This window comes from Burkholderia sp. AU18528 (genome assembly GCF_002223215.2).
In the GTDB taxonomy this organism is placed as follows: Bacteria; Pseudomonadota; Gammaproteobacteria; order Burkholderiales; family Burkholderiaceae; genus Burkholderia; species Burkholderia semiarida.
Genome location: NZ_NKFC02000006.1, coordinates 513827 through 743732 on the forward strand (window position 1 = coordinate 513827; position 229906 = coordinate 743732).

The window sequence follows — 229906 nt, forward strand, 5'->3', positions numbered from 1 at the left end:
ATCCGTGCAGGACACCGAGATCGTGCTGGCGACCGCGCTGGCGTTCATGCTGCTGTCCGCGCTCGGGCTCGGCTACATGCTGTACCGTTCGGTCACCGTGCCGATGGCGCGGCTCGTCGAGGTGCACGACGTGATGCGCACCGGCAACCTGACACATCGCCTCGACCTGCGCCGCCGCGACGAGTTCGGCACGCTCGAGACGGGCTTCAACCGGATGGCCGACGAGCTGACCGAGCTGGTGTCGCGCGCGCAGCAATCGTCGCTGCAGGTGACGACGTCGGTGGCCGAGATCGCGGCCACCTCGCGCGAGCAGCAGGCGACCGCGAACGAAACGGCCGCGACGACGACCGAGATCGGCGCGACCTCGCGCGAGATCTTCGCGACGTCGCGCGACCTGCTGCGCACGATGAACGAGGTGGCCGGCGTGGCCGAGCAGTCGGCGACGCTCGCGGGCGTGAGCCAGAGCGGGCTCACGCGGATGGGCGAGACGATGCGCAGCGTGATGGACGCGGCCGGCTCGGTGAACGCGAAGCTCGCGATCCTCAACGAGAAGGCGCTGAACATCAACCAGGTGGTCGCGACGATCACCAAGGTGGCCGACCAGACCAACCTGCTGTCGCTGAACGCGGCGATCGAGGCCGAGAAAGCCGGCGAGTACGGCCGCGGCTTCGCGGTCGTCGCGACCGAGATCCGCCGCCTCGCCGACCAGACGGCGGTGGCGACCTACGACATCGAGCAGACGGTGAAGGAAATCCAGTCGGCCGTGTCGGCGGGCGTGATGGGGATGGACAAGTTCTCCGAGGAAGTCCGCCGCGGGATGCTGGACGTGCAGCAGGTCGGCGGGCAGTTGTCGCAGATCATCGCCGAGGTGCAGACGCTCGCGCCGCGCTTCCAGATGGTCAACGAAGGCATGCAGACGCAGGCGAACGGCGCCGAGCAGATCACGCAGGCGCTGTCGCAACTGTCGGAGGCAGCGCAGCAGACGGCCGAATCGCTGCGCCAGTCGTCGCAGGCGATCGACGACCTGACGCTCGTCGCGAACCAGTTGCGCACCAGCGTGTCGCGCTTCAAGGTCGACGCGTGACGCGCGCCGATCCGCAGAACGGCGCGCGCGCGCTGTTCCTGATGTTCGAGCTCGACGGCGAGCGTTATGCGCTCGACGCGGCCGGCATCGACAAGGTGCTGCCGCTCGCCGTCATGAAGGCGATGCCCGGCGCGCCCGACTGGATCGCCGGGCTGCTGATGCGCGACGGCCAGCCGGTGCCGGTGATCGACGTGCCGATGCTGGCGCTCGGGCGGCGCGCGCAGGCGCTGCGCTCGACGCGGCTCGTGCTGGTCCGCTATCGCGCCGGTCACGCTGACGGCGAGCGCACGATCGGCCTGATCGTCGAGCGTGCGACGCAGACGATGCGGATCGACCGCGCGGCGTTTCGCGCGAGCGGCATCGCGACCGCGCGCACGCGCTGGCTCGGTCGGGTCGCGAACACGCCCGACGGCGTCGTGCAGCAGGTGTCGGTGCCCGACCTGATCGACGACGTTGCGCGCCTGTATCTGTTCGACGGCCTGTCGGGCCACGGGGAGGAGTCTGCATGAACGTGTCCGAATCGCGATTTCGCGGCTGGTTGCTGCGCGAGACCGGCATCGACCCCGATTCGCTCGGCAACGATTTCCTGATGCGGGCGTTGACCGATCGCGTGCATGCATTGCAGGCCGACGGCGAGCGCGTGCCGTCGGCTGCGCGGGCGCCCGTGACGCCGGAAGCGCTCGATGCGTACTGGCAGCAGCTCAACGCGTCGGCCGACGAACGGCGCGCGCTGATCGAGCTGTTCGTTGTTCCGGAGACGTGGTTCTTCCGCGACCGCGAGGCCTTCGCGACGCTCGCGCGGCTGGCCGCCGAACGGCTCGCCGCAATGCCCGGCCGCGTGATCCGCGTGCTGAGCGCGCCGTGTTCGACGGGCGAGGAGCCGTATTCGGCGGCGATGGCGTTGCTGGATGCGGGGCTCGAGCCGGCCAGCTTCGCGATCGACGCGATCGACCTCAGCGCGCGCGCGATCGAGCAGGCGCGGCTCGGCTGTTACGGGCGCAATGCATTCCGCGGGACGGCGACGGAGTTCCGTACGCGGTATTTCACGCCGACCCGCGACGGCTGGCTGCTCGACGAGCGCGTGCGCGCGTGCGTGCAGTTCAGCCACGCGAACCTCGTCGAGCCGGTGGCCGATACCGGCATTCGCTACGACTTCGTGTTCTGCCGCAACGTGCTGATCTATTTCGACCGCGACGCGCAGGATCGCGTGATCCGCTCGCTCGACGCGCGCCTCGCCGACGACGGCATGCTGTTCGTCGGGCCGGCGGAGACGGGCGTCGCGATGCGGCACGGGATGCGCTCGGCGCGCGTGCCGCTGGCGTTCGCGTTTCATCGCGAGCCGGCCGGCGCGGCGGCCGATGCATGCGCGGCGCGGCCGGTTGCGCCGCTGTCCGCGGCGGTGCCGCACCAGCGCGCGGAGCGCTTCACGGTCGCCCCGCTCGCCGCGCCGCGCCCGGTGGTGGCCGTCGCGCCCCCGGCCTGGTTCGGCGACGTGCGTCAGCCGTTCGCGGCGGCGCCGGCCGTGGAGACGGCCGCAGTCGACGCACGGGCCGACCTGACGGTGGCGACCGCCGCGGCGGCCGTACCGGCCTACGACGGCATTGCGCCGGCAATCGACGATGTCCCGACGCTGGAGGATGCGCAGGCCCTGGCGAACGCGGGCGCGTTCGACGAGGCCGAGCGCGTGCTCGCGCAGTTCTCGGCGCGCGTCGGCCCGCATGCCGATGCGTTCTACCTGAACGGGTTGATCGCGGATGCGCGCGGGCGCGCCGCGGAAGCGAGCGACTTCTACCGGAAGGCGCTGTACCTGCGCCCCACGCATCACGAGGCGCTGACGCATCTCGCGACGCTGCTCGACGTCGGCGGCGATCGCGCGGGCGCGCAATGGCTGCTCGAACGCGCCCGGCGTTCGGCCGGCTGACACGACGACGGGAATGGGACCGACACCGCGATGACCGGAGGAATGCATGAACCGCGACGCCGCTGCCACTGACGATGCGACGCTCGACGTCGACGACTGCTGGAACCGGATCGGCACGCGCGGCGACCGCTCGTGCGAACGGCTGAACGACTGCCAGCGCTGCCTGAACTGCCCGGTCTATGCATCGAACGCGGCGAGGCTGCTCGAGCGTCCGCTCGACGTGGCCGAGATGGCGGACGTCACGCGCCGGATGAGCGCGTTCGGCACGGCGCGCGTGGGCAACGACGACGGCGACGCGCGCCATGCGGCGCTCGCGTTCCGGGTGGCCGACGAATGGCTCGCGCTGCCGATCGGCGTGCTGCGCGAGATCGCCGGCACGCGCCCGATCCATTCGCTGCCGCATCGACGCCATTCCGCCGTGCGCGGTGTGGTCAACATCCGCGGCACGCTGCGTATCGCGATCTCGATCGGCGCGCTGCTCGGCCTCGATGCCGGCAAGGCCGGCCGCGGCGGGAGCGGTGGTGGCGACGGCCGTTTCACGCGGTTGCTGGTGGCCGCGCACCAGGGCGAACCGGTCGTGTTTCCGGTGGACGAAGTCGAGGGCGTGCTGCGCTTCGGCGCGTCCGACTGGGTGCCGGTGCCCGCGACGGTCGGGCGTGCGAGCGCCGGCCTGTCGCGCGGCGTGCTGTCGTGGCGCGGCAAGTCGGTGGGGCTGCTCGACGACGACCGTCTGTTCGACGCCGTGACACGGAGCATGCGATGAGCGGCGATGACGACCTGAGCCACCTGTCGCTGCTCGAGCTGTATCGCGAGGAGACGCGCACGCAGACCCAGGCGCTGTCGGAGCGGCTGCTCGCGCTCGAATCGGGCGAGCCCGATTCCGTCGCGCTCGAAGCGTGCATGCGCGCCGCGCATTCGCTGAAGGGCGCCGCCCGCATCGTCGGCGTGCCGATGGGCGTCGAGATCGCGGGGCGGATGGAAGAGTGCTTCGTCGCCGCGCAGGCCGGCACGATCGCGCTGACGGCCACGCACGTCGACGTGCTGCTGGCCGGCGTCGATTTGCTGGTGCGTGTCGGCGATCCGCAGGGGCACCCCGTGTCGCAGACCGAGATCGACGTGTTCGCGGCGGCGCTGACGGGCGCCGACGGCGCGCAGACGATGCAGGCGCCGGCCGCCGCGCCGCCGCCGTCGTTCGTGCCGTATCGCGAGCACGACGGCGCCGCGAACGAGCCGGTCGGGGCCGGTGCCGCGGTGCCGCCGCTCGCCGTGTCGGGCCCGGCGCCCGATCCGGCCCAGGCCGGCCGCGTGGTGGGCGCCGGCGCGATGCGCCGCGTGCGCGCCGATACGCTGAATCGGCTGCTGAGCCTGTCCGGCGAATCGCTGGTCGAATCGCGCTGGCTCAAGCCGTTCGCCGAATCGATGCTGCGCGTGAAGCGCGCGCAGCGCGACGCGGCCCGTTCGCTCGACCTGATGGTCGAGCAGTTCGCCGACGATCTCGACGCCGGCATGCTCGCGTCGATGAACGAAGTTCGGCACATGCTCAACGACCTGCAGCGCTCGCTCGCCGAGCGCATGGACGAATTCGACCGCTTCGAGCGGCGCAGCACGCATATCGCCGAGCAGCTTTACGACGAGGCGCTGCAATGCCGGATGCGGCCGTTCGGCGACGCGACGCGTGCGTACCCGCGCATCGTGCGCGATCTCGCGCGCTCGCTCGGCAAGCAGGTGCGTTTCTCGATCGTCGGCGAAGGCACGCAGGTCGATCGCGACATCCTCGACCTGCTCGACGCGCCGCTCGGCCACCTGCTGCGCAACGCGATCGACCACGGCGTCGATTCGCCCGAAGCGCGGCACGCGCGCGGCAAGCCGGCCGAGGCGAGCGTCACGCTCGAGGCGCGCCACAGCGCCGGCTCGCTGCTCGTCAGCGTGATCGACGACGGGCCGGGCGTCGACATGGACGCGCTGCGCGCGGCCGTCGTGCGCCAGCGCCTGACCGACGACGAGACGGCCGCGCGGCTGTCCGATCCCGAATTGCTCGAATTCCTGCTGCTGCCGGGCTTCTCGATGCGCGACGCGGTGACCGACGTATCGGGGCGCGGCGTCGGCCTCGATGCGGTGCAGGAGATGGTGCGCGGCGTGCGCGGCGCGGTGCGGATCTTCAACGAGCCGGGTGCCGGCATGCGTTTCGTGCTGCAGTTGCCGCTCACGCTGTCGGTGATCCGCAGCCTGCTCGTCGAGGTCGGCGGCGAGCCGTACGCGTTCCCGCTCGCGCACGTGCGCCGCACGCTGGAACTCGCGCACGACGACATCGACGTGCTCGAAGGGCAGCCGCATTTTCCGTTCGACGGCCGGCGCGCGGGCCTCGTCGCCGCGCACCAGTTGCTCGACGCGGGCGAACCCGACGTGGCGCGCGCCAGTACGGCCGTCGTGGTCGTCGGCGGCGAACCCGAGCTGTACGGCGTCGCGGTCGACCGCTTCCTCGGCGAACGGATGCTCGTCGTGCAGCCGCTCGACAGCCGCCTGAACAAGATCCAGAACATCGCGGCCGGCGCGCTGCTCGAGAACGGCGACCCGGTGCTGATCGTCGACGTGGAGGACCTGATCCGCTCGGTCGACAAGCTCGTGCGCGGCGGGCAGCTCGCGCGGGTCTCGCGCGATCCGCAGCTCGCGCTCGCCGACCGGCGCCGCCGCGTGCTCGTCGTCGACGATTCGCTGACGGTGCGCGAGCTCGAACGCAAGCTGCTGGAAAAGCGCGGCTACGACGTGACGGTCGCGGTCGACGGGATGGAAGGGTGGAACGCGGTGCGCAGCGATGCGTTCGATCTCGTCGTGACCGACGTCGACATGCCGCGCATGGACGGGATCGAACTCGTCACGCTGATCAAGAACGACCCGATGCTCAAGCGCGTGCCGGTGATGATCGTGTCGTACAAGGATCGCGACGAGGATCGCCGCCGCGGGCTCGACGCCGGCGCCGATTACTACCTCGCGAAGAGCAGCTTCCACGACGAAGCGCTGCTCGATGCCGTGCACGACCTGATCGGAGACGCGCGAGAATGAACATCGGCATCGTCAACGACCTGCCGCTGGCCGTGGAGGCACTGCGCCGCGTGATCGCGCTGCGCGCGGACCATCGCGTGCTGTGGGTCGCGACCGACGGCGACGAGGCGGTGGATTTCTGCGTCGCGCATCCGCCCGATGTCGTGCTGATGGATCTCGTGATGCCGAAGGTCGACGGCGTCGCCGCGACGCGGCGGATCATGGCGCGCGCGCCGTGCGCGATCCTGATCGTGACGGCGAGCGTCAGCGCCAATACGTCGTCGGTGTACGAGGCGATGGGCGCGGGCGCGCTCGACGCGGTCGACACGCCGACGCTCGCGCTCGGGCTGTCGACCGACGCGTCGCCGCAGGCGCTGCTCGCGAAGATCGACCAGATCGGCCGGCTGCTCGAAAGCCGCTCCGCGGCGCTCGTGCCGCCGGGGCCCGCGTCCGCGCGCGGCCAGCCGACGCTCGTCGCGATCGGCGCGTCGGCGGGCGGGCCGACCGCGCTCACCGCGCTGCTGCGCGCGCTGCCGGCCGACTTTCCGGCCGCGATCGTGATCGTCCAGCACGTCGACCAGGCATTCGCGTACGGCATGGCCGAATGGCTCGACGGCTATACGCGGCTGCCGGTGTGCGTCGCGCGGGAGGGCAGCGTGCCGGAAGCGGGCACGGTGCTGCTCGCGGCGACCAACGACCATCTGACGCTGTCGCCGCGCGGCGTGCTCGGCTATACGCGGCATCCGGCCGACACGCCGTACCGGCCGTCGATCGACGTGTTCTTCAACAGCGTCGCGGACGGCTGGCAGGGCGAGGCGCTCGGCGTGCTGCTGACCGGCATGGGACGCGACGGCGCGCTCGGCCTGAAGGCGATGCGTGCGAAGGGCTGGTACACGATCGCGCAGGACGAGGCGACCAGCGCCGTGTACGGGATGCCGAAGGCGGCCGCGGCGATCGGCGCGGCGTCGGCGATCCTGCCGCTCGAGCAGATCGCGCCCCGGCTGATCGCGCGGATCGCGCTCGCGCCGCGCGACTGACGGCGCAGCGGCCCGGCGCCGTCGTTTCGCAGCGGCCCGGCGGCGTGTGCATTGTGTGCGTGGCGCGCCGTCGCGTACAATTGCCGCCTGCGGAGATGGCATGCCTCCCTGCGGTCGTTCCCGGCGCGTGGCGCGCGCGGTGCGGCCCTCAACCGCCGGTTTGCCCGGCTGATGATGCCTGCGTGTTCCTGGGTCGTCAGGAGGTCGCAGGCCGTCCATCCGGTATTCTGCCGCCCAGGTTTTGATGTTCCGTCGAATCTGGGAAATCATGTTTTTCACGACTTCTGCCGATTTTTTCGCGACCGTGCGCTACGTGTGCCGCTGGCTCGCGCTTTCGGCCCTGCTCGGCGCGCTCGCCGGCACGGCTTCCGCGCTGTTCCTGATCGCGCTCGACTGGGCGACCGGTACGCGCGTCGCCCATCCGTGGCTGCTGTGGGGGCTGCCGGCCGCCGGCTTCGCCACCGGCTGGGTCTACCATCGATTCGGCCAGTCGGTCGCGCGCGGCAACAACCTGCTGATCGACGAGATTCACGACCCGAAGGCGCTCGTGCCGAAGCGGATGGCGCCGCTCGTGCTCGTCGCGACCGTCGTCACGCACCTGTTCGGCGGCTCGGCCGGCCGCGAGGGCACGGCCGTGCAGATGGGCGGCGCGCTCGCCGATCGCATCACGCACGTATTTCGTCTCGATCGCGAGCATCGCCGCGTGCTGCTGATGGGCGGCATCGCGGCCGGCTTCGCGTCGGTGTTCGGCACGCCGCTCGCGGGCGCCGTGTTCGGGCTCGAGGTGCTCGCGATCGGACGCCTGCGCTACGACGCGCTGCTGACCTGCGTCGCGTCGGCGATCGTCGCGGATGTCGTGTGCCGCGCGTGGGGCGTCCATCACACGGCCTATGCGATGCCGTTCGTGCCGGCCGTCACCGTGACCGGGCTCGCCGTGACGGTCGTCGCGGGCATCGCGTTCGGCGTGGTCGGGCGGCTGTTCGCGTTTGCGACGCATGCGCTGACCGCGTGGTTTCGCCGCGTGATCCGCCATGCGCCGCTGCAGCCGGTGCTCGGCGGCCTGCTGGTCGCGGTGGCCGCGACCGTGCTAAACGTGCCGCAGTATCTCGGCCTCGGTATCCCGACGATCGAGGCCGCGTTTCACGGCCCGCTGCCGCTTTACGATTTCGCGGGCAAGTTCGCGTTCACCGTCGTCACGCTTGCGTCCGGGTTCAAGGGCGGCGAGGTGACGCCGCTGTTCTACATCGGCGCGACGCTCGGCAATGCGCTCGGCCAGGTGCTGGCGCTGCCGGTACCCGTGCTCGCGGGGCTCGGCTTCGTCGCGGTGTTCGCGGGCGCCGCGAACACACCGATCGCGTCGACGATCATGGCGATCGAACTGTTCGGCGCGGATATCGGCGTGTATGCGATCGTCGCCTGTGTCGTCGCGTATCTGTTTTCCGGGCACGCGGGGATTTATCGCGCGCAGCGCGTGGCGGTGGGGAAGGGGGCGCGGGGGGAGGCGGAGTGACGGGCGGCCGCGGCCGATGTCGTTCGATCGTCGCGGCGCGATGCGATATCCCGTACCCGGTGATCCGGCGGATCACCTGGCACGCGGGCATCGCGCTTACTGCTTCGGCAGCCGCGCGACGTTACGCGCCAGCAGTTCCTCGATATCGATGCCTTTTTCCGCGAGCAGCGCGGTGACGATGCCATTCAATTCGCCGAGCGTTTCCTTGACCGACTCGCGAATCGTATCCACGACGACCTGCGTGCTGCGCTCGATCTCGATGTTGACCTTGTCGCGCACGCCCTTCGCATCGAACGTGGTCGCGCGGCGCGTTTCCGGAATCAGCCAGACGTCGAACCAGCCTTCGTCGCGATTGACGTCCGACACGGTCAGGCTGCAGCCGTTGATCGCGATATAGCCCTTCGCGAACACGTAGCGCTTGAATTCGGCCGGCACGCCGATGCGGATCATCCGGTTGTGCTCGGACGACGCGATGTGCGCGATGGTCCCCGTGAAATCGACATGACCGGACAGCGGATGCCCGCCGATCTCCGCGCCGTCCTTCGCGGCCCGCTCGACGTTGACCCGCGCGCCGGTCGTAAGGCCGGCGAGCGTCGTGATCCGCAGGCTCGGCAGCATCACGTCGAAGTCGATCAGCGCCGGCGAATGGATGGTCGTCACCGTCAGGCACACGCCATCGACCGACACGCTCGCGCCGATCTCGATGTCGTCGGTGAAGCGCTCGGGGAATTCGATGCTGAACGTCCTCAGCTCGCCGTGATCCTTGATGGCGTTGATGGTGCCAACACCCTGAACAATGCCTGTAAACATGGTCTGCCTTTCGTCGCGAATTGCCTGGCCGACATGATAAGTGATCCTGGCGGCGGACGCGGCGCGCGGCCCGGTGCCGCCGCGCAAGATCCGCGAGCACGAAAAAGGCCGTGCGCGTGGCACGGCCTCGAATCGGAACCGATTGCCGACGACACGGCCCGGCGGCGATGACCGCGCCGCCGGGCCGCATCGCGACGCGCCGGCGTCAAGCCTCCACCGGTTCGCCCAGCGGCCCGGCGTCGCGATCCACCATGCGGCGCGGCGAATCGGCGAGCCCCTTCGCCAGCTCCAGCGCCTGCCGCTCGAACAGCCGGCGGTAGATGCCGCCGTCGATGCGGATCAGCGCATCGTGGTTGCCTTCCTCGATCACCTTGCCGCGATCGAGCACCAGCAGCCGGTCGAGCGCGCGCACGGTCGACAGCCGGTGCGCGACGACGAGCGTCGTGCGGCCGACCATCAGCCGCTCCATCGCCTGCTGGATCAGCAGCTCGCTTTCGCTGTCGAGGCTCGACGTCGCTTCGTCGAGGATCAGGATCGGCGCATCGGCGAGGAACGCGCGCGCGATCGCGACGCGCTGGCGCTCGCCGCCCGACAGCTTGATCCCGCGTTCGCCGACGAGCGTGTCGTAGCCGTCCGGCAGCGCGGCGATGAAGTCGTGCGCGCTGGCCAGCCGCGCGGCGCGCTCGATGTCGGCGCGGCTCGCGCCGGGGCGTGCATACGCGATGTTCTCCGCGAGCGTGCGGTGGAACAGCACGGGCTCCTGCTGGACGATCGCGATCTGGCTGCGCAGCGAATCCTGCCGCACCTGCGCGATGTCCTGGCCGTCGATCGTGATGCGGCCGCCCGACACGTCGTACAGGCGCTGGATCAGCTTGATGAACGTCGTCTTGCCCGACCCCGAATGGCCGACGAGGCCCACGCGTTCGCCGGGTGCGATCCGCATCGAGAAATCGTCGTACAGCGGCACCGGATGGTTGCCGTAGCGGAACGTCACGTGCTCGAAGCGGATCTCGCCCCGATCGATGCGGATGGCCGGCGCGCCGGGGCGATCGTCGATGCCGAGCGGCTGGCGTTCGAGCGCGACGAGTTCTTCCATGTCGTTCACCGAGCGCTGCAGGTTGCGGATGTGCATGCCGACGTCGCGCAGATAGCCCTGCAGCATGAAGAACATCGTCAGCGCGAACGCGATGTCGCCGACGCTCGCTTCATTGTTCATCCACAGCCGCAGCGCGACGCCGATCATCGCGGCCTGCATCGCGACGAGCATCGCACCCTGCAGCCCGCCGTTGAACGTGCCGCGCACCCACGTGCGGCGCGTGCGCTGCCGCCACTTGCCGATCACGCGCGCGAGCCGCGCTTCCTCGCGCGTTTCCGCGCCGAACGCCTTGACGACCGCGTTGCAGCTCACGGCGTCGGCGAGCGCGCCGCCCATGCGCGTATCCCACAGGTTGCCGAGCCGGGCGGCCGGCGCGACGATACCGAGCGACACCGCCACCGTCACCGCGATGTACAGCAGCGACCCCGCGCCGACGACGAGCCCCATCACGGGCCAGTGCGTGCCGAGCAGCACGGTCGCGCCGACCAGCATCGTGACCGACGGCAGCAGCGCGATCAGCACGGTGTCGTTGAGCAGGTCGAGCGCCCAGATCCCGCGCGTGATCTTGCGTACGGTCGAGCCTGCGAAGCTGTTCGCGTGCCAGTCGGTGGAGAAGCGCTGCACGCGGTGGAACGACGCGGCGGCGATCTCGCTCATCATCTTCAGCGTGAGCGTGATGATGTTCAGGTAGACGCCCTGGCGCAGCACGGTCGCGCCGATGCCGAGCGCGGCCAGCGTGCCGAACGCGGCGAGGGCCGAATGCCACGCGGCGGCGCGGTCGGTCAGGCCGGCCGACAGCGCGTCGACGAGGCGGCCGGCGAACAGCGGCGTGAGGACGTCGGCGAGCGCGGCGAGCAGCGCGAGGCTCGCGACCGCGGCGATGCGCGCCGGCTGCTTGCGCCAGTAACGGACGGTGAAGCCGAAGACGGCCTGGAATGCGTGGCCGCCCAGATGGGAGGTTTTTCTGGTCATGTATCGTTGCCCGGCGCATCGCGCGACGGGACTTTCCGGTTCGGAGAACGTCGAAAACGCAACAGCCGGGCCGCGCGAAACACGCGGGCGGAACGAAACGGGCTGTCGGGAAAAGCGCGGCTGACGGGTTAGCGGAAAACTCGGGAGCCGGCGCGGACGGCGGGCTGGATCAGCTGCGCCGTGGGACCACGTTCGGGAAGGTTGCTGGCATTCGGAACATCTGCACCTCCCTGAAGTGAACGGTTGAAAGGACGCCGAAAAAAGACGTGTCGCGATTTTATCAGGAGTGTCGCGCGCGCCGCAACGTCTGACGAATGCGGCGTTGCGGCGTCGATACGGTTAGTATTCGGGGTTTTGGCCCCTTTTCGCGTACGTTGCGCGATGGCGGGCACGGGGCCGGCAGGCGCATCGATTACACTTGCGCGTCCGCGGCGCGCGACGATGCGGCCCGCACAGATTCACTCCGAACCATTCCCGAGGAAACGATGAGCGACGTTCAGCAAGGCATCCTGGCTCCGATCGATACGGCGGCCCGATACCTCACTTTCACGATGTCGAATGACGGCAATATCGCGGCGGCGCTGGCCGCGCTGCGCGAGATCGCCGACGGACGCGACACGGTCGTCGGCTTCGGGCACGCGCTGGCTGCCTATCTCGGGCACCCGGTGCCGGGACTCACCGGGTACCCCGCGTTCTCCGTGAACGACCGCACGCTGCCGATCACGCCGGCCGACGTGTGGGTGTGGCTGCGCTCGGACGACCGCGGCGAGATCGTGCTGCGCGCGCGGGCGATCGAACGCGCGCTGGCGCCGGCGTTCGTGCTGCAGGACGCCGTCGACGGCTTCCGCTATTCGAACGATCGCGACCTGTCCGGCTACGAGGACGGCACCGAGAATCCGGAAGGCGATGACGCGGTGGCCGCGGCGATCGTGACGGGGCAGGGCGCGGGGCTCGACGGCTCGAGCTTCGTCGCGGTGCAGCAGTGGGTGCACGACTTCGACCAGATGGAGCGCATCCCGTCGGGCGAGATGGACGACATCATCGGGCGCCGCCGTTCGGACAACGAGGAACTCGACGACGCGCCCGAATTCGCGCACGTGAAGCGCACCGCGCAGGAAAGCTTCGCGCCCGAGGCGTTCATGCTGCGCCGTTCGTCGCCGTGGTCGGACACGCGCCGGGCGGGCCTCTATTTCGTCGCGTTCGGCTGCTCGTTCCGCGCATTCGACGTGCAGATGCGCCGGATGAGCGGCGCGGAAGACGGCATCGTCGACGGCCTGTTCCGCTTCACGCGGCCGCTGACGGGCGCGTATTTCTGGTGCCCGCCGATGAAGGATGGCAAGCTGGATCTGTCCGCGCTCGGACTGTAAGCGTCGGGCGGGATCGACGAACGGGCGGGTCGCGCTGGATGCGCGGCCCGCCCGTTCCGTTTTTCAAGCGTTCGAGCGCCGTGCGTGAGTGCCTGCGGCGTGCGTCGGTGCGTCAGTGCGTCAGTTCAACGTCGTCTCGATCCGCGTGCCGCGCTTGATGAACTGCGTCACGGGGGTTTTCTCGCAGATCTCCGCGAGACGCTGGCGTTGCGCGTCGTCGAGCGGGCCGTCGAGCGTCACGACGCGGCGCACGTACTGCACGCCTTCGCGATCGGCATGCAGCTCGGTGCGCACCGCGATGCGCGCGGCCGGCCACGTCTTGCGCTGCATGTACATGCGCAGCGTCGCGGCCGTGCATTGCGCGAGCCCGGCCAGGACGAACTCGTACGGCGCCGGCCCGCGATCCTGGCCGCCTTCGCGCGGTGCCTCGTCGCCGGTCAGCGCATGCGTGCCGGCCTGCAACTGGACGACGTAGTCGGGTGCGTCGGCATCGAGGACGGCGGCGGCGTGGATGAGCGACATGGCAAGTCTCCGGTAAGCGGATCGAGGAAAGAAGGCGCCGTGTGGTGGCGTGCAGCCGCCAGCATACCTTCCCGGTCGAGCGCGCGTGCGCAGCGCGCGACGCGTCGGCGATGCCGGCGCTGCCGCGCACGCGCGCGACGATGCGTTCGCGCACCCGCTGATGCGCTCGGTCGGTGTCGCGTGACTCGTGCCAGTACGCGAGCAGCGGGAATGGATCGTCGACATGCGCGCGCAGCGGGTTGAGCGCATGCGTGACGGCCGGTTGCGTGACGTGCGGCGCGCGGGCGGCGTGGTGAAGGACCGATCGATTCCAACGGATGCGCGGGCAACGGATGCGCCCGTCGGCGTGCGACGCGATCGCACGCGTTCGATGCACGTCGATGCCGTTCGCGCCGATACGCGAGCGTTCGCTTTGCCGATGCACGACGCCATCGGACACACTCGTCATTGAACATGGCGGCTGCAATAATCGGCCGCATCGCATACGCGTTTCAGTGTCGGCATACCAGCGGCGCGCGGCAGCCTGTAGTAATCCGCCATCATGCTGTCCCCGTCGGCCATTTCGCGCCAAAGGCGCTACCCGTTCGGCTAAGATGCCGTCGCTTCATATTTCGGGATAGCCGTCCTGTCGCACGCATTCAAACCAAATATAAGCCTGACAGTTCGACGGTATTAGAAGAAGTCGAACAAGTCGGGGGCTTGGCCAGTGAATGCAGCAGATCAGCGGTGGGTCATCATCTATTTGAGCACGGGGTTTTCGTTGGCCCAGGCCGCGCGTCTTGGCGAGGCCTTCAACCTGGCGAATCGCCTGCATGGGTACGGCGTGGATTACCAGCTCAAGTACGTATCCGAAAGCGGGGGACTGTTGCAGTCGTCGTCCGGCGTGAGAATCGCGGCCGATCCGCTCGGCGACGAACACAGCCGCCGTGCGCTCGCGTTCTTTCATCTTCATGGCGAGCGCGCGGCCGTCAACTGGGACGACGCATTGCAGCGGCGCCTGGCCGACATTCGCCAGCAGGCGCGCTGGATCGTCGACGCGATGGATCTGCCCGCGCTCGCCGCCACGCGGCGGCCGCCGGCGTCGATCGACGGGCGGCCGGGCAGGGCCGGGCACCGCGTTACCACGACGATCGAATCGCCGGCCGGCGAGACCGACGTGTTCGCCGCCGCGCTCGACATGTTCCGCGCCGACCTCGGCGACGGCGCCGCGCAGGAAATCGCCAGCAACATGGCGCGGCCGGTCGAGCAGCGCTACGTGCAGTCGATGTGGGCGTTCCGCGAACTGAGCGCGAGCCCGTCGATCCGGATGTCCGCGCAGCGGTTGCGCGCGCAGAGCGTGAACCGCATCTCGGTCGCGGACGCCGCGCAGGCGGCCGCGATGAGCGAGCGCAATTTCCTGCGGCGCTTCAAGAAGGAAATCGGCGTGACGCCGACCGAGTTCGTCCAGCACGTGCGGCTCGAACGGGCGTGCCACATGCTGATCCATACGACGCTGCCGGCCGACAAGGTCGCGCGGCGCACGGGGTTCGGCAGCGGCGAGCGGCTCGCGAAGCTGTTTCGCCAGCGCCTGCTGATGTCGCCGACCGAATATCGCGTCGCCGAGCGGGAAAAAATTCTCGCGCACCGCGCGGCGTCGCCCGTTTCGTATGACGGGCACGCCGCCGCGTGTTGCGACGGCGACGGGGCGAATTGCGACGCGTGCGCGACCGCGCGCGGGAAAACGGGACGGATACCCGTAGAATCGTCGTGTCGCGACCTCGATTCCCGGTTTCCATGCCCTTCCTCCCCTCTACCGCCACCGCCCCTTTCTGCCCGTCGGAAGTAAAGGGCAGCATCACGATCGACGCCGCCGCACCGCGCTGGCAGAAGCTCAGGCGTTTCTTCGGCCCCGGCTTGCTGGTCGCGATCGGCTACATGGATCCCGGCAACTGGGCGACCGATATCCAGGCCGGCTCGCAGTTCGGCTATTCGCTGCTGTGGGTCGTCGCGTTCTCGAGCATCGCGGCGATCTTCCTGCAGATGCTCGCGGCGCGGCTCGGCCTCGTCGCGGGCAAGGATCTCGCGCAGGCGAGCTACGACCGCTACGGCCGGTTCGGCCGCGTCGTGCAGTGGATGACCGCCGAAGTGTCGATCATCGCGTGCGACATCGCGGAAGTGCTCGGCTGCGCGCTCGCGTTCAAGCTGCTGCTCGGCGTGCCGCTCGCGTGGGGCGTCGTGCTGACCGCGCTCGACACCGTGATCGTGCTCGGCCTGCAGGGCAAGGGGTTCCGGCAGATCGAGGCGATCGTGCTCGGGCTGATCGCGACGATGGCGTTCTGCTTCGTCGCGCAGGTGGCGATCACGCCGCCCGACTGGCATGCGGTGGTGGGCGGGCTCGTGCCGGGCGATCCCGGCCACGACCGCAAGGATGCGATCGTGCTCGCGCTCGGCATCGTCGGCGCGACGATCATGCCGCACAACCTGTACCTGCATTCGTCGGTCGTGCAGACGCGGCACGTCGTCGGCGGCACGCGCGGCGTGATCCGCGACACGCTCGCGCTCGTGCGCATCGATACCTGCGTGTCGCTGTTCGTCGCGATGCTCGTCAACGCGGCGATCCTCGTCGTCGCGGGCGCGGCATTCCATGCGACGGGCCAGCACAACGTGACCGACATCGAGCAGGCATACCGGCTGATCACGCCGATCGCGGGCGGCGCGGCCGCGCTGCTGTTCGGCATCGCGCTGCTCGCGTCGGGGCAGAGCTCGACGCTGACCGGCACGATCGCCGGCCAGGTGATCATGGACGGTTTCCTCCATACGAAGATCCCGTGCTACCAGCGCCGGTTGATCACGCGCGGGCTCGCGCTCGTGCCGGCGCTGATCGGCGTGCTGTGGCTCGGCGACGGCTCGGTCGGGCAACTGCTCGTCTGGAGCCAGGTGCTGCTGAGCCTGCAGTTGCCGTTCGCGATGTGGCCGCTGATCCGCTCGGTCAGCGATCGCCGCACGATGGGCGAACACGCGATCGGCCGCGGGATGCAGGTGCTCGCATGGGCGCTGTTCGCCGTGATCACCGGCACGAACCTGCTGTTGATTACCGGTGTCGCGGGCTGATACAGCCTGTCACAGGCTGACACAGGTGCGCTGCGCGCATGCGGTAAACTGCGGCCTTTCGTTCGTCTCCGAAGTCCGTCATGTGGAGTGAAATCAGCAACATCGGCGATGCCGCGCTGACCTTGCCGATCGCATTGACCTGCGCGGCGTGGCTCGCGCTGACCGACTGGCGACTCGCCGCCCGCTGGGGCCTGCTGCTGGCCGCCGGCATGGGGCTCGTCGGCGCCACGAAGATCCTGTACGCCGGATGCGGCATCGAGCTCGCGCAGTTCGATTTCCGCGTGATCAGCGGCCACACGATGCTGTCGACGTCCGTGTGGACGGTCGCGCTGTCGATGCTGTGGCAAGCGTTCCGGCCGGGCAAGGCGCCGGGCATCGCGGCCGGGCTGGCCGTCGGCGCGCTCACGGCCGTCGCGCGCGTGTTCGATCACTCGCATACCGTGCCGGAAGTCGTCGTCGGCTGGATGCTCGGCGCGCTGGTCGCGCTGGTGTTCCTGCGCGGCTACGACGGCGCGCGGCAGCGCACGTTCTCGCCGCGCGTCGCGGCGGTCTGCTTGTTGCTCGTGTCGGGTATCGCGTACGGGCACCGTGCGCCGTTCCAGCAGATGATCGACACGCATTCGCCGCAGCTCTGCGCGTTCGTGCGCGCGCCGTCGGGCGACGGCTTCTGACTTTCGGGCCACGGCGGGCGCTTCGGCGCCGCTTTCTTGCCGCCGGCGTTCGTCCGGCGCTTTCCGGCGGGGGCACGATGCCTCGCCGCCGGTTCATCTTCCCGATTGCGTTCTCCTTGATGCGCAACCCAACGCCCGTCATGCCGATAATCGACTGGCACGGCTCGTGCGCGCGTCCGGCCGCGCCCGCCGCTTCGCGCATCGGCGCGGCGACGCGCCAGCCATGAACGGCGCTTATGACCGGGCATCACGAATATTCATTTCATCGATCGGCCGCGTTCGCGTACGCTGGCTGTCGTGCCGGGCCGGTCCGGCGTGCGTCGCGCTTATCTCGATATACTCGCGCAAACGTGCGGTGCGCCGTCATGCCGGCGTACCGGTAACCGACGCACGTCGGCCGGCGGCGGCCCGGCAGGCACGAAAACCCCGTCGCGGCAGCGTTCCGCGACGACGATTCACGACAGGAGCAGGCCCATGACAATCGTTTCCCCGCGCCTCGCCGGCAAGTGCGCATACATCACGGGCGCTGCGGGCGGCCTCGGCCGCGCGATCGCGCGCCGGATGGTCGAGCACGGCGCGCGCGTGTTCGTCACCGACATCGCGGAAGCGGTGGTGCTCGATGCGTTCGCGCAGGAACTCAACGCGGGCCATGAGACGCCGGTCGCGTTCGCCGCGACCCAGGACGTGCGCGACGAAGCGCGCTGGCAGGCGCTGCTCACGCAGGCGGTCGATGCGATGGGCGGGCTGTCGGTGCTGGTCAACAACGCGGGCGTCGGCTCGATCGGCTCGCCCGCGCAAATCGAGCTGGACGAATGGCGGCGCGTGATGGCGATCAACGTCGAGAGCATCGTGCTCGGCTGCAAGCATGCGCTGTCGTATCTGGCCGAGAGCCACCCGGCGTCGATCATCAACATCTCGTCGGTCGCCGCGTTCAAGGTCGAACCGGATTTCACCGCGTACAACGCGTCGAAGGCGGCGGTCGCGTCGCTGACGAAATCGGTCGCGATCGACTGCGCGCGCCGCGAGATCGACGTGCGCTGCAATTCGATTCACCCGGCGTTCATCCGCACGGGGATCGTCGAGCCGCTGTTCCAGTCGCTCGGCGAACGCGACGCGACGCGCAAGCTCGCGCGCGGCATTCCGCTGCGCCGGCTCGGCGAGCCGGACGACGTCGCGCATGCGGCCGTCTATCTCGCGTCCGACGAGAGCCGCTTCGTGACGGCCGCCGAACTCGTGATCGACGGCGGCATGTGCGCGGTCTGACGCGCATCCCGAACCACAACGATTGGAGGAGAACAGCATGTCGACACCCGTGAACCGCCAGCTGCTGCTGAAGACGCGCCCGGAAGGGCGGGTCGGCCGCGAACATTTTTCGCTCGTCGAGACGCCGGTGCCGGCGCTTGCCGACGGCGAGGTGCTCGTGCGCGTGCTGTATCTGTCGATGGACCCGACCAACCGCGTGTGGATGAGCGACGTGCCGCAGTACCTGCCGCCCGTCGCGATCGGCGAGGTGATGCGCGCGCTCGGTATCGGCCGCGTGGTCGCGTCGCGCAACGCGGGCTTCGCCGAAGGCGATCTCGTGCAGGGGCTCGTCGGCTGGCAGGACTACGCGGTCGTGCCGGCCGGGCAGGCCGCGCAGCTCGTGAAGCTGCCCGCGCAGTCGGGCCTGCCGCTGCCGACGCTGCTCGGCGCGTGCGGGATGAGCGGGCTGACCGCGTACTACGGGCTGACCGACATCGCGCCGGTGCAGCCGGGCGAAACGCTCGTCGTGTCGGCGGCGGCCGGCTCGGTCGGCTCGATCGCCGGGCAGATCGGCAAGATCCACGGCGCGCGGGTGGTCGGCATCGCGGGCGGCGCGGACAAGTGCCGCTACCTGACCGAGACGCTCGGCTTCGACGCGGCCGTCGACTACAAGGCCGACGATTTCCGCCAGCAACTGAAGGCGGCGACGCCGGACGGCGTGCACGTGAACTTCGAGAACGTCGGCGGCGAGGTGATGCGCGCGGTGCTGTCGCGGATGGTGATCGGCGGGCGCGTCGCGCTGTGCGGCGTGATCTCGAACTACAACAGCGGCCGCGCGGCCGACGACGTCGGCGTGCTGATCTCGAAGCGGCTGACGATGCGCGGCTTCCTGATCCTCGACTACCGCAAGAGCCGCGAAGCCGTGCAGACGCTCGCGGGCTGGCTGCGCGACGGCCGGCTCAAGGCCGAGGAAACCGTGGCCGATGGGCTCGAAAACGCGCCCGACGTGTTGAACCGGCTGTTCGACGGCGACCATCGCGGCAAGCTTGTGCTGCGGGTCGACCCGGACGCGTAACGGGCGTGCAACGCCGCTCGCATCGGGCGGCGGGGCGATGTCGATTGCACTGAGTTCGATCAACCCGGCTGCAGTTTAGGACTTGTCCCATATATTGTCCGGGCCGCTCTCCCTAAAGTGATTGCCAGCAGACAGGCGGCGTGACCGACGCGTCACGCCGCCTGTTTTTCTGGTGACGCGGCAGAGGAGAGGAAACATGCGGAACAACGCGAAGCGGTCGGGATCGGCAGCGGCATCGCGCGCCGGGGGCGTACGGAGGACGGTGGTCGGGCTCGGTATCGTACTCGCGATGTCGACTGCCATGTCGAACGCGATGGCAGCCGGGCAGCCCGCGCCGGATGGCGTCGTGCGGTTCACCGGCTCGCTCGTCGATCTCTACGACGTGACGCTCGATGCCCCGGCGGGCGTGCTCGTCGACGCGCGAGAGGCGGCCGACGGCGCGGCAACGGCCACACTCCGGTTCGATGCGCATGGCCGGCGCTTGCCCGGCGCGCAGGTGGCGCTGGTCGGGCCCGACGGCGCGCCGTTCGCGCCGGACGGCGGCGCGGCGGTGCGCGCAACGTGGCGCGATGCGCACGCCGGGCAAAGCGTGCGGCTGGCGCCGGGCCAGGTTCAGCGCGTCGGCCCGTATGGCGGCGTGATGACGATTGCGGCGGATGAAGCAACGGGCGCCGTGGCGCCCGTCGTGATCCATATCCGTCATCCCTGAGCGGCGATCTCCGCCCGCATGCGGAGCGCCGGCGGCCGGACGCGGGTCATTCGCCGTGTTCGGCGCGGGCGTAGATGTCCCAGCTCGCCATGAACAGCGCGGCGACGAGCGGCCCGATCACGAAGCCGTTGATGCCGAACAGCGCCATTCCGCCGAGCGTCGAGATCAGCACGACCCAGTCGGGCATCTTCGTGTCCTTGCCGACGAGGATCGGGCGCAGCAGGTTGTCGACGAGGCCGATCACGCCGACGCAGAACGCGACGAGGATCACGCACTTCCAGACCGCGCCGATCATCAGGAAGTAGAGCGCGGCCGGCACCCACACGAGGCTCGCGCCGATCGCGGGCAACAGCGACAGGAACGCCATCAGCGCGCCCCACAGCACGACGCCCTCGATCCCGAGGATCCAGAAGATCAGGCCGCCGAGCGCGCCCTGCACGAGCGCGACCGCGATGTTGCCCTTCACGGTCGCGCGCACGACGGTCGTGAATTTCGCGAGCAGCAGGTTCTTGTGCTCTTCGTCGAGCGGCAGCGCGCGCCGCACGCGGCGGCCGATCTCGCCGCCGTCGCGCAGCAGGAAGAACACCATGTACAGCATCACGCCGAAGCTCACGACGAACTGGAACGTGTTCTGGCCGATGCTGAGCGCCTGGGTGGCCGCGAACTGGCTGATCTGCGCGGCGCCGTCGGTCAGCTTCTTCTGGATGCCCGGGATGTTGGTCAGCCCGTATTTCTGCAGCAGGTTCTGGATCGACGTCGGCAGCGCGTGAATGATGTCGTGGAAGTACTGCGAATAGTTCGGCTGGGCGTCCTTGAGCTCCTGGTACACGTACGCGATTTCCTGCACGAGCGTGGCCGTGACGAACACGAGCGGCAGGATCACGATCAGGATGATCAGCGACATCGTGACGAGCGCGGCCAGATTGCGGCGCTTGCCGAAGCGCGCGGCCAGCCAGCGCTGCACGGGCTGGAACAGGATCGCGAGAATGGTGCCCCAGAAGACGGCGCCGGAGAACGGCGCGAGGATCCAGCAGAGTCCGACGGTAACCGCGAACAGCAGGAAATAGAAGAATTTTTGGTGATCGTGTCCGCTATCCATGGGTGCATTCGCGCAGATTGATGCGTGGTTTGATTGAATCTCGTTGCCCCGCGCGCGATCGGTTCGCGAACGTCACGGGTTCGCGGAGCAACGCGCCGCGGCCATCCGCGGGGCGGCCCATGCGGAGTATGCCCGCAAAGGTGCCGCCATCATAGCCGCTGCGTGACGCACATGCGAAAACGCCGCGGCCGGGGCCGCGGCGCTGCCGGGAAGCGAACGCGGCGCGAGGCCGCGTGCCGCGTCGTCAGATGTTGAGCTTGGTGACCTTCGTGCCGTTCACCGACAGGTCGCCCATCAGGCCTGCATTGGTCAGAATCAGCACTTCCACCGGGGCGGTGGCCGTGTTGGAGTCGACCGCACCGTTCGCGCCGACCTTCACGACCGCGACCGACGCGTCGGCGCCGGCCGACCAGCCGTCGGACTTGCGGAACGAGTCGAGCGCATCCTGCGTCATGAAGAGGAACACGACCGCCTTCGACTGCGCGCCGGCCTGCAGGCCGACCGACAGCGACGACGTGTTGTAGTAGCCGACGGTGCTGCCGCCGACACGCAGCGCGCCGTTGCCGGACTGGGCGCCGACGATGAAGCCGGCCTGCAGCACGTTCGGGAACACGAGGACGCCGCGCGCCTTCGAGACGAGGTCGCGCGAACCCGGCACCGTCGAATACAGACGCGACAGCGTCGCGTTCACGCTGGCGTCGATCGATTGACGCTTGGACGCGCTGGCCGCGGCGGTATCGGGTTTGTCGGACGTGGTCGTGCAGCCGGCGAGGGCGAGGCTGCCGAGCATCACGGCGGCGGCGGCTTTCATGGCGAGGGACTTCTGCATGGCGATTCTCCTTCGTTGTCTGATGGATGACGGGCGGGGCGGGCGGCGGTGCACGCGGCCCCGTTCAACGGCGGGAAAGGAGCAGGCCCGCGACGAAGGCGAGGCCTGCGACGACGCCGGCGGTTTGCCACGGGTTCTCGTGCACGACCTGCGACACGCGCTCGGCCGAATCGCGCAGCCGGGCGGCCGCGCTGCCCGACGCGTAGTCGAGCGCGCCGCGCGCTTCATCGAGCCGGGCTTGCACGCGCTTGCGCAGCGCGGCGATATCGCCATCGCCATCGTTTTTCAGCAGATCTTCCAGTTCATCGACCAGCCCGCGCAGATCGTCGGTCACGTCGGCATGCAGATCGCGGGCAGCCGCGCGCGTCGTGCGGCCCACGCGCCGGCCGGTGCGGCGGATATCGGACAGGCCGCGGTCCAGCTTGTGTTCGATCGAGTCGGTAAGCGCCATGGTGTTTATCCTCCTTTGATTCCAGGCCCATTTTGAAGATAAGACGAATCCCAGCAACCCATGTGATTCACTTCCTCCCATTGAGTTTCGAGACAAATTTTCAATTCGTCGGCAGGATCGCCGGGAAAGCCCGCCGCGCGGGGCAGCGCAGCGGTTGAAAAAATTTCGCGTCTCGGGATGAAGCAGCGTGTCGAGCAGCAGGTCGCAGTGAAGGTCCGGTAAATATGGCGTCGCCACGGGCCTAGGTAAATAGTGCCATTGCAGGCTGGATGCTGATGCAAATGTACTACTCGACGCCCGAGCGGTGCGCACGATTCGTGCCTGCTGCCGGTGGCGCGGCGCCCCGATCCAGCGCGATGTCGATGACGAGGGGATCGTGATCCGACGAGCGGTATGCATCGGGTGCGTAATAAGCCGACCGCCGTGCGGCGGTTTTGTAATCGGGCACGGGTTGCAGCGCAACCGGTTCGTCCGCGTTGATGTGCCAGAACCGTACGGCCTTCACGCGCGCGTCGAGGGGCGGCGTGGCAAGCGCATGGTCGATATTGCCGGCCTCGCCGCGAAATACGTAGCTGTACGCAGCATCGCCGACGAAGCGGGCGACGAGGTTCGTGTAGCCGCGCGCTTCGAGCGTGCGAATCGGGTCTTCCTTCGCATAACTGTTCAGATCGCCGATCAGCAGCACGCCGCCGGCCGCATTGCCCGTCGGCGAGGTGGCGAGCCAGTCGGCGAGACGCGCGGCCGCCTGCGTGCGCGCCGCATTCCAGCAACCCTGCCCGTCGGACTGGTCGAGATCGACGCCGCTCGCATGCGGGCAGTTTTTCGACTTCAGGTGATTGACCGCGACCGTGAACGTGCGTGTGCCGTTGATGCGCCGGAACGTCTGCGCGAGCGGCGGGCGGTGGCGGCGGCCGAGCGAGACGGTGGCGGCGCGCCCGATCGGCTCGACCGCGCGGCTGTCGTACAGCAGCGCGACGGCGATCGCATCGCGGCCCAGCCGCGCGGTGTCGGGGGCGACCGCGCGCCAGCCGTCGCCGAGCTGCGCGGCGAGCCGACGGATGGCGCTCGCGTCGCCGTCGCCGTTGTTCGCGATCTCCATCAGCCCGATCACGTCGGCGCGCAGCGCGCGCAACGCCGCGACGATTTTCGCCTCCTGCCGCGCGAACGCGGCGGGCGTTTTCGCGCCGCGGTTGGCCGGCGCGTCGAATCCGCCGCCGTGGCCGTCGCCGTTGAAATAGTTGAAGACGTTGAACGACACGATGCGCACGTCGGCACCGGGATGCCGGGCCGGTGCCGCGGTACGCGGGTTCGTGGCGGCCTCGAATACGGGCGCCGCGCCGGCCACCGGTTGCAGCCGCCATGCGCCGTAGCGCAGCTCGAGCACGCCTTCGACGTCGCGTACCGTGTAGCCCGCGCGCAGCGTGTTGGCGGCGCTCAGTGCGGGCGGCGGATAGCGGACGACCGCCGGGTCGCGGCGGTTCGAACCGTCGTCGAGCACGATGCGGTTCAGCGCGTTGGCCGCGGCGTGCGCGGCGGCGTCGGCCGGCGGCGCGACCTGGGTCGGCGCGCGCAGCCGGCCGTTGCTCAGCACGACGCTGCCGTAGCGGCCGAGTTCGTAGGTATCGCTGACCGTCAGCGTTTGCGGCAGGCGTACGCGCATGGCTTCGTGCGCGGCGAGGACGGCGGGCGACGCGACCGGCAGCGTGAGCACTGCCGGGGTGACCGTCTGCCCGCGCGCGCAGACGGCCACGCCGCCCGACAGCGTGAGTTGCGTCCGGCCGTATTGCTCGTCGATCTTGCCGGTGATATGCACGAGATCGCCGGGCGCCACGCGCGCGTTCGGTGCGTAGACGAACAGGCCTTCCGGGACGCCCGGCCGGTGTTGGCGTTGTGCGTCGGCCTGCTGGACGAAGAAGCCGCCCAGGCCGTCGGCGCCGCCGAACGCCGCGGTGACGACCGCTTCGATCGACGCCGTTTGCCCGGCGAGCGGCGACGGGCCGCCCGCGCGCCGGATTTCGACAATCGCCGTGGCGGCGCCGCCGCAGCCGCTGCTGCCGGGCAGCGCGGCGGCGGCCGGCCGGGCGAAGAGCGCCTTGGGCGGCATGACGGACAACACCACGAACAGCACGACGGCAAACAGGGGAATCGGGCGTGACATGAGACGGTCCACAGGATGAAAATCCGACAGTTCGGGACCGCATCTTGAAGGCAAAATGTCGGGCCGCGGCCGAAATGGCCGTCCGGCCAGTGCCGGTTGGCCAACGATGCGGCAAGCCGCTCCGCGGCTGTTACGCTTTCGCACCGCGGGTCGTGTGCCGCTCGCCCGGCGCAGGCCGCCGCGCCCCGTCCCCCACAGGAGAAATCCATGTCTTACATGCTGTTGATTGTCGAACCGACCGAACAGCGCGCCGAGCGCACGCTCGACGAAGGTCAGGCGCTCTATGCGCGGATGGTCGAGTTCGCCGAGTCGCTGAAGGCGCGCGGCGTGCTGCGCGGCGTCGAGTCGCTCGAGCGCTCCGAGCGCGGCACGCGCGTGCAGGTGCGCGACGGCGAGACGCGCCTGCTCGACGGCCCGTTCGCCGAGGCGAAGGAGATGGTCGGCGGCTTCTTCCTCGTCGACGTCGACACGCGAGAGGAAGCGATCGAGATCGCGCGCCAGTGCCCGGCCGCGCAATGGTGCACGGTCGAGGTGCGCGCGGTCGGCCCGTGCTTCTTGTGAGCGTCGCGACTCGGTATTTACCCTGATTTGTCGTGGCGCGTGTCGATCCGGCCGTCGTTCGGCCGTCGTCCGGGTAAGGCGCCGCGGAACGGGCGTCGCCTTCCACCGACGACAAGGAGTCAACGATGCGATTCATGATCATGATCCGGGCGAACGCCGTCAGCGAATCCGACGCGTTGCCGGACAACCGGCTGGTCGAGGCCATGACGGTCTATCACGAGGAACTCGCGAAAGCCGGCGTGCTGCTCGACGCCAACGGCCTGAGGCCGAGCGCCCATGGCTGGCGCGTGCGCTACGCGGGCGGCAAGGGCACGGTGATCGACGGCCCGTTCGCCGAGACGAAGGAACTGATCGCCGGCTATACGCTGATCCAGGTGCGCTCGCGCGACGAGGCGCTCGAATGGACGCGCCGGTTTCCCGCGCCGTTCGGCGCCGAGCTCGATTGCGAGATCGAGGTGCGGCCGCTGTTCGAGCTCGACGACCTCACGCCGAGCGACGCGGTCGAGCGGTTCCGCGATCTCCACGTCGGCCGCAGCCACGCCTGAACCCAACCTCACCGGGAGCACCCGTCATGCACAAGATGGTTTTCATCAACCTGCCGGTAGCCGACCTGCCGCGCGCGAAGACGTTCTACCAGGCGCTCGGCTTCGAAGTCGTGCCGGCCTATACCAACGATCAGGCCGCCTGCATCAAGATCAGCGACGCGATCTTCGCGATGCTGCTCGTGCGGCCGTTTTTCCAGACCTTCACCGACAAGACCATCATCGATCCGGCCACGCACATCCAGGTGTTGTCGTGCCTGTCGTGCGACAGTCGTGCCGAAGTCGACGGGCTCGTCGCGAAGGCGCTGGCGGCCGGCGGGGCCGCGCCGCAGGCGCCGCGCGAGTACCCGAACATGTACGGCCACGGGTTCACCGATCCCGACGGCCACACGTGGGAGCTGATGGCCATGCCGCTGGAGGCGTCCGCCCAGGGGCCGGCGTCGTGACGCATGCGGCGACGCATCGTGCGATCGAGGCAGTCTGGCGAATCGAGGCGCCGAAGATCATCGCGCGCGCCGCGCGCGTGGTGCGCGACGTCGGCGTGGCCGAGGAACTGGCGCAGGACACGCTCGTCGCCGCGCTCGAGCACTGGCCCGTCGACGGCGTGCCCGACAACCCGGCCGCGTGGCTGATGACAGCCGTGAAGCGTCGCGCGCTCGACCGGGTCCGGCAGGAGTCGCTTCATGCGGCGAAGCGCGACCAGCTCGGTCACGAGATGGACGCGCTCGACGCGCATGTCGTCCCCGACATCGCGGACGCGCTCGCCGACGCGCGCGACGACGACATCGGCGACGATCTGCTGCGGCTGATCTTCACGTCGTGCCACCCGGTGCTGTCGACCGACGCGCGCGTCGCGCTGACGCTGCGGCTGCTCGGCGGGCTGACGACGGGCGAGATCGCGCGTGCGTTCCTGACGCCCGAGCCGACGATCGCGCAGCGGATCGTGCGCGCGAAGCGCACGCTCGCGGCGGCGCACGTGCCGTTCGAGGTGCCGGCCGCCGATGCGCGGCCCGCGCGGCTCGCGTCGGTGCTCGAAGTGATCTACCTCGTGTTCAACGAAGGCCATGCGGCGACGGCGGGCGACGACTGGATGCGTCCGGCGCTATGCGACGAGGCGTTGCGGCTCGGCCGCGTGCTGGCCGGGCTCGCGCCGGACGAAAGCGAAGTGCTCGGGCTCGTCGCGCTGATGGAACTGCAGGCGTCGCGCATGCACGCACGCATCGATGCGCAGGGCCGGCCCGTGCTGCTGCTCGACCAGGACCGCAGCCGCTGGGATCCGTTGCTGATCCGGCGCGGCCTCGCGGCGCTGGAGCGGGCGACGAAGCTCGGCGGCGTGCGCGGGCCGTATGCGCTGCAGGCCGCGCTCGCCGCGTGTCACGCGCGTGCGCGGCAGGCGGCGGACACGGACTGGGTGCAGATCGTCGCGCTGTACGACGCGCTTGCCGAAGTCGCGCCGTCGCCGGTCGTCGAGCTGAATCGCGCGGTGGCGGTGGGGATGGCGTTCGGGCCGGCCGCGGCGCTCGAACTCGTCGACGTGCTGCGCGACGATCCGGCGCTCGCGCGCTATCACTGGCTGCCGAGCGTGCGCGGCGATCTGCTCGCGAAGCTCGGTCGCACCGACGAGGCCAAGCGGGAATTCCGCCGCGCGGCGGAACTCACGCGCAACGAGCGCGAGCGAGAATTGCTGCTCAAGCGCGCGATGGATGCGTGACGCCTGACGAGCGGGCGCGGTGCCACGCGCCGCGCAACACCGTTGTCCTGGGTACGCGCGCTCTGCCGCCATGCTATCGCCTGCATTGAAAAAGCCTATTGGGTGATGCGAACGCGAGCGCCTAGATTGAAGAGCACGATGCGCGCCCGGCGCAGCATCGTTCCCCACATATCTGATCGGCCCGGCGTCGCACGCGGCCGCGCCGACTCGAACGGAGGCGCAAATGGCTCAACTCAAGGGCAGCAAAACCGAAGCCAACCTGAAGGCCGCATTCGCGGGCGAATCGCAGGCGAACCGGCGCTATCTGTATTTCGCTTCGAAGGCCGACGTCGAGGGGCAGAACGACGTCGCCGCGCTGTTCCGCTCGACCGCCGAAGGCGAAACCGGCCATGCGCACGGCCACCTCGAATATCTCGAAGCAGTCGGCGATCCGGCGACGGGCTTGCCGTTCGGTTCGTCGCGGCTGAACCTCGAATCGGCGATCGCCGGCGAAACGCACGAATACACCGACATGTACCCGGGCATGGCGAAGGCGGCGCGCGAAGAAGGCTTCGACGAAATCGCGAACTGGTTCGAGACGCTCGCGAAGGCCGAACGCAGCCACGCGAACCGCTATACGAAGGCGCTGGACGCACTCGTCGACTGACGCGGCCCCCTGCAAGGCCGCACGGCCCGGTCGGACAATTTCGCCGACCGGCGGCCGTGCGCCGCTCGCCGCCCACACCGCGCGGGCGGCGCGTCCGCGCGCATGCGCGCCACGCTGGAGGGCCCCATGCCCCACAAGGAAGGCAGTCTCGAAGCGCCGACCCGGCATCCACTCGACTGGCAGTCCGAAGCATTCTACGACCAGGCCGCGATCGAGGCCGAAATGACGCGCGTATTCGACATCTGCGCCGGCTGCCGGCGCTGCGTGTCGCTGTGCGGCGCGTTTCCGGCGCTGTTCGATCTGGTCGACGACACGCCGGCGGGTGACGTCGAGGAAGTGCCGAAGGCCGCGTTCGGCAAGGTCGTCGACCAGTGCTACCTGTGCGACCTCTGCTACATGACGAAATGCCCGTACGTGCCGCCGCACGCATGGAACGTCGATTTCCCGCACCTGATGCTGCGCGGCAAGGCCGCGCGTTACAAGCGCGGCGAAGCGACGCTGCGCGACAAGGTGCTGTCGAATACCGATGCGCTCGGCCATTTCGCCGGCATTCCGGTCGTCACGCAGGCGGTCAACGCGGTGAACCGCACGCCGCCCGCGCGCCATGCGCTCGAAGCGGCGCTCGGCGTCGATCGTCACGCGTGGCTGCCGGAATTCGCGCCGCGCAAGTTCCGGCGCGCCGCTCGGCGCTCGGACGGCCCGCCGGTGCGCGACGGCGAGCGCACGCCCGGCAAGGTCGCGATCTACGCGACGTGCTACGTGAATTTCAACGAGCCGGGGATCGGCCACGACCTGCTCGCGATCCTCGCGCACAACGAGATCCCGTACGAGCTTGTCACGCGCGAAGCCTGCTGCGGGATGCCGTTGCTCGAGCAGGGCAATCTCGACGGCGTCGCCGCGAAGAAGGCGGTGAACATTCCGGTGCTCGAGCGCTATGCGCGCGAAGGCTATGCGCTGATCGGCGCGATCCCGAGCTGCGTGCTGATGTACAAGAGCGAGCTGCCGCTGATGTTCCCCGGCGACGCAGCCGTGCGCGCGGTGGCCGACGCGTTCTGGGATCCGTTCGAATACGTGATCGCGCGGCATCGCGACGGGCTGCTGAAGACCGATTTCAAGACGGGCCTCGGCACCGTGTCGTATCACGTGCCGTGCCATGCGCGCGTGCAGAACATCGGCCGCAAGACGGCCGATGCACTGTCGCTCGTGCCCGACACGCGGGTGAACGTCGTCGAGCGCTGCTCGGGCCACGCGGGCACGTTCGGCGTGAAGAAGGCATTCCATGCGGACGCGATGCGGATCGGCGCGCCCGTGTTCAAGGCGATGGCCGAGCCTCGGCCGGATGTCGTGTCGTCCGACTGCGCGCTCGCCGGCCATCACATCGTGCAGGGCATCGACGAGAACGGGCTGCCGCCGGCGCCGCTCGCGCATCCGCTGACGCTGCTGCGCCGCGCGTACGGCGTCTGAGCCGCCGGCCATCCACGAGGACATCCATGACGCTGACCCGCGACTCCCTGTTGACGCTCGAAGCGTACGCGAAGATCCGCAAGGCCGAACACGCGCGGCTCGTCGCGTACAAGCGCCGCCGCGCGGTGGCGCTCGGCAACCACCTGCGTTTCCTGTTCGAGGACGAGACGACGATCCGCTACCAGATCCAGGAGATGCTGCACATCGAGAAGATCTTCGACGAGGCCGGCATCGAAGCCGAGCTCGACGCGTATCTGCCGTTGGTGCCCGAGGGCACCAACCTGAAGGCGACGATGCAGATCGAGTACGAGCACGAGATCGAACGGCGCGCGGCGCTCGCGCGGCTGATCGGGGTCGAGGATCGCGTCTACCTGCGGGTCGACGGGCACGCGAGCGTCTACGCGATCGCCGACGAGGATCTCGAGCGCGACAACGCCGAGAAGACGTCGGCCGTGCACTTCGTCCGCTTCGAGTTCGATGCGCCGATGCGCGCGGCGCTCAAGGGCGGGGCGGCGCTGTCGATCGGCTGCGATCACCCGGCCTATACGATGCCGGCGCAGCGTGTCGACGCGGACGTGGCCGCGTCGCTGGCCGGCGATCTGCGCTAGCGCGTGAACGGGCCCCAGGGGCCACCCGCCACCGCCGCGCGCTGCCCCACCACGCCGGCTTCCTCCTTTCCGTTCCGGCCTGCAACGGCCGCGCCACATGCCGCGCGGCGCGGCCGCTTGCCGGTCCCCGCGAAGATGTAACAAGCGTGACGGATTTGCATGCGGGGACACATCGGTCGCGCCACGTCAGCGTATTTTCATTACCCGCAGAGAAACAATAAAGAGATTGTGCGGAGAGATAATTTGATTCAACGCAAATTGAATGATTTACCGATCCGTGAATATCTTGTTACGAATTTTCCCATGATTTACCGATTTCCCGAAGTAATCCCGGAGATTGTTGCCGATCGGGGTCGGATCAGGCGGTAACAGCCGGTTCGACGGCATTCTTCAGACGCTGAGGCGCCCCGCCAGACGGGCCTTTGCAGCGATCGATATAAAGATCCCGCAAAAAAATTCAAGCGTAAATGGATTGCTCGCCCATGGCAGGTTGTTTCAGTGCGTAACATTAAGTCATTGTCATATTGAGATAAACCCTAGGGATGGTATGCTTCGTGCACAAAAATTCCCACATTGGAGTGAGACCGCGATTTGTGCGCCATTGCCGGGAATCGCGGCACCGTGAAAGTGCGGTGTCGCCCGGTATGCACAACGCCGGATAACCATAATGTGCAACCTGGCCGCCTCGCGACGCGATGTGTCGCGACGGCGCCGCCAATCGCAGCCCCGGCCTGGCTGCGTGGAGAGATCGACTATGTTCTTCGATGAGCTTAACGATGAAGAGTGGTTTCGCCTTTCAGCGCTGATCGCCGATGAACCCATCCGGCTGAATCGTCGTGGGCGTCCGCGCGCCGAACCGCGCGTCGTCGCCAACGCGGTGCTCTGGATCCTGACGACCGGGGAAGCCTGGTCAAAGCTGCCGGGCCGCTATCCGTCCGGGCCGACGTGCCGCCGCCGTTACGAGGAGTGGCTGGCGAACGGCACGCTGCTGAAGATGATCGACGTGCTGACGCAGTTCAGCGGGCGCACGTTCGCGTATATTCCGCCGCCGCCGGAGGCAGTCGTGCCGGCTCGCCGCGCGGAGCCCGTGCCCGACAACGACCGTCTGCGCGGCGTGTTCTGGCAGAACCCCGAGTCGTGGCAATTGCCGGTTGCGCAGGCAAACGTTTGGCAGGGCGAAGGGGCGTCGTCGTTGAGCGCGATGCGCGACGACCAGGTGGACGGCCGCGCTCGCGTGTCGTTCACGGTGCCCGGTGCGCCGGCCGCGGAGTTGCGCCATGCGCGGGCGTCGTCGGCGAGCTTCGCCGCGGCCGAGCCGCAAGTCGACGAATATCGCGGCTATACGATCAGCGGCATCGCGCAGCCCGTGCAGAACCTGATGTATCGCGCGTGGGCCGAGATCTCGCAGGACGACCGGCGCGTCGAGCGCTCGGGCCTGATCGGCCCGCGCTTCACCGATGCCGAGGCGGCCGAGCAGTACGCGCTCGACTGGGCGCGCCAGTGGATCGATCGACACGGCGCGAGCGACGCACCGGCGCGCGAGCCGCAAGGCGAAGTGCTGGCCGGTTTGTCGGCGCTGGCGCGCGCGGAATCGGACATCAAGCGCTTCATCGCCGAGCGTCGCGCGGGTGCGTTGTCGGAAAGCCGCAACGATCCCGTGCAGTCGGAGCGTCACGAATACGCGTACCGCGTGGGCTGATCGCCGCTGCCGTGCCGCGCGCGGGCCGTCGTGTGCCACGACGCCCGCGCGGGAGTCCGGTGTCTCCATGTCTGCGTTGCCCGGGCGCCGCTGTTACAGCGGCGCCCTGTGGTGCATGACGCGTTACCGTCTGCCGTAGGTATCGTCGAAGCGGACGATGTCGTCCTCGCCGAGATACGCACCCGACTGCACTTCGATCAGTTCGAGCGGCATCTTGCCCGGGTTCTCCAGGCGATGCGAGACGCCGAGCGGAATGTACGTCGATTCGTTCTCGGACAGCAGGAACGTTTCTTCGCCGCGCGTGATGCGCGCGGTGCCGCGCACGACGATCCAGTGTTCGGCGCGGTGGTGGTGCATCTGCAGCGACAGTTGCGCGCCCGGCTTCACGACGATGCGTTTCACCTGGAAGCGTTCGCCGGTGTCGACCGAGTCGTAGTGGCCCCACGGACGATGCACCTTGCGGTGATCGGTCGCTTCGGTGCCTTGTCGCGCCTTGATGTGCCCGACGATCTTCTTCACGTCCTGCACGCGCGACTTGTCCGCGACGAGCACGGCGTCGGGCGTTTCGACGACGACCAGGTTCTGCGTGCCGACGCAGGCGACGAGCCGGCTTTCCGAATGCGCGAACGTCGATTCGGCGCCTTCGAACAGCACGTGGCCGCGGCCGACGTTGCCGGTGTCGTCCTTCGGCGAGATCTGCCAGATCGCGTCCCACGAGCCGACGTCCGACCAGCCCGCGTCGAGCGGCACGACGACGCTTTCGCACAGTTGCGGCAGGCTCGCGAGCGGCTCCATCACCGCGTAGTCGATCGAGTTCGACGGCGACGCGGCGAATGCGTCGCGATCGACGCGGAAGAAATCGCCGTCTTCCTTGCCCTGGGCGACGGCCTGTTCGCAGGCCGCGTAGATCGCGGGCTCGAGCTGCCGGATCGCCTTCAGCCAGACCGACGCGCGCACGATGAAGATCCCGCTGTTCCACCAGTATTCGCCGGACGCGACGTACTGCTGCGCGAGTTCGAGGTGCGGCTTCTCGACGAAGCGGTCGAGGCGGCGCACGTCGAGGGCGCCCGTGCCGGCGTCGCCGAGCGGCGCGCCGACGCGGATGTAGCCGTAGCCGGTTTCCGCGTGCTTGGGCACGATGCCCATCGTCGCGATCTTGCCTTGCGCCGCGCAGTGCACGCCGGCCGCGACGGCCGCGTGAAAGCGCGGCACGTCCGCGACCGCATGGTCGGCCGGCATCACGGTCATCACCGCGTCGTTGCCGTTCGCGACGAGCCGCAGCGCGGCGAGCGTCAGCGCGGGCGCGGTGTCGCGGCCGAGCGGCTCGAGCATGATCGTCGCGCGCTTGGCCGTGAGGCGCAGCTGTTCGGCGGTCGTGAAGCGGTGATCCTCGCCGCACACGATCAGCACGTCGTCGTTCAGCGGATGATCGGCGCTCAGGCCGTCGAGGCGCAGCGCGGTGGACTGCAGCAGCGAATGATCGCCGAGCAGGCCGATCAGCTGTTTCGGAAAGCGCTCCCGCGACATCGGCCACAGGCGCGTGCCGGAGCCGCCGGCGAGAATCACGGGCTGCACGGCGAGGCGCGTGCCGACGGCGGGCGTACCGGCTGCGGGCGTACCGGCTGCGGGCGTGCCGACGGCGGGTGCGGCGGAAGAAGAATGGCGCGTTTCGGCGGCCACTGCCGGAGCATTCATGATGACACTCTCCATGGTTGAAGTCGGTGCCTGTCGTTGTAGCATGAAGTAAATCGACAATAAAACCGGACCCAATGCCGGATATCCGCCGCGCATGCGGTCGGGAGAATTTTCCGCGGTAGCACCGGCAGGAAATAAAAAAATAAAAAATAATTCCGGGTGCCGGCCCGGCATGCCCGTCCGCAAAGGGCGAGCGGGAAGCGCAATGCATCTGAAAAAATCCCCGTTTCACACCGATTCGGGAAAACCTGCCGATTTAATTAAAAAAGATCGCGGCAAGAATTTCCGATTATTTTTCGAAATACTTGTGCGCTTGAGGCGGAATTTTCTTGTCGCTTCAATAGCGTCATGCAACGTTTGAATCGAAGGTGCGGCACGGGTCGCACGAGGAGCAGTTCGGCAAACGCCTGTTCAAAGAGGAAGCGGACATGTTGAGCGTGCTGGCGAGAGTCATCGATATCGCGATGGTCGTGACGGGGGCGCTGATCGCGGCGGCGCTGCACGACGGCAGCATCGGGCTCAGCGACCTGCAACGTACGACGGTGCTGTTCGATTGCCTGCTCGTCGTCGTGTTCTTTCCGGCCGTCGGCATCTATCAGTCGTGGCGCGGCAAGCGTCTCGTCGGGCTGGTGGTCCGCGTGGCGTTCGCATGGCTCGCGGTCGAGCTCGCGGGCATCCTGCTGAGTTTCAGCTTTCACCAGTCGGGCGACCTGTCGCGGCTGTGGCTCGGTTACTGGGCGCTCGTGACGATGGCGCTGCTCGCCGGCTCGAAAACCTGCGTGCACGTCGTGCTGCGGCAGTTGCGCCGCGGCGGCTACAACCTGAAGGCGGTCGCGATCGTCGGCGGCACGCCCGCGGCGCGACGGCTGATCGCGCAGATGCGGGCGCGGCCGGAAGCCGGCTTCAACCCGGTGTGCGTGTACGACGAAAGCGAGGCGCCGGGCGAAGTCGCGCTCGACGACGTGCGCATCGAGCGGCAGTTCGACTCGCTGGTGTGGCTCGTGCGCAGCCGCGCGATCAGCGAGCTGTGGCTCACGCTGCCGATCACGGAGGAACGCCGGATTCACCATATCGTGACGGTGTTCCGCCACGACTTCGTGAACATCCGCTTCATTCCGGACGTGCGCACGCTGTCGTTCTTCAACCAGGAAGTGGTCGAGGTGCTCGGCGTGCCGGCGATCAACCTCGCGGCGTCGCCGATCACCGACGTGCGGATCCTGCCGAAGTTCGTGTTCGACCGGCTGTTCGCGCTGGCGGCGCTCACGGCGCTCGCGCCGGTGATGGTGCTGATCGCGGCGCTGATCAAGCTGACCTCGCGCGGGCCGGTGTTCTTTCGGCAGAAGCGCAAGGGCATCGACGGGCACGAGTTCGAGATCTACAAGTTTCGCTCGATGAAGGTGCACCAGGAAGTGGCCGGGCAGGTCACGCAGGCGACCAAGAACGACGCGCGCGTGACGCCGGTCGGCCGGTTCCTGCGGCGCACGAGCCTCGACGAGCTGCCGCAGTTCATCAACGTGCTGAAGGGCGAGATGTCGGTGGTGGGCCCGCGCCCGCATGCGCTCGCGCACGACGACATCTACAAGGATCTGGTCAAGGGCTACATGTTCCGCTACCGGATCAAGCCCGGTATCACCGGATGGGCGCAGATCAACGGCTATCGCGGCGAGACCGACCAGATCGAGAAGATGATGGGCCGCGTGAAGCTCGACCTGTACTACATGCAGAACTGGTCGTTCTGGCTCGACATCAAGATCGTCGTGCTGACGCTGTGGAAAGGCTTCACCGGCAGCAACGCGTACTGACGCCGACGCGCCGCGTCACGCAGGCATTCCGGTTTTCCGAATTTCGAATCATTGGTCAAGGGGTCCGACACATCATGAATCTGACTATCATCGGCAGCGGTTACGTAGGGCTTGTCACCGGCGCCTGTCTTGCCGACATTGGGCACGACGTGTTCTGTCTCGACGTCGACCAGGCAAAGATCGACATCCTGAACGACGGCGGCGTGCCGATTCACGAGCCGGGCCTGAAGGAAGTCATCGCGCGCAACCGCTCGGCCGGCCGCCTGCGCTTCTCGACCGACGTCGAGGCCGCGGTCGCGCACGGCGACGTGCAGTTCATCGCGGTCGGCACGCCGCCGGACGAGGACGGCTCGGCCGATCTGCAGTACGTGCTTGCGGCGGCGCGCAACATCGGCCGCTACATGACCGGCTTCAAGGTGATCGTCGACAAGTCGACGGTGCCGGTCGGCACGGCCGAGCGCGTGCGCGCGGCGGTCGCCGAGGAGCTCGCGAAGCGCGGCGGCGACCAGATGTTCTCGGTCGTGTCGAATCCTGAATTCCTGAAGGAAGGCGCGGCCGTCGACGATTTCACGCGGCCGGACCGCATCGTGATCGGCTGCGACGACGACGTGCCGGGCGAGCGCGCCCGCGAGCTGATGAAGAAGCTCTACGCGCCGTTCAACCGCAATCACGAGCGCACGCTGTACATGGACGTACGCTCGGCCGAGTTCACGAAATACGCGGCGAACGCGATGCTCGCGACGCGTATCTCGTTCATGAACGAGCTCGCGAATCTCGCCGACCGCTTCGGCGCCGACATCGAGGCCGTGCGCCGCGGGATCGGCTCCGACCCGCGCATCGGCTACCACTTCCTGTACGCCGGCTGCGGCTACGGCGGCTCGTGCTTCCCGAAGGACGTCGAGGCGCTGATCCGCACGGCCGACGAGCACGGCCAGTCGCTGCAGATCCTGAAGGCCGTGTCGTCGGTCAACGCGACGCAAAAGCGCGTGCTGGCCGACAAGATCGTCGCGCGCTTCGGCGAGGACCTGAGCGGCCGCACGTTCGCGCTGTGGGGCCTCGCGTTCAAGCCGAACACCGACGACATGCGCGAGGCGCCGAGCCGCGAGCTGATCGCCGAGCTGCTGTCGCGCGGCGCGCGCGTCGCCGCGTACGACCCGGTCGCGCAGCAGGAAGCGCGCCGCGTGCTCGCGCTCGATCTCGCCGATCACCCGAGCTGGCTCGAGCGCCTGTCCTTCGCCGACGACGAGGCGCAGGCCGCGCGCGACGCCGACGCGCTCGTGATCGTCACCGAATGGAAGGCGTTCAAGAGCCCCGACTTCGTCGCGCTCGGCCGCCTGTGGAAGGCGCCCGTGATCTTCGACGGCCGCAACCTGTACGAGCCGGAGACGATGAGCGAGCAGGGTATCGAGTACCACCCGATCGGCCGGCCGGGCTCGCGCCAGGCAGTCGCCGCGCGCGTGCCGGGCGCCGCGCGCGCCAGCGCGTAACCCGTTTTCCGTCACTCGTTACGAGACGCCATGTTCCGGAACATCCTGATCGTCTGCCACGCCAACGTCTGCCGCAGCCCGGCGGCGGAAATGCTGTTCAAGTCGCACGCCGCGTCGCGCGGCGGCCCGCGTCCGACGTTCCATTCGGCCGGCGTGCACGCGAACGACGGCGACGGCATCGATCCGGTGATGCGGCAACTGCTCGCCGAGCGGGGCGTCGATGCGACGACCCACCGCTCGCGGCGGCTGTCGCGCCGGATCGTGCGCGACGCCGACCTGATTCTCGTCAGCGAGCGCGGACAGATCGCGGCCGTCGAATCGGTCGATCCGTTCGCACGCGGCAAGGTTCACCTGCTCGGCAAGTGGGAAGGGGCCGAGATCGCGGACCCGCACGGCGGCCCCGAGGCCGACTACCGCGAGAGCTACTCACTGATCGAACGTCTGGTTCAAGGATGGCTACAGAAACTATGCTGAAACGCCCGATGCGCCCGGTGGCGCTTGCCGTCGCGCTGACGACTTTCCTGTCAGCCTGTGCAACCGCGCCCGGCAACTACCTCGACTCGTCGAACCTGAAGGACGACGGCCGGCAGGAAGCGGCCGAAACCTATCCGGTTCATTACATCGACGCCAAAGTGGTGATGGACCAGCTGCAGAAAGCGCAGGTCGATCATCCGCTGCCGCCCGGGCGCTATACCGATCCGTCGCAGTACACGTATCGCGTCGGCCCGCAGGACATCCTCGGCGTCACCGTGTGGGACCACCCGGAGCTGACGACGCCGCAGGGCCAGTCGTTCTCGAGCGGCGGCAACACGACGCAATCGGTCGCGGGCGCGTTGCAGCAGCCGTATACGACCGCGCTGCCGGGCCAGGCCGATCCGTACGGCCAGACGGTGGCCGCCGACGGCACGATCTTCTTCCCGTTCGTCGGCCGGATTCGCGTGGCCGGCAAGACGGTCGCGCAGATCCGCGACGAGATGGCGTCGAGCCTCGCGCGCTACGTGAAGAATCCGCAGCTCGACGTGCGCGTGCTGTCGTTCCGCAGCCAGAAGGTGCAGGTGACGGGCGAGGTGAAGCAGCCGGGCCCGCTCGCGGTGAGCGACGTGCCGCTCACGCTCGTCGACGCGATCTCGCGCTCGGGCGGCTCGACCGCCGAGGCCGACCTGCAGCGCGTGCGCCTGACGCGCGACGGCAAGCTGTACACGCTCGACGCGAACGGCGTGCTCGATCGCGGCGAGGTGAAGCAGAACGTGATGCTGCAGCCGGGCGACATCGTCAACGTGCCGGACCGCAGCGACAGCCGCGTGTTCATCATGGGCGAGGTCAAGACGCCGGTCACGGTGCCGATGCTCAAGGGCAAGCTGACGATCGCCGATGCGCTGACCGCGGGCGGCGGGATTCTCGACACCGACGCGAACCCGCGCAAGATCTACGTGATGCGCGGGATGCGCGACAACCCGACGAAGCCCGAAGTGTACCGCCTCGACATGACGCAGCCCGATGCGCTGATGCTGTCGAGCCGCTTCCCGCTTCAGCCGCTCGACGTCGTCTACGTCAGCACGGCCGGTTCGGTGCAGTTCAACCGCGTGCTGCAGCAGGTGCTGCCGACGATCCAGACGATCTTCTACATGCGGCAAATCACGCGCTGATAGCCCGCCGGGGCGGCGTCCGCCCCCCCGGCACCACTCAAGCGGGAACGAATGGTGAACACGCAAGCGAAACACTCCTACGCGGACCTGACCGCGAAGACCGAGGAAGAGGACGTCGTCCTCGGCCAGTTGCTTCAGGTCATCCTGGACGACATCTGGCTGCTGCTCGGCATCGCGGTGATGGTCGTCGCGCTCGCCGGCCTCTACTGCTTCGTCGCGAAGCCGGTCTACCAGGCGGACGTGCACGTGCGGGTCGAGGGCAACGACAACACGTCGCAGGCGCTCACGCAGACGCAGACGGGCGCGTCGATCAACAGCGGGCCGCAGCAGGCGCCGACCGATGCGGAAATCGAGATCATCAAGAGCCGCGGCGTCGTCGCGCCGGTGGTCGAGCAGTTCAAGCTGAACTTCTCGATCGCGCCGAAGACGCTGCCGGTGATCGGCAGCCTCGCCGCGCGCGTCGCGACGCCCGGCGAGCCGTCGCGGCCGTGGCTCGGCCTGAAATCGTACGCGTGGGGCGGCGAAGTCGCCGACGTCGATTCGATCAGCGTCGTGCCGGCGCTCGAAGGCAAGAAGCTCACGCTGACGGCTGGCCCGAACGGCACCTATTCGCTCGTCGACGAGAACGGCACGCGGCTGCTGGCCGGCCGCGTCGGCGAATCGGCGCAGGGCGGCGGCGTGACGCTGCTCGTGAGCAAGCTCGTCGCGCGCCCCGGCACGCAGTTCACGGTGGTGCGCAACAACGATCTCGACGCGATCAGCGGGTTCCAGGCCGGCATCCAGGTGAGCGAGCAGGGCAAGCAGACGGGCGTCGTGCAGATCTCGCTCGAAGGCAAGGACCCGGACCAGACCGCCGCGATCGCGAACGCGCTCGCGCAGTCGTACCTGAACCAGCACGTGATCGCGAAGCAGGCGGAAGCGACCAAGATGCTCGACTTCCTGAAGGGCGAGGAACCGCGCCTGAAGGCCGACCTCGAACGCGCCGAAGCCGCGCTCACGCAATACCAGCGCACGTCGGGCTCGATCAACGCGAGCGACGAGGCGAAGGTCTACCTCCAGGGCAGCGTGCAGTACGAACAGCAGATCGCCGCGCAGCGTCTGCAGCTCGCGTCGCTCGCGCAGCGCTTCACCGATTCGCACCCGATGGTGATCGCCGCGAAGCAGCAGCTCGCGGAGCTGCAGGGCGAGAAGGACAAGTTCAGCAACCGCTTCCGCAGCCTGCCGGCGACCGAAGTGAAGGCCGTCCAGCTCCAGCGCGACGCGAAGGTCGCCGAGGACATCTACGTGCTGCTGCTGAACCGCGTGCAGGAGCTGTCGGTGCAGAAGGCCGGCACGGGCGGCAACATCCACCTCATCGATTCGGCGCTGCGTCCGGGCGCGCCGGTCAAGCCGAAGAAGGTGCTGATCCTGTCGGCCGCCGTGTTCCTCGGGCTGATCCTCGGCACGGGCGTCGTGTTCCTGCGCCGCAACCTGTTCCAGGGCATCGAGGATCCGGACCGCATCGAGCGCACCTTCAACCTGCCGCTGTACGGGCTGGTGCCGCAAAGCGCCGAGCAGGTGAAGCTCGACGCGGCGGCGGAGAAGGGCGGCAGCCGCGCGCGGCCGATCCTCGCGAGCCTGCGTCCGAAGGACCTGAGCGTCGAAAGCATGCGCAGCCTGCGCACCGCGATGCAGTTCGCGATGATGGACGCGAAGAATCGCGTGATCGTGCTGACCGGCCCGACGCCGGGCATCGGCAAGAGCTTCCTGACGGTCAACCTCGCGGTGCTGCTCGCGCATTCGGGCAAGCGCGTGCTGCTGATCGACGCCGACATGCGCCGCGGGATGCTCGACCGCTACTTCGGCCTCACCGTACAGCCGGGCCTGTCCGAGCTGCTGAGCGATCAGTCGCCGCTCGAGGAAGCGATCCGCGAGACGCCGGTGCAGGGCCTGTCGTTCATCGCGGCCGGCACGCGCCCGCCGAACCCGTCGGAGCTGCTGATGTCGACGCGCCTGCCGCAATACCTCGAAGGGCTCGGCAAGCGCTACGACGTCGTGCTGATCGATTCGCCGCCGGTGCTGGCGGTGACCGACGCGACCATCATCGGCCGCATGGCCGGCTCGACGTTCCTCGTGTTGCGCTCGGGCATGCATACCGAAGGCGAGATCGCCGATGCGATCAAGCGCCTGCGCACTGCGGGCGTCGATCTGGAAGGCGGGATCTTCAATGGCGTGCCGCCGAAGGCGCGCGGCTACGGCCGCGGCTACGCGGCCGTGCACGAATACCTGAGCGCTTGACCGCATTGCACGACACCGGGCCGGCGCGCGCCGCATCGGCCCGGCCGAATGGAGAACCCTCGATGAAAATTTCCGTGCTCGTTCCGACCTACCGGCGTCCCGCCGACCTCGCGCGCTGCCTGCTGGCGCTGCAGCGGCAGCAGCGGCTGCCCGACGAGGTGATCGTCGTCGCGCGCCCGGAGGACGACGCCACGCACGAACGGCTCGCCGACCCGGCGGTCGGCGGCGCGCTGCCGCTGCGCATCGTGCCGGTCGACGTGGCCGGGCAGGTCGCCGCGCTGAACAAGGGGCTCGACTCGGCGGGCGGCGACATCGTCGCGATCACCGACGACGATGCGGCGCCGCACCCCGACTGGCTCGCGCGCATCGAAGCCGCGTTCCTGTCCAACCCGCGCGTGGGCGCGGTCGGCGGGCGCGACTGGGTGCACGAGAAGGGCCGCGTGCTCGACGAATCGCGCGAGCGGGTCGGCCAGCTCACGCTGTCGGGCAAGATCGTCGGCAATCATCACCTCGGCGTCGGCGGCGCGCGTGAAGTCGACATGCTGAAAGGCGCGAACATGAGCTACCGCCGCGCGGCGATCGAACGGCTGCGCTTCGATACGCGGCTGCGCGGCGCCGGCGCGCAGGTGCACAACGACATGGCGTTCAGCATGGCCGTGCAGCGCGCGGGCTGGACGCTGCTGTACGACCCGGCGATCGCCGTCGATCATTTCCCGGCCGAGCGCTTCGACGACGACCGGCGCGATGCGGCGTCGCTGAACGCGATCGGCAACGGCGCGTACAACCTGCAGCTGACGCTGCGCGAGCATCTGCCCCCGCTGCGGCGCGAGATCGCGTGGTGGTGGTGGACGCTGGTCGGCACGCGCGTCTATCCCGGCTTCGCGCACGTGCTGCTGTCGCTGCCGAGCCCGCGGCGCGCCCGCGTGCTCGCGCACTGGCGCGCGGTGCGCCGCGGCGCGCGCGATGCACGCCGCACGAACCTCGCCCCCCACCGTGCGGCGATGCCGCCGGTGACGTCTTGAACGGCCTGCGCGCCTCGCGCGCGGCCATGCCCGGAGGGCTCGCATGACCACCAAGGCTGCAACGAACGTTCACGTCCATTTGTTCTACGGCGCCGATCCGCGTACCTACCGGAAAGGCGACGGCATCGGCTGCCTGTACGGCTATCACCACGCCGAATCCGACGAATTCCGGCTGACCTATTCGCAGGACGTGCGCGAGAACCGCGTCGTGAGCCTCGCGCGCCGCGCGCTGAAGGCGGCGCTCGGCTTCGACGTCGTGCATGCGTGGCGCAACCGCGCGGCGCTGCGCACCGCCGACGTGATCTGGACGCACACCGAGCAGGAGCATCTGGCCGCCGCGCTGATCCTGAAGCTCGCCGGCGCGCAGGGCAAGCGCCCGCTGCTGCTCGCGCAGAGCGTGTGGCTGTTCGACAAGTGGGACGGCTTCGGCGGCCCGCGCCGCTGGCTGTACCGCAAGCTGCTCGCGCGCGCCGATGTGCTGACCACGCTCGCCCGCGACAACGCCGAGCTGTGCCGCCGCACCCTCGGGCGCGAAGCCGAGTTCGTCTATTACGGGCTGAACACGCAGGATTTCCCGCCGGTCGAGCCGCGGCAATGGCAGCCGAACCGGCCGCTGCGGATCGCCGCGATCGGCAACGACCGCGACCGCGACTGGCGCACGTTTCTCGCCGCGTTCGGCGGCGACGAACGCTACGACGTGCGGCTCGCGACGCGCCGCCGCGTGCCGCGCGAGTGGCATGCGCCGAACGTGAAGATCGGCTCGGCATCGGGGCTCGCGAAGCAGCACGAGCTGTACGCGTGGGCCGACGTGATCGTCGTGCCGCTGCGGCCGAATTTCCACGCGTCGGGTATCACCGTGATGCTCGAGGCGGCGGCCGTCGGCAAGCCGATGATCGTGTCCGACGTGGGCGGCCTGAGCGACTACTTCCCGCACGATACTGCCGCCTACGTGCCGGCGTTCGACGCGCAGGCGATGCGCCAGGCCGCCGACCGCTTCGTCGCCGATCCGGCGGCGGCGCTCGACTGCGCACGGGCGGCCGCCGCGTGCCTGCGCGAACGCAACCTGACCACGCAGGCGTTCGCCGAGCAGCACGTGCGGATCACGCGCGACATGCTGCGCCGGCGCCGCACGCCCGCGGCGGCGGACGTCGCGATGCCGCTCGCGGATTCGAGCGCGTCGTCGCGGTGAGCGCGGATCGATGAGTACGATTGCCGCCGAACGCGCGCCGTCGCGCGCCCGCAGCTGGTTCGCCGAGCCGAAGCACTGGGCCGGGCAGGCCGGACTGTGGGCGTTCACCGCCGCGCTGATCGCCGTCCACCAGGGCAAGGTGCTGACGCTCGCGTTCCCGGTGCTGGCCATCGCGGTCGGCATCTGGCTGTATTTCAAGAGCCCGGCGCGCTATGTCGGCTTCATGTGGTGGGTGTGGTTCCTGAGCCCGGAAGTGCGGCGCCTGGCCGACTGGTCGAAGGGCGCGTTCACGCCGACGAGCCTGATCCAGGTCGCGCCGCTCGCGGTGACGATGATCGCCGGCCTGGGGCTCGTCAGGCATTACCGCGTGCTCGCGCAGCGGCGCGGGATTCCCGTGCTGCTGATGCTGTTCGGGCTCGTGTACGCGTACCTGGTCGGGATCGTGTCGAGCGGCGTGATGGCCGCGACCTACGACCTCGCGAACTGGCTGTACCCGATCCTGATCGGCTTTCACATCATGGTGAACGCGCGCAACTATCCGGAGTATCGCGACGTGCTGCTGTCCACTTTCATGTGGGGCATGCTCGTGATGGGCGTGTACGGCGTCGTGCAGTACTTCGTGATGCCGCAGTGGGACGTGCTGTGGATGGTCGGCTCGCAGATGGGCTCGCAGGGCGAGCCGGTGCCGTACGGCGTGCGCGTGTTCAGCACGATGAATTCGTCGGGGCCGTTCGCGTTCGCGATGATGGGCGCGCTCGTGTTCGTGCTGGTCGCGCCGCAGAAGATCCGCTGGTTCGCGGGCGCGGCCGGCTTCGTGTCGTTCGCGCTGTGTCTCGTGCGTTCGACCTGGGGCGGCTGGGTGATCGCGCTCGCGATCCAGCTCGTGCAATCGAGCAACCGCGTGCGGATGCGGATCCTGATCAGCGGCGTCGTGCTGGTCGGGCTGTGCGTGCCGCTGCTGACCGTCGGGCCGGTGGCCGACCGGCTCGGCCAGCGCCTGCAGTCGATCACGAACCTGAAGGACGATCGCAGCTACGACGACCGCAACAAGTTCTACGCGACCTTCGCGCAGACGGCGTTCACCGACGTCGCCGGCGAGGGGATGGGCGCGACCGGCGCGTCGACGAAGCTGTCGAGCGACAGCGGCGAGCTCGGCAAGTACGGCAGCTTCGATAGCGGCGTGATGAACGTGCCGTTCGTGCTCGGCTGGCCCGGCACGCTGCTGTATCTCGCCGGCGTCGTGATGCTGTTCGGCCGCACGCTGCGCGCGGCGTTCAAGCTGCGCAAGGACAAGTTCGTCGGCGCGTGCCTGAGCCTGTGCCTGTCGACCTTCGCGATGCTCGTGTTCACGAACTCGCTGATCGGCACCGGCGGCCTGCTGATGTTCACAGCCATTTTTTCGATACTTGCCGCGGCGCACTGGCAGAAGGCGCAACGCCTGCTGGCCGCCGCGCGTTCACGGGGAGGCGACCATTGAGAATCGCGATCGTCACGCACGTCGTGCGACATAACGACGGGCAGGGCCGCGTCAATTACGAAATCGCGCGCGCGGCGCTGGCCGAAAACTACGAGGTCACGCTGGTCGCGTCGCATGTCGCGCCCGAGTTGCTGGCCGATCCGCGCGTGCGCTGGGTGCCGGTGAAGGTTGGCGGCTTCTGGCCGTCGAATCTCGTCAAGCAGCAGGTGTTCGCGCTGAAAAGCGCGGCCTGGCTGCGCGCGCACCGCGGCGAATACGACGTGCTGCACGTGAACGGCTTCATCTCGTGGATCAAGGCCGACGTGAATACCGCGCACTTCGTGCACGGCGGCTGGTTCAAGAGTCCGTACTATCCGTTCGGGCCCGCCAAGGGGCTGTGGTCGGCTTACCAGTACGTGTACACGCGCGTGAACACCGTGCTCGAGCGCTGGGCGTACAAGCGCTCGCGCGCGATCACCGCGGTATCGCAGAAGGTGGCCGACGAGATCGCCGGGCTCGGCATCGACAGTCGCAAGATCAGCGTGATCTACAACGGCGTCGACGGCAGCGCGTTCGCGGGCGCGCAGGCCGACCGTGCGGCGTTCAAGCTGCCGGACGACGCGTTCCTGCTGCTGTTCGTCGGCGATCTGCGCACGCCGCGCAAGAACCTCGGCACCGTGCTGAAGGCGCTGACGAAGCTGCCCGCGAACGTGCATCTGGCGGTGGCCGGCTACCTGCCCGGCAGCCCGTATCCGGAAGAAGCGCGCGCGCTCGGCCTCGATTCGCGCGTGCATTTCCTCGGGCTCGTGAAGAACATGCCGACGCTGATGCGCTCGGTCGACGCGTATGTCTTTCCGTCGCGCTACGAAGCGATGAGCCTGTCGCTGCTGGAGGCGATGGCGGCCGGGCTGCCGGTCGTCACCGCGCGCACGGCGGGCGGCGCGGAAATCATCACGCGCGAGTGCGGGATCGTGCTGGAAGACCCGGACGATCCGGCCGCGCTCGCGCAGGCGATCGGCTCGCTCGCGGCGTCGCGCGACACCTGTCGCGCGATGGGCGACGCGGCCCGCGAACTGATGACCCGTTTCGGCTGGGCGCACATGGGCGCCCAGTACGTCGCGCTTTACCGGCGCATCGGCCAACCCACGCAGCCGTCCGCGTTCGAGCGGGTCGAGCATGCAATCACGCAGGAGCAACCGTGATGTCCCAATCCTCCCGGCCGATCAAATCGTTGCAGATCGGCATGCACTGGTTCCCCGAACGCGCGGGCGGCCTCGACCGGATGTACTACTCGCTCGTCGGCGCGCTGCCCGGCGCGGGCGTCGAGGTGCGCGGGCTCGTCGCCGGCTCGCCGAAGGTCGCCGACGACACGGGCGGGGCGATCCAGGGCTTCGGGCCCGCGTCGCAGCCGCTCGCGCGCCGGATGCTCGCCGCGCGGCGCGCGCTGCGCGACGAGATCCGCACCGAGCGGCCCGACGTGATTTCGTCGCACTTCGCGCTGTACACGTTCCCTGGGCTCGACGTGACGCGCGGGATTCCCCAGGTGTCGCACTTCCAGGGGCCGTGGGCCGACGAAAGCCAGGTCGAGGGCGCCGCGTCGCTCGGCCAGCGCGCGAAGCGCTATCTCGAACAGGCCGTCTATACGCGCTCGTCGCGGCTGATCGTGCTGTCGCAGGCGTTCGGCCAGATCCTGACGAACCGCTACGGAATCGATCCGTCGCGCGTGCGCGTGATTCCCGGCTGCGTCGATACCGCGCAGTTCGACACGCCGCTCACGCCCGCCGAGGCGCGGCACAAGCTGCAATTGCCGCAGGACCGGCCGATCGTGCTGGCCGTGCGCCGGCTCGTGCGGCGCATGGGGCTGGAGGACCTGATCGACGCGATCGGCCTCGTCAAGCGCCGTCATCCGGATGTGCTGCTGCTGATCGCCGGCAAGGGCAAGATCGGCGAGGAACTGCAGCAGCGTATCGACGAAGCCGGGCTGCAGGACAACGTGAAGCTGCTCGGCTTCGTGCCCGACCACCATCTCGCGGCGCTGTACCGCGCGGCGACGGTCAGCGTCGTGCCGACGGTCGCGCTGGAAGGCTTCGGGCTGATCACCGTCGAATCGCTCGCGTCCGGCACGCCGGTGCTGGTCACGCCGGTCGGCGGGCTGCCGGAGGCGGTCGCCGGGTTGTCGAACGATCTCGTGCTGCCGTCGACGGGCGCGGACGCGATCGCGGAAGGGCTCGGCGGCGCGCTGTCGGGCGCGATCGCGCTACCCGACGAGGCCGCATGCAAGCGCTACGCGCGCGAGCATTTCGACAACGCGGTGATCGCGCGGCGCGTCGCCGGCGTGTACGAAGAGGCGATCCAGGCGGCAGGCTGAACGCCCGCGGCGCGCGCCGCGGGCGCCGCACCGAAGCGGGACCGAAGCGGTCCGAAAACCCCACCGGCGCGCGTGCGTGGCCGGTTCGCGTGCCGGCCGTCCGGCAAAGGCGGGCCGGCTTTTCCCGTCCGATCCGCATGGCCGGCGCGCATCACGCGCGCCGGAGCGTCGCGGCCCATACGCCGAGCGCGGCCACGCTCACCCCCGCCCCGAGCACGCACACGCCTGTCCATCCGGCGCGCGCATACATCATCGTCGCCGCGATCGCGCCGAGCCCGCTGCCGGCCGAATAGAACAGCATGTAGCAGCCGACGAGACGCGCATGCGCGTCGGGTCGCGCACCGAGAATCATGCTCTGGTTGACGACGTGCACGGCTTGCCCGCCGACGTCGAGCAGCACGATGCCGACGACCAGCAGCGCAATCGACGTATTGCCGAACGCGAGCGGCAGCCACGCGCACGCGAGCAGCGCGAGTGCGGCGCCTGTCGTCGCTTCGCCGCGCCCGCGATCCGCGAGCCGGCCCGCGCGGGCGGCGGCCGCCGCGCCGAGTGCGCCGACGAGGCCGAACGCGCCGATCTGCGTGTGCGACATCGCGTGCGGCGGCGCGCTCAGCGGCAGCACGATCGCGCTCCAGAAGATGCTGAACGCCGCGAACATCAGCAGCGCGATCGCGCCGCGCACGCGCAGCACGCGTTCGTCGCGCAGCAGCGACCCCATCGAGCGCAGCAGCGCCGCGTAACCGATGCGTTCGCGCGGCGCGTGCATGTCGGGCAGCAGCCGCGACAGCACGACGAGCATCGCGATCGCGAGCGCGCCCGACACGAGATAGACGGCCCGCCATCCCGCGACGTCGGTGACGACGCCCGCCAGCGAGCGCGCGGCCAGCAGCCCGACCACGACGCCGCCTTGCGCGGCGCCCACGACGCGCCCGCGTTCGCCTGCGCCGGCGAGCGCGGCCGAGCACGCGATCAGCCCTTGCGTCATCGCGGTGCCGAGCAGCCCGACCGCGACCATCCCGGCCAGCAACGCGACGCGCGTCGACGCGGCGGCCACGCCGACGCAGGCCGCGGTCAGCAGCAGAAGCTGCACGGCGATCAGGCGCTTGCGGTTCACCAGGTCGCCGAGCGGCACGACGAACAGCAGGGCGAGCGCGCAGCCGAGCTGCGTCGCGGTGATGACGCCGCCGACGGCGGCCTGCGATACACCGAAGTCCCGCGCGATCGAGTCGAGCAGCGGCTGCGCGTAGTAGACGTTCGCGACGCTCGCCGCGCAGCACGCGGCCAGCAGCGCGACGCGCGCCGGCGACAGGCGGCCACCCTCGGCAGAATGGATCGCATCGATGGGCGTGCGAGCGGCAACGGTGCCGGAATGACAGGACGATCCCATGGTTCCCTCGTGCAATGTAGTTGCAATTTGAAACTGGTTTGAAGTGTAGGGAAACGAGTTTTAAAATGCAACCTGTTGAGCGGCGGGCCAAAGGCCCGTGCACGGATGGCCGGCATGCCCGCGAAGGCGGCCGGCATGCTTGCGGAGAGGAACATGGCCAGACAGAAAAGTCTTGCGGATTCGCCGTGCCCGGTGGCGCGCGCGACCGATATCGTCGGCGATCGCTGGGCGTTGCTGATCGTGCGCGATGCGTTCGACGGCGTGCGCCGTTTCGGCGATTTCCGCGCGAGCCTCGGCGTCGCGAGCAACATTCTGTCCGACCGGCTGAAGATGCTGGTGGACGCCGGTGTGTTCGACGTCGTGCCGGCGTCCGACGGCACCGCGTATCAGGAGTACGTGCTGACCAAAACGGGCGAGGGGCTGTTTCCGGTCATCGTGATGCTGCGGCAGTGGGGCGAGGCGAACCTGTTCGCGCGCGGCGAGCCGCATTCGGTGCTGGTCGACCGCAGTACCGGGCGCGCGATCCGCAAGCTCGCGCTTCGGCACGACGACGGCCGGCCTTTGAAGGCGGCCGATACGGCCGTCAGGAAGATCGGCGACGAAGCCGGCGCGGCACGGCGGTAAGCGTCATGGGCGATGGTTGCGCCGCCGGATGGTCGTCGATCGTAGGCAGCGACGGACATGCGATGTTTCGGCGGGACGTGAAGCGTCGGTACGGCTGCGGGTGTTGTTGCCTGCTATGTGCGTCGATATGGATTCGGCGAGGCCGATGCGTTCAATGCCGTTCACCGCGCCAGCGTCCCGGCGCGATGCCGAAGCGCTTCGTGAACGCATGCGTGAACGTGCTTTGATCCGCGAAGCCGACGCTGCCCGCGATGTCGACGAGCGAATGCCGGCCGTCGGCGAGCAGCACGACCGCTGCGTCGAGCCGCAGCCGCTGCAGATAGCGATGCGGCGTTTCGCCGAATGCGTCGACGAACAGTTGATGAAACCGGCGCATCCCGTAGCTGCAGTGCGCGGCGAGATCGGCGATGCGCAGCGGTTCGGCGAGGTGGGCGCGCAGCCAGCGGTCGATGCGCGCGAAATCGAGGCCCGACGCAGGCGCGGCGATGCCGGCATCGTCGAGCAGCGCGTCGCACAGGCGCGCGGCGGCCTGCCACTGGAAACGGTGCGCGGCCGCCTGCCGTGCGTCGCCGTCCGGCGCATCGTACTGCGCGGCGGCCGCCGCGACCTGCGCGACGAGCGACGTGAGCGCCGGGTCGATCGACACGGCACGTGCATGGTCGAACAACCGCTGCGGCACCGCGAGCGACGCGAGGGGAAGGTTGAGCACGAGCTGACGATTTTCGCCCAGGCCCGCGTAATCGTGGCGCGCACCGGCCGGAACCAGCCACGCGCCGTGCCGGTCGAGACGCTGGCTGACGCCATCCACCGCCATCACCATCGCACCGTCGATGCCGAGCACGATCTGGTGAAAGTCGTGCACATCCGACGCTTCGAGCGTGTCGTAGCGTTGCAGTGCGACGGTGGGGGACGGAAGGTGCGCCATGGGGCAGCGCGTCAGCCGGCGGCTCGCGTGCCGCGTCAGACGTCGAGCAGTTCGACTTCGAACACGAGCGTCGCGTTCGGCGGAATCACGCCGCCCGCGCCGCGCGGGCCGTAGCCGAGTTGCGGCGGGATCGTCAGGCGACGCACGCCGCCGACCTTCATGCCTTGCACGCCTTCGTCCCAGCCCTTGATGACCATGCCGCCGCCGAGCACGAACGCGAACGGGTCGTTGCGATCCTTGCTCGAATCGAATTTCTGACCGTCGGTCAGCCAGCCCGTGTAGTGGACGCTCACCGTCTTGCCGGCTTGCGCCTCCGCGCCGGTGCCTTCGGTCAGGTCCTCGTACTTGAGGCCCGATTCGGTCGTGATGACGGACATGATTTCTCCTGAAAGAGGTTGCGTGAAACCGCTATTGTAGGCGAGCGGGCAGTGGGCCGGCGCGCACGGATTTCGCGCCGCCGCACGCGTGCCGGCAAGCGTGGCGGGGCGCCGAGCGCACGACCGCCCGAAACGCAATTGGAACGCGCGTTTGAATTTTTCGCGAGCCGCTGGGCCAAGGTTGCACCATGACGGTGCGCGGCGCGTATGAATCGATGTGACCGGCACGCGTCGCCGCCCGCTGCGCGACGGGTGCCCGATGCGGTGCAAGGCCCGCCGCACGGGGCTCGCGGGCCGACGTGGGGGCGCGGCGCCGCGCCCGGGACCGCGTTCGTCAGTGCACCTCAGCGTTCGAATCGCAACCCGTCCGGGCGTCGTCCGAGCGCCATTTTTTCCGCCTTGCGGACCGCGCGCTGTTTGGAAGCGCGCATCTACCGTGCAGCTTGCGTGTGCCGGCGCGCGCGGCCTATCTTTACATCTGTCGATGTCATGATTTTGGCGGTGCGCGATGCGCCGCCCGGGCTTGCGCCGGCCGCGTCGTACGATGCGCCGGCCGCTCCGCAACAGGAGAACGATGAACATGAAGTCAGCCGCTTGCGCCACCGCAGCCGGGATCATGCCGGTGCGCCGCGACCTGCGCTTCGACCTGCCGGTCGAGCGCGCGAAGGACTGGCATGGCCTCGGATCGCACGTGACCCATTTCTTCAACGCGCTGTCGCTGCTGTTTCCGGCCGGCGAGCGCTTCTTCATGGATGCGGTGCGCAACTATCGCGACCGGATCGACGATCCCGTGCTGAAGCAGCAGGTGCTCGGCTTCATCGGCCAGGAGGCGATGCATACGCGCGAGCACGTCGAATACAACGAGCTGATGCAGGCGAACCGGCTGCCCGCGCGCAAGCTCGACCAGCGCGTGTGGAAGGTGCTCGGCTACATGAAGCGCAAGCTGCCGCATTCGGTGCAGCTCGCGCACACGGTCGCGGCCGAGCACTACACGGCGATGCTGGCCGACTGGCTGCTGCGCGACCCGACACGCCTCGACGGTTCGGTCGAAGGCTACCGGCAGATATGGATCTGGCATGCGCTGGAGGAAACCGAGCACAAGGCCGTGTCGTTCGACGTGTGGAATGCCGTGACGGAGCCGGGGCTGCGCCGCTACCTGATCCGCATCGGCGTGTATCTGCTGACGACGCTGACGTTCTGGCCGACCGTGTTTCTGATCCATGTGACGCTGTTGTGGCGCGATCGCGGCGCCGGGCATCACGTGCGCGGCATGCTGCGCACGATCGCGTTCCTGTACGGGCCGCGCCGCGGGCTGTTCCCGCGCATCGCCGGCGAATGGCTGAGCTTTTTCCGGCCGGGCTTCCACCCGTGGGATCACGACAATCGTCACCATCTCGAGCGAGTCGACGTACTGGCCGCCCGCTACGGCCAACACGGCGGCACGCCGGCCGGCCGCGGCCGCGCGAACGCGCCGGCGCCGCTCGCATCGGGCCGCTGACCCGGCCCCGCCGCGCGGCGGGGCGCCGCGCATGTTGCGTTCGTGCATCAACCGGCTTCTTTCGGCGATTGACGAAAATCAACCGGAATCGATCTCCCGGGCGCCCGCATGCCCGGCCGACCGGTTGCGCGCACCGGCGCCGGCGCGCCGACACTGCGTGCGCCGCGTCGCGCGGAATCGCCGCGCGCCAGCACCGGCGCGGCTTTGCGCGCGCGGCGCCGGCCCTTTCCGGTCGCGCGCGGTGCATGCCACAGGGATAACACCCATTTAGCCGCAGGCCGGCCGCATCGATATACCGTTCATGACAACGTCCACCTCACGCGCGATTCATGCGCAGGGGGATTTTATTCGGACGGAAATACGGCCAATATGTCGGTTCGATCGTGTCCGTCGGATGCGGCGGCGAGCCGGCGCGCGATACCAACGCCAAGCGGGGAATAACGATGGTTGCAAGGTCACCCGACGCAAACGGGCAGGCGGCGCCCGAGATGACGGACGTGTCCGTCACCGCTCCCGAGGCCGGACGCAAGCTTTTCGTGATCATGCGCACGCCCGACGAGCCGTTGCTCGCGCAACTGCGCGGGCTCGGCTGGGAGATCGCGGTCGCTAAGACGGCCGGCGCCGCGCAGAACATGACCTCCGGCGTGAGCGTGGCCGCCGGGCTGGTCGATTTCACCGGGTTCACGTCGCGCGACTATCCCGCGCTGAAGATGTGCCTGAGCCAGCCGGCGATCGGCTGGATTTCCATCGCGCAGGCCGGCATCACGATCGGCCCCGCCGTGCGCGAGCTGATCCGCAGCTATTGTTTCGACTACGTGACGCTACCGCTGCCGTACGAATGGATTTCGCACGTGCTCGGCCATGCACGCGGGATGGCCGCGCTCGATCGTGTCGACGGCGCGGCCTATGCGGCGTCGATCGGCGAACACGGGATGATCGGCAACTGCGAGGCGATGCAGCAGTTGTTCAGCACGATCCGCAAGGTCGCGAAGACGGACGCGAGCGTATTCATCTCGGGCGAGTCGGGCACCGGCAAGGAATTGACGGCGCTCGCGATTCACGAGCGCTCCAGCCGCGGCAAGGGGCCGTTCGTCGCGATCAATTGCGGCGCGATTCCGCATCACCTGCTGCAGTCGGAGCTGTTCGGCTACGAGCGCGGTGCGTTCACCGGCGCGAACCAGCGGCGCGCGGGCCGGATCGAATCGGCGAACGGCGGTACGCTGTTTCTCGACGAAATCGGCGACATGCCGGTCGAAAGCCAGGCGAGCCTGCTGCGCTTCCTGCAGGAGGGCAAGATCGAGCGGCTCGGCGGACAGGAATCGATCCCCGTCGACGTGCGGATCATCTCGGCCACGCACGTCGATCTCGACGGCGCGGTCGAGGCCGGGCGCTTCCGCGCGGATCTCTATCACCGGCTGTGCGTGCTGCGCATCCACGAGCCGCCGCTGCGCGCCCGCGGCAAGGACATCGACATCCTCGCGCACTACGTGCTGCAGAAATTCAAGGCCGACAGCGGCCGCAAGATCAGCGGTTTCACGTCGGCCGCGCTCGACGCGATGCGGCGCTACGAGTGGCCCGGCAACGTGCGCGAGCTGATCAATCGCGTGCGGCGCGCGATCGTGATGGCCGAGAGCCGGCTGCTGACGCCGCACGATCTCGGGCTCGACACGCCCGGCGAAACCGAACCGGTGACGCTCGAACAGGCGCGGGCGCTGGCCGAACGCACCGCGATCGAGAACGCGCTGCTGCGCAACGACCACCGGATCAACAAGGCCGCCGCCGAGCTCGGCATTTCACGCGTGACGCTCTACCGGATGATGATCGAACACGGGTTGAACGATCACGACAGCAACGGCGGCAATGGCGACAGCGGCGGGCACGACGGTGCGCCATCGGGCGACGCGGGGCATCAGCGGGTCGGCTGAGCGGCAGGGCGGATGCCTGCGATGCGTGCGGAACGGCTCAACGATAGGTCCACAGCCGGTGCAGCGCGAACGTGACGGGCGGCACGCACAGCACGACCGCGACGATGCTCCATGCGCGGGCGAGGCCGAGCGCGCCGGTGCCGTGCGCCAGCAGCATCGTCACGGCGAGGCCGGCCGTCGCGACCACGAGAAAGCGCGCGAAGTTGCCCCACGTCACCGGCGACGCAAAACTCCACAGCGTGTTGGCGAGATACGAGAACGCGGTCGAGCAGACGAACGCGGTCGCGTTCGCGATGACGGGCGTCGCGTCGAACAGCGCGAACATCGCGGCCGCGATCAGCGCATGCAGCGCGGTCGAGCCCAGGCCCGACACGCCGAAGCGGATCAGTCGGGTGCGCTCGGCAGCGTGAAAGGTTCGGATCATCGTGGGCGCTCGTTTGCGTGAAGTCGCTTGAGGTCGCGTGAGCTCGCGTGAAGCGGTGTCGCAGTATAGCCATGCGATCGGCCGCTGCGTCCAGCGGCGACGTCCGGTGCGTCTAATTGCCGGCGTGGGCATGTAAAGCGCATGAAACATTTCGCGTCGGCCGCCCGGCGAATTTCCGCGTCGAACCGGGCCGATCGGCCAGCCTGCCGCCGGTAAAAATTCCGCGTCCCATTGTTCAGCCTTATTCCGCAAGGCCTCGCCGTTGCCAGGCCGGCGCATGCCCGCGCCCCGATGTTTCAGTTTCGTAACTTCCGGCAGGCCACGCCCGATGCGGCCGGCGGCCGGCCCGATCATCGCCTTGTCCGGCCGGGCTCGCGTGGGGCTGGCCCGGTCCTTGCGACGAGAGACGTGCGAGAGTCGACGACACGAGGTCCGTCCGGTCAGGCAGCGAAAGCTTCCGTACCGGCCAGGACGCAGTCCGCGGGGATGCGGCGGCCGAGCGCGGTGCAGCGCAGCAGCCGCGCCGCGGCGAGCACGGAACGTCGTCGCCTGATCGCCGGGGCATCGGCATTGTCCGGTTGCCGGAACACACATCAGACAGCAAACGGGGTAGAAAAATGATCGATCATCACACGCCGCGGTCCGCAGGCCGCGATCGCAGTGATTCGGGACATCGCCGCTCGAACGTCGCACTTGCGGCCGACCGGCATGCCTCGACAGGCCATCTCTCCGCGCCCGGTGCGAGGCGGATCCGGCTGGTTGCCGGTCATCCGCGCCGGGTCGGCACTTTCCTGCACGCGAACCCGATCCGCATGGGCATGTGCGCACGGGCGCCGATGCCGCGACGCCCGGTCTTTGCCTATTGACCCGAGCGGCACGAGGTCCGTTCGCATGGCCATCTTTTCCGCGAACGATTGATCTGTCATCCGAACGATGGCCGACGCATCGTGCTGCGCGCGATGCAAGACGACAGGCATTCGATGCAACGGCGAACCACGCGCCGCCGTTGCCATCCGGTTGAAGGGGAGGGGCGGTCGGACGCGCGCGACGGAAAAGCGGTATCCGTACGCGCGCGACGCCGTTTTTTCAACCGCCGTAGCGCCGCGTCGAGGCGGCCGGCGATCAGGTCGGCATACACGCCGTCCTGGTTCTGATACGACACGACGTTCGCGCCGTGCTTGCCCCAGTACGCCTTCGCGTACGTCTCCTGCGTCGTGCCCTGCTCGACGCCGGTCGACTTGCCCTTCAGCGATTCGGCGGTCGGCAGCAACGACGAGCCTTTCTTCACGACGAGCCGCGTCGGCGGGTTGTAGATCTTCGTCATGAAGCCGATCTGCTGCGCGCGCCGCGGCGTGATCGACACCGACGACCGCACCGCGTCGAACTTCTTCGCCTTCAGCGCCGGAATCATTCCGTCGAAATCGTTCTCGGGCACGAGCACGGTCGATGGTGCGACCCTTGCAAAAATACAGGAATGGACTAATCTTGTTAGTAAATTCGTTTCGAGACTAACGATCATGTCACAGCCTGCCTATGAATCGCATTCCGCCGTGCCGCGCGCTTCGGTCGCGCAGATGTCGGCGGCCGGCCTGCGTGCATTTTTCAACATCGCGCGCGACTGGGAACTGACGATCGACGAGCAGATCGTGCTGCTTGGCTCGCCCGGCCGCTCGACATTCTTCAAGTGGAAGGCCGCGCCGGAATCGGCGCGCCTGCCGCGCGATACGCTCGAGCGGCTATCGCTCCTGCTCGGCATCTACAAGGGGTTGCAGATCCTGCTGCCGCAACCCGCCGCGGCCGATGCATGGATCAAGCGGCCCAACGATGCGGCGCCGTTCGGCGGCAAGCGCGCGCTCGACCGGATGCTGGCCGGCAACGTCGGCGATCTGGTGGCCGTCCGGCAATATCTCGACGCGATGCGGGGCGGCTGGGCGTGACGATACCGACCGAAGTGACCCGGTGGCCCACGACCACCGTCGACTGGGCGCCCGCCTATCGTGTGATTCCCACCCGTTTTCCCGCCATCAACCTGTTCGATCGCGTCGCGTCGGCGGACGATTTCGACGCGCTCTACGCGCTCGAATCGCTGACCAACGACCGCATCCGCAACGAAGTCGGCACGCTCGACCTCGTGCCGCCCGCCGAGCGTCGCTACGGGCAAGGCTGGGGGCCGATCATGGCCGCATTCACGCACCTGAATCCGCTGGGCAGCCGCTTTTCCGACGGCAGCTACGGCGTGTTCTACTGCACCCGCTCGCGCGACACGGCGATCGCCGAAACGCGCTATCACAGCGGGCTGTTCCTCGCCGCGACGAAGGAGCCGCCGATGCGCCAGCAGATGCGGCTCTATACCGTGTTCGCGCACGGCGACGTCGCCGACGTGCGCACGTGGCCGCAGCGCGATCCCGCGTTGCTGGATCCTGCCGACTACAGCGTCGGGCAGGCATTCGGCCGCGCGGTGCGCAATGCAGGCGGCGCGGGGATTCTCTATCCGTCGGTGCGCGACCCGCGCGGCGAGTGTCTCGCCGCGTTCCGCACGACGCTGCTGCGCGACTGCCAGCATGCGGCCTATCTCGAATACAACTGGAACGGCTCGGCCGTCGATGCGGTGTTCGAACTGAATCAGGTCGGCTAGCGTTCGCCTGGCCCGGGCCGGCCCGGCTTGGCCGGGCGGGCTGGGCGCGGTGTGCCGTTGCGCGGCCCGGCGCGTCAGGGCAGCGGCCAGTCGCCCGCGTGGCGTTCGCGCGCTTCGGCCTGCGTCATCGACCACGTGCGGCCGGTGCGCGGCTCGGCGAGCGTCAGCCGCCCGGCCGGCGCGAACGCACCCGTGTCGATGAACCATTGCGCGCCGATCCGCTGCGGCGCACGCACGGGCGTGTGCCCGGTGCACGTCAGCGACAGTCCGGCCTGCCACCCGGGATCCGCGAGCCCCTGCACGAGATCGCGCCCCCAGATCAGCCGCTCGCGCACGTCGTGCGCATAACTGCCCGTATCGAGATCCGCATCCGAGCCGAAGAATTCGGCATGCAGCACGTTGAAGCGCGCCGGGCCGTCGCCGATCACGCGCACGAGCGGCAGCGCGTCGACGCGCGCCGCATGCGCGCGCAGCCGCTCCGGCGGCAGCTCGGCCCCCCAGTCGCCGCCGATGCCGCGCCACGCGTCGAGTGGCAGCTTGCCGTGCGCGACGAGGCTCAGCACTGCCTCGTGATTGCCACGCACGACGTGGCACCACGGCCGGTCGAGCAGGTCGAGCGCGGTTTCGGAGGCCGGGCCGCGGTCGACGAGATCGCCGACCGAGAACAGCCGGTCGCGGGCCGGATCGAAGCGGACGTCGTGCAGCAGCGCGCGCAGCACGTCGACGCAGCCGTGCAGGTCGCCGACGACGAAGTCGCGGCCGGCCGTGTTCGCGGGATGGCGGCAGAGCAGGGCGGTGGCGGTCATCCCCTTATCTTAGGCGCTCGCGCCCATCGCCACGCCACGATGGAATGAGGATAATCGGGGCGCGTTACCTGCCGGCGCGGCGGTTCTCCCGCGCACCGGCCGAATCCTTTCCATCCGCTTTCGGAATCACACGATGACGTTTTATCCGCAGGTATTACGCAACCGGCCGCGCATGGTCGCGGCATTCGTCGCCGGCGTGCTGTGCGCGGTGGTGCTGCCGTTTCCGCTGCGTCCGACCGCGCGCGCGCTGATCGGCTGGGATTGCGCGGTCTGGCTGTATCTGGTGCTGATGTGGGTGCGCATGGTCACCGCGCATCATCACAAGGTGCGCGAAGTCGCGATCCGCGAGGACGAAAACGCGACGACCGTGCTGACCGTCGTGTGCCTCGCCACCGTCGCGAGCGTGGCGGCGATCGCGATCGAACTCGCGACCGCCAGGAGCGTCGGCTTCAGCGCGGGGCTCAGCCACTACGCGATCACGGGCGCGACGCTGTTCGGCGCCTGGTTCCTGATCCCGACGATCTTCACGCTGCACTATGCGCGGCTCTATTACGGCTCGCCGAGCAGCGATCGCGCGCTCCGTTTCCCGGACCAGCACCCCGAGCCCGATTACTGGGATTTCCTGTATTTCGCGTTTACGCTCGCGGTCGCGTCGCAGACGGCCGACGTGTCCCTCGCGAACCGTTCCGCGCGCCGTTCGGTGCTCGCGCAGTCGATCCTGTCGTTCTACTTCAACATGGCCGTGCTCGGCTTGTCGATCAATGTCGCGGCGGGGCTGCTGAGCTGACGCCGGTTACTTGAGCAGGTCGTACCGGCCGCCGCGTTCCAGCGCACGCCGGTACGCGGGCCGTGCATGGATCGCGTCGAGAAAGCGCGCGATCGCGGGATACCGGCTGCCGCCGCCGCGTGCGGTCGCGGCCTCGAGCGGAAAGCTCATCTGGATGTCGGCCGCGCTGAAGCGGTTGCCGACGAACCAGCCGGTGCGCGCCAGCGCGCTGTCGACGTGGCCGAGATGCAGGTCGATCTGCGGATCGACGAAACCCGACTGCAGCGTCGCGGCGATCTTGCGTGCGATCGGCCGCGCGAAGAACGGCATCGGCGCATGCGCGATCCGCAGCGCGACGAGCTTGAGCAGCAGCGGCGGCATCGCCGACCCTTCCGCGTAGTGCAGCCAGTATGTGTAGTCGTGCCGCTCCGGCGAGCCGGGCGGCGGCGCGAGCCGCCCGTCGCCGTAGCGTGCGACCAGGTATTCGATGATCGCGCCCGATTCGGCGAAGGTGCGACCGTCGTCGGTCACGACGGGCGACTTGCCGAGCGGATGGATCGCGCGCAATTCGGCCGGCGCGAGCATCGTCTTCGGATCGCGTTCGTAGCGCACGATCTCGTACGGCACATCCAGTTCTTCGAGCAGCCAGAGCACGCGCTGCGAACGCGAGTTGTTCAGGTGATGGACGGTAAGCATGTCGAGGCCGGAAGGGGGCGGGAACGACATCATACCGAGCGCGGGCGGCGCGTTCGCGAAAGGCGTGATGCGTGCCGTCGCACGTCGCGTCGAACCGTCACGTGCGCCGCACCGCGATCCACGCGCCCCAGAACAGGCTCGCGAAAAAACGCAGCGGCGCATCGAAGCCCGCGTCGCGCAGCAGCGCGAACACGGCTTCCTCGGACGCGGGCGGATCGGCGCCCTGCAGGATCTTCGCGAGTTGCGCGCGCACGGCGTCGGGCGTGGCGCCCTTCATGCGCCAGCGTTGCTGCCACGCATCGAGCAGGCGCGGGTGATCCGCGTAGCGGCGATGGTTGCCGGCGAGCACGAGCGGCGCGCCGGGCTTCAGGCGTCGCGCGATCGCGCGCAGCAGCGCGGCTTTCGCGTCGTCGCCCGGTACGTGATGCAGCACGCCGATCAGCGTCGCGCCGTCGAACGCGGGTGCGTCGGGCAACGCGTCGACGGCATCCTCGACGAACGTCGTCCGCGCGCCGAAACCCGCGGCTTCGACGTTCGAGCGCGCGAGCGCGAGCATCGGCGCGGACGGGTCGACGGCCGTGAATTGCCAGCCCGGTTCCAGCGCGGCCGCGACGCAGATTTCCTGGCCCGTGCCGCCCGCGCCCGCGACGAGCATCCGTGCATCGGCCGCACCGATCGCCGACGCGAGCATGCAGGCGGCGAGTTCGTGGCAGGCATCGTAGCCGGCGAGCGCGATGCGCGATTGCTCGGCATATTCGTGTGCGCGTGACGGATCGAATTTCGCGGCGCTGGCGGGAAGCGACATGGCGGAGTCCTCGAGTCAGGGGGCGGACGACGTGTCCGCGAACGTGACGCAAAGCGTAGGTGCGCGAGGCCGGCGCAACAAGGCGAGCGGTCATTCCGGTATGCCGACTACCCGACTCGCCGGCACGTGCCGGCCGGCGGTTACGACCGCTGGTTTGCCGGGGTCGATTCGCATTTAAAAATGTCTGACCACGCCGCATCGCGGCGGCAAATCCGGCGCATACTCGTTTCTCCCCCCGCCTGGCCTTCGCATGCCGGGCCCCGATGCGCTGCGCCATTGGCGCGGCCATGCCGCTCGGTACGCACGAGGAGCGCATGATGTCCGATTGTCCGCACGATCCGTACGCGCAGCACTACATCCACTGCTTGCCGTTTGGCGCGCAGCCCTGCGGCGCGCTCTGCACGACGCCGCGCACGCATTTCCGCGTGTGGGCGCCCGGCAGCACGCACGTCGAGCTCGAACTCGATACCGGCTACGGCCCGACGCTCATCCCGATGACGAGTGCCGGCCCGAACTGGTTCGAAGTCTTCGTCGATTGCGGCGCGGGCGCGCGATACCGCTATCGTCTCGACGATACCGTGTCGATTCCCGATCCCGCGTCGCGCTCGCAACCCGAAGGGCTCAACGGCCCGAGCGAGGTCGTCGATCCGCGCGCGTTCACGTGGCGCAATACGTTCTGGCACGGGCGCGCGTGGGAGGACATCGCGCTCTATGCGATCCGCCCGCACGCGGTGGGCGGCTTCGACGGCGTGCGCCGCCGCCTGCCGCGGCTCGCGCGCCTCGGCGTGACCGCGCTGGAGCTGCTCGCGTCGCCGCACGACAGCCTGCCGTTCGCGCCGCTCGCGGCCGAAGGCGGCCCGGCCGCGTTGAAGGCGCTGATCGACGATGCGCATGGCTACGGTCTCGCGGTGCTGCTCGAGCTCGACTATGCGCGCTTCGGCAGCGGCACCGATGCGCTTCGCCACTACGCGGGGCCGTTCTTCCATACGCGCGACGATCCGTTGCAGGCCGCGCCGCTCGCGCTCGATCATCCGGAAGTGTGCGATTTCTTCTGCGACAACGCGCTGTACTGGATCGACGAATACCGCTGCGACGGGCTGCGCCTGCGCGAAGCCGACCGGATCGGCGTGTCGTGGCTGCGCGAGATCGCGGATCGCGTGCGCGCCGCCGTGCCGGCCGACCGGCTGATCCACCTCGTGCTCGGCAGCGAGCGGCATCCGGCGCATCTCGCCGATACCCATTTCGATGCGCAGTGGAACGGGTGCGGCGAGCGGGCGCTGCACCGGCTCACGGGGCGCGACACGTCGGCGCATGAAGGCATTTCCACGCATCAGTCGATTCACACGCTCGCCCGCGCGCTGACCGCGGCCGGCGCGGCGTACCAGCCGGCCGCATCGGCGGACGGAATGGCCGCCGAAGGCGGCCTGTCGCTGACGTCGCTCGTGCTGTCCGATGGCGCCTGGCGCGACACCGGCCCGGGCGACAGCGGGCAAGCGGCCGGCCTGGCCGCGCTCGCGCTGTCGCTGCTCACGCCGCAGATCCCGCTGATCTTCGACGAAACCGCGCGCGACATCGATCGTGCGCATTTCGTGCAGTCGGCGCTCGCGGTGCGCGCGAAGCTGATCGCGCCCAGGCTGTCCGATTGCCGGCCGCAGGAAGCCCATGCGCTGAAGGCGGACGGCGACGGCGATGCCGACGCGCTGTGCGCATCGTGGCGGCTTGCCGACGACGAGACGTTGACGATCGCGTTGAACCTGTCGCCCGATGCGGTGCCGTTCGACGCGCCGGGCGGGCGGGTGGTGTTCGAGACGCCGGCGCGCGCGCGCGACCGGGTCGATGAAGGGGAGTTGCCGCCGTATTCGCTGGTCGCGTGGCTGACCGGTGACGTCAATCGCTATGCGCTGACGCACGACGTGCGTCGCATCGACGACGGTTCATGGCGCGCGATGCGTCCGCACCTGAACGCATGAGCGCATGAACGCCTGAGTCGATGAACGTGTGAAGCGGCGGGGCCGGCCGCGCTGCCGGAGGGGGCCGAATTACCAGAACCCGCGAATGCCCGCGATCCCGTACGCGCCGTGACGGCGCGCGTCGTCGAGGTGTGCATGCGTCAGGCCGCCGAGCGCGAACACGGGCATCGCGGCCTGTGCGGACAGCATGCCGAATTGCGCCCAGCCGAGCGTCGGCGCGCCGGGATGACTCAACGTGGGCAGCACCGGCGACAGCGTGACGAAATCCGCGCCGGCGCGCGCGGCCAGCAGCAGATCTTCCGGTGAGTGGCACGCGGCGGACACCCATCGTCCGGCCGGCAGCGGCCGTTGCGCGACGGCGCGCAACGCGGGGCCGTCGAGATGCCAGCCGGCGCCGTCGAGCCGCATCACGCCGGCTGCCTCGATCGGGCCGTTCAGCATCAGGTGCGCGCCGGCCGCGTCGCAGCGCGCGAGCGCCGCGGCGGCCAGCGACGCGAACGCGGCCGCGTCGAGCGATTTGACGCGCAGTTGCACGAGCGTTTCGCCGCGCGCGAGCACGGCCGACAGCCGGTCGAGGAACGCGGCCCGATCGGCCGCCGACGCGGACGCCGGTTCCGGCGTGATCACGCAGCAGCGCGGCAGCGGCGCGTTCATCGCGCGATGCGACGCGCGGCCGTCATTCGTCGGCCTCCTTCGCGATCTTCGGATAGACGCGCACGAGCACGATGCGCGGCCCGTTCATCTTCTTCACGACGATGTCGAAGCGGTCGAACGACACGCGCTGCCCTTCGGTCGGCAGGTCGCTGAGCGCCTGGATCACGAGGCCGCCGACCGACTCCGCGCGGCCTTCGTCGATGTCGATGCCGAGCGCCTGCTCGAGCGACACGACGGGCAGGCTGCCCTTGCCCATCAGCGTGCCGTCGTCGAGGCGGCTCCAGTCGGCGTCGCCCTGGCGGAATTCGTCGTGGATCTGGCCGACCAGCGCGCCGAGCAGGTTGTCGAGCGTCAGGAAGCCGATCGGCTTCTCGCCCTTGCTGCCGACCAGCGCGAAGTGCGGGGCGCCCTTGCGGAAGCGGCGGAACAGCTCCAGCGCCGGCGTATCGGGCTTCACGTACTGGACCGGGCGCACGTAGTCGGAGAGATCCTCGAGCGCGGCGCCCGCGTGACGCGCGAGCAGCAGGTCCTTCAGGTGGATCAGCCCGCTCACCTGTTCGCGCGACGCATCCTCGAACAGCGGATAACGGCTGAAGCGGTGCCGCGCGACGATTTCCATGTTGTCGGGCAGCGGCAGGTCGCGCCGCAGGCCGATCATTTCATGGGCCGGCCGCATCAGGTCCGACACGGTCATCGACGAAAAATCGAGCGAATGCGCGAGCGTGTTCCACTCGTCGTTGCTGTACGTGCCGCGCGCCGGCTGCGCCGCATTGCCGGCCGCGCTGCGGCGGCTGCGCAGGATCAGCTTCAGCTCGTCGGTCGAATAGTGCGCGTCGCCGCCGTGGTCGGCCGACAGCCCCGCGAGCCGCAGCACCGCGTTGGCGCTGGTGTTGAGCACCCAGATCGCCGGATACATCGCCCAGTAGAACGCGTAGAGCGGCAGCGCGACCCACAGGCCGACCTTCTCCGACTGGCGGATCGCCATCGATTTCGGCGCCAGTTCGCCGACGACGATGTGCAAAAACGAGATCAGCGAGAACGCGAACACGAGCGAGATCAGGTGCACGACGCGCTCGGACTCGACGCCGATCAGGTCGAGCAGCGGGCCGATCAGTTGCGCGAACGCAGGTTCGCCGACCCAGCCGAGGCCGAGCGACGCGAGCGTGATGCCGAGCTGGCACGCGGAAAGGTATGCGTCGAGCCGGCCGTGCACGAGGCCGAGGATGCGCCCGCGCAGGCCGTGCTTGCGGGCGAGGGTCTTGACGCGCGTTGCGCGGAGTTTGACGAGGCCGAATTCGGCCGCAACGAAGAACCCGTTCAGGGCCACCAGGAACAACGCGCCGATGAGCGCGAAGATCTGTAACAAAGAATCGCTCCGGTTATGACAGGCCCGTCAGTATAGGGCGCGGAAAGGAAGTTGTAATGTATCGGGCGGCCGATCGCTTACACCGGCGCCTCGCACGGAATCGAGAACGTGATGGTGGCGGGCGCGCCGTCGGCGAACCCGTCGTGCGCGAACGTGCCGCCGTGCGCGAGTGCGACGCGCTGGCACAGCGCCAGCGTCCACGCGCTGCGTTTCGCGTCGCGCTCGCGCAGCATTTCGCGCCGCGCGAACGATTCGAATACGTGCGGCCGCGCGGGATCGACGAGCACGTCGGCGTTCACGGTGCACGTGGCGCGCGCGGTGAACTGCGCGCCGTCGCGCGTGCATGCGAACGCGACGCGGCTGCCCGCGGCGCTGGCCTCGACGGCTGTCGTCAGCAGGGTCCAGAGCGCCTGCGCGACGCGTTCGCGATCGACGGCGAGCGACGGCTCGCCGTCCGGCAGCGTCGCGTCGAGCGCGACCTCGCGTGCGTCGGCGAGCGCGAAGCGCACGAGCGCCAGCGTGTCGTCGAGCAGCGCGCGCAGCGCGAACCGCTGCGGCGCGAGCGCGAGTGTGCGCGTTTGCGCGCGCGGCGCGTCGAGCACGTCGTCGATCAGCGCGACCTGCTGGTCGATGCCGGTGCGGATGCCCGCGAGCGCGCGCTGCAGGTTCGGATCGGCATTGGCGAGCTGGCGTTCGAGCACGTAGGCCCAGCTGTGCATCGCATTCAGCGGGCTGCGCAGGTCGTGTGACGCGGTGGAGAGCGCCTGGTCGCGCAGGAACAGCGCCGCCTGGGCGGCGTAGTGCGCTGCGCGTTCGCGCAGCAGGTCGGCGGCGGGATCGACGGAATGGGGCGTCACGGAGCTGGCCTGTCGGAAACGGTTGGCGTAAGGGTCACGCGAATCGTCATTATAGGGACGGTGGCGATCACGCCGGCAGCGCGTCCTCGTCCTTTTTCCGCGCGGCGCCGTTCGGCAGCAACTGGCACGCGAGCAGGCCGGCCAGCATCAGCGCGCAGCCGACGAGCGCGCGCAGCGTCAGCGTTTCGTCGAGCGCGGCCCACCCGGCGATCGCCGCGAACACGCCTTCCATGCTGAAGATCACGGCCGCGTGCGCGGGCGCCGCGTCGCGTTGCGCGACGACCTGCAGCGTATAGCCGACGCCGACCGACAGCAGCCCGCCGTACAGCAGCGTGGGCAGCGCGCCGCGCAGCATCGCGACGCTGACCGGCTCGACCGCCAGGCCGACGGCGAGGCACGCCACGCCGCACACGGCGAACTGCAGGAACGCGAGCACGAGCGGATCGTGGCGTTTCGCGAGATGGCCGACCGCCATCACGTGCGCGGCGATGATGACGGCGCCCGCGAGCTGGAACCAGTCGCCGTAGAGCACCGAGAAGTGCTCGTCGATGCTCAGGAAATACAGGCCGATCGCGGCCAGCAACGCGCCGAACCACGTGCCCGCGCCGATCCGGTGCCGCGCGAACACGCCCATCAGCGGCACGATCACGACGTACAGCGAGCTGATGAAGCCGGCGTTGGCGATCCGCGTGTATTGCAGGCCGACCTGCTGCAGCGAGATCGACACGGCGAGCAGCCCGCCGAGCGCGAGGCCCGGCAGCAGCAGCGCCGGTTCGCGCCGGGTGGCCGCGAGCTGCATGCGCGATGCGTGATTCACCACCAGCAGCGGCACCAGCACGATTGCGCCGAGCAGGAAGCGCAGCCCGGTGAACAGGAACGGCCCGATCACGTCGAGGCTCAGGCGTTGCGCGACGAACGCGGAGCCCCAGATCGCGGCGGCGCCGAGCATCAGCAGGTTGGCGCGGAGGTGCTTGCGGGCGTCGGGCTTCATCGGCATTCGTCTGGAGATTGCGGGCGGCGGAACCCGCGAGTTTACGCCGAGATTGCCAGGCTGTCGGCAAACCTGCGCAGCGCGGCGGCGGCCCGGGCGTCGCGGACGCGTGAATACAGCACGACCTGCGACTGCGGCAGCACCGGCAGCCCGAATTTCGCGCCGACGTCGACCAGCGTGCGTGGGGCGACGCGCCGTGCGAGCGGGCAGACGGCCAGCCCCGCCGCGGCGGCGGCCGAGACCGCCGCGACTCCGCCGCCCGTGAAGCGCTCGCGCCACGGCAGCCCCGCGCGGTCGAGCGCGCGCAGCGCGGCGGCCCGCACGCCGCAGGGGCCGGCCAGCACCGCGAGCGGCAGCGGCTCGCCCGCGCGCGGCACCCAGTCGGGCGCGGCGAGCCACGCCAGCGGCTCGGTGAACAGTAGCGTGCCGTCGTCGCGCGGCGGGTCTTCGCCGGGCTCGTGCCGGACGATCACCGCGTCGAACCGCCGTTCGTCGTATTGCGGGAGCAGGCTCGTCGACGCCCCGAGATGCATTTCCAGCGACAGCCCCGGATCCTGCCGGTGCAGGCTCGTGAGCACGGCCGGCAGGTCGTGCACCGCGACGTGCTCGCTGACGCCGAGCGACAGGCGCACCGTGCCGGTCGAGATCGCGCCGAGCGCATGTTCGTGCGCATCGAGCAGCGCGCGGGCGGCCGGCAGGAAATGCTCGCCGTCGGCGGCCAGCTTGACGACGCGCGGCGTGCGCGCCAGCAGCGGCTTGCCGAGGTGGGCTTCCAATCGTTTCAGCTTCAGGCTGACGGCCGATTGCGTGGTGCCGAGCGCATCGGCGGCGCGCGTGAAGCTCGCGAGATCGGCGACCAGCACGAACGCGCGGACGGCATCGAGATCGAGTACTTTCATTTCCAATGAAAATGGATGAAATATTGATCAATGACTGTTCATTATAGATCGGCGGGCCTAACCTGACGCCGTGTTTTCGTTCTTCAACGTCATTCACCGACAGGAGCAGGACCATGCCATTCACCCGTATCGCCGTACGCGAAGGCAAACCGGCCGCCTACCGCGCGGCACTCGTCGACGGCGTGCATCGCGCGCTGATGCAGACGTTCAACGTGCCCGAGGACGACATCTTCATGGTCGTGACCGAGCATGCGGCCGAGAACTTCGTGTTCGGCCGCCACTACTACGATATCGAACGCAGCGACGATCTCGTGATGATCCAGATCACCGCGAACAACACGCGCACGCTCGAGCAGAAGCGGGCGCTGTACCGGACGATCGCCGAGAACCTCGCGCAACAGCCGGGCGTGCGGCAGGAAGACGTCTTCATCAGTCTTGTCGAGGTGCTGAAGGAGAACTGGTCGTTCGGCAACGGCATCGCGCAATACGCGGTCTGACGCGCCGGCTTGATCCGCCACGGCGCGACGGGGCCGGATCGGCGCCTGCGCGTTTGGGCGGCGTGTACTATGGAAGCTGCTTCACGAGCGACGCCGGCGCGGTCGATGCGCCGGCGATCCTTGATGTGCGGGAGCCTCCATGTCGCGTGCGCTGGAAATCGTGTTGTCGTTGTCGCTGGAAGGATGGCCGGGAAAGGGCGCGGGCCGCACCAGCGGTGCGCAGCGCGACTTCGGCGCCGAGCTCGTGCGTGCGTGGCGGATCTGCCCGCAGGTCCGGATGCGGCGCGGCCACGAGCGCGTGACGATCGAGCCGTGCCAGATCGACGAGGCCGAGCGCAGCCCCGGCGCGAGCTGGTGGACCTGGGTCGAATCGAACGCGCATGGCACGCGGGTCGTCGCGTCGCGCACCGAAACGTTCGCCCCCGGCGTCACGCAGCGCGAGCTGTTCGACGCCGAGCACGCGGGCATCGTCGTCGCGACGCCGCTGCCGATACCGGCGTCGGCCGCCGAAATCGACGGCGTTGCGCCGGACACCGACGAAGCGCGATCCCAGGCAGCGGCGCCGCGCATCGTCAGCGAACGGCGGCGCGGGCGCTGGGCCGACGACAGCGGCGTCGTGGTCGAAATGACGCTCGACGACATCACGCTGCACGGCGGCGGCGAGCCGCCGCGCCGCTACGTCGAGCTGCGCCTGGCCGCGCCCGACTGGGAAACCGTTGCCGCGCGCACGGCCGCGCTGCACGCGCTGTTCGCCGCGGCGCGCGAACTGAGCGGCGCATGGCCCGCGTTCGTGCAACTGACGAGCGTGATCGACCGCGCCTGTGCGGGCGGCCCGGTGGCCGCCGTGCTGGTCAAGGCGCGGCCCGTCGACCTGACCGGCATCCGCACGCAGCGCGCCGCGCTGTTCGCGCTGGCCGGCGACATCACCGCGCAGTGGCTCGGCAACGAGTGCGGCGTGCTCGATCGCGACGATCCCGAATTCGTCCACCAGATGCGCGTCGCGCTGCGCCGCCTGCGCACGCTGATGCGCTTCTTCCCGCGCTTCACCGATCGTCGATGGAAGGACACGCTCGGCGTCGACCTGCGCTGGCTCGCCGCCCTGCTCGGCACGGTGCGCGACTGGGACGTGTTCGCGACCGAGAGCCTGCCTGCGCTGATCGCGGCCGACGGCGGCGGCGGCGACTGGGACGGCACGCTCGACGCCGCCCGCGCGCAGTCGATGGTCGCGCGCGTCGAGCTGCGGCAGGCGCTGCATTCGGCTCGCTATGCGCGGCTGACGCTCGGCTGGCTCGAATGGCTGAGCGCGCTCGCGCTGCCGGCCGCCGACGGCGACGACGCGCCGTCGCTGCGGCGTCACGCGACCAAGCGCGTGCGGCGGCTGTTCGGTCATCTCTACGGCTCGCCGTCGCTCACGTCGCTCGACACGGCGGCACGCCATCAGGTGCGGATCGATGCGAAGCGGCTGCGTTACGCGCTCGAATTCTTCACGTCGCTGGCGTCGCGCCGCACGCGCAACGAGACGGTCAAGACGCTGGCGCGCGTGCAGGGCGTGCTCGGCGAGGCGAACGACGCGATGGTCGCGCTTCACCATCTCGAGCAACTGGGGGCGCCGCCGTATCAGCTCGGTTTCGTGCGCGGCTACGGCGCCGCGCTCGAACAGCGCGCGGCGCGCGACGCCGAAGCGCTGCTGGCCAGCCTGCGGCCGCCGAAGCTCGACGGCAAGCCGGGCTGAGCGCCGCCTCTATAATGGCCGCCCGTTTTCCATACGCATGCCGATGATGACCGACGCCCCGCATTCTTCCTCGTCCACCGGACCGCTCGAACTGGCCGGCGAGCTGTGGTTGCGCGCCGGCGAACAGACGCTCGGCGGCGCGACGCGCATCGCGCTGCTCGCGGCGATCGGCGACACCGGTTCGATCACGCGCGCGGCCAAGGCCGTCGGCCTCAGCTACAAGGCCGCGTGGGACGCGGTCGACACGATGAACAATCTCGCCGGCGAACCGCTCGTCGCGCGCTCGACGGGCGGCAAGGGCGGCGGCGGCACGACGCTGACGCCGCGCGCGACGTCGCTGATCGCCGCGTTCCGCACGATCGAGCGCGAGCATCGCCGCTTCATCGAGGCGGCGAGCGCGGCCGTAGCCGGCTTCGACGTCGACTGGGCGCTGATCGGCCGGATCGGGATGAAGACGAGCGCGCGCAACCAGTGGTTCGGCAAGGTTGCGTCGATCGTGCGCGGCACCGTCAACGACGAGGTGACGCTTGTGCTGCCTGGCGGGCAGGCCGTCGTCGCCGTGCTGACGCACGAAAGCGCCGACGCGCTCGGGCTGCGGGAAGGCGAGCACGCGTGCGCGCTGGTGAAGGCGTCGTGGGTCGTGCTCGCGGTCGACGATGGCGGGCCCGACCTGAAAGTTTCCGCGCGCAACCGGCTGCACGGCAGCGTGGAAGCCGTCGCGGCGGGTGCGGTGAACAGCGAGGTGACGCTGGCGCTCGACGGCGGCGGAACGCTGACGGCCGTCGTGACCAACGACAGCGTCGATGCGTTGCAGCTCGACGCGGGCCGGCGGGCCATCGCGCTGTTCAAGGCGTCGAGCGTGATTCTGGCGGTGACGGGCTGACCCGGCGGGCAGCGCGAGCGCGGCACTCGCTTGCCGGCGCCCGTCGTGCGAGGAACGGGGCGAAGCCGCTACCGCCCGCGTGCGCATCGCACCGGCTTCGTTTTCCGCTATCGGCATGTGTCGCGACGCGGCTTCTCCCGGGTTCCAACGTGGCGGCAAACGCCACGATCACGGCCACGGCCGCGTGCTCACGAGACGCGCGTCTGCCACTCCGCGTGCGGCGAGTTCGCCTGCACGCGTCCTTCGCTCAACTGCACGACCTGGTCGCCGAACGCGGCGACGTCGTCGGGGTCGTGCGAGATCAGCACCATCGGGATGTCGAGCCGCGCCTGCAGTTCGGCGAGCTCGTGACGCATGCGCTGGCGCATCGCGCCGTCGAGCGCCGCGAACGGTTCGTCGAGCAGCAGGATGCGCGGCTGCGCGACCAGCGCGCGCGCGAGCGCGACGCGCTGCTTCTGCCCGCCCGATAGCTGCGACGGATATTGCCCCGCGAGCGATTCGAGGTCGAACGCGCGCAGCCAGTACGCGACTTCCGGCGGCACCGTCCTCGCGCGCGGGTTGCGCAGCCCGGACGTGAGCCCGAACGCGATGTTCTGCCGCACGTTCAGATGCGGAAACAGCGCGTAGTCCTGGAACAGGTACGCGACACGGCGTTCGCGGGTCGGCACGTCGATGCGGCGCGCGGCGTCGAACAGCGGCTCGCCGTTCAGCGTGATCGTGCCTGCGTCGGGCGTCAGCAGCCCGGCGATCGCCTGCAGCGTCATGCTCTTGCCCGCGCCGGACGGCCCGAACAGCACGACGCGCTGCATCGCCGCCGTGAACGACACATCGAGCGTGAAGCGGCGCTCGGCGTTCGCGTAGGTCTTGCGGATGTCGACGACGAGGCTCATGCGGGCCTCCGCCGAAGCGGGCCGGCTGCCGGACGGCACCGGCGATGCGGACAGGGCACGCGCTTCATGTCGGTTGGCTCCGCCGTGCGCGCGACGGTACGAGCCAGCCGGTCGCGAGCAGCACCAGCACGCAGGTGATCGACGTCACCAGCACGAGGAAATTGGCCGTGTTGTCGTCGCCGGCCTGCACGGCCGCGTAGATGGCGACCGACAGCGTCTGCGTGCGGCCGGGCAGGTTGCCGGCGATCATCAGCGTCGCGCCGAATTCGCCGAGCGCGCGCGCGAATGCGAGCAGCGCCCCCGCGAGAATCCCGCGCGTGGCGAGCGGCAGCGTCACGCGGAAGAACACCGCCACTTCGCCGAGCCCGAGCGTGCGCGCGGCGCGCTCGAGATGCGGATCGACGCCTTCGAACGCCGCGCGCGCCGATTTCAGAATCAGCGGAAACGCGACGACCATCGACGCGATCACCGCGCCTTGCCACGTAAACACCAGCTCGATGCCGAGCGTGTCGAGCCACGCGCCGAACACGCCGCGCCGGCCGAGCAGCACCAGCAGGTAATAGCCGAGCACCGTCGGCGGCAGTACGAGCGGCAGCGTCAGCACGGAATCGACGACGTCGCGCAGCGGCGAGCGCCAGCGCGCGAGCACGAACGCGGCCGCGACGCCGAGCACGACGTCGAGCGCGGTCGCCCAGCCGGCAACCTTCAGCGACAGCAGCAGCGGGACCCAGGCGTCTTGCATCGCGAGTCGCTCACTGGGCGGGCTTGAAGCCGAACGTCGACAGCACGGCCTGGCCCTGCGGCGACGCGACGAAATCGATGAACGACTGCGCCTGCGCGGCGTGGCGGCTGTCCTTGACCACCGCGATCGGGTAGGTGATGGCCGTCCGGGTCGGCACCGTCAGCGCGACTTTCACGCGGCCCGGCATGATCGCGGCGTCGGTACCGAACACGAAGCCCGCGTCGACCTCGCCGCGCGCGACGTAGTCGAGGCTCTGGCGCACGTTGGCGGCCAGCACGCCCTTCGCGCTGACCGCCTCCCACACGCCGGCCGCGCGCAGCGCGCCCTCGGTGTAGCGGCCGACCGGCACCGACGCCGGGTCGCCGTATGCGATGCGTTTCACGCCGGGCGCGGCCAGGTCGTTCAGCGACGTCGGCGCGGCCGCGTGGCTGTCGGCCGGCACGATCAGCACCAGCGAGTTCGCCGCGAAATCGCGGCGTGTGCCGGGCGCGATCACCTTTTCGTTCACCGCGCGATCCATCGCCTTCTGGTCGGCCGATGCGAACACGTCGGCCGGCGCCCCCTTGGCGATCTGCTGCATCAGCACGTCCGATGCGCCGAAGTTGAGCAGCACCCTGGTGCCCGGATGCTGCTTCTCGTACGCGTCGCCGACGGCCTTGAACGCGTTCGTCAGGCTGGCGGCGGCCGACACGACCAATTCGTCGGCGGCCGAAGCGGGCGCGCTGAACGCGAACCCGGCGGCAAGCGCGGCGAGCGGCAGCAGGCGAAGCAGGGTGCGGCGAAGCGGACGGACGGTTGAGCGCATGGCGGATTCGTTTTGAATGGGAGGAAACCGTAATCGTAATATAGGGCGGGTTATAACGCTCGGCATACTGCTCATGCGGCGGTGTGCATGAAATGGTCGGACGTGAAAAGGAGCGGCCCGGCAGCCGGTCACGCGTGAAGCGTATGCGGCGCCGATTCGGTGCGCTGCAGCGACGACGGCTGCGACGCGGGATGGTAGTTCGGGTTGGCCTTCCAGCGCGCGCGGACGAACGGGCGCTCGTGCCCCGACAGTTCCAGCGCGACCTTGGTGACCCAGCGGTGTGATGGCACCGCGATGCCGTGCAGCGCCACGGTGACGAGCGCGAGGCTCGCGACGACCGCGGGCACCGACCAGCGGTGCGGCACCGCGCGCCACGAGCCGGCGATGAACGTGAGCGCGGCGAGCGCGCCGACGATGCAGCCGGTGATCGATTCGGACGGCGAATGCGCGTCGAGCGCGACGCGCGACACGCCGACCGCGATCCCGGCCGTCAGCCCGAGCGCGATGCCGGCGATCCGCAGCGGCGTGCGCGTGCGGATCAGCGCGAGGAAAATCGCAACCGGATACACCGACGTCGACAGCATCGCATGGCCGCTGAACCCGGTGAAATCCCACGCGCGGATGCCGATGCCCCAGCCGAGGAACGCGATCTTCGTGAGCGCCACCACGCCGATCGCGGCCGCGAGCACGCCGAGCCATGCGGCCGCGCGTTGCCACGAATAGCCGAGCGCGAGCCACACGGCAATCGTGATCGCGAGCGGCAAGGTCAGGCCGGCGCCGCCGAACGCGGTGATCATGATCCACAGGTGAGAGGGCAGGTCGAACATCGGGAAGGGGACGAACGAAGGCGGGGAGAATGCTTAAATCAACGCGCGAGCCGGGCAGAACGACTACAACGGATACAAGCGGCGAAACCCCAGTATAGCGCCGCGTCCGCATGAGGCCCGTTTTTTGCGCCGCCGGGAACTATCGGCGCGCAGGAAAAATCCCAGAAACAATGCTATGGTGCATTGCACAAAGTTGAACGGTGCACCCATTGCGGCGCTTTCATGGCGCCCCTATTTTTCCTGACTGCGAGCCCGATCGATGACCAAAAGTCTGACCAAGGTGTGGCTGGGCGGCATGAAACGCATGCTGTCTCCGGCCGCCAAGCGCGGCGCGCGCGATGCGCAACGCATCGCACGCGACGCACTCGAGGCCGCCTCTCCCGCCGTGTCCGATCTGTCCCCGCCACGCGAATCGCGCGTACGGCCGCGCGCGGCCGCATGGGCGGCGGGTGAGTGGACGCGCGGCGAACATCCGATGACGCCCGCGCTCGGGCGGCTCGTCCAGAACCTCGCGTACGGGCTCTACGTACCGCCCGGCCGGCAGCGCGGCGCGATGCCGCTCGTCGTGATGCTGCACGGATGTCAGCAGTCGGCGGATGAATTCGCGCAGGGCACGCGGATGAACCTGCTGGCCGACAAGCACGGCTTCGCGGTGCTGTATCCGGAACAGTCGCTGCGCGCGCACGCGCACGGCTGCTGGCACTGGTATGAAGACACCGACCGCGCGGGGCGCGGCGAGGCGGACACGGTGGCGTCGCTGGTCGACGCGCTGGTCGACGAGCACGGTTTCGACGCGTCGCGCGTCTACGTCGCCGGGCTGTCGGCCGGCGCGGGGCTCGCGTCGCTTCTTGCACTGCACCATCCGGAGCGCTTCGCGGCGATCGCGTTGCACTCGGGCCCCGCGCTCGGCGAGGCGAACTCCGGCATTACCGCGATGGACGTGATGCGGCGCGGCCTGCGCCAGAACCCGGCCGCGGCGGTCGATGCGCTGGTCGATACCGGTGCGTATCCCGGCATGCCCGTGCTGATCGTCCAGGGCGACGGCGATCATGTCGTCGCGCCGAAGAATGCCGATCAACTGACCGTGCAGTTCATGCGCCTGAACGGGCTTGCCGACAGCCGCGGTGCGCTGCGCGGCGGCGAGCGCGTCGAGACGCGCGAAACGGGTGTGCAGATCACCGATGTGTGTCGCGACGGTGAGCCAGTCGTGCGGCTGTGTCACGTGAAAGGGCTCGCCCACGCGTGGGCCGGCGGCGACGAAGCCGTGCCGTTTCACGCGGCGGTCGGCCCCGACGCAAGCGCGATGATCTGGTCCTTTTTCGAAACCTATCGCCGCACTGTGGCGACGGAACGACGCACCGTCTGATCGATGCTGGTCAAAGCCTAGGGTTTTCCCTATAATTCGGGAAAACCCTAGTCCAGAACCTTTGAACAGCGAGATCGACCATGTACCTGCTGAGCCACCTCTTCCTGATGCTGACCAAGAACGCCGAAAAGGCTGCGAAAGAGCGCGCCGACGCGTACCTGGCCGAAGCCACCGACATCTACGATCTCGAATTCCGCATGCGCAAGATCGATCGCGACGCGGCAATGAACCGCCCGTATTCGATCGGCGCGCGCTAAGCAGCGCACGCGGGCCTTGCCGGCCCGCCAGTTCGACGAATCGCGCAAAAGGGCGCGTGCGGCACGATGCCGCACGCGCCCTTTTTGCATCCTGCCGGAACCTGCGGCCGTCAGACGAGCGTCAGCCGCACCGGCACGTTGTTGCGCGTGGCGTTCGAATACGGGCACACGTGGTGCGCCTTGTCGACCAGCGCCTGCGCGTCGGCCTTGTCGAGCCCCGGCAGCGACACGCGCAGCTCGATGTCGAGCCCGAAGCCGCCTGCGTCGTTCGGGCCGATGCCCACCTCCGCCGTGACTTGCGTGTCGGCCGGCAGCGTCTGCTTGTTCTGGCCCGCGACGAATTTCATCGCGCTCAGGAAACAGGCCGAGTAACCTGCGGCAAACAGCTGCTCCGGATTCGTGCCTTCCGCACCCGTGCCGCCGAGTTCGCGCGGCGCGGCCAGCTTCACTTCCAGCTTGTGGTCGGCGGAAACCGCGCGGCCGTCGCGGCCGCCCGTGCTCGTGGCGCTGGTCTTGTACAGAATGTTCATCGTGCTGCTCCTGTCGGGAAGAGAGGGAGAAAGCGGTCCGGTCCGACGGGGTGTCGCCGGCCACGAAGCAAATATAGAGCACAAATCATTAGTGTGCAAATTAAATTTCGAAGAAAAAACTCGGCACGCCGGGCGGTCGATCCGAGCTCGAGCGTCAGCGTTCGTTGGCCGCCGACAAAGCGTCGCGCAACTGCTGCAGATCGGCGCGCAGCCTGATCAGGAATTCGGGTGTCTGTTGCATCGCGCAAAAGAGGTCGGCGGGCACCGAGCGCGCGCGCTCCTTCAGCGCACGGCCTTCCGGCGTTACGCGCACGTTGACGACGCGTTCGTCGGTCGCGCTTCGCGCGCGCTCGACGTAGCCGAGCGCCTCCAGTCGCTTGAGCAGCGGCGTGACCGTGGCCGGATCGAGGTCGAGCCGCGCGGCGATGTCCTTCACGGCCATGTCGTCGCGCTCCCACAGCACGAGCATCGCGAGATATTGCGGATAGGTCAGCGACAGCTTGTCGAGCAGCGGCTTGTACGCCTTCGTCATCGCGTGCGAAGTCGAATAAAGCGCGAAGCAGAGTTGCTCGTCGAGTGTCTGGGGCAGCGCGGGCAGGCGATCCATGGTTCGGGAAGCGCATCCGATGCGCGAACGATTTGCACACGAATTATTTTGCGCGCAAAAGGTTTGGCTGAACAGGGGGCCGGAGAGCAGTCGATATGGAAAAAGGGGAGACTAGAAGCGCGCCGGCGACGACCGGGGGCCGAACAGCGGAGCGGCCGGCGACATGCGCCGGCCGGAAGCAGGATCAGCGGCCCGACATCGTCGTCGTCGCACCCGGTTCCTGCACGCCGAAGCAGCCGCGATAGGTCGCGTAGAACGAGCAGTACAGCATCGTGACGATGATGATCGTCACCGGCATCATGATCGTCAGCGCATACGCGCCCGCGCCGAGCGCCTGCAGCAGCAGCGACAGCGCGAGCGACGTGCCGAGCGCGACGGCGAACCACAGCACGCCGTACACGACGAACGCGCCGCGATTGCGCCAGCAGCTGACGACGCTGAAGAACAGCGCCTTCGCGGGCGGGACGTCATGCCATGCGACCAGCACCGGCGCGAACCAGAACAGCATCGCGACCGGCAGATAGAGCAGCGTCGCGAAGAACAGCGCGCCGAGCGCGCCTTGCGCGGCGAGCGTCTCGGGCGTCGTGTTCGCTTCGTCGGCCGCGCCCATCATCATGTGGAACAGCGCGCCGCCGTCCACGAACGACGAAGCGGCGAACACCAGCACCATCGACGCGACGTAGATCACGCCGAGCGCGAGCAGCCGCTGGGTCGCGATGGTGCCGTACGAGCGAAAGCCGTCCACGAGGATCGTCGGCATCACGGTCTTGCCGGCCACCGTGTCGCGGCATGCGGCCATGAAGCCGACCGCGATGCCGGGAATGAACACCAACGGCAGCGCCGAGCCGATCACGGGCACCATCGACACCAGCGTGATCGCGAGCAGGTACGTGAAGAACAGCGTGATGAACGCGAGCGGATTCCGGCGGAACAGCCAGATGCCTTGACGGAACCAGACATAGCCCGTTTTGGCGGGCACTTCGATCAGTTGCATGCGGTTTGGATCTCGGGAAGCGCGGGCGTATGCGCGATACGCTCACGCAGAATGCGTTCGAAATGGCCGGGGTCGTGCGGCTTGAGCATCTCGGCCGCGCGCGGCAGGTAGAAGTCGTACAGGCGCGACACCCAGAAGCGGTACGCGCCGGCGCGCAGCATGTCGCTCCAGTGGCGGCGCTCCTCGGCCGTGAACGGCCGAACCGTCTGGTACGCGCGCAGCAGCGCATCGGCGCGTGCGACGTCGAGCGCGCCGGTCGCGAGGTCGACGCACCAGTCGTTGACGGTGACCGCGACGTCGAACAGCCACTTGTCGCAGCCCGCGAAATAGAAATCGAAGAAACCGCCGAGCCGGACGTCGTGGCCGGTGCCGGGCGCCGCGTGCGCGAACAGCACGTTGTCGCGGAACAGGTCGCAATGGCACGGCCCGGCCGGTAGCGCCGCATAGTCGTCCGACGCGAAGAAGCCGGCCTGGTGCGCGAGCTCGCCTTCGAGCAGCGTGCGTTGCGCGTCCGTGATGAACGGCACGATGGCCGGCACGTTCTCCTGCCACCACGGCAGGCTGCGCAGGTTCGGCTGGCTGCGCGGATAGTCGCGCCCCGCGAGATGCAGGCGCGCGAGCATCTGCCCGACCTCGATGCAGTGTTCGACCCGGGGCGCGAGTTCGGCCGCGCCGTCGAGCTTCGTGACGATCGCGGCCGGCTTGCCGTGCAGCTCGCCGAACAGCGCGCCGTCGTCACGCGGGACCGGGTCCGGCACCGGCACGCCGTGGGCGGCCAGATGGCGCATCAGGTCGAGGTAGAACGGCAACTGCTGCGCCGTGAGCTTTTCGAAGATCGTGAGGACGTATTCGCCGCGCGTCGTCGTCAGGAAGAAATTGCTGTTTTCGATACCGGACGGAATGCCGCGGAACGCCAGCACGTCGCCCAGTTCGTAGTGGCGCATCCATTGCGCGAGATCGGAGTCGGAAACAGCGGTGAAAACGGCCATGCGGGATGCGTCAGGTCAGGGTGTCGGCACGCGGGCGGCGTGCAGCGCGACAGCAGGTGAAGGGGCGGCGCGGCGCGATCGACGCGCGGCGCCACGGAATCAGTAGCGCAGGTTCAGCGACGGCAGGCGCGTGATCGGGATGCCGGCGTCGTGCGGTTTCGGCGACGTGTCGGGCGTCGAGCTCATCTGGTAGCGCGTGCCGAAGTTCGACTTCACGTCGATCTCGACCGGCTTGCCGCGGTCGCGGTACTCGGTGACTTCGGTGCCGTTCTTGCTCTTTTCGTGGAAGCTCGGCGTGCGGCGGATGTCGGCGAAATCCACTTTCGACGTGACTTCGGCGCCGGGCCGGTTGATCTTGCGGAGATCGGGCAGGCCGGCGGCTTCGTTGGCCTCGGCCCGGGCCTGCGCGTCGGCGCCCGGCGCGTCGGCCTCAGGCGTGCCGCCGGCGGCGTGAGCGACGCTGGCGGCGGCAAACGCGACGGCAGCGGCGACGAAAATGAGCGGCTTCATGATGAGTCTCCAGTGAACCCACCGATTTTAGCAAATACTGCGCGCCATCCGGCCCCTGCGTGCGCGGGGACGGCCATAAAGGCGCCCGGGTTCCGTGGTAATGTCGTCGGATCAGACGAGGTGATGAAAATGAAGAACGATTTGAGCCGCCGGCACCGTGTGCTGTCGCCCGAAAGCCCGTCGGTCGAGGCTTTCGACGATCCGATCGCCGCGGTCGCGCGGCTGTCCGCCATCTACGACACGAACACGGGCTTCCTGCGCGATGCGTTCGCGCGCTATCGCCGCCACGAAGCGATTACCGAGCACGTGCGCGCATGCTATCCGTTCGTGCGGATCCGCACCGACGTCAACACGCACGTTGATTCGCGCCGCTCGTACGGCTTCGTCGCGGGCCCCGGCGTATTCGAGACGACGGTCACGCGCCCCGATCTCTTCGCGAACTACTACCGCGAGCAACTGCGCCTGCTGGCGAAGAACCACCATGTCAAGATCGAGATCGGCGTGTCGTCGCAGCCGATTCCGATCCATTTCGCGTTTCCGGAAGGCATTCATCTCGAGGGCGAACTCGATCGCGACCGGCTGCTCGCGATGCGCGACATCTTCGACACGCCCGACCTGTCGTATCTCGACGACCGCATCGTCAACGGCACGTTCGAGCCGGCGCCCGGCGAGCCGCATCCGCTCGCGCTGTTCACGGCCGCGCGCGTCGACTTCTCGCTGCACCGGCTGCGCCACTACACGGCGACGTCGCCCACGCACTTCCAGAATTACGTGCTCTACACGAACTACCAGTTCTACATCGACGAGTTCGTGAAGCTCGGCCGCACGATGATGACGGAAAGCGACGATCCCGAGGTGCGCGCGTACCGCAGCGAGTACAGCGCGTTCGTCGAGCCGGGCGACGTCGTCACGTACAACGCGAACCTCGGCGGCGAGCCGGCCGAGGGCACCGCGCCGCCGCGCCTGCCGCAGATGCCCGCGTATCACCTGAAGCGCGCGGACGGCAGCGGGATCACGATGGTCAACATCGGCGTCGGCCCGTCGAACGCGAAGACGATCACCGATCACATCGCGGTGCTGCGTCCGCACGCGTGGGTGATGCTCGGCCACTGCGCGGGGCTGCGCAACACGCAGCGGCTCGGCGACTACGTGCTCGCGCACGGTTACGTGCGGGAAGATCACGTGCTCGACGCCGACCTGCCGCTGTGGGTGCCGATCCCGGCGCTGGCCGAAGTGCAGCTCGCGCTCGAGCGCGGCGTGGCCGAGGTCACGCGGCTGGAGGGCGTGGAACTGAAGCGCGTGATGCGCACGGGCACGGTCGCGAGCGTCGACAACCGCAACTGGGAGCTGCGCGACCATCGCGAGCCCGTGCAGCGGCTGTCGCAGAGCCGCGCGATCGCGCTCGACATGGAAAGCGCGACGATCGCCGCGAACGGCTTCCGCTTCCGGGTGCCGTACGGCACGTTGCTGTGCGTGTCGGACAAGCCGCTGCACGGCGAGCTGAAGTTGCCGGGCATGGCCGACACGTTCTATCGCGGGCAGGTCGACCAGCATCTGCAGATTGGCGTGAAGGCGATGGAGATCCTGCGCACGAACGGGCTCGACAAGCTGCATAGCCGCAAGCTGCGCAGCTTTGCGGAAGTGGCGTTCCAGTGACGTGAACCGCGGCCCCGGGTTGCGGTGCGCGCCGCGATGTCCGGCGCAATCGCGAACCGGGGCATGCCTTTCTTCCGTGACGCGGGGCCGGTTGCGATTCCGTTGCGACCCGGCGTCAGCGCGCGGCTTCGGCGCTCGGCTCGTGCGATCCACGCCGGGCCGTCTCCAGCATCGAGTCGCGCACCGCATCGACGAGCCGGCCCGCATCCGAGCGCCGCTTGATCGCCAGGCGCTGTTCGCCGAGCGCGCGCAGCGTCGTGCCGCCGAAATATTCCATGATGTCCGGCAGCCGGCGCACCGTGCCGCGGCTTCCCCAGCAGCCGTCGTCGATTTCCGTCGGAAAGACCCACACGCGCGTCGCGACGGCGTCGATCGGCACGCCTTCCGCACGTGCGACGGCGGCGGTCACGTCGGCGATCAGCGCGGCGCGCGCGGCGTCCGTGTACTGCCCTTCCGGGACCGTCGGCACGACCCGGTAGATCGGCGCAGGTGCGACGACGCCCGCGCGATACACGGCCGCCGGCCGATGGACGAAGATCCAGGTCACGTCGCGTACGCGCGGATCGTCGGGATCGAGCCCCTCGTGGCGGATCAGCGTGGTGGTCAGTTCGTTCATCAACTGTGCTTCGGCTTGCGGCGCGAGCGCGCCTTCGGGGATGGTCACATCGATCATCGGCATGATGGTGTCCTGGGTTCGGTGGAGATCGCGTCGCTCCGGTCAAGGAGACGTGAACCCAGTGTATGAACCGCGTCGCCACGCGCGAAGTGGCGAAACTGCCATTCGACGATGCCATTCCCGACATCGCGCTTCCCGGCCGTTTCAGGCCCTAACGCGCGAAGCGGCGGCGATATTCTCCTGGGGAGATGCCGGTCTCGCGCTTGAACAGTTGCCGGAAGCCGCTGATGTCCGCATAGCCGACGCGTTCGCACACCGTGTCGATCGCGAGCTTCGTTTCCGCGAGCAGCCGTTTGGCGACTTCGATCCTGAGCGTCTGGAGATACCTGAGCGGCGGGGCGCCCACCGCGTCCCGGAAGCGGCGATGGAGCGTGCGTTCGCTCATCGCGACGTGGTCGCTCAGCCGTGCGAGGCTGAAGGGTTCGCGCAAGTGTTTTTCCATCCAGCGTTGCGCGCGCGCGATGGCCGGATCGTCGTGACCGTGGTGGCCCATCCGGTCGAGGTCGATGAACGAATCCTGCGAGTCGCGATTCATGTCGATCAACATGAGCCTGGCGACGGACGCGGCGACGCGCGCGCTCGCCAGTTTGTCGACGACCCGCAATGCGAGATTCTGGTACGACGTGACCGCGCCGCCGCACAGGATGCCGTCCTGTTCGGTCAGTACGTCGGACGCGCGCAGCGCGACGTCCGGATAGCGTGCGCGGAAGCTCGACGCCTTCGACCAGTGCGTCGTGGCGACGCGGCCGTCGAGCAATCCGGCCTCCGCGAGCAGGAACGCGCCGGTGCAGTAAGTCGCGATCAGCGTGCCGCGCGCGTGTTGCCGGCGCAGTGCGTCGAACAGCGGCGCGAGCGAGGCGGGCTTGTCGAGCAGCCGGTCGAGATCCGCGACGAACGGACCGGTCAGCCAGATCGCGTCGGCGGCACTGCCGCCGTCGATCGCGCCGTCGACCGGAACGACCTGCCCGGACGCCGTGCGCACGGGCCGCCCGTCGATCGATTCGACGCGCCAGCGGAACGGTGTAGCCGTGCGATGCGGTGGCATCGTCGATGCGATATGGTTGGCTGCCGTGAGGATGTCGGTCGGCGCGGCGATACCGGACGCAAGGGCGCGGTCGACGGCCCAGATTCGGATGAGCGGCATGAGTGGCGGGACAGGCCTTGGACGAGGGCAATCCTACCACCCGGAATCGAGCGGCTCCGCCGCCTTTCGTTCGCGGCCCGCCACCCAAAATCAAAGGCCGCCCTGCGCCGAATCGCGCGGGCGGCCTTGCGTCGCGGGTGAACGCGCCCGGGCGCTCAGCACTCGCCCTTTTTCGCGTGTCCCGGCGGGCAGTGATAGCCGCCACGCCCGCGATAGTGCTGGTGCTCTTCCCATTCGCGGCGTTCCCAGTAGCGGCGGCCGTCCCAGTAGCGGTCGCCGTGCCAGCCGACGATGACGGCCGGCGCCGGGGCGACCACGACGGGGGCGGGCGCGACGACGACCGGCGCGGGCGTGCCGATGTTGACGTCGACGTTGACGGCGTGAGCGAGGCCGGACAGCGAAAGGCCGAGGCCGGCGAAAGCGAGGGCGATCAGCGAGCGTTGCATGTTCTTTTCCGTGGTGTCGTGATGAATAGGCCGACGCGACGCGATGGAAGCGAGGGGGGGCGCTCCACCGGGGGAACGCCGCGCCGACACAATGCAGTGTGCTGCCGCGCGACGGAAAAGGCGAGTCGTGATTATTACGGAGGATTGGCGGTGCACAGGCGCGCGAAGGGCCATCCGTTTGACATTGGCGGGCCGCCGGTGCGGCTGATCCCGCCGCATGACGCAGCGCCGACTGCGGGATTTGACATTCGACCGCGCGCGGCGGCGAACGGGCATTAACAGCGCGTTACAAAGTCACGCCCGGCGGGCCACCGGATCGCGCTGCCCTTTGCGTGAAAAGCACGACAGCCGGCCGTCGGGCCGGCTGTCGTCACTGACCGTTACAGATAGAACATCCGGTCTTCTTCAGGCCGCGGCGGTTGATCGTCGCCGTCCGAACCTTCCTCTTCCTCGCCGCTGTCCTCGTAGAACGCGAGCACCGCGTCGAGCACCTGGTCGGGATCGTCGATCACCTGCATCAGGTTCATGTCTTCCGGATTGATCAGGCCCATCGGAATCAGTTGATCGCGGAACCATTGCAGCAGCCCCTGCCAGAATTCGCTGCCGACGAGGATGATCGGCACGAGGCGCGACTTCTTCGTCTGGATCAGCGTGAGCACTTCGGACAGTTCGTCGAGCGTGCCGAAGCCGCCCGGCATCACGATCACGGCATCCGAATTCTTCACGAACGTGACCTTGCGCGTGAAGAAATGGCGGAAGCGCAGCGAGATGTCCTGATAGTGGTTGCCGGCCTGCTCGTGCGGCAGCTCGATGTTCAGGCCGACCGACGGCGCCTTGCCGGCGTGCGCACCCTTGTTCGCGGCTTCCATGATGCCGGGGCCGCCGCCGGAGATCACCGCGAAGCCGGCGTCCGACAGCTTGCGCGCGATCTGCGCGGCAAGCTTGTAGTGCGGATTGTCGGGTTTGAGGCGGGCAGAACCGTAGATGCTGACAGCCGGGCGGATCTCCGACAGGTACTCGGTCGCCTCGATAAACTCTGCCATAATCGTGAACATCTGCCACGATGCGCGCGCCTTCTTGGCCGTCGCGCGTTCTTGATCTGCGAGCGAACGCAGACTCGGAATCACTTTTCTCTTGTTCATAATGCCTGAAGAACGAAATCTGGAAGGTAAGACCCTGCTATTGGTTGACGGTTCGAGCTATCTGTATCGGGCTTACCATGCGATGCCTGATTTGCGTGGCCCTGGCGGGGAGCCGACCGGAGCGCTCTACGGAATCATCAACATGCTGCGCCGTATGCGCAAGGAAGTCAGTGCAGAGTATAGCGCTTGCGTGTTCGATGCAAAGGGCAAGACGTTCCGCGACGACCTTTATGCCGACTATAAGGCAAACCGCCCGTCGATGCCGCCCGATCTCGCCTTGCAGGTCGAGCCGATCCACGGCGCGGTGCGCGCGCTCGGCTGGCCGCTGCTGATGGTCGAAGGCGTCGAGGCCGACGACGTGATCGGCACGCTCGCGCGCGAGGCCGAACGGCACGGGATGAACGTGATCGTATCGACCGGCGACAAGGATCTCGCGCAGCTCGTCACCGATCGCGTCACGCTCGTCAACACGATGACCAACGAAACGCTCGATCGCGACGGCGTGATCGCGAAGTTCGGCGTGCCGCCCGAGCGGATCATCGACTACCTCGCGCTGATCGGCGACACCGTCGACAACGTGCCGGGCGTCGAGAAGTGCGGGCCGAAGACGGCCGTGAAGTGGCTGTCGCAATACGACAGCCTCGACGGCGTGATCGAACACGCGGGCGAGATCAAGGGCGTGGTCGGCGACAACCTGCGCCGCGCGCTCGATTTCCTGCCACTCGGCCGCAAGCTCGTGACCGTCGACACGTCGTGCGATCTCGCGCCGCATCTCGAGTCGATCGAGGCGTCGCTGAAAACGGACGGCGAAGCACGCGAGCTGCTGCGCGACATCTTCGCGCGCTACGGCTTCAAGACCTGGCTGCGCGAAGTCGACAGCGCACCCGCGGAAGGCGGCGGCGCCGATGCGCCGGAAGGCGATCCCGCACCGGTCGTCGCAGCGGACATCGCGCGCGAATACGACACGATCCAGACCTGGGCGCAATTCGACGCGTGGTTCGCGAAGATCGACGCGGCCGCGCTGACCGCGTTCGACACCGAGACGACCGCGCTCGATCCGATGCTCGCGCGGCTCGTCGGGCTGTCGTTCTCGGTCGAGCCGGGCAAGGCGGCCTATCTGCCCGTCGCGCACCGCGGCCCCGACATGCCCGAGCAGCTTCCGCTCGACGAAGTGCTCGCGCGCCTGAAGCCGTGGCTCGAATCGGCCGATCGCAAGAAGGTCGGCCAGCACCTGAAGTACGACGCGCAGGTGCTCGCGAACTACGACATCGCGCTGAACGGGATCGAGCACGACACGCTGCTCGAATCGTACGTGCTCGAATCGCACCGCACGCACGACATGGACAGCCTCGCGCTGCGTCATCTGGGCGTCAAGACGATCAAGTACGAGGACGTGGCGGGCAAGGGCGCGAAGCAGATCGGTTTCGACGAAGTGGCGCTCGACCAGGCCGCTGCGTACGCGGCCGAGGATGCGGACATCACGCTGCAGCTCCATCACGCGATGTATCCGCAGGTCGCGCGCGAACCGGGCCTCGAGCGCGTGTACCGCGACATCGAGATGCCGGTGTCGCTCGTGCTGCGCAAGATGGAGCGCACCGGCGTGCTGATCGACGATGCGCTGTTGCAGGCGCAAAGCAGCGAGATCGCGACGCGCCTCATCGAGCTCGAGGGGCAGGCGTACGAGCTGGCCGGCGGCGAATTCAATCTCGGGTCGCCAAAGCAGATCGGGCAGATCTTCTTCGAGAAGCTGCAGTTGCCGGTCGTGAAGAAAACGCCGAGCGGCGCGCCGTCGACCGACGAGGAAGTGCTGCAGAAGCTGGCCGAGGACTACCCGCTGCCGAAGGTGCTGCTCGAGCATCGCGGGCTGTCGAAGCTGAAGTCGACCTATACCGACAAGCTGCCGCGCATGGTGAATCCCGTCACCGGCCGCGTGCACACGAACTATGCGCAAGCGGTCGCGGTCACGGGCCGGCTTGCGTCGAACGACCCCAATCTTCAGAACATTCCGGTGCGCACGGCCGAAGGTCGGCGCATCCGCGAGGCATTCATCGCATCGCCGGGCCACCGGATCGTGTCGGCCGACTACTCGCAGATCGAGCTGCGGATCATGGCGCACATTTCCGGCGACGCGTCGCTGCTGCGCGCGTTCTCGCAGGGCGAGGACATCCATCGCGCGACGGCCGCCGAAGTGTTCGGCGTGACGCCGCTGGAGGTCAATTCCGACCAGCGCCGGATCGCGAAGGTGATCAACTTCGGGCTCATCTACGGGATGAGCGCGTTCGGGCTTGCATCGAACCTCGGCATCACGCGCGACGCGGCGAAGCTCTATATCGACCGCTATTTCACCCGCTATCCGGGTGTCGCGCAGTACATGGAAGACACGCGCGCGACCGCGAAGGAGAAGGGCTACGTCGAAACCGTTTTCGGTCGCCGCCTGTGGCTGCCCGAGATCAACGGCGGCAACGGCCCGCGCCGCCAGGCGGCCGAGCGCGCGGCGATCAATGCACCGATGCAGGGCACGGCGGCCGACCTGATCAAGCTGTCGATGATCGCGGTGGACGACTGGCTGACGCGCGACAGGCTCGCGTCGCGGATGATCATGCAGGTGCACGATGAACTGGTGCTCGAGGTGCCGGAAGGCGAGCTGCCGCTCGTGCGCGAGAAACTACCGGAAATGATGTGCGGCGTCGCGAAGCTGAAGGTGCCGCTGGTCGCCGAGGTGGGCGCCGGCGCGAACTGGGAAGAGGCACACTGACGCACCCCCGCGCGATTCCCGTTTCCCGCGGCATATTGTTGCAGGGATGCCAAATATCGAGATGGTTTGCTTGTGGTCAACGCGCAAGCTCCCGGACAATGCATGTGAGTCATGTCATTGACGCGGGGCGGCGCGCCCTGCGTTCCGGATCGGACGCATCGAAGTGCTTCGAAGTGCACATCGATGATGTCCGAACCGGTTAATCCACCGGGCGGCGCGCGTATATGGCGTTTGCTTCATCCGGCGGCAGCAGTTTCGAATCGCAAAGGGGGAATCAGATGCATCGGATCATCATCGTAGGCGGAGGCGCCGGCGGCCTGGAACTGGCGACGCGGCTCGGCGACCGTTACGGCGCGCGCGGCAATCGTCCCGCGCGTGCGCTTGTCACGCTCGTCGACCGCAATCCGACGCACATCTGGAAACCGTTGCTGCACGAGGTCGCGGCAGGCAGCATGGACCCGTTCACGCAGGAGCTCGAATATGCGGCGCAGGCGCGCTGGCACGGCTTCGAGTTCCAGCAGGGCGAGCTGACCGGGCTCGATCGCGCGGCGAAGCGCGTCACGCTGTCGCCCCTCAACGACAGCGACGGCGCGGAGCTGTTGCCGGCGCGCGAGCTGGAATACGACACGCTCGTGATCGCGATCGGCAGCACGACCCACTTCTTCGGCGTGCAGGGCGCACCGGAAAACGCGATCGCGCTCGACACGGTCGGGGAGGCCGAACGGTTCCGCAAGCGGCTGATCGCGGCGTGCATGCGCGCCGAGCACCAGGCGCCGGCGCCGAGCGCGCCGGGCGAGTCGGCCGAACCGCGCATCCAGGTCGTGATCGTCGGCGGCGGCGCGACGGGCGTCGAGTTGTCCGCGGAACTGCGCAATACCGCGCAGGTGCTGTCCGCGTACGGGCTGCACAAGCTCGATCCGCGCCATGACGTCGGCATCGTGCTGATCGAATCGGGGCCGCGGATCCTGCCGGCACTGCAGGAGCGCGTGTCGGCAGCGACGGCCGAACTGCTCGAGAAGCTCGGCGTGCGGCTGATGCTCGCCGAGCGCGTGACCGAGGTGGCGCCCGGGTTCGTGCATACCGCGAGCGGCAAGGCGGTGCGCGCGGATCTGACGGTCTGGGCGGCGGGCATCAAGGCGCCGTCCGTGCTTTCGCACCTCGACGGCCTCCAGGTCAACAAGCTCGGGCAGCTCGACGTGCGCCGCACGCTGCAGACCTTCACGGACGACAACGTGTTCGCGCTCGGCGATTGCGCGGCCTGCGCATGGCCCGGCAACGAACGCAACGTCCCGCCGCGCGCGCAAGCGGCGCACCAGCAGGCGAGTTTCCTGCTCAAGGCGATCGGCTGCCGGCTCGAGGGGCGCCCGCTGCCCGAGTTCACGTATCGCGATTTCGGTTCGCTCGTGTCGCTCGGCCACTTCAGTGCGGTCGGCAACCTGATGGGCGGGCTGATCGGCGGCAACATGCTGATCGAAGGGCTGTTCGCGCGCTTCATGTACATGTCGCTGTATCGGCTGCACATCGCGGCGCTGCACGGTTATCCGCGGATGATGCTCGACACGGTCGCGCACTGGTTGCGGCGCACGACGCTGCCGCGCGTCAAGCTGCACTGATCGCGCGCTTGCGCGCGGAGCGGGCGGGGATGCGCCTGTCGAGCGTGTTCGCCGCCCGTTTTTCGTTTCGATTCGCAACGATTCGGCCGCGCGACGAACCACGATGCGCGCCGCCGCACGGTGGCTCGGCGGCCCGTCGGCAGGCCGCCGTGCGATGATCGATTCGATCGCCGCGGCGCGTGGTAATCGAGTCTTACACATCCGACAGTTGACGCGACAACGGATTATTGGGCATCTTGTCCGGGTTTTCGTTTGCGGCGGGGTGCCAACCGCCGCGACATCCGCGCCGTGCGCCGGTGCGATGCCCCGTCATGCCGTATCCGCGATCGTGACGGCGGCGCCCAATCGAGGAGTGCATTCATGTTGAAACCCGAAGTCGACAGCCTGGTCCCCCATGTCCCGTTCTCGCGCCGCAAGTTCATGCAGGTTGCGCTGGGCGGCACCTTCGCGGCGGCCGTGCTGCCCGTGTCGGCGCAGACGGTCACGACCGACAGCGCCGGGCTGGACGTCGACACCATCGAGATCCGCTCGGGCGATGCGAGCGTGCCGGCATATCGCGCGCAGCCGGTCGACAAGACGAACCTGCCGGTCGTCATCGTGATTCACGAGATCTTCGGCGTGCACGCGCATATCGCCGATGTGTGCCGGCGCTTCGCGAAGCTCGGCTATCTCGCGATCGCGCCCGACCTGTTCGCCCGGCAGGGCAACGCGGCGAAGTATCCGACGATCCAGGCGCTGGTCGACAACATCGTCAGCAAGGTGCCGGACCGGCAGGTGACGGAGGATCTCGACGCGACGGTCGCGTGGGCCGGCAAGAACGGCGGCGACCTGACGCGCCTCGGTGTGACCGGGTTCTGCTGGGGCGGCCGCCAGGCGTGGCTGTATGCGGAACACAATCCGCACGTGCGGGCCGCGGTGGCGTGGTACGGGTTCGTCGAGGGCAAGACCGACGAGATGACGCCGTTCAACCCGGTCGATCACGCATCGTTGTTGAAGGTGCCGGTACTCGGCCTGTACGGCGAGAAGGATCAGAACATCACGCAGGCGTCGCTCGCGGACATGCGCAAGGCGATCCAGGCGAGCGATTCGAAGCTCGCGCGCGAATCGGAGATCGTCGTGTATCCGGATGCCGGCCACGCGTTCTTCGCCGATTACCGGCCGAGCTATGTGAAGGCCGATGCCGAGGATGGCTGGAAGCGCGCCATCGAGTGGTTCCACAAGTACGGCGTGATGTGAACGACGAGCGGCGGCATCGGCCGCCGCGGCACCGGCCGCCGCGGCATCGGCCGCCGCGGCATCGGCCGCCGCATCATCCTCATCGCGTCGCGTGGGTGCTCAAGGGTTCGGGCCGGTCGCGATCGGCCGCGACGGATCGGCGCTCCATTCGCTCCACGAGCCCGGGTACAGCGACGCGCCGTGCAGGCCCGCCACTTCCAGCGCCAGCGCGTTGTGGCATGCGGTGACGCCGGAGCCGCATTGCAGGATCACGCGGTTCGGCTCGGTGCCGGCCAGCACGGCGGTGAATGCCTCGCGCAATTCATGACCGGTCTTGAAGCGGCCGTCGGCAGTCAGGTTGTCCTTGAAGAAGCGGTTGCGCGCACCGGGAATGTGGCCGCCTACCCGATCGATCGTTTCATTTTCGCCGCGATAGCGGTCCGGTGCGCGTGCATCGATCACGACGCGCGCGGGCGACGACACGTTCGCGAGCACGGCAGCTGCATCGACCGTCGATTCGAGTGGCGTTGCCGTGCGGAAATCGCCGGCGGCCGGTTGCGGCACGTCGGTCGTCAGCGGCTGGCCGGCCGCTTCCCACGCCTGCAGCCCGCCGTCGAGCACGGCAACCGAATCGTGGCCGAGCCAGCGCAGCAGCCACCACAGGCGCGCTGCATAGGCGCCGCCTTGCGCGTCGTACGCGACGACCTGCTGACCCTGCTTGAGGCCGCGGCTCGCGAGCAGCGTGGCGAGCGCGTCGCGGGTCGGCAGCGGATGGCGGCCGTTGGTGCCCGTCTTGCGGCCGGACAGGTCGCGATCGAGATGAAGATATTGCGCGCCGGGGAGGTGGCCGGCCGCGTAGGCGGCCTCGCCGGCGCCGGGATCGGCGAGATCGAAGCGGCAGTCGAACAGCGCGACGCTGCCGGGCGCCGCGGCCAGGCGCTCGGCGAGATTGGCGGCGGAGATGAGCGTGGTGTAATGAGTGTGTGGCATGACGGCTCCCTGGAGTGCGAATGGCCTGACACTCCAAGTCTAAACAAAAAAGACGGGCCGAAGCCCGTCTTTTCGCTTGCCGGCGGCCGGGCGGCGTCGAGGCGCCGCGGCCGCTGTCAGAGGTCGCCGAGGTGGCGGCGCAGGAACTCGTGGAAGTGCTGCATCCCGTCTTCCATCGGGCTCTGGTACGGGCCGACCTGCGACTCGCCGCGGGCCATCAGCGCTCGGCGGCCTGCGTCCATCCGCATCGCGATCTCGTCGTCCTCGACGGCCGTTTCCATATAGGCGGCGCGCTCGGCCTCGACGAATTCGCGTTCGAACAGCGCGATTTCCTCGGGGTAATAGAACTCGACGATGTTGGTGGTTTTCTGCGGCCCGCGCGGGATCAGCCACGACACGACCAGCACGTGCGGATACCACTCGATCATCAGGCCCGGGTAGTAGACCATCCAGATCGCGCCGAACTCCGGCGGCACGCCGTTGCGGAACTTCAGCACCTGCTCGTGCCATTTCTGGTAAGTCGCGCTGCCCGGTTTCGCGAGGGCGTTGTGCACGCCGACCGTCTGCACGCTGTACCAGTCGCCGAACTCCCATTTGAGATCGTCGCACGACACGAAGCTGCCGAGGCCCGGGTGGAACGGGACGACGTGATAATCCTCGAGGTAGACCTCGATGAACGTCTTCCAGTTGTAATCGCACTCGTGCACTTCGACGTGATCGAACAGGTACTCGGAGAAGTCGAAGTGATGCTTGGTGCCGAGGTTGGCGAGGTCGCGCGCGACGTTGCGGCCCTCGGCCTCGAACAGCAGCCCCTGCCAGTTCTGCAGCGGGCTCTTGCCGAGGTTCAGGCACGGCTTGTCGGGGAAGTGCGGCGCGCCAAGCAGCTCGCCTTCGAGGTCGTACGTCCAGCGGTGCAGCGGGCACACGATGTTCTGCGTGTGGCCGCGCCCGTTGAGCATGATCGCCTGCCGGTGGCGGCACACGTTCGACAGCAGTTCGATCCGGTTCGTCTGGTTACGGACCAGCACGCGGCCTTCCTTCTCGGACGGCAGCGCAAAATAATCCCCCGCCTCGGGCACCATCAGCTCGTGCCCGACGTAACGAGGTCCTTTCTTGAAGAGGGTTTCGATCTCGCGCTCGAGTAGCGCCTCATCGAAATATGCAGTGACTGGAAGCTGGCTGTGGGCCGACTTCAACTGAAGCGCATCGCTCAGATTGGACATTCCCACTCCCGGTGTTAGCGTGAAAGCAGTGAACAACCCAACCATCGAAAAATCGATTTAGGGAAACGGAGAATTATACCCGGTTCGCCTCGCAAGGCTAGGATTAAGTGCCTGATTTGTGTCAATTTTTTGTCGGGCTACCCTCGAAAGGCGCACACTGTGCGTCGAAGATGGGGCCGGAATTGTGCGCGGGCGCCCAAGACGGCAGGTCGGAAAATTCTCTTTTGCCGTAGAATGTCCGACTTGTTTTGAAATTTGACACCCTCGTCCATGGCGAAAACCGCATCCCCAGGCGCCACGCCGCCCGGCAATGGCACCGAACCGTTGCCGGACAATTACGAGATGGCGCTCGCGGAACTGGAGACGCTGGTTGCCCGGATGGAAGGCGGCGCGTTGAGCCTCGAGGATTCACTGGCGGCGTATCGTCGCGGTGCGACCCTCGTTGCGTTTTGCCAACAGCAGCTCGAGAAAGTGGAGCAGCAGGTCCGCGTGCTCGACGGCGCGACGCTGAAGCCGCTTTCGTCCGGAACGGCCGCCACGGACGGCGAAGACGACGATCTATGACATTCGAACAATGGATGCGGTCCGTGCTTGACCGTGTCGAGGACGCACTCGGCCACTATCTGCCGGCCGAAACCGCGACGCCCGCGAAACTTCACGAGGCGATGCGCTACGCGGTCCTCGGTGGCGGCAAACGCGTTCGCCCGCTGCTGTGCCATGCGGCAGGCGAGCTGACCGGTGCGACGGAGGCGGCCCGCAACGCCGCGGCGGCGGCGCTGGAGATGATCCACGTCTACTCGCTCGTGCATGACGACATGCCGTGCATGGACGACGATGCGCTGCGTCGCGGCAAGCCGACCGTGCACGTGCAGTACGACGAGCCGACGGCCCTGCTGGTCGGCGACGCGCTGCAGTCGCAGGCGTTCGTGGCGCTGACCGACGCCGATGCGCTGTCGCCGGTGCAGCAGGCGGCGCTCGTGCGCGAGCTGGCGCTCGCGAGCGGCTCGATCGGCATGGCCGGCGGGCAGGCGATCGACCTGGCGAGCGTCGGCCTGAAGCTGACGCGCGAGCAGCTCGAAACGATGCACCGGATGAAGACGGGCGCATTGCTGCGCGCGGCCGTGCGAATGGGCGCGCTGGCGGGCGAGACGCCTTCGGCGGAAACGATGGCTGCGCTGGACGTGTACGCGGGGGCCGTGGGTCTGGCCTTCCAGGTCGTCGACGACATTCTCGACGTCACGACCGATTCGGCGACACTCGGCAAGACGGCCGGCAAGGACGCGGCGAACGACAAGCCGACCTATGTATCGATCCTCGGTCTCGAGGCGTCGCGCGAGCTGGCAGCGCAGCTGCGCGCCGAAGCGCACGACGCGCTGAAACCGTTCGGCGCACGCGCACAGCGTCTCGCCGAACTTGCCGACCTGGTGGTGAACCGGGTCAGCTGACGCGAAAGCCCGCCGCCGCGCACACGCTACGGTGCGTGCAAAAGAATGCGGGCGCGTTTGATTTCCTACAATGGAACGACGATGTACGACTTGCTGAAAACCATCGACGACCCGGCGGATTTGCGCCGCCTCGATCGTCGCCAACTGCAACCGCTCGCGGATGAACTGCGCGCGTTCGTGCTCGACAGCGTGTCGAAGACGGGCGGCCATTTGTCGTCCAACCTCGGGACGGTCGAGCTGACGATCGCGTTGCACTACGTGTTCAACACGCCGAACGATCGCATCGTCTGGGACGTGGGTCACCAGACCTACCCGCACAAGATCCTGACGGGCCGCCGCGACCAGATGCATTCGCTGCGTCAGTACGACGGCATCTCGGGCTTCCCGCGCCGCAGCGAATCCCAATACGACACGTTCGGCACCGCGCACTCGAGCACGTCGATTTCCGCCGCGCTCGGCATGGCGATCGGCAGCCAGCTGAACGGCGACGACCGCTTCTCCATCGCCGTGATCGGCGACGGCGCGATGACGGCCGGCATGGCGTTCGAGGCGATGAACAACGCGGGCGTGTCGGAGGATGCGAAGCTGCTCGTGATCCTGAACGACAACGACATGTCGATCTCGCCGCCGGTCGGCGCGCTGAATCGCCATCTCGCCCGCCTGATGTCGGGCCGCTTCTACGCGGCCGCACGCGCGGGCGTCGAGCGTGTGCTGAGCGTCGCGCCGCCGGTGCTCGAACTCGCGCGCAAGCTCGAGGAGCACGCGAAGGGCATGGTCGTGCCGGCCACGCTGTTCGAGGAGTTCGGCTTCAACTACATCGGCCCGATCGACGGTCACGATCTCGATTCGCTGATCCCGACGCTGCAGAACATCCGCGAACTGCGCGGCCCGCAGTTCCTGCATGTGGTGACGAAGAAAGGCCAGGGCTACAAGCTCGCCGAAGCCGATCCCGTGCTCTATCACGGCCCCGGCAAGTTCAATCCGGCCGAAGGCATCAAGCCGTCGACCACGCCTGCGAAGAAGACGTACACGCAGGTGTTCGGCGAGTGGCTGTGCGACGAAGCCGAGCGCGATACGCGCGTGGTCGGCATCACGCCCGCGATGCGCGAAGGCTCGGGCATGGTCGAATTCGAGAAGCGCTTCAAGGATCGCTACTACGACGTCGGCATCGCCGAGCAGCACGCGGTGACGTTCGCGGGCGGTCTCGCGACCGAAGGGCTGAAGCCCGTCGTCGCGATCTACTCGACGTTCCTGCAGCGTGCGTACGACCAGCTGATCCACGACGTCGCGCTGCAGAACCTGCCGGTCGTGTTCGCGATCGATCGCGCGGGCCTCGTCGGCGCGGACGGCGCGACGCATGCGGGCGCGTACGATCTCGCGTTCATGCGCTGCATCCCGAACATGACGATCATGGCCGCATCCGACGAGAACGAATGCCGCCAGATGCTGCACACGGCGCTCCAGCAGCCGAACCCGACCGCGGTGCGCTATCCGCGCGGCGCGGGCACGGGCGTGGCGACGGTGAAGGAATTCACCGAGATCCCGCTCGGCAAGGGCGAAGTGCGTCGCCGCACGTCGCAGCCGGAAGGCAAGCGCGTCGCGATCCTCGCGTTCGGCACGATGGTCGCGCCGTCGCTCGCGGCGGCCGACGAACTCGACGCAACGGTCGCGAACATGCGCTTCGTGAAGCCGATCGATGCGGCGCTCGTGCGCGAGCTCGCCGAAACGCACGACTACGTCGTCACGGTCGAGGAAGGCTGCGTGATGGGCGGCGCGGGCTCGGCCTGCGTGGAAGCCCTGATGGAGAGTGGGGTTATCCGACCCGTACTACAATTGGGCCTCCCTGACCAGTTCATCGATCACGGCGACCCCGCGAAGCTGCTGTCGCAATGCGGCCTCGACGGCGCGGGCATCGCGAAATCGATTCGCGAACGCTTCCTGAACCCGGCGGCCGACGTCGCCGGCCAGGCGAAGCGCGTCGCATAAGCTGACGCCGCCCTCGGGCGGCGTCGGTGCGACTGGCGCAACCGGTCTACATTGATGCGGAAAACATGGGCCTGCGGGCCCATGTTGCTTTTCCGGCTGCCGCATGACGCGGCGTGCGCGTCGTCGAACGCGCGGCTTACAAGGATTGAACAAGATGAACCAGATGAATCCCGCCTTCGTGATGCCCGACGTGCAGAGCACGGTGGATACCCGTCAGATTCCGATTCAGCGCGTGGGCGTGAAGGCGGTCCGGCATCCGTTGACGGTGTGTACCGAAAGCGGCGACGTGCAACCGACGGTCGGCGTCTGGAACCTCGATGTCCGTTTGCCGGCCGATCAGAAGGGCACGCACATGTCGCGCTTCGTCGCGCTGCTCGAAGAGAATCGTGCGCCGCTGACGGTCGAGCGTTTTCGCGCGATGCTCGCATCGATGCTCGAAAAGCTCGAAGCCGAAGCCGGCCGCATCGAAGTCACGTTCCCGTATTTCGTCAACAAGACGGCGCCGGTGTCCGGCGTGCAAAGCCTGCTCGACTATGAAGTGACGCTCGCGGGCGAAAGCCGCAACGGCGATACGCGCCTGTTCCTGAAGGTGCTCGTGCCGGTAACGAGCCTGTGCCCGTGCTCGAAGAAGATCTCGCAATACGGTGCGCACAACCAGCGCTCGCACGTGACGATCGATGCGGAGCTGGCTGCCGATCTGCCGGTCGAGGCGCTGATCCGCATCGCGGAAGAAGAAGCGTCGTGCGAGCTGTGGGGGCTGCTGAAGCGTCCGGACGAGAAGTTCGTCACCGAGCGTGCATACGAGAATCCGAAGTTCGTCGAGGATCTCGTGCGCGATATCGCGCAGCGCCTCGATGCGGACGAGCGCGTGGCCGCTTACGTGCTCGAAGCCGAGAACTTCGAGTCGATCCACAATCATAGCGCGTATGCGTTGATCGAGCGCGACAAGCGGCTGGCTGCATAACGCCGCGGCGTCTTGTCGCGCCCATGAGAAAGGCCGCTCGTTCGAGCGGCCTTCTGTTTTCCGGCTGACGGTGTCGCGTTGCGCGATTCAGCGTGCGAGCGACGCGAGATCCCAGCGCGGCTTCACCGTGAACGCGTAGTCGGCATTCGCCTGTTCGGGCCAGCGGCCGAGCCGCAACGCACCCGCGAGCGCGATCATCGCGCCGTTGTCGGTGCAGAGCGCGAGATCGGGGTAGTGCACGTCGAAGCCGCGCTTGGCCGCGGCCGCCGACAGTGCCGCGCGCAACTGGCGGTTCGCGCCGACGCCGCCCGCGACCACGAGGCGCTTGAGCTTCGTCTTCTTCAGCGCGGCGAGCGACTTCGCGACGAGCACGTCGACGGCCGCATCGACGAAGCCGCGCGCGAGGTCGGCCTTCGCGCGTTCGAGCGCTTCGCCCTCCAGCTTCGCCGCTTCGAATTTCTTCATCTGCGTGAGCACGGCGGTTTTCAGGCCGCTGAAGCTGAAGTCGAGATCGCCCGAGTGCAGCATCGGGCGCGGCAGCACGACCGCGCCCGGCGTGCCCGTTTCGGCCAGCTTCGATACTTCAGGGCCGCCCGGGTAGCCGAGGCCGATCAGTTTCGCCGTCTTGTCGAACGCCTCGCCGGCCGCGTCGTCGAGCGTTTCGCCGAGCGTCTCGTACACGCCGACGTCGGTCACGCGCATGAGTTGCGTGTGGCCGCCGGACACCAGCAGCGCGACGAACGGGAACGGCGGCGGCTCGTCGACCAGCAACGGCGACAGCAGATGGCCTTCGAGGTGATGGATGCCGACGGTCGGCTTGTTCCATGCGAGCGCGAGCGCATTCGCGATGCTCGCGCCGACGAGCAGCGCGCCGGCGAGGCCGGGGCCTTGCGTGAATGCGATCGCGTCGATGTCGTCGCGGCGCGTGCCGCTTTGCGCCATCACTTCCTCGAGCAGCGGCAGCGCACGGCGGATGTGGTCGCGCGACGCGAGCTCCGGCACGACGCCGCCGTAGTCGCGGTGCATCGCGATCTGCGAATGGAGCGCGTGCGCGAGCAGGCCGCGCTGCGTGTCGTAGAGCGCGAGGCCGGTTTCGTCGCAGGAGCTTTCGATGCCGAGAACGAGCATGGGTGAGGGCAGGACGCGCCGTTTCGGACGCGCCTCGGGTAGGTCAACGTAACCGGAAAGTATAGCAGGCGAGGGCGGACCGCCGCTGGCGGCGGCCCGGGCCCGATGCCGGGCAGGTACAATCCGCGCCATGGAAACTTATGACATCGCCGTGATCGGCGCGGGCGCCGCCGGCATGATGAGCGCCGCGGTCGCCGGGCAGCTCGGCCGTCGCGTCGTGCTGATCGATCACGCGCCGCGGCTCGCCGAGAAAATCCGCATCTCGGGCGGCGGCCGCTGCAACTTCACGAACCTGTATGCCGGGCCCGACAACTACCTGTCGTCGAATCCGCATTTCGCGCGCTCGGCGCTGGCGCGCTATACGCCGCGCGACTTCCTCGGGCTGCTCAAGCGCCATCGCGTGACCTGGCACGAAAAACACAAGGGCCAGCTCTTTTGCGACCATGGCAGCGACGCGATCATCGACGTGCTGAAACACGAGTGCGACGCGGGCGGCATCGCATGGCGCCGGCCCGTCGTCGTCGACGCGGTGCGCCATGCGCCGTCCGACGGCTTCGTGCTCGATACGCAGCAGGCCGGGCCGATCGGCGCGCGCGCGCTGATCATTGCGACCGGCGGCCTGTCGATCCCGAAGATCGGCGCGACCGACTTCGGCTACCGGCTCGCGAAGCAGTTCGGTCACAAGCTCGTCGATACGCGGCCCGCGCTCGTGCCGCTGACGTTCGCGCCGCAGGACTGGGCGCCGTTCGCGCCGCTGTCTGGCGTGTCGCTCGAAGTGCGCGTATCGACCGGCGACAGGAAGCGCGGCGGCGAATTCGTCGAGGACCTGCTGCTGACCCATCGCGGCCTGTCCGGCCCCGGCATCCTGCAGATCTCGAGCTACTGGCAGCCCGGCGACCCGATTCGCATCGACCTGCTGCCGCAGCGCGACACGGTGGCCGACCTGCTCGAGGCGAAACGCACGTCGAAGCGCCAGATCGGTTCGCTGCTCGCCGACTGGGTGCCGGCGCGCCTCGCGCATGCGTGGCTCGACACGCATCGCGTCGCGGCCGACGCGCGGCTCGCCGATCTGCCCGACAAGACGCTGCGCCAGATCGGCGACGCGCTGTCGGACTGGACGCTGACGCCGAACGGTACCGAAGGCTACAGGAAGGCCGAAGTGACGAAGGGCGGGGTCGACACGCGGGAGCTGTCGTCGGCGACGATGATGAGCGCGCGCGTGCCGGGGCTGTTCTTCGTCGGCGAGGCGGTGGACGTGACGGGCTGGCTCGGCGGGTACAACTTCCAGTGGGCGTGGGCGTCCGGCACGGCGGCCGGGCAGGCCGCGGCCGAGTATGCGCGCGGCGCCTGACGCGCCGGCCGGCGCCGTTCCGGCGGGGCCGGGCCCCGTGCCTTTGAGCAATCGCTCTGCTATACTCGGTAGTCTTTCCCTGCAAACCTTTATTCGTGTCGGATCATGACGATCATTCGCGTTAAAGAGAACGAGCCGTTCGAAGTTGCAATGCGTCGCTTCAAGCGCACGATCGAAAAGAACGGTCTGCTGACCGAGCTTCGTGCGCGCGAGTTTTACGAGAAGCCGACCGCAGAACGCAAACGCAAGAAGGCTGCTGCGGTGAAGCGTCATTACAAGCGTATCCGCAGCCAGACGTTGCCGAAGAAGCTGTACTGAACGATTGGGCGCCGCGCGGTTCACTGAGCGGCGCACCGGCGATTCCGTGCGATCGGGTGCGATCGTGCAGCCGATCAGGCGGCGAGTCGCCGATGCCGGATTCGAGCAACCCGCTTGAGACACTGTCCCAAGCGGGTTTTTGTGTTGACGCCCGTTTGCGGGCGTCGGATTCACATTTCCATCCCGGGTGAAAGATGAGTTTGAAAGAGCAGATCAGCGAAGACATGAAGGCCGCGATGCGCGCGAAGGAAAGCGAGCGCCTGGCAACGATTCGCCTGCTGATGGCCGCGATCAAGCAGCGCGAGGTCGATGATCGGCTCACGCTCGACGACGCCGGCATCACGGCCGTGATCGACAAGATGATCAAGCAGCGCAAGGATTCGATCAGCCAGTTCCAGGCGGCCGGCCGCGACGATCTCGTCGCGAAGGAGCAGGCCGAGCTGACCGTGCTGGGCGGCTACATGCCCGCGCAACTGTCGGACGCCGAAGTGGCGGCCGAAGTCCAGGCGGCGGTCGCGCAAACGGGCGCGGCGGGCCCGCAGGACATGGGCAAGGTAATGGGCGTGCTGAAGGGCAAGCTCGCCGGCCGTGCCGACATGACGGCCGTTTCCGCGCAGGTCAAGGCCGCGCTCACGAAGTAAAACCCGTTCCCGGCGCGCCCAGCGATGCGTGCGCCGGGCGTCGTATCGTCCTTTTTCGCTCGATCCCACGGTGATTCCGCATTCGTTCCTGCAGGATTTGCTGAACCGCGTCGATATCGTCGACGTGGTGGGCCGGTACGTGCAGCTCAAGAAGGGCGGCGCCAACTTCATGGGGCTGTGCCCGTTCCATAACGAGAAGAGCCCGTCGTTTACCGTCAGCCCGACCAAGCAGTTCTATCACTGCTTCGGTTGCGGCGCGCACGGCACGGCGATCGGCTTCCTGATGGAGCACGCGGGGCTCACGTTCCCGGAAGCCGTGCAGGAACTCGCGCAATCCGTCGGGCTGACCGTGCCGCACGAGCCGTCGATGCGCGGCGGCGGTGGGGGCGGAGGCGGTGGCGGCGACTATCCGGCGCCCGTGTCGAAATCGGTGGCGACCGCGCTGTCCGACGCGATGACGGCGGCGTGCGACTACTACCGCAAGCAGTTGCGCGGCGCGACGGTCGCGATCCAGTATCTGAAGAACCGGGGCCTGACCGGCGAGATCGCCGCGCGCTTCGGTCTCGGCTATGCGCCGGACGGCTGGCAGAACCTCGAGGCGGCGTTCCCGGATTATCGCGACGAGTCGCTGGTCGAAGCGGGGCTCGTGATCGTCAGCGAGAAAACCGACGCGCAGGGCGTCGCGCGCCGCTACGACCGGTTCCGCGAGCGGATCATGTTCCCGATCCGCAACGTGAAGGGGCAGGTGATCGGTTTCGGCGGCCGCGTGCTCGGCAGCGGCGAACCGAAGTACCTGAACTCGCCGGAAACGCCGCTGTTCAACAAGGGCAGCGAGCTGTACGGGCTGTTCGAGGCGCGGCTCGCGATTCGCGAGCGCAAGTACGTGCTGGTCGTCGAGGGCTACATGGACGTCGTCGCGCTCGCGCAGCTCGGCTTTCCGAACGCGGTCGCGACGCTCGGCACCGCGTGCACGCCGATTCACGTGCAGAAGCTGCTGCGCCAGACCGACACGGTCATTTTCAGTTTCGACGGCGATTCGGCCGGGCGGCGCGCGGCCCGGCGCGCGCTCGAGGCCTGCCTGCCGCATGCGGGCGACAACCGGACGATCCGGTTCCTTTTTCTTCCGCCCGAGCACGATCCGGACAGCTATGTGCGCGAGTTCGGCGCGGATGCGTTCTCCGAGCAGGTCGAACGCGCGATGCCGCTGTCGCAATTTCTGTTGAACGAAGCAATTGCCGGCAAGGCGCTCGATCAGCCGGAAGGCCGCGCGAAGGCGCTGTTCGATGCGAAGCCGCTGTTGCAGGCGCTGCCCGCGAATGCATTGCGCGCGCAGATCATGCACATGTTCGCCGACCGCCTCGATATCCCGTTCGAGGAAGTCGCGGGGCTGTCGGAAGTCGATACGCGCATCGCGGCGGCGCCGCGCCAGGCGCCCGCGCGCAGCGAGCGGCGACGCGTGACGGACAGCGAAAAGCGCGCGTTGCGCACGCTGGTGATGCATCCGCGCATCGCATCACAGCTCGACGACGAACAGATCGCGACCCTGCGCGCGCTGCCGCGCATCGGCGAATTGTTCGCGGAAGTCGTCGATCATGCGCGTGCGCTGGGCGACGGCGCGGAGTTCCGGCTGCTGTCGGATGTCCTGAGGGCGTCCTCGAACGGGGCGACTTACGAGGAAATCTTCCGCGAAATTCTGGACTATGATGAAAACGTCCGCGATCTGCTGTTACAGAATCCGGAAGACGAGACGGTACTCGAGCGGCAACGCGAGCAGGAGCGGATCGCGGGGGAGGAACTGCAGGCAGCGGTGCTCAAGATGCGTTATGACGCCTGCTGCGACCGGCTGGACAGGCTGGCGCGGCAATCCACCTTCACCCCCGAGGAGTTGGCTGAATTGACGGAATTGAACCAGCAGCGAACCGACATGAAGCGTCGGCTCGGGCTGTAGGCGGCCGGGGCGCTTAGAGAGGGCTCCCCAGCGTGCTATAATATAAGGTTTCCAGCGGTTTGTTTTCCAAGCAGAGGCGAGAATCGCGATGGCAAAGACGACAGGCGGAAAGAAAGCAACAGGCAAGGGCTCGACGGAGCCGACCAAGAAGGTCACAGCGGCCAAGTCTGCTTCTTCCACCAGGACAACGTCTTCAGCCACGTCAGCCCCTGCAGGAAAGAAAACCGCGGCCGGCACCGCTCAGGCTGCGCCGGCACCGGCAGCCAGAACACGGGCTGCCGCCAGACCCGACTCCGGGCCGGCCAAGCCGGCGGCGAAGCGGGCAAGTGCGAAAAGCGCAAGGGACACGACTGCCGCCGCGGACGAAACGGCAGTACGTACTACTCATGCACCCACGGTTCAACCGGCTGTCGTCCAGCAGCCGCGAGTCGATATAGCCGGTACGGCGAACTCCATGACCAAAAAGCTGAACGAAGTATCCGTCGAAGACGACGCAAATCAGAGCGACGAGCAGCCCGCAGCCGCGGCTGCACCGGGCAAGTCCAAGGTGCGTGATCGTCGCGCCAAGGAAAAGGCGCTGCTGAAGGAAGCGTTCGCGACGAGCACGCCGGGCACGGCCGAGGAGCTCGAAGAGCGCCGCGTGAAACTGCGCGCGCTGATCAAGCTCGGCAAGGAGCGCGGCTTCCTCACGTACGCCGAAATCAACGACCACCTGCCGGACAACTTCACCGAGACCGAAGCCCTCGAGGGCATCATCGGCACGTTCAACGACATGGGCGTGGCGGTTTACGAGCAGGCGCCGGACGCGGAAACGCTGCTCCTGAACGACAACGCGCCGGCTGCGTCGTCGGACGATGAAGTCGAGGAGGAAGCGGAAGTCGCGCTGTCCACCGTCGATTCGGAATTCGGCCGCACGACCGATCCGGTCCGGATGTACATGCGCGAGATGGGCACGGTCGAGCTGCTCACGCGCGAAGGCGAAATCGAGATCGCGAAGCGGATCGAGGACGGCCTGCGCCACATGGTGATGGCCATCTCCGCATGCCCGACGACGATCGCCGACATCCTCGCGATGGCCGAACGCGTCGCGAACGAAGAGATCCGCGTCGACGAGCTCGTCGACGGCCTGCTCGATCCGAACGCCGCGGATGCCGCCGATACGGACGGTTTCTCGGCGAAGGAAGCGGAAGCCATCGAGAACGAGGACGAGGAAGCCGAAGAGGAAGAGGAAGAAGAGGAAGAGGAGGAAGACGACGGCGCCGCGCAGGCGTCGGCGAACGCCGCCCAACTCGAAGCCCTCAAGCGTGCGTCGCTCGAGAAGTTCTCGCAGATCAGCGAGTGGTTCGACAAGATGCGCCGCGCGTTCGAAAAGGAAGGCTACAAGTCGAAGGCCTACCTGAAGGCGCAGGAAACGATCCAGAGCGAGCTGATGACGATCCGCTTCACCGCGCGTACCGTCGAACGCCTGTGCGACACGCTGCGTGCGCAGGTGGACGAAGTGCGTCAGGTCGAGCGCCAGATCCTGCACATCGTCGTCGACAAGTGCGGCATGCCGCGCTCGGAATTCATCGCACGCTTCCCGGGCAACGAGACGGATCTCGACTGGGCCGAGAAGATCACCGCGGAAGGCCATCCGTACAGCGCGGTGCTGTCGCGTAACGTCCCGGCGATCCGCGAACAGCAGCAGCGTCTGCTCGACCTGCAGGCGCGCGTCGTGCTGCCGCTGAAGGACCTGAAGGAAACCAACCGTCAGATGGCGGCCGGCGAACTGAAGGCGCGCCAGGCGAAGCGCGAAATGACCGAGGCCAACCTGCGTCTCGTGATCTCGATCGCGAAGAAGTACACGAACCGCGGCCTGCAGTTCCTCGACCTGATCCAGGAAGGCAACATCGGCCTGATGAAGGCGGTGGACAAGTTCGAATACCGTCGCGGCTACAAGTTCTCGACCTATGCGACGTGGTGGATCCGTCAGGCCATCACGCGCTCGATCGCGGACCAGGCGCGCACGATCCGGATTCCGGTTCACATGATCGAAACGATCAACAAGATGAACCGCATCTCGCGGCAGATCCTGCAGGAAACCGGTCTCGAGCCGGATCCGGCCACGCTCGCCGAGAAGATGGAGATGCCGGAAGACAAGATCCGCAAGATCATGAAGATCGCGAAGGAGCCGATCTCGATGGAAACGCCGATCGGTGACGACGACGATTCCCATCTCGGCGACTTCATCGAGGACACCAACACGGTCGCGCCGGCGGATGCCGCGCTGCATGCCAGCATGCGCGACGTCGTGAAGGACGTGCTCGATTCGCTGACGCCGCGCGAGGCGAAGGTGCTGCGGATGCGTTTCGGTATCGAGATGAGCACCGATCACACGCTCGAGGAAGTCGGCAAGCAGTTCGACGTCACGCGCGAGCGGATCCGTCAGATCGAGGCCAAGGCGCTGCGCAAGCTGCGTCACCCGAGCCGTTCCGACAAGCTGAAGTCGTTCCTCGAAGGGAACTGATTTCCGGCGTTTCTCTTACGAACGCCGCCGGTATCCGCATGATGCCGGTGGCGTTCGTTCCCTTTGTCGTCTTTGTTGTTACAATGCCGGCCCGGCTTCGTTGCCGGGGTGGCGTGTAGCACGCCGTGCTTCTCGTCTGGGCCCCTAGCTCATGCTTGGTTAGAGCAGCGAACTCATAATTCGTTGGTGCCGGGTTCGACTCCCGGGGGGCCCACCAGATTTCATGCCGCGCCGCGCTGTGTCGCGGTATGCCGAAAACCCGCGATCGCGTCATGCGCCGCGGGTTTTTCTTTGGGCGCACGCGCGGCAACAACGAAGCCCTGCCGCGCCGATGGCAATCGAAGTATGCTGTGGCGCGGCCGGCCTCGGCGCGATACTCGCGCACGTCGGGACCGCCGATCGATGCCGCCTCCATCCGGCGGCCAGAACAAACGGATTTCACCCGGGAGCGGGGACGGCGATCATGATCAGGCTGCGTTGGTGGGGTGCGATTCTGTCGTTGCTGATGCTTGCCGCGTGCGCAAGCCTGCCGCCGCAGGCCGATCGCGCGCCGACGCATGCGTACACCGATACCGACGATACGCGGCTGGGCGCCGCGTTTCAGCAGCAGGCCCGCACGCACCCTGGGCAGGACGCGTTTCATTTGCTGACCGATCCGGTCGATGCGCTGGACGCACGCGTGCTGCTTGCCGACCGCGCCGACCGCTCGCTGGACCTTCAATACTACATCTGGCACGACGACCTGACCGGCCACGAACTGGCCGACGCGGTCATTCGTGCGGCGGACCGCGGCGTGCGCGTGCGCGCGCTGCTCGACGATCTCGGCACCAACGCGGACGACCGCAAGCTGCTCGAGATCAGCGCGCATCCGAACATCGAGATCCGGCTGTTCAATCCGGTGGCTACGCGCCGGTTCAAGAAGATCGGCACCGTGTTCGAGTTCTCGCGCGTCAACCGGCGCATGCACAACAAGGCGATGATCGCGGACAACCAGGCGGCGATCGTAGGCGGCCGCAATATCGGCGATGAATACTTCGGCGCATCGTCGATGCTGGAGTTCGGCGATCTCGACGTCGTCGTTCATGGCCCGGTCGTGAAAGACATCTCGACCGAATTCGATACGTTCTGGAATTCGCCGTATGCGTATCCGATCGATACGCTCGTCGGACACGATGCGGCGCCGGGCGGCCTCGACCGCGAGCGCGAACGGTTGCGCGACTACCTGCGGGCCATGGAGGACAATCCGTACGTGCTCGAGGCACGGCAGCGGCTCGACCGGATCGTTCACGGAGAGGGCACGGCGCTGTCGTGGGGGCATGCGACGGTGCTGTACGACGATCCGTCGAAGATCGCGCACCCGCCGAAGGACAGCGACGGGCACCTGATGCCGCAACTGCGTGCGCTCGCGTTGCAGCCCAGGCACGACCTGCTGATCGTGTCGCCGTATTTCGTGCCGGGCAAGGAGGGGGTCGAGCGGCTGCGCGCGCTGACAGCGCGCGGCGTACGCGTGACGGTGCTGACCAATTCGCTCGCGTCGACCGACGTGGCGGCCGTGCATGCCGGCTACCGGCGCTATCGAAGCGATCTGGTGAACGCCGGCGTGCGGCTCTACGAGCGCCGGCCATCGGGCGACAAGAGCATTTCGAAGCAGGTCATCATCGGCTCGTCGCGCGCGTCGCTGCATGCGAAGACCTACGTGTTCGATCACACGAGCATCTTCATCGGGTCGATGAATCTCGATCCGCGTTCGCTGAACCTCAATACGGAGATCGGCGTTTACTGCGAGAGCCCCGCGATTGCGTCGCAGGTGGCCAACGATCTGGAAGCGCGGCTCGACCAGATCGCGTGGCGTGTCGAGGCGAGCACCGACGCGGCCGGCAACGGGCGGCTCAAGTGGATTCAGACCGATGCGGACGGGAAGGTCACCGAGATCGATCACGAGCCGGAGGTATCTGCCGGGCGGCGGATGGAAGTCTGGTTCCTCGGGCTGTTTCCGATCGAATCGCAACTGTGAGCGACGCTCAGCGTCGCGCGCGGCGGTGCGGCTCGATGACGTTCGCGAACTGTGTTGCCGCTGTCTCGATCGTCGCGTCGTTCAGCCCCGAATAGCCGAGCACGAAGCCGTTATAGCGGCGGCCGTCGCCGCGAGATCCGCACAGACATGCATGCCGCCCGGGCTCTCCCGCACGCTCAGCGACGTACCGATCGGCAGAGGCGAGATGACGCGGCATGCAGACGACCCGCGAAGGCTGCGCAGCCTTCGCGGGTCGTCAGACGCGGTTGCGTACGATACGTCGCGCTTGCGCAACCGCAACGGTCAGCAGCGCGTCAACGCGCGAAATCCGACGTGCTCTGGATGAACGCGTTCAGCTTCGAGATGTTCACGCTGCCGAAGCCCGTCGTCGCATCCCAGCCGGCCTTCGCCTTGTAGCCGTAAGTGCCGCTGCCGTTGTTCCCGGACGTGACGTCGTGCAACAGCGCGGCGTTGGTCGGGAAGTACTTGTAGATGCTCGACGCGGGGAACCCGAGCGCATTGTTGTTGGCCGATTGCAGCCGTGCCCAGATGCCCGTGAAGATCGGCGCGGCGAGGCTCGTGCCGCCTTCGTTGTTCAGGTAGCCCGAACCCCACAGCGTGTCGGACGTCTGCCCGTTCACGACGAGAATCGCACCCGTGCGCAGGTCGGCGTCGAAGCCGACGTCGGGGAGCGCACGCTTGGTCGAGCCGGTGAGCGTCGACGACTGCCACGCCGGCGCGGCCTCGTACTTGCTGTACCCGCCGCCGGTCGACCACACGGTGCCCGACTGCCAGCTCGGATCGTTCCAGACGATTTCGCTGTTGTACGCATTGGTCGACGTATTCGTGAACAGCGTCGTGCCGCCGACCGCGATCACGTACGGCGACGTGGCCGGCTCGCTCACCGTGTAGGTCGAGCGCGACGGCTTGCCGCTCGCGCATTCGTACGCGCCGTGGTCGCCGGCGGAAACCGAGAAGGTTTGCCCTTGCGCGACCGCCTGCTTGAAGATGGTGTCGTCGGTCGCCTGCGAGCCCGTGCTGTACGCGGACGATTCGCACACGCCGAGCGACACGTTGATCACCTTCGCGACGTTGTCGGTCACGGCCTTGTTGTACGCAGCCGTGATCGCGGTGAGCGTCATCGACGGCGCGGTGTAGAACACGACCTGCTTCACGCTGCCGCCGGCCGTGCCGACGATCGACTGGCTGTCGAGGTTCCACTCGACGGTGCCGTCGGTGTCGGTGTAGGAACTGCCGGCCGGGCCCGTCTTCACGATGCTGCTGCTGATCGTGCCGAGGCCGTTGTTCGCGGCGAACGTATTGAGGTCGCTCACCGTCTGCGACAGGTCGCCTTCGGAGATGATGCCGACGGTGGTCTGCGAGGCCGTCGGCGTGCCGTCGCCGCCATAGATCGACGAGAATTCGGTCGGGTTGTGCGGGACCGCCGACGCGCCGGCCGGGATCGTCAGGTTGCTGGTGTTGCCTTGCGGCTTGCCGCCCGCACCCGTATGCATCAGCTCGACGTTCTGCAGGCCGAGTACCGCGCCGACGATGTTGCCGATCGCGTTCGGCACTTGCGCGGCGTCGGTGTTCGCATAGACGCTGCGGCCGTTGCGGGTGAAGCGCTTGAGCGTCGTGCGGAACGCGGACTGGACGGTTCCCGCGGTGCCGGATGCGGAGACGAGCAGCCGGTTGGGTGCGACCACGATGTTCACGAAGCCTGCCTTGCGCAGGTGGGCGACGACGGAGGCGACCTGCTGATCGGTCGGCGCATATTGCGCGGCGAATTGCGCAGGCGTGAGGAACTGCCGGTAGTGCGGCGAGCCGGGCGTATGCAGGTCCCGCAGGTACTGGTCGAGTTGAGCTTCGTTGCGCAGGTTCAGCCCGAGCACGATGTCCACCGATTCGCCGGGCGCCATGTCGATGGCAGAGGCGGCAGCGGCCGCCGTGCTCGCGGCGGGCGCGCCGGCCGTACCGGCTTCGTTCTGCTGCACGAGCGGCAGGAATCCCTTGGTGCGTGTTTCCGTCCAGCCGGCCGCGGGCGCGGCATGGGCGGTCGCCATGCCGAACGAAGCGGCTGCTGCGGCGGCGAACGCGAGTTTGACGATGCGAATGTGCTTGTGTTTCTTGTTTGCAACCTGATTCATTTGAATTACCCCTCCGGTTGAACATCGAACGGCACGAACAACGACGGTCGACAGCGGTGCGGGTCATGCACCGCCGCTTTCTGTCGCATGCGGGCGGATGGCACGGACGCGACAGGGCCTTTCACCCGATCCGGAAAGCGGTTTTTCTCCGGGGGCGAAATACGGAAAACGCGATGACGGGAAGGCTGCGCCGCGGGGCGGAGCAGTCGCGCCGGATTCGGCGCGGGCGGATTGCTAGAGCAACAGCTTCGTTGTCCTGCTCATTTGATTCGATCCTTCGGCCCGCTGCCGAATGGCAGCCGTCCAGTGAAATGCATCGGGATGCCGCGCGCGCCGGCGTGCGAACGAATCGTTCGGCGGCGCGTACTTCGGTGCAGCGGAAGCAGAAAAAAGTGGAGCGGAATCGATTGCGTGGCGGGCAAACCGTCGGATTGCTTGCATCGGACGGTATCAAGAACGAAAGCGAGGTGTCAAACTTTTTTTGATTATATGAAATAAAATTAAACTGAATTAACCGCAATGGTTTTGAAAAGATCGGCGGCATTTTGTAATGTTCGAAACCCGCAACGCAGGTAATGCCGATAGCGATTCGCCGATCATTTCCGATGCGTGTTGAAACGGCCCGGGGTTAGACGGCCAATCGTCATCGAGGAAATGCTCGAATCGTCGCGGCCTGTCGTTCGGCCGCCTGAAGGTCGTCGACGAACCGGAACAGCGCGTCGACATGCTGAAGCAGCGCGTCGCGCGAGGGCGCGTTCGTATCGGCGGCAAGCGCCTTGATCGTGTCGAGCCGGGTTGCGAGTTCGGCGAGCTGGGTGCGCGTGACGTGACTGCTGGTGGCGACGGTGGCCGTCGCATCGGATGGATTTGCCGGTTTCATTGAATGAGTGATCGCGTTGAAGTGCTCGATGAAGCGGGACAGGTCGGCCGGGCAGCCGTCGACGGAAACCGCGCGCGCCGACGAATCGCCGGCCACGATCCGGCCAACGGTGTCCGCCATCGCGTCGAGCGTCGCGAGCATGCGGCGGATCAGCCTGATCAGGTCGAACGCGGCGGCCAGCAGGCAGACGGACAGCGCGGCCGCGAGCACCACGTAAGTACACGCATTGCGGAGCATCGCGTCGGCCGTCGCGTCGTGCGGCAACGCGGCCGGCGCGTGCAATGCATGGACGAAGAACGCGACGGTGCAGGCGAGCAGCACGACGACGATCGCGGCGAGGCCGATCGCCCGCCCGATTTGCCGGCCGGGCCGTGCCGGCAGCGTCACTGCACGCCCCGCAGCCGGTAGCCGACGCCGCGCATCACTTCGGGCATGCCTGGCGCGCCGGCCCGTTCGAGTTTCTTGCGCAGCCGGCAGATGTGGCTGTCGACCGTGCGCTCCAGCGCGCTCACGTCGGCCATGCACGCATCGAGCAGCTCGCCGCGCGTGAACACGCGGCTCGGCGATCTCGCCATGTGCGCGAGCAACCGGAACTCCGTCAGCGTCAGTGGGATCGGCACCTCGGCGCCCGCCGTGCGCACGCGGGCCAGATAGCTGTCGGTATCGATCTCCAGGTCGCCGACGCGCAGCATGCGCGTGGTGGGCGGCGCGGCCGACCGGCGCAGGATCGCGCGCAATCGCGCGACGACCTCGGCCGGGTTGAACGGCTTGACGATGTAGTCGTCCGCGCCGGCGTGCAGCGCCTGCAGCCGGTCGAGGTCGCGATCGAACGCGGTGACGACGACGACGGGCGTATTGTCGCGCCGTCGCAGCTCGGCGAGCACGTCCCAGCCGTTTTTCCGCGGCATCTTCACGTCGAGCAGGATCAGGTCGGGCTTCAGGCGCGGATGCATGTCGAGCGCCGCTTGCCCGTCGGCGACGCGGTAGGTGCGAAAGCCGTCGTGCGTCAGGTACGCATCGAGGATGTCCGAGATGTCGGGCTCGTCTTCTGCAATGAGTATCAGGGAATTCGTCATGGAGTGTGCCGTGCGATGGCGAACAGTCGGGGCGGCCCGTCGCCTGGCCGGGGCGCGCCGTTCCGCCACGCTGCCGCGCGGGCGGAACGGCGCCGTTCGTTTAGTTCTGCGCCACGCGCTTCGACGGTGCGACGTCCTGGTCCGTCAGGCCGCCGCCGAGCGCCTTGTACAGCGCAACGGCATTGCTCAGTTCGCTGCGGCGCAGGTCGAGCAGCGCTTGCCGTGCCGCATAGAGTTGCCGCTGCGAATCGAGCAACTCCAGCCGTCCCTCGACGCCCGCGCGATAGCGCAGGGTCGACAGGTCGGTGCGGCGTTCGGCCGAACCGACCACGCGGGTCTGCGCTTCGATCTGGCGGCCGAAGGTTTCGCGTCCGGCGATGCCGTCGGCCACTTCGCGGAACGCGGCCTGAATCGCGCGTTCGTACTCGGCGACCGCACCGGACTTGCGCACTTCCGCAAGACGCAGCTCGGCACGCAGCCGGCCGCCCTGGAAGATCGGCACCGTGACCTGCGGCGCGAAGCTCCACACGCGCTGGCCGCCGTCGAACAGGCTGCCCATCGCGGGGCTGAGGAAGCCGATCGACGACGTCAGCGACAGGCGCGGGAAAAACGCGGCGCGCGCGGCGCCGATGTCCGCATTCGCGGCGACGAGGTTTTGTTCGGCCTGCTGGATATCCGGGCGACGAAACAGCAGCTCCGACGGCAGGCCGGCCGGCAGTTGCGTCATCACCGGTTGTTGCTGAAGCGGCAGCGGCGCGGGCAGATCCTTCGGCAGCTCGGCGCCGACCAGCAGGCGCAGCGCATTGCGCGCCTGCTCGACGGCGCGCGTGCGCGCTTCGAGATCGGCCGTCGCGCTCGCGACCTGGCCTTCGGCCTGCGCGATGTCGACGCCGCTCGCCTGATGCGCGTCCTTCAGGCGGCGCGCGAGATCGAGCGACTGCCGCCAGTCGGCGAGCGTGCGCTCGGACAACTGGCGTTGCTCGTGCGCGAGGCGTTCCGCGAAGTACGCGTCGGCCACGCCGCCGACGAGCGAGATCTGCACCGCACGGCGGCCGTGATCGGTCGCGACGTAGCGCGCGAACGCGGCATCCGACTGCGACTTCACGCGGCCGAACAGGTCGATCTCGAACGCGCTGATGCCGACGTTCACGCCGTACTGGTTCTGCGTCGTGCCGAACAGCGGCGGATTCGACTGCGTGTCGTCCGACGTACGCTGACGCGTGAAGTTCGCGCCCGCGCCGATCGACGGCAGGCGCGCGGCGCGCTGGATGCCGTACTGCGCTTCCGCGGCCTCGACGTTCAGCGCGGCCACGCGCAGGTCGCGGTTGTTGTCGAGCGCGAGCTCGATCAGGCGCTGCAGGCGGCGATCGCCGAACATCGTGCGCCAGCCCAGATCGGCGGCGTTCGCGTCGAGATCGGCGGCGGCGGCGGCGGCGGCGGCGGCGGTGTAGGCCGTCGGCACCGGCATCGCGGGTTTGACCAGCGTCGGCGCGAGCGAGCAGGCCGACAGTGCGAGGATGAGGGGAAGAACAAGCAATCGCATGGCATCAACCTTCCTGTTCGTGAGTCGGGGTAGCCGGCTGCTTGCGGGACGCCCGCCATGCGCCGATGCGCTCCTGGATGCTCATCACGAACACAAAGAAAACAGGGACGAAGAAAATGGCCAGCACCGTGGCGGTCACCATGCCGCCGAACACGCCGGTGCCGATCGCGTGCTGCGTTTCGGCGCTGGCGCCGGTCGCGATCATCAGCGGCACGACGCCGAGGCCGAACGCGAGCGAGGTCATCAGGATCGGGCGCAGGCGCAGCTTCGACGCCTGCACGGCCGCCTCGATCAAGCCCTTGCCTTCCTCGCGCAACTGCTTCGCGAACTCGACGATCAGGATCGCGTTCTTCGCGGACAGGCCGATCACGGTGATCATCCCCACCTTGAAGAACACGTCGTTCGGCAAGCCGCGCAGCAGCACCGCGCCGATCGCGCCGATCAGGCCGAGCGGCACCACGAGCATCACCGACAGCGGAATCGACCAGCTTTCGTACAGCGCGGCGAGCACCAGGAACACGACGATCATCGACAGCACCATCAGCATCGGCGCCTGCGACGCCGACTGGCGTTCCTGCAGCGACTGGCCGGTCCACTCGACCGCGAAGCCCGGCGGCAGTTGCGCGGCAAGCCGCTCCATCTCGGCCATCGCCGCGCCGCTCGATTGGCCCGAGGCGGCGTTGCCCGAAATCCGCGCGGACGGGTAGCCCTTGAAGCGCACCATCTGCAGCGGCGTGTCGGTCCACACCGGGCGCACCACTTCCGACAGCGGCACCATGCCGCCGGCCGCGTTGCGCACGTACAGCTTCATCACGTTGTCGATCTGCATGCGTGCCGGCGCGTCGGCCTGGATGATCACCTGCTGCATGCGGCCCGCGTTCGGGAAATCGTTCACGTAGGTCGAACCCATCGCGGTCGACAGCGTGTCGCTGAGCGTCGTGAACGACACGCCGAGCGCCTGCGCCTTCGCGCGGTCGATCTCGAGGCGGATGCTCGTGCCGGCCGGCAGGCTGTCCGGGTACACGCCGGTCACGACCTTGCTTTGCGCGGCGAGTTCGAGCAGCTTCGCTTCGGCCGCCTTGAGCGCCGCCGTGCCCTGGTTGGCGCGGTCTTCCAGGCGCATCGAGAAGCCCGAGCTGTTGCCGAGTTCGTCGATCGCGGGCGGCAGCAGGCTCATCACCGTGCCTTCGGTCACGCCGGCCATCGCCTGTTGCGCGAGCATGCCTTCCTCGAGGGTCGATGCGCCGCCGCGGTTTTTCCAGTCCTTCATCACGGACCAGTTGATCGCCGCGTTCGGCCCTTGTCCCGAGAAACCGTAGCCGATCACGGAAATGCTCGACTGGATTGCCGGACGCGAGGCAAGATGTTTTTCCAGCGTGTTGACCACGTCATGCGTGCGTTCGGCGGTAGCGTCCGCGGGCAGCAGGAAGCTGGTGATGAAGTAGCCCTGATCCTCGTCCGGCAGGAACGACGACGGCAGGCTGCGAAAGCCGAACACCAGCGCACCCGCGATCGCGACGAACACCAGCATCACGCGGCCGGTGCGGCCGACCAGGCGGCCGACGCGCGTCTCGTACCATTTCGTCAGGCCATCGAAGCGACGGTTGAACCAGCCGAAAAAGCCGTGCTTCTCGTGATGGCCCGGTGCGAGCGGCTTGAGCATCGTCGCGCACAGGGCCGGCGTGAGCGTCAGCGCGAGCAGCGCGGAGAACAGGATCGACACGGCCATCGACAGCGTGAACTGCTTGTAGATCACGCCGACCGAGCCGCTCGCCATCGCCATCGGCAGGAACACCGCGGTCAGCACCAGCGTGATGCCGACGATCGCGCCGGTGATTTCCTTCATCGCCTTCGACGTCGCGTCCTTTGGCGACAGCCCTTCCTCGGCCATCAGGCGCTCGACGTTCTCGACGACGACGATCGCATCGTCGACGATGATGCCGATCGCGAGCACCATGCCGAACATCGTCAGCACGTTGATCGAGAAGCCGGTCAGCAGCATCACCGCAAAGGTGCCGAGCATCGCGACGGGCGCGACGATGGCCGGGATCAGCGTATAGCGCACGTTCTGCAGGAACAGGTACATCACGAGGAACACGAGCACCATCGCCTCGAACAGCGTGGCCAGCACTTTCTCGATCGAGATCTTCACGAACGGCGACGTGTCGAGCGGGATCGAGTAGCGCATGCCCGACGGCATCGACTTGCTCAGTTCGGCCATGCGCGTGCGGATCGCGTCAGCCGTCTTCACGGCATTGGCGCCCGGTGCGAGCTGCACGCCGGCGAGGGTGGCCGGCTTGTTGTTCTCGCGGCTCACGAACATGTAGTTCTGCGAGCCGAGTTCGACGCGCGCGACGTCGCCGAGCACGACCTTCGAGCCGTCCGCGTTCGCGCGCAGCACGACCTTCGCGAATTCTTCCGGCGTCGTGAGCTGACCCTGCGCGGTGAGCGGCACGGTCACGCGCTGGCCCGGCAGCGCGGGCAGCGCGCCGAGGCTGCCCGGCGCGATCTGCACGTTCTGCTGGCCGATCGCGGTCGTCAGGTCGTTCATCGACAGGCCGAAATTGATCAGCTTCTGCGGATCGACCCAGATGCGCATCGCGCGCTCGGAGCCGAACTGCAGCACGCGCCCGACGCCGTCGATGCGCCGCAGCTCCTCGGACACGCTGCGCGCCATGTAGTCGGCGAGCGCGCCTTCGTCGAAGCGGCCGTTGTCGGAGCGCAGGCCGATCAGCATCAGGAAGCCGGACGACGCGGATTCGACGATCAGCCCGTTCTGGCGCACGGCGGCAGGTAGGCGCGGCTCGATCGACTTGATCTTGTTCTGCACGTCGACCTGCGCCAGCGCCGGATCGGTGCCGGGCTTGAACGTCACGGTGATCTGCGCCGAGCCGGACGTATCGGCCGACGATTCGAAATACAGCAGGTTCTTGACGCCGGACAGTTCGCGCTCGATGAGGCTCAGTACGCCGTCGTTCATCGTCTGCGGCGTGGCGCCCGGGTAGTTCGCGGTGATCGTGACGGACGGCGGCGCGACCGACGGGTAGCGTGCGACCGGCAGTTGCGGGATCGCGATCACCCCCATCAGGATGATGAAGAGGGCGATCACCCACGCGAACACCGGGCGGCGGATGAAGAATTCAGCCATGGCTGGAGGCTCCTCGTGACTCAGTGCGCGGACGCGGCGGCGGCCGCGTCAGGCGACTTCCAGTCGGTCGCGGCGGCCGGCGCGCCATCGGTCAGGCGTTCCATGCCCTCGACGACGATCTTCTGGCCGGCCTGCAGGCCCGACTTGATGCGGTAGTGGCGGTTCGTGAGCTCGCCGATTTCGACGGCCGTCAGACGCGCGTGCCCTTTCGCGTCGAGCACCCACACCTGCGGCTTGCCGCCGGCGCGCACGACGGCCTGTTGCGGCACCATCACCGCGTTGGCGTAGTGCGCGCGCGGAATGCGGGCACGCACGTACATGCCCGGCAGCAGTTGGCGTTTCGGGTTGTCGACCAGCACGCGCAGCAGCACGTCGCCGGTGCCCGGATCGACGTTGACGCCCGAGAACAGCATGCGGCCCTTTACGTCGTAACGCGTGTCGTCGTCGCGCAGCACGTCGACCGGCAGGCCGTTGCCGTCCGACGCTTGCGGCTGCGACGCGAGCGCGCCGCGCAGCGCTTCGAGCGACGCGGCCGGCTGGCGCACGTCCACATAGACCTGGTCGATTTGCTGGATGCGCGCCATCGGCTGGCTGTCGCCGCTCGACACCAGCGCGCCTTCCGTCACGAGCGCCTGGTCGATGCGGCCGGCGATCGGCGCTTCCACGGTCGCGAATTTCAGATCGAGCTGGCGGCGCGCCAGCGTCGCGCGGGCCTGCGCGACGTCGGCCGCGGCCTGGTCGCGTTGCGATACGGCGTCGTCGTACACCTGGCGGCTGATCGCATCGGCTTCGACGAGCGGCTTGAAGCGCGCGGTCTGGACCTTCGCGCGTTCGAGCGCGGCCTGCGCCCGCAGCAGCGAGGCGGCGGCCGTATCCATCTCGGCCTTGAACGGCGCCGGATTGATCTGGAACAGCGGCTGGCCCTGGCGTACTTCGGTGCCCTGCTCGAATAGCCGGCGTTGCACGATGCCGCTCACCTGCGGCCGGATCTCGGCCACCCGCACGGCCGCGACGCGGCCGGGCAGATCTTCGGTCACGTCGACGCGCGTGGTGGCCACGGTCATGGCCGCCACCGGGGTGGCCGGCGCGGCGGCCTGCTGTTCGGACGGCCCGCAGCCGGCCAGCATCGCCGCCACCAGCACACATACGGCGCCGTGGCAGCATCGGTTCTGATTGTTCATAACGACTCCAGGAAGCGCAGGCAGCCCACTGCCTGCTTTGACGGGGCGGAGTGTGCTTGGAGTAGTTGGCGGCTTTTATGCGGAAAGATGGAGATTCGATGGAGGCGGCGAAAGGCGCCGAAAAGCAGGGGGTGAGGCGAAGCGGAATGCTCGGACGAACGGGATGCCGCGCGGTGTCATGCGCGCGATGTTTCGGCTCGATGCGGGCGTCGGCTCGAGCCGGTATCTAAAGATCGAGCCGGCAGGGCCGCCGGGCGAACCGCCCGACGACGCGGCGCGTGCGCGCTGGCGGGCGATGACGCGGCCGCTGGGCGCGCACGTGCGCGACGCGGCGCCGGCGTCGCGCGATGGCGAAGCGGGCGGGGGCAGAGAATGGGGCGCGCCATTTGACGCGCCGTCGCGCTACGGTCTGGCGCCGGCTTCCCGCAGCGCGTCCGCGGCGTACGTGTTGTCGTGCGTCAGCGCGAGCTGAAGCAGCGACTGGCCGCGCCGGTCGACATGGTTCGGATTCGCGCCATGCGCGACGAGCAGCGGAATCAGCTCGAAGCGGTTGAACAGCGTCGCGAACCCCAGCGCGGTTTCGCCGGCGCCGTTGGTCTGGTCGATCGGGCAGCGCGTGTCGATCAGGCGCCGCGCGATGTCGCGCTCGTTCCTGAAGAGCGCGCCCATCAGTGCGGTGTTGCCGTGACGATCGCCGACGCACGCGTCGGCGCCGGCCGACAACAGGTAGTCGAGCGCCGCGGGCTGGCCGTCGTACGACGCGAGGATCACGGCCGTATAGCCGTGGCTGTCGGTCGCGTCGACCGGATAGCCGGCGTCGTGCAACGCGCGCAGGATATCGACGCGGCCGACGCGCGCGGCGTCGAACCAGTCGTCGTCATAGCGACGCAGCGCGGCGGGATCGGCCTTGCCGTACGCCGGCTGGTCGGGCAGGTGCGTGCAGCCGGCGAGTGCGGCGAGCGCGAGCGCCGCCGCGGCCGCGCGGATCGCATGGGGGAAGCGTTCGGATCGCATGGGGAAGTCCTGATGAGGTGGCCGGGCCGACGTGCGCGGCGCAATCGCGCACGTCGGCAGCGACCGGCGTCGCGGGATCAGTTGTCGCTCAGCTTCGCCGCGAGTGACTGCACCTGCTGGACGTTCGCGTGAACGGCCTGGGCGAGGCGCGTACCGTAGTCGGCGTCGGCCTTGTAGAAGTACGACAGCATCGCGTACTGGTTCTGCGCGTTCTTCACCTGGCCGAGGTCGCCGGACAGCGCGGTGACGAGGTCGTCCTTGTCCTGCTGCGACAGGCTGCGGTAGTACTCGCCGGCCTGACGGAACGGCAGCTTCTTGCGGATCGCTTCCTGCTGCGTCGTGCCGCTGAGCGCCATGCGGACCGACTTGTACTGCGGATCCTGCGCGAGCTCGTTCAGCGTCGACGGCTCGTAGTTCACCTCGCCCTTGCGGTCGCCGGCATTCATCGTGCCGTCCTGGTTGTTGTTGACCACCGGCACGACGGGGCGGTTGATCGGCAGATCCATGTAGTTCGCGCCGAGCCGGTACAGCTGCGTGTCGGCGTACGCGAACAGGCGATCCTGCAGCATCCGGTCCTCGGACGGCTCGATGCCGGGCACGAGCCGCGACGGCGCGAACGCGGATTCCTCGGTCGACTGGAAGTAGTTGTCGGGCACGCGGTTGAGCGTCATCGTGCCGATCTTGCGTTCAGGCACGCCGGTCCACACCTTCGTGTCGTCGAGCGCGTCGAAATCGAAGCGGTTCAGGTCCTTCGGCGTGAGCACCTGGACGTACAGGTCCCACTTCGGGAAATCACCCTGTTTCAGCGCGCCGTACAGATCGTTCGTCATCATGTTCCAGTCGCGGCCGATCGACGCGGCGATTTCTTGCGGGCGCAGGCCGTGCACGCCTTGCTGGCTCTTCCAGTGGAACTTCACGTAGTGCACGTCGCCTTGCGCATTGACGAACTTGAACGCATGCACCGCGAAGCCGTCCATGCGGCGATACGAATCGGGCATGCCCTCGTCCGTGTACAGCCGCGTCAGCATGTGGGTCGCTTCGGGCGTGTGCGCGAAGAAGTCGAACGCGAGGTTCGGATCCTGCACGCCGGTCACGGCGCTCGGTTTGTTCGCGTGCACGAAGTCGGGGAACTTGATGCCGTCGCGAATGAAGAACACCGGCCAGTTGATGCCGACCATGTCCCAGTTGCCCTGCTGCGTATAGAACTTCACCGCGAAGCCGCGCGGGTCGCGCGCCTGCTCGGGCGAGCCGCGATAGCCCATCACGGTGGAGAAGCGCACGAACACCGGCGTGCGGGTGCCCGGCGTGAAGACTTTCGCTTTCGTCAGGTCGGAGATGTCGGCGCTCGGCACGAACTCGCCGAATGCGCCGGTGCCGCGTGCATGCACGACGCGTTCCGGAATGCGTTCGCGATCGAAGCGCTGCAGTTTCTCGATGAGCGCGGAGTCCTGCAGCAGCACCGGGCCGGCGGGGCCGGCCGTCTGCGAATTCTGGTTGTCGCCGACGGGTGCGCCGGTGTCGCGCGTGAGTTCGGCGGCGTATGGGGAAGCGGAGAGTGCCACGCAGATTGCGGCGACTGCGTGCCGCAGCACGCGATGGGAAGACGAGGACATGACGATGGAACTCCTTGATCCGATCGGTGGTGGGGAAGCCGACTGAATTAGAAGAGATCGTCAGATGATTGGCTAATTGATATTCGATATGTCATCGATAGCCGTGGGCACGATGCGGCGCGAACCGTTCGTCGCGCACGAAACGAAGCAGTATTGTTGCGCGCGCAATGAGTTGTTGCCGAATTGTTTCGACGAGCATGATGCATCGGTCGTGCATGATTCGCGGCGGCGCCGTCAACCGGCGCCTGTTTGCCATCCGAGCCCGAGGCTCTTCTGCACCGACACGTAGTCCTTGATCAGTTCGGCTTGCCCGGCGATCACGTTCTGCTGCGCGGCTAGCGCTTCGCGTTGCGTATCGAGCAGGTCGATCATCGACGCGACGCCCGCGCGATAGCGCTGGTCCATCAGCGCACGCGAATGCACGGCCGACGTCTGCACCTTCGTCAACGCGACCACATGTTCGCGCTGATGCCCGTAACGCTGCAACGCGGTGTTGGCATCCTGTAATGCATCGAGCACGGCTTTCTGATAATTCGCTTCCGCTTCGTCGCGCGATGCTTCGGCCGCACGTACCGCGCCGCGCGTGCGTCCGAAGTCGAGAATGTTCCATTGCAAGTACGGCGCGCCGACCCACGTGAAATTCCGCTTGCGCAACAGGTGGCCGGGGTCGGTCGCGCTGAAGCCGAGATCGCCGAGCAGCGTCACCTTCGGGAAATAGTCGGCCACATGCTCGCCGATCTGCGCATTGCTCGACGCGAGCCGGCGTTCGGCCGCGCGAATGTCGGGGCGCTGTTTCAGCAGCGTGGCCGGATCGCCGATCGCGACGCTGCCGGGCAGCGTCGGCAATGCCGCGTCCGGCGTCGACAGCGCGGCGTCGAGCGCGCCCGGCGCGCGGCCCGTCAGGATCGCGAGCCGGTCGAGCGATTCGGTCACCTGGGCATCCAGCGGGATCAGCGAGGCGCGCGTGTTCTCGACCTGCGTCGTCAGGCGCTCGATGTCCGCATCGGCCGCGACGCCGCGCGCGCGGCGCTGCTGCGTGAGTTCGAGCATCTGCTGCTGCAATTGCGCGGTGCGCCGCGACAACGCAAGCCGTTGCTGCTGGTCGCGCAGGTCGACGTACGCATTCGCGACTTCCGCCGCGATCGACACCTGCGTGTCGGCAAGATCGGCATCGACCGCTTCGGCCTGTGCGGATGCGGCTTCGATCGCGCGGCGCGTGCCACCGAACAGATCGATTTCCCAGGTCGCGTCGAAGCCCGCCGAATAGAGTTGCAGCGGCCCCGAGCCGCCGAGCGACGGCGACGTGCCGCCCGACTGGCCCGAGTCGTTCGACGGCAGCAGCGCGCCGAGCGCGCCGACGTCCGGTTCGCGCATGCGGATGGCCGCGACGGTGGCCGACGATTTCGGCATCCGTGCGGCGCGCTGTTGCGAGAGCTGCGCGCGTGCCGCGCGCAAGCGCGCCTGCGCCGCATGCAGATCGGGGTTGTAGACGAGTGCGGCGACGATCAGCTCGTCGAGCTGGCGGTCGTTCAGCGCGTGCCACCACGCGCTCGGCGCGGGCGCGGCGGTGTCGACGCCGGTGGCCGGTGCTCGCACGAAGGTCGGCGCATCCGGTGCGGCGGGCGCGCCGCGGTAGTCGGGGCCGACCGTGCAGCCGGCGAGCAGGCACGCGGCCGCGCACAGGGTGAGCGCGGGGCGGCGGGGCAGGGAGAAGGGTTTCATCGCGTAAGACGGGTCAATGGCCGGACGACATCGGTTGCGGGCCGCGCGGCGTGCGCAGCAGCAGCGCGAGCGGCACGCAGGCGAGCAGCGCGAGGCCGAGCAGATAGAAGGTTTCGGAATAGGTCATCACGACGGCCTGGATCTGGATCTGCTGCGCCAGTTGGCCGAGCGCGCGCATGTTCGAATACGCGAGATCGCCGGTGTGCGCGAACCAGTTGGCCGCATAGGCCGACAGGCGATCCTGCCCGATCAGCGAGTTCGCGCTCACCGATTCGCGGAGCGCGGCCGTATGGAAGGTCGTGCGCCGGTCGATCACGGTGCCGATGATCGCGAGCCCGATCGAGCCGCCGAGGTTGCGCGCCATGTTGTAGAGCCCGGCCGCATCGCCTGAATCCTCGCGCGCGACGGCCGCCATCGACGCCTGGTTGAGCGGCATCATCGCGAGCATCTGCGCGAGGCCGCGGATCAGTTGCGACCACACGAAATCGTGGCCCACGCTCTGCGCGGTCAGGCTGATGTCGAGCATGCAGCTCAGGCAGAACAGCAGCAGCCCCGCGATCACGAGGATGCGGAAATCGACCTTGCCGAGCAGGCGCGGCAGGATCGGCATCACGAGAAAGGCCGGCAGCCCCGACAGCAGCATGATCGCGCCGGCCTGTTCCGCGTTGTAGCCGGCGACGATCGCGAGGAACTGCGGCAGCAGGTAGGACACGCCGTACAGCCCGGCGCCGACCGCGGACACGATCACGATCACGCTCGCGTAGCGCGGGTTGCGCATCAGCGACAGCCGCATGATCGGCCGCTTCGCGAAGCGTTGCGACAGCGCGATCAGGATCATCCCGACGAACGACACGACGCTCAGCGTGACGATCATCTGCGATTCGAACCAGCGCTCGCGCTGGCCTTCCTCGAGCACGACGGTCAGCGAGCTCAGGCCGATCGCGAGGCCGAAGATGCCCAGCCAGTCCGCGTTGAAGAATGCGCTCCATTGCGGGCGGTCCGACGGCAGCCCGAACACCAGCAGCGCCATCAGCAGCAGGCATACGGGCAGGTTCAGGAAGAAACACCAGCTCCAGTTCACGTTTTCCGCGAGCCAGCCGCCGAGCACCGGGCCGAACAGCGGCCCGAGCAGCACGATCAGGCCGAACAGCGTCATCCCGACCGGCAACTGCGACAGCGGCAATCGCGTGCGGATGATCGTCTGCGCGGTCGGGATCAGCGCGCCGCCGGTGAAGCCCTGGCCGATCCGGCCGGCGATCATCATCGGCAGCGAATGCGACCAGCCGCACATCATCGAGAACGCGATGAACAGCGCGGAGTTCGTCAGCAGGAAATTGCGCAGCCCGAACACGCGCGTGAGCCACGCGGCGAGCGGGATCATCACGATTTCCGACATCAGGTAGCCGGTCGAGATCCACGTGCCTTCGGTGCCGGTCGCGCCGATTTCGCCCTGGATCTGCGGCAGCGCGGAGTTCGTGATCGAGATGTCGAGCGTCGCCATCAGCGCGCCGAGCGCGCCGGCCGCGACCGCGATCCAGTCGGTCACGCTCGCGCGGCCCTCGTGCGGCGGCATGGGTATCGTGGCGGACGTATCAGCCATGATGCGTCTCGTCGCGGGCCGAGCGCGTATCGACGTCGACCGTCACCGACAGCCCGGGCAACAGCATGCGCTGCGCGCGGGCATCCGCGGCGAGACGGATGCGCACCGGCACGCGCTGGACGATCTTCGTGAAGTTGCCGGTCGCGTTCTCGGGCGGCAGCAGCGCGAACTGCGCGCCGGTGCCGGGCGCGAAGCTGTCGACGACGCCGGACAGCGGGCCGTCCGGCAGCGCGTCGACATGCAGCTCGACGGGCTGGCCGATGCGCATGTTGCCGATCTGCGTTTCCTTGAAGTTCGCGACGAGATAGATCGAGTCGACCGGCACGACGGTCAGCAGACGCGTGCCGGGCTGCACGTATTGACCGACGCGCACCGTGCGATCGCCGACGCGGCCCGCGAGCGTGCTGCGCACGATCGTGTTGTCGAGGTCGAGTTGCGCCTGTGCGGCGCTGGCCTGCGCGGCCTCGAGCTGCGCGCGCGCCTGCTGGAGCTGTGCGGTGAACGACGCGATCTGCGTGCGGGCGGCGGCGATCGACGCGTTGTTCGCGGCGAGCGTCGCCGCCGCCTGGTCGCGCGTGCTTTTCAGGTCGGCCACGCGTTCGTGCGTCTCGGCGCCCGTCGCCGCGAGCGGCGCGTAGCGCGTGTACTCGTCGCTTGCGTGCTGCGCGTTGATGCGCGATACCTTCGCCTGCGCTTCGGCCTGCTCGAGATTCGCGCGCTGCTGGCTGATGTCGGCTTCGGCGCGCGCGATATCGGCGCGGCGGGCGTCGACGGTAGCGAGCGCCTGCGCGAGCGCGACCTGATACTGGCGCACGTCGAGCCGCACGAGCGGATCGCCGGCCTTCACGGGCTGGTTGTCGCGTACATAGACGTCGGTCACGTAGCCGGCGACCTTCGGCGCGGCGGTCATGCTGTCCGCTTGCAGATACGCGTCGTTGGTGCTCTCGATGAAGCGGCCGACCGTCCACCAGCGGCCGAGCCAGACCGCGCCGCCGACGGCCGCGAGCACGGCGACCGCGAGCAGGATGCGCCGCCTTCTCCCGCCGTTTCCGTTGCGCGGCGTTGTTCCGTTTTCCTGACGATCTGCTTTCTGTGGCGGGTCTTGTGGCGTCGACATGCTGAGTCCAATTTATTCCAAGTGGAAGAATTATTCCAGTTGATAAAATTGTGTCAAGTAGAATGTCGATCGATCGAATGACGAGGAAGGCATGAACGAAGCGAAGAAGCTGCGCCGCACGTCGGCGGGCGGCTACGCGCGCGGCGACGAAACGCGCCAGCGGATCATCGAGGCGGCGCTCGAACTGTTCGGCGAACGCGGGTTCGCGGGCGCGTCGACGCGCGAGATCGCCGCGAGGGCGGGCGTGAACGCGCCGGCGCTCCAGTACTACTTCGAGAACAAGGAAGGCGTGTACCGCGCGTGCGTCGAGACGATCGCCGAGCACGGCTGGGCGGTGTTCGCGCCGGCGGTCGGCCATGCGCGGGAGATGCTCGACACGGACGCGAGCGTCGACGAGCTGATCGATGCGTTCGTCGGGCTGCTGCGCGCGCTGTCGGACCGGATGTTCACCGCACCGAAGACGATGAACCAGCGGATGTTCTTCGCGCGCGAGCAGGGCGGCCAGGAGCCGGCGAGCGCGAGCGAAATCCTGATGAAGCGCTTGCGCAAGCCGCTCAACGACGTGAGCGCCGAGCTGATCGGCCGCATCTCCGGGCGGCCTGTCGACGATCCCGTCACGCGATTGCGCGCGCTCAGCCTGTTCGGGCAGATCACGGTGTTTCACATCGCGCAGCGTTCGGCGCTGCAGTTGCTCGAATGGGACGCATTCGAGGGCGAGCGTGCGGCGCTGGTAACCGACACGATTGCCGAGCAGACGCGCGTGCTGCTCGAGCAATGGCATGCGCAGCGCGATGCGGGTGCCGCTGCCCCGGCAACCGCTGCGAAGCGCGGGCAGCGTGCCGCGGCGAAACCACGTGCCGCGAAGCCGGGGGCGGTACCCCCCGCCGCGAAAAGCACGGCGCGCGTGAAGAAGCCTGCCGTGCGTTGAGCGCGGCCGGTCGCCGGCCCCGGGCGAGCGCGATCAGCCCGGCTTGCGCTCCGCTCCGTCGGGCGACGGCGGCCGGGCTGCCGATTCGGCGGCATTCCGCGTATCGGGGCGCGCGTCGTTCTCATCGTTGCCGGCAGGCCGCGATCCATCCGCATAGGCTACGACGCTGCGCTGCGGATTGGCGATCCGGATCTCGCGTTCGCGGAACGTTTCCGCGATCCGCCGGTTGAATTCGCGCTGCACGCTCCAGCGTGCCGAGTCCGTACATTGCATCTGCCCGGCCAGCGCGAGCGCCGCGCCATCGACCTGATCGATACCCCAGTAGCTGAAATCCGACAGGATGCCGTCGTGGTATTTCGGATCGTCGCGCAACGCGGCGCCGATTTCCTTCAGCGTCGCGATCGCGCGGTCGATGTCCTCGCCGTACGCGATGCTGACCTTGACGGCCGCGTTGCCGAGCCCGCGATTCGTGTTGTTGACGGTCGTCACCGAGCTGAACGGGATCGTGTACAGCGACCCGTCGCCGGCGCGCAGCCGCACGGTGCGGATCGACAGGTATTCGACCGTGCCCGATACGCCGGCGAGCGTGACCCAGTCGCCGACCTGCATCGCGTTTTCCATCAGCAGGAAGATCCCGGTGATGAAATCCTGCACGAGCTTCTGCGAGCCGAACCCGAGCGCGACGCCGAAGATGCTGGCGCCGGCCAGCAGCGGGCCGACGTTTACGCCGAGTTCACTGAGGCCCGTCAGCACGACGACGAGCGCGATCATCACGAACAGCAGCGAGCGCAGCATCGGCAGCAGCGTGCGCAGCCGCGCCGCGCGCACCAGGTTGCCTTCGCGCGTCCAGCGTTGCAGGCGGCGCTCGATCGCGATGTTGGCCGCTTCCCACACGACGAGCGCGACGATTGCCGCGATCGCGATCGTCACCAGCGCGGACGCGAGGCGGTGTCCGATCGTGCCCGTCTCGAACGCGCGGAAGATCGGCACGCCCCAGATCTGCAGCAGCAGTACGACGGTCACGATGCCGATCGCGCCCGACACGATCTGGCGCAGCAGCGGGTAGTAGCGGTACGCGTGCAGATGAACGAGCGTGCGGTCGTCCTCGCGGCGCTGGAACAGGCGCGCGAGCGCGCCGAACACGACGATCGACACCATTCGCATCGCGATCATCACGGCGATCGAGCGGCCCCCGAGCGCGATCAGCACGCGGTAGCCGTTGTGGACGTCGAGCGCCCACACGAACCACAGCGCCATCACGATGAAGACCGAGACGGGCGCCCACGCGTCCGCGAGCGCGTTGCCGACGACGGTGAAGGTCGGCCGATCCGCGCCGGCGGCGCGGATGCGTGCCGCCACCGGCCGGCGGCACTGCAGGATCAGTACCGAGATCATCACGTGCCCGACGAGCGCGACGGCCTTCAGCAGCGCGACATGGCCGGCTTCGGTCAGGCCGAAGTTGGCGGCGATCTCGACGGCCGCCGTGCACGCGCCGACCACGATCACGATCCGCGCGATCGAGCGTTGCGCGAAATCGGCCCATGCGTCGCTGATATGCAGCAGCCGCAACTGCCGCGCATCGGGCTGGAAGAACAGTCGGCTGACGATGGTGACGAGCCGGCAGATCACGTAGATGTCGATCAATGCTTCGAGCGCGGATTCGATCGGCGTGTCCGCTTCATCGAGCAACGACATCGTCAGGCTTGCGACGCCGACGAACACGAGCAGCGGCACCGCGCGCAGCGCGAGACTCACGAGCGCGCGCGGCATCCGGTGCAGCAGCGTGGTGTGTCGGCGTGCGTGGCCTCGGCTTTGCGAGGATGGAGGGGCGGTGTCTGCCGTGCCTGCGGTTGCGGTGTCGGGCGCGGTGGACGTATCGGGCGGCGGCGTGTTGCCCTCGTCCGACGCGGCGGAATCGGACGCCGCGCGGCGCGCGGCCACTGCAGCCAGCGCGCGTCGCAGCAGCCGCTTCGCGAGCCATTCGACGAAGAGCGCGGGCACGAGCACCGCGAGGAGGATCACGAGCGTGTGAGTGAGGTCCGCACGCTGGTCGGCGCGCACGAGCCTGTCGTGCCACCAGCTTCCCACCGACCCGATATCGAGCAGCGAGCGCAGCGATTCCTGCAGTGCATTGCCGATCTGGACGGCCCAGCGCGATCCCTGGCGAACGAGCATCGATGCGAGCCCGTTCGACGTGAGCGCCGCCGGCGCCGCGGCAGCCGATGCGCCGCTGGCAGGCGCGGCGCTTGCCGGCACGGCGGGCGTGCTCAACGCGCCGACGGCCGCGATGGCCCGCAGCGTCGTTTCGACCTGTGCGCGCTCGCGCGGGTTCTCGAGCACATTCAATGCCTGCCGCGCCTGCTGCGGCGTCAGTGCGGGCGCGGCGCCGGAGGCGGCCGACGCGGCGGCCGGAGCGGGCGCGGCCGCGTGGGCGGCCGAGACGACGGCGGCGAGCAGCCAGCCGAGGAGGAAATGTCGCATGGAGTGGGAAGGCGGTGCGTATCGTCACGCGGCCCGCCGGGCTGAACGATGGACGGAAGTTAACATGATTGCGACCGGGAGCGAATAGTTCCGTCGCCGACTATTCGGATCGGGTATGAACGGGGCTGTGCGGGCGCTGGCGGTGCATGTCCGCAAGCCATGTACCTGATACCTGATGCAGGCTGTCGCCGTCCGGCATCGGCGGGAACGTCCCGCTTTCCCGATCGCAGGGGAGCCGCCTGTAACGCGTGTCTTTCGATGCCGACTCGCGATGCGTTGCCCGGCGAGCGTTCGTGCGGCCTCGACCCACGCTCGCATCACGTCATCTGAATTTGGATTCCTGATGAATCACGCTCGCTCGTCGTGAAATACCGGCAGGACATGTTCGGCGATTTCTTCGATGACATCGCGCACGGGCCGGTCCGATCCTAGGTTCAGCGTGACATGGTGCGTACCTTCCGCACGCATGTCCCGCAGGATATCGACCAATGCGCGGCGCCCGGTTGCATAACCGAGCGGCAGCGCGGTGGCGGGCGTGTCGGGACGGGCGGCGAGGTCGAGCCGCATCGCGACGCCGAACGCGCGAAATGCCGGCGAGGCGAGCCGGTCGACCGCCGCGCGCCACATCGAATAGCGGGCGCGCTGCGTATCCGGATCGCGGTGATACGTCATCCAGCCGATCGAATGCCGTGCGATCCAGTCCACGCTCTGTCCGCCCGAGCCGACCGCAAGCATCGGCACCGCGTCGCCGCCGCGCGGCAGCAGCGTGAATTCGGGCGCATCGGGCGGCGTTTCGTCCGGCCGCACGCGCGACGGCACGCCGAGTGCGGCCGCGACGACGTCCCAGTGCGCGCGATAGCGGTCGCGCCGCGTTTCCGCGTCCACGCCGAACGCCGCATATTCGGGCGGCCGGTCGCCGGAGCCGAGCCCGAGGATGAAGCGCCCGCCCGACAGCGTGGCGACCGACAGCGCGCCTTTGGCGATATGCAGCGGATGACGCAGCGGCAGCACGATCGCGCCGCTGGCGAGTGCGATCCGGCGGGTGCGCGCCGCGAGCGCGCCGAGCAGCACCCACGGGTCGAGGTGGCCGACCGGGTCGGGATAATCCGCGCTGTTCAGCGGCACGTCGCGAATCCACAGCGCGCGAAAGCCGAGCGAATCGGCCCGCGCCGCGAGTTCGAGCTGTTCGTTGAAGTCCGCGACGACGTGGCCGCTGCGCAGGAGCGGAAGCGTGAGGCCGATCGACAGCCGCCCGGCCGAAAACACGGGATGCGCGATGTCGGGGTGGGCGGCAGCGACTGAGGTCATGGCGGTTCCTTGGAGGCGAGGCGGCGGGAACGCGCGGCGTTCCCTATGTAAAGAGACTCTAGCGTGTTTGCGCGACGGACGAGCGGGACGGCCAGCTCGCGCTATCCGGCCCGCGGGGGCGTGCCGCGCGGCGCCAAACGTAGGGCGATCTCAAGGCGATCGTAAGGTGATCGACCGCCCGGCTCGGGGGCCGCACGACGACGCCCGGCGGGCCCGGCGATACGTTTCAGTTTCGAAACGTTCGCGCTTTCTGGCGGGGTGCGATGCTTGTTCGCGGTCTTGCAGGTGCCCGCGAGGCCTTGCGGCATGAAGCATGGTGCGCTCCTTGCATGGTTGTATGTGCCGTGAGCGCGATCGCGGGCGAAGTCGATCCCGGCAATCGCTTCAGTGGGTCGGATGTATCGGAGACGGGGACAAGAGAATGAAAAAAGACCGAAACGCAACGAATCGTGTTGCAAACATGAATCGCCGACCTGCCAGGGTAGTCGCTTCGCCGTTGATGACGGCGACGTGAACAAGCGGCTTTCCGTTCCATCCGGGCAATCGGGTTCGTTCTGAACGACGGCGTGTATGCGTGACGCACGAGGCCGACCAGTGCCGATCGGCCGTCGACGATGAACCGCGAACGCAGGCGGATGGCCGCGGCCTGGATCCCGGAATCGTCATGCCATGGCGCCACGCACGTCGTCGCGCGGCGAATCCATTTGCACGCCGTGCATCGTGTCGGCGTGACGAGCCAGCCGAACAGGATCGAATCGGGAAAGCCGGTGACGCGCCGATGTGCGCGGCAGCGCGGAACACGAAGTCCGGGGAACGTCCGCCGATCGCGGTACGACGGGCGTCGCAACATTGTGCTGTCAGTTGATCCACTACCCCGATGGATCAATTGTTGAAGCGCCCGTCGCCGAGCGGCGATGGGCGTCTTTTTGCGGGTTTTTCGTGCCCCCGGCTTGCCGTGGCGGCGGCCCACCCGATCGCGCGGCGTTCTGTATCATGTGCTGGCATGCGTGGCCAGCCCGTGCGGGCGCACGGCCTGCCGGCACGACCGATCACGTTGCCAACATGAACGATAAAGCCTTGCCCGATTCCTCCCTCGCCGACTTCGATCCGGCCGCGCTCGATGCGCTGCACACGTTCGTCGAGCGTCATCCGCGCCTGCTCGTGCTGACCGGCGCGGGCATCAGCACCGATTCCGGCATTCCCGGCTACCGCGACCGCAACGGCCAATGGATGCGCTCGCCGCCGATCCAGCTCCAGGAATTCCTCGGCTCCGATGCCGCGCGGCGCCGCTACTGGGCGCGCAGCATGATCGGCTGGCCGGTCGTCGGGCGCGCGCGGCCGAACGGGTCGCATGTCGCGCTGGCGCGGCTCGGCGGCGCGGGCCGGATCGAGCGCCTCGTCACGCAGAACGTCGACGGCTTGCATCAGCGCGCGGGCAGCGACGACGTGATCGAGCTGCACGGCGGCATCAACGGCGTGACCTGCCTCGACTGCGGCGCGCATCACGCGCGCGCGACGATCCAGGCCGTGCTCGAAGCCGACAATCCGGATCTGCTGGGCGCGCAGGCCGAGCCGGCCGCGGACGGCGACGCGCATCTCGAATGGGCCGCGCTCGATACGTTCCACATCCCGGCGTGCCCCGCGTGCGGCGGGCTGCTGAAGCCGGCGGTGGTGTTCTTCGGCGAGAACGTGCCGCGCGAGCGCGTGGCGCTGGCGTCGCAGGCGCTCGACGCGGCCGACGCGCTGCTCGTCGTCGGCTCGTCGCTGATGGTGTATTCCGGCTACCGCTTCTGCGTGTGGGCGCAGGCGCAGCGCAAGCCGGTTGCCGCCCTTAATCTCGGCCATACGCGCGCTGACCCGATGCTGACGCTGAAGGTCGAGGCGCACTGCGCCCCCGCGCTCGACGCGCTCGTGGCGCGGCTGGGGCTCGGAAGCAACAGCCACACGACGGAGCATGCATCGTGACCGGCGCCGCTTCCTCGCCCGATCCGTCCGCGCGGCTGTCGGCGCCGGCGGCCGAACGCAATCGCGGGCCGATCCTCGACGTGCTGCGCCGCGTGCTGCCGGCGAGCGGCAGCGTGCTCGAAATCGCGAGCGGCACCGGGCAGCACGTCGTTCACTTCGCGCAGGCGTTGCCGGGCCTGCACTGGCAGCCGAGCGATCCCGACGCGCAGGCGCGGCGCTCGATCGCGGCGTGGATCGCGCACATGGGCCTCGCGAACGTCGCCGGGCCGCTGGCGTTCGACGTGCGCGACACGCCGTGGCCGGTCGCGACGCTCGACGCGATCGTCTGCATCAACATGATCCACATCTCGCCGTGGGCCTGTACGGAAGCGCTGTTCGCGGGCGCGTCGCGCGTGCTGAGGCCGGACGGCGTGCTGTTCCTGTACGGCCCGTACCGTCGCGAAGGCGGCCATACCGCGCCGTCGAACGCGGCCTTCGACCAGCAGTTGCGCGACCGCGACCCGTCGTGGGGCGTGCGCGATCTCGAGACGGTGGTCGCGCTCGGGCTCGATCGCGGGCTCGACTGCCGCGAGGTCGTCGAGATGCCGGCGAACAACCTGAGCGTCGTGTTCCGGCGCCTGCCGCACGCGGAGCAATGACACGCAAGCGCGCAGCGCCGCCGGGTTTCCTCTATCCTTTCGCCTGTGCGCGCGGCCCGGCTCGGGTCGTGCCCCGTTTTTTCCGGAGAATTGACTAATGGGCAAACAAGCAATCGGTGTGATCGGGCTCGCGGTGATGGGCCGCAATCTCGCACTCAATATCGAGAGCCGCGGTTACGCGGTATCGGTGTACAACCGCAGCCGCGAGAAAACCGACGAACTGATCGCCGAATTCCCCGGCCGCAATCTGGTGCCGACCTATACGCTCGAGGAGTTCGTCGCGTCCCTCGAAACGCCGCGCCGGATCCTGATGATGGTGAAGGCCGGGGAAGCGACCGATGCGACGATCGCATCGCTCAAGCCGCTGCTCGAGAAGGGCGACGTGCTGATCGACGGCGGCAACACGCACTTCACCGACACGATCCGCCGCAACCAGGAACTCGCGCAGTCGGGCCTGCATTTCATCGGCACCGGCGTGTCGGGCGGCGAAGAGGGCGCGCTGCGCGGCCCGTCGATCATGCCCGGCGGCCAGCGCGACGCGTACGACCTCGTCGAGCCGATCCTCAAGCAGATCGCCGCGAAGGCGCCGTCGGACGGCGAGCCGTGCGTCGCGTACATGGGCCCGGACGGCGCGGGCCACTACGTGAAGATGGTGCACAACGGCATCGAATACGGCGACATGCAGCTGATCGCCGAGAGCTACTCGGTGCTGAAGGACGTCGCGGGCCTGACCAACGACGAACTCGGCGCCGTGTACACCGAATGGAACCAGGGCGAGCTCGACAGCTACCTGATCGAGATCACGTCGAAGATCTTCGGGAAGAAGGACGAAGAGACCGGCAAGCACCTCGTCGACGTGATCCTCGATCGCGCCGCGCAGAAGGGCACGGGCAAGTGGACGAGCCAGAACGCGCTGGATCTCGGCGTGCCGCTGCCGCTCATCACCGAGTCGGTGTTCGCGCGCGTGCTGTCGTCGCTGAAGACCGAGCGCGTCGCGGCCAGCAAGATCCTGTCGGGCCCGGCCGCCGCGCCGTTCGACGGCGATCGTGCCGCGTTCGTCGAAGCGGTGCGCCGCGCGCTGTATCTGAGCAAGGTGATCTCGTACGCGCAGGGCTTCGCGCAGTTGCGCACGGCGTCGGAAGAATACGGCTGGAACCTCGACCTCGGGACGATCGCGAAGATCTTCCGCGCGGGCTGCATCATCCGCGCGCGCTTCCTGCAGAAGATCACCGACGCCTATGCGAAGGATCCGGCGCTCGCGAACCTGCTGCTCGATCCGTATTTCAAGGACATCGCCGCGAACTACCAGACGGCGCTGCGCGACGTCGTGGTGGCCGCGGTGAAGGCCGGCGTGCCGGTTCCCGCCTTCGCATCGGCGGTCGCGTATTTCGACAGCTATCGTTCCGAGCGGCTGCCGGCGAACCTCGTGCAGGCGCAGCGCGACTTCTTCGGCGCGCACACGTTCGAGCGCACCGACAAGCCGGGCAGCTTCCACGCGAACTGGTCGTAACCGGTTTGCGGCGGCATTGTTGCGAAAATCTATTCTTTGAATAGGGTTTTTCTATCCCGGATGCTGACATTGTTGGCTCCGGGGAAACAGTGTTTTCGCTCTTTCATGGTTTTCCCTAGGTGCTGTCGGGACTAAACTCTGTTCCATCGCTGCAGACATGGTGTGTGCGGCGGAGCAAAAAAATCCCGGAGGTAATCATGAAATCGCTGATCGCAACGTTCGCTGCTGCTGCTGTCCTCGCCGTTCCCGCCGTCTCGTTCGCCCAACAAAACGCGCCCGTCACCCGTGCCCAGGTGAAGGCCGAGCTGGTCCAGCTGCAACAGGCCGGCTACAAGCTGGGCAGCGACCGGACGAACTACCCGGAAGGCATCCAGGCTGCTGAAGCCCGCGTGAACCCGCAACAGAACGTCGCCGCGGCCGACACGACCGGCTACGGTGCGCAACCGGCCGCCGGCCAGGAATCGGGCGCGCCGGCTCCGGCCAAGACCGGCTGGCAAGTCAAGCGCGTCTCGGACGGCGCACCGGTCTACAAGGGTCGTTAATGGTACGGCCGCGCTGGCGACCGCATCCGACCCTCTGTCGTACAAAAGCCCGTCGTGCCGCTATGCGGTACGGCGGGCTTTTTCATTGGCGGCGCGCGATGCGCGGCCGTTCAGTGCAGCGGGCGCCTGCCGCGCCCGATATCGCGGAACAGCGCTTCGGCCGGTTCCAGTACCTGCAGCCACGTTTCGTCGTAACCGCTCAGCGTATCGAGCGCGTCGCGCAGCCGCTCGATCGCGAGGACCGGTAGCTCGACGCTGTGGCGCGTGGCGCCGGTCAAATGCGTGACGCTCGCCAACTGGACGAGCGCATCGGCCGCTTCGGCGACGTCGGTCGCGAACAACAGGTGCCGGTTGAGCAATTCGACCAGACCGCTGGAACCGGCGAAATCGTCGGCGTCGAGCTGCACGGAGAGAAACGTCGCGTTGTTCATTGTCATCCTCGTCGTTGTCGTTGGATTCGCGCTGCGCATCACCGAGTATAGGCGGGGATCGAAGCGGACAATATGACGGCGCCGAGACCGCGGGCAAGGGCGGCCGCGCCAGCGAAAAACCCCCAAAGCGCCCGCCGGCACGGCCCGCAGGCGACCGGCGCCCCCCGTGCGACGCCGCAAGATTGTTTCCGGGTCGGGCAACTGTCGGGGCCTTGACCGCGACAAATGGTATCTTTGCCGATCGGGACGACGCGAAAAAGGGGCCGGTGAGCTCATTCGCGTCGACGTTCCGCTGTGGAAACTGACGGCCGCGCAAGCGGTCGGATACTGATTGATCCGGCCGTTCGGCCGGACATCGTGCGTCGCGCGCCGGAGGGCGGCGGGCGGCGCAACGACGCAAATCCGGGAGGACCCTTGAGAGAAACTATTCCCATCCACGACACGCTCACGCGCTGGCTGCCGCAGGCGGCGCTCGTTGCCGCGGCCATCGCGCTGACGGGTTGCACGATGACGCCGTGGACCGACAACTGGCAGCCCGCCCGCCAGCCGGCGTCCACGTCGGCGGCGACGCCGGGCGTGATCGCCGGCTATTACCGCGTGAACCCGGGCGATACGCTGGCGGGCATCGCGAGCGCCTACGGGCAGCGCGTGCAGGACGTCGCCAGCTGGAACCACATGGCGCCCACCGATGCCGTGTCGCCCGGCCAGGTGCTGCGGGTCGCGCCGCCGCCGGCTGCGACCTCGTACGGGCAGCCGCCCGCGTCGGCCGCCCAGCCAGGCTCGCTCGCATGGCCGGCCACGGGTGTCGTCGCGACGCCGTTCTCGGCCGGCAAGACGCGCGGCGTCGTGATCGCCGCATCCGGGCCCGACCGTTCGGTGCGGGCCGCGGCGAACGGGCGCGTGGTATATGCCGGCTCCGGCGTCCAGGCGTACGGTCCGCTCGTGATCCTGAAGCACGACAACGGGCTCATCACGGCCTACGGACACAACGGCAAGCTGCTCGTCAACGAAGGCGACGCGGTGCGCCAGGGTCAGCCGGTCGCCGAAATGGGCACCGACGCGAGCGGTCGTTCGACGTTCGAGTTCGAAGTCCGCCAGAACGGCAAGGTCGTCGATCCGATGAACTTCCTGCCGCGCAACGGCCGCTGATCGCCGGCATCGCCACGTGTGCGCCGGGCGGCGCACACGTTCCTGCTTCTTTCCTCTTTTCCGCCTTCATCCTTCCTTAAGCGTCGCGCTGCCAGACTGTCTCGCATGATTCCCGAGCCAGCAAATGCCCAGCGCGAGCGCCGCCGCGCCGAGCGCGATCATCGAACACTGGATCGCGACCGGCAGGTACCCGTGCGGCCGCGGATCGACGAACGGATACGGATACCAGTTCTCCACCGCGCCGCGCACGAGCGTATAGCCGAGATAGACGACCGGAAAGCCGAGCCACGCGAACGCGCTGCGGCGCGGAATCGGCGAGCGCGGTTCGACATACAGCCAGTCGCACAGCACCACGAGCGGCACGATCCGGTGCAGCACCCAGTTGTTGAACGGCGGCGTGACGTGGCGCAGCGCATCGAGCCGCGCGAGCAGCAACTCGTAGACGATCGCGGTGATCAGCACGTACAGCACCGCCGCGCCGCGCATCGATTCGTAGCGGGCGGAGCCGGGGCGCGCGATGCGCGACAGCCCCGCGGCCAGCATCGCGGCCGCGTAGAGGCTGCTCAGTTGCGTGAAGTAGCTGAGGTAGTTGCCGAGATGAAAATCCGGCAGGCGCCAGTAGTCGGCGACGCTGTGCAGCGTGGTGGACACCGCGAGCAACGCGGCGATCAGCCGGTAGGCCGCAACGAAGAACGCCTTGCTCATGATGCCCGCGCGCCGTCGCACCAAAGCTTCATCGTGCCACAGCCGCCCGGGCGCGCGATGCGGATTTTCCATAGGGCGGCCATTGTGCGGCGCGCGTCGACGATGGATCGGATATTTGACCGCGTCGTGCAAAGCCGGACGCCCGTGCGGCTACAATCGTCACAGCTTTGCCGGGCGCAGGCCGGTGGCCCGCACCTCTCCCCGAATACGACACGAGACGAAGCATGAAAAACATCCTCGCGAAACAGACGCGCTACAGCTCGCCCGCGATCTTCTTCCACTGGGCCGTCTTCCTGCTGGTCGCGCTCGCCTATCTGGCCATCGAGATCCGCGGACCGAAGGGCAGCGACAGCCGCGCGTTCTGGATGAACGTGCATGTGACGGCCGGTACGTGCGTCCTCGTGCTGTCGGTGCTGCGCGTGCTGTGGCGCGTCGTCAGCCGCGTGCCGGAACCGGTTGCGCAGGCGGCGCTGCTGCGCTGGCTGTCGAAGCTCGCGCATTTCGCGCTTTATGCGTTCATCATCGCGCAGCCGCTGCTCGGCATCATGACGATCAACATGGGCGGCAAGCCGGTGTCGCTCGACTGGCTCGGCGTGTCGTTTACGCTGTTCGGCCCCGACAAGGCACTGCGGCCGACGATCAAGGAAGCGCACGAGCTGATCGGCAACGCGTTCTACTTCGTGATCGGCCTGCATGCGCTGGCCGCGCTCTATCATCACTTCATCCGGCGCGACGACGTGTTGCGGCGCATGGCGCCCTGATCATCCGCCGCCGGCCCGCATCGCATGGGGGGGGGCGCATGGTTGTGTTGACAACCATGCGCCCCCGGTTCGTTTACCGTCGTCCGCACTGGTCATCGCGTTGAACATTCTGTAACATCTCGGCTGTTTTTACGTTCCGCTTACGCGTCGCCGTCCATGCTGTACCGACATCGTCACCTGACTGCCTGGCTTGGCCTGCTCGCGATCTGGATCGCGATCGCGGCGCCGCTGGTGTCGCAGTGGCGTATCGCGCAGGCGGCCACGCCCGAGGCGATCGTCTGCAGTACCGAGCATGGTGCGCATCGTTCATCCGATGCGGGCGGCGTGCACGATCATGCGCTGCATCTCGACGCGTGCGGCTACTGCGCTTTCTTCGCGCATAGCCCGGCGATCGGCGCGCCTGCCGCCGCGTCGGTCGAATCCATTCCCGTCGTTTCCGTTGCCGCCGCCGCGTCGTCTGCCGTCGCGGCGCACAGCGACCGCTATCCGCGCGCCTATCCGCGCGCACCGCCCGAGCGCGCCTGACGCGTTTCTTTCCGTTCCTATCACCGCCGATATCCGTGCGGCCCGCCAAGGCCGCGTGGAGGGCGTCACTCGGGCTTTCGATCATGACCCATTCCCAGTTGCGTGCGCCGCGGGCGCCCCGCAATGCCCGTGCGCGGCCTCTGCCGCGCATGCTGAAACTTACCGTTCCCGCGCTGGCCGTCGGCGCGCTCGCCGCGAGCACCGCCGCGGCCGAAACCGTGCCTGCTGCCGGCGCGGCGACGGCCGACGCGGCCGCGCTGTTGCCGCCCGTCGAAGTCGTCGCGTCGCCGCTGTCGACGCCGCTCGTCGTCGTCACGGATCCGAAGGCGCCGCGCCAGCCGCTGCCCGCCAGCGACGGCGCCGATTACCTGAAGACGATCCCCGGCTTCACGTCGATCCGCAGCGGCGGCACGAACGGCGACCCCGTGCTGCGCGGGATGTTCGGGTCGCGGTTGAACATCCTGGCGAACGGGATACCGACGCTCGGCGCGTGCCCGAACCGGATGGATGCGCCGACGTCGTACATCGCACCGGAAAGCTATGACAAGGTCACCGTCGTGAAGGGGCCGCAGACCGTGCTGTACGGTCCGGGCGCGTCGGCCGGCACCGTGCTGTTCGAACGTGTGACACCGCGTTTCGAGCGCCCCGGCATGCGCTTCGACGGCAGCCTCGTCGGCGGGTCGTTCGGCCGCAACGACCAGAACGTCGACCTGAGCGCCGGCACGCCGGACGTCTATGGCCGCGTGACCGCGAACCACGCGCATTCGCAGGACTACCAGGACGGTAACGGCAACACCGTGCCGTCGCAGTGGGACAAGTGGAACGCCGATGCGGCGCTCGGCTGGACGCCCGACGACCATACGCGCGTCGAGCTGACCGCCGGCACCGGCGACGGCTATGCGCGCTACGCCGGCCGCGGGATGGACGGTGCGCATTTTCGCCGCGAGACGTTCGGCCTGTCGTTCGACAAGCGGCATCTTGGCGACGTGCTCGACCGGATCGAGGCGCGCGTGTACTACAACGAAGCCGATCACGTGATGGACAACTACACGTTGCGGCAGCCTGACCCGACGAGCAGCATGCCGATGCGGATGGCCGCGGACGTGCGGCGCCGCACGGTCGGCGCGCGCGCGGCCGCGACGTTCCGCTTCGGCGACGACGTCAAGCTCGTCACGGGCGTCGATGCGCAATCGAACCGGCTCGATTCGCGTTCGGCGATGGGGCGGCAGAACTACCGCGACCAGCCGTGGAATGCGCAGGCGACGATGTGGAACGCGGGCGTGTTCGGCGAGCTGACCTGGTATGCGAGCGATGTGTCGCGCGTGATCGGCGGCGCGCGCGCCGACTATGCGAGCGCACGCGACAAGCGCGCGACGACGAGCGGCATGATGAAGAGCAAGCCGAACCCGACTTTCGACGACGACCGGTCGAGGGTGCTGCCGAGCGGCTTCGTGCGCTACGAGCGCGATCTCGCGTCGCTGCCCGTCACGTGGTACGCGGGGATCGGCCATGCGGAGCGTTATCCGGACTACTGGGAACTGTTTTCCGCGACGCGCGGGCCGGCCGGCTCGGTCAACGCATTCTCGGCGGTGCAGCCGGAGAAGACCACGCAGCTCGATATCGGCGCGCAATACAAGAGCGACCGGTTCGATGCGTGGGTGTCCGCGTATGCGGGTTACGTACAGGACTTCATCCTGTTCAACTATGCAGCCGGCATGATGGGCGCGACCACGCAGGCCACGAACGTCAATGCGCAGATCATGGGCGGCGAAGCCGGCGTGTCGTGGCGGCCGGTCGCGCCGCTGCGCGTCGAGACGTCGCTCGCGTATGCGTGGGGGCGCAACGTGGCGAGCGGCGATCCGCTGCCGCAGATGCCGCCGCTCGAGGCGCGCATCGGGCTCGAATACACGCGCGGTGCATGGTCGGCGGGCGGCCTGTGGCGCATCGTTGCGCCGCAGCATCGCTATGCGCTGAACGCGGGCAACGTGGTCGGCAAGGACTTCGGCCCGAGCGCAGGATTCGGCGTGCTGTCGCTGCATACGCAGTACAACGTCAGCAAGACCGTGCAGATCTCCGTCGGCGTCGACAACGTGCTGAACAAGGCCTACACCGAGCATTTGAACCTCGCCGGCAACGCGGGCTTCGGCTATCCGGCGAATGCGCCGGTGATGGAGCCGGGGCGTACCGCGTGGGTGCGCGTGAGCGCGAAACTGTAGCGAGCCACGCGTGTGTGCGTCGCAGCATGCGCGTGCCTGGGCGCCGCACCGCCCGAACGGGCGGCGCGCGTCAACCGATTAGAGAACCGTATCTAGTCGGGGCGCAAACGTTCGCGAGTCGTGCTTCACTCCCGCATTCGACACACGCGGCGCGCGCGATGCGGCGTGCGTGTCGATCCGGTGTCATTCGCACCGGCAGCACAATAACCAGGAGAACATGCATGGCCAAATCGATGCGTTCCAGGGTAATGGCAGGGGCAGTGGCATGCGCGATGAGCGTCGCGCCGTTCGCGGGGACGACCGCATTGACGACGCTCGCGACGACGCATACGGCGATGGCGGCAACCGCACCCGCCGACGACTATGCGACGACGCGCTATCCGATCATTCTCGTGCACGGGCTGACCGGCACCGACAAGTATGCGGGCGTACTCGACTACTGGTACGGCATCCAGGAAGATCTGCAGCAGCATGGCGCGACCGTCTACGTCGCGAACGTGTCGGGCTTCCAGAGCGACGACGGCCCGAACGGGCGCGGCGAGCAGCTGCTGGCCTACGTGAAGACGGTGCTCGCCGCGACCGGCGCGACCAAGGTCAATCTCGTCGGTCACAGCCAGGGCGGGCTGACGTCGCGCTATGTCGCGGCCGTCGCGCCCGATCTCGTCGCGTCGGTGACGACGATCGGCACGCCGCATCGCGGCTCCGAGTTCGCCGACTTCGTGCAGGGCGTGCTCGCGTACGATCCGACCGGATTGTCGTCGACGGTGATCGCCGCGTTCGTCAATGTGTTCGGGATCCTGACGAGCAGCAGCCACAACACGAACCAGGACGCCCTCGCCGCACTGAAGACGCTGACGACCGCGCAGGCGGCCACCTACAACCAGAACTATCCGAGCGCGGGCCTCGGCGCGCCCGGCAGTTGCCAGACCGGCGCGCCGACGGAAACCGTCGGCGGCAACACGCATCTGCTGTATTCGTGGGCCGGCACGGCGATCCAGCCGACGCTTTCCGTGCTCGGCGTGACGGGGGCGACGGACACGAGCACCATTCCGGTCGTCGATCCGGCGAACGCGCTTGACGTGTCGACGCCCGCGCTGTACGGCACGGGCACGGTGATGATCAACCGCGGCTCGGGCCCGAACGACGGGCTCGTGTCGAAGTGCAGCGCGCTGTATGGCCAGGTGCTGAGCACGAGCTACAAGTGGAACCATGTCGACGAGATCAACCAGCTGCTCGGCGTGCGCGGCGCGTATGCGGAAGATCCGGTCGCGGTGATCCGCACGCATGCGAACCGGTTGAAGCTCGCGGGCGTGTGATCGATGGCGGCACGTGAAGGGCGCGCGCCGCTCGCGCGGCGCGCTGCGATCTATGGTGTCGTGGGGCTGGCGGCGATTGCCGGCGTCGCGATGTGGAGCGGTGCGGGATCGCATCGAGGCACGGGCGCGACGAGTGATGCGCAGGATGCGGCCGCGGTCGGAGGCGTAGCCACGGCCGCACCGCAGGCCGCCGCGCCGGCGAGGGCGGGCCTGCCGCCGTCGCTCGCCGGCTCCAGCGCGCCGCGGTTGCCGCTCGATGCAGGCGGCCATCTCGCGAAATCGCGCGCGGTGCGCGATTTCTTCGACTATTGCCTGACCGCGCGGAGCGACCTGAGCGCGGCCGCGTTCGACGCGTTCGTCGTCCGCGAAATCGCCGCGCAGCTCGACGGCACGGTCGCGCAGGCCGAGGCGCTCGACGTGTGGCACCGGTATCGCGCGTATCTCGACGCGCTCGCCAAATTGCCCGATGCCGGCGCGGTCGACAAGTCCGACCCGGGTGCGTTGCAGCTCGCGCTCGACCAGCGCGCGTCGCTTGCGTACCGCACGCTCGGCGACTGGAGCCAGCCGTTTTTCGGCGCGGAGCAGTGGCGGCAGCGCTACGACCTCGCACGATTGAAGATCGTTCAGGATCGCTCACTGACGGACGCGCAGAAGGCCGAGCGGCTCGCGGCGCTCGAGCAGCAGATGCCGGCCGACGAACGCGCGGCGCGGCAGCGGGTGGAGCGGCAGCGCGCCGCGATCGACCAGATCGCGCAATTGCAGAGGAGCGGCGCGACGCCCGACGCGATGCGCGCGCAACTGACGCAGACCCTCGGCCCCGAGGCGGCCGCACGCGTCGCGCAGATGCAGCAGGACGACGCGTCGTGGCAGAGCCGTTACGCGGACTACGCGGCGCAGCGTGCGCAGATCGAGTCGGCCGGCCTGTCGCCGCAGGATCGCGACGCGCAGATCGCCGCGCTGCGGCAGCGCGTGTTTACGAAGCCCGGCGAGGCCGTGCGCGCGGCATCGCTCGATCGTGGAGCGGGAAGCGCGCATTGATCCGCGCGCCGCCGCGCGCGGCGGGCGTCATGCCGCGCGCGAGATGTTGCGTGGCAGATGTTGCTCGATGGCACGGGCGAGCGTGTCGAACGCGGGCCGGATGCCTTCGTGCGGGACGCATGCATAGCCGAGCAGCAAACCCTGCCGCGCGGTGTCGGCATTGCTGTAGTAGCTGGTGAGCGGGCGCACGATCACGCCGGCGTCGAATGCACTCTGCGTGACCGTGCGATCGTCGCACGCATCGGGCAGGCCGAGCACCAGGTGCAGGCCGGCCTCGTCGCCCATCACGGGCAGCGCGTCGCCGAAGCGCGCGCGGATCGCGTCGATCATCAGTTGCCGGCGCTCGCCGTACAGCGTGCGCATGCGTCTGACGTGCGACGTGAGGTGGCCGTCCATGATGAATTCGGCCAGCACGGCCTGCTGCATCAGCTGGCCTTCGCGGTACAACTCCGACAGCCCCGTGCGGAAGGTGTCGACCAGATGCTCGGGCACGACCATGTAGCCCATCCGCAGCCCCGGAAACAGCATCTTGCCGAGACTGCCGACGTAGATTACGCGGCCGCCGTCGTCGAGCCCCTGCAGCGACGCGAGCGGGCGGCTGCCGTAGCGGAATTCGCTGTCGTAGTCGTCCTCGATGATCCAGCAGCGGTGCTGGCGCGCATATTCGAGCAGCATGCGGCGCCGCGCGAGGCTCATCACCATCCCGAGCGGGTACTGGTGCGACGGCGTGACGAGCACGAGCCGCGGCGGATGCTGCATGTCGCTCGCGCGCGGGTCGAGCCCTTCCTGGTCGACCGGCACCGGCGCGAGCGTGAGGCCGGCCGCCTGCAGGACGCTGCGCACGCCCCAGTAGCACGGCTCCTCGACCCACGCGCGATCGCCGATGTCGGACAGCAGCCGCACCGCGAGATCGATCGACTGATGGATGCCGGTCGTGATGATCACCTGGTCCGGCGAGCATTTGACCGAGCGCGCGACGCGCAGGTAATCGGCGAGCGCGCGCCGCAGCGGGCGGTAGCCGCCGCCCGGCGCATAGGTCAGCAGCTCCGGATTGGCCTCCTTCCACAGCCGTGCCTGCAGGCGGCTCCACGTGCGGCTCGGGAATTCCGACACGTCCGGCACGCCCGGCATGAAGGCGCCCCACTGGCGCCGCGAGACGCCCGCATGCTCGACCAATTGCCGCCCGCGCATCGACAGGCTGCCCTGCGCGTCGGGCGGCGGGAGTTCGCCGGCCGTTGACGGCGGCGCGGCGCCCGGTACGCGGATCGCGGCGGCGTCCGGCCGCGTGTCGGCCACGTAGGTGCCGCTGCCGGTGGTCGTCAGCACGTAGCCTTCGGCGGTCAACTGGTCGTACACGTGCAGCACGGTATTGCGCGCGATCGACAGGTCGCCCGCGAGCGTGCGCGAACTCGGGAGCTTCGTCCCTGGCCCCAATTCCCCGGTCAGGATGGCCTGCTGCATCAGTTGCAGCAGTTGCCGGTACATCGGCTCGGACGAGCTGCGGTCCAGACGGGCGGACAGCCAGTCGGCGAGGATCACGGTATCCAAAGTGGTCCTACTAGGAATATTGAAATGGTTCCCTAGTATAGAACCGTGCGGGCCGTATAGTGGCTCGCATCTCAAAATCAATTGGCGCGGAACCAGGGGACAGCACGATGAAGTCCGATGATGTAATCGTCAGCTTTCGCGGCGTGCGGAAGACCTACGACGGCGAGACGCTGGTCGTCAAATCGCTCGACCTCGACATCCACCGAGGGGAATTCCTGACGCTGCTCGGGCCGTCCGGCTCGGGCAAGACCACCTGCCTGATGATGCTGGCGGGCTTCGAGTTCCCGACGGGCGGCGAGATCCGCCTCGACGGCGAGCTGCTGAACAACGTGCCGCCGCACAAGCGCAACATCGGCATGGTGTTCCAGAACTACGCGCTGTTTCCGCACCTGACGGTCGAGCAGAACGTCGCGTATCCGCTGACGGTGCGCAAGCTGCCGGCCGGCGAGCGTGCGGAGCGCGTCGCGCATGCGCTGAAAATGGTGCAGATGGAGCGCTTCGCGAAACGCTATCCGGCGCAACTGTCGGGCGGCCAGCAGCAGCGCGTCGCGCTGGCGCGCGCGCTCGTGTTCGAGCCGAAGCTGGTGCTGATGGACGAGCCGCTCGGCGCGCTCGACAAGCAGTTGCGCGAACACATGCAGTACGAACTGAAGGCGCTGCACGAAAAGCTCGGCGTGACCTTCGTGTACGTGACGCACGACCAGGGCGAGGCGCTGACGATGTCCGATCGCGTCGCCGTGTTCGACAAGGGCATCGTGCAGCAGCTCGACACCGTCGACCGCCTGTACGAATCGCCGTGCAACGAATTCGTCGCGAACTTCATCGGCGACAGCAACCGGCTGCGCGGCACCATCGCGCGCGTCGACGGCGAATTCTGCGAGTTCCGGCTCGACGACGGCACGAAGCTCGTCGGCCGCCATATCGGCGAAGCCGCCGAGGGCGCGGCGGCCGTCGCGTGCATCCGCCCCGAACGCATGAGCCTCGCCAACGGCCTCGCGAACGGTCACCAGAACGGCGCCGCCGCCAACCGCGTGACCGGCGAGGCGCGCAGCCTCATCTATTTCGGCGATCACGTGCGCATGCGCTGCGCGCTGCCGGGCCAGGACGAATGCTTCGTGAAGGTGCCGCTTGGCACCGGCGCGCTCGACGCGTTCTCGCCCGGCGCACCCGTCTCGCTTGCGTTCTCGCCCGAACACCTGCGCGTGTTCGCGTGAGCATGGCTCACCCGGTTTCCCGTAGCACGTCGTCAACAACAAAGCCCACTTCCACCACGAGAGGAGAGGAACCATCATGAAACGAGCAAGCTTTACCGCGCGCCGCACGGCGCTCGCGCTGGCGCTGGTCGCGTTCGGCGCATCGGCCGCCGCTGCCGAACTCACGGTCGTCAACTTCGGCGGCGCGAACGGCGACGCGCAGAAGGTCGCGTTCAACCAGCCGTTCGAGAAGGCGACCGGCAACAAGGTCACGGCCGTCGAATACAACGGCGAGCAGGCGAAGGTGAAGGCGATGGTCGAGGCCAAGCACGTCAACTGGGACGTGGTCGAAGTCGAATCGGGCGACCTGAACCGCGGCTGCGACGAAGGGTTGTACGAGAAGCTCGACTGGTCGAAGATCGCGAAGAAATCCGACCTGATTCCGGAAGCGCCGCAGGTGTGCGGCGTCGGCTTCTTCGTATGGTCGACCGCGCTGTCGTACAACGCGGACAAGCTGAAGACCGCGCCGACCGGCTGGGCCGATTTCTGGAACGTGAAGAAATTCCCCGGCAAGCGCGGGATGCGCAAGGGCGCGCGCTACAACCTCGAATTCGCGCTGATGGCCGACGGCGTCGCGACGAAGGACGTCTACAAGGTGCTCGGCACGAAGGCCGGCCAGGATCGCGCGTTCAAGAAGCTCGACGAGCTGAAGCCGTACATCCAGTGGTGGGAAGCGGGCGCGCAGCCGCCGCAGTTCCTGGTGGCCGGCGACGTCGTGATGTCGACCGCGTACAACGGCCGCATCGACGCCGCGCAGAAGGAAGGCAAGAACCTGAAGGTCGTATGGAACGGCAGCATCTACGACCTCGACTACTGGGCGATTCCGAAGGGTTCGCCGAACAAGGCGCTCGCCGAGCAGTACATCGCGTACACGCTGACGCCGAAGCCGCAGCAGGCGTATGCACAGCATATCGCGTACGGCCCGACGAACGTCGCGGCGATCAAGTCGCTCGACGCGAAGACGCTCGCGAACCTGCCGAACTCGCCGGCCAACGGCAAGAACGCGGTACTGGAGGACATCGGCTTCTGGACCGACCACAGCGACGAGCTCGAACAGCGCTTCGCCGCGTGGGCAACGAAGTAACCGGTCGGGCATCCTGAAGGATGCCGTGATGCAACCGGCCGCGCGACGCGTCGAACCCGTCGCGCGGCCTTCCGCCGGAACGTGCCCGGCCGGAGAGAACCGTTGAATACGATCACGATCGCGCCTTCCTCGCCGTCGACCGCCGCGCTCAAGCGCGAGCTGAAGGCCGCCGAGGCGCGCAAGCGCACGATGGCGCTGCTGCTGGTCGCGCCGCTCGCGATTTTCCTGCTGCTGATCTTCGTCGTGCCGATCGGCACGCTGCTCACGCGCGCGGTGCAGAACCCGGAAATCGCGACCGCGTTGCCGAACACGGTCGCCGCGTTGTCGGGCTGGGACCGCAAGACGCCGCCGGCGGACGCCGCGTATGTCGCGCTCGCGGCCGACATGACGAAGGTGGCCGACAGCGAGGCGATGGGCGCGCTCGCACGGCGCCTGAACACCGAGATTCCCGGCTATCGCTCGCTCGTCGCGAAGACGGCGCGCGCGATGCCGTTCAAGGGCGACGGTAACGCGGGCGACGCGGCGCTGACGCCCGCGCAGGCGCGCGCGAAATTCATCGATCTCGATGCGCGCTGGGGCGAGCCCGCGTACTGGCAGGCGATCGCGAAGAACGGCAGCCAGGTGTCGCCGTTCTATCTGCTCGCCGCGCTCGACCACAAGCAGGACGGCTTCGGCCATATCGTGCAGGCCGATCCCGATCAGTCGATCTACCTCGCGATCTTCGGGCGCACGTTCGTGATCGGCATCGCCGTCACGCTGTTCGCGCTGCTGCTCGGCTATCCGCTCGCGTACTGGATCTCGACGCTGTCGGAACGGCGCGCGAACCTCGTGATGATCCTCGTGCTGATTCCGTTCTGGACGTCCGTGCTGGTGCGCGTCGCCGCATGGATCGTGCTGCTGCAGAGCGAAGGGCTCATCAACACGGCGCTGATCGGCAGCGGGCTGATCTCGCATCCGCTCACGCTGCTGTTCAACCGCGTCGGCGTGTACATCTCGATGACGCACATCCTGCTGCCGTTCATGATCCTGCCGCTCTACAGCGTGATGAAGTCGATTCCGCCGACCTACCAGCGTGCGGCCGTGTCGCTCGGCAGCCATCCGTTCGCCGCGTTCTGGCGCGTGTACGTGCCGCAGACGTATCCGGGCGTCGGCGCGGGAGCGCTGCTCGTGTTCATCCTCGCGATCGGCTACTACATCACGCCCGCGCTGCTCGGCGGGCCGAACGACCAGATGGTCAGCTACTACGTCGCGTACTTCACGAACGTGACGATCAACTGGGGCATGGCGTGTGCGCTCGGCGGGCTGCTGCTCGCGGCGACGCTCGTGCTGTATGCGGTGTACGGGCGCTTCACGCGCTCGAACGTGAGCCTCGGCTGAGCGCCGGGCACAGGAAAACGGGAAGGGGATGCCGACCATGAAACTCGCCAGGCCGCTGTTCGCGCCGCACATGTCGTTCGTCGAGCGCGCGTGGTACGTCGCGTTGCGCGTGCTCGTCGTGCTGACGCTGCTGTACCTGATCCTGCCGGTGCTCGCGATCGTGCCGCTGTCGTTCTCGTCGAGCACGTTCCTCGTGTATCCGATTCCAGGCTTTTCCACGCGCTGGTACGAGAACCTGATCGCGTCGGACGAGTGGCGGATGGCCGCGAAGAACAGCTTCATCGTCGCGCCGTCGGCGACCGTCGTCGCGACCGTGCTCGGCACGCTCGCGGCCATCGGCCTGACCAAGGCCGACTTCCGCGGCAAGGCGCTGCTGATGGCCGTGCTGCTGTCGCCGATGATCGTGCCCGTCGTCGTGGTCGGCGTCGGCATGTACCTGTTCTTCGCACCGCTCGGGCTCGCGAATACCTACACGGGGCTGATCGCCGCGCACGCGGCGCTCGGCGTGCCGTTCGTCGTGACGACGGTGGCCGCGACGCTGCAGGGCTTCAACCAGAATCTCGTGCGCGCGAGCCTGTCGCTCGGCGCGAATCCGGTGTCGACCTTCTTCCGCGTGACGCTGCCGGTGATCGCGCCGGGCGTGATGTCGGGCGCGCTGTTCGCGTTCGCGACGTCGTTCGACGAAGTGGTCGTCACGCTGTTTCTCGCGGGCGCGGACCAGACGACGCTGCCGCGCCAGATGTTCACGGGCATTCGCGAGAACATCAGCCCGACGATCGCCGCGCTCGCGACGATCCTGATCATTTTCTCGACGAGTTTGCTGCTCGCGCTCGAATGGCTGCGCGGCCGCAATGCGCGGCGTGCGGTGTCGTAAATAGCGGCGGCCGGCCGCGTGCCGTCCGGCGGGGCCGCGAGTGCGCGGGTCGTTGCGTCTGCATCGATGCCGCGCGCCCGCCGCGGCGCGCCGAATCTTTCGTTTCGCTGACTGACGAGGCGGCCGCCTGCACGTTCGATGCGGCTCTGCAACAATACGGCTCGCGGTGCCGCGCGTTCCCGTGCTGCTGCACGGAGCGTCGGGCGCCGCGCCGCTCAATCCGCGACGCCGCGCGTCGCTCGTCAGCCGAGCCCATCTTGTCCGAATTCGCTTCCCCCGCCGGCGTGCACGAGCCGGCCGTCAACTGGCGCGCGATGTCCGCCGTGCTGCTGGCCGTCGCGCTCGCGACGCTCGACACCGCGATCGCGAACACCGCGCTGCCCGCGATCGCCGCCGACCTGCACGCGTCGCCGGCCGCGTCCGTGTGGATCATCAACGCGTACCAGCTCGCGATGGTCGCGACGCTGCTGCCGTTCGCGTCGCTCGGCGACATCGTCGGCCACAAGCGCGTGTATGTCGCCGGGCTGGCGGTGTTCACGCTGGCGTCGCTCGGTTGTTCGCTCGCGGCCACGCTGCCGATGCTGACGGCCGCGCGCATCGTGCAAGGCTTCGGCGCGAGCGCGATCATGAGCGTGAACGTCGCGCTGATCCGCGGCCTGTTCCCCGCGCACCGGCTCGGGCGCGGCGTCGGCTTCAACGCGCTCGTCGTCGGCGTGTCGTTCGCGGTGGGGCCGACGATCGCGTCGCTGATTCTCTCGGTGGCCGCATGGCCGTGGCTGTTCGCGGTGAACGTGCCGCTCGGCGTGTTCGCGCTCGCCGTGGCGATTCCGTCGCTGCCGCGGACGGCGCGCGGCAAGCATGTATTCGATCCGGTCGCCGCGCTGTTCAACGTGATCACGTTCGCATCGCTGATCTTCGCGCTCGGCGAATTCGCGCAGCGCGGGCCGCGCTCCGTCGTGTTCGCGGCGGCCGCGGTGGCATTCGCGTTCGGCTGGCTGCTGATCCGCCGCCAGGCCGGGCACCCGGCGCCGATGCTGCCGATCGACCTGTTCCGCCGGCCCGTGTTCACGCTGTCCGCGCTGACCGCCGTGTGCGCGTTCGCCGCGCAGGGGCTTGCGTTCGTGTCGCTGCCGTTCTATTTCGAAACCGTCCTGCATCGCAGCGCGGTCGAAACGGGCTTCCTGATGACGCCGTGGTCGGCGGTCGTCGCGCTCGCCGCGCCGATCGCGGGGCGGCTGTCGGATCGTTATCCGCCCGGGCTGCTCGGCGCGATCGGCCTCGCGCTGCTGAGTGCGGGGATGGTGTCGCTCGCCGCGCTGCCGGTGTCGCCGGGCGTCGTCGACATCGGCTGGCGGATGATGCTGTGCGGCGCGGGCTTCGGCTTCTTCCAGTCGCCGAACCTGAAGGCGCTGATGTCGAGCGCGCCGCCCGAACGCAGCGGCGGCGCGAGCGGGATCATCGCGACCGCGCGGCTGATCGGGCAGGCCACGGGCGCGGCGCTGGTTGCATTGTCGTTCGGGATCGCGGGCCGCCACGGGCCGACGCTTGCGTTGATGCTCGGTGCGGGGTTCGCGGGCGCGGCGAGCGTCGCGAGCGGGCTGCGGCTGTTCGCGCCGTCGCATCGGGCCGGCGCGCCGGTCGTGTCGGAGCGCGTGAAGGAGCCGGCGGCGGAGTAGCGCGCGGCACGGTTACAGCCGGCGCGCGGCAAGCCATCGCCGCGCGCCGGCTTTCATGCATCGCTCAGAACCCGCCCGACTTGATCAACTGGTTGAGGTTCGCGATGTTCAGGCTGCCGAAGCCGGTCGTCAGATCCCAGCCGGTGCCGGCCTTGTAGCCATACCCCTGATAGCCGTTGTTGCCCGACACGACGTCATAGCGCACGAGCGACGGATGCGACGGAATGTCCGCATAGAAGTTGCCGGCCGGGAAGCCGAGGCCCGTGCCGTTCGCCGCGAGCAGCCGCGCCCAGAAGCCCGTGAAGATCGGTGCGGCGAGACTCGTGCCGCCAATCTGCTGCAACTGGCCGTAGTTGTAGATGTACGCGCCCGTGCTTTGCGCGGCATCGAACGCGACGTCCGGCAACCGGCGATTGCTGCCCGATTGCCACGACGGCGCGGGCAGGATCGAGCTGACGCCGCCGCCCGTTGCCCACAGCTTGCCGTTCGAATCGAGCCCTTCGTTCCACACGGTCTCGTTCGAGAACGCACCGGCCGACGTCGTGTACAGCGTCGTGCCGCCGATCGCGAGCACGTGCGGCGACGAAGCCGGCCACGACACCGTGTAGTTCGAGCCGTCCGGATAGCCGCGGTTGTTGCACTCGTACACGCCTTCGTCGCCCGACGATACCGAGAACGTCTGGCCTTGCGCGGCTGCCGTCGTGAAGATCTGTTCCTCGGCGTCGAGCGTGCCGTCCGCGTCCGCATCGGTTTCGCACCAGCCGAGCGAGACGTTGATCACCTTCGCGGTGTTGTCCGACACCGCGCGGTTGAACGCCTGCGTGAGGCCGGTGTTGCCGGCGGCGTTCAGATCGGCCATGTAGAACACCAGCTTGCCGACCTGGCCGCCGGCCGAGCCGACGATCGACTGGCTGTCGAGATCCCATTCGCCCTGGCCGTCCTGGTCGTCGGCGTAGCTGCCGCCCGTGCCGTTGGTCTTGACGGTCTGCGTCGAGACCGTGCCGTAGCCGTTGCTCGACGTGAACTGCTTCAGGTCCTGCAGCGTCTGCGACACGCCGCCGATCGTGATGATGCCGACGGTCACGCCAGCGGCGGTCGGCACGCCGGTCGCGTTGTAGAGGCCCGGGAATTCCTTCGGATAGTGGCCCGTCGCCGTGCCGGCCGCGAGCGCCTGCGGCTTCGCCACGTTGCCGATGCGCAGCATCGGCCGCGCCCGCGCGACACTTTGCAGCCCGAGCACCGAGCCGACGACGTCGCCGAGTGCGCGCGGCACCTGTGCGGTCGACGTGTTGGCGAAGCCCGAGCGGCCCGCGTACTCGAAGTGCACGAGCGACGTGTTGAACGCGGCCTTCACCGTGCCGGCCGTGCCGCTGGCGGAGACCAGCAGGCGGTTCGGCGCGACCTCGACATTCGTGAAGCCGCTCTTGTGCAGATAGTCGACGACCGACTTCACCTGCGCATCGGTCGGCGCGTAGTCCGCGAGGAACTGCTCGTGCGTCAGGTACTGGCGGTAATGCGCGCTGCCGGGCCGGTTCACGTCGCGCGCCAGCTGCTTGAGCTGCGCGGCGTTGCGCAGCTTCAGGCTGACGACGACGTTGGTCGTCTCGCCGGCCGCGAGTTCGAGCGACGGCGCCGCACTGCGCGCCATCAACTGCGGGCCGGTCAGAAAGGCTTTCGTATGGGTATCGACCCAATCCGTCGCCGCATGCGCCGCAGCGGCGGCGAACACGAGCGGTGCCACGCACGCCAGGCGGCGGGGCGACGGAAGGGGAAGGGCAAACCAGGCGTTCCTTTTCATCGGGAGTCCTTTTTTAGGAGAGGCGACGTTACTGGAACCCCCGGCCCTTGTGGGGCCGCGAGCGGTGACGAGCGTAGGGCGTCGATGCCGTTCGGGTAGCTGCCAGTTTCCATAGCTGTCAGTTCTGACAACCGGACGCATGGCGGGCACGCGCGGCGGCGTACGCGACGGCGATGGTGGGCCCGGTGAGCGAACCGGTTTGCGGTACGACGGCGCGGCAACGCGCGTCGCTCGCACACACGAGCCGTTCGTTGCAGCATCGGAATGTGCGCGGTCCCGGAAGGGCGCGCCGCATGGATGCATGGCGTGTGCGTGTCAATGGCTGCGCGCCGTATCGCACTATGTGGTCATTGGAAGCGACTCGTCAGGAACGGATTCGCGCATGCACAACGACGGGGCCGGTGGAGCCCGGATGTTTCCCGAACTGTGGAACAGCGCGCCGGGCAGTCTTGCAGGCGGCTTTCGGATCGCGTGGCGCGACTGCGGATTAGAGGAGAGTCTCGAATTCGACGAAGGCCGCGTGCCGGCGCGACCGAGCGATGCGTGCGCCGAATCGAACGGCGCCGTTCGCGAAATCCCGCCTTGACTCAAGCCGATCAGCGGATATTCTTGAATTCATAACCACAGAGTTATGAATTGTGACCGATATGCAGAATGCACACGACACGCTTTTCCGGACACTCGCCGATCCGACGCGCCGCGCGCTTTTCGAGCGGCTGTGCGCGGAGGGCGAGCTGACGGTTGCCGCGCTCACGGCCGATGCGGGCGTGTCGCAGCCGGCCGTGTCGAAGCACCTTGGCGTACTGAAGCAGGCCGGGCTCGTGAACGACCGTCACGAAGGCCGGCAGACGCACTACAGCGCGCAGCCGCAGGCGCTGGCCCCGTTGATCGACTGGACGAGCCAGATGGCGGGCTTCTGGCGGAGCCGGTTCGATGCCCTTGAAGATCTGCTCAAAAGGATGGATCAGTAATGAACCAAGCCACTACCGAAACCCGCTCCGTCGTCGTCGACCGGGAGCTGCCCCATCCGCCGGAGAAGATCTGGCGCGCGCTCACCCAACCGCACCTGATCGAGGCGTGGCTGATGAAGAGCGACTTCGAGCCCGTCGCGGGCCGGGCGTTCAGCTTCCGGGCGGACTGGGGCTCGGTCGACTGCACGGTCCTCACGATCGAGCCGCACCGCGCGCTGTCCTATACGTGGGCCGCCCACGGCCTCGAAAGCGTCGTGACGTGGACACTCACGCCGACGCCTGCCGGCACGCGCCTGCGCATGGAGCAGGTCGGCTTCCGGCCCGATCAGGAGCAGGCGTATCGCGGCGCGCAGTACGGCTGGGTACGGTTCCTCGACGCGCTCGAACAGGTGCTGGCGCGCCCCGACGCGCAAACGGAGGCCCGCGCATGAGTACGCGTGCCAACGAGCTGCAACCGTCCGAGCGCATCGACGCGCTGATCGCCGGCATCGCCGACTGGCGCGGCGAGACGCTCGCCGACCTGCGCCAGACGATCCTCGATGCGCAAGCGGGCATCGTCGAGGAATGGAAGTGGATGGGCAGCCCCGTGTGGTCGTGCGACGGGATGATCGCGGTCGCGAACGCGCACAAGGGCAAGGTGAAGCTGACGTTCATGCACGGCGCGCACCTGCCCGATCCCGACGGGTTGTTCAATGCGGGCCTCGAAGGGAACGCGCGTCGCGCGATCGATTTTGTCGAAGGCGACGAGATCGACAAGCGGGCCTTGAAGCACCTCGTGCGTGCGGCAATCGAATACAACCGCATGCATTTGAAGAAGAACGCGCGAGGGGCGGCCGCGAAGGCGCGCGGCGACAAGGCGGCGTAAGGCCGCATCGAGCACCGGCGAAAAAAAGCCCGACACGAGGTCGGGCATCCAAATCGGCCGCAACCGCCCGCGAGGCGGCTGCGGCACCTGCAACAGGCAGCGCTTACGCTGCGAGCAGCGAGCGCAGCACGAACGGCAGGATCCCGCCGTGCTTGTAGTAGTCGACTTCGATCGGCGTATCGATGCGCAGCAGCACCGGCACGCGCTGCGTTTCGCCGTTCTTGCGATGGATCACGAGCGTGACGTCCTGCTGCGGCTTGAAATCGTCGCCGAGGCCTTCGATGTCGTACGTCTCTTCGCCGGTGATGCCGAGCGACTGGACGCTGTCCGCGCCCTTGAACTGCAGCGGCAGCACGCCCATGCCGACCAGGTTCGAGCGGTGGATGCGCTCGAAGCTGCGTGCGATCACGGCCTTCACGCCGAGCAACTGCGTGCCCTTCGCGGCCCAGTCGCGCGACGAGCCCGTGCCGTACTCCTCGCCCGCGAACACGACGGTGGGCGTGCCGGCGGCGACGTACCGCATCGCCGCGTCGTAGATCGACTGCTGTTCGCCGCTCGGCTGGTGGATCGTCAGGCCGCCTTCGACGCGCGTGCCGTCCGGCTTCGCCGGGATCATCAGGTTCTTGATCCGGACGTTCGCGAACGTGCCGCGCATCATCACGTCGTGGTTGCCGCGGCGCGAGCCGTAGCTGTTGAAGTCGGCCTTCTGCACGCCGTTTTCCTTCAGCCACTTGCCGGCCGGCGAATCTTCCTTGATCGAGCCTGCCGGGCTGATGTGGTCGGTCGTGACCGAATCGCCGAAGATGCCCAGCGCGCGCGCGCCCTTGACGGTCGGGATCGACGCGGCCGGTTCCATCGAGAAGTCGTTGCCGAAGAACGGCGGCTCGGCGATGTACGTCGATTTCGGCCAGTCGTAGACCTCGCCCGTTTCGCCCTCGATCTTGCTCCAGAGGTCGCCCTTCTTGGTCAGCTTCGAGTAGTTGTCCTCGAACTTCTTCGGATCGAGCGCGAACTTGAGCAGCGCGTGGATCTCGTCGCTCGTCGGCCAGATGTCGCCGAGGTAGATGTCGCGGCCGCCCTTGCCCTTGCCGACCGGCTCGGTCATCAGGTCGCGCGTGATGTTGCCGGCGATCGCGTACGCGACGACGAGCGGCGGCGACGCGAGGAAGTTCGCGCGGATGTTCGGGTGGATGCGTGCTTCGAAGTTACGGTTGCCCGACAGCACGGCCGCCGCGACGATGTCGTTCTTCGTGATCGCTTCGTTCAGCTCCGGCGTCAGGTCGCCCGCGTTGCCGATACAGGTCGTGCAGCCGTACGCCGCGACTTCGAAGCCGAGCTTCGACAGGTAGGGCAGCAGGCCCGTCTTCGTCAGGTATTCGGTGACGATGCGCGATCCCGGCGCGAGCGAGGTCTTGATCTTCGGATCGACCGTGAGGCCGGCCTCGACCGCCTTCTTCGCGAGCAGGCCGGCCGCCAGCAGCACGCTCGGGTTCGACGTGTTCGTGCACGACGTGATCGCGGCGATCAGCACGTCGCCGTTCTTCACGTCGACGCCGTTGCTCGTCGTGTACTGCGTGTTCAGGTCTTCCGCCTTCTTCGCGAAGCCGTTTTCCGCGACCGGCTTCGAGAACAGGTCGGTGAACGTCGACTTGACGTGGCCGATCTCGATGCGGTCCTGCGGGCGCTTCGGGCCCGCCAGCGACGGCGCGACCGTCGCGAGGTCGAGCGTCACCGTCTTCGTGTAGTCGATGTCGCCGGCCTTCGGAATGCCGAACAGATTCTGCGCCTTGAAGTAGTTTTCGAACGCGGCGATTTCGGCCTTCGTGCGGCCCGTGCCTTCGAAGTACTCGATCGTCTTTTCGTCGACCGGGAAGAAGCCCATCGTCGCGCCGTATTCCGGCGCCATGTTGCCGATCGTCGCGCGGTCCGGCAGCGACAGCGAGCGCGTGCCTTCGCCGAAGAATTCGACGAACTTGCCGACGACCTTCTCCTTGCGCAGCATTTCCGTGATCGTCAGCACGAGGTCGGTGGCCGTCACGCCTTCGCGCAGCTTGCCCTTCAGCTCGACGCCGACGACGTCCGGCGTCAGGAAGTACACCGGCTGGCCGAGCATGCCGGCTTCCGCCTCGATGCCGCCCACGCCCCAGCCGACCACGCCGATGCCGTTGATCATCGTCGTGTGGCTGTCCGTGCCGACGAGGGTGTCCGGGTAGTACACGGTGTCGGCGCCGTCCGTCTTCTTGTGGACGCCGCGCGCGAGGTATTCGAGGTTCACCTGGTGGACGATGCCCACGCCCGGCGGCACGACCTTGAACGTGTCGAACGCCTGCATGCCCCACTTCATGAACTGGTAGCGCTCGTTGTTGCGCTGGAATTCCAGCTTCATGTTCAGGTCGAGCGCGTCCTTCTGGCGGAAGTAGTCGATCTGGACCGAGTGGTCGACGACGAGATCGACCGGGACCAGCGGCTCGATCTTCTTCGGGTTCTTGCCCGTGCGCTCGGCGACGCCGCGCATGGCCGCGATGTCGGCGAGCAGCGGCACGCCCGTGAAATCCTGCAGCACGACGCGCGACACGACGAACGGAATCTCGTCGACGCGCTTCGCGGTCGGCTTCCAGTTCGCGAGCTGCTCGATGTGCTCTTCGGTGATTTTCTTGCCGTCGTAGTTGCGCAGCACGGACTCGAGCACGATGCGGATCGACACCGGCAGGCGTTCGATCTTCGTCTTCAGTTCCTTGCCGAGCTGCGGCAGCGAGTAGAACTTGCCTTTGCCGGAACCGCTGTCGAATTCCTTGAGGGTCTTGTGGAGATTGTGGGCCATGGTGATTTTCCTGGGTTTGAGGCTAGGAAACAAAGAGTCCTGTATCTGACGGCTAGATCATATACAGATCGACGTACTCATCGACCGGCATCGCTTCGAGCTTTGCCTGGTCCAGCGACACGTCGAGAATCGCTTGTTGCTGCTTGGCCGGAAAGCGGCGGGCGAGGTTGGTCCTGAACTTCTCGACCAGCAGCGGGATGCCGTCCGCACGGCGCCGCCGATGGCCGAGCGGGTACTCGACCGCCACTTCGGCAAGCTTCGATCCGTCCGTGAACTCGATCGTCAGCGCATTCGCGATCGATCGCTTGTCCGGATCGTGATAATCCTTCGTGAATTGCGGATCCTCGACGCACACGGTCTTCGCGCGCAGCGCGTCGATGCGCGGGTCCGCCGCGGCCGAGTCTTCGTAGTCGGCCGCCGTCAGCCGGCCGAACAGCAGCGGCACGGCGACCATGTACTGGATGCAGTGGTCGCGATCGGCCGGATTGGCGAGCGGGCCCTGCTTGTCGATGATGCGGATCGCGGCCGCGTGCGTGCGGATCGTGATCCGGCCGATGTCGTCGGTCGTGCGGCCCGCCGCGGCGAGCCGCGCGTGCAGCAGCAGCGCGGCCTCGGCGGCCGTCTGCGCATGGAATTCGGCGGGGAACGCGATCTTGAACAGCACGTTTTCCATCACGTACGTGCCGTACGGGCGCTGGAAGCGGAACGGCTTGCCGTCGAACAGCACGTCGTAGAAGCCCCAGGTCTTCGCGGTGAGCGCCGACGGATAGCCCATTTCACCCGTTTTCGCGATCAGCGCGAGGCGCACCGCGCGGGACGTGGCGTCGCCGGCCGCCCAGGATTTGCGCGAACCGGTGTTCGGCGCATGGCGGTAGGTACGCAGCGCGTGGCCGTCGACGAACGCGTTGGAGACCGCGTTGATCAGCTCGTCGCGCGTAAGCCCGAGCAGGCGCCCGACGACGGCCGTCGACGCGACCTTCACGAGCAGCACGTGGTCGAGCCCGACCGCGTTGAACGAATTCTCGAGGGCAAGGCAGCCCTGGATCTCGTGGGCCTGGATCATCGCGACCAGCACGTCGCGCATCGCGAGCGGCTTGCGGCCGGCCGCGCGGGCCGTGCGGGAGAGCCAGTCGGCCGTCGCCAGGATCCCGCCGAGGTTGTCGGACGGATGACCCCATTCGGCGGCGAGCCAGGTGTCGTTGAAGTCCAGCCAGCGGATCATCGCGCCGATGCCGAACGCAGCCTGGACGGGATCGAGCTGGAAGGACGTGCCGGGCACCTTCGCGCCGTTCGGCACGATCGTGCCGGGCACGACGGGGCCGAGCAGCTTGGTGCAGGCAGGGTAGGACAGCGCCTCGAGTCCGCATCCGAGCGTGTCGATCAGGCAATGACGCGCCGTCTCCAGCGCGAGCGCGCTGTCGATGCCGGTGTTCAGCACGTAGTCGACGATGTCGACGAGTACCGTATCCGGAGCAGGGCGGACGTTGGAGACCGGGGCGGACATCGAGGGGCCGAGAGCGGAAAAACGCGCGCTTAGTTCGTTGCCGGCTTCAGTTCGTTCGCCTGCGTCGGCGCTGCGCCGCCTTGCGCCATTTCCGGCGTCACGCACTCGTCCGCGAGGCGCTCGCCGCCGTTCGCGTCGGAGAACAGCATCGCCTTGGTCGGGATCACGACCAGCTTGAAGCCTGCTGCCGGATCGTAGAACGTGTCGGCGCCCGTCGTCGTGGTCTGGCGCGGCAGCTTGTAGTTCTTCTTCGCCCAGTGAACCGTGACGACCTGGTCGCGCTTCATGTCGCCGGCGAGATCGAACGACAGACCTTCCTTGCAGGACCACTTGACCGCGCCTTCCGGCACCGGATCGACCTTGGCGGCCGCGCGCGCCTGCGCCTTCTTGCTGCGCGGGATGATGCGCTTGGCCGGCGCCGGGCGCTTGGCCGCTGCCTTCTTCGCGGTCGTGGTGGCCGTACCCTGGGCAAACGCGCTCGGAGCCGACACCAGCATCGTGGCGGACAAGGCGCCGATGGCGGTAGCGATCAGGAGTTTCTTCATGGAGTCAGAACCTTTCGATAATCAGTTGACAAGGGCCGGCAATCGACACTGCCGGCCGGTTTGAAACTGCACGCGCCCCGAAAGCGCGCAGCGGCCGCTATTTTCACCTATTTGGCCGCGCATATATCAGGTTTTCGGGCTCCGTTACGTTTTTTGTCGTTTCGCAAACGTCTGCCGGCTCGCGTGCCGGCGGATGCATGCAACGCGTGGCTCGGCCGGCGGCGCGCACTCAATGCGCGACGCCCGCGGCGGCCGGGCCGAACAGCGGCGCGGCCTCGGACGGTACGGGCTGGCCGGTGGCCCGCGCACGGCGCAGCACCGACCAGTAATAACGATAACTCGCGCGATCGTGCAGCGTATCGCCGTGGCGCGTCGGGCCCCAGTCGGCGGCCTGCGCGGCCAGCAGGATCTCGGCGGCCAGCGCGACTTCGTCGGTGCGCGGGGCGAACGCGTCGACGATCGGGCGGATCTGCGCGGGGTGAATGCTCCACATCCGCGTGAAGGCGAATTCGTCGCGCGCGCGGCGCGCATCGCCGGCGACCACGCTCATGTCGCGCACCTCGGTAGTCACATTGTGTGACGATGTTTTGCCGTGTGCGTGACAGGCCGCGGCGATTTCCAGCTTCGCGCGGCGCACGAGCGGGTGATCGAACTGGCCGGGCGAGCGCATCGCGGAGTCGGGGATCGCGCCGTGATGCGCGGAGACGAAATCCATCAGCCCGAAGCTCAGCGTGCCGACCGTCGGCAGCGCGGCGAGGGCGGCCGCCTGCGCGAGCGCGCCGTGCGTTTCGACCAGCACGTCGACAGGGATCGGTTGCGCGATGCCGAGCTCGCGGCGCGTGCCTTCGATGAACGCGGTCATTTCGGCCGCGTCGGCGGCGTTCGCGATCTTCGGCAGCGTGATGTAGGCCGGTACGCGCGCCGCGCGCAGCACGATGCGCACGTCGTCGCGCCAGTGCGGGTGGGAAAAGTCGTGGATGCGCACGCCGACGCGGCCGAAGCGGTTCTCGGCGCTGCCGAGCAGGTCGGCCACGAGCGCCGCGTGCGCGGCTTCCTGGCCGACGGCCGCGCCGTCCTCGCAGTCGAGCGTGAGGTCGAACACGGGACCCAGCTCGGCCTGCAGTGCGAGCGACTTGCGCATCAGCTTCTCGCTGCCCGCGTAGTGATCGCAGCAGGGCAGGATCGCGGGCGGGGACGCCCCGTCGTAGAGCACTTGTGCAGGAGTGAGCGCGGCCATCTCTTCTACGTCAGGGAAGCGGGTCAACGTGGAGAAAATCGGATTCGGGCAGGTTCTGGGCCGGCGAGAGGTGGCGCGAGGCGGTAAAACGTGCGCGAATCGGATCGCTCGGCGCGGGCCGGCGGCATGCCGGCCCGCGCCGAAGCCGGGCGCCCGAAGGCTGCCCGGCCCGATGCGTGATGCTTAGTTCTTCAGCAGGTGGGCGACGCCGTCGCGCTCTTCGAGCAGCTCGGCCAGCGTACCGTCCATCTTCTCGCGCGAGAACGCGTCGATTTCCAGGCCTTCGACGCGCTTGTATTCGCCGTTTTCGCAGGTGACCGGCACGCCGTAGATGATGTCTTCGGGGATGCCGTACGAGCCGTCCGACGGGATGCCCATCGTGACCCACTTGCCGTTCGTGCCGAGCACCCAGTCACGCACGTGGTCGATCGCCGCATTCGCCGCCGACGCTGCCGACGACAGGCCGCGCGCTTCGATGATCGCCGCGCCGCGCTTGCCGACGGTCGGGATGAACGTGTCGCGGTTCCACACGTCGTCGTTGATCAGCTTCAGCAGCGATTCGCCTTCGGCGGTCGCGAAGCGGAAGTCCGGGTACATCGTCGGCGAGTGGTTGCCCCACACGGCGAGCTTCTCGATCGACGCGACCGGCTTGCCCGACTTGGCGGCGAGCTGCGACAGCGCGCGGTTGTGGTCGAGGCGCAGCATGGCCGTGAAGTTCTTCTTCGGCAGATCCGGCGCCGACTTCATCGCGATGTACGCGTTCGTGTTCGCCGGGTTGCCGACGACCAGCACCTTCACGTCGCGGCTCGCGACTTCGTTCAGCGCGGCGCCCTGGACCGTGAAGATTTCGGCGTTCGCCGACAGCAGGTCCTTGCGCTCCATGCCCTTCGAGCGCGGACGTGCGCCGACCAGCAGCGCGACGTCGGCATCCTTGAACGCGACCTTCGGATCGTCGGTGATCACGACGCCCGCGAGCAGCGGGAACGCGCAATCGTCGAGTTCCATCACGACGCCTTTGACGGCGGCTTGGGCTTGCGGGAGGTCGAGCAGTTGCAGGATGACCGGCTGATCCTTGCCGAGCAGGTCGCCGTTCGCGATGCGGAACAGCAGGGAGTAAGCGATTTGACCTGCGGCGCCGGTGACGGCAACGCGCTTTGCGGGCTTAGCCATTGAAAATCTCCAGGACGGGTGAAGCGTTGGACGCGAGCGAAAACGCCATTCTATGCGCGTTGTGCGTAGCGTTGCATTGAAGCAGGGCGGAGGACTCGCGATGGCGGACGCGGTGAACCTGGAGACGGCCGTGGCACGTAGCCGGGGACGCGCTGTTGCACCCGCGAACCCTTGCTCGACCGGGAGTGTAGGAGCCGTCACGCGCAAAGTCAAACGGTATCATATGTCTTATATAAGACAGATGTTTTGCGGAAATTGAGTGGACGAAAAAGTGCGGTTTGTGATGAAATGCGCGCCATGACATCGAACCAGGCGAACACCGCGAATCAGACCGGCGCAGGCGGCCCAGGGCAGCCGGGCGCGGGCGATCCCGCGGCTTCGCCCGCGGCGGCCGCGTCGCCGACGTTCAGCCCGTTATACCAGCAGATCAAGTCGTTGATCACGCAGAGTCTCGAATCCGGCGAATGGAAGCCGGGCGAGATCATCCCGAGCGAAGTGGAGCTCGCGGCCCGTTACAAGGTCAGCCAGGGCACCGTTCGCAAGGCGATCGACGAGCTGGCCGCCGAAAACCTGGTGGTCAGGCGGCAGGGCAAGGGTACTTTTGTTGCAACGCACAACGAGGATCGCGCGCAATTCCGCTTTCTGCGTCTGCTGGCCGACGACGGCGCCGAGCACCCGCACGTGAGCCGTCTGCTCGAATGCCGGCGCCTGCGCGCGCCGGCCGAGATCGCGCGTCAGCTCGACCTGAAGCCCGCCGACCCCGTCGTGCAGGTGCGCCGCCTGCTGGAATTCGACGGCGAAGTGACGGTGCTCGACGAGATCTGGCTGCCGGGCGCGATGTTCCGCGGGCTGACGTTCGAGCGGTTGAGCGAATACAAGGGGCCGCTCTACGCGATGTTCGAGACGGAGTTCGGTACGCGGATGATCCGCGCGACGGAAAAGATCCGCGCGGTCGCGGCGGATCCGGCGGTGGCCGACCTGCTACACGTGCCGGCCGGTTTCCCGCTGCTGTCGGTCGAGCGCGTGTCCTATACGTACGGGGATCGGCCGGTGGAAGTGCGTCGCGGCTGGTATGTCACAACCGGGTACTACTATCAGAATGACTTGAGCTGACGACGTTCGGTTCAGCCGCGTGCATTCGCGTTTCCCACGCTCGCGAAGCACGTTTCGGGCCGCCTTTGTTCGTGTTCGCGCAATTATCCAGAGCAGACTTTCGCTGCAGCGCGATATGAAAAGGCGCTAAAATCGCGGATTAGTGTGACAACATAGTAGGGGTCTAGCATGACTGACGCAGTAAGAAAGCCGAGGCCGGAATACCGGAACATCGGAATCGGCGACATCACGTTGAAGTATCGCATGCCGCTGGCGGCGATACTGTCGATTCTCCACCGAGTCAGCGGCGCGCTGCTGTTCCTGTTCCTGCCGTTCCTGCTGTTCCTCTTCGACCAGAGCCTCACTTCCGAGCTCAGCTTCGAAGTCTTCAAGGCTTTCCTCTCCAACATCGTCGTCAAGCTGATCGTCCTCGCGTTGTCGTGGGCCTTCTTCCACCATTTCTGCGCCGGCATTCGCCACCTGCTGATGGACGTCAACCACGACGCCGTCTCGAAGGAAGGCGGCAAGCGGACGGCCGTCGTCGTCTTTGTCGTCTCGATCGCGCTGACGATCGCCATGGCACTCAAACTGTTCGGAGCATTCTAAGAAAATGGCAGCCAACAACCGAATCGGCTCGAAGCGCCTCGTCGTCGGCGCACACTACGGCCTGCGCGACTGGCTCGCGCAGCGCGTCACCGCCACGATTATGGCGGTCTACACGGTCATTCTGCTCGTCCTGTTCTTCGGCGCGCACGATTTTTCGTACGAAGGCTGGGCATCGATCTTCGCCGCGCAATGGATGAAGCTCGCGACCTTCGTGATGCTGCTTTCCCTCTTCTACCACGCATGGGTCGGCGTGCGCGACATCTGGATGGACTACGTGAAGCCCGTCGGTGTGCGCCTGCTGCTGCAATCGCTGACCATCGTCTGGCTGCTCGCATGTGCGGGCTACGCCGCGCAGATTCTCTGGAGAGTGTAAAGAATGGCTGCAATCAAAACTTCCCTCCCGCGCCGCAAGTTTGACGTCGTGATCGTCGGCGCGGGCGGCTCCGGCTTGCGCGCGGCGCTGCAACTGTCGCGCGCGGGCCTGTCGGTCGGCGTGCTGTCGAAGGTGTTCCCGACCCGTTCGCACACGGTCGCCGCGCAAGGCGGGATCGGCGCGTCGCTCGGCAACATGAGCGAAGACAACTGGCACTACCACTTCTACGACACGATCAAGGGTTCCGACTGGCTCGGCGACCAGGACGCGATCGAGTTCATGTGCCGCGAAGCGCCGAACGTCGTGTACGAACTCGAGCACTTCGGCATGCCGTTCGACCGTAACGCGGACGGCACGATCTACCAGCGTCCGTTCGGCGGCCATACCGCGAACTACGGCGAGAAGCCGGTCCAGCGCGCTTGCGCGGCCGCCGACCGTACCGGTCACGCGCTGCTGCACACGCTGTACCAGCAGAACGTCGAGGCAAAGACGCAGTTCTTCGTCGAATGGATGGCGCTCGACCTGATCCGCGACGCGGACGGCGACGTGCTCGGCGTGACGGCCCTCGAGATGGAGACGGGCGACGTCTACATCATGGAAGGCAAGACGACGCTGTTCGCGACGGGCGGCGCAGGCCGGATCTTCGCGGCATCGACGAACGCGTTCATCAACACCGGCGACGGCCTCGGCATGGCGGCCCGCTCGGGCATCGCGCTGCAGGACATGGAGTTCTGGCAGTTCCACCCGACCGGCGTGGCCGGCGCGGGCGTGCTGATCACCGAAGGCGTGCGCGGCGAAGGCGGCATCCTGCGCAACGCGAACGGCGAGCGCTTCATGGAACGCTACGCACCGACGCTGAAGGATCTGGCGCCGCGTGACTTCGTGTCGCGCTCGATGGACCAGGAAATCAAGGAAGGCCGCGGCGTCGGTCCGAACAAGGATCACGTGCTGCTCGACCTGTCGCACATCGGCGCCGAGACGATCATGAAGCGTCTGCCGTCGATCCGCGAAATCGCGCTGAAGTTCGCGAACGTCGACGCGATCAAGGAGCCGATCCCGGTCGTCCCGACGATCCACTACCAGATGGGCGGCATCCCGACCAACATCCACGGTCAGGTCGTCGGCACGTCGCGCGATCACAAGGAACCGGTCAACGGCTTCTACGCAGTGGGCGAATGCTCGTGCGTGTCGGTGCACGGCGCGAACCGTCTCGGCACGAACTCGCTGCTGGACCTCGTGGTGTTCGGCCGCGCGGCCGGCAACCACATCGTCCAGCACGTGAAGAACCAGAAGGAACACAAGCCGCTGCCGGCGGATGCGGGCGAGTTCTCGCTCGCGCGCCTGAACAAGCTCGACAAGTCGAGCTCGGGCGAGTACACGCAGGACGTCGCGAACGACATCCGCGCGACGATGCAGAAGCACGCAGGCGTGTTCCGCACGTCGGCGCTGCTGAAGGAAGGCGTCGACCAGATGGCCGGCCTGAAGGCGCGCGTGGAAAACATCCACCTGAAGGACAAGTCGAAGGTGTTCAACACCGCGCGCGTCGAAGCGCTCGAGCTGGAGAACCTGATCGAAGTGGCCCGCGCAACGATGGTGTCGGCGGAGGCGCGCAAGGAAAGCCGCGGCGCGCACGCGCACAGCGACTACGAACACCGCGACGACGAGAACTGGCTGCGCCACACGCTGTGGTACAGCGAAGGCGACCGCCTCGACTACAAGCCGGTTCAAATGAAGCCGCTGACGGTCGATTCCGTGCCGCCGAAGCCGCGCACGTTCTAAGCCGAGTCAAAGGAATCCGAAATGGCAAAACGCATTTTTGAAGTCTACCGCTACGATCCGGACAAGGACGCAGCGCCGCGCATGCAGACGTACGAGCTCGAGATCCAGCATGAGCGCATGCTGCTCGACGCACTGGTCAAGCTGAAGGCACTGGACGAGACGCTGTCGTTCCGCCGTTCGTGCCGCGAAGGCGTGTGCGGTTCGGACGCGATGAACATCAACGGCAAGAACGGTCTCGCGTGCCTGACGAACCTGAACGACCTGCCGCACAAGATCGTGCTGCGCCCGCTGCCGGGCCTGCCCGTCGTGCGCGACCTGATCGTCGACATGACGCACTTCTTCAACCAGTACCACTCGATCAAGCCGTACCTGATCAACGACGCGCCGCCGCCGGAGAAGGAACGCCTCCAGTCGCCGGAAGAGCGCGACGAGCTCGACGGCGTGTACGAGTGCATTCTGTGCGCGAGCTGCTCGACGTCGTGCCCGAGCTTCTGGTGGAACCCGGACAAGTTCGTCGGCCCGGCCGGCCTGCTGCAGGCTTACCGCTTCATCGCGGACAGCCGCGACACCGCCACCGGCGAGCGTCTCGACAACCTGGAAGACCCGTACCGTCTGTTCCGTTGCCATACGATCATGAACTGCGTCGACGTTTGCCCGAAGGGCTTGAACCCGACGAAGGCGATCGGCAAGATCAAGGAACTGATGGTTCGGCGCGCGGTATAAAGTTTGATGAGCGACGAATCGCATCAATCCGACCCGCACCGCCGCGCGCGCCTGCGCTGGCGCGCGCGGCGGGGTCTGCTGGAAAACGACATCGTATTCGAGCGTTTCTTCAGCCGATACGAGCATGACCTCACCGATGCAGACGTAGGCGCGTTGTCGCGCCTGCTCGATCTGAGCGACAACGACCTGATGGACTTGCTCCTCGCGCGCAAGGAACCAGAAGGCGACCTAGACAGCCCGGACATTCACCGGCTGTTGGAGATGCTGCGCAACGTGTGACGCCAAGGTGTAACGCGCTGCGCCCGTTATCGAATCCCGTTTCTTTATTTCGATTGAGGATGTGCCATGACTCCGTCTGATGTTAAAGCCACGCTATCGTTCAGCGACAACTCGCCGAGCGTCGAAATGCCGATCTACAAGGGCACGATGGGCCCGGACGTGATCGACATCCGCAAGCTGTACGGCCAGACCGGCAAGTTCACTTACGACCCGGGCTTCATGTCGACGGCTTCGTGTAATTCGGCGATCACGTACATCGACGGCGACAAGGGCGAGCTGCTGTACCGCGGCTACCCGATCGACAACCTCGCACAAAACGCGGACTTCCTCGAAAGCTGCTACCTGCTGCTGAAGGGCGAACTGCCGAACGCCGCGCAGAAGAAGGAATTCGTCGACACCGTCACGAAGCACACGATGGTGCACGAGCAGATGCACTTCTTCTTCCGTGGCTTCCGTCGCGACGCGCACCCGATGGCGATCCTGGTCGCCGCGGTCGGCGCGCTGTCGGCGTTCTACCACGACTCGCTCGACATCAACGACCCGCGTCACCGCGAAGTGTCGGCGATCCGCATGATCGCGAAGCTGCCGACGCTCGTCGCGATGGCGTACAAGTACAGCATCGGCCAGCCGTTCGTGTATCCGAAGAACTCGCTGTCGTACAGCGCGAACTTCATGCACATGATGTTCTCGAATCCGTGCGAAGAGTACAAGGTCAACGACGTGCTTGTCCGCGCGCTCGACCGCATCCTGATCCTGCACGCCGATCACGAGCAGAACGCATCGACGTCGACGGTCCGTCTGGCCGGCTCGTCGGGCGCGAACCCGTTCGCGTGTATCGCGGCCGGTATCGCGTGTCTGTGGGGCCCGGCGCACGGCGGTGCGAACGAAGCCGCGCTGAACATGCTCGAGCAGATCGGTTCGCCGGACAACATCCCCGAATTCATCAAGCAGGTGAAGGACAAGAACTCGGGCGTGAAGCTGATGGGCTTCGGCCACCGCGTGTACAAGAACTACGACCCGCGTGCGAAGCTGATGCGCGAGACGTGCTACGAAGTGCTGAACGAACTGGGCCTGCACGACGACCCGCTGTTCAAGCTCGCGATGCAGCTCGAGAAGATCGCGCTGGAAGACGAATACTTCGTGTCGCGCAAGCTGTACCCGAACGTCGACTTCTACTCGGGTATCGTCCAGCGCGCGCTGGGCATCCCGACGTCGATGTTCACGTGTATCTTCGCGATGGCACGTACGGTCGGCTGGATCGCACAGTGGAACGAAATGATCGCCGATCCGGAACAGAAGATCGGCCGTCCGCGCCAGCTGTTCATCGGCGATACGCCGCGCGAAGCGAAGCCGCTCAACGCACGTTAAACCGTGTGCGGCGCGAACGGCCGGCAGGCCGCTCGCGTCGGGCAACCGCAACGCCACGACACCCCGACGGGTCAGCCCGTCGGGGTGTTTTCATTTGCGCGGCCGACGTTGGCCCGAGCCGGCGCGGCGCTCCAGCGACGGCGGCCGCGTGTCGAGCGCGGGCGCGTCGTCGTCCGGTGCATGGCCGTGCTGCTTGAAGAACTGCCGGTACGCGCCGGGCGTCGTGCCGCGCGCGGCGAGGAACTGGCGATTGAAGTTCGCGGCATTCGGAATGCCGCAGCGCGCGGCGACCGTCGCGATCGGCCAGTCGGTGCCGACGAGATGGCGGCATGCATGCGCGAGGCGCAGCCGCTGCACGTAACGGCCGACGCTTTCGCCGAGATGCCGGACGAACAACCGTTGCAGCGTGCGTTCGGACAGGTGCGCGGCAGCGGCGAGTGCGTCGATGCGCAGCGGTTCGTGGAAATGCCGGTCGATCGCGTCGAGCACGCGGTCTAGACGTTCGGCTTCGGGCGCGCCCGGCCCGCCGGGCGACGGCGCGCCGTCGGGCCGGTCGTACGCATGCGCGGTGGCGAGCGGTTCGCCGCCGGCCTCCGCGAGATCGGCAAGCGTGTCGAGCGTGGCTGCAAGCCGTACGCGCGGCGACGGATCGAGCAACCGCGGCAGCCGCGCGCGCATCGCGCGGGCCGTCTCCACGTCGAAGTGCAGCCCCGGCGCCGCGCGCCGCAGCAGCGAGCGCAGCGGCGCGTATTCGGGGCAGCAGTCGGCCAGCCGCCGCGCCCAGTCTCCGTCGAACCAGACGACGAGCGCGACTTCGGGCGCGTCGCGATCGATGCGCGCGTTCGACGACCACGTATGCGGCAGGTTCGGCGGCACGAGCACGAGATCGTCGTCCGCGTAGCGCGCGACGTGATCGCCGATGAAGCGCTGGCCGCGGCTGTTGAGCGTCAGCGTCAGTTCGTACTCGGGATGGCGATGCCATTCGAACGGAATGCGCGCGAGCTGGCGGTGATAGACGCGGATCGAACAGCCGGACGCGAACGTCACGTGCTCGTATTGCGGTTTCATCGCGGCCTCCGGTAGGGGCGGGCAGTGCGCCGTGGCATGATCGTGGGCGATTCTCACCAAGGAGCGATGCCATGTTTTCACATGTGTGCGTGGGCGTCGGTGATACGGCGCGCGCCTACGATTTCTATGCGCCGCTGTTCGCGGCACTCGGGCTGCGCCTGAAATTCCGCGAGCCGGACGGCTGGTCGGGCTGGATGCCGGCCGACGCCGAGCGGCCGCTGTTCTTCTTCGGCAAGCCGCTCGACGGCCGCCCACCGGAGCCGGGCAACGGCCACACGATCGCGTTCGATGCGCCGACCCGCGCGCACGTCGATCGCTGTCACGCGCTCGCGCTGCGGCATGGCGGCACCTGCGAAGGGCCGCCGGGCCTGCGGCCGCACTATCACCGCGACTATTACGGCGCGTATTTCCGCGACCCGGACGGCAACAAGCTCTGCGTGGTCTGCCATCGTCCCGAATGACGCACGATTGTCAGGATTGTATCGATCGTTGGCCGGATAGTGGTGATGACGGCCGTGTGCCGGCCGTACGCTGACAGCACATCACGACACGCTTTCAGCGAGGAGACGACGATGCAACTGACGATTGACGACATGCCTGCCGCGATCCGCGCGGCGAAACGGGCGCTGCGCGCCGATTTGCCCGGTTATGCGGCCACGTTCCGCGAAGTGGAGGGCGACATCGCCCGGCAGGTCGATGCGATCCGCCGCGCGCACGCGCACGGCCACGACGTGATTCCGGTCGTGCCGTTCGCGGATATCGCGGGCGGCCGGGTCGATCCGCATGCGGTTGCGGCGATCCGCACGCATGGCGCGGTCGTGATCCGCGGCGTGTTCGATGCGAGGCAGGCACGCGACTGGAACGACGAGATCGGCGCGTATCTGGATGCGAACCGTTTCGCCGACCGGCTGCACGCGCGCGCGGAAGACCGCTATTTCGGCAATCTGGCGTCGGGCAAGCCGCAGATCTACGGCGTCTACTGGTCGAAGCCGCAGGTGGCCGCGCGCCAGTCGCCGGCGCTCACGCAGGCGCGGGTGTTCCTGAACCGCCTGTGGCGGCATGCGGACGGCGCACGTGCGCATTTCGATCCCGACCGGGTGCCCGCGTATGCGGACCGGATCCGCCGCCGGCCGCCCGGTTCGACGTCGCTCGGGCTGTCGCCGCATGTCGACGGCGGCTCGGTCGAGCGCTGGCTCGGCGCGAATTTTCGGCAGGTCTATCGCCATGTGCTGGCCGGCCGCTGGCGCGAGTACGATCCCTTCGATGCGGCGTTCCGGCCCGACGTCGAAGAGATTCCGTCGCCGGCCGTGTGTTCGATGTTCCGCACGTTCCAGGGCTGGACCGCGCTGACACCGCAGGGGCCCGGCGACGGCACGCTGCAGCTGATCCCGGTTGCGAACGCGATGGCCTATGTCGTGCTGCGCGCGCTGCAGGACGACGTCGCCGACGACGACCTGTGCGGCGCGCGTCCCGGCCGCGCGCTGTCGATTCGCCCGGAATGGCACACGCTGCTGCTCGATGCGCTGGTGCCGATCCCGCATATGGAACCGGGCGACGCGGTGTTCTGGCACGGTGACGTCGTGCATGCGGTCGAGGATGCGCATCGCGGCAGCGGCGACAGCAACGTGATGTACATCGCGGCCGCGCCGGGCTGCGCGAAGAACGACGCATACTTGCAACGCCAGCGTTGCGCGTTCCTGCGCGGCGACAGCCCGCCCGATTTCCCGGCCGACCATTTCGAGGTCGATTTCGACGGGCGCGCGGGGGAGGCCGAACTCACGGCGCTCGGCCGCGCGCAGATGGGATTCGAGCCCGGCGCATGACGCGCGGGCGGCCCGTTCGCCGAATCGGCTGCGTGGTGCGCGCAATTCGACGCAATCGGCTGTCGGCGCCGCCGAATTCGACGCGAATTGCGCAATTTGGCTTCCGATAATGGTCCGGTCACGACGCCGCCGGCCCGTGCACGGCACGGGTGCGGCGCAGATCATGGAGGAGTCGATGCAATTCACGCAAGCGATCGTTCGCCGTCCCGCGCCGTCCTGCGGCGCGGGCCTGACCACCGCCGAACTCGGCGCACCCGACTACGACAAGACGCTCGCGCAGTTCCACGCATACTGCGACGCGCTGCGCATGCTCGCGGTCGAGCTGACCGAACTGCCGCCGCTCGATGCGTTTCCCGATTCGCACTTCGTCGAGGACGTCGCCGTCGTCACGCCGGAGTTCGCGGTGATCACGCGCCCCGGCGCGCCCGCCCGGCGCGGCGAGACCGCGCACATCGAAGCGTCGCTGCGCGTGCATCGCGAGCTGCTGCCGATGCAACAGGGCCGCCTCGACGGCGGCGACGTGATGCTGGTCGGCAAGCGCTTCTTCATCGGGCTGACGAGCCGCACCGACGCGCAAGGCATCGCCGCGTTCGAGTCGCTGGTGTCGCGCCATGGATATTCGGTCGTCGCGGTGCCGGTTGGCGCCGGCCTGCACCTGAAATCGGTCGTCAATGCGCTTGGCGACGACACGCTGCTCGTGACCGACGCGCTGGCCGCGCATCCGGCGTTCGCCGACTATCGAAGGATCGCGATTTCCGCCGCCGACGAATATGCGGCCAACACGCTGCGCGTGAACGGCACGCTGATCACGCCGGCCGGCTATCCGCGCGTGCATGACGCGATCGCGTCGCTCGGCATGCCGCTGCACGTGATCGACACGAGCGAGTTCCGCAAGATGGACGGCGGCCTGACGTGCCTGTCGCTGCGGTTCTAGTCGATTGGCGCGCGGCGGCGGCGGCCGGATAATATGGCCCGCGTGTGGAACGGCAGACGTTCCTCCCATGAGCCACGACCCGACCGGAGCGAACGCGGATGACCGACAAGAAGATGCAGTTGGACAAGATCGATCTCCGGATTCTCGACATCCTGCGCACCGACGGACGGATTTCCTACCGGAAGCTGTCGGAACGCGTGAATCTCACGCCGCGGCCGTGCCAGGCGCGCGTGGAGCGGCTCGAGGCGCTCGGCGTGATCGAAGGGTACCGCGCGGTGATCAACGCGCCGCGCGCGACCAAGCCGATCGTCGTGATCGCGCAGATCGTGCTGGCCGACCACGGGCGTTCGCAGGCGCCGTTCGAGGAGGAAATGCGCGCGAATCCGGCCGTGCTCGATTGCTGGCTGGTGAGCGGCACGTTCGATTTTCTCGTGCGGCTCGCGTGCGAGGATCTCGACGAGTACCGGCGGATCGCGAACGTGTGGCTGGAAAGCCCGCGATTCCGGATCGAGAGGATCGTGACGACGGCCGAACTGCAGACGATCAAGCGCAGCGTCGTGTGAGGCGACCGGCCAGCCAGGGCCGGTTTCGATGCGAATGACCGGCGCGATCGATTTGCATCCCGAATCGAATCGACTGTCCCGGATCACGATCGGGGTGAACATTATGGATGCCGCGCAAGCGGCAGCGCAGACGGCCGCGCCGTCCGGAGCGACGCTGAAACGCCGTCTGCAGGGCCGTCGCATCGCGATGATCGCGATCCAGCTCGCCGCCGGCGCGATGAATCCGTTGATCCTGACGGCCGTGCTGTCGGCCGGCAATTCGGGTGCCTACGCGGCGGCACGGACGCTGTACAACCTCGCATCGGAAGGGCACGCGCCGATGTTCGCGACGCTGTCGCCGCGCGCGCAAAAGCCGGCTCGTGCGCTACGAGGAAATGGACATCGGGCCGTGGCTCACGCGCTCGGTCGAGGCCGTCGACGCGGCCGCCGCGCGGCACGGGCCACCGCGCCGGTCGGCCGCTGCCGCGATGGGGTAACGGCAGCCGGCCGTTACTTGTCCAGCTCCGGATAGTGCCGGAAGATCCCCATGTCGTTGAACGGGATGCGGCGTTCCGACTCGAGGTAGTGCGCGACGGGCGGATGCCGTGCGACGCGATCGTGCAGCGCGACGAGCCCGGCGATCTTGCGTTCCGCGCGCTTCATCGCTTTCGGAAACGCATAGCGCAGGCCCTCGATCAACTGGAACATCGACAGGTCCGCGTAGGTGAGCGTGTTGCCCGCGATATAACCGCTCTTGTGCGGATTCTGTTCGAGCACGCGATCGAAGTAGCCGAGGAATTTCGGCAGCCGGTTCTCGAGGAAATCGGCCGCGCGCTCGGCCGCTTCCGCCTTCTGGTCCTCGTAGTACAGGCCGCTGCCGATCGGATGGTGCGTGTCGTGGATCTCGGTGATGAAATCGGCGGCGGTCAACTGGAGCTGGTGCACCCACAGCCGGCCGGCTTCGTCGTCGGGCGCGAGTCCGAGCCGCGCGCCGAGAAACAGCAGGATGTTCGCGGTCTGTCCGACGACCACGTCGCCCGCCTTCAGGAACGGCGGTGCGAACGGCACGCATTCCGCTTTCGTGTCGTCCATCATGCGCATCATCGCCGCCACGCCCATCCCGCGTCCCGATTCGCGCGCGACGTCGACGTAGTCGGCCTCGGCTGCTTCCAGCGCGAGGCGCACGTACTCGCCGCGGCCCTGGATTTCAGGCCAGTAATAGAGTTCATATCGCATGCAGTGCTCCTGTCCTTCGATGCTTCGGGTGATGCTCGCATCGTGATGGCGGGAGGGCGGCCGCGTGCCGCCCGTTGCGAATAGACAGTCTACGAGATCGAGTGCGAAATGCCAGCGGCGCCGCGTTTCATGCGCGGCGTTCGTCGCGCCCACACGCCTTCGTGGCTGCGTTCGACCAGTTCACCGCCGATCATGCCAGGGTGCGTGTCGCCGCTGGCGAAGCGGGTCAGCGCCAGCGCAAGCCCGTCACCTATGGGCGCGAACAGGCCTTGACCTTCCCCGTCGGTCGGAAGCCGCCCCGATGCGGAACCCGCGAGGACGAACCCTGCAAGAAACGGAAGGAAAGGCGCGTTTTCGGCCGGTCGTTTAATCGTATGCCTCGTTGCGCGGTTCCGGATCGCTTGATTTGGAAATGATCATTTCCTATAATGCCGCATGGCGACGAAAATTGCACCGAACGTTGGCAGGCCGCGAGAATTCGACATGGAGCAAGCGCTGGACGGCTTCATCCGCGTCTTTCGCGAGCGTGGCTATCATGCGACTTCCATCGGCGATCTGTCCCGGGAGACAGGGCTCACCACCGGCAGTCTTTACAAGGCTTTTGCGGACAAGAACGCCATATTCGTTGCCGCGTTGAACCGGTACGTCGATCGGCGCGCGAGCGAACTCAACACGATCCTTGCCGATGAAAGGAACGGACGGGACAAGGTGCGCGCGCTGCTGCGCTTTTATGCGGACGTCTCGCATGGAGACGAGGGCCGAAAGGGCTGTCTGGTCGTGGGCGGCGCTATTGTTCTCGGTACGTTGGATAGCGAGATCGCCGACATCGTTCACAAATCGATGCAGCGGGTCGAGCGTCTCCTTCGCGATTTGATCAGGCAGGGGCAGGCCGATGGGTCCGTCGATGCCACGCTGAACGCACAAGCCACGTCGAGCTGTCTGTTCACCATGGTGCAGGGGCTTCGAGTGGTGGGTAAGCTCGGCCAACGCCGCAGCGATATGTCGATGCTGGTCGACGAGGCCATGCGGCTGCTCAACTAGGGTAGAGCGTCATCCCTTGGGTAACTCGATGTGAAGTAACACGCGAAACCACGCGTGCGCGCGATCTGGTTCTGTCGAATTAGGAAACGACTATTTCCCAATGCCATTGCTCGCGCTGCGCGTGGTGAACCATCATCCAGGAAAGTCGATTCCATAGAGAGGACGAACTTATGCACCAGCATCAATCGACCGCGGATTCTTTGCCGCTTGCGACCACACCCTATTTTCGCGAAGACCCGCGGCTCAGCGGCTTTCGTCATCGGTTCGATACGGTGGACGGGGTGCGCCTTCATTATGTCGAAGGCGGCCGCACCGACGGCGAGACCATTGTGTTGCTCGCGGGGTTTCCGGAAAGCTGGTACGCGTGGCGCAGAATCATGTCCCTGCTCGCGGACGAATTCAGGATCGTGGCGCCGGATCTTCCCGGGCAAGGCGACTCGGACCGGCCGCTCACCGGGTATGACACGCAGACCGTCGCGACAACGCTTGCGCGCCTGCTGGAGCGGCAAAATATCTCGCGCTTTTACCTGGCCGCTCACGACGTCGGCGCATGGGTCGCCTATCCGTTTGCGGCGATGTATCCCGATTCAGTGAAGCGCATGGCGTTGCTCGACGCCGGGATACCCGGCATCACGCTGCCCGACGCACTGCCGATCGAGCCTCGCAGCGCATGGCGCACGTGGCACTTTGCATTCCATGCGGTAGCCGACCTGCCGGAGACGTTGATCGCCGGCAGGGAGCGCGCGTATCTCGATTGGTTCTTGCGTCGCAAGGCGGCAAATCCCGAATCGTTCTCCGACGCGGATATCGACGAGTACGTCCGGGTGTTCACCAGGGACGGCGGGTTGCGAGCGGGCCTGGCATTTTATCGGGCCGTGTCGGAATCGTCGGCCCAGAACCGCAAGCTGCAGGCGCGAGGAAAGCTGAAGATGCCCGTGCTCGCTGTCAGTGCCGACCAGGGATCCATACCCGACATGGCAGGGCCGCTCGAACATGTCGCGGAAGACGTGACGGCTGCGACGATCGCATATAGCGGGCATTTCATCCCTGAGGAACAACCGCAGGCGCTGGCGCGCGCGTTGCGCAATTTCTTCCGGTAGCACGTCGCCGCGAGTCGATTGCAAGGGCTGGAGCGGCCCACGACGGCCGACATGGTGCGCGGAGCAAGCCCCGTCGGTGCGGCACGCGCCTGTGCCGCACGCGCTGCCGCGCTTGCCGGGTAATACTTATCCGGGTATCGCGTGTACCACCCAACTCACTGTTTTTATTCACTTTTTTCGTTATCGTGGTACTCCATGGGCCGATTTTGCGTGGCATAATCGATCGCATCCGCAAGGCTTGTAGTCACAACGACCCCGCATACCCATGGCACAGACTCTCTACGACAAACTGTGGAACACCCACGTGGTCCACACCGAGGAAGACGGCACGACCCTGCTCTACATCGACCGTCAACTGCTGCATGAAGTCACGAGCCCGCAGGCATTCGAAGGGCTGAAGATCGCGCAGCGCCCGGTGTGGCGCATCAGCGCGAACCTGGCCGTGTCGGACCACAACGTGCCGACGACGGACCGCAGCCACGGCATCGCCGATCCCGTCTCGAAGCTGCAGGTCGACACGCTCGACGCGAACTGCGATGCATTCGGCATCACGCAGTTCAAGATGAACGACGTGCGCCAGGGCATCGTCCACATCATCGGGCCGGAACAGGGCGCGACGCTGCCGGGCATGACGATCGTGTGCGGCGATTCGCATACGTCGACGCACGGCGCGTTCGGCGCGCTCGCCCACGGCATCGGCACGTCCGAAGTCGAGCACGTGCTCGCGACGCAGACCCTGCTGCAGAAGAAGAGCAAGAACATGCTCGTGAAGGTCGAGGGCGCGCTGCCGCGCGGCTGTACCGCGAAGGACATCGTGCTCGCGATCATCGGCAAGATCGGCACGGCAGGCGGCACGGGCTACGCGATCGAATTCGGCGGCTCGACCATTCGCGCGCTGACGATGGAAGGCCGCATGACCGTCTGCAACATGGCGATCGAGGCCGGCGCGCGCGCGGGCATGGTCGCGGTGGACGACACGACGATCGACTACCTGAAGGGCCGTCCGTTCGTGCCGACCGGCGCGGAATGGGATCAGGCCGTCGAGTACTGGCGCCAGTTCAAGTCGGACGACGGCGCGCAGTTCGACCGCGTGGTCGAGCTGAACGCGGCCGAGATCGTCCCGCAGGTCACGTGGGGCACGTCGCCGGAAATGGTCACGTCGATCGACGGTCGCGTGCCCGATCCCGAACGCGAGAAGGATCCGGTCAAGCGCGACGCGATGGAGCGCGCGCTGGCGTACATGGCGCTCGAGCCGAACACGCCGATCGAATCGATCAAGGTCGACAAGATCTTCATCGGCTCGTGCACGAACGCCCGGATCGAGGACATCCGCGCGGCCGCGTACGTCGTGAAGAAGCTGAACCGCCGCATCGCGTCGAACGTGCGGCTCGCGATGGTCGTGCCGGGCTCGGGCCTCGTGAAGGCGCAGGCCGAGCGCGAAGGGCTCGACAAGGTGTTCACCGATGCGGGCTTCGAATGGCGCGAGCCGGGCTGCTCGATGTGCCTCGCGATGAACGCCGACCGGCTCGAGCCGGGCGAGCGCTGCGCGTCGACGTCGAACCGCAACTTCGAAGGCCGGCAGGGCGCGGGCGGTCGCACGCACCTCGTGAGCCCCGCGATGGCGGCGGCCGCGGCGATCGAAGGCCACTTCGTCGACATTCGCCAGCTGGGGTGACGCGTGACGGCATCGAAAGTCATCGCGCGGCTGGTTGCCGCGCTGGCGCTGGCGGGGCTGGGTTTCGGCCTGGCCGGCTGCAATACCGTCCGCGGCTTCGGTGAAGACGTCAATGCCGCCGGCAGCGCGCTGAAGCGCGCCGCGGAGTGACGGTTCCCGCCGAGAATTTGTCGATGTGCGCCGGCTGACTGCCGGCCCTTCAACCGGATAGACGGATCATGGAAAAATTCACTGTACATACCGGCGTCGTGGCGCCGCTCGATCGCGAGAACGTCGACACCGACGCGATCATCCCGAAGCAGTTCCTGAAGTCGATCAAGCGCACGGGCTTCGGTCCGAACGCGTTCGACGAATGGCGTTACCTCGATCACGGCGAGCCGGGCCAGGACAACTCGAAGCGTCCGCTGAACCCGGACTTCGTGCTGAACCAGCCGCGCTACCAGGGTGCATCGGTGCTGCTCGCCCGCAAGAACTTCGGTTGCGGGAGCTCGCGCGAGCACGCGCCGTGGGCGCTGCAGCAGTACGGCTTCCGCGCGATCATCGCGCCGAGCTTCGCGGACATCTTCTTCAACAACTGCTACAAGAACGGCCTGCTGCCGATCGTGCTGACCGAGCAGCAGGTCGATCACCTGTTCAGCGACACGTACGCGTTCAACGGCTACCAGCTGACGATCGACCTCGACGCGCAGGTCGTGCGCGCGGGCGACGGCCGCGAGTATCCGTTCGAGATCGCCGCGTTCCGCAAGTACTGCCTGCTGAACGGCTTCGACGACATCGGCCTCACGCTGCGCCACGCGGACAAGATCCGCCAGTTCGAAGCGGAGCGGCTCGTGAAGCAGCCGTGGCTCAGCACCAAGCTGGTCGGCTGAGCGCGCGTTGCAGGCGGGCGCGCCGTGCGTGCGCTCGCCGGCCTGCCTCCATAACACCCTACCCAGTCAGGAATTTCGCATGAAGATTGCAGTGCTGCCCGGCGACGGCATCGGTCCGGAAATCGTCAATGAAGCGGTGAAGGTGCTGAACGCACTCGACGAGAAGTTCGAACTCGAACAGGCGCCGGTCGGCGGCGCGGGCTACGAGGCGAGCGGCCATCCGCTGCCCGACGCGACGCTGGCGCTCGCGAAGCAGGCCGACGCGATCCTGTTCGGCGCGGTCGGCGACTGGAAGTACGACTCGCTCGAGCGCGCGCTGCGCCCCGAGCAGGCGATCCTCGGGCTGCGCAAGCACCTCGAGCTGTTCGCGAATTTCCGCCCGGCGATCTGCTATCCGCAGCTCGTCGATGCGTCGCCGCTGAAGCCGGAGCTCGTCGCGGGCCTCGACATCCTGATCGTGCGCGAACTGAACGGCGACATCTACTTCGGCCAGCCGCGCGGCGTGCGCTCGGCGCCGGACGGCCCGTTCGCCGGCGAGCGCGAAGGCTTCGACACGATGCGCTATTCGGAGCCGGAGGTGCGCCGCATCGCGCACGTCGCGTTCCAGGCCGCGCAAAAGCGCGCGAAGAAGCTGCTGTCGGTCGACAAGTCGAACGTGCTGGAGACGTCGCAGTTCTGGCGCGACATCATGATCGACGTGTCGAAGGAGTACGCGGACGTCGAGCTGTCGCACATGTACGTCGACAACGCGGCGATGCAGCTCGCGAAGGCGCCGAAGCAGTTCGACGTGATCGTCACCGGCAACATGTTCGGCGACATCCTGTCGGATGAGGCGTCGATGCTGACGGGCTCGATCGGCATGCTGCCGTCCGCGTCGCTCGACAAGCACAACAAGGGGCTGTACGAGCCGTCGCACGGTTCGGCGCCGGACATCGCGGGCAAGGGCATCGCGAACCCGCTCGCGACGATCCTGTCGGCCGCGATGCTGCTGCGCTATTCGCTGAATCGCGCGGAGCAGGCCGATCGTATCGAGCGCGCGGTGAAAACGGTGCTCGAACAAGGCTACCGCACGGGCGACATCGCGACGCCGGGCTGCAAGCAGGTCGGCACGGCGGCGATGGGCGATGCGGTGGTCGCCGCGCTGTAAGCGTGGGAAATGAAGTGCGGTAACTAATGTGGAAAAGGGCGCGAACGGGCCGTGAAAATCGGCCGGTTCGCGCGCGGTTGGCCGTTGTGCGGGCCACCGGCTTTGTGTAGACTCGAACGATGGCGCTGATTTCCCTGATCTCCCCGGTCCTGAAACTCCACGGCAACACTGCCCGTGCGGGTGCGCGCGCCATCGTCATCACGAAAACCATTACCACGAAAACGATCATTAAACGCTGATCGCCGTCGTGCCCGCCTGTTTCCCCGCGCGGTCACGCGGGGACGGAAATGGCGGGGAAGCTCCATTCAAAGCAAAGGGTTAGTCATGAACGTAGGTCTCGTAGGTTGGCGCGGCATGGTCGGCAGCGTCCTGATGCAGCGCATGCAGGAAGAGGGCGATTTCGACCTGATCGAACCGGTGTTTTTCAGCACCAGCAACACGGGCGGCAAGGCGCCGTCGTTCGCGAAAAACGAGACCACGCTCAAGGACGCGACCAGCGTCGACGAGCTGAAGAAGTGCGACGTGATCATCACGTGCCAGGGCGGCGACTACACGAACGACGTGTTCCCGAAGCTGCGCGCGGCCGGCTGGAACGGCTACTGGATCGATGCGGCATCGTCGCTGCGGATGCAGGACGACGCGGTCATCATCCTCGATCCGGTCAACCTCGACGTGATCAAGGACGCGCTCGTCAAGGGCACGAAGAACTTCATCGGCGGCAACTGCACGGTCAGCCTGATGCTGATGGCGCTCGGCGGCCTGTTCCGCGAGAATCTCGTCGACTGGATGACGGCGATGACCTACCAGGCCGCATCGGGCGCGGGCGCGCAGAACATGCGTGAGCTGCTGTCGCAGATGGGCACGCTGAACGGCGCGGTACAGGAACAGCTCGCCGATCCGGCCTCCGCGATCCTCGACATCGACCGCCGCGTGCTGGCCGCGATGAACAGCGACGCGATGCCGACGAGCCAGTTCGGCGTGCCGCTCGCCGGTTCGCTGATCCCGTGGATCGACAAGGATCTCGGCAACGGGATGTCGAAGGAAGAGTGGAAGGGCGGCGCGGAAACCAACAAGATCCTCGGCAAGCCGGCGATGGGCGAACCGGGTTCGATCCCGGTCGACGGGCTGTGCGTGCGGATCGGCGCGATGCGCTGCCACTCGCAGGCGCTGACGATCAAGCTGAAGAAGGACGTGCCGCTCGACGAAATCAACGGCATCCTCGCATCGGCGAACGACTGGGTGAAGGTCGTGCCGAACGAGCGCGAAGCGTCGATGCGCGACCTGTCGCCGGCGAAGATCACCGGCACGCTGTCGGTGCCGGTCGGCCGCCTGCGCAAGCTCGCGATGGGCGGCGAATACCTGTCGGCGTTCACGGTCGGCGATCAGTTGCTGTGGGGCGCGGCCGAGCCGCTGCGCCGCATGCTGCGCATCCTGCTCGACAAGTAAGCACGCTCGCTGTCCGGCTCGCGGGCCGGGCTGCACGATACGACGCGCCGCGTCGGCCTCGAGATTCGGGGCCGGCGCGGCGCGTTTTTCATGCGCGGTTCAGCGCAGGTTCAGCAACGTCTGGTCGACGGCCTGCTGGGTCTTGATCGTCTGCGCATTCGCCTGGTAATTGCGCTGCGCAGTGATCAGGTTCACGAGCTCGGTGGTCAGGTTGACGTTCGCGTTTTCGAGCGCGCTGCCCTGCAGCGTGCCGTGGTTCGTGCTGCCCGGCGCGGAGATCTGCGGCACGCCCGACGCGGCCGTTTCCGCATACTGGTTGCCGCCGATGTTCACGAGCCCGTTCGGGTTGTTGAAGTTCGCGAGCGCGATCAGGCCGAGCACCGTGCTCTGTCCGTTCGAATAGTTGCCGGTCAGCTTGCCGTCGCTGCCGATCGAGAACGTCGTCAGCGTGCCGCTCGCGAAGCCGTCCTGCGCGAGATTGTTCACGCCGTCCTTGCCGCCGTATTGCGTCGTGCCGCCCAGGTCGAGCGTCAGGTTCTGCGGATTGGCGCCGCCCGTCGTGTTCGGGATCGAGAACGCGAACTGGCCGAGGCTCGGCGTCGGCTGCCCGGTCGCGGCCGACGTCGTCGAGCTGATCCGGCCCGATGCGTCGAACGTGACGGTGCCGAGATGCGTCGGCGTCTGGCCCTGCACGCCCGCGTAGGCCTGCCACGTGCCGGCCGCGCTCTTTGCGAAGTACATCGTGACCTGCTGCGAGCCGCCGAGCGTGTCGTAGACCTGGATCGACGAGTTGTAGTTGAACGTCGTGTTGTCGGTCGCGTTGAACGGCGTCTTGGCCGGCACCTTGTCCTGGGCGTTCAGGTTGAACTGGCCGGTGATCTTGTTCGTCGCGCGCGGCGCGATGTTGCTGGTCGGCGCCTGCAGCGGCACGGTCTGCGCGGTGTTGATCGCGCCGCCGGCGCCTGCCGCATAGCCCATCAGGTTGCGGCCTTGCGCGTCGACGATCGCGCCGTTCTTGTCGCGGTGGAACGTGCCGTCGCGCGAGTACGTGGTCACGCCGTTGCTCGACATCTGGAAGAAGCCGTTGCCGTTGATCGCGACGTCGAGCGACGACTTCGTCGAATTGATGGTGCCCTGGCCGAAATTCTGTTGCACCGACGCGAGCCGCGTACCGATGCCGATCTGCGTGTTGACCGACGTCGCGACCGAATTCGCGTACATGTCCGCGAAGTTCGCGCGCCCCTGCTTGAAGCCGACCGTGTTTGCGTTCGCGATGTTGTTGCCGATCACGTCGAGGTTGCTCGACGCGCCGGCCAACCCGCTCAAACCCTGCTGATAGCCCATGTTCGTCCCCGTAACGAGCTGGTAGTGAATGCAGTCGTGCGACTGCGCGATGGCCCTCTGGTCCTTCACGGCATCGGTCCGACCGCGAAGTCGAAATATGCCGATTCCCGGTTGAAGGCGATCGTATCGACGGCAACGGTTGGGTCTGTGTAATTTTGTGTAATGAAATTGAATTGATGCGGAAAAGATCGCCTTTGTATGAGAGACAGGTGGGCGGAAGGCGATGAAAGCCTTATGGGGCGGGGCTTTGGTGATGTGGATTTTCATTTCGCCGATAAGCGGGATGAACTGCCTTCTTATCGACGAATTGAAATTTGTTGGTTCGGGATTGATTGCCGGCTGGGATTATTTGGATTTCCTGCGGCTAATTCTTTAACGGCTGGCGGGGCGGGTCATTGAGGGAGCGTTTGCGATGCTGTCGCCGTGATCCTGCGGTGGACGCGCAGTGAGCACCGAAAGGCCGCGTCATTCGAGCAGGGGGCGGTGCTGTTGCGAGACGGTTTTCGACAGCGCGCGTGGGGGGCGTTCTGGTCGATCGAATGCATGGGCTGCGGCAGGCGGACCCGCCCGACGCGCGCGCCGGCTGGCGACGAATTCGGCCGGAACTCGAGCGCGTGAAGTAAACTACGCGGTTACGACGCACAGACCCGCCGAAAGCGTCGCGTTTCGCGCGACGCTTTTGCATTTCTGCAGCAACTTTATTGACGCTTCCAACCGCGAATCCGAGCCGCGCCCGCGCGCGGCGATAGAGCCAACGATGTCCCGAATTTCCTTGTTTCCGCGTCAGTCCCGTCTGTCGCGCGCCGTGCGTGGGGCGCTGACGATCCTGGCGCTTGGCGCAGCCGCATCGGCGTGGGCAGTCGGCACCGGCGAACTGCCGGCGTCCGCCGCCGGCGCCGCCGCACCGCTTACCGTGACGGTCCAGCCGGGCCAGTCGCTGAACGACATCGCGAAAGCGGCCACGCAATCGCACGACCCGGCCGTGCTCGCGCGCGCCGCCCGTGCGCTGTTCGACGCCAATCCGCAGGCGTTCATGAAGCGCGACGCGAGCCGGCTGAAAGTCGGCGCGACGCTGACCGTGCCCGCGCTCGACGCCACCGGCGCGGCGCTCGTGCCGGCCGGCGCGTCCGCTGCCTCCGGTGCGACGGCCGCTTCCGCGCCCGCCGCCGCATCGGGTGGGGCGGCGATCGCGCAGCACGGCGCATCCGCGCCGCATCCTGGCTCGGCGGTGCAATCCGCGCCGGTGGCGTCGGCCGTGCATGCGGCTCCGGTGAGCGGTGCGAGTGCGCCGGCGGCGGGGGTGGCGGTTTCGATCGGTGCTTCGGCTTCGACCGGTGCTTCGGCTTCGACCGGGGCGGCGGCCGCACAGGGCGCGTCGGGTGTCGACAGCACGCAGCCGGCGGCGCCCACGGGCGGTGCCAGCGGCCCGCATGTGTGGAGCGGGGCGATCCAGTCGGCGCCGTCGTCCGCGAGCGAGGCGGCGGGGCAGGCGGTGCCGGGCAGTCCGGTTTCCGGCGTGCGCGAACCGGGCGGCGCGGCGCCCGCCGTGGGAGCGTCGCAGCCCCGGCCGTCGAGCTTGCAGCAATTGCTGGCGTTGAAGAATCGCGTGCTGATGGAGTTGCAGAAGCACGGCATCGGCAAACCGGCGACGACGACCGGCGTCGCGCCTGCGCCGGCTCCGGCGCCCGCCGCGCCGCGTCTGGCCGCGAATGACGCGAGTGCGTCGGCCGCCGCATCGACGGTGGACGAAGCCGCGTCGGGTGTGGCAGCCAGCGCACCGCAACCGGCATCGGCTTCCGTGCAACCGATCGCGCCCGTCGCCACACCGGCACGTCGTACCGAACAGATGGACTGGCGCCCGGCCGCCGCGGCCGGTGCAGCCGTGATCGTGCTCGCGGCCGGCTTCGTATGGCGCAAGCGCCGGAAGGGTCGCCGCGCGGACGACGCGGGTGCCGATACGACCGCAGCCGCAGCAGGCGGCGCCGCGGCTGCGGGAGCCGCGCCGACCGTCGAACGTGAACTGCCGATCACGCCCGAAATGCCGGTCGCACGCGATGCGGCGTCCGACATGAATCTCGCCGCGGCCACTGCTGCGGCGGCGGAGGCGGTCGAGCCGCCCGCAGCGGACACATCGACTGCGCCTGAAGTGGCGGCACCGCGCGACGAGTCGCCCGAATTGCCGGCTGCCGTCGCTGCCGTGTCGCCCGCGAACGACGCGATTCCGGTTCCGGCTGAGGCTCCGCCCGACGCAGAACCGGCGGAAAAAACCACTGGCGCCGACAAGCAGGCCGAGCCGACCGAGCCGACCGCCGCATCCGTCGCCCCTTCGACGACCGAAGCACAGCACGCGACGCTGATGCAGAACGCGATCAGCGCGCTCAACAGTCTCGACATGCCGTTGCCGCCGCGGGCGGCGGACGAGCCGTCGTTGACGCCGGAGGCCCTTGCCACGCGGGCAACGCAGTCCGACACCGGCAAAATCGCAACTAACGGTCAATCCGCCCAGCACCCGCCAATGGGTTCGGGTGAAACGACACCGGAACATCCGGTCGACCACGACGACGAGTTCGACTGGGATCCGGACGCGGCGACGCCCGCCGGCCAAGCGGGCGGCCCGCCTGCGGCGACATCGCTGCCGCCGCTCGGCGGCGCGCAGTTCGGCGCGCTGAAGCTCGATTTCGATCTCGACCTGCCGTCCACCCCGGGCGCCGCACTGCCCGCGCTCACCGCGGACGAGCTCGCGCGCATCGCGCGCAACAAGCTCGACCTCGCGGCCGAATACGTCGAGCTGGGCGATCTGGCCGGCGCGCGGACGCTGCTGCAGGAAGTGGTCGACGCGAACGACGCCGCGACGCGCGACGATGCACGCGCGCTGCTCGCGAAACTGGCGGACGAGGCGTGATGCGGATCGCGCTGGGCATCCAGTACGACGGCGCGGCGTTCTGCGGCTGGCAGGCGCAGCCGCACGGCAAGACCGTGCAGGACCGGCTCGAGCATGCGCTGGCCGAGTTCGCGCGGGTGCCGCTGCACACGACGGTGGCCGGGCGCACCGATACCGGCGTGCACGGGCTCGGGCAGGTCGTGCATTTCGACACGGATCTCGAGCGCGAGGTGTTCTCGTGGGTGCGCGGCACCAACGCGTTCCTGCCGCCGACCGTGTCGGTGCAATGGGCGAAGCCGATGCCGGACACGTTCCATGCGCGCTTCTCGGCGTTCGAGCGCACCTATTACTACGCGCTGTACGTGCATCCCGTGCGTTCGCCGATGCTGGCCGGGCGCGCGGGCTGGATCCACACGCCGCTCGACGACGACGCGATGCGCGCCGCCGCCGCGCACCTGATCGGCGAGCATGATTTTTCGTCGTTCCGGTCGTCGGAATGCCAATCGAAGACGCCGGTCAAACACCTGTATCAGATCGACGTGCGGCGCGCCGGGCATTTCATCCATTTCCGCTTTCGCGCGAACGCGTTCCTGCATCACATGGTGCGCAACCTGATGGGCTGCCTCGTCGCGGTCGGGCGCGGCCGATATCCGGCCGACTGGCTCGCCGACGTGCTGGCCGGGCGCGACCGCAACCTCGCCGCACCCACGTTCATGGCCGACGGGCTGTACCTCGCCCACGTCGGCTACCCGGCGGAATTCGCCGTCCCGCCCGCGCAGCTCGGCAGCGTGCCGTGGAGCAGCGTCTGGGCCGATCTGGACCCACAATCATGACGGATCACGCCGTGTCCCCTTCGAGTTCCGCCGCGGCGGCGGGCGTGCCGCCGCGCACGCGCATCAAGCTGTGCGGGCTGTCTCGGCCCGAGGACGTGCTGCACGCGGCAGCCCTCGGCGCCGATGCGATCGGCCTCGTGTTCTACCCGAAGAGCCCGCGCGCGGTGACGATCGCGCAGGCGGCCGAGCTGGCGAGCCTGGCGCCGCCGTTCGTCTCGGTGGTCGGACTGTTCGTGAATGCGACCGAGGCCGAGATCGAAGCCGTCGTGCGCGACGTGCCGCTCACGGTGCTGCAGTTCCATGGCGACGAGACGCCCGAGCAGTGCGACGCGCTCGGCCGCGCGGCGCGCCTGCCGTGGTTGCGCGCGGTGCGCGTCGGCCCCTCGACGCAGCGTGCCGATTTGGTAGAATCGGCTCTTCATTATTCGAAAGCGCGCGGCCTCCTGTTCGACACCCTGGTGCCGGATTACGGCGGTAGCGGCAAGGTCTTCGATTGGTCTCTTATTCCCGCAGAGCTCGCGCGTCGGGCCGTTTTGAGTGGTGGCTTGAACGCGCAAAACGTCGGTGATGCGATCCGCCAGCTGCGTCCGTTTGCTGTCGATGTCTCCAGTGGCATCGAGGTGGAGGGCGCGAAGGGCGTGAAGGATCACGCCCGGATGGCGGCGTTCGTACGCGCGGTGCGCGAAGCGGACGCCGGGTGATGCAAGCCGGTGCGGCCCCGCGGGCGGGGCGCACCGACCGATCGAGAGAGACACCATGTACAACCTTCCTGATGATCGTGGCCATTTCGGCCCGTATGGCGGCGTGTTCGTCGCTGAGACGCTGATTCACGCGCTGGACGAATTGCGCGCGGCGTATGAAAAGTTCCAGAACGATCCCGATTTCGTCGCCGAATTCGAGCGCGAGCTGAAGCATTTCGTCGGCCGTCCGTCGCCGATCTACCACGCGCAGCGCTGGAGCGAGACGCTCGGCGGCGCGCAGATCTACCTGAAGCGTGAAGACCTGAACCACACGGGCGCGCACAAGATCAACAACGTGATCGGCCAGGCGCTGCTCGCGAAGCGCATGGGCAAGAAGCGCGTGATCGCGGAAACGGGCGCCGGCCAGCACGGCGTCGCGACCGCGACCATCTGCGCGCGCTTCGGGATGGAGTGCGTCGTCTACATGGGCGCCGAGGACGTGCGCCGACAGGCCGCGAACGTGTACCGGATGAAGCTGCTGGGCGCGACGGTCGTGCCGGTCGAATCGGGTTCGCGCACGCTGAAGGACGCGCTGAACGAAGCGATGCGCGACTGGGTCACGAACATCGAAAGCACGTTCTACATCATCGGCACGGTCGCGGGCCCGCACCCGTACCCGATGATGGTGCGCGACTTCCAGCGCGTGATCGGCGACGAGTGCAAGGTGCAGATGCCCGAGCTCGCGGGCCGGCAGCCCGACGCGGTGATCGCCTGCGTCGGCGGCGGGTCGAACGCGATGGGCATTTTCTATCCGTACATCGACGATACGTCGGTGCAGCTGATCGGCGTCGAAGCGGCCGGCGACGGCCTCGACACGGGCCATCACGCGGCGTCGCTGATCGCCGGCAGCCCGGGCGTGCTGCACGGCAATCGCACGTACCTGCTGCAGGACGACAACGGCCAGATCATCGAGACGCATTCGGTGTCGGCGGGCCTCGACTATCCGGGCGTCGGCCCCGAGCACGCATGGCTGAAGGACAGCGGCCGCGCGCAGTACGTGCCGATCACCGACGCGGAAGCGTTGAAGGCGTTCCACGACTGCTGCCGGATCGAGGGGATCATTCCCGCGCTCGAGTCGAGCCACGCGATCGCGTATGGCGTGAAGCTCGCGCCGACGTTGCCGAAGGACAAGATCCTGCTCGTCAACCTGTCGGGCCGCGGCGACAAGGACATGCACACGGTCGCCGAGCGATCGGGCATCGCGCTCTGACCCCGAACGATGCGTGACCTGATCGAAGAACCGGGCGGCGGCGCCGCGAGCGAGGCGGAGGCGGTTCAGCCGGCCGCCGTGCCGCGCGCGCTGCCGCCCGGTATCGAACTGCACAACCGCGATTTCCTGACCGATGCCGCGCACTTGCCGGATGCGTCGATCGACCTGATCGTCGCCGATCCGCCGTACGGGCTCGGCAAGGACTACGGCAACGATTCGGACAAGCGTTCGGGCGACGATTTCCTCGCGTGGACGCGCGAGTGGCTCGAACTCGCGATTCCGAAGCTGAAGCCGAGCGGGTCGATGTACATCTTCTGCACGTGGCAGTACGCGCCGGAAATCTTCAGTTTCCTGAAGACGCAACTCACGATGGTCAACGAGATCATCTGGGACCGGCGCGTGCCGAGCATGGGCGGCACGACGCGCCGTTTCACGTCGGTGCACGACAACATCGGCTTTTTCGCGGTTTCCAAAGCGTATTACTTCGATCTCGATCCGGTCCGCATCCCGTACGACGCCGACACGAAGAAGGCCCGCTCGCGCAAGCTGTTCGAAGGCAGCAAGTGGCTGGAGATGGGCTACAACCCGAAGGACGTCTGGTCGGTCTCGCGCCTGCACCGGCAGCACGCGGAGCGCGTCGATCATCCGACCCAGAAGCCGCTGGAAGTCATCGAGCGGATGGTGCTCGCAAGCTGCCCGCCGGGCGGCCGCGTGCTCGATCCGTTCATGGGCAGCGGCACGACCGCGGTGGCCTGCGCACGGCAGGGGCGCGACTTCGTCGGCTACGAGATCAACGAAAGCTATTGTGCGATCGCGCACGAGCGCGTGAGCGCGCTCGCCGCGCCGGCGTGCGCGTGAATCGCGCCGCCGCCGAATGCACTGAGGAAAATTGCCATGTCCCGTATTCAGCAGACCTTCGCCGCGCTCGCCGAACAAGGCCGTAAGGGCCTGATCCCGTTCATCACGGCCGGCGACCCGGACCCCGCGAAAACCGTCGAATTCATGCACGCGCTCGCCGCCGGCGGCGCGGACGTGATCGAGCTCGGCGTGCCGTTCTCGGACCCGATGGCCGACGGCCCGGTGATCCAGCGCTCGTCGGAGCGCGCGCTCGCGCGCGGCGTCACGTTGAAGAGCGTGCTCGCCGACGTGAAGCGTTTTCGCGAAACCGACCCCAAAACCCCCGTCGTGCTGATGGGCTATGCGAACCCGATCGAACGGATGGGTGTCGACGCGTTCGCGGCCGAAGCGCACGCGGCCGGCGTCGACGGCGTGCTGGTGGTCGACTATCCGCCGGAAGAGGCGGGCGTGTTCGCCGAAAAGATGCGGGCCGCGCAGATCGATCCGATCTTCCTGCTCGCGCCCACGTCGACCGACGAACGCATCGCCGACGTCGGCAAGATCGCGAGCGGCTACGTGTATTACGTGTCGCTCAAGGGCGTGACCGGCGCGGGAAATCTGGATGTTTCGAGCATTGCAGGTAAAATCCCGGCCATCAAGTCGCGCGTGCCGGTTCCGGTGGGCGTCGGCTTCGGTATCCGCGACGCCGAAACGGCGCGTGCGGTGGCCGAAGTGTCGGACGCCGTCGTGATCGGCAGCCGCCTCGTGCAACTGCTCGAGAGCGCCGCGCCGGAAGGTGCCGCCGCCGCGCTGAAGACGTTCATCGCCGAGCTGCGCGCCGCCCTGGACGGTGCCGGCAACACGGCGCGATAAACACAACACAGGAAGCGGGAACGGGCCGCGTCGGCCCGCCCCGCCACGGAACAGGAAACCATACGATGAGCTGGCTCGACAAACTGTTGCCGCCGAAGATCAAGCAGACCGACCCGAAAAGCCGCAAGGGCATTCCGGAAGGCCTGTGGGTCAAGTGCCCGTCCTGCGAGGCCGTTCTCTATCGCAACGACGTGGACGCGAACCTGCACGTGTGCCCGAAGTGCGATCACCACATGCGCATCGGCGCGCGCGAGCGCCTCGACGGGCTGCTCGATCCGGAAGGCCGCTACGAGATCGGCCAGGAGGTCGTGCCGGTCGACTCGCTGAAGTTCAAGGACAGCCGCAAGTACCCCGATCGTCTGAAGGAAGCGATGGACGAAACCGGCGAGACCGACGCGATGGTCGTGATGGGCGGCGCGATCCACACGCTGCCGGTCGTGGCAGCGTGCTTCGAGTTCTCGTTCATGGGCGGCTCGATGGGTTCGGTCGTCGGCGAGCGCTTCGCGCGCGGTGCGCAGAACGCGCTGGAGCAGCACGTGCCGTTCATCTGCTTCACGGCATCGGGCGGCGCACGGATGCAGGAAAGCCTGCTGTCGCTGATGCAGATGGCCAAGACCACCGCGATGCTGACCAAGCTGGCCGAAGCGAAGCTGCCGTTCATCTCGGTGCTGACCGACCCGACGATGGGCGGCGTGTCGGCGAGCTTCGCGTTCCTCGGCGACGTCGTGATCGCGGAGCCGAAGGCGCTGATCGGCTTCGCCGGCCCGCGCGTGATCGAGCAGACGGTCCGCGAGAAGCTGCCGGAAGGCTTCCAGCGCGCCGAATTCCTGCTGAAGACGGGCGCGATCGACATGATCGTCGACCGTCGCAAGATGCGCGACGAGATCGCGCAGTTGCTCGCGCTGCTGCAGCGACAGCCGGCCGACGCGCTGGCCTGACCGGCGCAACGTCGTGACTCCGCGCGTCGCCTGGCTTCTCAGGCGGCGCGCTTTGCTTTTTGGCGTAGTGGCGGTACCGATCCAGATTTGATCCGATGAGCACATTTCCCACTCTCGACGCGTGGCTTTCGCATCTCGAACGCGCGCACCCGGTCGGCATCGACATGGGCCTGACCCGCATCGGGCAGGTCAAGGCGGCGCTGCAGCTCGAATTCGCGTGCCCGGTGATCACCGTCGGCGGCACGAACGGCAAGGGCTCGACCTGCGCGTTCCTCGAGACGATTCTCGTGCGCGCGGGTTACAAGGTCGGCTGCCACACGTCGCCGCACCTGCTCGCATTCAACGAGCGCGCGCGCGTGAACGGGCAGAACGTGACCGACGACGAACTGCTGCCGCACTTCGAGGCCGTCGAAGCCGCGCGCACGTCGCTGGCCGAGCCCGTGTCGCTCACGTATTTCGAATTCACGACGCTCGCGATCCTGCATCTGTTCGCCTCGCGCGGGCTCGACGCGGTGATCCTCGAAGTCGGCCTCGGCGGCCGGCTCGATGCGGTGAACATCATCGACACCGATTGCGCGATCGTCACGAGCATCGACATCGACCACACCGAATACCTCGGCGACACGCGCGAGAAGATTGCGTTCGAGAAGGCCGGGATCTTCCGCGCGGGCAAGCCGGCGATCTGCGGCGATCCGGCCGCGCCGCAGACGCTCGTCGACCACGCCGAAGCGATCGGCGCCGATCTGTGGCTCGTCGGCCGCGATTTCCGCTACGAGGCGCAGGCAGGGGCCGAGCGCCAGCAATGGAGCTACCTCGGCCGCGACAAGCGCTATCCGGCGCTCGCGTATCCGGCGCTGCGCGGCGCGAACCAGCTGATCAACGCGTCGGCCGCGCTCGCCGCGCTCGAGGCGCTGCGCCCGGTGCTGCCGGTGTCCGCGCAGGACATCCGGCTCGGGCTCGCGAACGTCGAGCTGCCGGGGCGCTTCCAGGTGCTGCCCGGCAAGCCGGCGATCGTGCTCGACGTCGCGCACAACCCGCATGCGTCGGCCGTGCTCGAGCAGAACCTCGGCAACATGGGCTTCTTCCCGTACACGTACGCGGTGTTCGGCGCGATGCACGACAAGGACATCGACGGCGTGCTGCAGCACCTGAAGGGAGAGATCGACCACTGGTGCGTGACCGACCTGCCCCTGCCGCGCGCGGCCTCCGCGGAGCAGCTCGAAGCCGCGCTGCGCAAGGCCGGCGTGGAGGAGGGGCCCGATTCGAGCGTGACGCGTTACGCGTCGCCCGCGGAAGCGTTTCGCGATGCACTAAAAAGAGCATCCGAGAATGATAGAATCGTGGTTTTCGGCAGTTTCCATACGGTTGCCGGCGTGCTGGCCTACCGTAAATCGCAGCAACACTGACTGACGGGCAGTTTCGGACTCAGCCATTCATGGGAATTTTCTCGTTCGGCAAGAAAGACGACGACGCGCCCCCGCGGCGCGGCGGTCGCACCGGGGCCTCCCGGAACGTGCGCACGGAGCGCACTGAACGCGTCGAGCGCCGCACGCGCCGCACCGAGCGTCCGGAATCGGACGCACTGCTCCTCGATCCGACCCTTCCTGAAAAGCAACGCGCGCGCCGTCGCCTCGTCGGCGCGATCGCGCTCGTCGTGGCCGCCGTGATCGTGCTGCCGATGGTGCTCGACTCGCACCCGAAGCCGGTCACCGACGACATCGCGATCGACATCCCGAACCGGCCCGCGCACCAGGCGGTCGCGCCGCGCGACGACGACGTGTCCGACGTGCAGGCGGGCGTCGCGCACGACGAACCGCCCGCATCCGACGCGGCCGTGGCGGCCGCACCGGCGCCCGCGCCGAAGGATGTCGCCAAGCCGGCCGCGAAACCCGATACGACCACCACCGCGAGCGTGACGCCGCCGAAGCCCGCGCCGAAGCCGGCCGCTCCGGCGGCGAAACCGGCCGCGCCGAAGCCTGCGCCCGCAACCGTCGCGAATGCCGGCGCCGCGAGCCCGGACGGCGGCGACGCATCGTCGCCGGCGTCGCCGGCCGGTGCGCGCTTCGCGGTGCAGCTCGGTTCGTTCAAGGACGCCGCGACCGCCCGTTCGTGGGCCACCAAGTTGAAATCGGCGGGCGTGCCCGCATATGTCGAGCACAGCAAGCAGGCCGACGGCAGCACGGCTACACTGCTGCGTGCCGGCCCGTTCGCGGATCGTGCGGCGGCATCCGCCGCGATCGCGAAGGTGCGCGAAGCCGGACTGACGCAGTAACGTGCGATGCTGACGGCTTTCGACTACGCTGTATTGGCGGTGATCGCGTTGTCGGCGTTGCGCGGCGCGTGGCGCGGCTTCGTGTCCGAGATTTTCGGGCTGATCGGCTGGATCGCGGCGGTCGTGATCGCGGGCCGCTACGTCGGGCTGGTCGTGCCGTACATTCCGGCGAACTGGCCGGGCGGCGCGCTGACGCAGTGGGTGATCGCCTTCGCGTTGCTCGTGATCGGCGTCGTGCTGGTCGCCGGCGTGGCGAACGCGCTGCTGTCGCGGATCGCGCAGGCGAGCGGCCTGGGCGGCGTCGACCGCTCGCTGGGCATGATGTTCGGGCTCGTCCGCGGCTGTGTGCTGGTGGTGCTGCTGGTCGCGGCGGCCGGGCTGACCGAACTGCCCAAACAGGATTTCTGGCGCAATGCGCTATTGCGTCCTTTTGCCGAACAGGGCGTGCACGAGCTGAAGCAGCTCCTGCCCGACGGCATGGCCCAGTACGTACGCGTGTGACGGCGCGGCCGGGCAGGACGGAACCGATTTTGTCATCTTGAAGGACATGCCATGTGCGGCATCGTAGGCGTTATCTCCCAATCCCCTGTCAATCAGCTGATCTATGACAGCCTGCTGCTGCTGCAGCATCGCGGTCAGGACGCGGCGGGCATCGCGACGGCGGACGGCAGCAATTTCCACATGTACAAGGCGAACGGCATGGTGCGCGACGTGTTCCGCACGCGCAACATGCGCAGCCTGCCCGGCACCTACGGCATCGGCCAGGTACGCTACCCGACGGCCGGCTCGGCGTCGAGCGAGGCCGAGGCGCAGCCGTTCTACGTGAACGCGCCGTTCGGGATCATCCTCGCGCACAACGGCAACCTGACGAACTGGATGCAGCTGAAGGACGAGATGTTCCGGATCGACCGCCGGCACATCAACACCAACTCCGACAGCGAAGTGCTGCTCAACGTGTTCGCGCACGAGCTGCAACTGTCGACCACGGGCCTCGAGCTCGACCCGGCGTCGGTGTTCAAGGCGGTCTCGGGCGTGCATCGCCGCCTGCAGGGTTCGTACGCGATCGTGTCGCTGATCGCCGGCTACGGCCTGCTCGCGTTCCGCGACCCGTTCGGCATCCGCCCGCTGTGCATCGGCAAGCTCGAAACCGAGCACGGCACCGAATGGATGGTCGCGTCGGAGTCGGTGGCGGTCGAAGGCATCGGTTTCGAATTCGTGCGCGACCTGGAGCCGGGCGAAGCGGTCTTCATCGACAAGGCCGGCAACTTCCACAGCCAGCAGTGCGCGGAGAACCCGACGCTGAATCCGTGCATGTTCGAATACGTGTATCTGGCCCGTCCGGATTCGTGCCTCGACGGCGTGCCGGTGTACAACGTGCGCCTGCGCATGGGCGACTATCTCGCCGAGAAGATCAAGCGCGAACTGCCGAACGTGCCGATCGACGTCGTGATGCCGATTCCCGATTCGTCGCGCCCGGCCGCGATGCAGGTCGCCGCGAAGCTCGGCGTCGAATACCGCGAAGGCTTCTTCAAGAACCGCTACGTCGGCCGCACGTTCATCATGCCGGGGCAGGCCGTGCGCAAGAAATCGGTGCGCCAGAAGCTCAACGCGATGAGCATCGAGTTCAAGGACAAGCACGTGCTGATCGTCGACGATTCGATCGTGCGCGGCACGACCTCGCACGAAATCGTGCAGATGGCGCGCGATGCGGGTGCGAAGTCGGTGATCTTCGCGTCGGCTGCGCCGCCCGTGAAATTCCCGAACGTGTACGGCATCGACATGCCGACGCGTGGCGAGCTCGTCGCGCACGGCCGCACCGACGAAGAAGTCGCGAAGATCATCGGCGCCGATCACCTGATCTATCAGGACGTCGACGATCTGCGCCGCGCGGTGCGCGACATCAACCCGAAGCTCGAGCGCTTCGAGGCGTCGTGCTTCGACGGCAACTACATCACCGGCGCCGTGACGCCCGAGTACCTCGATGCGATCGAGCGCGCGCGTCTCACGCCGGCGTCGCAGGCCGATCGCGATACGGCCAGCGATACCGAGCGCTCGCAGATGAACCTGCAACTGTCGGTCGAGTAACGAACGCCGGCGCGCGCTTGGATCGAGGCGTGATAGGATGTGGCCTTGCGTCGATTTGATATCAGCTTGCGGACGCGGGGCAACTTCCCAAAACAGCTAAAGCGAAGGCCGGCGGCAGCCGGCCCGAGTCGATCGCTGTCGTACCGCACCGAAGCCCGCTGATGCCGACGCATAGCGGGCTTTTTGTTTTTGGCCTCGGTTTTGACCGGGTCCGCGCCTCGTGCATGACCGTCGGCGCGGCCATCGAATACGGAAAACGGAACATGGACGACTCCCTCAACTTCGACACGCTTGCCGTGCGCGCTGGCACGCTGCGCAGCGACTTCAACGAGCATTCGGAAGCGCTGTTCCTCACGTCGAGCTTCTGCTTCTCGAGCGCGGCCGACGCGGCCGAGCGCTTCGCGAATTCGGAAGACTATTTCACCTATTCGCGCTTCACGAACCCGACCGTCACCATGTTCCAGGAGCGTCTCGCGGCGCTTGAGGGCGGCGAGGCGTGCATCGCGACGGCGTCGGGCATGGCCGCGATCATGTCGGTCGTGATGTCCGCGCTGCAGGCGGGCGACCACCTCGTCAGCTCGCGCAGCCTGTTCGGCTCGACGCTCGGGATGTTCTCGCAGATCTTCAGCAAGTTCGGGATCACGACGACCTTCGTCGACCCGACCGACCTGAACGCATGGCAGGAAGCGGTGCGGCCGGAAACGAAGATGTTCTTCCTCGAGACGCCGTCGAACCCGCTGACCGAACTCGCCGACATCGAGGCGATCGGCAAGATCGCGAAGGCCGCGAACGCGCTGTTCGTCGTCGACAACTGTTTCTGCAGCCCGGTGCTGCAGCAGCCGCTGAAGCTGGGCGCGGACGTCGTGATGCACTCGGCGACGAAATTCCTCGACGGGCAGGGCCGCGTGCTCGGCGGCGCGCTGGTCGGCTCGAAGGAATTCATCATGGGCAAGGTGTTCCCGTTCGTGCGCAGCGCGGGCCCGACGCTGTCGGCGTTCAACGCGTGGGTGCTGCTGAAGGGGATGGAGACGCTGTCGCTGCGCGTCGAGAAGCAATCGGCGAACGCGCTGGAGATCGCGCGCTGGCTCGACGCGCATCCGGCAGTCGCGCGCGTGTTCTACCCGGGCCTCGAATCGCATCCGCAGCATGAACTCGCGAAGCGCCAGCAGAAGGCGGGCGGTGCAATCGTGTCGTTCGAGCTGAAGGGCGACACGCCGGAGCAGCAGCGCGCGAACGCGTGGCGTGTGATCGACAACACGAAGCTGGTGTCGATTACCGGCAACCTCGGCGACACGCGCACGACGATCACGCATCCGGCCACCACGACGCACGGCCGCATCACGCCGGAAGCGCGTGCGGCGGCGGGGATCACCGAAGGGCTGATTCGCCTCGCGGTCGGGCTCGAGCACGCGGGCGACATTCGCGACGATCTCGCGCGCGGCCTGGACAGCTGAGCGATACGGCCGGTTTTTGCCCGGCATCGATGAAACGGGCCGCTCGAGAGAGCGGCCCGTTGTCGTTTCGGCGCATGCCGTTGCGCGCGTGTTTTGCCGACGTTCAGCCCGCGGCGTGCGCGGGCGGCGCGGCACGCATCGCGTCCACCATCCAGCGCAGCGTTTCGTCGAGCGGCGTGATCGGCAGTTCGCCCACCGCGCGCCGCAGCTTGTCGCGCGACCCGCTCAGGCGCTTCACTTCGTTGTGCCGCACGAAGCGCGGATCGATCGTCACGTCGATCACGTAGCCGGCGATGCGCGACAGCATCGCCAGCACTTCCTTCAGCGAATACGCGCGCTCCGAACAGACGTTGAACGTCTCGCCGGCCGGCGCGGCTTCGATCAGCTTCAGATAGGCGGCCGTCACGTCGCGCACGTCGGAGAAATCGCGGCTCACGTCGAGATTGCCGAGCGAGATCCGCGGCGCGTTGCCCGCAAAGTGCGCGACGAGCTTCGGCAGCAGATACGCATCGCTCTGGCCGACACCCGTGTAGTTGAACGGCCGCGCGATCACGATCGGCAGCCGGTCGGCCCACAGCTTCGCCGCATATTCCATTGCGAGCTTGCTGACCGCGTAGTCGTTCGCCGGGGCCGGCGCGACGGTTTCGTCGAGCACGCCGGCCGTCGAGTTGCCGTAGACGTTCGCGCTGCTTGCGAGCAGCACCGCCGACGGGCGGCGGTCGAGGCCGGCGAGCGCGGCCAGCAGGTTGCGCGTGCCGACGATGTTGACCGCGTAGGTCTGCGACGGCTCGTCCTGCGCGACATGCGCGCGCGCGGCCAGATGCACGACCGCGTCGGGCCGCGCGTCGGCCGCGGCCGCGCGCATGGCCTGCGCGTCGAGCAGGTCGACGGGCAGCAGCGTGCAGTGCGCGAACGCCGGATCGGCGGGGCCGGGCGTGCCGGGCGCGACCGTGCCCCAGACGTCGTAGCCGGCCGCCTGCAGGCGTTCGACCATGTAGCGGCCGGTGAAGCCCGTCAGGCCCGTGACGAACGCACGGCGCGACGGACGCCCGGCCTCAGAACGTGTCATGGTGTTGATTCCGCGTCAAATCCGCTTCGACCATCATCTGGCAAAGTTGTTCGAGCGTCGTCTTCGGTTCCCAGCCGAGTTTGCTTTTCGCCTTGTCCGCGCAGCCGATCAGCAAGTCGACTTCCGCGGGGCGGTAGAACTTCGGGTTCACTTCGACGAGCACGTTGCCGGTCGATGCGTCGAGGCCGCGCTCCTGCTCGCCCTTGCCGGTCCATTCGAGCTGGTAGCCGGCCGCCGCGAACGCCATCCGCACGAAGTCGCGCACGGTTTCGGTGCGGTTGGTCGCCAGCACGTAGGTGTCGGGCTCGTCGGCCTGCAGCATGCGCCACATGCCTTCGACGTATTCGAGCGCGAAGCCCCAGTCGCGTTTCGCGTCGAGATTGCCGAGCTCGAGCCGGGTCGCCTTGCCGAGCCGGATCTTCGCGACCGTGTCGGTGATCTTGCGCGTGACGAATTCGCGGCCGCGCAGCGGCGATTCATGATTGAACAGGATCCCGCTGCTGCCGAACAGGCCGTACGACTCGCGGTAGTTCACGGTCATCCAGTGCGCGTACAGCTTCGCGACGCCGTAGGGGCTGCGCGGGTAGAACGCGGTGGTTTCCGTTTGCGGGATGGCCTGCACCTTGCCGAACATCTCGGACGTCGACGCCTGGTAATAGCGGGTCTTCGGGCTCACGACCCGAATCGCCTCGAGCAGGTTCAGCGGGCCGATGCCGGTCACTTCGGCGGTGGTCGCCGGTTGGTCGAACGACACGCCGACGAAGCTTTGCGCGGCCAGGTTGTAGAGCTCGTCCGGCTGCGTGCGTTCGAGCAGGCGCAGGCTCGAGCCCGCGTCGGTCAGGTCGTGTTCGACGAGCGTCAGGTTCGGGTGCGTGTCGACGCCGAGCTCGGCGATGCGCCAGAAATTCACCGAGCTGGTGCGGCGATAGGTGCCGGTGACTTCGTAGCCCTTGTCGAGCAGCAGTTTGGTCAGGTACGCACCGTCTTGCCCCGAAATTCCGGTGATGATGGCCTTTTTACGCGTTTGGCTCATGGCGTTGTCCTGGTAGAAGCGATGGATGATGAGATTCAGGCGGTCGTGCCGGCGGCGGCCGGCAGCGCGCGGCGCGCGGGCCCGCGCGTCAGGCGCCGTTCGAAGCCGTACCAGCTCAGGGTCGCGTACGCGAGCGTGATCGCAAGCGCCAGCGCGGCCGTGACGAAACGGTTCAGGTGCAGCGGCCACAGCGCGTACAGCACGCTCAGGTGGATCAGGTAGACGGTGTAGCTGACGGTGCCGACGTAGACGAGCATCGGGTTCGTCAGCACGCGTTGCACGAGGCCGCGCCCGCGCAGCGCGATCACGACGATCGACGTGCACAGCAGCAGCGAGATGCTGTAGAGCGCCGCGTTCGACAGCGGCGTGTTCGCGGCGCGAAAGCGCGGGAACGACAGGTGCAGCCAGCCGAGGATCGCGAGCGACACGAGCGCGCCGACGATCGCGAGCGGATAGAACGGCTCCAGCGCGCGCCGGTCGCGGCGCAGCACGATCGCGAGCAACGCGCCGGCCGCGAGCAGGTCCATCCGGAACGGCGTCAGGTAGTAGATCGGCCAGAACGAATCGAACCACGGCGTCGCGATCGCGCGCAGCACCGGCGCCGCGACGATCAGCGCGGCGGCGACCCACAGCAGCGCGCGCTCCGAGCACCACAGCACGACGAACGGCCAGAAGATGTAGAACTGCTCCTCGACCGCGAGCGACCACAGCACGTTCAGGCTGTCATGGCCGATGCTGCCGAGCGACAGCCCGATATTGGTCGAGAAGAACGCGAACCACGGCCAGTGCGGCAGCCAGCTCGCGCCGAACAGCAGCGTCGACACCGCCAGCAGCAGCACGTACGGCGGCAGGATGCGGCGCACGCGGCGCGCGTAGAAGTGGCTGAAGTACGACTGCCCGCGCGCCTTGCGATCGAGCAGGATGCCGGTGATCAGCAACCCGCTCAGCACGAAGAACAGATCGACGCCCATCCACAGCGGCGCCTTCAGCGCGTGCTGCAGGAACACAGCGCCCACGGCGATCGCGCGCAGCCCGTCGAGCTGCACGATGCGGCCGTGTTGCGGCGGGGCGAGGTCGGCGGGGCGCGACAGGGCCGTCATCGCGCGGCTCCTTCACGACCCGCATCCGATGCGTGTACGTATTGCATGCCTTTAAATGAAATAGGGAATCGAAAACGATTCTAGGGAAAAGAAATCGGTAAAAAAAACGCGCGCCATTTATCTGACGGCAAATACCCGAATGCCGATTATTACGGTCGCGAGACGAAAGATTTGCACCGGGCGGCCGCCAGACGCGGCGCGGGGAGGAATTTTCTACGTGGCGGCGCGGGAAAGGCGGTCGTTATTGCCGTTTCCGGGCCGGATTGACTGCCCGTTCCGGTTCGATATTTCTGGCGGAAACATCCCCAAATATTTCCAAATTTCTTGTGATTATTTTTGCTTGTAACCTGCATCGCGACGTTTGAAACCCATTTAGCGACAGGGCGCAGCCGCCGGCCATCCGAGGCTGCGCCGGTCGTTGTTGCATCGAGTCTGGAGAAGCGCATTGCGACGTCTGATTCTGGTTGGCGTGACGGTATGCGCGGCGCTGCTGACGAGCGCCGTGCCGGCCGAAACGGTGTTGCCCGCGACGACCTCGTGGATCGGCAACACGTTCGGCTATGGCGACGGCAGCTGGACGCAGATCGACATCCGCGCGATCGCGGTGACGCCCGACGGCAAGGTGTATACGAATGCGCCGTGGGACGAGAGCGGCGCCGAGGCGAGCGTCTACCAGGACGGGAAGATGCTTGGCTTCGCCGGTGGCACCCACGGCTGGGGCAACCTCGGCGGCAACGCGATCGCGGTGAACGGCAAGTATGCGTATGTCGCGATCGGCGTCGGCAACGAGCGTGGCCACCTGCAGTCGCCCGGCATCTGGCCGGACAAGGGCAAGCAATGGTTCGGCATCTCGCGGCGCACGATCGGCGACATGAAGCAGCCCGCGCCGTTTCGCGCAGCGCCGCCGGTCGCGCCGGGCGGCCGCGCCGATGCCGGCCGCGCGCGAATGGCCGCCAGCTTCATGATGATGAACGAGGTGCCGGCGCCCGCACGCTCGGAAGTGGGCGACGCGAAGGCGGAAGTGGGCGGCCTCGCGGCGGATGACAAGACGCTGTTCGCGACCAATCCGTCGCGCGACGCGGTGGACGTGTACGACGCGGAGACGATGCAGCGGAAGGGCACGTGGAGCGCGCACGAGCCGGGCCGCATCGCGCTCGCGGGCGACGGCACGCTGTGGCTGCTGACCGATACGCTCGGCGGGCCCGCGCATCTCGTGCACGTGCGGGCCGACGGCCGCAAACTCGACGACGCGCCGGCGCTGCCGGCAGGCACCGACGCGGTGGACGTGGCGGTCGATGCGAAAGGGCGCGTGCTCGTCGCGGACAACGGGCCGCGCCAGCAGATCCTGATCTTCTCGAAGGGCGGCAACGGCTATGCGCCGTCGGGCACGCTCGGCGAGCGCGGCGGCATCTTCGCGGGGCCGGTGCCGGGGCGCCCGGGGCCGCAGCGCTTCAACGGGCTGACGGGTGTCGGCGTCGACCGCGCGGGCAACGTCTACGTATCGATGAACGGGATCGGGCCGCGCCACGACACGATCGGCGCGGGGCTCGGCGCGGTGCTGGAAAGCTACACGCCGGACGGCAAGCTGCGCTGGCAGGTGCAGGGGCTGCTGTTCGTCGACGGCGCGTGGCTCGACCCCGCGCGGCCGAACAGCGTGTACACGGGCAACAAGCGCTTCGAGCTCGACCTGTCGAAGCCGCCGGGCCAGGACTGGAAATACGTCGGCTTCCTGTCGAACCGCTTCAAGTATCCGGACGACCCCGTGTTCCACACCGACCAGTATCCGGGCATGCCGATCGCGCGGCGCGTCGACGGCCGCACGTTCCTGTACCTGACCGACATGTACGCCGATCATCTGAAGATCTACCGCTTCGACGCGAAGCGCGACGGCGAGGTCGCGATTCCGTCCGGCCTGATCGCGGGCCGCGCGCGGCCGGTCGACAAGGTGCCGAACAAGCCGCCGGGCGGCGACTGGCTGTGGCGCGACGCGAACGGCAACGGCCGGATCGATGCCGACGAGTCCGAGATCAACACGACGGGCAAGGCGAAGGCGGGCGGCTGGGGCTGGTGGGTCGACACGAAGGGCGACATCTGGCGCACGAGCGACGTGCGCGGCATCCACCGCTTCCAGTACGGCGGCGTCGACAAGGCCGGCAACCCGATCTATTCGTACGACAAGGTCACGACCTACCCGATGCCGCAGCCGTTCACGCAACTGCGCCGGTCGATCTACGACGCGCAGACGGACACGCTGTACGTGACCGGCTACACGGCCGACGCGCCGCCGCAGCCGGGCATCAACAAGGAAGTCGGCCGCGTGCTGGTGCGCTTCGACAAGTGGTCGAGCGGCTCGCCGGTGGTGCGCTACCAGGTCGCGCTGCCATGGCAGCTCGATGCGAAGCCGATCCTCGACCTGATCGGGATCACGGTCGAAGGCCGCTACATCTTCACGGTGGAGCCGGTCGGCAAGATCCACGTGTACGACAAGGAAACCGGCAAGGAAGTGGGCGTGATGAGCCCGGGCGCCGAGGTCGGCAAGGCCTCCGGCTGGGTCGACGTGCCGTTCGGCATCAGCGCGTTCCGGCGCGAGAACGGCGAATACCTCGTGTTCGTCGAGGAAGACGCGCGCGGCAAGGTGCTGATGTATCGCTGGAAACCGTGACGGGCGGCGCGCCGTCGTCGACGTCACTCAAGGCTTAAGCATGGACAAAGGCATACTCAAGAACGTTTCGATCAACTTCATCGGGCTGATCCTGCCGACCTTCGTGTCGCTGGTGACCGTGCCCGCGTACATCCACGCGCTCGGCGTCGAACGCTACGGCGTCGTCAGCCTCGTGTGGACGCTGATCGGCTATTTCGGGATCCTCGATCTCGGGATGAGCATGGCCGCGCAGAACCACATCTCGAAGGCGCTCGCGAGCGGCGACGCCGACGAAAGCGCGCGCGTGTTCTGGAGCGCGTTCTGGCTGAATCTCGGCACCGGCATCGCGGGCGGGTTGCTGATCTATTTCGGTGCGTTCGTCTACACCGCGTATTTCACGAAGGCGTCGGCCGCGATGCAGCACGAGGTGTATCTCGCGCTGCCGTGGCTTGCGCTCGCGATTCCGCTCGCGAACGTGTCGTGGGTGTTCGCCGGCGCGATCAACGGCGCCGAACGGTTCGGCGTGTTCAACACGAACCAGACGATCGGCACGTTCCTGTTCCAGCTGCTGCCGCTCGCCGCCGCGTGGTGGATCGCGCCGAACCTGCAGACGGTGCTCGCCGCGGCCGTCGTCGCGCGGCTGATCGCGGCGGTGATGCTCGGCCAGGCCAGCATCAAGGTGCTCGGCATCCGCCGCATCGATCCGCCGCAGTGGGGTACCGCGAAGGGGCTGTTCAACTTCGGCGGCTGGATGCTGATCGCGAGCACGACCAGCATGATCGCCGACACGCTCGACCGCGTGATGCTCGGCGCCGGCATGGGCGCGAAGTTCGTCACCTATTACACGGTGCCGCAGAACCTCGTCACGCGCCTGAACATGCTGCCGAACGCACTGGTGCGCACGCTGTTTCCGCGCCTGTCGGCGGTCGGCCGCGATCACGCGGATACCCTCGCGCGCCAGTCGCTCGAATTCCTGAACGGCGTGTTCACGCCGGTCGGCATCGTCGCGATCTTCGCGCTCGCGCCGTTCCTCACGCTGTGGGTTGGCGCCGATCTCGCCGCGCATTCGGCGCCGGTCGGCCGCGTGCTCGTGATCAGCGTATGGCTCGTCGGGCAGGCGAGCGTCACACGCATCCTGATCCAGTCGCAGGTCAATCCGGCCCGCGCGGCATTCGCCGGGCTCGTCGAGATGCCGTTCTTCGTCGGCGGCCTGTGGCTCGGCATTCATCACTTCGGGCTGATCGGCGCGGCGGTGGTCGTCGCGGCGCGCGCGCTCGTCGACTACGGCGTGCTGCTGTACCTGTCGGCGATCCGGATGCGCGCGATCGTGCTCGACATGCTCGCCCATCTCGCCTTCCTGCTCGCTAGCCTGTTTCTGGCGCAAGCGTGGCCGGGGCTGGTCCAGTCGATCGGCCTGTGCGCGGTCGTGCTGGTGCTGAACGTTGCGTGGTCGCTCACGATGACGCCGGGATTGCGTGCACTCGTGCGCGACCTGTTCGTCCGTCTCAATGCGAGGAGAACTGCATGAATCGCGATCTGGCGGAACACGCCGTCCTGAATCTCGCCACGGCCGACGCCGCCGTGGCCCACGCGGGCGACGCCGCCGCGCTGCACCGGGCGGTGCCGGCCGAACGGGCCGGCGCGCGGCAGCCGGCGCGTGCGCTGCGCGTGGCGATCGTCCACGACTGGCTCGTCACCTACGCGGGCGCCGAGCGCGTGCTCGAACAGATCGTCGCGTGCTTTCCCGACGCGGACCTGTTCAGCCTCGTCGATTTCCTCGACGACCGCGCGTTCGTGCGTGGCAAGCCGGTGACGACGTCGTTCATCCAGAAGCTGCCGTTCGCGCGCACCAAGTACCGCAGCTACCTGCCGCTGATGCCGCTCGCGATCGAGCAGCTCGACGTGTCCGAGTACGACCTCGTGATCTCGAGCAGCCACGCGGTCGCGAAGGGCGTGCTGACCGGGCCGGACCAGGTGCACATCAGCTACGTGCATTCGCCGATCCGCTATGCGTGGGACCTGCAGCACCAGTATCTGGAACAGTCGAATCTCACGCACGGGCCGAAATCGCTGCTCGCGCGGATGATTCTCCATTACATCCGCAACTGGGATACGCGCACCGCGAACGCGGTGGACGGCTTCGTCGCGAATTCCGCGTTCATCGCGCGGCGCATCAAGAAGGTCTACCACCGCGACGCCGCGGTGATCTTCCCGCCGGTCGACGTCGACGCGTTCTCGCTGAACGCGGCGAAGGAGGACTTCTACCTGACCGCGTCGCGGATGGTGCCGTACAAGAAGATCGACCTGATCGTCGAAGCGTTTTCGCGCACACCCGAGCGCAAGCTCGTCGTGATCGGCGACGGCCCCGAGATGCAGAAAATCCGCGCGAAGGCCGGCCCGAACGTCGAGATCATGGGCTATCAGCCGTTCGCGGTGCTGCACGACCGGATGCGGCGCGCGAAGGCGTTCGTGTTCGCGGCCGAGGAGGATTTCGGGATCTCGGTCGTCGAGGCGCAGGCGTGCGGCACGCCGGTCATCGCGTACGGCAAGGGCGGTGCGCTCGAAACCGTGCTCGACCCGCAGTCGAGCCTGAACCCGACGGGCCTGTTCTTCGACGAACAGACGCCGCACGCGATCGTCGCGGCCGTCGACGATTTCGAGCGCGCGCCGCAGCGCTTCACGCCCAACGCGTGCCGCGCGAACGCGGAGCGGTTTTCCGCCGATACGTTCCGGCAGCGCTTCCTCGACTACGTGGAGCAAGCGCTGCCCGGCTCGACCGCGCGGCGCGGCACGGCCGCGCCGATGCCGGCCGCGCGCGGCCCGGCGACGCTTGTGCTCGATCAGAGCGGCGTGCTCGGCGGCGCCGAGCTGTCGCTGCTCGAGATCATGAAGCACATGCGCGCGAACGCCGACGTGCTGCTGTTCGACGACGGCCCGTTCCGCGCGGCGCTCGACGAGATCGGCGCGCGCGTCGACGTGGTCGACCAAGGCGCGCTCGCGGGCGTGCGCAAGCAGGGCGGCGTGTCGTTCGGCGCGGTGAAGCAGCTCGTGCGGCTCGTGCGCGACGTCGCCCGGCGCGCGCGTCGCGCCGAGGTGATCTACGCGAACACGCAACGCGCGATGGTGGTCGCCGCGCTTGCCGGGCGGCTCGCGCGCAAGCCGGTGGTCTGGCATTTGCGCGACATCGTCAGCGCCGACCATTTCGGCGGCAAGCAGTTGCAGGCGATCAAGTACTGCGCGCGGCTCGGCGTCACGCGCGTGATCGCGAACTCCGATGCATCCGCGCAGGCGTTCCGCGCGCTGACGGGCTTCACGCCGCAGCACGTCGACGTCGTGTTCAACGGCATCTCGGCCGAACCGTTCGATGCGCTGGAAGGCGTGAGCCAGGCGGCGCTGCGCGCGCGCCTCGGGTTGCCGACGGACGCATGGCTGGTCGGTTCGTTCAGCCGGCTCGCGCGCTGGAAGGGGCAGCACGTGCTGCTGGAGGCCGCCGCGCGGCATCCCGACATGCACGTGGTGCTGGTCGGCGCGCCGCTGTTCGGCGAGGACGACTATGCGGCGCAACTGCACGAATACGTCGCGCAGCACGGGATGGACGAGCGCGTGCATTTCCTCGGATTCCAGCGCGACGTGGCCGCGTGCATGACGGCCGTCGACGTCGTCGCGCATACGTCGATCACGCCCGAACCGTTCGGGCGGGTGATCGTCGAGGGGATGCTCGCGCGCCGACCCGTCGTCGCGGCGCGTGCGGGCGGCGTCGTCGAGATCATCGAGGACGGCGACAACGGGCTGCTCTGCGAGCCGGGCAACGCGGCCGCGCTGGCCGACGCGCTGACGACGCTCAAGCGCGACGGCGCACTGCGCGAGCGGCTCGTCGCGAGCGGGCGCGCGACCGCGGTGCGGCGGTTCGGGACCGAAACCTACGTGGAGCGGGTCGAGAAGATTCTCTCCGATACGGCGAAGGCCGCCCGGGCCGCGAAAGCGAAGAAATAGCAGCCGGCGCGCGCCGGCGGGAAACGAGCCTCCGTGCGGCGTCGTGCCGTGCGGGGGCTTCGTCGTTCAGCGGGCGACGCGCCTGGTTGGGGCGGGTTGGCGGGCTCGAGTCCGAGTCGGCGCGAGCTTGGCCGATCGTTATCTGGAACGGGAGCGGGCCGTCGGCAACGTGACGCGAGCAGGACACCGTCGCAGTCGTACCGAGGAAACCGCGCACCGGCGGCTTGCGCGGGCCGTGGCGCGGTCGGCGCGCGGCAGGCTGCCGGTCCCTTGTCGAACCGGCCTGCAACCGCGCGCCAGCCGTGAAAAAGCCCCCGAGCGGCGGGACGCCGCGCGAGGGCTTCGGAGCCGGACGGGCCGGCCGCCCGGCGTCAGACCGCCTGCTCGGGCGTCGACGCGACGACGCGGGCGGCGCGGGTCGGCTTGAAGCTGGCCGACCACATCATCGCCGGCCGTTCGAACATCCGGTAGAACAGGTACGCCACCGGAATCGCGACGGCCATGAACGCGAACGACGGCCAGATCGACAGTTGCAGCTCGGAGTGGAACAGCACCGAGCCGAGGCAGACGAACAGCGGCAGGTGGACGAGATACAGCGAGTAGCTGAAGTCGCCGAACCAGCTCAGCACGCGCAGCGGCGGCGTGGCGCGCGGCGGGCGGGCGAGGGCGCGGTACAGGAAGCACGCGAAGCCGGCCGACCATAGCTGGAACGCGCCGTACTGGCCGAAATGGAACGCGCCGCAGCCGGCGGCGAGCAGCACCGCGGCCGCGACGTACCATGCGCGCGACGGCACGACGGCCGTGCCGCGCGACTGCTGCGCGCGCACGTCGGCGATCCACGCGCCGATCGTCCAGGACAGCCAGTAGGACGTGAAGAACTGCAGGTCGTGCCGTTCGAGCAGCCACGCCGACGCGACGTTGACGAGCGCGACCGCGGCCACGACGGCCGGCATGCCGATGCGCCGGCGCAGCGCGAACAGCAGCGGGTAGATCGCGTAGAACTGCACTTCGAGCGACAGCGTCCACAGCGCGCCGTTCGAGCCGTACGTATAGCCGGCGACGCCCTGCAGCGAGAACAGGTTCACGAGGAACGCGACGACGCCGACGTCGCGGATCTTGTGGCTGACGGGCTCGATCTGCAGGCTGACCGCGTCGAGCGCGAGCGTGAACAGCAGCGCGGCGAGCAGCACCGGGTAGATGCGCGCGAAGCGGCGCAGCCAGAAGTTCGGCGCGTCGAGCCGGTACGCGGGGTTCGCCGCCAGCTTGAGCACCGCGTTGCGGTGGATGCAGTAGCCGCTGATCACGAAGAAGATCGGTACGCCGGCAGAGCCCCACGCGAACGGAAAGGTCAGGTAGCCGGCGATCGCGCCGGGGCTCAGCGCGTGGCCGTAAGCATGATGGAAGCTTTGCATGCCGACCCAGACGACCTGGCGGCAGTGGAAATAGGCGACGAGCAGCGCCGCGAAGCCGCGCATCGCGTCGATCACGTGTTCCTTGTGGTCGGCGACGGGCGGCGCGGCCAGAGACGATCCGCTGAAAGCTTGCATGCGATTCGATTCCTTGCGACGGATGGACGGGAAGTTTCATCCAATCGTAATGCGCAAGAATTCCGTCAATGAATAAAAAAATCTCGTCCGGAAATATCGGTATTCCGCATCATGGGTTTATCGAGAACTGAAAGTGGTTCCGAGAGCCGCCTGAATTATTTGCCGATTTTTTTCTGATAGTTTGAAGCTCCAGTTGATTGATGCAAGGAGCGGCAAGATGGACATGCATTGGATCGCGAGCGCTGCAGTACTACTGGTCATGGCCGTGCTGTCGGCGTACCGCGAGGCGCTGAAGAACGAACCGATCCGCCCGGGCCTCGAACGGGGCGGCGTGCCCTATATCGAGGAATTCGAATCGTAAGAATTTGTATCCGGAGAATCGGTAATTTGTTTCTGCTCCGGCAATCGGTTCGGCAATATCGACCGGCTTGAAACGATTATATTTTTTTCCGGAATAATTGGGCAATCAGTTCATATCGAAAATGAGCGGAGCGGAATTGGCAGTGCCGTCGATTCTCGATATGCCGTTCGGAACACAATCGCGCCGGGTCGCGGGTCGACGCGGCGCAGACAACGCTATCAGGATGCGAACATGTTGAAAGTCACCAAGGCCGTGTTCCCCGTTGCCGGTCTCGGCACGCGGTTCCTCCCGGCAACGAAGGCGAGCCCGAAGGAAATGTTGCCCGTCGTCGACAAGCCGCTGATCCAGTACGCGGTCGAGGAAGCGATCAACGCCGGTATCACCGAGATGATCTTCGTCACCGGGCGCAGCAAGCGCGCGATCGAGGATCATTTCGACAAGTCGTACGAGATCGAGGCCGAACTCGAGGCACGCGGCAAGGAAAAGCTGCTCGAACTCGTGCGCGGCATCAAGCCGAGCCACGTGAACTGCTTCTACGTGCGGCAGCCGGAAGCGCTCGGCCTCGGCCATGCGGTGCTGTGCGCGGAGAAGCTCGTGCACGGCGAGCCGTTCGCGGTGATCCTCGCCGACGACCTGCTGCACGGCGAACAGCCGGTGCTCAAGCAGCTCGTCGACGTGTTCGACCACTATCACAGCTCGGTGATCGGGGTCGAGACGATCCCGCGCGAGGACAGCCGCTCGTACGGCGTCGTCGAAGGCCGGGAATGGGAAGAGGACATCATCAAGCTGTCGGGCATCATCGAGAAGCCGGCGCCCGAGGATGCGCCGTCGAACCTCGGCGTGGTCGGCCGCTACGTGTTCATGCCGACGATCTTCGATCATCTGCGTAAGCTCAAGCCCGGCGCGGGCGGCGAACTGCAGCTCACCGACGCCGTCCAGTCGCTGCTCGCGAACGAACAGGTGCTCGCGTATCGCTACTACGGTACGCGTTTCGACTGCGGCAGCAAGCTCGGGTATCTGAAGGCAACCGTCGAGCTCGCCCTCCAGCATCCGGAAGTGAGCCGCGAATTCGAGGCGTACCTGCGTACCTGCCTCCCCGCGCTGGCTGCCGTCGCTTAAGCGGCCGCGCGCTCCGTCGTTTCAGGTGGTGGTTGTTCCGTTGGCCCCGGCCGCTCGCGCGCCGGGGCTTTTTTGTATTTGCGGCGCACGAGCATGGTGCGCGACGTTTGCGTGCGGCGCCGGGAATGGGTGCGGGGGGGGGGCGCGCGACGCGCGAAGTCTGCCGACGCGGCAGGACGTCGTGCTTGAAACGGGTGCCGCGGCATTCGCCGCGTGACCGGATCGGCGGATGGATTGCGTGGTATGCGCGGCGCTTGCGCGTCGCGCGGATGTCGCGCGATGACGCATCGGCTGCCATGCCGCCGGACGTCGTCACCGGTATCGACGCGTTCCGATCCGGTTCCGGCCGCGCACCGCGTCGGCGCGCCGCTCAGCGCGGCGACGCGCTCGGCTGCGCGGCGAAGTGCCGGGCCAGCATCGCGGCGATCGGCTTCTTGAAGTCGAGCAGCCGCTTTTCGAGATAGCGCCACGACAGGTGCGCGAGCAGTACGGCGAGCGCGAATTGCAGCATTTCCGGCAGCGCGTCGCGGACGAGGTCCGGCATCGGCACGTGCGCGAAGGACGCGGGCAGCGCGCCGAAACGCGCCGGGATCAGGTTGTGGAACAGGTAGAAGCCGTAGCTGATCGTGCCGAGATAGGCGAGCGGCGCGCAGTCGAGCAGCGCGACGACGGGATGCTCGGGCTCGCTGACGATCCACAGCATCAGCGCGCCGAGCGACGCGGACAGGCCGAGATCGGCGAGCCCCGCGACCGCATCGGGCAACGCCGTGCAGGCGGGCAGCGCGAGGAAGAAGGCGACGCCTGCCGCGCCGAGCCAGCCCGGCGGTACGCGGCGCGCGGCGGCCGCGCCGCGATCGGCGAGCGCCATCGCGCCCACGCCGCCGAGCGCGATCAACGCGAAATTCCACGGGGAAAACGCATAGATCAGCACCGGCGATGCGTCCGCCAGGTAGAGCGCGAGATGCGCGACCGCGCACAGCGCGACGGCCGCCACGCCGAGCGCGACGTGGCGCGCGGCGGGCACCGCGAGCAGCGCGAGCGGCGCGATCAGATAGAACTGCTGTTCAACGGCGAGGCTCCAGAAGTGCGACGTGGAGCCCGGCCAGCCATCCTTGACGACGCCGATCCAGTAATTCGACAGGAACGCCGCGTGCCACGCGAGCCCGAGATTGACGCCGCGCTGGTAGAACAGCGCGTGTGCGATCGCGAGCGCCGCGAGCAGCAGGTAGTACACGGGAAAGATCCGCAGCGCGCGTTTCGCGAGGAACAGCGCGAGCGCGTGGCGGCGCGTCATGGCGCCGCGCTCGACCGCCTGGCGGTTGCGATGCAGTTCGCCGACGATCAGGAATCCGCTGATGAGGAAAAACGTCCACACGCCAAGCTTGCCGACGTCGATGGCAAGGACGTGGCCCTTGTGGGACAGGAAAACGAGGATGACGGCGAGGGCTCGCAGGCCGTCGAGTCCTTTGACGTATCTGACTTCGCGCATGGAGGCATCCGGGCATTGAGCGGGCCCAGTATAGGTGCGCAAATATCGAACGTAATTCGCATTCGCCCCGTTTGAGCGCCTACGTGAAGGCGTTTTTTCACGCTCGAGCGTCGATGAAGTCGGTCGCGCGCAACAAAACCTGCGGGAAACCCCGCGAAAACGCATAAAAGTACTGCACGAAGCGACAAGGCGCTTGTAGAATCCGGCGTTGAAGCGCGCGCGTTGCACGCTTCGTGTATCCAACGACCACACCTGGTAGGAGAAACATGGCGACTTCCGCAAAAAAGGTGGCCAAGAAGGCTGCCGCACCGGCGACCAAGAAAGTGGCTGCCAAAAAGGCTGCGCCCGCGAAGAAAGTAGTGGCCAAGAAGGCTGTCGCAAAGGCAGCACCGGCTGCTCCGACGCCGCTGAAGGACAAGTTCACGAAGGCATCGCTCGCAACGCACATCGCTGAGCGCGCAGCTGTCGAAGTGAAGGCGGTCAAGGCAGTGCTCGCCGCACTCGAGAACGTCGTGCTGGGCTCGGTTCACAAGAAGGGCGCAGGCGAGTTCACGCTGCCGGGTCTGCTGAAGATCACGGCGCAAGTCGTGCCGGCGAAGAAGAAGCGCTTCGGCAAGGATCCGTTCACGGGTCAAGAGCGCTGGTTCCCGGCGAAGCCGGCCAGCGTGCGCGTGAAGGCACGTGCGCTGAAGAAGCTGAAGGACGCGGCAGCGTAATGCCGCAGCAACGCTGCCGAACGCATGTCGGCAGCCGTTGCGATGTCCCGCGGTCCCCGTACGCGAAAGCGTGCGGGGATTTTTATTGCGCCGCGCAAGCCGCGCGGCAGCGAAAACGCGCAGCGCCGGCGATGTGCGATTCGAGCCATGTGGCCAATGGCGTGCCGCGCCGCGCGTGCGCAACGCCGGACGGCCATCGTCATCCGCGTGCCGTCGTACCGCCGCAGCCCGTCGCTCTCGTTACCTCGTCGCTCCCGCCGCGCCTGTTGCGTGCGCATCGCGAGGCCCGCGCATCGTGACTGAATTCGTTCCGTCTGAAATCGCCGGGCAGGTCGCTGCCGCGCGCGCCGCGATCGAGCGGCATCTCGGTGCGACGATGGAAGCAATCCACCTGTTCGGCTCGGCGCTCGACGGCGGCTTGAAACCGCGCAGTGACATCGATCTGCTGGTGACGGTGGCCGTGCGGCCCGACGAAACGGCGAGGCGTGCGCTGATGTACGACCTGCTCGCTGCGTCGGCGCCTCCCGGCCACGCAGGCGGCATGCGCGCGCTGGAGGTCACCGTCGTCGCGCACGGCGACGTGGTGCCGTGGCGTCATCCGGCGCGCCGCGAACTGCAATTCGGCGAATGGCTGCGTCGCGACCTGGAAGCCAGCATCGTCGAAGCGCCGCTCGTCGATCACGATCTGGCGATCCTGCTGACGAAGGTGCGGCAGCACGGTGTCGCGCTGGTCGGGCCGCCCGCGGCCGTGCTGTTCGAGCCGGTGCCCGCGCGATTTCGGCGCCGCGCTGCTCGCCACCGTTGCGCAGTGGAATGCCGAGCCGGACTGGCGCGGCGACGAATGCAACGTGGTGCTCGCGCTCGCGCGCATCTGGTACAGCGCCGCGACCGGCAGGATCGCGCCGAAGGACGTCGCCGCGGCGTGGGTGCTGGCGCGCTTGCCGGACGCGCACCGGCCGGTCGTGGCGGCCGCGCGTGCCGCCTATCTCGATGGCGAAGCGGGCGCGGCGATCCTGTCGGGCGAACCGCTAGCCGAATTCATCGGCTTCGCGCGGCGGACGGTCGAGTCGATGCTGTCGGCGTAGCAGTCGGCGCCAACGATGCACGCTACCGGCTGGCCGGCCAGCGACGGATAGCGAACGCGTGCGAGCCGGCTGCATGCGCAAACGGTCGAGCCGGGTGCGTGCAGGCGAGCCGGTGCGGCGTCACGCCAGCGCGGCCCGACGCGTTTCGTCAGCCCGCGGTGCCCGCAAAGGCGGCCTTCAGCGCGGCGTCGTCGAACTTGGTCATCTGCATCATCGCGGCGGCCACGCGTCCCGCCTTGACCGCGTCGCGGTCGGCCATCATCGGGATGAGCGCCTCCGGAACGATCTGCCACGACACCCCATAACGATCCCTCAGCCAGCCGCAGCCGTCGGCCGTGCCGCCGTTGTCGAGCAGGGCGCTCCAGTAGCGGTCGAGTTCCGCCTGGTCCGCGCAACTGACGAGCAGCGAGATCGCGTGGTTGAACGTCTCCGTGCGCGGGTGGCTCATCGCGAAGAACGGTTGTCCGAACAGCTCGAATTCGACCATCCGCGTGCCGTCGGTGCCGGGCACCGCCGTGACGCGCACGACGCGCGAATCCGGAAAGATGCCGGCATAGAAGGCCGCTGCTTCTTCGGCTTGCGTCGAATACCAGAGGAATGGCGTGATCTTCTGAATCGTCATGACGAGTCTCCTGTCTGTATGGGGCCGCGGCAAACCGGATGCCGCCATCGATACGACGGACGACGCCTGCCGAAATCGACACGTGCGGCCAACAAGTCGCGCATCGGATGAAGCGGGCGGTGCCGGCTGTGCGGATGGTAGCCGTCGTACGGAGAAATGGCGACCTGCCCGACCATTCGGAAACGGTGTTCCGGGCCGCTGACAGCCGCAAGGTGCCGTTGCCGGCAAGCAAGCATGCATCGGGGCGCGGTTTGCCCGGCAGCCCGTGCAGCGAATGCCGGCTCGCTCGCCGGAGGCGGACGAAAAAAAGCCAGCCGCGGCCGAAACCGGGGCTGGCTTTCCAGGTCGGCGACAGGGCGTCGGAGACGCCGTGCACACCGGATACTTCGTTTTTAGAACTTGTGACGCAGGCCGAGTGCGACGATTTCCTGCGAGCTCTTGCCGGCGATGCCGTACGAGCCGATCGACGCTTGCGCTTCGCTGCCGTCGGCGTTGTGGCCGCTTGCGTGCTGATATGCGCCAACCAGGTAGATGTCCGTACGCTTCGACAGCGAGTAGTCCGCGCCGAGCGAAACCTGATGATACTTGGCGTCGGTCTGGCCGCTACCCTTCGTGTAGATGTAGCCGAGGCCGAGCAGCAGCGGTGCCGATGCCTGGTACGTGACGAATGCGCGACCCGTGTTGTACTTCTGGTTCGTGCCGAAGCCGGAGTTCGCGTCAGCCTTGTACTGTGCGTTGCTGTAGCCGAGGCCGAACGTCACCGGGCCGAATGCATACTGGCCGGCGGCTTGCGCGATGCCGATCGACGATGCCGACGTGTATGCGTTGTTGATGAAGCTGCCCGAACCGTCGAAGATCGCGTCCGACGTGCCGGCCCAGCCGGTGCGCACGCCAGCGGGGCTCAGCGGAGCCGAGTTGTTCGCGTGGAAGTAACCTGCAGCCAGGCCGAGCGGGCCGTTGTTGTAGGCTGCAGCCGCCGCCCACGTCTGACCCTTGCCGGTTGCGCCGGCGACACCGCCGAGTGCGTACATCGCCTCGACCTGGAGGCCTGCCCAGACCGGCGACGTGTACTTGATCGCGTTGCTGACGCGCAGGCTGTTGTCGTTGTTGTCGACGTCGCCCGGCGTGGCGAACACGCTGCCGAAGTAGTTGTCAGCCGTGACCGCCTGGACCAGGTCGACGAGCGGGTCGTACTGGCGACCCAGCGTCAGCGTACCGTACTGGTCGCTTTGCAGGCCGACGAAAGCCTGGCGGCCGAACATGCGCTGGCCTTGGCCCAATGCACCCGTTGCCGAGTTGAAGCCGTTTTCCAACTGGAAGATCGCCTTCAGGCCGCCACCGAGGTCTTCCGAACCCTTCAGGCCGAAGCGGGCGCCTTGCAGGTTGCCGCTACCCATCGACCACGAATTGTTACCTTGACCATCGTTACCGTGAACATAGGTGATCGACGTGTCGATCACGCCATACAGCGTCACGCTCGATTGCGCCTGAGCAGCACCAGCAGCGCCCAGCAGCGCGAGCGAGAGGGTCGAGAGAGCAAGTTTCTTCATCGTTGAGTTTCTCCACGCAAGTGATTCATCGTTATTTGTTGCGGATTGGAGAATAGCTCAGTGCCATACACGCAAGAAAGCTCAAAAAATAAAGTGTCTCGAAAAGGTAACAGCGCGGAAAAGTCCATATATATCAAGCACATCAGCAACTGTTCCTGTTTATGAAACAGTTGACAATTGCTGCGCCGCGATTGTTTCAATCGGTGGCGCGCATGCCGGTGAACCGCCTGTTTCGGCCCGTTGCAGCAACAAAACGAGGGCATGCAAACGTTTGCCATTGCAGGTGTCTGCATGTCGGCGAGCAACGCATGCGCCGACGCCGCGCGAATGCGCTGCGGGGCGACGGGGTTGCAAAGGGGCGGCGCGTGTGCCGGGCGCGCGCGCGATCGAAGCGCGGCCGCTTGCAAGGGCGGGTGAATCAGTCGTCGCGCGGGCGATGATCGGCGTGGCCAGGTTGAGCAACTTGAGCCGACCCGGCCGGCGCCGAATCCTCGGCCGGCCGATGCGCATCGCCGCGCGCCGCCGCGAATTCCGCGCCGAGCAGCAGCACGATCGCGGAGAAGTACAGCCACATCAGCAGGACCGCGAACGATCCGGCCGCGCCGAACGCACTGGCGGTGCCCGCATGCGCGAGATACAGCGCGAACAGCTTCTTGCCGCCGGAGAACAGGATCGCGGACACGATGCCGCCGATCGCGGCGTCGCGCCACGCGACGCGCGCGTCGGGCAGGAACTTCATCAGCGACGCGAACGCGGCCGCGAGCACCGCGATGCCGACGAAGAACTGGATGAAGTTGGTGACGACCACGTACGGCGAATTGCCGAGCAGCCAGGTGCCGATGAAGGTGATCGCCGTGTCGAGCACGAGCGACACGATCAGCAGGAACGCGACGCCGAGCACCAGCCCGAACGAGATCAGCCGCACGCGCACGAGGCCGAGCATGCTCGACCAGCGGCTTTCGGTGGCCGGCCAGATCACGCTGAGCGCCGCGCTGAGCGACGCGAACGTGGCCGACGCGCCGATCGCGAGCGCGGCGAACGAGATCAGCGTGGCGAGGCCGCCGCGCTCGCCCGCGCGGTGCGCGTTCTGCACGATCGTCTGGATGGAGGCCGCCGCGTCGTCGCCGATCAACTGGTGCGCCTGTTCGAACACCTGGCCGCGCGCGGCGTCGTCACCGTAGAACCAGCCGGCCACCGCGATCACCATCACGAGGGTCGGCGCGAGCGAGAACGCGGAGAAAAACGCGATGCCCGCGGCCATCGCGGAGCAGCGGTCGGACGAGAAGCGCTTGAACGCGGTGAGGGCCCAGTTGGCCTGCTGCTGGGCGAGACGAGTGGCTTCGGAAGTGATCTGTCGTTTCATGACGGTCGGGTTGCGCGCGGAACGCGGATCATCTCGGATTAATCGGACCAATCGGTATTGATCCGAGGATTCGATCATAGTTGCCTGAACTGTCTATAATTCCTTTCAGTTGCACCCCACCCCACAATAACGCCGAGACCATCATGCTACAAATGTCCCGGCGCCAGTTCCTGAAGGTGACGGCCACGTCGCTTGCCGGATCGAGTCTTGCCCTGATGGGCTTTTCTCCGTCCGAAGCGCTGGCCGAAGTCCGGCAGTACAAACTGGCGCGCACCGTCGAAACGCGCAACACCTGCCCTTACTGTTCAGTAGGTTGCGGCATCCTGATGTACGGCCTCGGCGACGGCGCGAAGAACGCGCAGCCGAGCATCATCCATATCGAAGGCGATCCCGACCACCCCGTCAATCGCGGCACGCTGTGCCCGAAGGGCGCGAGCCTGATCGACTTCATCCACAGCCCGAACCGCCTGACGCACCCCGAGTATCGCGCGCCCGGCTCGGACAAGTGGGAACCCATCTCGTGGAACGACGCGCTCGACCGCATCGCGAAGCTGATGAAGGCCGACCGCGACGCGAACTTCGTCGAGACGGCCGAAGACGGCGCGAAGGTCAACCGCTGGCTCACGACCGGCATGCTGGCCGCGTCGGCGGGCAGCAACGAGGTCGGCTACCTGACGCACAAGACCATCCGCAGTCTCGGGATGCTCGCATTCGACAATCAGGCGCGTGTCTGACATGGCCCGACGGTGGCAGGTCTTGCCCCGACGTTTGGCCGTGGAGCGATGACGAACCATTGGGTCGACATCAAGAACGCGGACGTGATTCTCGTGATGGGCGGCAATGCAGCCGAGGCCCATCCGTGCGGTTTCAAGTGGGTAACGGAGGCGAAGGCGCACCGCAAGGCGCGGCTGATCGTCGTCGACCCGCGCTTCACGCGTACGGCCTCGGTGGCCGATTACTACGCGCCGATCCGCACCGGCACCGACATCGTCTTCCTGGGCGGCGTCATCAACTATCTGCTGACGAACGACAAGATCCAGCATGAGTACGTGAAGAACTACACGGACTTCTCGTTCATCGTGCGCGAGGATTTCGCGTTCAACGACGGCATCTATTCCGGCTACGACGCGGAGAAACACGCGTACCCGGACAAATCGAGCTGGGACTACGAGCGCGGCGACGACGGCTTCGCGAAGGTCGATCCGACGCTGCAGCATCCGCGCTGTGTATACAACTTGCTGAAGCAGCACTACGCGCGCTATACGGCGGACATGGTCCAGCAGGTCTGCGGCACGCCCAAGGACAAGTTCCTGAAGGTGTGCGAGATGCTCGCGACCACGGCCGTGCCCGGCCGCGCCGGCACGGTGCTGTACGCGCTCGGCTGGACCCACCACTCGATCGGCGCGCAGATCATCCGCACCGGCGCGATGGTGCAGCTGCTGCTCGGCAACATCGGCATCGCCGGCGGCGGGATGAACGCGCTGCGCGGCCACTCGAACATCCAGGGGCTGACCGACCTCGGGCTGATGTCGAACCTGCTGCCCGGCTACATGACGCTGCCGATGCAGGCCGAGCAGGATTTCGACGCGTACATCAAGAAGCGCGTGCAGCAGCCGCTGCGGCCCAACCAGTTGAGCTACTGGAAGAACTACAAGGCGTTCCACGTCAGCTTCATGAAGTCGTGGTGGGGCGACGCGGCCACCGCCGAAAACAACTGGGCGTACGACTACCTGCCGAAGCTGGACAAGCAGTACGACCTGCTGCAGGCGATCGAGCTGATGAATGCCGGCAAGATGAACGGCTACATCTGCCAGGGCTTCAACCCGCTCGCGGCGGCGCCGTCGAAGGTGAAGACGGCGGCCGGTCTCGCGAAGCTGAAGTGGCTCGTGATCATGGATCCGCTCGCGACCGAGACGTCCGAGTTCTGGAAGCATCACGGCGACTACAACGACGTCGATGCGTCGAAGATCCAGACCGAGGTGTTCCGCCTGCCGACCACCTGCTTCGCGGAGGAAAACGGCTCGCTCGTCAGTTCGAGCCGCGTGCTGCAGTGGCACTGGAAGGGCGCGGAGCCGCCCGGCGAGGCGAGGAGCGACCTCGAGATCATGTCGGGGCTGTTCCTGCGCATGCGCAAGATGTACCAGAAGGACGGCGGCAAGTACCCGGACCCGATCGTGAACCTGACCTGGCCGTACGCGAACCCGGAAAGCCCGACGCCCGAAGAGCTGGCGATGGAGTTCAACGGGAAAGCGCTCGCCGATCTGCCCGATCCGAAGGATCCGGCGAAGACGCTCGTGAAGAAGGGCGAGCAGCTCGCCGCGTTCGCGCAACTGAAGGACGACGGCACGACCGCGAGCGGCTGCTGGATCTTCTGCGGTGCGTGGACGCAGGCCGGCAACCAGATGGCGCGGCGCGACAACGCCGACCCGACCGGCATCGGCCAGACGCTGAACTGGGCGTGGGCGTGGCCGGCGAACCGGCGGATCCTGTACAACCGCGCATCGTGCGACGTCGCCGGCAAGCCGTTCGACCCGACCCGCAAGCTGATCGGCTGGAACGGCAGCGCGTGGAAGGGCGCCGACGTTCCGGACTTCAAGGCGGACGAACCGCCCGAGAACGGGATGGGGCCGTTCATCATGAACCCGGAAGGCGTCGCGCGCTTCTTCGCCCGCGCGGGGATGAACGAAGGTCCGTTCCCCGAGCACTACGAGCCGTTCGAGACGCCGCTCGGCGCGAACCCGCTGCACCCGAACAACCCGCTGGCGCTGAACAACCCGGCCGCCCGCGTGTTCCCGGACGACCGTGCGTCGTTCGGCAAGGTGGCGGACTTCCCGCACGTGGCGACGACCTACCGGCTGACCGAGCATTTCCACTACTGGACCAAGCATGCGCGGCTGAATTCGATCATCCAGCCCGAGCAATTCGTCGAGATCGGCGAAGACCTCGCGAAGGAGGTCGGCGTCGCGCATGGCGAGCGCGTGAAGGTGTCGTCCAAGCGCGGCTACATCGTCGCGGTCGCCCTCGTCACGAAGCGGATCAAGCCGCTGACGGTCGACGGCAAGAAGGTCCAGACGGTCGGCGTCCCGTTGCACTGGGGCTTCAAGGGTCTGACGAAGCCCGGCTATCTCGCCAATACCCTGACTCCGTCCGTGGGCGACGGCAACTCCTATACACCGGAATTCAAGTCGTTCCTGGTGAAGGTCGAAAAGGCGTAAGGGGAAAGAGATGGCATTGCAATCGCTGGATATCAAGCGCGTCTCGGCCACCACGACGCCGCCGCCCACGGTGCGCGAACCGGTGACCGGCAGCGTCGCGAAGCTGATCGACGTATCGAAGTGCATCGGCTGCAAGGCATGTCAGACGGCATGCATGGAGTGGAACGACCTGCGTGACGAAGTCGGCACCAACGTCGGCGTGTACGACAACCCGGCCGACCTGAGCGAGCATTCGTGGACGGTCATGCGGTTCTCCGAATACGAGAACCCGGCGGGCGACCTCGAGTGGCTGATCCGCAAGGACGGCTGCATGCACTGCGAGGATCCGGGCTGCCTGAAGGCGTGTCCGTCGCCGGGTGCGATCGTGCAGTACAACAACGGGATCGTCGATTTCCACGAGGAGAACTGCATCGGTTGCGGCTACTGCGTGACCGGCTGCCCGTTCAACGTGCCGCGGATCTCGAAGAAGGATCATCGCGCATACAAGTGCACGCTCTGTTCCGACCGCGTCGCGGTCGGCCAGGAACCGGCTTGCGTGAAGACTTGCCCGACGGGCGCGATCGTGTTCGGCACCAAGGAGGACATGAAGCAGCACGCGGCCGAGCGGATCGAGGACCTGAAGGAGCGCGGCTTCGAGCATGCGGGGCTGTACGACCCGCAGGGCGTCGGCGGCACGCACGTGATGTACGTGCTGCATCACGCCGATAAACCGTCGCTGTACCACGGGCTGCCCGACAATCCGTCGATCAGCCCGATGGTGAAGCTGTGGAAGGGCATCGCGAAACCGCTCGCGGTCGCGGGCCTCGCGCTGACCGCGCTGGCCGGGTTCTTCCACTACACGCGGGTCGGTCCGAACGAGGTCACAGACGACGAAGAAGCCGCCGCCCGGGACGAGGCGCGACGCATCAAGGAGGACGCGAAATGAGCCACGACGACCCCAACCTGATCGTCCGCTACACGCCGAACGAGCGCACGAACCACTGGATCACCGCGATCACGTTCGTGCTGCTCGCGCTGTCCGGGCTCGCGCTGTTCCATCCGTCGATGTTCTGGCTGACCGCGCTGTTCGGCGGCGGCCAGTGGACGCGGATCCTGCATCCGTTCGTCGGCCTCGTGATGTTCGTGTCGTTCGCGATTCTCGTGGTGCGCTTCTGGCACCACAATGCGCTCGACGCGGACGACCGGCAGTGGCTGAAGCAGATCGGCGACGTGCTGACCAACCAGGAAGACAAGCTGCCGCCGGTCGGGCGCTATAACGCCGGGCAGAAGCTGCTATTCTTCACGCTGGTGGCGTGCCTGCTGCTGCTCCTGCTGTCGGGAATCGTGATCTGGCGGCGCTATTTCTCGTTCTACTTCCCGATCGGGGTGATCCGCGCGGCCGCTGTCGTGCATGCCGTGGCGGCCTTCGTGCTGATCGCGAGCATCATCGTGCACATTTACGCGGCGTTGTGGGTGAAGGGTTCGATCGGCGCGATGGTGCGCGGCACCGTCACGCTGGGCTGGGCCCGCAAGCATCACCCGAAGTGGTTCCGTGAAAGCGTGAAGTAGCGCAGCGGAGCGGGGCGGCACGCCGATTGCGGCGGGCCGCCCCGTCAGCCGTCGGAACCGCCCGAAGCGCCGACCTGTCGGCGCTTGTTTTTTTGGAAGATATTGTCGTGACACAACGCATTCTCGAACCGACCGAGATCTCGGCGCTCGATCATTCGGCCATTCCGCGCTTTCGCCTGCCGGAGCGCGCGACCGCATTCGCGGCGCGCGCCGCGCGGCTGCGCAAGCTTGCCGACCTGAACCCGATCAGCGGCTACCTGCGGCTGATGGCCACCGTCGCCGACGCGCAGCACGCGACGCTGCAGACGCTGACGCTGCCGCTGCCGTCGAAGGAAGCGATCGCGCGCGCGCAGGAACATTCGATGCCGCTCGTGCCGGCGCTCGACGGCGAGCGCGATGCGCGCTGGCGCGCCGTGCTGTATGAACTGCTTGATCGCGTCGAAGGCGCCGGGCTCGTCAATCCGCCGCTCGCGAAGCTGCTCGACCGGCTGCGCCTGATGGCGCCCGCCGAACTCGACGCGCAGGCCGATGCGATCCTCGCGCTGCGCTTCGCCGAGGTCGACCCGGCCACCGCGCCGTTCCTGATGGCCGCGCTGCAGGTCGCGTGGACGGACCTCGCGAGCCGCGTGACGCCGGCCGACGTGCCGTATCTCGACCAGCCGGGGCTGTGCCCGGTGTGCGGCACCCATCCGGTCGCGAGCGTCGTGCGGGTGGGCGGCCAGTATCAGGGCTACCGTTTCCTGCAGTGCGGGCTGTGCACGACCGAGTGGCACATGGTGCGCACCAAATGCTCGCACTGCGATTCGACGAAGGGCATCGCGTATCACGGGATCGAAGGCGGCAGCGAAGCCATCAAGGCCGAATCGTGCGACGAATGCAAGACCTATCGCAAGATCGGCTATCAGGAGAAGGACTACGAGTTCGAGCCGCTGGCGGACGATCTCGCGAGTCTCACGCTCGACCTGCTGATGAACGAAGCCGGCTACCAGCGCAGTTCGCCGAACCCGCTGCTGTGGCCCGACGTGTCGCGGGAAGCGGATTGACGGCACGGGGCCGGGGCGGTGCGCGAGCGTCGGCCCCGGCCGACTGCGAAGCATGAGACTGGAGCGACAACGACGTGACCGAACCGGGTGTGAATGAATTGAATGCCGTGCTGGCGCGTGTGCCGTCGGTCGAGCGCGTGCTGTCGTCGGCGCCGCTGCAACCGCTCGTCGCCGACCATGGACGCACGCGCGTGCTGAACGCCGTGCGCGCCGAACTGGAACGCTGGCGCACGGCCGCCCAGCACGATCCCGCGGCGGCCGAGCCGCTCGACGAGCCGCGCATCGCCGCTGCCGTCGCGCGCACGTTGGCCGCGCAGAACGCAGGCGCCGTGCGCACCGTGTTCAACCTGACCGGCACCGTGCTGCACACGAACCTCGGGCGCGCGCTGCTGCCCGATGACGCGGTGCGTGCGGTGGTCGACGCGCTCACGCGGCCCGTCAACCTCGAATTCGATCTCGCCACCGGCCGCCGCGGCGATCGTGACGACCTGATCGACACTTTGCTGTGCGAACTGACGGGCGCGGAAGCCGCGACCGTCGTCAACAACAATGCGGCGGCCGTGCTGCTGACGCTGTCGGCGCTCGCGACGAAGCGGGAAGTGGTCGTGTCGCGCGGCGAGCTGGTCGAGATCGGCGGGGCGTTCCGCATTCCCGACATCATGAGCCGTGCCGGCGCGAAGCTGCGCGAGGTCGGCACGACCAACCGCACGCATCTGCGCGACTACGCGGACGCGATCGGCCCGCGTACCGCGCTGCTGATGAAGGTGCACTGCAGCAACTACGCGATCAGCGGCTTCACGAAGGAGGCGACGCTCGCCGAACTCGCACCGCTCGCGCGCGAGCGCGGCGTGCCGGTCGCCGTCGATCTCGGCAGCGGCACGCTGGCCGATCTGACGCAATGGGGGCTGCCGCACGAGACGACCGTGCAGGAAACCGTCGCCGCCGGTGCAAACGTTGTCACGTTCAGCGGCGACAAGCTGCTCGGCGGGCCGCAGGCGGGCCTGATCGTCGGCGATCGCGCGCTCATCGCGAAGATCAAGAAGCATCCGCTCAAGCGCGCGCTACGCGTGGGCAAGCTGACGCTCGCGGCGCTCGAACCGGTGCTGCGCCTGTACCAGTCGCCCGAATTCCTGCGCGATCGGCTCACGACGCTGCGCCTGCTGACGCGCCCGCAGCGCGAGATCGCCGAGGCGGCCGAGCGCGTGCGGCCGGCGCTGCAGGCTGCGTTCGGCAGCGGTTTCGACGTGACGGTCGAACCGATGTTCAGCCAGATCGGCAGCGGCGCGCTGCCGGTCGACCAGTTGCCGAGCGCCGGCCTCGTGGTGCGCTCGTCGGACGGCAAGCGCAGCGGTCGCGCGCTCGCGCAGCTCGAGAAACGGCTGCGCGAATGGCCGCGCCCGGTGATCGGCCGCATCGCCGACAACGCGCTACGGCTCGACCTGCGCTGCCTCGAAGCGGCCGACGAAGCAGCGTTCGTCGCGCAATGCGCGCCGCTCGCGGGGCCCGCTGCATGATCGTCGGGACCGCGGGACACATCGACCACGGCAAGACCACGCTCGTGCGTGCGCTGACGGGCGTCGACACCGATCGGCTGAAGGAAGAGAAGGCGCGCGGCATCTCGATCGAACTCGGTTACGCGTATACGCCGCTCGACAACGGCGACGTGCTCGGCCTGATCGACGTGCCGGGCCACGAGAAGCTGATTCATACGATGGCGGCCGGCGCGTGCGGCATCGACTTCGCGCTCATCGTGATTGCCGCCGACGACGGTGTGATGCCGCAGACGCGCGAGCATCTCGCGATCCTGCAACTGCTCGGCGTCACGCATGGCGCCGTCGCGCTGACGAAATGCGATCGCGTCGATGCCGCGCGCGTCGTCGAGGTGCGCGACGAGATCGCCGCGTGGCTGCACGATTCGACATTGGCCGGCGTGCCGATTTTCGAAACGCGTGCGACCGTTGCCGACGATCCGGGCGTCGCCGCGTTGAAGCAGCACCTGGCCGACGCGGCGATTGCGTGGCGCGCGCGTCGCGACGACGGCCTGTTCCGGCTCGCGGTCGATCGCGTATTTACGCTCGCCGGGCAGGGTACCGTCGTGACGGGCACCGCGTTCGCGGGCCGCGTCGCGACGGGTGACACGCTCGCGATCGTGCGCACGGGCGGCGCGGCCCGCGTGCGCAGCATCCATGCGCAGAACCGGCCGGTCGAGGCTGGCCGCGCGGGCGAGCGTTGCGCGCTGAATCTGGCCGGCGTCGACAAGGCCGACGTCGAGCGAGGCGACGCCGTCGCCGATGCGCGGCTCGTCTCGACGTCGCCGCGCCTGGATGTCGAGCTGACGCTGCTCGCGGACGCCGGGTTGACGCTGACCCACTGGGCGCCGCTGCACGTGCATCTCGGTACGCTGCATCGCGTGGCTCATGTCGCGCTGCTCGACGGCGACACGCTCGCGGCGGGCCAGCGGATGCGCGTGCAACTGGTATTCGACGAGCCGGTGTTCGCGCTGCCGGGCGACCGCTTCATCGTTCGCAATCCGCAGGCGACGCGCACCGTCGGCGGCGGCCGGGTGCTCGATCCGTTCGGGCCGGCACGCAAGCGCCGCACGCCCGCGCGCCGCGCGTGGCTCGATGCGCTCGCGGCGTGGCTCGACGAAGGGCGCCTCGACGCACTGCTCGCGCAGGCGCCGCTCGGCATTGCGCGCGCGATGCTCACGCATCTGACGGGCTTTGCGCCGAATGCGCTGGCGTTGCCGGACGACGCGCTGGCGATCGGGCAACGCGATGCCGCGTCGAACGAAGGCGCGGTGATTTCCCATGCGCACTGGCGTGCGTTGCAGACGCGGGCGGTCGATACGCTGCGCGTGTATCACGAGCGCATGCCCGACGAGCAGGGGCTCGACGCCGCACGGCTGCGGCGGATGGCTGCGCCGCTCGCCGGCGATGTGCTGTGGCGCGCGCTCGTCGATGCGCTGGTGGCGGGTGGCGAAGTCGCGCGCAGCGGGCCGTGGCTCCATCTGCCGTCGCATTCGGTAAGCCTCGAGCCGCGCGAGGAAGCGCTCGCGCGGCAACTGTTGCCGCTGATTCATGCGGGGCGCTTCGATCCGCCGTGGGTGCGCGACCTGGCCCGCGATACTGGCGCGGCCGAGGACGCGGTGCGCACGCTGCTGCGCAAGCTCGCGCGGCGCGGCGACGTGCATCAGGTCGTGCGGGACCTGTTCTATCACGCGGACGTCGCGCGCGAGCTGGCGGCGCTGGTCGCGCATCTCGCACCGTCGCGCGGCGGCGGGCTCGATGCGGCGACGTTTCGCGACGCGACGGGGCTCGGTCGCAAGCGCGCGATCCAGATTCTCGAGTTCTTCGACCGGGTTGGGTATACTCGCTTCCACCGCGATCTTCACTACCTGCGGCCTGACAGCGGTTGGGTGGGTATTCAGGCGTAGGCGCTTGTTGTTCTTCGGTTTCTTTTTCCCGCGGAAGGCATTCGTATCCGGTGGTACGGCTGGACTTCAAATCCAGTTGGGGGTGTCAGACACTCCCGGGTCGGTTCGACTCCGGCTGCCTTCCGCCACAAGGGTTTCCGGCGTTTCGCGATGTTCCAAACGGAGCCTCTAAACTCCCGGGGGTGTGGGTTTTTCTGCCCGATCCGTGTAACCGGGTTAGGATCGCCCGATCTTCTTGACGGCTTCCGCGAGCCGATCGGTCACCAGGTGAGCGTACCGCTTGGTCGACGTCGTCGTTTTGTGACCCAGCACCCCGGCGACCGTGTAAAGGTCGATTCCGGCGTTGATCATTTCCGATGCGGCGCTATGGCGGAGGTCGTGAAACCGCACCCCCAAATGCCCCGACTTCCGTCGAGCCTTGATCCACTCGTCTTTGATCTTCCACGCCGGCTCGGTAAATTTCACGCTCCGGGCAATAACGGCGATCCGCGGATGAATCGGAATTAGCCGCCGTCGACCATTTTTCGTCGTGCCGAGAGAGAACCCGTCCTTGGTCGGGACCGCGCGCAGAATTTCGCTCATTCGCATCCCGGAGTAGAACGCGGTTCGGATGGCGGCTCGGGTTTGTCGATGCGAGCAAGCTTTCGCGATTTCCAACATTTCGCGGCGCCCCTTATAGACATGGCGCTCATCGCTCTGCTTCGGAATGCCCATTTTTGCCGTCTGGTCGTATTCGATCTTCCCGATCTTGTGAGCATATTTGATCGCCGCCCGAAGGTAGCCGAGCGTGTTGTGTATCGTTCCATCGGAACTCGGCTTCTTGGGGCGCCCTTGGCGGTCAACCTTAGCGCGCATGTATCCGGCGAATCGTGTCGACCAGTCGTAGAGCTCGAGCGCGTCCTGATCCTGGTACTCGGCCGCGTACTTGGTCAGAACCTGTAGCCGGCCCTTGCGGTCTTTCCATTCTGAGCCCTTGTCCGTAACGTGGATCCGGACGCACTCGCCAATCGTGACGATCGGCTTTCGCGCGCCCGTGGCGATGGCGTATACCTCGGCGTCCCATTGACGGCCTAGCTCGTCAGCCTCGCGGCAGCTTGATGATTCTGCGGGTTTGCGTCTTGCGGCCTTCGAGGATGGCCCGTACCATCGGGCCGCTGAAAAGGATAGGGTGTTCGGTCATGCTACGATTCCTCGAACTGGGGAAGTGATATGGCCAATACTTTTAACGAAGACCATCAGATCGAGACCTATAAATCGATGGTCACAATTTCGATCGAGGTGTTCAAATACCTCGCGCTCCTCAATGGCGGGGCAGCGGCCGGAATGCTCGCGATATTCGACCGCTTGTCGAAAGTGATTCCACTTTGTGCACTGAAGGTTTCCTTGGTGTGCTTCGTCGTCGGCCTGCTGTTCACGGGCATTGCGGTTTTCTGTTCGTACTGGACACAGAACACGCTGTTCAACGAAGGATTTCAGCGTTTACCGAAAGGAAAGCACGTTAGGTTTTTGAGGATCGCCACCGCCACCTGTGTACTGAGCTTGCTTGCTTTTTGCATTGGCGCAAGCATAGGCGTCCTGAACGCTCGTCCGAGCCTTTGATATCGTCGTGTCGCTCATCGAACCACTCCAGGCAATTAGTCGTGCGTGCGGCCGTCGAGGTGGCGGCCAGCGGCGCGCTTGCCAAGGCGAACGGAATGCTTGCCGTCGGGCCCTTGGTGAAGGGCGGAATGGGCTGTGCCGAGCATGTCAACGCCTGGCTGATCATGGTCGATCCATTCGCCACATTGCCTGAATAGAAACGGCACGCCGTAGCTCGCGCATTGGTCGCGAAGACCGCGCGCCCAGTCCGGATGCATCGACCGCGCGCCGTGGCCGCTTTCCCCCCAACGATCACCCAGTCGATTTCGGGCGAGCTGTAGCCTGTGCCGTCCTCCGCGTATTCGGTGGTTGGTCCGTGAATCCACGGTGCGTCCGCAGGGCAGTCTTCACAGGACTGCATTTCCTGCATGCAGCAAACGCCAGTTGGGTCGAACCAGGCTCGCAGATCGCCGGGCCCCAACAGCGGCTCCATGGACAAGAACCGGCGGCGTGCCGGCGTCATGAGAAGCTTTTCGATGTCGCGGTCTGCCTCGGCCTGGTCTACGATCGTCGCGCCGATCCAGACGCCGGGCCACGGCAACTCATCCCACGTGTTGAGCCCGTGCGACAGCTCGTCGACAACCTCGTTGAGCAATGATTAGACGAGCTCAATGCATTCGAGCACTCGTTGATGAATTCGAGTGTTTCTTCGCGCTCCTTTCCGGTGTTCTGAAATGTGACGATGCAGTTGTCCGGTATGCCGCCGTTCGCTTCGAGCAGTTGGTGAAGCATGTAGCCGGACGTGCGGCCGCCGCTGAAGCAGATCTGCGCCGGTCCCTCGATCAGGTACGGGTTACGCGAGGCTGCGCATCCGTTTGATTTTAAGCCTGATTCCCAAGGTTATACCCATTTTGCGATTGAACTCATCGTTCGGGACGGGCAGGATGAGCTTGCTCGGACGCGCTTCAGTATTCGAGGTGCGCCCGCAATCGGTGGCGGTCGCGTAGTGTGGGTAAACGGCAAGCAGGTTGCCGGCCGCTCGGAGTCTTTCGTGTCACAGTCGGTCGTGGACCATATCGTGAATGAGATGCAGAAGGCGATGTGATCGAGTACTGTTGCGTCGCAGCTTAGCGCCGTACTCGGATCGATATGTGAAAGCCCGCAAGATAACGGCCTCGCGGGCTTTTTCGTTTGCTTAGCCGAAAATGCCGGACTTGGGCTTCAACGCGTCGTGACCGTCCCAGGTGAGCCTGATGCCCGCAGTGTTGCTGATGTCGATGAGGCCTCTATCGGCAAGCAAACGGATATGGTGATTGATTGCATCGTCTTTCGACGTGTCGCTCCCAGATATGGTGTTACGGATATAGCCCGCAGTCAGATATGCGAATTCACTATCCTCAAGTGTTTTAAGAATCGACTGCAACAGCGCGTTGTCTCGTTTCATTTGGCTCTCGGTGTGGTTGACGCCGGCTGATCCGGCAAACCCATTTTACTTGTCGCCGTTCAATGCGAGACGATATAGGTATCGAAACTTACGGGGCGATTGTCACGTGGCGTTTTCCTCATCCGCGCTTGGATTCGATATGGCAGTCTTCGTGTTCCGTCGCTGCCCGCGCTGCCCGCGCTGCGTGGGCGCGGGCGTTGCTGTCGCCACACTTATGCGATTGCATTATGCAGACCGGTGAGACGAGCGACATCGCGTTACGGTTGCGGAGGCGGCAACTCGATCAGGTCGTCAACCGGCACGGAGAGCGCGCTGGCGATCTTAGAGAGAACGTCGGCAGTGCCGACGCGCTGACGCGTTTCGATCTGGCTGAGATACGGTTTGCTGATGCCTGCCGTAGCGGCGAGTGCGTCTTGCGTCATGCGCAGATGATTGCGCCAGGCACGAACGGGGTGATCGCCTGCCAGCTCAGCATCGAGCACGGCGGCCGGGATGCGTCGACCGTCGTCGCTTGCCTTGGCTTGCGCGTACAGCGCTTCATCTTCGAGATCTTCGATCAGGTCCTTCACGCGGTCCCACAGTTCAATGGGGACCACCGCAAAGGCCCGGTGGCCGTCCTGCTCGATAAATTGAACTTCGGTCATTTGTAGGCACCTCCACGGGGTTTGACGGCCAGCACAACGATCACAACGCGGCCATCTTCGATTTCGTACAACACACGCCAATCGCCAACTCGGAGCCGGTAGCCGGGCTGGCCTGCCAACTTCTTCGCGTTCGGATTCGCAGCGTAAGGATCAACTGCCAATGCATCGATCTTTGCCCGAATCGTCGCCGAAATGTTGCGCGGCATTGCCTTGAGGGCTTGGGCGGCTTGTTTGGTGAATTCGATTGAGTGCATGAACGTATGTTAGCATAATGCTAACGAATGTGCAAATAATGTTAGCGGGATTGTAGAGATGGCACGACGCCCGATGAAGCCGTGCAAGCACAGGGGATGCGGTGCGCTCGTCGCGGATGGTAGTCCGGGGAAGCGGCAGTTAAATACGCAGGAACCCGATTTCGGTCTGGTCACGAATATCGAACCGCCGGAATGGCTGGATCCTCAGGCGGTGGAAATGTGGGAGCGCGTAGCGCCCCTGCTCTGCAAGCAGAAGACCCGCGCAATCCAGCGTTTCGATTCGTCGATCGATGCGTGATGGACAGAGCGCCTCCTGCCCGTGGTGATCACTCCATTTCATGAGCCGATTGCCTGCGGACGCTGCATCGGTCGCCGGGGGCGATTCGAAGGGGACCGCCTGGCCGAAGGCCGGCGGCGCATCGACCGATGGCGGGCCTTCTTCGACGCCGTGCATCAAGCAAATCCCCGCCCTTCGATCCATGGCGAACGACCCGGCCGATCGCACCGATCGATTGCACCGATCGCTTCCATCGCCGCGGTCGGTTTTCTTCTCCGTTCTCTCTTCGCATCCCGATCGTTCCGTTCGCATCGCGTCGGCGAAAGCCGGCCCGATACAAGAGACTAACCGCCAGGGGACGTCCACCGCACGAGCCGGCAGCAAGCGTGGCACGGCTGGGCGCGACGCCGCCGTGCGCTTTTTGATTGCAGCACTCCAGCAGACGAGGACATCGTGACTTACACAGGATGCAGGGACGAGATTGCCGGCGGCCTAACCAAGGTGCTGTGGACGGCTTCGCAGCTCGACGACGAAGCCGACTTCGAGGATCTCCTCGAGGCGATCCGCGTGCTTCGGCCCAAATGGCCCGGCACGGGGACGGTCGCCGCGTGGCGCTACGTCCGGCGCCAGGCATGGGGCGACGCGCGCCGCGTGCTCGAAGACGACGACACCGAAGCGAAGCGCTCGGGGCTTCATACCGCGCTGATGGCGGTGTGTCTGTTCGGCCTCGAAGACCCGCTGTGGCACAGCTATGCGCTCAGCGCGGCCGAGCAGCGCGAAAGCATCGAGGGCGCGAAGATCGGCGCGCGTCTGCTCGAGCGTGCCGCCAAGCTCGACGCCAGCGTTCAGGCGCCTGCGTCCACCGACGCGCCGGCGAGCACGCACGGCGGGCCGGCCGACAACAGCGGATTCTCCGCGTCGATGACGTGGGTCCGCGCATGAGTGTCCGTTTCATGTTTTCCGTGCGCCGGGCGATTCGCATTTCAATCGCGGCCTTCGCATCGGTGCGCTTGTAGCAGCGACAGCAACCTAGACTGACTTTGCTTCGTAGTACCCACGGTCACGCAACACTTACCCGACAGGAAGGAAACATCATGAATCTGAACGTTCCGAGTATGACCACTTACCCCACCGATCCGGCGAGCTACCTGCAACGGCTGACCAACGGTGCCTCGACGAGCTCGACGCAGGACGTGCTCAAGGATCTCATCGGCCTCATCAGCCAGTTGCTCAAGCAGATGCAGACCGGGCAGAACGGGCAGCCCGGCGGCATGCCGGGCGGCGCCGGCGGTGCTGGCGGCATGCCCGGTGGCGGCGCGGGCGCGATGCCCGGCGGTGCGGGCGCCACGCCCGGCGGCATGGGGGGCGCGGGCGCCATGCCGGGCGGCACCGGCGGGATGACGGTGCAAAACGCGGCGGGCGTACTGGCCTCGTACATGGGCCAGCATGGCATCAACGCGTCGGATCCGAACACGATGTACAAACTCGCGACGAACGCCGACGGCGGCACGCCACCCACGGTGCAGCAAGCGGCGCAGACCATGCTCGCGAACCCGGCTGCGTACCAGCAGATCGACACGCACGACGTGGCGGGCACCGACGGCAAGTCCGCGGTCGGCAATTTCCAATGGGCGGCTCAAGGCGGACTCGGCGCGGCGGGCAACGCAACGGGCGGCGCGGGCGGCGTGGCGGGGCAGTCGGGGGCGACGGGCGGCTTGCCGGGCACGGGCGGTTTCCCGGCGAACACCAGTACGCTGCCGACGACGGGTGGCTTGCCGACGACGGGCGCGACGGCAGGCTTCACACCCGGTACGGGTGACCTCTTGAAGGACGGCAAGCCGCTGCAGATGGCCGACGAGGGCAAGGCGCTGGCCAACTTCAACGCGCAGGACGGCGCCGACTTCCAGGCCATGGAAAGCGCGTTGTCGCACGGCGACGGCAATGCCGCGGCGAAGACGCTCGCCAACGCGGTGAAGTCGGGCAAGCTGAGCCAGTCGGATGCGGCGGCGATCGGCGCACAGCTGCAGCAGACGGCGAACGCGCATGGCGGTGGCAAGATCAGCCACGACGCGAGCAAGGCGCTTTCGGATGCGCTGGGCGGCGCGAACGTGCTGACGCCGGGCAAGACGCGCGCCGCGATTGCCTTCGAGAACATCACCGGCATTCACACGGGTACGATCGCCGGCGTCAGCACGAAGTAACGTCGCCGGCCGTTCCGGCGATCATCCCGATCGGCGACCCGAGCGGCCGCCGATCGGGGGGCTGCAGGAAACGACGATCGGGGACAAGCTGCCACAATCGGCGGCCGCGCTGCGAAAGACCGCAGCGCGGCCGCTTCGTCGTTTACCGGCGCAACCGATGTCCTGATTCAGCCCTCCATCTGCCGACGAAGGGACGCGTTCAGCGGGCTCCATTCGAGCAAGGCGACGAAGCCGTCCTGCGCGGCGACCACGACCCAGCGCCGGTACTGATGCACGATCTGCCCGGGCTCGTACGTGTGTGCTTCCTGCCACGCGGTGGTGCGCCGCACGTGGACGGTCGTGCCGAAGAGCGGCGCGATCGATTCGACGTTCCCGCAGGCCCGCACGACGCGCATCACCTCGGCCACGGGCCGCGCGAAATCGATCGTGCGCTCGGCATCGGCAACGCGCGGCCAGTAGCTGCCCGCACCTTGCGGACGCCGTTCGTTCCAAAGCCGATCGAAGTCGCGGGCCACGCGCGTGGCCAGCCGATGGGCGGCCATCTGCAGCTTCAGCTGCAGCGTCTCGTGCCATTCGTCGGCATCGAGCGGAAAGCATTCGGCATCGACGATCTCCCCGGTATCGAAATCGGCGTCGATGCGATGGCAACTGACGCCCCACTCGCGCCGCCCCTCGAGGATCGCGCGCATGGCCGGGTACGGGCCGCGCCCGTCGGGCAGCGGTGACGGATGGAAGTTGGCCGCATGGCGCAGATAGGGCTGCCACGCCGGAATCTTCCAGTTGTAGCCGGCCACGATCAGTGCGTCGCATTGCCGTTCGGCGAGCCGGCGCAGATCGTCTTCGTTCATGCGTGACAGCTGCATCGGAATGCGCAGCTTGTCCGCGCGCTCGACGAGTTCGCTATTGAAGTCGAGCCGGTTGTCGACCGGAATCGAGTAGAGCGCCACAGGCACCCAGCCGGCGGCGACGAACGCGTCGAAGACGACACGCCAGCGATCGAAGCCGGCGAACGCGAATCGCATGATCGGATCTCCCTTTCGCATTGAAGGTCAGGGCGGCATGGACGGCGATGACGGCCGACGGCCACCCCGCTTCACGGTAAGCGCGCACGGTGGCGGATAGCCCGCGTATTCCGAAGTTTCGTCGAGTGCCGCGAACCGGCGAATCATCGCCGGCTGCGCGCCGCGGCGAGGGCGTCGCGATTGCGCGCGACGCCGCGCCGCGCGTCAGGACCTCAGCGCGAGGTTTTTCTTGATGAGGTCCTCCGCCGTCTTCGCGGCGGTTGCCGTGAGGCCGGGCTGCCCGATGATGTTGGCGATCTGTTTGAGCCGCTCGCTGTCGGTCAGCGGTGCGGCGCTCCGGCTGGAAGCCGATGTATCGCGCGGCGCCGGCGCCTCTTGCGGTTTTTCGCGCCGCGCGCGTGCAAGCTGCGAAAGCAGCAGTGCCGCTTCGCCCTTCGGAATGCCGCTGTCCGTCAGCAGCG

General features: G+C 67.5%; 204 protein-coding genes, 2 tRNA genes, 5 pseudogenes and 1 riboswitch (2 of these 212 cut by a window edge). Of the genes and pseudogenes, 132 read left to right on the top strand and 79 right to left on the bottom strand.

Annotated features, from left to right (window positions below):
* The 7 genes from CFB52_RS19090 to CFB52_RS19120 form a co-directional block, all read left to right on the top strand.
* A protein-coding gene (locus CFB52_RS19090; protein ID WP_099317196.1) for a methyl-accepting chemotaxis protein crosses the window boundary here: on the top strand, positions 1 to 1084 show its 3' portion. Its footprint begins 593 nt before the window's first position; only the last 1084 of its 1677 coding nucleotides appear in the window; its start codon lies off the left edge, out of view; its stop codon occupies positions 1082 to 1084.
* The gene (locus CFB52_RS19095) at positions 1081 to 1593 is read left to right on the top strand and encodes a chemotaxis protein CheW (protein WP_059573753.1); all 513 of its coding nucleotides are present in this window, start codon (positions 1081 to 1083) and stop codon (positions 1591 to 1593) included. Before CFB52_RS19090 ends, CFB52_RS19095 begins: the two co-directional genes overlap by 4 nt.
* Positions 1590 to 3005 carry a protein-glutamate O-methyltransferase CheR gene (locus CFB52_RS19100; protein WP_099317197.1) on the top strand — a complete coding sequence of 472 codons (1416 nt, stop codon included), beginning with the start codon at positions 1590 to 1592 and terminating at the stop codon, positions 3003 to 3005. Before CFB52_RS19095 ends, CFB52_RS19100 begins: the two co-directional genes overlap by 4 nt.
* A 46-nt stretch (positions 3006 to 3051) precedes the next feature.
* Positions 3052 to 3768 (top strand): chemotaxis protein CheW, encoded by a 717-nt coding sequence (locus CFB52_RS19105; RefSeq protein WP_099317198.1) that lies wholly within the window; start codon positions 3052 to 3054, stop codon positions 3766 to 3768.
* Positions 3765 to 6065, top strand: coding sequence for a hybrid sensor histidine kinase/response regulator (locus tag CFB52_RS19110; RefSeq protein WP_099317199.1), 2301 nt, complete (start codon positions 3765 to 3767; stop codon positions 6063 to 6065). Before CFB52_RS19105 ends, CFB52_RS19110 begins: the two co-directional genes overlap by 4 nt.
* Positions 6062 to 7081, top strand: a complete 1020-nt coding sequence (locus CFB52_RS19115; RefSeq protein ID WP_099317200.1) for a chemotaxis response regulator protein-glutamate methylesterase — start codon at positions 6062 to 6064, stop codon at positions 7079 to 7081. Before CFB52_RS19110 ends, CFB52_RS19115 begins: the two co-directional genes overlap by 4 nt.
* An 82-nt stretch (positions 7082 to 7163) precedes the next feature.
* Positions 7164 to 7269: riboswitch (Fluoride riboswitch) on the top strand.
* Positions 7270 to 7349: 80 nt separating this feature from the next.
* Positions 7350 to 8591, top strand: coding sequence for a voltage-gated chloride channel family protein (locus CFB52_RS19120; protein ID WP_099317201.1), 1242 nt, complete (start codon positions 7350 to 7352; stop codon positions 8589 to 8591).
* 96 nt (positions 8592 to 8687) lie between these two features.
* Here CFB52_RS19120 and CFB52_RS19125 read toward each other — a convergent pair whose 3' ends face one another.
* Together CFB52_RS19125 and CFB52_RS19130 are read right to left on the bottom strand one after the other, a co-directional pair.
* Positions 8688 to 9401 carry a riboflavin synthase subunit alpha gene (locus CFB52_RS19125; protein ID WP_099317876.1) on the bottom strand — a complete coding sequence of 238 codons (714 nt, stop codon included), beginning with the start codon at positions 9399 to 9401 and terminating at the stop codon, positions 8688 to 8690.
* A 205-nt stretch (positions 9402 to 9606) separates the two neighbouring features.
* Positions 9607 to 11469 (bottom strand): ABC transporter ATP-binding protein, encoded by a 1863-nt coding sequence (locus tag CFB52_RS19130; RefSeq protein WP_060311378.1) that lies wholly within the window; start codon positions 11467 to 11469, stop codon positions 9607 to 9609.
* A 485-nt stretch (positions 11470 to 11954) separates the two neighbouring features.
* On the opposite strand from CFB52_RS19130, the gene CFB52_RS19140 reads away from it, so the two are divergent.
* Positions 11955 to 12836, top strand: coding sequence for a Dyp-type peroxidase (locus CFB52_RS19140; protein WP_099317202.1), 882 nt, complete (start codon positions 11955 to 11957; stop codon positions 12834 to 12836).
* 120 nt (positions 12837 to 12956) lie between these two features.
* On the opposite strand, the gene CFB52_RS19145 is transcribed toward CFB52_RS19140, so the two are convergent.
* A complete protein-coding gene (locus tag CFB52_RS19145) occupies positions 12957 to 13358 on the bottom strand; it encodes an OsmC family protein (RefSeq protein WP_006487795.1) in 402 nt (133 codons plus the stop codon).
* A 223-nt stretch (positions 13359 to 13581) separates the two neighbouring features.
* Here CFB52_RS19145 and CFB52_RS35310 point away from each other — a divergent pair, with 223 nt between their 5' ends.
* The 7 genes from CFB52_RS35310 to CFB52_RS19190 all read left to right on the top strand — a co-directional run bounded on the left by CFB52_RS35310 (position 13582) and on the right by CFB52_RS19190 (position 20145).
* Positions 13582 to 13809: a hypothetical protein gene (locus tag CFB52_RS35310; protein ID WP_143328749.1), complete on the top strand. Its 228-nt coding sequence runs from the start codon at positions 13582 to 13584 to the stop codon at positions 13807 to 13809.
* A gap of 309 nt (positions 13810 to 14118) precedes the next feature.
* A complete protein-coding gene (locus tag CFB52_RS19160) occupies positions 14119 to 15183 on the top strand; it encodes a helix-turn-helix domain-containing protein (protein WP_099317203.1) in 1065 nt (354 codons plus the stop codon).
* Entirely contained in the window at positions 15132 to 16448 is a 1317-nt protein-coding gene (locus CFB52_RS19165; protein WP_060967797.1) for an Nramp family divalent metal transporter, read from the top strand. Before CFB52_RS19160 ends, CFB52_RS19165 begins: the two co-directional genes overlap by 52 nt.
* Positions 16449 to 16528: 80 nt before the next feature.
* Positions 16529 to 17119 carry a phosphatase PAP2 family protein gene (locus tag CFB52_RS19170; RefSeq protein WP_099317204.1) on the top strand — a complete coding sequence of 197 codons (591 nt, stop codon included), beginning with the start codon at positions 16529 to 16531 and terminating at the stop codon, positions 17117 to 17119.
* Positions 17120 to 17593: 474 nt separating this feature from the next.
* Positions 17594 to 18382 carry an SDR family oxidoreductase gene (locus CFB52_RS19180; protein ID WP_059573766.1) on the top strand — a complete coding sequence of 263 codons (789 nt, stop codon included), beginning with the start codon at positions 17594 to 17596 and terminating at the stop codon, positions 18380 to 18382.
* 37 nt (positions 18383 to 18419) lie between these two features.
* Complete coding sequence (locus CFB52_RS19185; RefSeq protein WP_099317877.1) at positions 18420 to 19436, top strand: NADP-dependent oxidoreductase; 1017 nt, start codon at positions 18420 to 18422, stop codon at positions 19434 to 19436.
* Positions 19437 to 19632: 196 nt separating this feature from the next.
* Entirely contained in the window at positions 19633 to 20145 is a 513-nt protein-coding gene (locus CFB52_RS19190; protein WP_099317205.1) for a thioesterase, read from the top strand.
* 46 nt (positions 20146 to 20191) lie between these two features.
* On the opposite strand, the gene CFB52_RS19195 is transcribed toward CFB52_RS19190, so the two are convergent.
* The 4 genes from CFB52_RS19195 to CFB52_RS19210 form a co-directional block, all read right to left on the bottom strand.
* Positions 20192 to 21244: an AI-2E family transporter gene (locus tag CFB52_RS19195; protein WP_059573768.1), complete on the bottom strand. Its 1053-nt coding sequence runs from the start codon at positions 21242 to 21244 to the stop codon at positions 20192 to 20194.
* Between the two features lie 244 nt (positions 21245 to 21488).
* Positions 21489 to 22073, bottom strand: a complete 585-nt coding sequence (locus tag CFB52_RS19200; RefSeq protein WP_059573769.1) for a YSC84-related protein — start codon at positions 22071 to 22073, stop codon at positions 21489 to 21491.
* Positions 22074 to 22137: 64 nt separating this feature from the next.
* Complete coding sequence (locus CFB52_RS19205; protein ID WP_059573770.1) at positions 22138 to 22524, bottom strand: YqjD family protein; 387 nt, start codon at positions 22522 to 22524, stop codon at positions 22138 to 22140.
* A 286-nt stretch (positions 22525 to 22810) separates the two neighbouring features.
* Positions 22811 to 24682 carry an ExeM/NucH family extracellular endonuclease gene (locus CFB52_RS19210; protein WP_099317206.1) on the bottom strand — a complete coding sequence of 624 codons (1872 nt, stop codon included), beginning with the start codon at positions 24680 to 24682 and terminating at the stop codon, positions 22811 to 22813.
* A 207-nt stretch (positions 24683 to 24889) separates the two neighbouring features.
* Here CFB52_RS19210 and CFB52_RS19215 point away from each other — a divergent pair, with 207 nt between their 5' ends.
* The 8 genes from CFB52_RS19215 to CFB52_RS19250 all read left to right on the top strand — a co-directional run bounded on the left by CFB52_RS19215 (position 24890) and on the right by CFB52_RS19250 (position 31913).
* Positions 24890 to 25243: a YciI family protein gene (locus tag CFB52_RS19215; protein ID WP_059573772.1), complete on the top strand. Its 354-nt coding sequence runs from the start codon at positions 24890 to 24892 to the stop codon at positions 25241 to 25243.
* Positions 25244 to 25368: 125 nt separating this feature from the next.
* Complete coding sequence (locus CFB52_RS19220) at positions 25369 to 25788, top strand: YciI family protein (RefSeq protein WP_059573773.1); 420 nt, start codon at positions 25369 to 25371, stop codon at positions 25786 to 25788.
* A gap of 26 nt (positions 25789 to 25814) precedes the next feature.
* On the top strand, positions 25815 to 26231 hold the full coding sequence (locus CFB52_RS19225; protein WP_099317207.1) for a VOC family protein: 417 nt from the start codon (positions 25815 to 25817) through the stop codon (positions 26229 to 26231).
* A complete protein-coding gene (locus CFB52_RS19230) occupies positions 26228 to 27496 on the top strand; it encodes an RNA polymerase sigma factor (protein ID WP_099317208.1) in 1269 nt (422 codons plus the stop codon). The genes CFB52_RS19225 and CFB52_RS19230 overlap by 4 nt, the downstream gene beginning before the upstream one ends.
* A 223-nt stretch (positions 27497 to 27719) precedes the next feature.
* Positions 27720 to 28142 carry a rubrerythrin family protein gene (locus tag CFB52_RS19235; protein WP_059583052.1) on the top strand — a complete coding sequence of 141 codons (423 nt, stop codon included), beginning with the start codon at positions 27720 to 27722 and terminating at the stop codon, positions 28140 to 28142.
* Between the two features lie 126 nt (positions 28143 to 28268).
* Positions 28269 to 29606 (top strand): heterodisulfide reductase-related iron-sulfur binding cluster, encoded by a 1338-nt coding sequence (locus CFB52_RS19240; protein WP_099317209.1) that lies wholly within the window; start codon positions 28269 to 28271, stop codon positions 29604 to 29606.
* A 26-nt stretch (positions 29607 to 29632) separates the two neighbouring features.
* Positions 29633 to 30214 (top strand): DUF3501 family protein, encoded by a 582-nt coding sequence (locus CFB52_RS19245; protein WP_099317210.1) that lies wholly within the window; start codon positions 29633 to 29635, stop codon positions 30212 to 30214.
* Positions 30215 to 30968: 754 nt separating this feature from the next.
* Positions 30969 to 31913 carry a transposase gene (locus CFB52_RS19250; RefSeq protein WP_099317211.1) on the top strand — a complete coding sequence of 315 codons (945 nt, stop codon included), beginning with the start codon at positions 30969 to 30971 and terminating at the stop codon, positions 31911 to 31913.
* Positions 31914 to 32036: 123 nt separating this feature from the next.
* Here the strand turns inward: CFB52_RS19250 and CFB52_RS19255 are convergent, their stop codons facing one another.
* The gene (locus CFB52_RS19255; RefSeq protein WP_099317212.1) at positions 32037 to 33608 is read right to left on the bottom strand and encodes a mannose-1-phosphate guanylyltransferase/mannose-6-phosphate isomerase; all 1572 of its coding nucleotides are present in this window, start codon (positions 33606 to 33608) and stop codon (positions 32037 to 32039) included.
* Positions 33609 to 34036: 428 nt separating this feature from the next.
* On the opposite strand from CFB52_RS19255, the gene CFB52_RS19265 reads away from it, so the two are divergent.
* From CFB52_RS19265 to CFB52_RS19310, 10 genes are all read left to right on the top strand, one after another.
* Positions 34037 to 35410, top strand: coding sequence for an undecaprenyl-phosphate glucose phosphotransferase (locus CFB52_RS19265; protein ID WP_059639845.1), 1374 nt, complete (start codon positions 34037 to 34039; stop codon positions 35408 to 35410).
* 74 nt (positions 35411 to 35484) lie between these two features.
* Positions 35485 to 36897, top strand: coding sequence for a UDP-glucose/GDP-mannose dehydrogenase family protein (locus tag CFB52_RS19270; protein ID WP_099317213.1), 1413 nt, complete (start codon positions 35485 to 35487; stop codon positions 36895 to 36897).
* A 30-nt stretch (positions 36898 to 36927) separates the two neighbouring features.
* The gene (locus CFB52_RS19275) at positions 36928 to 37371 is read left to right on the top strand and encodes a low molecular weight protein-tyrosine-phosphatase (protein ID WP_059583036.1); all 444 of its coding nucleotides are present in this window, start codon (positions 36928 to 36930) and stop codon (positions 37369 to 37371) included.
* Positions 37365 to 38543: a polysaccharide biosynthesis/export family protein gene (locus CFB52_RS19280; RefSeq protein ID WP_059583033.1), complete on the top strand. Its 1179-nt coding sequence runs from the start codon at positions 37365 to 37367 to the stop codon at positions 38541 to 38543. The genes CFB52_RS19275 and CFB52_RS19280 overlap by 7 nt, the downstream gene beginning before the upstream one ends.
* A 51-nt stretch (positions 38544 to 38594) precedes the next feature.
* Positions 38595 to 40820 (top strand): polysaccharide biosynthesis tyrosine autokinase, encoded by a 2226-nt coding sequence (locus CFB52_RS19285; RefSeq protein ID WP_099317214.1) that lies wholly within the window; start codon positions 38595 to 38597, stop codon positions 40818 to 40820.
* 62 nt (positions 40821 to 40882) lie between these two features.
* Positions 40883 to 41842, top strand: coding sequence for a glycosyltransferase family 2 protein (locus CFB52_RS19290; protein WP_059583028.1), 960 nt, complete (start codon positions 40883 to 40885; stop codon positions 41840 to 41842).
* 43 nt (positions 41843 to 41885) lie between these two features.
* Positions 41886 to 43031 (top strand): glycosyltransferase family 4 protein, encoded by a 1146-nt coding sequence (locus tag CFB52_RS19295; protein WP_059583025.1) that lies wholly within the window; start codon positions 41886 to 41888, stop codon positions 43029 to 43031.
* A 10-nt stretch (positions 43032 to 43041) separates the two neighbouring features.
* Positions 43042 to 44508 carry an O-antigen ligase gene (locus tag CFB52_RS19300; protein WP_059583023.1) on the top strand — a complete coding sequence of 489 codons (1467 nt, stop codon included), beginning with the start codon at positions 43042 to 43044 and terminating at the stop codon, positions 44506 to 44508.
* A complete protein-coding gene (locus tag CFB52_RS19305; protein ID WP_099317215.1) occupies positions 44505 to 45689 on the top strand; it encodes a glycosyltransferase family 4 protein in 1185 nt (394 codons plus the stop codon). Before CFB52_RS19300 ends, CFB52_RS19305 begins: the two co-directional genes overlap by 4 nt.
* Positions 45689 to 46855: a glycosyltransferase family 4 protein gene (locus tag CFB52_RS19310; RefSeq protein ID WP_059583017.1), complete on the top strand. Its 1167-nt coding sequence runs from the start codon at positions 45689 to 45691 to the stop codon at positions 46853 to 46855. Before CFB52_RS19305 ends, CFB52_RS19310 begins: the two co-directional genes overlap by 1 nt.
* Positions 46856 to 47006: 151 nt before the next feature.
* Here the strand turns inward: CFB52_RS19310 and CFB52_RS19315 are convergent, their stop codons facing one another.
* Positions 47007 to 48242 carry an MFS transporter gene (locus tag CFB52_RS19315; protein ID WP_099317216.1) on the bottom strand — a complete coding sequence of 412 codons (1236 nt, stop codon included), beginning with the start codon at positions 48240 to 48242 and terminating at the stop codon, positions 47007 to 47009.
* Between the two features lie 153 nt (positions 48243 to 48395).
* Here CFB52_RS19315 and CFB52_RS19320 point away from each other — a divergent pair, with 153 nt between their 5' ends.
* Positions 48396 to 48866: a helix-turn-helix domain-containing protein gene (locus tag CFB52_RS19320; RefSeq protein WP_179231766.1), complete on the top strand. Its 471-nt coding sequence runs from the start codon at positions 48396 to 48398 to the stop codon at positions 48864 to 48866.
* Positions 48867 to 49017: 151 nt separating this feature from the next.
* Here CFB52_RS19320 and CFB52_RS19325 read toward each other — a convergent pair whose 3' ends face one another.
* Positions 49018 to 49791 (bottom strand): AraC family transcriptional regulator, encoded by a 774-nt coding sequence (locus CFB52_RS19325; protein WP_089465453.1) that lies wholly within the window; start codon positions 49789 to 49791, stop codon positions 49018 to 49020.
* Positions 49792 to 49826: 35 nt separating this feature from the next.
* Positions 49827 to 50168 carry an FKBP-type peptidyl-prolyl cis-trans isomerase gene (locus CFB52_RS19330; RefSeq protein WP_006479474.1) on the bottom strand — a complete coding sequence of 114 codons (342 nt, stop codon included), beginning with the start codon at positions 50166 to 50168 and terminating at the stop codon, positions 49827 to 49829.
* A 580-nt stretch (positions 50169 to 50748) separates the two neighbouring features.
* Here CFB52_RS19330 and CFB52_RS19335 point away from each other — a divergent pair.
* Both CFB52_RS19335 and CFB52_RS19340 read left to right on the top strand, forming a co-directional pair.
* The gene (locus CFB52_RS19335) at positions 50749 to 51666 is read left to right on the top strand and encodes a metal-dependent hydrolase (protein WP_099317878.1); all 918 of its coding nucleotides are present in this window, start codon (positions 50749 to 50751) and stop codon (positions 51664 to 51666) included.
* A 443-nt stretch (positions 51667 to 52109) separates the two neighbouring features.
* Positions 52110 to 53591 (top strand): sigma-54 dependent transcriptional regulator, encoded by a 1482-nt coding sequence (locus CFB52_RS19340; protein WP_089465454.1) that lies wholly within the window; start codon positions 52110 to 52112, stop codon positions 53589 to 53591.
* Positions 53592 to 53628: 37 nt separating this feature from the next.
* Here CFB52_RS19340 and CFB52_RS19345 read toward each other — a convergent pair whose 3' ends face one another.
* Positions 53629 to 54015, bottom strand: coding sequence for a GtrA family protein (locus tag CFB52_RS19345; protein ID WP_060311335.1), 387 nt, complete (start codon positions 54013 to 54015; stop codon positions 53629 to 53631).
* Between the two features lie 617 nt (positions 54016 to 54632).
* On the opposite strand from CFB52_RS19345, the gene CFB52_RS19355 reads away from it, so the two are divergent.
* Positions 54633 to 54881: a hypothetical protein gene (locus CFB52_RS19355; RefSeq protein ID WP_081059116.1), complete on the top strand. Its 249-nt coding sequence runs from the start codon at positions 54633 to 54635 to the stop codon at positions 54879 to 54881.
* Between the two features lie 227 nt (positions 54882 to 55108).
* On the opposite strand, the pseudogene CFB52_RS19360 reads toward CFB52_RS19355, so the two are convergent.
* Positions 55109 to 55444: pseudogene (locus CFB52_RS19360) on the bottom strand (transporter substrate-binding domain-containing protein); the annotation flags it as partial.
* Positions 55445 to 55532: 88 nt separating this feature from the next.
* Here CFB52_RS19360 and CFB52_RS19365 point away from each other — a divergent pair.
* The gene (locus CFB52_RS19365; RefSeq protein ID WP_060967784.1) at positions 55533 to 55952 is read left to right on the top strand and encodes an MbcA/ParS/Xre antitoxin family protein; all 420 of its coding nucleotides are present in this window, start codon (positions 55533 to 55535) and stop codon (positions 55950 to 55952) included.
* A complete protein-coding gene (locus CFB52_RS19370; RefSeq protein ID WP_059583000.1) occupies positions 55949 to 56650 on the top strand; it encodes an RES family NAD+ phosphorylase in 702 nt (233 codons plus the stop codon). The genes CFB52_RS19365 and CFB52_RS19370 overlap by 4 nt, the downstream gene beginning before the upstream one ends.
* Before the next feature lie 74 nt (positions 56651 to 56724).
* Here CFB52_RS19370 and CFB52_RS19375 read toward each other — a convergent pair whose 3' ends face one another.
* Positions 56725 to 57456: a metallophosphoesterase gene (locus CFB52_RS19375; protein ID WP_099317217.1), complete on the bottom strand. Its 732-nt coding sequence runs from the start codon at positions 57454 to 57456 to the stop codon at positions 56725 to 56727.
* A gap of 133 nt (positions 57457 to 57589) precedes the next feature.
* Here CFB52_RS19375 and CFB52_RS19380 point away from each other — a divergent pair, with 133 nt between their 5' ends.
* Complete coding sequence (locus tag CFB52_RS19380) at positions 57590 to 58243, top strand: DUF1345 domain-containing protein (protein WP_059639115.1); 654 nt, start codon at positions 57590 to 57592, stop codon at positions 58241 to 58243.
* Positions 58244 to 58249: 6 nt separating this feature from the next.
* Here the strand turns inward: CFB52_RS19380 and CFB52_RS19385 are convergent, their stop codons facing one another.
* Together CFB52_RS19385 and CFB52_RS19390 are read right to left on the bottom strand one after the other, a co-directional pair.
* Complete coding sequence (locus tag CFB52_RS19385; RefSeq protein WP_059583161.1) at positions 58250 to 58918, bottom strand: glutathione S-transferase; 669 nt, start codon at positions 58916 to 58918, stop codon at positions 58250 to 58252.
* A gap of 97 nt (positions 58919 to 59015) precedes the next feature.
* Positions 59016 to 59723 (bottom strand): class I SAM-dependent methyltransferase, encoded by a 708-nt coding sequence (locus CFB52_RS19390; protein ID WP_059582992.1) that lies wholly within the window; start codon positions 59721 to 59723, stop codon positions 59016 to 59018.
* A 317-nt stretch (positions 59724 to 60040) separates the two neighbouring features.
* Between CFB52_RS19390 and CFB52_RS19395 the strand changes: the two genes are divergently transcribed.
* Positions 60041 to 61693: a DUF3459 domain-containing protein gene (locus CFB52_RS19395; RefSeq protein ID WP_099317879.1), complete on the top strand. Its 1653-nt coding sequence runs from the start codon at positions 60041 to 60043 to the stop codon at positions 61691 to 61693.
* A gap of 69 nt (positions 61694 to 61762) precedes the next feature.
* Here CFB52_RS19395 and CFB52_RS19400 read toward each other — a convergent pair whose 3' ends face one another.
* From CFB52_RS19400 to CFB52_RS19420, 5 genes are all read right to left on the bottom strand, one after another.
* Positions 61763 to 62347 (bottom strand): thiamine phosphate synthase, encoded by a 585-nt coding sequence (locus CFB52_RS19400; RefSeq protein ID WP_099317218.1) that lies wholly within the window; start codon positions 62345 to 62347, stop codon positions 61763 to 61765.
* 22 nt (positions 62348 to 62369) lie between these two features.
* Positions 62370 to 63713: a hemolysin family protein gene (locus tag CFB52_RS19405; protein ID WP_059582988.1), complete on the bottom strand. Its 1344-nt coding sequence runs from the start codon at positions 63711 to 63713 to the stop codon at positions 62370 to 62372.
* Between the two features lie 77 nt (positions 63714 to 63790).
* Entirely contained in the window at positions 63791 to 64570 is a 780-nt protein-coding gene (locus tag CFB52_RS19410; RefSeq protein WP_099317219.1) for a sensor histidine kinase KdpD, read from the bottom strand.
* Between the two features lie 67 nt (positions 64571 to 64637).
* Positions 64638 to 65561 carry a DMT family transporter gene (locus tag CFB52_RS19415; protein ID WP_099317880.1) on the bottom strand — a complete coding sequence of 308 codons (924 nt, stop codon included), beginning with the start codon at positions 65559 to 65561 and terminating at the stop codon, positions 64638 to 64640.
* Positions 65562 to 65602: 41 nt separating this feature from the next.
* A complete protein-coding gene (locus tag CFB52_RS19420; protein ID WP_099317220.1) occupies positions 65603 to 66460 on the bottom strand; it encodes a LysR family transcriptional regulator in 858 nt (285 codons plus the stop codon).
* Between the two features lie 113 nt (positions 66461 to 66573).
* Between CFB52_RS19420 and CFB52_RS19425 the strand changes: the two genes are divergently transcribed.
* From CFB52_RS19425 to CFB52_RS19435, 3 genes are all read left to right on the top strand, one after another.
* Entirely contained in the window at positions 66574 to 66957 is a 384-nt protein-coding gene (locus CFB52_RS19425; RefSeq protein WP_059639120.1) for a tautomerase family protein, read from the top strand.
* Positions 66958 to 67096: 139 nt separating this feature from the next.
* Positions 67097 to 68689 carry a CHAD domain-containing protein gene (locus tag CFB52_RS19430; RefSeq protein ID WP_099317221.1) on the top strand — a complete coding sequence of 531 codons (1593 nt, stop codon included), beginning with the start codon at positions 67097 to 67099 and terminating at the stop codon, positions 68687 to 68689.
* A 46-nt stretch (positions 68690 to 68735) separates the two neighbouring features.
* On the top strand, positions 68736 to 69572 hold the full coding sequence (locus CFB52_RS19435) for a TOBE domain-containing protein (RefSeq protein ID WP_099317881.1): 837 nt from the start codon (positions 68736 to 68738) through the stop codon (positions 69570 to 69572).
* A 188-nt stretch (positions 69573 to 69760) separates the two neighbouring features.
* On the opposite strand, the gene CFB52_RS19440 is transcribed toward CFB52_RS19435, so the two are convergent.
* From CFB52_RS19440 to CFB52_RS19455, 4 genes are all read right to left on the bottom strand, one after another.
* Positions 69761 to 70462, bottom strand: coding sequence for a sulfate/molybdate ABC transporter ATP-binding protein (locus CFB52_RS19440; RefSeq protein ID WP_089465461.1), 702 nt, complete (start codon positions 70460 to 70462; stop codon positions 69761 to 69763).
* Between the two features lie 64 nt (positions 70463 to 70526).
* Positions 70527 to 71204 carry a molybdate ABC transporter permease subunit gene (gene modB / locus CFB52_RS19445; protein WP_099317222.1) on the bottom strand — a complete coding sequence of 226 codons (678 nt, stop codon included), beginning with the start codon at positions 71202 to 71204 and terminating at the stop codon, positions 70527 to 70529.
* Between the two features lie 10 nt (positions 71205 to 71214).
* Positions 71215 to 72009 (bottom strand): molybdate ABC transporter substrate-binding protein, encoded by a 795-nt coding sequence (modA, locus tag CFB52_RS19450; protein WP_060311310.1) that lies wholly within the window; start codon positions 72007 to 72009, stop codon positions 71215 to 71217.
* A 128-nt stretch (positions 72010 to 72137) separates the two neighbouring features.
* Positions 72138 to 72836: a phosphatase PAP2 family protein gene (locus tag CFB52_RS19455; protein ID WP_059582970.1), complete on the bottom strand. Its 699-nt coding sequence runs from the start codon at positions 72834 to 72836 to the stop codon at positions 72138 to 72140.
* Positions 72837 to 73095: 259 nt separating this feature from the next.
* Between CFB52_RS19455 and CFB52_RS19460 the strand changes: the two genes are divergently transcribed.
* Entirely contained in the window at positions 73096 to 74202 is a 1107-nt protein-coding gene (locus tag CFB52_RS19460; protein ID WP_099317223.1) for a PHB depolymerase family esterase, read from the top strand.
* Positions 74203 to 74282: 80 nt separating this feature from the next.
* Complete coding sequence (locus CFB52_RS19465; protein WP_069618521.1) at positions 74283 to 74459, top strand: DUF3563 family protein; 177 nt, start codon at positions 74283 to 74285, stop codon at positions 74457 to 74459.
* Positions 74460 to 74569: 110 nt separating this feature from the next.
* Here the strand turns inward: CFB52_RS19465 and CFB52_RS19470 are convergent, their stop codons facing one another.
* The 5 genes from CFB52_RS19470 to CFB52_RS19490 all read right to left on the bottom strand — a co-directional run bounded on the left by CFB52_RS19470 (position 74570) and on the right by CFB52_RS19490 (position 78089).
* Entirely contained in the window at positions 74570 to 74989 is a 420-nt protein-coding gene (locus CFB52_RS19470; protein ID WP_059582963.1) for an organic hydroperoxide resistance protein, read from the bottom strand.
* A 154-nt stretch (positions 74990 to 75143) separates the two neighbouring features.
* Entirely contained in the window at positions 75144 to 75596 is a 453-nt protein-coding gene (locus CFB52_RS19475; protein WP_059582960.1) for a MarR family winged helix-turn-helix transcriptional regulator, read from the bottom strand.
* A gap of 184 nt (positions 75597 to 75780) precedes the next feature.
* Positions 75781 to 76590, bottom strand: coding sequence for a BPSS1780 family membrane protein (locus CFB52_RS19480; protein WP_099317224.1), 810 nt, complete (start codon positions 76588 to 76590; stop codon positions 75781 to 75783).
* Positions 76581 to 77579, bottom strand: a complete 999-nt coding sequence (locus CFB52_RS19485) for a homoserine kinase (protein ID WP_059582956.1) — start codon at positions 77577 to 77579, stop codon at positions 76581 to 76583. The genes CFB52_RS19480 and CFB52_RS19485 overlap by 10 nt, the downstream gene beginning before the upstream one ends.
* 99 nt (positions 77580 to 77678) lie before the next feature.
* Positions 77679 to 78089: a hypothetical protein gene (locus tag CFB52_RS19490; protein WP_059582953.1), complete on the bottom strand. Its 411-nt coding sequence runs from the start codon at positions 78087 to 78089 to the stop codon at positions 77679 to 77681.
* Positions 78090 to 78218: 129 nt separating this feature from the next.
* On the opposite strand from CFB52_RS19490, the gene CFB52_RS19495 reads away from it, so the two are divergent.
* Positions 78219 to 79745, top strand: coding sequence for an AMP nucleosidase (locus CFB52_RS19495; RefSeq protein WP_011548157.1), 1527 nt, complete (start codon positions 78219 to 78221; stop codon positions 79743 to 79745).
* A 115-nt stretch (positions 79746 to 79860) separates the two neighbouring features.
* Here the strand turns inward: CFB52_RS19495 and CFB52_RS19500 are convergent, their stop codons facing one another.
* The 4 genes from CFB52_RS19500 to CFB52_RS19515 form a co-directional block, all read right to left on the bottom strand.
* On the bottom strand, positions 79861 to 80424 hold the full coding sequence (locus CFB52_RS19500; RefSeq protein ID WP_089465467.1) for a Tautomerase enzyme: 564 nt from the start codon (positions 80422 to 80424) through the stop codon (positions 79861 to 79863).
* A gap of 148 nt (positions 80425 to 80572) precedes the next feature.
* Positions 80573 to 81565, bottom strand: coding sequence for a GlxA family transcriptional regulator (locus CFB52_RS19505; RefSeq protein WP_059582947.1), 993 nt, complete (start codon positions 81563 to 81565; stop codon positions 80573 to 80575).
* A 155-nt stretch (positions 81566 to 81720) separates the two neighbouring features.
* A complete protein-coding gene (locus CFB52_RS19510; RefSeq protein ID WP_059582944.1) occupies positions 81721 to 82011 on the bottom strand; it encodes a hypothetical protein in 291 nt (96 codons plus the stop codon).
* A 380-nt stretch (positions 82012 to 82391) separates the two neighbouring features.
* The gene (locus CFB52_RS19515; RefSeq protein WP_059582942.1) at positions 82392 to 83153 is read right to left on the bottom strand and encodes a TIGR00730 family Rossman fold protein; all 762 of its coding nucleotides are present in this window, start codon (positions 83151 to 83153) and stop codon (positions 82392 to 82394) included.
* Position 83154: 1 nt separating this feature from the next.
* On the opposite strand from CFB52_RS19515, the gene polA reads away from it, so the two are divergent.
* The 3 genes from polA (at position 83155) to CFB52_RS19535 (ending at position 88757) form a co-directional block, all read left to right on the top strand.
* Positions 83155 to 85908: a DNA polymerase I gene (gene polA, locus CFB52_RS19520; protein ID WP_099317225.1), complete on the top strand. Its 2754-nt coding sequence runs from the start codon at positions 83155 to 83157 to the stop codon at positions 85906 to 85908.
* A 278-nt stretch (positions 85909 to 86186) separates the two neighbouring features.
* Positions 86187 to 87521: an NAD(P)/FAD-dependent oxidoreductase gene (locus CFB52_RS19525; protein WP_059639129.1), complete on the top strand. Its 1335-nt coding sequence runs from the start codon at positions 86187 to 86189 to the stop codon at positions 87519 to 87521.
* Between the two features lie 360 nt (positions 87522 to 87881).
* Positions 87882 to 88757, top strand: coding sequence for a dienelactone hydrolase family protein (locus tag CFB52_RS19535; protein ID WP_089465471.1), 876 nt, complete (start codon positions 87882 to 87884; stop codon positions 88755 to 88757).
* Between the two features lie 99 nt (positions 88758 to 88856).
* On the opposite strand, the gene CFB52_RS19540 is transcribed toward CFB52_RS19535, so the two are convergent.
* Positions 88857 to 89726 carry a sulfurtransferase gene (locus CFB52_RS19540; protein ID WP_059582932.1) on the bottom strand — a complete coding sequence of 290 codons (870 nt, stop codon included), beginning with the start codon at positions 89724 to 89726 and terminating at the stop codon, positions 88857 to 88859.
* A 116-nt stretch (positions 89727 to 89842) separates the two neighbouring features.
* Positions 89843 to 90949, bottom strand: a complete 1107-nt coding sequence (locus tag CFB52_RS19545; protein ID WP_059582927.1) for an aromatic ring-hydroxylating dioxygenase subunit alpha — start codon at positions 90947 to 90949, stop codon at positions 89843 to 89845.
* 270 nt (positions 90950 to 91219) lie between these two features.
* Here CFB52_RS19545 and CFB52_RS19550 point away from each other — a divergent pair, with 270 nt between their 5' ends.
* The 4 genes from CFB52_RS19550 to folE2 all read left to right on the top strand — a co-directional run bounded on the left by CFB52_RS19550 (position 91220) and on the right by folE2 (position 95344).
* Positions 91220 to 91513, top strand: coding sequence for an exodeoxyribonuclease VII small subunit (locus CFB52_RS19550; RefSeq protein WP_006479428.1), 294 nt, complete (start codon positions 91220 to 91222; stop codon positions 91511 to 91513).
* Positions 91510 to 92394: a polyprenyl synthetase family protein gene (locus CFB52_RS19555; protein WP_050011336.1), complete on the top strand. Its 885-nt coding sequence runs from the start codon at positions 91510 to 91512 to the stop codon at positions 92392 to 92394. The genes CFB52_RS19550 and CFB52_RS19555 overlap by 4 nt, the downstream gene beginning before the upstream one ends.
* An 81-nt stretch (positions 92395 to 92475) precedes the next feature.
* Positions 92476 to 94380 carry a 1-deoxy-D-xylulose-5-phosphate synthase gene (dxs, locus tag CFB52_RS19560; protein ID WP_059582921.1) on the top strand — a complete coding sequence of 635 codons (1905 nt, stop codon included), beginning with the start codon at positions 92476 to 92478 and terminating at the stop codon, positions 94378 to 94380.
* A 154-nt stretch (positions 94381 to 94534) separates the two neighbouring features.
* Positions 94535 to 95344 (top strand): GTP cyclohydrolase FolE2, encoded by an 810-nt coding sequence (gene folE2, locus CFB52_RS19565; RefSeq protein ID WP_059583149.1) that lies wholly within the window; start codon positions 94535 to 94537, stop codon positions 95342 to 95344.
* An 87-nt stretch (positions 95345 to 95431) separates the two neighbouring features.
* Here folE2 and tsaD read toward each other — a convergent pair whose 3' ends face one another.
* Positions 95432 to 96472 carry a tRNA (adenosine(37)-N6)-threonylcarbamoyltransferase complex transferase subunit TsaD gene (gene tsaD, locus CFB52_RS19570; RefSeq protein WP_059582919.1) on the bottom strand — a complete coding sequence of 347 codons (1041 nt, stop codon included), beginning with the start codon at positions 96470 to 96472 and terminating at the stop codon, positions 95432 to 95434.
* 121 nt (positions 96473 to 96593) lie between these two features.
* On the opposite strand from tsaD, the gene CFB52_RS19575 reads away from it, so the two are divergent.
* From CFB52_RS19575 to CFB52_RS19605, 7 genes are all read left to right on the top strand, one after another.
* Complete coding sequence (locus CFB52_RS19575) at positions 96594 to 97823, top strand: NAD(P)/FAD-dependent oxidoreductase (RefSeq protein WP_256940233.1); 1230 nt, start codon at positions 96594 to 96596, stop codon at positions 97821 to 97823.
* Positions 97824 to 97928: 105 nt separating this feature from the next.
* The gene (gene rpsU / locus CFB52_RS19580; protein WP_006479415.1) at positions 97929 to 98141 is read left to right on the top strand and encodes a 30S ribosomal protein S21; all 213 of its coding nucleotides are present in this window, start codon (positions 97929 to 97931) and stop codon (positions 98139 to 98141) included.
* 194 nt (positions 98142 to 98335) lie between these two features.
* Positions 98336 to 98782 (top strand): GatB/YqeY domain-containing protein, encoded by a 447-nt coding sequence (locus tag CFB52_RS19585; RefSeq protein WP_089465473.1) that lies wholly within the window; start codon positions 98336 to 98338, stop codon positions 98780 to 98782.
* 70 nt (positions 98783 to 98852) lie between these two features.
* Entirely contained in the window at positions 98853 to 100730 is a 1878-nt protein-coding gene (gene dnaG / locus CFB52_RS19590) for a DNA primase (protein ID WP_059639132.1), read from the top strand.
* 88 nt (positions 100731 to 100818) lie between these two features.
* The gene (gene rpoD / locus CFB52_RS19595; protein WP_081066417.1) at positions 100819 to 103236 is read left to right on the top strand and encodes an RNA polymerase sigma factor RpoD; all 2418 of its coding nucleotides are present in this window, start codon (positions 100819 to 100821) and stop codon (positions 103234 to 103236) included.
* Between the two features lie 138 nt (positions 103237 to 103374).
* Positions 103375 to 103453, top strand: a tRNA-Ile gene (locus CFB52_RS19600).
* 246 nt (positions 103454 to 103699) lie between these two features.
* Entirely contained in the window at positions 103700 to 105250 is a 1551-nt protein-coding gene (locus CFB52_RS19605) for a phospholipase D family protein (protein ID WP_089465475.1), read from the top strand.
* A gap of 7 nt (positions 105251 to 105257) precedes the next feature.
* Here CFB52_RS19605 and CFB52_RS35405 read toward each other — a convergent pair.
* Together CFB52_RS35405 and CFB52_RS19615 are read right to left on the bottom strand one after the other, a co-directional pair.
* Positions 105258 to 105442, bottom strand: a pseudogene (locus tag CFB52_RS35405) (PLP-dependent aminotransferase family protein); the annotation flags it as partial.
* 122 nt (positions 105443 to 105564) lie between these two features.
* The gene (locus tag CFB52_RS19615) at positions 105565 to 107397 is read right to left on the bottom strand and encodes a protease pro-enzyme activation domain-containing protein (RefSeq protein ID WP_059582906.1); all 1833 of its coding nucleotides are present in this window, start codon (positions 107395 to 107397) and stop codon (positions 105565 to 105567) included.
* A 173-nt stretch (positions 107398 to 107570) separates the two neighbouring features.
* Here CFB52_RS19615 and CFB52_RS34685 point away from each other — a divergent pair, with 173 nt between their 5' ends.
* Complete coding sequence (locus CFB52_RS34685; protein ID WP_180278231.1) at positions 107571 to 107882, top strand: hypothetical protein; 312 nt, start codon at positions 107571 to 107573, stop codon at positions 107880 to 107882.
* Between the two features lie 158 nt (positions 107883 to 108040).
* Here CFB52_RS34685 and CFB52_RS19625 read toward each other — a convergent pair whose 3' ends face one another.
* The 10 genes from CFB52_RS19625 to CFB52_RS19675 all read right to left on the bottom strand — a co-directional run bounded on the left by CFB52_RS19625 (position 108041) and on the right by CFB52_RS19675 (position 122291).
* The gene (locus tag CFB52_RS19625) at positions 108041 to 108664 is read right to left on the bottom strand and encodes a histidine kinase (RefSeq protein WP_099317226.1); all 624 of its coding nucleotides are present in this window, start codon (positions 108662 to 108664) and stop codon (positions 108041 to 108043) included.
* Complete coding sequence (locus CFB52_RS19630; RefSeq protein WP_099317227.1) at positions 108661 to 109353, bottom strand: response regulator; 693 nt, start codon at positions 109351 to 109353, stop codon at positions 108661 to 108663. Before CFB52_RS19630 ends, CFB52_RS19625 begins: the two co-directional genes overlap by 4 nt.
* 100 nt (positions 109354 to 109453) lie before the next feature.
* Complete coding sequence (locus CFB52_RS19635; RefSeq protein ID WP_099317228.1) at positions 109454 to 110896, bottom strand: efflux transporter outer membrane subunit; 1443 nt, start codon at positions 110894 to 110896, stop codon at positions 109454 to 109456.
* A gap of 4 nt (positions 110897 to 110900) precedes the next feature.
* The gene (locus CFB52_RS19640) at positions 110901 to 114044 is read right to left on the bottom strand and encodes a multidrug efflux RND transporter permease subunit (protein ID WP_099317229.1); all 3144 of its coding nucleotides are present in this window, start codon (positions 114042 to 114044) and stop codon (positions 110901 to 110903) included.
* Between the two features lie 20 nt (positions 114045 to 114064).
* Positions 114065 to 115225, bottom strand: a complete 1161-nt coding sequence (locus CFB52_RS19645) for an efflux RND transporter periplasmic adaptor subunit (protein ID WP_099317230.1) — start codon at positions 115223 to 115225, stop codon at positions 114065 to 114067.
* 402 nt (positions 115226 to 115627) lie between these two features.
* Entirely contained in the window at positions 115628 to 116239 is a 612-nt protein-coding gene (locus CFB52_RS19655) for an ankyrin repeat domain-containing protein (protein WP_099317232.1), read from the bottom strand.
* 77 nt (positions 116240 to 116316) lie between these two features.
* The gene (locus CFB52_RS19660) at positions 116317 to 117852 is read right to left on the bottom strand and encodes a catalase (protein WP_099317233.1); all 1536 of its coding nucleotides are present in this window, start codon (positions 117850 to 117852) and stop codon (positions 116317 to 116319) included.
* A gap of 234 nt (positions 117853 to 118086) precedes the next feature.
* Positions 118087 to 119574, bottom strand: a complete 1488-nt coding sequence (locus tag CFB52_RS19665; protein WP_099317234.1) for an efflux transporter outer membrane subunit — start codon at positions 119572 to 119574, stop codon at positions 118087 to 118089.
* 13 nt (positions 119575 to 119587) lie between these two features.
* Complete coding sequence (locus CFB52_RS19670; RefSeq protein ID WP_059582883.1) at positions 119588 to 121174, bottom strand: MDR family MFS transporter; 1587 nt, start codon at positions 121172 to 121174, stop codon at positions 119588 to 119590.
* Complete coding sequence (locus CFB52_RS19675; RefSeq protein ID WP_059582880.1) at positions 121167 to 122291, bottom strand: HlyD family secretion protein; 1125 nt, start codon at positions 122289 to 122291, stop codon at positions 121167 to 121169. The genes CFB52_RS19670 and CFB52_RS19675 overlap by 8 nt, the downstream gene beginning before the upstream one ends.
* Before the next feature lie 91 nt (positions 122292 to 122382).
* On the opposite strand from CFB52_RS19675, the gene CFB52_RS19680 reads away from it, so the two are divergent.
* Positions 122383 to 123219 (top strand): CerR family C-terminal domain-containing protein, encoded by an 837-nt coding sequence (locus tag CFB52_RS19680; RefSeq protein WP_099317235.1) that lies wholly within the window; start codon positions 122383 to 122385, stop codon positions 123217 to 123219.
* A 33-nt stretch (positions 123220 to 123252) separates the two neighbouring features.
* Here CFB52_RS19680 and CFB52_RS19685 read toward each other — a convergent pair whose 3' ends face one another.
* Positions 123253 to 125700: a mechanosensitive ion channel family protein gene (locus tag CFB52_RS19685; protein ID WP_099317236.1), complete on the bottom strand. Its 2448-nt coding sequence runs from the start codon at positions 125698 to 125700 to the stop codon at positions 123253 to 123255.
* 348 nt (positions 125701 to 126048) lie between these two features.
* Entirely contained in the window at positions 126049 to 127008 is a 960-nt protein-coding gene (locus CFB52_RS19690) for an LLM class oxidoreductase (RefSeq protein WP_059582871.1), read from the bottom strand.
* Positions 127009 to 128085: 1077 nt separating this feature from the next.
* On the opposite strand from CFB52_RS19690, the gene CFB52_RS19700 reads away from it, so the two are divergent.
* From CFB52_RS19700 to CFB52_RS19715, 4 genes are all read left to right on the top strand, one after another.
* The gene (locus CFB52_RS19700) at positions 128086 to 128973 is read left to right on the top strand and encodes an NAD-dependent protein deacetylase (protein ID WP_257220526.1); all 888 of its coding nucleotides are present in this window, start codon (positions 128086 to 128088) and stop codon (positions 128971 to 128973) included.
* The gene (locus CFB52_RS19705) at positions 128970 to 129611 is read left to right on the top strand and encodes a DUF938 domain-containing protein (RefSeq protein WP_059582866.1); all 642 of its coding nucleotides are present in this window, start codon (positions 128970 to 128972) and stop codon (positions 129609 to 129611) included. Before CFB52_RS19700 ends, CFB52_RS19705 begins: the two co-directional genes overlap by 4 nt.
* Before the next feature lie 97 nt (positions 129612 to 129708).
* A complete protein-coding gene (gene gndA, locus CFB52_RS19710) occupies positions 129709 to 131121 on the top strand; it encodes an NADP-dependent phosphogluconate dehydrogenase (RefSeq protein ID WP_027791098.1) in 1413 nt (470 codons plus the stop codon).
* A 197-nt stretch (positions 131122 to 131318) separates the two neighbouring features.
* Positions 131319 to 131663 (top strand): DUF4148 domain-containing protein, encoded by a 345-nt coding sequence (locus tag CFB52_RS19715; protein ID WP_059582861.1) that lies wholly within the window; start codon positions 131319 to 131321, stop codon positions 131661 to 131663.
* A gap of 110 nt (positions 131664 to 131773) precedes the next feature.
* Here the strand turns inward: CFB52_RS19715 and CFB52_RS19720 are convergent, their stop codons facing one another.
* Entirely contained in the window at positions 131774 to 132094 is a 321-nt protein-coding gene (locus CFB52_RS19720; RefSeq protein ID WP_011694691.1) for a hypothetical protein, read from the bottom strand.
* 414 nt (positions 132095 to 132508) lie between these two features.
* On the opposite strand from CFB52_RS19720, the gene CFB52_RS19725 reads away from it, so the two are divergent.
* Positions 132509 to 133243 carry a peptidoglycan DD-metalloendopeptidase family protein gene (locus tag CFB52_RS19725; RefSeq protein WP_059582858.1) on the top strand — a complete coding sequence of 245 codons (735 nt, stop codon included), beginning with the start codon at positions 132509 to 132511 and terminating at the stop codon, positions 133241 to 133243.
* 66 nt (positions 133244 to 133309) lie between these two features.
* On the opposite strand, the gene CFB52_RS19730 is transcribed toward CFB52_RS19725, so the two are convergent.
* On the bottom strand, positions 133310 to 133948 hold the full coding sequence (locus tag CFB52_RS19730; protein WP_059583144.1) for a Pr6Pr family membrane protein: 639 nt from the start codon (positions 133946 to 133948) through the stop codon (positions 133310 to 133312).
* A 224-nt stretch (positions 133949 to 134172) separates the two neighbouring features.
* Between CFB52_RS19730 and CFB52_RS19735 the strand changes: the two genes are divergently transcribed.
* The 5 genes from CFB52_RS19735 to CFB52_RS19760 all read left to right on the top strand — a co-directional run bounded on the left by CFB52_RS19735 (position 134173) and on the right by CFB52_RS19760 (position 139804).
* The gene (locus tag CFB52_RS19735; protein ID WP_059582855.1) at positions 134173 to 134709 is read left to right on the top strand and encodes a cytochrome b; all 537 of its coding nucleotides are present in this window, start codon (positions 134173 to 134175) and stop codon (positions 134707 to 134709) included.
* Between the two features lie 156 nt (positions 134710 to 134865).
* The gene (locus CFB52_RS19740; protein WP_099317238.1) at positions 134866 to 135234 is read left to right on the top strand and encodes a DUF2946 domain-containing protein; all 369 of its coding nucleotides are present in this window, start codon (positions 134866 to 134868) and stop codon (positions 135232 to 135234) included.
* Positions 135235 to 135317: 83 nt separating this feature from the next.
* A complete protein-coding gene (locus tag CFB52_RS19750) occupies positions 135318 to 137450 on the top strand; it encodes a TonB-dependent copper receptor (RefSeq protein ID WP_099317239.1) in 2133 nt (710 codons plus the stop codon).
* Positions 137451 to 137671: 221 nt separating this feature from the next.
* Positions 137672 to 138766: a triacylglycerol lipase gene (locus CFB52_RS19755; RefSeq protein WP_060311245.1), complete on the top strand. Its 1095-nt coding sequence runs from the start codon at positions 137672 to 137674 to the stop codon at positions 138764 to 138766.
* A gap of 3 nt (positions 138767 to 138769) precedes the next feature.
* A complete protein-coding gene (locus CFB52_RS19760; RefSeq protein WP_099317240.1) occupies positions 138770 to 139804 on the top strand; it encodes a lipase secretion chaperone in 1035 nt (344 codons plus the stop codon).
* A gap of 27 nt (positions 139805 to 139831) precedes the next feature.
* Here the strand turns inward: CFB52_RS19760 and CFB52_RS19765 are convergent, their stop codons facing one another.
* The gene (locus CFB52_RS19765; RefSeq protein WP_059639156.1) at positions 139832 to 141352 is read right to left on the bottom strand and encodes a PLP-dependent aminotransferase family protein; all 1521 of its coding nucleotides are present in this window, start codon (positions 141350 to 141352) and stop codon (positions 139832 to 139834) included.
* Positions 141353 to 141459: 107 nt separating this feature from the next.
* On the opposite strand from CFB52_RS19765, the gene CFB52_RS19770 reads away from it, so the two are divergent.
* From CFB52_RS19770 to CFB52_RS19790, 5 genes are all read left to right on the top strand, one after another.
* Positions 141460 to 142566: an ABC transporter ATP-binding protein gene (locus tag CFB52_RS19770; RefSeq protein ID WP_099317241.1), complete on the top strand. Its 1107-nt coding sequence runs from the start codon at positions 141460 to 141462 to the stop codon at positions 142564 to 142566.
* Positions 142567 to 142642: 76 nt separating this feature from the next.
* A complete protein-coding gene (locus tag CFB52_RS19775) occupies positions 142643 to 143689 on the top strand; it encodes an ABC transporter substrate-binding protein (protein WP_060967745.1) in 1047 nt (348 codons plus the stop codon).
* A gap of 102 nt (positions 143690 to 143791) precedes the next feature.
* Entirely contained in the window at positions 143792 to 145066 is a 1275-nt protein-coding gene (locus tag CFB52_RS19780) for an ABC transporter permease (protein ID WP_099317242.1), read from the top strand.
* Positions 145067 to 145103: 37 nt separating this feature from the next.
* On the top strand, positions 145104 to 145940 hold the full coding sequence (locus CFB52_RS19785) for an ABC transporter permease (RefSeq protein ID WP_059583143.1): 837 nt from the start codon (positions 145104 to 145106) through the stop codon (positions 145938 to 145940).
* A gap of 257 nt (positions 145941 to 146197) precedes the next feature.
* Positions 146198 to 147616 carry an MFS transporter gene (locus CFB52_RS19790; RefSeq protein WP_099317243.1) on the top strand — a complete coding sequence of 473 codons (1419 nt, stop codon included), beginning with the start codon at positions 146198 to 146200 and terminating at the stop codon, positions 147614 to 147616.
* 64 nt (positions 147617 to 147680) lie between these two features.
* On the opposite strand, the gene CFB52_RS19795 is transcribed toward CFB52_RS19790, so the two are convergent.
* A complete protein-coding gene (locus tag CFB52_RS19795; RefSeq protein ID WP_099317244.1) occupies positions 147681 to 149414 on the bottom strand; it encodes a protease pro-enzyme activation domain-containing protein in 1734 nt (577 codons plus the stop codon).
* 647 nt (positions 149415 to 150061) lie between these two features.
* On the opposite strand from CFB52_RS19795, the gene CFB52_RS19805 reads away from it, so the two are divergent.
* From CFB52_RS19805 to CFB52_RS19815, 3 genes are read left to right on the top strand one after another with little or no spacing between them, the layout of a single operon-like run.
* Entirely contained in the window at positions 150062 to 150385 is a 324-nt protein-coding gene (locus CFB52_RS19805) for a helix-turn-helix transcriptional regulator (RefSeq protein WP_059582824.1), read from the top strand.
* On the top strand, positions 150385 to 150816 hold the full coding sequence (locus CFB52_RS19810; RefSeq protein WP_059582822.1) for an SRPBCC domain-containing protein: 432 nt from the start codon (positions 150385 to 150387) through the stop codon (positions 150814 to 150816). Before CFB52_RS19805 ends, CFB52_RS19810 begins: the two co-directional genes overlap by 1 nt.
* Positions 150813 to 151250, top strand: coding sequence for a DUF1801 domain-containing protein (locus CFB52_RS19815; RefSeq protein ID WP_059582820.1), 438 nt, complete (start codon positions 150813 to 150815; stop codon positions 151248 to 151250). The genes CFB52_RS19810 and CFB52_RS19815 overlap by 4 nt, the downstream gene beginning before the upstream one ends.
* 103 nt (positions 151251 to 151353) lie before the next feature.
* Here CFB52_RS19815 and acnA read toward each other — a convergent pair whose 3' ends face one another.
* The 5 genes from acnA to CFB52_RS19840 all read right to left on the bottom strand — a co-directional run bounded on the left by acnA (position 151354) and on the right by CFB52_RS19840 (position 158527).
* Entirely contained in the window at positions 151354 to 154071 is a 2718-nt protein-coding gene (gene acnA, locus CFB52_RS19820) for an aconitate hydratase AcnA (protein WP_059582818.1), read from the bottom strand.
* Positions 154072 to 154123: 52 nt separating this feature from the next.
* On the bottom strand, positions 154124 to 155575 hold the full coding sequence (locus CFB52_RS19825; RefSeq protein WP_059582817.1) for a bifunctional 2-methylcitrate dehydratase/aconitate hydratase: 1452 nt from the start codon (positions 155573 to 155575) through the stop codon (positions 154124 to 154126).
* 29 nt (positions 155576 to 155604) lie between these two features.
* Positions 155605 to 156120 carry a hypothetical protein gene (locus CFB52_RS19830; protein WP_059582813.1) on the bottom strand — a complete coding sequence of 172 codons (516 nt, stop codon included), beginning with the start codon at positions 156118 to 156120 and terminating at the stop codon, positions 155605 to 155607.
* Positions 156121 to 156349: 229 nt separating this feature from the next.
* Positions 156350 to 157357 carry a CoA ester lyase gene (locus CFB52_RS19835; protein ID WP_059582810.1) on the bottom strand — a complete coding sequence of 336 codons (1008 nt, stop codon included), beginning with the start codon at positions 157355 to 157357 and terminating at the stop codon, positions 156350 to 156352.
* 183 nt (positions 157358 to 157540) lie between these two features.
* Positions 157541 to 158527 carry a malate dehydrogenase gene (locus CFB52_RS19840; RefSeq protein ID WP_006487742.1) on the bottom strand — a complete coding sequence of 329 codons (987 nt, stop codon included), beginning with the start codon at positions 158525 to 158527 and terminating at the stop codon, positions 157541 to 157543.
* Between the two features lie 297 nt (positions 158528 to 158824).
* Between CFB52_RS19840 and CFB52_RS19845 the strand changes: the two genes are divergently transcribed.
* From CFB52_RS19845 to gltA, 7 genes are all read left to right on the top strand, one after another.
* Positions 158825 to 159640: a GntR family transcriptional regulator gene (locus CFB52_RS19845; protein WP_059583137.1), complete on the top strand. Its 816-nt coding sequence runs from the start codon at positions 158825 to 158827 to the stop codon at positions 159638 to 159640.
* A gap of 168 nt (positions 159641 to 159808) precedes the next feature.
* On the top strand, positions 159809 to 160225 hold the full coding sequence (gene sdhC / locus CFB52_RS19850) for a succinate dehydrogenase, cytochrome b556 subunit (RefSeq protein ID WP_059582807.1): 417 nt from the start codon (positions 159809 to 159811) through the stop codon (positions 160223 to 160225).
* 4 nt (positions 160226 to 160229) lie between these two features.
* On the top strand, positions 160230 to 160598 hold the full coding sequence (gene sdhD / locus CFB52_RS19855; RefSeq protein WP_006487767.1) for a succinate dehydrogenase, hydrophobic membrane anchor protein: 369 nt from the start codon (positions 160230 to 160232) through the stop codon (positions 160596 to 160598).
* Positions 160599 to 160601: 3 nt separating this feature from the next.
* On the top strand, positions 160602 to 162377 hold the full coding sequence (sdhA, locus tag CFB52_RS19860; protein ID WP_059582803.1) for a succinate dehydrogenase flavoprotein subunit: 1776 nt from the start codon (positions 160602 to 160604) through the stop codon (positions 162375 to 162377).
* A gap of 21 nt (positions 162378 to 162398) precedes the next feature.
* On the top strand, positions 162399 to 163100 hold the full coding sequence (locus CFB52_RS19865) for a succinate dehydrogenase iron-sulfur subunit (protein ID WP_059582800.1): 702 nt from the start codon (positions 162399 to 162401) through the stop codon (positions 163098 to 163100).
* 6 nt (positions 163101 to 163106) lie between these two features.
* The gene (locus tag CFB52_RS19870) at positions 163107 to 163379 is read left to right on the top strand and encodes a succinate dehydrogenase assembly factor 2 (RefSeq protein WP_059582797.1); all 273 of its coding nucleotides are present in this window, start codon (positions 163107 to 163109) and stop codon (positions 163377 to 163379) included.
* Between the two features lie 66 nt (positions 163380 to 163445).
* Positions 163446 to 164747 (top strand): citrate synthase, encoded by a 1302-nt coding sequence (gene gltA / locus CFB52_RS19875; protein ID WP_011881720.1) that lies wholly within the window; start codon positions 163446 to 163448, stop codon positions 164745 to 164747.
* 90 nt (positions 164748 to 164837) lie between these two features.
* On the opposite strand, the gene CFB52_RS19880 is transcribed toward gltA, so the two are convergent.
* Entirely contained in the window at positions 164838 to 165815 is a 978-nt protein-coding gene (locus tag CFB52_RS19880) for an AraC family transcriptional regulator (protein ID WP_059582794.1), read from the bottom strand.
* A 71-nt stretch (positions 165816 to 165886) separates the two neighbouring features.
* Between CFB52_RS19880 and CFB52_RS19885 the strand changes: the two genes are divergently transcribed.
* The 5 genes and pseudogenes from CFB52_RS19885 to CFB52_RS35315 form a co-directional block, all read left to right on the top strand.
* Entirely contained in the window at positions 165887 to 166276 is a 390-nt protein-coding gene (locus CFB52_RS19885) for a VOC family protein (protein ID WP_059582792.1), read from the top strand.
* A gap of 111 nt (positions 166277 to 166387) precedes the next feature.
* A complete protein-coding gene (locus CFB52_RS19890) occupies positions 166388 to 167638 on the top strand; it encodes a DUF1479 domain-containing protein (protein WP_060009498.1) in 1251 nt (416 codons plus the stop codon).
* A 175-nt stretch (positions 167639 to 167813) separates the two neighbouring features.
* Complete coding sequence (locus CFB52_RS19895) at positions 167814 to 168572, top strand: dimethylarginine dimethylaminohydrolase family protein (protein WP_059583135.1); 759 nt, start codon at positions 167814 to 167816, stop codon at positions 168570 to 168572.
* A gap of 98 nt (positions 168573 to 168670) precedes the next feature.
* Complete coding sequence (locus CFB52_RS19900; RefSeq protein WP_099317245.1) at positions 168671 to 169135, top strand: Lrp/AsnC family transcriptional regulator; 465 nt, start codon at positions 168671 to 168673, stop codon at positions 169133 to 169135.
* 202 nt (positions 169136 to 169337) lie between these two features.
* A pseudogene (locus tag CFB52_RS35315) lies at positions 169338 to 169611 on the top strand (hypothetical protein); the annotation flags it as partial.
* Positions 169612 to 169624: 13 nt separating this feature from the next.
* On the opposite strand, the gene CFB52_RS19910 reads toward CFB52_RS35315, so the two are convergent.
* Entirely contained in the window at positions 169625 to 170350 is a 726-nt protein-coding gene (locus CFB52_RS19910; RefSeq protein ID WP_059582781.1) for a glutathione S-transferase, read from the bottom strand.
* Between the two features lie 435 nt (positions 170351 to 170785).
* Between CFB52_RS19910 and CFB52_RS19915 the strand changes: the two genes are divergently transcribed.
* The 8 genes from CFB52_RS19915 (at position 170786) to asd (ending at position 177628) form a co-directional block, all read left to right on the top strand.
* On the top strand, positions 170786 to 171391 hold the full coding sequence (locus CFB52_RS19915; protein WP_081066418.1) for a TetR/AcrR family transcriptional regulator: 606 nt from the start codon (positions 170786 to 170788) through the stop codon (positions 171389 to 171391).
* A 170-nt stretch (positions 171392 to 171561) separates the two neighbouring features.
* A complete protein-coding gene (locus CFB52_RS19920; RefSeq protein ID WP_059582776.1) occupies positions 171562 to 172491 on the top strand; it encodes an alpha/beta fold hydrolase in 930 nt (309 codons plus the stop codon).
* Between the two features lie 265 nt (positions 172492 to 172756).
* Positions 172757 to 174166 (top strand): 3-isopropylmalate dehydratase large subunit, encoded by a 1410-nt coding sequence (gene leuC / locus CFB52_RS19925; RefSeq protein ID WP_059582772.1) that lies wholly within the window; start codon positions 172757 to 172759, stop codon positions 174164 to 174166.
* A 3-nt stretch (positions 174167 to 174169) separates the two neighbouring features.
* A complete protein-coding gene (locus CFB52_RS19930; RefSeq protein ID WP_011548098.1) occupies positions 174170 to 174316 on the top strand; it encodes an entericidin A/B family lipoprotein in 147 nt (48 codons plus the stop codon).
* 68 nt (positions 174317 to 174384) lie between these two features.
* Positions 174385 to 175035, top strand: a complete 651-nt coding sequence (gene leuD, locus CFB52_RS19935) for a 3-isopropylmalate dehydratase small subunit (protein WP_059582769.1) — start codon at positions 174385 to 174387, stop codon at positions 175033 to 175035.
* A gap of 79 nt (positions 175036 to 175114) precedes the next feature.
* The gene (gene leuB / locus CFB52_RS19940; RefSeq protein WP_059582767.1) at positions 175115 to 176182 is read left to right on the top strand and encodes a 3-isopropylmalate dehydrogenase; all 1068 of its coding nucleotides are present in this window, start codon (positions 175115 to 175117) and stop codon (positions 176180 to 176182) included.
* A 119-nt stretch (positions 176183 to 176301) separates the two neighbouring features.
* Complete coding sequence (locus CFB52_RS19945) at positions 176302 to 176421, top strand: hypothetical protein (protein ID WP_006756675.1); 120 nt, start codon at positions 176302 to 176304, stop codon at positions 176419 to 176421.
* Positions 176422 to 176506: 85 nt separating this feature from the next.
* Positions 176507 to 177628: an aspartate-semialdehyde dehydrogenase gene (gene asd / locus CFB52_RS19950; protein ID WP_059582764.1), complete on the top strand. Its 1122-nt coding sequence runs from the start codon at positions 176507 to 176509 to the stop codon at positions 177626 to 177628.
* A gap of 99 nt (positions 177629 to 177727) precedes the next feature.
* Here the strand turns inward: asd and flgE are convergent, their stop codons facing one another.
* Entirely contained in the window at positions 177728 to 178972 is a 1245-nt protein-coding gene (flgE, locus tag CFB52_RS19955) for a flagellar hook protein FlgE (RefSeq protein ID WP_059583132.1), read from the bottom strand.
* 223 nt (positions 178973 to 179195) lie between these two features.
* On the opposite strand from flgE, the gene CFB52_RS34690 reads away from it, so the two are divergent.
* From CFB52_RS34690 to CFB52_RS20015, 13 genes are all read left to right on the top strand, one after another.
* Positions 179196 to 179348, top strand: a complete 153-nt coding sequence (locus CFB52_RS34690) for a hypothetical protein (protein ID WP_155634597.1) — start codon at positions 179196 to 179198, stop codon at positions 179346 to 179348.
* A 381-nt stretch (positions 179349 to 179729) separates the two neighbouring features.
* Entirely contained in the window at positions 179730 to 181874 is a 2145-nt protein-coding gene (locus tag CFB52_RS19960) for a FimV/HubP family polar landmark protein (RefSeq protein WP_059582762.1), read from the top strand.
* Positions 181874 to 182686 (top strand): tRNA pseudouridine(38-40) synthase TruA, encoded by an 813-nt coding sequence (truA, locus tag CFB52_RS19965; protein WP_059582759.1) that lies wholly within the window; start codon positions 181874 to 181876, stop codon positions 182684 to 182686. Before CFB52_RS19960 ends, truA begins: the two co-directional genes overlap by 1 nt.
* Positions 182683 to 183387 (top strand): phosphoribosylanthranilate isomerase, encoded by a 705-nt coding sequence (locus CFB52_RS19970; protein ID WP_059582757.1) that lies wholly within the window; start codon positions 182683 to 182685, stop codon positions 183385 to 183387. The genes truA and CFB52_RS19970 overlap by 4 nt, the downstream gene beginning before the upstream one ends.
* A 55-nt stretch (positions 183388 to 183442) precedes the next feature.
* The gene (gene trpB / locus CFB52_RS19975; RefSeq protein ID WP_059582753.1) at positions 183443 to 184636 is read left to right on the top strand and encodes a tryptophan synthase subunit beta; all 1194 of its coding nucleotides are present in this window, start codon (positions 183443 to 183445) and stop codon (positions 184634 to 184636) included.
* A 9-nt stretch (positions 184637 to 184645) separates the two neighbouring features.
* Positions 184646 to 185494, top strand: coding sequence for a site-specific DNA-methyltransferase (locus CFB52_RS19980; protein WP_099317246.1), 849 nt, complete (start codon positions 184646 to 184648; stop codon positions 185492 to 185494).
* 36 nt (positions 185495 to 185530) lie between these two features.
* Positions 185531 to 186346 carry a tryptophan synthase subunit alpha gene (gene trpA, locus CFB52_RS19985; RefSeq protein WP_059582749.1) on the top strand — a complete coding sequence of 272 codons (816 nt, stop codon included), beginning with the start codon at positions 185531 to 185533 and terminating at the stop codon, positions 186344 to 186346.
* Positions 186347 to 186411: 65 nt separating this feature from the next.
* Positions 186412 to 187284 (top strand): acetyl-CoA carboxylase, carboxyltransferase subunit beta, encoded by an 873-nt coding sequence (gene accD, locus CFB52_RS19990; RefSeq protein WP_040139428.1) that lies wholly within the window; start codon positions 186412 to 186414, stop codon positions 187282 to 187284.
* 95 nt (positions 187285 to 187379) lie between these two features.
* Positions 187380 to 188690, top strand: coding sequence for a bifunctional tetrahydrofolate synthase/dihydrofolate synthase (folC, locus tag CFB52_RS19995; protein ID WP_060311225.1), 1311 nt, complete (start codon positions 187380 to 187382; stop codon positions 188688 to 188690).
* A 29-nt stretch (positions 188691 to 188719) separates the two neighbouring features.
* Entirely contained in the window at positions 188720 to 189556 is an 837-nt protein-coding gene (locus CFB52_RS20000; RefSeq protein ID WP_099317247.1) for an SPOR domain-containing protein, read from the top strand.
* A 6-nt stretch (positions 189557 to 189562) separates the two neighbouring features.
* Positions 189563 to 190057, top strand: coding sequence for a CvpA family protein (locus CFB52_RS20005; protein WP_059582742.1), 495 nt, complete (start codon positions 189563 to 189565; stop codon positions 190055 to 190057).
* A gap of 51 nt (positions 190058 to 190108) precedes the next feature.
* Positions 190109 to 191641 carry an amidophosphoribosyltransferase gene (purF, locus tag CFB52_RS20010; protein ID WP_059582739.1) on the top strand — a complete coding sequence of 511 codons (1533 nt, stop codon included), beginning with the start codon at positions 190109 to 190111 and terminating at the stop codon, positions 191639 to 191641.
* A gap of 263 nt (positions 191642 to 191904) precedes the next feature.
* Positions 191905 to 193095, top strand: coding sequence for an O-succinylhomoserine sulfhydrylase (locus CFB52_RS20015; protein WP_059583129.1), 1191 nt, complete (start codon positions 191905 to 191907; stop codon positions 193093 to 193095).
* A 103-nt stretch (positions 193096 to 193198) separates the two neighbouring features.
* Here CFB52_RS20015 and CFB52_RS20020 read toward each other — a convergent pair whose 3' ends face one another.
* From CFB52_RS20020 to CFB52_RS20030, 3 genes are read right to left on the bottom strand one after another with little or no spacing between them, the layout of a single operon-like run.
* Entirely contained in the window at positions 193199 to 194164 is a 966-nt protein-coding gene (locus CFB52_RS20020; protein WP_099317248.1) for an NAD-dependent epimerase/dehydratase family protein, read from the bottom strand.
* A complete protein-coding gene (gmd, locus tag CFB52_RS20025; protein WP_059639179.1) occupies positions 194151 to 195197 on the bottom strand; it encodes a GDP-mannose 4,6-dehydratase in 1047 nt (348 codons plus the stop codon). The genes CFB52_RS20020 and gmd overlap by 14 nt, the downstream gene beginning before the upstream one ends.
* 35 nt (positions 195198 to 195232) lie before the next feature.
* A complete protein-coding gene (locus tag CFB52_RS20030; protein WP_060311222.1) occupies positions 195233 to 196297 on the bottom strand; it encodes an acyltransferase in 1065 nt (354 codons plus the stop codon).
* A 445-nt stretch (positions 196298 to 196742) separates the two neighbouring features.
* Between CFB52_RS20030 and CFB52_RS20040 the strand changes: the two genes are divergently transcribed.
* Genes CFB52_RS20040 through CFB52_RS20050 form a run of 3 tightly spaced genes read left to right on the top strand, consistent with a single transcriptional unit; the run spans position 196743 to position 202931 of the window.
* Complete coding sequence (locus tag CFB52_RS20040) at positions 196743 to 198959, top strand: hypothetical protein (RefSeq protein ID WP_099317249.1); 2217 nt, start codon at positions 196743 to 196745, stop codon at positions 198957 to 198959.
* Positions 198960 to 198999: 40 nt separating this feature from the next.
* The gene (locus CFB52_RS20045) at positions 199000 to 200466 is read left to right on the top strand and encodes a flippase (protein WP_099317250.1); all 1467 of its coding nucleotides are present in this window, start codon (positions 199000 to 199002) and stop codon (positions 200464 to 200466) included.
* Entirely contained in the window at positions 200463 to 202931 is a 2469-nt protein-coding gene (locus CFB52_RS20050; RefSeq protein WP_180278232.1) for a glycosyltransferase family 4 protein, read from the top strand. Before CFB52_RS20045 ends, CFB52_RS20050 begins: the two co-directional genes overlap by 4 nt.
* Positions 202932 to 203302: 371 nt before the next feature.
* Here the strand turns inward: CFB52_RS20050 and CFB52_RS20055 are convergent, their stop codons facing one another.
* Positions 203303 to 204478 carry an acyltransferase gene (locus CFB52_RS20055; RefSeq protein ID WP_099317252.1) on the bottom strand — a complete coding sequence of 392 codons (1176 nt, stop codon included), beginning with the start codon at positions 204476 to 204478 and terminating at the stop codon, positions 203303 to 203305.
* A 217-nt stretch (positions 204479 to 204695) separates the two neighbouring features.
* Here CFB52_RS20055 and CFB52_RS34695 point away from each other — a divergent pair, with 217 nt between their 5' ends.
* Together CFB52_RS34695 and galU are read left to right on the top strand one after the other, a co-directional pair.
* Positions 204696 to 204839: a hypothetical protein gene (locus tag CFB52_RS34695; RefSeq protein ID WP_006479318.1), complete on the top strand. Its 144-nt coding sequence runs from the start codon at positions 204696 to 204698 to the stop codon at positions 204837 to 204839.
* A gap of 231 nt (positions 204840 to 205070) precedes the next feature.
* Positions 205071 to 205958, top strand: coding sequence for a UTP--glucose-1-phosphate uridylyltransferase GalU (gene galU / locus CFB52_RS20060; protein ID WP_006482949.1), 888 nt, complete (start codon positions 205071 to 205073; stop codon positions 205956 to 205958).
* A 370-nt stretch (positions 205959 to 206328) separates the two neighbouring features.
* Here the strand turns inward: galU and CFB52_RS20065 are convergent, their stop codons facing one another.
* Positions 206329 to 207447, bottom strand: coding sequence for an acyltransferase (locus CFB52_RS20065; protein WP_099317253.1), 1119 nt, complete (start codon positions 207445 to 207447; stop codon positions 206329 to 206331).
* Between the two features lie 266 nt (positions 207448 to 207713).
* On the opposite strand from CFB52_RS20065, the gene CFB52_RS20075 reads away from it, so the two are divergent.
* Together CFB52_RS20075 and CFB52_RS20080 are read left to right on the top strand one after the other, a co-directional pair.
* The gene (locus CFB52_RS20075) at positions 207714 to 208163 is read left to right on the top strand and encodes an HU family DNA-binding protein (protein ID WP_059582715.1); all 450 of its coding nucleotides are present in this window, start codon (positions 207714 to 207716) and stop codon (positions 208161 to 208163) included.
* 295 nt (positions 208164 to 208458) lie between these two features.
* A pseudogene (locus CFB52_RS20080) lies at positions 208459 to 209248 on the top strand (AadA family aminoglycoside 3''-O-nucleotidyltransferase).
* 148 nt (positions 209249 to 209396) lie between these two features.
* On the opposite strand, the gene CFB52_RS20085 reads toward CFB52_RS20080, so the two are convergent.
* From CFB52_RS20085 to CFB52_RS20095, 3 genes are all read right to left on the bottom strand, one after another.
* Positions 209397 to 209870 carry a VOC family protein gene (locus CFB52_RS20085; protein ID WP_059582714.1) on the bottom strand — a complete coding sequence of 158 codons (474 nt, stop codon included), beginning with the start codon at positions 209868 to 209870 and terminating at the stop codon, positions 209397 to 209399.
* A gap of 392 nt (positions 209871 to 210262) precedes the next feature.
* Entirely contained in the window at positions 210263 to 211420 is a 1158-nt protein-coding gene (locus tag CFB52_RS20090) for a porin (RefSeq protein WP_059582711.1), read from the bottom strand.
* Between the two features lie 418 nt (positions 211421 to 211838).
* Positions 211839 to 212783 carry a YihY/virulence factor BrkB family protein gene (locus tag CFB52_RS20095; protein WP_099317254.1) on the bottom strand — a complete coding sequence of 315 codons (945 nt, stop codon included), beginning with the start codon at positions 212781 to 212783 and terminating at the stop codon, positions 211839 to 211841.
* 143 nt (positions 212784 to 212926) lie between these two features.
* Here CFB52_RS20095 and fdnG point away from each other — a divergent pair, with 143 nt between their 5' ends.
* The 7 genes from fdnG to CFB52_RS20135 all read left to right on the top strand — a co-directional run bounded on the left by fdnG (position 212927) and on the right by CFB52_RS20135 (position 222153).
* The gene (fdnG, locus tag CFB52_RS20105; protein WP_081068207.1) at positions 212927 to 215998 is read left to right on the top strand and encodes a formate dehydrogenase-N subunit alpha; all 3072 of its coding nucleotides are present in this window, start codon (positions 212927 to 212929) and stop codon (positions 215996 to 215998) included.
* A gap of 10 nt (positions 215999 to 216008) precedes the next feature.
* Positions 216009 to 216923, top strand: coding sequence for a formate dehydrogenase subunit beta (gene fdxH, locus CFB52_RS20110; protein WP_059639188.1), 915 nt, complete (start codon positions 216009 to 216011; stop codon positions 216921 to 216923).
* Entirely contained in the window at positions 216920 to 217546 is a 627-nt protein-coding gene (locus tag CFB52_RS20115; RefSeq protein ID WP_006488816.1) for a formate dehydrogenase subunit gamma, read from the top strand. Before fdxH ends, CFB52_RS20115 begins: the two co-directional genes overlap by 4 nt.
* A gap of 107 nt (positions 217547 to 217653) precedes the next feature.
* Positions 217654 to 218589: a formate dehydrogenase accessory protein FdhE gene (fdhE, locus tag CFB52_RS20120; protein ID WP_180278233.1), complete on the top strand. Its 936-nt coding sequence runs from the start codon at positions 217654 to 217656 to the stop codon at positions 218587 to 218589.
* A 74-nt stretch (positions 218590 to 218663) separates the two neighbouring features.
* Positions 218664 to 220103, top strand: coding sequence for an L-seryl-tRNA(Sec) selenium transferase (gene selA / locus CFB52_RS20125; RefSeq protein WP_099317255.1), 1440 nt, complete (start codon positions 218664 to 218666; stop codon positions 220101 to 220103).
* Positions 220100 to 222025: a selenocysteine-specific translation elongation factor gene (gene selB, locus CFB52_RS20130; RefSeq protein WP_099317256.1), complete on the top strand. Its 1926-nt coding sequence runs from the start codon at positions 220100 to 220102 to the stop codon at positions 222023 to 222025. The genes selA and selB overlap by 4 nt, the downstream gene beginning before the upstream one ends.
* Before the next feature lie 32 nt (positions 222026 to 222057).
* Positions 222058 to 222153: transfer RNA gene (locus tag CFB52_RS20135), tRNA-Sec, on the top strand.
* 88 nt (positions 222154 to 222241) lie between these two features.
* Here the strand turns inward: CFB52_RS20135 and CFB52_RS20140 are convergent.
* Entirely contained in the window at positions 222242 to 222880 is a 639-nt protein-coding gene (locus tag CFB52_RS20140; protein ID WP_226224847.1) for a site-specific integrase, read from the bottom strand.
* A gap of 354 nt (positions 222881 to 223234) precedes the next feature.
* Between CFB52_RS20140 and CFB52_RS20145 the strand changes: the two genes are divergently transcribed.
* Positions 223235 to 223624, top strand: a complete 390-nt coding sequence (locus tag CFB52_RS20145) for a hypothetical protein (RefSeq protein ID WP_099317258.1) — start codon at positions 223235 to 223237, stop codon at positions 223622 to 223624.
* A gap of 35 nt (positions 223625 to 223659) precedes the next feature.
* Here the strand turns inward: CFB52_RS20145 and CFB52_RS20150 are convergent.
* Positions 223660 to 224189 (bottom strand): annotated as a pseudogene (locus tag CFB52_RS20150) (DUF5131 family protein); the annotation flags it as partial.
* Between the two features lie 216 nt (positions 224190 to 224405).
* On the opposite strand from CFB52_RS20150, the gene CFB52_RS34700 reads away from it, so the two are divergent.
* Positions 224406 to 224708 (top strand): hypothetical protein, encoded by a 303-nt coding sequence (locus CFB52_RS34700; RefSeq protein WP_099317259.1) that lies wholly within the window; start codon positions 224406 to 224408, stop codon positions 224706 to 224708.
* 90 nt (positions 224709 to 224798) lie between these two features.
* Here CFB52_RS34700 and CFB52_RS20160 read toward each other — a convergent pair whose 3' ends face one another.
* The 4 genes from CFB52_RS20160 to CFB52_RS34705 form a co-directional block, all read right to left on the bottom strand.
* Positions 224799 to 225047, bottom strand: coding sequence for a hypothetical protein (locus CFB52_RS20160; protein WP_099317260.1), 249 nt, complete (start codon positions 225045 to 225047; stop codon positions 224799 to 224801).
* Positions 225048 to 225304: 257 nt separating this feature from the next.
* Positions 225305 to 225691 (bottom strand): helix-turn-helix domain-containing protein, encoded by a 387-nt coding sequence (locus tag CFB52_RS20165; protein ID WP_081103890.1) that lies wholly within the window; start codon positions 225689 to 225691, stop codon positions 225305 to 225307.
* The gene (locus CFB52_RS20170; RefSeq protein WP_099317261.1) at positions 225688 to 225945 is read right to left on the bottom strand and encodes a type II toxin-antitoxin system RelE/ParE family toxin; all 258 of its coding nucleotides are present in this window, start codon (positions 225943 to 225945) and stop codon (positions 225688 to 225690) included. Before CFB52_RS20170 ends, CFB52_RS20165 begins: the two co-directional genes overlap by 4 nt.
* Positions 225946 to 226084: 139 nt before the next feature.
* Positions 226085 to 226399 carry a hypothetical protein gene (locus CFB52_RS34705; RefSeq protein WP_180278234.1) on the bottom strand — a complete coding sequence of 105 codons (315 nt, stop codon included), beginning with the start codon at positions 226397 to 226399 and terminating at the stop codon, positions 226085 to 226087.
* A 276-nt stretch (positions 226400 to 226675) separates the two neighbouring features.
* Here CFB52_RS34705 and CFB52_RS20180 point away from each other — a divergent pair, with 276 nt between their 5' ends.
* Positions 226676 to 227164, top strand: a complete 489-nt coding sequence (locus CFB52_RS20180; RefSeq protein ID WP_099317262.1) for an HrpB1 family type III secretion system apparatus protein — start codon at positions 226676 to 226678, stop codon at positions 227162 to 227164.
* 152 nt (positions 227165 to 227316) lie between these two features.
* Positions 227317 to 228423, top strand: coding sequence for a hypothetical protein (locus CFB52_RS20185; RefSeq protein ID WP_099317263.1), 1107 nt, complete (start codon positions 227317 to 227319; stop codon positions 228421 to 228423).
* Positions 228424 to 228590: 167 nt separating this feature from the next.
* Here CFB52_RS20185 and CFB52_RS20190 read toward each other — a convergent pair whose 3' ends face one another.
* Both CFB52_RS20190 and CFB52_RS20195 read right to left on the bottom strand, forming a co-directional pair.
* On the bottom strand, positions 228591 to 229445 hold the full coding sequence (locus CFB52_RS20190; protein ID WP_099317264.1) for a methionyl-tRNA formyltransferase: 855 nt from the start codon (positions 229443 to 229445) through the stop codon (positions 228591 to 228593).
* A gap of 204 nt (positions 229446 to 229649) precedes the next feature.
* Positions 229650 to 229906, bottom strand: partial view of a hypothetical protein gene (locus CFB52_RS20195; RefSeq protein WP_257220534.1) — the end only. Its footprint extends 1462 nt past the window's final position; 257 of the gene's 1719 nt are visible here — the last part of the coding sequence; its start codon lies beyond the right edge, outside the window; its stop codon occupies positions 229650 to 229652.

Coding starts and splice junctions, on each gene's coding strand:
- CFB52_RS19100 (WP_099317197.1), top strand. CDS start 1,590: ATGAACGTGTCCGAATCGCGATTTCGCGGCTGGTTGCTGCGCGAGACC.
- CFB52_RS19105 (WP_099317198.1), top strand. CDS start 3,052: ATGAACCGCGACGCCGCTGCCACTGACGATGCGACGCTCGACGTCGAC.
- CFB52_RS19110 (WP_099317199.1), top strand. CDS start 3,765: ATGAGCGGCGATGACGACCTGAGCCACCTGTCGCTGCTCGAGCTGTAT.
- CFB52_RS19115 (WP_099317200.1), top strand. CDS start 6,062: ATGAACATCGGCATCGTCAACGACCTGCCGCTGGCCGTGGAGGCACTG.
- CFB52_RS19120 (WP_099317201.1), top strand. CDS start 7,350: ATGTTTTTCACGACTTCTGCCGATTTTTTCGCGACCGTGCGCTACGTG.
- CFB52_RS19125 (WP_099317876.1), bottom strand. CDS start 9,401: ATGTTTACAGGCATTGTTCAGGGTGTTGGCACCATCAACGCCATCAAG.
- CFB52_RS19130 (WP_060311378.1), bottom strand. CDS start 11,469: ATGACCAGAAAAACCTCCCATCTGGGCGGCCACGCATTCCAGGCCGTC.
- CFB52_RS19140 (WP_099317202.1), top strand. CDS start 11,955: ATGAGCGACGTTCAGCAAGGCATCCTGGCTCCGATCGATACGGCGGCC.
- CFB52_RS19145 (WP_006487795.1), bottom strand. CDS start 13,358: ATGTCGCTCATCCACGCCGCCGCCGTCCTCGATGCCGACGCACCCGAC.
- CFB52_RS35310 (WP_143328749.1), top strand. CDS start 13,582: ATGCGCGCGCAGCGGGTTGAGCGCATGCGTGACGGCCGGTTGCGTGAC.
- CFB52_RS19165 (WP_060967797.1), top strand. CDS start 15,132: ATGCCCTTCCTCCCCTCTACCGCCACCGCCCCTTTCTGCCCGTCGGAA.
- CFB52_RS19170 (WP_099317204.1), top strand. CDS start 16,529: ATGTGGAGTGAAATCAGCAACATCGGCGATGCCGCGCTGACCTTGCCG.
- CFB52_RS19180 (WP_059573766.1), top strand. CDS start 17,594: ATGACAATCGTTTCCCCGCGCCTCGCCGGCAAGTGCGCATACATCACG.
- CFB52_RS19185 (WP_099317877.1), top strand. CDS start 18,420: ATGTCGACACCCGTGAACCGCCAGCTGCTGCTGAAGACGCGCCCGGAA.
- CFB52_RS19190 (WP_099317205.1), top strand. CDS start 19,633: ATGCGGAACAACGCGAAGCGGTCGGGATCGGCAGCGGCATCGCGCGCC.
- CFB52_RS19195 (WP_059573768.1), bottom strand. CDS start 21,244: ATGGATAGCGGACACGATCACCAAAAATTCTTCTATTTCCTGCTGTTC.
- CFB52_RS19200 (WP_059573769.1), bottom strand. CDS start 22,073: ATGCAGAAGTCCCTCGCCATGAAAGCCGCCGCCGCCGTGATGCTCGGC.
- CFB52_RS19205 (WP_059573770.1), bottom strand. CDS start 22,524: ATGGCGCTTACCGACTCGATCGAACACAAGCTGGACCGCGGCCTGTCC.
- CFB52_RS19210 (WP_099317206.1), bottom strand. CDS start 24,682: ATGTCACGCCCGATTCCCCTGTTTGCCGTCGTGCTGTTCGTGGTGTTG.
- CFB52_RS19215 (WP_059573772.1), top strand. CDS start 24,890: ATGTCTTACATGCTGTTGATTGTCGAACCGACCGAACAGCGCGCCGAG.
- CFB52_RS19220 (WP_059573773.1), top strand. CDS start 25,369: ATGCGATTCATGATCATGATCCGGGCGAACGCCGTCAGCGAATCCGAC.
- CFB52_RS19225 (WP_099317207.1), top strand. CDS start 25,815: ATGCACAAGATGGTTTTCATCAACCTGCCGGTAGCCGACCTGCCGCGC.
- CFB52_RS19235 (WP_059583052.1), top strand. CDS start 27,720: ATGGCTCAACTCAAGGGCAGCAAAACCGAAGCCAACCTGAAGGCCGCA.
- CFB52_RS19240 (WP_099317209.1), top strand. CDS start 28,269: ATGCCCCACAAGGAAGGCAGTCTCGAAGCGCCGACCCGGCATCCACTC.
- CFB52_RS19245 (WP_099317210.1), top strand. CDS start 29,633: ATGACGCTGACCCGCGACTCCCTGTTGACGCTCGAAGCGTACGCGAAG.
- CFB52_RS19250 (WP_099317211.1), top strand. CDS start 30,969: ATGTTCTTCGATGAGCTTAACGATGAAGAGTGGTTTCGCCTTTCAGCG.
- CFB52_RS19255 (WP_099317212.1), bottom strand. CDS start 33,608: ATGAATGCTCCGGCAGTGGCCGCCGAAACGCGCCATTCTTCTTCCGCC.
- CFB52_RS19265 (WP_059639845.1), top strand. CDS start 34,037: ATGTTGAGCGTGCTGGCGAGAGTCATCGATATCGCGATGGTCGTGACG.
- CFB52_RS19270 (WP_099317213.1), top strand. CDS start 35,485: ATGAATCTGACTATCATCGGCAGCGGTTACGTAGGGCTTGTCACCGGC.
- CFB52_RS19275 (WP_059583036.1), top strand. CDS start 36,928: ATGTTCCGGAACATCCTGATCGTCTGCCACGCCAACGTCTGCCGCAGC.
- CFB52_RS19280 (WP_059583033.1), top strand. CDS start 37,365: ATGCTGAAACGCCCGATGCGCCCGGTGGCGCTTGCCGTCGCGCTGACG.
- CFB52_RS19285 (WP_099317214.1), top strand. CDS start 38,595: ATGGTGAACACGCAAGCGAAACACTCCTACGCGGACCTGACCGCGAAG.
- CFB52_RS19290 (WP_059583028.1), top strand. CDS start 40,883: ATGAAAATTTCCGTGCTCGTTCCGACCTACCGGCGTCCCGCCGACCTC.
- CFB52_RS19295 (WP_059583025.1), top strand. CDS start 41,886: ATGACCACCAAGGCTGCAACGAACGTTCACGTCCATTTGTTCTACGGC.
- CFB52_RS19300 (WP_059583023.1), top strand. CDS start 43,042: ATGAGTACGATTGCCGCCGAACGCGCGCCGTCGCGCGCCCGCAGCTGG.
- CFB52_RS19310 (WP_059583017.1), top strand. CDS start 45,689: ATGTCCCAATCCTCCCGGCCGATCAAATCGTTGCAGATCGGCATGCAC.
- CFB52_RS19315 (WP_099317216.1), bottom strand. CDS start 48,242: ATGGGATCGTCCTGTCATTCCGGCACCGTTGCCGCTCGCACGCCCATC.
- CFB52_RS19320 (WP_179231766.1), top strand. CDS start 48,396: ATGGCCAGACAGAAAAGTCTTGCGGATTCGCCGTGCCCGGTGGCGCGC.
- CFB52_RS19325 (WP_089465453.1), bottom strand. CDS start 49,791: ATGGCGCACCTTCCGTCCCCCACCGTCGCACTGCAACGCTACGACACG.
- CFB52_RS19330 (WP_006479474.1), bottom strand. CDS start 50,168: ATGTCCGTCATCACGACCGAATCGGGCCTCAAGTACGAGGACCTGACC.
- CFB52_RS19335 (WP_099317878.1), top strand. CDS start 50,749: ATGAAGTCAGCCGCTTGCGCCACCGCAGCCGGGATCATGCCGGTGCGC.
- CFB52_RS19340 (WP_089465454.1), top strand. CDS start 52,110: ATGGTTGCAAGGTCACCCGACGCAAACGGGCAGGCGGCGCCCGAGATG.
- CFB52_RS19345 (WP_060311335.1), bottom strand. CDS start 54,015: ATGATCCGAACCTTTCACGCTGCCGAGCGCACCCGACTGATCCGCTTC.
- CFB52_RS19355 (WP_081059116.1), top strand. CDS start 54,633: ATGATCGATCATCACACGCCGCGGTCCGCAGGCCGCGATCGCAGTGAT.
- CFB52_RS19365 (WP_060967784.1), top strand. CDS start 55,533: ATGTCACAGCCTGCCTATGAATCGCATTCCGCCGTGCCGCGCGCTTCG.
- CFB52_RS19375 (WP_099317217.1), bottom strand. CDS start 57,456: ATGACCGCCACCGCCCTGCTCTGCCGCCATCCCGCGAACACGGCCGGC.
- CFB52_RS19380 (WP_059639115.1), top strand. CDS start 57,590: ATGACGTTTTATCCGCAGGTATTACGCAACCGGCCGCGCATGGTCGCG.
- CFB52_RS19385 (WP_059583161.1), bottom strand. CDS start 58,918: ATGCTTACCGTCCATCACCTGAACAACTCGCGTTCGCAGCGCGTGCTC.
- CFB52_RS19390 (WP_059582992.1), bottom strand. CDS start 59,723: ATGTCGCTTCCCGCCAGCGCCGCGAAATTCGATCCGTCACGCGCACAC.
- CFB52_RS19395 (WP_099317879.1), top strand. CDS start 60,041: ATGTCCGATTGTCCGCACGATCCGTACGCGCAGCACTACATCCACTGC.
- CFB52_RS19400 (WP_099317218.1), bottom strand. CDS start 62,347: ATGAACGCGCCGCTGCCGCGCTGCTGCGTGATCACGCCGGAACCGGCG.
- CFB52_RS19415 (WP_099317880.1), bottom strand. CDS start 65,561: ATGAAGCCCGACGCCCGCAAGCACCTCCGCGCCAACCTGCTGATGCTC.
- CFB52_RS19420 (WP_099317220.1), bottom strand. CDS start 66,460: ATGAAAGTACTCGATCTCGATGCCGTCCGCGCGTTCGTGCTGGTCGCC.
- CFB52_RS19425 (WP_059639120.1), top strand. CDS start 66,574: ATGCCATTCACCCGTATCGCCGTACGCGAAGGCAAACCGGCCGCCTAC.
- CFB52_RS19430 (WP_099317221.1), top strand. CDS start 67,097: ATGTCGCGTGCGCTGGAAATCGTGTTGTCGTTGTCGCTGGAAGGATGG.
- CFB52_RS19435 (WP_099317881.1), top strand. CDS start 68,736: ATGACCGACGCCCCGCATTCTTCCTCGTCCACCGGACCGCTCGAACTG.
- CFB52_RS19440 (WP_089465461.1), bottom strand. CDS start 70,462: ATGAGCCTCGTCGTCGACATCCGCAAGACCTACGCGAACGCCGAGCGC.
- modB (WP_099317222.1), bottom strand. CDS start 71,204: ATGCAAGACGCCTGGGTCCCGCTGCTGCTGTCGCTGAAGGTTGCCGGC.
- modA (WP_060311310.1), bottom strand. CDS start 72,009: ATGCGCTCAACCGTCCGTCCGCTTCGCCGCACCCTGCTTCGCCTGCTG.
- CFB52_RS19455 (WP_059582970.1), bottom strand. CDS start 72,836: ATGTTCGACCTGCCCTCTCACCTGTGGATCATGATCACCGCGTTCGGC.
- CFB52_RS19460 (WP_099317223.1), top strand. CDS start 73,096: ATGACCAAAAGTCTGACCAAGGTGTGGCTGGGCGGCATGAAACGCATG.
- CFB52_RS19465 (WP_069618521.1), top strand. CDS start 74,283: ATGTACCTGCTGAGCCACCTCTTCCTGATGCTGACCAAGAACGCCGAA.
- CFB52_RS19470 (WP_059582963.1), bottom strand. CDS start 74,989: ATGAACATTCTGTACAAGACCAGCGCCACGAGCACGGGCGGCCGCGAC.
- CFB52_RS19475 (WP_059582960.1), bottom strand. CDS start 75,596: ATGGATCGCCTGCCCGCGCTGCCCCAGACACTCGACGAGCAACTCTGC.
- CFB52_RS19480 (WP_099317224.1), bottom strand. CDS start 76,590: ATGCAACTGATCGAAGTGCCCGCCAAAACGGGCTATGTCTGGTTCCGT.
- CFB52_RS19485 (WP_059582956.1), bottom strand. CDS start 77,579: ATGGCCGTTTTCACCGCTGTTTCCGACTCCGATCTCGCGCAATGGATG.
- CFB52_RS19490 (WP_059582953.1), bottom strand. CDS start 78,089: ATGAAGCCGCTCATTTTCGTCGCCGCTGCCGTCGCGTTTGCCGCCGCC.
- CFB52_RS19495 (WP_011548157.1), top strand. CDS start 78,219: ATGAAGAACGATTTGAGCCGCCGGCACCGTGTGCTGTCGCCCGAAAGC.
- CFB52_RS19500 (WP_089465467.1), bottom strand. CDS start 80,424: ATGCCGATGATCGATGTGACCATCCCCGAAGGCGCGCTCGCGCCGCAA.
- CFB52_RS19505 (WP_059582947.1), bottom strand. CDS start 81,565: ATGCCGCTCATCCGAATCTGGGCCGTCGACCGCGCCCTTGCGTCCGGT.
- CFB52_RS19510 (WP_059582944.1), bottom strand. CDS start 82,011: ATGCAACGCTCGCTGATCGCCCTCGCTTTCGCCGGCCTCGGCCTTTCG.
- CFB52_RS19515 (WP_059582942.1), bottom strand. CDS start 83,153: ATGAACAAGAGAAAAGTGATTCCGAGTCTGCGTTCGCTCGCAGATCAA.
- polA (WP_099317225.1), top strand. CDS start 83,155: ATGCCTGAAGAACGAAATCTGGAAGGTAAGACCCTGCTATTGGTTGAC.
- CFB52_RS19525 (WP_059639129.1), top strand. CDS start 86,187: ATGCATCGGATCATCATCGTAGGCGGAGGCGCCGGCGGCCTGGAACTG.
- CFB52_RS19535 (WP_089465471.1), top strand. CDS start 87,882: ATGTTGAAACCCGAAGTCGACAGCCTGGTCCCCCATGTCCCGTTCTCG.
- CFB52_RS19540 (WP_059582932.1), bottom strand. CDS start 89,726: ATGCCACACACTCATTACACCACGCTCATCTCCGCCGCCAATCTCGCC.
- CFB52_RS19545 (WP_059582927.1), bottom strand. CDS start 90,949: ATGTCCAATCTGAGCGATGCGCTTCAGTTGAAGTCGGCCCACAGCCAG.
- CFB52_RS19550 (WP_006479428.1), top strand. CDS start 91,220: ATGGCGAAAACCGCATCCCCAGGCGCCACGCCGCCCGGCAATGGCACC.
- CFB52_RS19555 (WP_050011336.1), top strand. CDS start 91,510: ATGACATTCGAACAATGGATGCGGTCCGTGCTTGACCGTGTCGAGGAC.
- dxs (WP_059582921.1), top strand. CDS start 92,476: ATGTACGACTTGCTGAAAACCATCGACGACCCGGCGGATTTGCGCCGC.
- folE2 (WP_059583149.1), top strand. CDS start 94,535: ATGAACCAGATGAATCCCGCCTTCGTGATGCCCGACGTGCAGAGCACG.
- tsaD (WP_059582919.1), bottom strand. CDS start 96,472: ATGCTCGTTCTCGGCATCGAAAGCTCCTGCGACGAAACCGGCCTCGCG.
- rpsU (WP_006479415.1), top strand. CDS start 97,929: ATGACGATCATTCGCGTTAAAGAGAACGAGCCGTTCGAAGTTGCAATG.
- CFB52_RS19585 (WP_089465473.1), top strand. CDS start 98,336: ATGAGTTTGAAAGAGCAGATCAGCGAAGACATGAAGGCCGCGATGCGC.
- rpoD (WP_081066417.1), top strand. CDS start 100,819: ATGGCAAAGACGACAGGCGGAAAGAAAGCAACAGGCAAGGGCTCGACG.
- CFB52_RS19605 (WP_089465475.1), top strand. CDS start 103,700: ATGATCAGGCTGCGTTGGTGGGGTGCGATTCTGTCGTTGCTGATGCTT.
- CFB52_RS19615 (WP_059582906.1), bottom strand. CDS start 107,397: ATGAATCAGGTTGCAAACAAGAAACACAAGCACATTCGCATCGTCAAA.
- CFB52_RS34685 (WP_180278231.1), top strand. CDS start 107,571: ATGACGGGAAGGCTGCGCCGCGGGGCGGAGCAGTCGCGCCGGATTCGG.
- CFB52_RS19630 (WP_099317227.1), bottom strand. CDS start 109,353: ATGACGAATTCCCTGATACTCATTGCAGAAGACGAGCCCGACATCTCG.
- CFB52_RS19635 (WP_099317228.1), bottom strand. CDS start 110,896: ATGCGATTGCTTGTTCTTCCCCTCATCCTCGCACTGTCGGCCTGCTCG.
- CFB52_RS19640 (WP_099317229.1), bottom strand. CDS start 114,044: ATGGCTGAATTCTTCATCCGCCGCCCGGTGTTCGCGTGGGTGATCGCC.
- CFB52_RS19645 (WP_099317230.1), bottom strand. CDS start 115,225: ATGAACAATCAGAACCGATGCTGCCACGGCGCCGTATGTGTGCTGGTG.
- CFB52_RS19655 (WP_099317232.1), bottom strand. CDS start 116,239: ATGCGATCCGAACGCTTCCCCCATGCGATCCGCGCGGCCGCGGCGGCG.
- CFB52_RS19660 (WP_099317233.1), bottom strand. CDS start 117,852: ATGTCCTCGTCTTCCCATCGCGTGCTGCGGCACGCAGTCGCCGCAATC.
- CFB52_RS19665 (WP_099317234.1), bottom strand. CDS start 119,574: ATGAAACCCTTCTCCCTGCCCCGCCGCCCCGCGCTCACCCTGTGCGCG.
- CFB52_RS19670 (WP_059582883.1), bottom strand. CDS start 121,174: ATGGCTGATACGTCCGCCACGATACCCATGCCGCCGCACGAGGGCCGC.
- CFB52_RS19675 (WP_059582880.1), bottom strand. CDS start 122,291: ATGTCGACGCCACAAGACCCGCCACAGAAAGCAGATCGTCAGGAAAAC.
- CFB52_RS19680 (WP_099317235.1), top strand. CDS start 122,383: ATGAACGAAGCGAAGAAGCTGCGCCGCACGTCGGCGGGCGGCTACGCG.
- CFB52_RS19685 (WP_099317236.1), bottom strand. CDS start 125,700: ATGCGACATTTCCTCCTCGGCTGGCTGCTCGCCGCCGTCGTCTCGGCC.
- CFB52_RS19690 (WP_059582871.1), bottom strand. CDS start 127,008: ATGACCTCAGTCGCTGCCGCCCACCCCGACATCGCGCATCCCGTGTTT.
- gndA (WP_027791098.1), top strand. CDS start 129,709: ATGGGCAAACAAGCAATCGGTGTGATCGGGCTCGCGGTGATGGGCCGC.
- CFB52_RS19715 (WP_059582861.1), top strand. CDS start 131,319: ATGAAATCGCTGATCGCAACGTTCGCTGCTGCTGCTGTCCTCGCCGTT.
- CFB52_RS19720 (WP_011694691.1), bottom strand. CDS start 132,094: ATGAACAACGCGACGTTTCTCTCCGTGCAGCTCGACGCCGACGATTTC.
- CFB52_RS19730 (WP_059583144.1), bottom strand. CDS start 133,948: ATGAGCAAGGCGTTCTTCGTTGCGGCCTACCGGCTGATCGCCGCGTTG.
- CFB52_RS19735 (WP_059582855.1), top strand. CDS start 134,173: ATGAAAAACATCCTCGCGAAACAGACGCGCTACAGCTCGCCCGCGATC.
- CFB52_RS19740 (WP_099317238.1), top strand. CDS start 134,866: ATGCTGTACCGACATCGTCACCTGACTGCCTGGCTTGGCCTGCTCGCG.
- CFB52_RS19750 (WP_099317239.1), top strand. CDS start 135,318: ATGACCCATTCCCAGTTGCGTGCGCCGCGGGCGCCCCGCAATGCCCGT.
- CFB52_RS19755 (WP_060311245.1), top strand. CDS start 137,672: ATGGCCAAATCGATGCGTTCCAGGGTAATGGCAGGGGCAGTGGCATGC.
- CFB52_RS19760 (WP_099317240.1), top strand. CDS start 138,770: ATGGCGGCACGTGAAGGGCGCGCGCCGCTCGCGCGGCGCGCTGCGATC.
- CFB52_RS19770 (WP_099317241.1), top strand. CDS start 141,460: ATGAAGTCCGATGATGTAATCGTCAGCTTTCGCGGCGTGCGGAAGACC.
- CFB52_RS19775 (WP_060967745.1), top strand. CDS start 142,643: ATGAAACGAGCAAGCTTTACCGCGCGCCGCACGGCGCTCGCGCTGGCG.
- CFB52_RS19785 (WP_059583143.1), top strand. CDS start 145,104: ATGAAACTCGCCAGGCCGCTGTTCGCGCCGCACATGTCGTTCGTCGAG.
- CFB52_RS19795 (WP_099317244.1), bottom strand. CDS start 149,414: ATGAAAAGGAACGCCTGGTTTGCCCTTCCCCTTCCGTCGCCCCGCCGC.
- CFB52_RS19805 (WP_059582824.1), top strand. CDS start 150,062: ATGCAGAATGCACACGACACGCTTTTCCGGACACTCGCCGATCCGACG.
- CFB52_RS19810 (WP_059582822.1), top strand. CDS start 150,385: ATGAACCAAGCCACTACCGAAACCCGCTCCGTCGTCGTCGACCGGGAG.
- CFB52_RS19815 (WP_059582820.1), top strand. CDS start 150,813: ATGAGTACGCGTGCCAACGAGCTGCAACCGTCCGAGCGCATCGACGCG.
- acnA (WP_059582818.1), bottom strand. CDS start 154,071: ATGGCCCACAATCTCCACAAGACCCTCAAGGAATTCGACAGCGGTTCC.
- CFB52_RS19825 (WP_059582817.1), bottom strand. CDS start 155,575: ATGTCCGCCCCGGTCTCCAACGTCCGCCCTGCTCCGGATACGGTACTC.
- CFB52_RS19830 (WP_059582813.1), bottom strand. CDS start 156,120: ATGAAGAAACTCCTGATCGCTACCGCCATCGGCGCCTTGTCCGCCACG.
- CFB52_RS19835 (WP_059582810.1), bottom strand. CDS start 157,357: ATGGCCGCGCTCACTCCTGCACAAGTGCTCTACGACGGGGCGTCCCCG.
- CFB52_RS19840 (WP_006487742.1), bottom strand. CDS start 158,527: ATGGCTAAGCCCGCAAAGCGCGTTGCCGTCACCGGCGCCGCAGGTCAA.
- CFB52_RS19845 (WP_059583137.1), top strand. CDS start 158,825: ATGACATCGAACCAGGCGAACACCGCGAATCAGACCGGCGCAGGCGGC.
- sdhC (WP_059582807.1), top strand. CDS start 159,809: ATGACTGACGCAGTAAGAAAGCCGAGGCCGGAATACCGGAACATCGGA.
- sdhD (WP_006487767.1), top strand. CDS start 160,230: ATGGCAGCCAACAACCGAATCGGCTCGAAGCGCCTCGTCGTCGGCGCA.
- sdhA (WP_059582803.1), top strand. CDS start 160,602: ATGGCTGCAATCAAAACTTCCCTCCCGCGCCGCAAGTTTGACGTCGTG.
- CFB52_RS19865 (WP_059582800.1), top strand. CDS start 162,399: ATGGCAAAACGCATTTTTGAAGTCTACCGCTACGATCCGGACAAGGAC.
- CFB52_RS19870 (WP_059582797.1), top strand. CDS start 163,107: ATGAGCGACGAATCGCATCAATCCGACCCGCACCGCCGCGCGCGCCTG.
- gltA (WP_011881720.1), top strand. CDS start 163,446: ATGACTCCGTCTGATGTTAAAGCCACGCTATCGTTCAGCGACAACTCG.
- CFB52_RS19880 (WP_059582794.1), bottom strand. CDS start 165,815: ATGAAACCGCAATACGAGCACGTGACGTTCGCGTCCGGCTGTTCGATC.
- CFB52_RS19885 (WP_059582792.1), top strand. CDS start 165,887: ATGTTTTCACATGTGTGCGTGGGCGTCGGTGATACGGCGCGCGCCTAC.
- CFB52_RS19890 (WP_060009498.1), top strand. CDS start 166,388: ATGCAACTGACGATTGACGACATGCCTGCCGCGATCCGCGCGGCGAAA.
- CFB52_RS19895 (WP_059583135.1), top strand. CDS start 167,814: ATGCAATTCACGCAAGCGATCGTTCGCCGTCCCGCGCCGTCCTGCGGC.
- CFB52_RS19900 (WP_099317245.1), top strand. CDS start 168,671: ATGACCGACAAGAAGATGCAGTTGGACAAGATCGATCTCCGGATTCTC.
- CFB52_RS19910 (WP_059582781.1), bottom strand. CDS start 170,350: ATGCGATATGAACTCTATTACTGGCCTGAAATCCAGGGCCGCGGCGAG.
- CFB52_RS19915 (WP_081066418.1), top strand. CDS start 170,786: ATGGCGACGAAAATTGCACCGAACGTTGGCAGGCCGCGAGAATTCGAC.
- CFB52_RS19920 (WP_059582776.1), top strand. CDS start 171,562: ATGCACCAGCATCAATCGACCGCGGATTCTTTGCCGCTTGCGACCACA.
- leuC (WP_059582772.1), top strand. CDS start 172,757: ATGGCACAGACTCTCTACGACAAACTGTGGAACACCCACGTGGTCCAC.
- leuD (WP_059582769.1), top strand. CDS start 174,385: ATGGAAAAATTCACTGTACATACCGGCGTCGTGGCGCCGCTCGATCGC.
- leuB (WP_059582767.1), top strand. CDS start 175,115: ATGAAGATTGCAGTGCTGCCCGGCGACGGCATCGGTCCGGAAATCGTC.
- CFB52_RS19945 (WP_006756675.1), top strand. CDS start 176,302: ATGGCGCTGATTTCCCTGATCTCCCCGGTCCTGAAACTCCACGGCAAC.
- asd (WP_059582764.1), top strand. CDS start 176,507: ATGAACGTAGGTCTCGTAGGTTGGCGCGGCATGGTCGGCAGCGTCCTG.
- flgE (WP_059583132.1), bottom strand. CDS start 178,972: ATGGGCTATCAGCAGGGTTTGAGCGGGTTGGCCGGCGCGTCGAGCAAC.
- CFB52_RS34690 (WP_155634597.1), top strand. CDS start 179,196: ATGAAAGCCTTATGGGGCGGGGCTTTGGTGATGTGGATTTTCATTTCG.
- CFB52_RS19960 (WP_059582762.1), top strand. CDS start 179,730: ATGTCCCGAATTTCCTTGTTTCCGCGTCAGTCCCGTCTGTCGCGCGCC.
- truA (WP_059582759.1), top strand. CDS start 181,874: ATGCGGATCGCGCTGGGCATCCAGTACGACGGCGCGGCGTTCTGCGGC.
- CFB52_RS19970 (WP_059582757.1), top strand. CDS start 182,683: ATGACGGATCACGCCGTGTCCCCTTCGAGTTCCGCCGCGGCGGCGGGC.
- trpB (WP_059582753.1), top strand. CDS start 183,443: ATGTACAACCTTCCTGATGATCGTGGCCATTTCGGCCCGTATGGCGGC.
- CFB52_RS19980 (WP_099317246.1), top strand. CDS start 184,646: ATGCGTGACCTGATCGAAGAACCGGGCGGCGGCGCCGCGAGCGAGGCG.
- trpA (WP_059582749.1), top strand. CDS start 185,531: ATGTCCCGTATTCAGCAGACCTTCGCCGCGCTCGCCGAACAAGGCCGT.
- accD (WP_040139428.1), top strand. CDS start 186,412: ATGAGCTGGCTCGACAAACTGTTGCCGCCGAAGATCAAGCAGACCGAC.
- folC (WP_060311225.1), top strand. CDS start 187,380: ATGAGCACATTTCCCACTCTCGACGCGTGGCTTTCGCATCTCGAACGC.
- CFB52_RS20000 (WP_099317247.1), top strand. CDS start 188,720: ATGGGAATTTTCTCGTTCGGCAAGAAAGACGACGACGCGCCCCCGCGG.
- CFB52_RS20005 (WP_059582742.1), top strand. CDS start 189,563: ATGCTGACGGCTTTCGACTACGCTGTATTGGCGGTGATCGCGTTGTCG.
- purF (WP_059582739.1), top strand. CDS start 190,109: ATGTGCGGCATCGTAGGCGTTATCTCCCAATCCCCTGTCAATCAGCTG.
- CFB52_RS20015 (WP_059583129.1), top strand. CDS start 191,905: ATGGACGACTCCCTCAACTTCGACACGCTTGCCGTGCGCGCTGGCACG.
- CFB52_RS20020 (WP_099317248.1), bottom strand. CDS start 194,164: ATGACACGTTCTGAGGCCGGGCGTCCGTCGCGCCGTGCGTTCGTCACG.
- gmd (WP_059639179.1), bottom strand. CDS start 195,197: ATGAGCCAAACGCGTAAAAAGGCCATCATCACCGGAATTTCGGGGCAA.
- CFB52_RS20030 (WP_060311222.1), bottom strand. CDS start 196,297: ATGACGGCCCTGTCGCGCCCCGCCGACCTCGCCCCGCCGCAACACGGC.
- CFB52_RS20045 (WP_099317250.1), top strand. CDS start 199,000: ATGGACAAAGGCATACTCAAGAACGTTTCGATCAACTTCATCGGGCTG.
- CFB52_RS20050 (WP_180278232.1), top strand. CDS start 200,463: ATGAATCGCGATCTGGCGGAACACGCCGTCCTGAATCTCGCCACGGCC.
- CFB52_RS20055 (WP_099317252.1), bottom strand. CDS start 204,478: ATGCAAGCTTTCAGCGGATCGTCTCTGGCCGCGCCGCCCGTCGCCGAC.
- CFB52_RS34695 (WP_006479318.1), top strand. CDS start 204,696: ATGGACATGCATTGGATCGCGAGCGCTGCAGTACTACTGGTCATGGCC.
- galU (WP_006482949.1), top strand. CDS start 205,071: ATGTTGAAAGTCACCAAGGCCGTGTTCCCCGTTGCCGGTCTCGGCACG.
- CFB52_RS20065 (WP_099317253.1), bottom strand. CDS start 207,447: ATGCGCGAAGTCAGATACGTCAAAGGACTCGACGGCCTGCGAGCCCTC.
- CFB52_RS20075 (WP_059582715.1), top strand. CDS start 207,714: ATGGCGACTTCCGCAAAAAAGGTGGCCAAGAAGGCTGCCGCACCGGCG.
- CFB52_RS20085 (WP_059582714.1), bottom strand. CDS start 209,870: ATGACGATTCAGAAGATCACGCCATTCCTCTGGTATTCGACGCAAGCC.
- CFB52_RS20090 (WP_059582711.1), bottom strand. CDS start 211,420: ATGAAGAAACTTGCTCTCTCGACCCTCTCGCTCGCGCTGCTGGGCGCT.
- CFB52_RS20095 (WP_099317254.1), bottom strand. CDS start 212,783: ATGAAACGACAGATCACTTCCGAAGCCACTCGTCTCGCCCAGCAGCAG.
- fdxH (WP_059639188.1), top strand. CDS start 216,009: ATGGCATTGCAATCGCTGGATATCAAGCGCGTCTCGGCCACCACGACG.
- CFB52_RS20115 (WP_006488816.1), top strand. CDS start 216,920: ATGAGCCACGACGACCCCAACCTGATCGTCCGCTACACGCCGAACGAG.
- selB (WP_099317256.1), top strand. CDS start 220,100: ATGATCGTCGGGACCGCGGGACACATCGACCACGGCAAGACCACGCTC.
- CFB52_RS20140 (WP_226224847.1), bottom strand. CDS start 222,880: ATGCGCGCTAAGGTTGACCGCCAAGGGCGCCCCAAGAAGCCGAGTTCC.
- CFB52_RS20145 (WP_099317258.1), top strand. CDS start 223,235: ATGGCCAATACTTTTAACGAAGACCATCAGATCGAGACCTATAAATCG.
- CFB52_RS20160 (WP_099317260.1), bottom strand. CDS start 225,047: ATGAAACGAGACAACGCGCTGTTGCAGTCGATTCTTAAAACACTTGAG.
- CFB52_RS20165 (WP_081103890.1), bottom strand. CDS start 225,691: ATGACCGAAGTTCAATTTATCGAGCAGGACGGCCACCGGGCCTTTGCG.
- CFB52_RS20170 (WP_099317261.1), bottom strand. CDS start 225,945: ATGCACTCAATCGAATTCACCAAACAAGCCGCCCAAGCCCTCAAGGCA.
- CFB52_RS34705 (WP_180278234.1), bottom strand. CDS start 226,399: ATGCACGGCGTCGAAGAAGGCCCGCCATCGGTCGATGCGCCGCCGGCC.
- CFB52_RS20185 (WP_099317263.1), top strand. CDS start 227,317: ATGAATCTGAACGTTCCGAGTATGACCACTTACCCCACCGATCCGGCG.
- CFB52_RS20190 (WP_099317264.1), bottom strand. CDS start 229,445: ATGCGATTCGCGTTCGCCGGCTTCGATCGCTGGCGTGTCGTCTTCGAC.